At 68.0% G+C, this 224069-nt stretch carries 220 protein-coding genes, 1 tRNA gene and 35 pseudogenes (1 of these 256 cut by a window edge); 121 read left to right on the top strand and 135 right to left on the bottom strand.

All coding sequences use genetic code 11. The features are described 5' to 3' along the window. Positions 1-352 precede the first annotated feature (352 nt). The 4 genes and pseudogenes from lexA to QC385_RS15635 form a co-directional block, all read left to right on the top strand. Positions 353-800, top strand: a pseudogene (gene lexA, locus QC385_RS15650) (transcriptional repressor LexA); the annotation flags it as partial. A 169-nt stretch (positions 801-969) separates the two neighbouring features. Further along, a complete protein-coding gene (locus QC385_RS15645; protein ID WP_279541902.1) occupies positions 970-2097 on the top strand; it encodes a site-specific integrase in 1128 nt (375 codons plus the stop codon). Positions 2098-2101: 4 nt separating this feature from the next. Beyond that, positions 2102-2434, top strand: a complete 333-nt coding sequence (locus tag QC385_RS15640; protein WP_279541901.1) for a helix-turn-helix domain-containing protein — start codon at positions 2102-2104, stop codon at positions 2432-2434. 462 nt (positions 2435-2896) lie between these two features. After that, a complete protein-coding gene (locus tag QC385_RS15635; RefSeq protein ID WP_279541900.1) occupies positions 2897-4861 on the top strand; it encodes a site-specific integrase in 1965 nt (654 codons plus the stop codon). A gap of 156 nt (positions 4862-5017) precedes the next feature. Here QC385_RS15635 and QC385_RS15630 read toward each other — a convergent pair whose 3' ends face one another. Then, positions 5018-5359, bottom strand: coding sequence for a winged helix-turn-helix transcriptional regulator (locus QC385_RS15630; protein ID WP_279541899.1), 342 nt, complete (start codon positions 5357-5359; stop codon positions 5018-5020). A 132-nt stretch (positions 5360-5491) separates the two neighbouring features. Between QC385_RS15630 and QC385_RS15625 the strand changes: the two genes are divergently transcribed. Both QC385_RS15625 and QC385_RS15620 read left to right on the top strand, forming a co-directional pair. After that, entirely contained in the window at positions 5492-5890 is a 399-nt protein-coding gene (locus QC385_RS15625; protein ID WP_279541898.1) for a hypothetical protein, read from the top strand. A gap of 25 nt (positions 5891-5915) precedes the next feature. Beyond that, the gene (locus QC385_RS15620; RefSeq protein ID WP_279541897.1) at positions 5916-6794 is read left to right on the top strand and encodes an NAD(P)H-binding protein; all 879 of its coding nucleotides are present in this window, start codon (positions 5916-5918) and stop codon (positions 6792-6794) included. A gap of 26 nt (positions 6795-6820) precedes the next feature. On the opposite strand, the gene QC385_RS15615 is transcribed toward QC385_RS15620, so the two are convergent. Further along, complete coding sequence (locus QC385_RS15615) at positions 6821-7402, bottom strand: TetR/AcrR family transcriptional regulator (protein WP_279541896.1); 582 nt, start codon at positions 7400-7402, stop codon at positions 6821-6823. Between the two features lie 290 nt (positions 7403-7692). Between QC385_RS15615 and QC385_RS15610 the strand changes: the two are divergent. The 6 genes and pseudogenes from QC385_RS15610 to QC385_RS15585 all read left to right on the top strand — a co-directional run. Beyond that, positions 7693-7868: pseudogene (locus QC385_RS15610) on the top strand (IS5/IS1182 family transposase); the annotation flags it as partial. A gap of 35 nt (positions 7869-7903) precedes the next feature. Further along, positions 7904-8377: a nitroreductase family deazaflavin-dependent oxidoreductase gene (locus QC385_RS15605; RefSeq protein ID WP_279541895.1), complete on the top strand. Its 474-nt coding sequence runs from the start codon at positions 7904-7906 to the stop codon at positions 8375-8377. A 295-nt stretch (positions 8378-8672) separates the two neighbouring features. Continuing rightward, entirely contained in the window at positions 8673-11306 is a 2634-nt protein-coding gene (locus tag QC385_RS15600; protein WP_279541894.1) for a bifunctional FO biosynthesis protein CofGH, read from the top strand. A 5-nt stretch (positions 11307-11311) separates the two neighbouring features. Then, positions 11312-11962: a 2-phospho-L-lactate guanylyltransferase gene (cofC, locus tag QC385_RS15595; RefSeq protein ID WP_279541893.1), complete on the top strand. Its 651-nt coding sequence runs from the start codon at positions 11312-11314 to the stop codon at positions 11960-11962. 72 nt (positions 11963-12034) lie between these two features. Further along, positions 12035-12415 (top strand): annotated as a pseudogene (locus QC385_RS15590) (NADPH-dependent F420 reductase); the annotation flags it as partial. Positions 12416-12747: 332 nt separating this feature from the next. Continuing rightward, positions 12748-12882: pseudogene (locus QC385_RS15585) on the top strand (LexA family protein); the annotation flags it as partial. A 7-nt stretch (positions 12883-12889) separates the two neighbouring features. Here QC385_RS15585 and QC385_RS15580 read toward each other — a convergent pair. Both QC385_RS15580 and QC385_RS15575 read right to left on the bottom strand, forming a co-directional pair. After that, the gene (locus QC385_RS15580; RefSeq protein WP_279541892.1) at positions 12890-13249 is read right to left on the bottom strand and encodes a hypothetical protein; all 360 of its coding nucleotides are present in this window, start codon (positions 13247-13249) and stop codon (positions 12890-12892) included. Then, a pseudogene (locus tag QC385_RS15575) lies at positions 13234-13368 on the bottom strand (IS5/IS1182 family transposase); the annotation flags it as partial. The pseudogene QC385_RS15575 and the gene QC385_RS15580, both read right to left, overlap by 16 nt. 171 nt (positions 13369-13539) lie before the next feature. On the opposite strand from QC385_RS15575, the gene QC385_RS15570 reads away from it, so the two are divergent. From QC385_RS15570 to QC385_RS15550, 5 genes are all read left to right on the top strand, one after another. Next, positions 13540-13875 (top strand): hypothetical protein, encoded by a 336-nt coding sequence (locus QC385_RS15570; protein ID WP_279541891.1) that lies wholly within the window; start codon positions 13540-13542, stop codon positions 13873-13875. Beyond that, complete coding sequence (locus tag QC385_RS15565) at positions 13872-14408, top strand: hypothetical protein (RefSeq protein ID WP_279541890.1); 537 nt, start codon at positions 13872-13874, stop codon at positions 14406-14408. Before QC385_RS15570 ends, QC385_RS15565 begins: the two co-directional genes overlap by 4 nt. A 285-nt stretch (positions 14409-14693) precedes the next feature. Beyond that, the gene (locus QC385_RS15560; RefSeq protein ID WP_279541889.1) at positions 14694-18551 is read left to right on the top strand and encodes a phosphorylase family protein; all 3858 of its coding nucleotides are present in this window, start codon (positions 14694-14696) and stop codon (positions 18549-18551) included. Between the two features lie 23 nt (positions 18552-18574). Continuing rightward, positions 18575-18778: a hypothetical protein gene (locus tag QC385_RS15555; protein WP_279541888.1), complete on the top strand. Its 204-nt coding sequence runs from the start codon at positions 18575-18577 to the stop codon at positions 18776-18778. A gap of 204 nt (positions 18779-18982) precedes the next feature. Further along, positions 18983-20350: a hypothetical protein gene (locus QC385_RS15550; protein ID WP_279541887.1), complete on the top strand. Its 1368-nt coding sequence runs from the start codon at positions 18983-18985 to the stop codon at positions 20348-20350. 12 nt (positions 20351-20362) lie between these two features. On the opposite strand, the pseudogene QC385_RS15545 reads toward QC385_RS15550, so the two are convergent. The 5 genes and pseudogenes from QC385_RS15545 to QC385_RS15525 form a co-directional block, all read right to left on the bottom strand. Then, positions 20363-20481: pseudogene (locus QC385_RS15545) on the bottom strand (cystathionine gamma-lyase); the annotation flags it as partial. A 91-nt stretch (positions 20482-20572) separates the two neighbouring features. Then, positions 20573-21142, bottom strand: coding sequence for a DUF6262 family protein (locus QC385_RS15540; protein WP_279541886.1), 570 nt, complete (start codon positions 21140-21142; stop codon positions 20573-20575). Next, entirely contained in the window at positions 21139-22440 is a 1302-nt protein-coding gene (locus tag QC385_RS15535) for a site-specific integrase (RefSeq protein WP_279541885.1), read from the bottom strand. Before QC385_RS15535 ends, QC385_RS15540 begins: the two co-directional genes overlap by 4 nt. Positions 22441-22778: 338 nt before the next feature. Continuing rightward, the gene (locus QC385_RS15530; protein WP_279541884.1) at positions 22779-23003 is read right to left on the bottom strand and encodes a DUF5133 domain-containing protein; all 225 of its coding nucleotides are present in this window, start codon (positions 23001-23003) and stop codon (positions 22779-22781) included. 40 nt (positions 23004-23043) lie between these two features. Further along, positions 23044-23178, bottom strand: a complete 135-nt coding sequence (locus tag QC385_RS15525; protein ID WP_279542077.1) for a hypothetical protein — start codon at positions 23176-23178, stop codon at positions 23044-23046. A 208-nt stretch (positions 23179-23386) separates the two neighbouring features. On the opposite strand from QC385_RS15525, the gene QC385_RS15520 reads away from it, so the two are divergent. Beyond that, positions 23387-23593 carry a hypothetical protein gene (locus QC385_RS15520; protein ID WP_279541883.1) on the top strand — a complete coding sequence of 69 codons (207 nt, stop codon included), beginning with the start codon at positions 23387-23389 and terminating at the stop codon, positions 23591-23593. A gap of 347 nt (positions 23594-23940) precedes the next feature. Here the strand turns inward: QC385_RS15520 and QC385_RS15515 are convergent, their stop codons facing one another. Further along, a complete protein-coding gene (locus QC385_RS15515) occupies positions 23941-24333 on the bottom strand; it encodes a PPOX class F420-dependent oxidoreductase (protein ID WP_279541882.1) in 393 nt (130 codons plus the stop codon). 81 nt (positions 24334-24414) lie between these two features. On the opposite strand from QC385_RS15515, the gene QC385_RS15510 reads away from it, so the two are divergent. Both QC385_RS15510 and QC385_RS15505 read left to right on the top strand, forming a co-directional pair. Beyond that, positions 24415-24942, top strand: a complete 528-nt coding sequence (locus QC385_RS15510) for a hypothetical protein (protein ID WP_279541881.1) — start codon at positions 24415-24417, stop codon at positions 24940-24942. Positions 24943-25009: 67 nt separating this feature from the next. Continuing rightward, the gene (locus tag QC385_RS15505) at positions 25010-25576 is read left to right on the top strand and encodes a TetR family transcriptional regulator (protein WP_279541880.1); all 567 of its coding nucleotides are present in this window, start codon (positions 25010-25012) and stop codon (positions 25574-25576) included. Positions 25577-25665: 89 nt separating this feature from the next. On the opposite strand, the pseudogene QC385_RS15500 reads toward QC385_RS15505, so the two are convergent. The 5 genes and pseudogenes from QC385_RS15500 to QC385_RS15480 all read right to left on the bottom strand — a co-directional run. Further along, positions 25666-26313 (bottom strand): annotated as a pseudogene (locus tag QC385_RS15500) (transposase family protein); the annotation flags it as partial. A 69-nt stretch (positions 26314-26382) separates the two neighbouring features. Further along, positions 26383-28791: a putative bifunctional diguanylate cyclase/phosphodiesterase gene (locus QC385_RS15495; RefSeq protein ID WP_279541879.1), complete on the bottom strand. Its 2409-nt coding sequence runs from the start codon at positions 28789-28791 to the stop codon at positions 26383-26385. A 2-nt stretch (positions 28792-28793) separates the two neighbouring features. Next, positions 28794-30905: an ATP-binding protein gene (locus tag QC385_RS15490; protein WP_279541878.1), complete on the bottom strand. Its 2112-nt coding sequence runs from the start codon at positions 30903-30905 to the stop codon at positions 28794-28796. Between the two features lie 38 nt (positions 30906-30943). Beyond that, a complete protein-coding gene (locus tag QC385_RS15485) occupies positions 30944-31318 on the bottom strand; it encodes a response regulator transcription factor (protein ID WP_279541877.1) in 375 nt (124 codons plus the stop codon). Continuing rightward, positions 31318-31689, bottom strand: coding sequence for a response regulator (locus QC385_RS15480; protein ID WP_279541876.1), 372 nt, complete (start codon positions 31687-31689; stop codon positions 31318-31320). The genes QC385_RS15485 and QC385_RS15480 overlap by 1 nt, the downstream gene beginning before the upstream one ends. A 275-nt stretch (positions 31690-31964) precedes the next feature. Between QC385_RS15480 and QC385_RS15475 the strand changes: the two genes are divergently transcribed. Beyond that, positions 31965-32483, top strand: coding sequence for a HEAT repeat domain-containing protein (locus QC385_RS15475; RefSeq protein WP_279541875.1), 519 nt, complete (start codon positions 31965-31967; stop codon positions 32481-32483). 425 nt (positions 32484-32908) lie between these two features. Next, on the top strand, positions 32909-33838 hold the full coding sequence (locus QC385_RS15470) for a glycoside hydrolase family 16 protein (RefSeq protein WP_443032909.1): 930 nt from the start codon (positions 32909-32911) through the stop codon (positions 33836-33838). 603 nt (positions 33839-34441) lie between these two features. Here the strand turns inward: QC385_RS15470 and QC385_RS15465 are convergent. After that, entirely contained in the window at positions 34442-34621 is a 180-nt protein-coding gene (locus QC385_RS15465; RefSeq protein WP_279541874.1) for a hypothetical protein, read from the bottom strand. A gap of 225 nt (positions 34622-34846) precedes the next feature. Between QC385_RS15465 and QC385_RS44035 the strand changes: the two are divergent. The 5 genes and pseudogenes from QC385_RS44035 to QC385_RS15445 form a co-directional block, all read left to right on the top strand. After that, positions 34847-35023: pseudogene (locus QC385_RS44035) on the top strand (NF041680 family putative transposase); the annotation flags it as partial. A gap of 31 nt (positions 35024-35054) precedes the next feature. Then, positions 35055-35321: a hypothetical protein gene (locus QC385_RS15460; RefSeq protein ID WP_279541873.1), complete on the top strand. Its 267-nt coding sequence runs from the start codon at positions 35055-35057 to the stop codon at positions 35319-35321. Between the two features lie 288 nt (positions 35322-35609). Next, positions 35610-36038 carry a DUF6313 family protein gene (locus QC385_RS15455; RefSeq protein ID WP_279541872.1) on the top strand — a complete coding sequence of 143 codons (429 nt, stop codon included), beginning with the start codon at positions 35610-35612 and terminating at the stop codon, positions 36036-36038. Further along, positions 36035-36343 carry a hypothetical protein gene (locus QC385_RS15450; RefSeq protein WP_279541871.1) on the top strand — a complete coding sequence of 103 codons (309 nt, stop codon included), beginning with the start codon at positions 36035-36037 and terminating at the stop codon, positions 36341-36343. Before QC385_RS15455 ends, QC385_RS15450 begins: the two co-directional genes overlap by 4 nt. Before the next feature lie 23 nt (positions 36344-36366). Then, positions 36367-37179, top strand: a complete 813-nt coding sequence (locus QC385_RS15445; RefSeq protein ID WP_279541870.1) for a pentapeptide repeat-containing protein — start codon at positions 36367-36369, stop codon at positions 37177-37179. Between the two features lie 598 nt (positions 37180-37777). On the opposite strand, the gene QC385_RS15440 is transcribed toward QC385_RS15445, so the two are convergent. From QC385_RS15440 to QC385_RS15430, 3 genes and pseudogenes are all read right to left on the bottom strand, one after another. Then, on the bottom strand, positions 37778-38050 hold the full coding sequence (locus QC385_RS15440; RefSeq protein WP_279541869.1) for a hypothetical protein: 273 nt from the start codon (positions 38048-38050) through the stop codon (positions 37778-37780). A gap of 73 nt (positions 38051-38123) precedes the next feature. Then, a pseudogene (locus tag QC385_RS15435) lies at positions 38124-38285 on the bottom strand (ATP-binding protein); the annotation flags it as partial. A 112-nt stretch (positions 38286-38397) separates the two neighbouring features. Further along, positions 38398-39633: an ABC transporter substrate-binding protein gene (locus QC385_RS15430; protein WP_279541868.1), complete on the bottom strand. Its 1236-nt coding sequence runs from the start codon at positions 39631-39633 to the stop codon at positions 38398-38400. An 88-nt stretch (positions 39634-39721) separates the two neighbouring features. Between QC385_RS15430 and QC385_RS15425 the strand changes: the two genes are divergently transcribed. The 4 genes from QC385_RS15425 (at position 39722) to QC385_RS15410 (ending at position 43121) form a co-directional block, all read left to right on the top strand. Beyond that, positions 39722-40204 carry a bifunctional DNA primase/polymerase gene (locus QC385_RS15425; RefSeq protein WP_336621295.1) on the top strand — a complete coding sequence of 161 codons (483 nt, stop codon included), beginning with the start codon at positions 39722-39724 and terminating at the stop codon, positions 40202-40204. A 216-nt stretch (positions 40205-40420) separates the two neighbouring features. Continuing rightward, a complete protein-coding gene (locus QC385_RS15420) occupies positions 40421-40972 on the top strand; it encodes a hypothetical protein (RefSeq protein WP_279541867.1) in 552 nt (183 codons plus the stop codon). 66 nt (positions 40973-41038) lie between these two features. Then, the gene (locus QC385_RS15415) at positions 41039-41713 is read left to right on the top strand and encodes a hypothetical protein (RefSeq protein WP_279541866.1); all 675 of its coding nucleotides are present in this window, start codon (positions 41039-41041) and stop codon (positions 41711-41713) included. A 1024-nt stretch (positions 41714-42737) separates the two neighbouring features. After that, positions 42738-43121, top strand: coding sequence for a hypothetical protein (locus tag QC385_RS15410; RefSeq protein ID WP_279541865.1), 384 nt, complete (start codon positions 42738-42740; stop codon positions 43119-43121). A gap of 58 nt (positions 43122-43179) precedes the next feature. Here the strand turns inward: QC385_RS15410 and QC385_RS15405 are convergent, their stop codons facing one another. From QC385_RS15405 to QC385_RS15375, 7 genes are all read right to left on the bottom strand, one after another. Beyond that, positions 43180-44601, bottom strand: a complete 1422-nt coding sequence (locus tag QC385_RS15405; RefSeq protein WP_279541864.1) for a hypothetical protein — start codon at positions 44599-44601, stop codon at positions 43180-43182. 305 nt (positions 44602-44906) lie between these two features. Then, on the bottom strand, positions 44907-45110 hold the full coding sequence (locus QC385_RS15400) for a cold-shock protein (protein ID WP_279541863.1): 204 nt from the start codon (positions 45108-45110) through the stop codon (positions 44907-44909). Positions 45111-45641: 531 nt separating this feature from the next. After that, positions 45642-45908 (bottom strand): DUF4235 domain-containing protein, encoded by a 267-nt coding sequence (locus QC385_RS15395; protein ID WP_279541862.1) that lies wholly within the window; start codon positions 45906-45908, stop codon positions 45642-45644. A 4-nt stretch (positions 45909-45912) separates the two neighbouring features. Beyond that, positions 45913-46362 carry a DUF3618 domain-containing protein gene (locus QC385_RS15390; RefSeq protein WP_279541861.1) on the bottom strand — a complete coding sequence of 150 codons (450 nt, stop codon included), beginning with the start codon at positions 46360-46362 and terminating at the stop codon, positions 45913-45915. Further along, positions 46359-46781: a phage holin family protein gene (locus QC385_RS15385; protein ID WP_279542075.1), complete on the bottom strand. Its 423-nt coding sequence runs from the start codon at positions 46779-46781 to the stop codon at positions 46359-46361. The genes QC385_RS15390 and QC385_RS15385 overlap by 4 nt, the downstream gene beginning before the upstream one ends. A 552-nt stretch (positions 46782-47333) precedes the next feature. Further along, the gene (locus QC385_RS15380; RefSeq protein ID WP_279541860.1) at positions 47334-47516 is read right to left on the bottom strand and encodes a hypothetical protein; all 183 of its coding nucleotides are present in this window, start codon (positions 47514-47516) and stop codon (positions 47334-47336) included. Between the two features lie 183 nt (positions 47517-47699). Further along, entirely contained in the window at positions 47700-48503 is an 804-nt protein-coding gene (locus QC385_RS15375) for a PRC and DUF2382 domain-containing protein (RefSeq protein ID WP_279541859.1), read from the bottom strand. A gap of 279 nt (positions 48504-48782) precedes the next feature. Here QC385_RS15375 and QC385_RS15370 point away from each other — a divergent pair, with 279 nt between their 5' ends. Together QC385_RS15370 and QC385_RS15365 are read left to right on the top strand one after the other, a co-directional pair. Beyond that, positions 48783-49184, top strand: coding sequence for a gas vesicle structural protein GvpA (locus QC385_RS15370; RefSeq protein ID WP_279541858.1), 402 nt, complete (start codon positions 48783-48785; stop codon positions 49182-49184). Positions 49185-49187: 3 nt separating this feature from the next. Continuing rightward, positions 49188-49979 carry a GvpL/GvpF family gas vesicle protein gene (locus QC385_RS15365; protein ID WP_279541857.1) on the top strand — a complete coding sequence of 264 codons (792 nt, stop codon included), beginning with the start codon at positions 49188-49190 and terminating at the stop codon, positions 49977-49979. 189 nt (positions 49980-50168) lie between these two features. On the opposite strand, the gene QC385_RS15360 is transcribed toward QC385_RS15365, so the two are convergent. Further along, positions 50169-51209, bottom strand: a complete 1041-nt coding sequence (locus QC385_RS15360; RefSeq protein WP_279541856.1) for a hypothetical protein — start codon at positions 51207-51209, stop codon at positions 50169-50171. 544 nt (positions 51210-51753) lie between these two features. On the opposite strand from QC385_RS15360, the gene QC385_RS15355 reads away from it, so the two are divergent. Further along, a complete protein-coding gene (locus QC385_RS15355) occupies positions 51754-51909 on the top strand; it encodes a DUF6131 family protein (RefSeq protein ID WP_099054574.1) in 156 nt (51 codons plus the stop codon). A gap of 165 nt (positions 51910-52074) precedes the next feature. Here the strand turns inward: QC385_RS15355 and QC385_RS15350 are convergent, their stop codons facing one another. Then, the gene (locus QC385_RS15350) at positions 52075-52623 is read right to left on the bottom strand and encodes a phosphatase PAP2 family protein (RefSeq protein WP_279541855.1); all 549 of its coding nucleotides are present in this window, start codon (positions 52621-52623) and stop codon (positions 52075-52077) included. 156 nt (positions 52624-52779) lie between these two features. Beyond that, positions 52780-53172, bottom strand: coding sequence for a DUF2267 domain-containing protein (locus QC385_RS15345; RefSeq protein WP_279541854.1), 393 nt, complete (start codon positions 53170-53172; stop codon positions 52780-52782). 30 nt (positions 53173-53202) lie between these two features. Here QC385_RS15345 and QC385_RS15340 point away from each other — a divergent pair, with 30 nt between their 5' ends. Further along, entirely contained in the window at positions 53203-53571 is a 369-nt protein-coding gene (locus QC385_RS15340; RefSeq protein ID WP_279541853.1) for an Hsp20/alpha crystallin family protein, read from the top strand. Here the strand turns inward: QC385_RS15340 and QC385_RS15335 are convergent. Further along, on the bottom strand, positions 53537-54586 hold the full coding sequence (locus QC385_RS15335) for a hypothetical protein (RefSeq protein ID WP_279541852.1): 1050 nt from the start codon (positions 54584-54586) through the stop codon (positions 53537-53539). The genes QC385_RS15340 and QC385_RS15335 overlap by 35 nt on opposite strands. Positions 54587-54858: 272 nt before the next feature. Next, the gene (locus QC385_RS15330; protein WP_279541851.1) at positions 54859-55245 is read right to left on the bottom strand and encodes an STAS domain-containing protein; all 387 of its coding nucleotides are present in this window, start codon (positions 55243-55245) and stop codon (positions 54859-54861) included. A gap of 158 nt (positions 55246-55403) precedes the next feature. Here QC385_RS15330 and QC385_RS15325 point away from each other — a divergent pair, with 158 nt between their 5' ends. After that, entirely contained in the window at positions 55404-55883 is a 480-nt protein-coding gene (locus QC385_RS15325) for an ATP-binding protein (RefSeq protein ID WP_279541850.1), read from the top strand. Between the two features lie 22 nt (positions 55884-55905). On the opposite strand, the gene QC385_RS15320 is transcribed toward QC385_RS15325, so the two are convergent. Both QC385_RS15320 and QC385_RS15315 read right to left on the bottom strand, forming a co-directional pair. After that, positions 55906-56256, bottom strand: a complete 351-nt coding sequence (locus QC385_RS15320) for an ANTAR domain-containing protein (RefSeq protein WP_279541849.1) — start codon at positions 56254-56256, stop codon at positions 55906-55908. A 207-nt stretch (positions 56257-56463) separates the two neighbouring features. Further along, the gene (locus tag QC385_RS15315; RefSeq protein ID WP_279541848.1) at positions 56464-56655 is read right to left on the bottom strand and encodes a hypothetical protein; all 192 of its coding nucleotides are present in this window, start codon (positions 56653-56655) and stop codon (positions 56464-56466) included. Positions 56656-56824: 169 nt separating this feature from the next. Between QC385_RS15315 and QC385_RS15310 the strand changes: the two genes are divergently transcribed. From QC385_RS15310 to QC385_RS15285, 6 genes are all read left to right on the top strand, one after another. Beyond that, entirely contained in the window at positions 56825-57811 is a 987-nt protein-coding gene (locus tag QC385_RS15310; protein ID WP_279541847.1) for a magnesium and cobalt transport protein CorA, read from the top strand. A 477-nt stretch (positions 57812-58288) separates the two neighbouring features. Then, complete coding sequence (locus tag QC385_RS15305) at positions 58289-58552, top strand: hypothetical protein (RefSeq protein ID WP_279541846.1); 264 nt, start codon at positions 58289-58291, stop codon at positions 58550-58552. Positions 58553-59002: 450 nt separating this feature from the next. Next, the gene (locus QC385_RS15300; RefSeq protein WP_279541845.1) at positions 59003-59680 is read left to right on the top strand and encodes a hypothetical protein; all 678 of its coding nucleotides are present in this window, start codon (positions 59003-59005) and stop codon (positions 59678-59680) included. Position 59681: 1 nt separating this feature from the next. Continuing rightward, on the top strand, positions 59682-60089 hold the full coding sequence (locus tag QC385_RS15295; protein WP_279541844.1) for a phage holin family protein: 408 nt from the start codon (positions 59682-59684) through the stop codon (positions 60087-60089). Next, complete coding sequence (locus tag QC385_RS15290; RefSeq protein ID WP_279541843.1) at positions 60065-60745, top strand: DUF3618 domain-containing protein; 681 nt, start codon at positions 60065-60067, stop codon at positions 60743-60745. The genes QC385_RS15295 and QC385_RS15290 overlap by 25 nt, the downstream gene beginning before the upstream one ends. 71 nt (positions 60746-60816) lie before the next feature. Beyond that, a complete protein-coding gene (locus QC385_RS15285) occupies positions 60817-61791 on the top strand; it encodes a YihY/virulence factor BrkB family protein (protein WP_279541842.1) in 975 nt (324 codons plus the stop codon). A gap of 343 nt (positions 61792-62134) precedes the next feature. Here the strand turns inward: QC385_RS15285 and QC385_RS15280 are convergent, their stop codons facing one another. Beyond that, complete coding sequence (locus tag QC385_RS15280) at positions 62135-63178, bottom strand: YihY/virulence factor BrkB family protein (protein ID WP_279541841.1); 1044 nt, start codon at positions 63176-63178, stop codon at positions 62135-62137. A gap of 1069 nt (positions 63179-64247) precedes the next feature. Here QC385_RS15280 and QC385_RS15275 point away from each other — a divergent pair. Then, on the top strand, positions 64248-64889 hold the full coding sequence (locus QC385_RS15275; RefSeq protein WP_279541840.1) for a carbonic anhydrase: 642 nt from the start codon (positions 64248-64250) through the stop codon (positions 64887-64889). 304 nt (positions 64890-65193) lie between these two features. On the opposite strand, the gene QC385_RS15270 is transcribed toward QC385_RS15275, so the two are convergent. Continuing rightward, entirely contained in the window at positions 65194-66171 is a 978-nt protein-coding gene (locus tag QC385_RS15270) for an L-threonylcarbamoyladenylate synthase (protein ID WP_279541839.1), read from the bottom strand. A gap of 130 nt (positions 66172-66301) precedes the next feature. Here QC385_RS15270 and QC385_RS15265 point away from each other — a divergent pair, with 130 nt between their 5' ends. The 7 genes and pseudogenes from QC385_RS15265 to QC385_RS15235 all read left to right on the top strand — a co-directional run bounded on the left by QC385_RS15265 (position 66302) and on the right by QC385_RS15235 (position 72455). Further along, positions 66302-66424: an Lsr2 family DNA-binding protein gene (locus QC385_RS15265; RefSeq protein WP_279541838.1), complete on the top strand. Its 123-nt coding sequence runs from the start codon at positions 66302-66304 to the stop codon at positions 66422-66424. Between the two features lie 338 nt (positions 66425-66762). After that, positions 66763-69333 (top strand): DnaB-like helicase C-terminal domain-containing protein, encoded by a 2571-nt coding sequence (locus tag QC385_RS15260; RefSeq protein ID WP_279541837.1) that lies wholly within the window; start codon positions 66763-66765, stop codon positions 69331-69333. Beyond that, positions 69333-69905 carry a hypothetical protein gene (locus QC385_RS15255; RefSeq protein ID WP_279541836.1) on the top strand — a complete coding sequence of 191 codons (573 nt, stop codon included), beginning with the start codon at positions 69333-69335 and terminating at the stop codon, positions 69903-69905. The genes QC385_RS15260 and QC385_RS15255 overlap by 1 nt, the downstream gene beginning before the upstream one ends. A gap of 155 nt (positions 69906-70060) precedes the next feature. Then, complete coding sequence (locus tag QC385_RS15250) at positions 70061-71062, top strand: helix-turn-helix domain-containing protein (protein WP_279541835.1); 1002 nt, start codon at positions 70061-70063, stop codon at positions 71060-71062. Positions 71063-71141: 79 nt separating this feature from the next. Continuing rightward, positions 71142-71591, top strand: coding sequence for a hypothetical protein (locus QC385_RS15245; RefSeq protein WP_279541834.1), 450 nt, complete (start codon positions 71142-71144; stop codon positions 71589-71591). 156 nt (positions 71592-71747) lie between these two features. Continuing rightward, positions 71748-72123: pseudogene (locus QC385_RS15240) on the top strand (transposase); the annotation flags it as partial. Positions 72124-72161: 38 nt separating this feature from the next. Then, a complete protein-coding gene (locus tag QC385_RS15235) occupies positions 72162-72455 on the top strand; it encodes a protein kinase domain-containing protein (RefSeq protein WP_336621294.1) in 294 nt (97 codons plus the stop codon). Positions 72456-72464: 9 nt separating this feature from the next. Here QC385_RS15235 and QC385_RS15230 read toward each other — a convergent pair whose 3' ends face one another. The 7 genes from QC385_RS15230 to QC385_RS15200 all read right to left on the bottom strand — a co-directional run bounded on the left by QC385_RS15230 (position 72465) and on the right by QC385_RS15200 (position 79231). After that, positions 72465-73835 (bottom strand): tryptophanase, encoded by a 1371-nt coding sequence (locus QC385_RS15230; RefSeq protein WP_279541832.1) that lies wholly within the window; start codon positions 73833-73835, stop codon positions 72465-72467. A gap of 77 nt (positions 73836-73912) precedes the next feature. Then, entirely contained in the window at positions 73913-75070 is a 1158-nt protein-coding gene (locus QC385_RS15225) for a tryptophan dimethylallyltransferase family protein (RefSeq protein WP_279541831.1), read from the bottom strand. Between the two features lie 338 nt (positions 75071-75408). Beyond that, positions 75409-76722 carry a cytochrome P450 gene (locus QC385_RS15220; protein WP_279541830.1) on the bottom strand — a complete coding sequence of 438 codons (1314 nt, stop codon included), beginning with the start codon at positions 76720-76722 and terminating at the stop codon, positions 75409-75411. After that, a complete protein-coding gene (locus tag QC385_RS15215; RefSeq protein WP_279541829.1) occupies positions 76719-77324 on the bottom strand; it encodes a GTP-binding protein in 606 nt (201 codons plus the stop codon). Before QC385_RS15215 ends, QC385_RS15220 begins: the two co-directional genes overlap by 4 nt. After that, a complete protein-coding gene (locus QC385_RS15210) occupies positions 77299-77676 on the bottom strand; it encodes a DUF742 domain-containing protein (protein WP_279541828.1) in 378 nt (125 codons plus the stop codon). Before QC385_RS15210 ends, QC385_RS15215 begins: the two co-directional genes overlap by 26 nt. Continuing rightward, positions 77673-78074 (bottom strand): roadblock/LC7 domain-containing protein, encoded by a 402-nt coding sequence (locus tag QC385_RS15205; RefSeq protein WP_279541827.1) that lies wholly within the window; start codon positions 78072-78074, stop codon positions 77673-77675. Before QC385_RS15205 ends, QC385_RS15210 begins: the two co-directional genes overlap by 4 nt. Further along, a complete protein-coding gene (locus QC385_RS15200) occupies positions 78071-79231 on the bottom strand; it encodes a sensor histidine kinase (RefSeq protein WP_279541826.1) in 1161 nt (386 codons plus the stop codon). Before QC385_RS15200 ends, QC385_RS15205 begins: the two co-directional genes overlap by 4 nt. Positions 79232-79923: 692 nt before the next feature. Between QC385_RS15200 and QC385_RS15195 the strand changes: the two genes are divergently transcribed. Continuing rightward, positions 79924-80880: an IS481 family transposase gene (locus QC385_RS15195; RefSeq protein ID WP_279541825.1), complete on the top strand. Its 957-nt coding sequence runs from the start codon at positions 79924-79926 to the stop codon at positions 80878-80880. A gap of 400 nt (positions 80881-81280) precedes the next feature. On the opposite strand, the gene QC385_RS15190 is transcribed toward QC385_RS15195, so the two are convergent. Both QC385_RS15190 and QC385_RS15185 read right to left on the bottom strand, forming a co-directional pair. Next, complete coding sequence (locus QC385_RS15190) at positions 81281-82207, bottom strand: hypothetical protein (RefSeq protein WP_279541824.1); 927 nt, start codon at positions 82205-82207, stop codon at positions 81281-81283. Positions 82208-82456: 249 nt separating this feature from the next. Beyond that, positions 82457-82744 carry a hypothetical protein gene (locus QC385_RS15185; RefSeq protein WP_279541823.1) on the bottom strand — a complete coding sequence of 96 codons (288 nt, stop codon included), beginning with the start codon at positions 82742-82744 and terminating at the stop codon, positions 82457-82459. A gap of 1290 nt (positions 82745-84034) precedes the next feature. Between QC385_RS15185 and QC385_RS15180 the strand changes: the two genes are divergently transcribed. The 5 genes from QC385_RS15180 to QC385_RS15160 all read left to right on the top strand — a co-directional run bounded on the left by QC385_RS15180 (position 84035) and on the right by QC385_RS15160 (position 88299). Next, positions 84035-85093 carry a bifunctional DNA primase/polymerase gene (locus QC385_RS15180; RefSeq protein WP_279542074.1) on the top strand — a complete coding sequence of 353 codons (1059 nt, stop codon included), beginning with the start codon at positions 84035-84037 and terminating at the stop codon, positions 85091-85093. Beyond that, positions 85090-86619 (top strand): DNA primase family protein, encoded by a 1530-nt coding sequence (locus QC385_RS15175; RefSeq protein WP_279541822.1) that lies wholly within the window; start codon positions 85090-85092, stop codon positions 86617-86619. The genes QC385_RS15180 and QC385_RS15175 overlap by 4 nt, the downstream gene beginning before the upstream one ends. A gap of 190 nt (positions 86620-86809) precedes the next feature. After that, entirely contained in the window at positions 86810-87193 is a 384-nt protein-coding gene (locus QC385_RS15170) for a DUF6009 family protein (protein WP_279541821.1), read from the top strand. An 83-nt stretch (positions 87194-87276) separates the two neighbouring features. Continuing rightward, positions 87277-87349, top strand: a tRNA-Gly gene (locus QC385_RS15165). A 431-nt stretch (positions 87350-87780) separates the two neighbouring features. Then, positions 87781-88299 (top strand): YceI family protein, encoded by a 519-nt coding sequence (locus QC385_RS15160; RefSeq protein ID WP_279541820.1) that lies wholly within the window; start codon positions 87781-87783, stop codon positions 88297-88299. Positions 88300-88348: 49 nt separating this feature from the next. On the opposite strand, the gene QC385_RS15155 is transcribed toward QC385_RS15160, so the two are convergent. Further along, positions 88349-88732 carry a hypothetical protein gene (locus tag QC385_RS15155; protein ID WP_279541819.1) on the bottom strand — a complete coding sequence of 128 codons (384 nt, stop codon included), beginning with the start codon at positions 88730-88732 and terminating at the stop codon, positions 88349-88351. Between the two features lie 290 nt (positions 88733-89022). Between QC385_RS15155 and QC385_RS15150 the strand changes: the two genes are divergently transcribed. From QC385_RS15150 to QC385_RS15135, 4 genes are all read left to right on the top strand, one after another. Next, positions 89023-89625, top strand: coding sequence for a hypothetical protein (locus QC385_RS15150; protein ID WP_336621293.1), 603 nt, complete (start codon positions 89023-89025; stop codon positions 89623-89625). 63 nt (positions 89626-89688) lie between these two features. Beyond that, positions 89689-90168, top strand: coding sequence for an ATP-binding protein (locus QC385_RS15145; protein ID WP_279541687.1), 480 nt, complete (start codon positions 89689-89691; stop codon positions 90166-90168). A 145-nt stretch (positions 90169-90313) separates the two neighbouring features. Then, complete coding sequence (locus QC385_RS15140) at positions 90314-90775, top strand: MarR family winged helix-turn-helix transcriptional regulator (protein ID WP_279541818.1); 462 nt, start codon at positions 90314-90316, stop codon at positions 90773-90775. A gap of 99 nt (positions 90776-90874) precedes the next feature. Beyond that, positions 90875-91162 (top strand): hypothetical protein, encoded by a 288-nt coding sequence (locus QC385_RS15135; protein ID WP_279541817.1) that lies wholly within the window; start codon positions 90875-90877, stop codon positions 91160-91162. 122 nt (positions 91163-91284) lie between these two features. On the opposite strand, the gene QC385_RS15130 is transcribed toward QC385_RS15135, so the two are convergent. Further along, on the bottom strand, positions 91285-91479 hold the full coding sequence (locus QC385_RS15130) for a hypothetical protein (protein WP_279541816.1): 195 nt from the start codon (positions 91477-91479) through the stop codon (positions 91285-91287). 410 nt (positions 91480-91889) lie between these two features. On the opposite strand from QC385_RS15130, the gene QC385_RS15125 reads away from it, so the two are divergent. Then, a complete protein-coding gene (locus QC385_RS15125) occupies positions 91890-92747 on the top strand; it encodes a class I SAM-dependent DNA methyltransferase (protein ID WP_279541815.1) in 858 nt (285 codons plus the stop codon). A gap of 103 nt (positions 92748-92850) precedes the next feature. Here QC385_RS15125 and QC385_RS15120 read toward each other — a convergent pair. Then, positions 92851-93810 (bottom strand): annotated as a pseudogene (locus tag QC385_RS15120) (phosphatase PAP2 family protein); the annotation flags it as partial. Between the two features lie 150 nt (positions 93811-93960). Between QC385_RS15120 and QC385_RS15115 the strand changes: the two are divergent. Beyond that, positions 93961-94488 (top strand): hypothetical protein, encoded by a 528-nt coding sequence (locus tag QC385_RS15115; RefSeq protein WP_279541814.1) that lies wholly within the window; start codon positions 93961-93963, stop codon positions 94486-94488. An 11-nt stretch (positions 94489-94499) separates the two neighbouring features. Here QC385_RS15115 and QC385_RS15110 read toward each other — a convergent pair whose 3' ends face one another. The 6 genes and pseudogenes from QC385_RS15110 to QC385_RS15090 all read right to left on the bottom strand — a co-directional run. Continuing rightward, on the bottom strand, positions 94500-95726 hold the full coding sequence (locus QC385_RS15110) for an IS110 family transposase (RefSeq protein ID WP_443032907.1): 1227 nt from the start codon (positions 95724-95726) through the stop codon (positions 94500-94502). 570 nt (positions 95727-96296) lie between these two features. After that, positions 96297-96413, bottom strand: a pseudogene (locus QC385_RS44230) (phosphatase PAP2 family protein); the annotation flags it as partial. 390 nt (positions 96414-96803) lie between these two features. Beyond that, positions 96804-96908: pseudogene (locus QC385_RS15105) on the bottom strand (TerC family protein); the annotation flags it as partial. A gap of 151 nt (positions 96909-97059) precedes the next feature. Beyond that, positions 97060-98547 carry a SulP family inorganic anion transporter gene (locus tag QC385_RS15100; protein WP_279541812.1) on the bottom strand — a complete coding sequence of 496 codons (1488 nt, stop codon included), beginning with the start codon at positions 98545-98547 and terminating at the stop codon, positions 97060-97062. Positions 98548-98552: 5 nt separating this feature from the next. Beyond that, complete coding sequence (locus QC385_RS15095) at positions 98553-99134, bottom strand: carbonic anhydrase (protein ID WP_279541811.1); 582 nt, start codon at positions 99132-99134, stop codon at positions 98553-98555. A 945-nt stretch (positions 99135-100079) separates the two neighbouring features. After that, a pseudogene (locus QC385_RS15090) lies at positions 100080-100717 on the bottom strand (ABC transporter ATP-binding protein); the annotation flags it as partial. Positions 100718-100834: 117 nt separating this feature from the next. On the opposite strand from QC385_RS15090, the gene QC385_RS44225 reads away from it, so the two are divergent. Continuing rightward, complete coding sequence (locus QC385_RS44225; protein WP_443032923.1) at positions 100835-101137, top strand: hypothetical protein; 303 nt, start codon at positions 100835-100837, stop codon at positions 101135-101137. A gap of 50 nt (positions 101138-101187) precedes the next feature. Here the strand turns inward: QC385_RS44225 and QC385_RS44220 are convergent. From QC385_RS44220 to QC385_RS15070, 3 genes and pseudogenes are all read right to left on the bottom strand, one after another. Beyond that, positions 101188-101256, bottom strand: a pseudogene (locus QC385_RS44220) (DUF6233 domain-containing protein); the annotation flags it as partial. A 216-nt stretch (positions 101257-101472) separates the two neighbouring features. Beyond that, positions 101473-101706, bottom strand: coding sequence for an NUDIX domain-containing protein (locus tag QC385_RS15075; protein ID WP_279542072.1), 234 nt, complete (start codon positions 101704-101706; stop codon positions 101473-101475). Positions 101707-101844: 138 nt separating this feature from the next. Then, a complete protein-coding gene (locus QC385_RS15070; RefSeq protein WP_443032920.1) occupies positions 101845-102459 on the bottom strand; it encodes a LysR substrate-binding domain-containing protein in 615 nt (204 codons plus the stop codon). A gap of 9 nt (positions 102460-102468) precedes the next feature. Here QC385_RS15070 and QC385_RS44030 point away from each other — a divergent pair, with 9 nt between their 5' ends. Next, positions 102469-102609 (top strand): IS3 family transposase, encoded by a 141-nt coding sequence (locus QC385_RS44030; protein ID WP_443032906.1) that lies wholly within the window; start codon positions 102469-102471, stop codon positions 102607-102609. Between the two features lie 464 nt (positions 102610-103073). Here the strand turns inward: QC385_RS44030 and QC385_RS15065 are convergent, their stop codons facing one another. Further along, on the bottom strand, positions 103074-103808 hold the full coding sequence (locus QC385_RS15065; protein WP_279541809.1) for a YwqG family protein: 735 nt from the start codon (positions 103806-103808) through the stop codon (positions 103074-103076). 818 nt (positions 103809-104626) lie between these two features. On the opposite strand from QC385_RS15065, the gene QC385_RS15060 reads away from it, so the two are divergent. From QC385_RS15060 to QC385_RS15045, 4 genes are all read left to right on the top strand, one after another. Next, a complete protein-coding gene (locus QC385_RS15060; protein ID WP_279541808.1) occupies positions 104627-105892 on the top strand; it encodes a ParA family protein in 1266 nt (421 codons plus the stop codon). After that, positions 105889-107037 (top strand): ParB/RepB/Spo0J family partition protein, encoded by a 1149-nt coding sequence (locus tag QC385_RS15055; protein ID WP_279541807.1) that lies wholly within the window; start codon positions 105889-105891, stop codon positions 107035-107037. The genes QC385_RS15060 and QC385_RS15055 overlap by 4 nt, the downstream gene beginning before the upstream one ends. A gap of 81 nt (positions 107038-107118) precedes the next feature. Then, complete coding sequence (locus QC385_RS44215; protein ID WP_443032905.1) at positions 107119-107307, top strand: hypothetical protein; 189 nt, start codon at positions 107119-107121, stop codon at positions 107305-107307. A 176-nt stretch (positions 107308-107483) separates the two neighbouring features. Continuing rightward, positions 107484-108050 carry a DUF3885 domain-containing protein gene (locus QC385_RS15045; RefSeq protein ID WP_279541806.1) on the top strand — a complete coding sequence of 189 codons (567 nt, stop codon included), beginning with the start codon at positions 107484-107486 and terminating at the stop codon, positions 108048-108050. A gap of 186 nt (positions 108051-108236) precedes the next feature. Here the strand turns inward: QC385_RS15045 and QC385_RS15040 are convergent, their stop codons facing one another. The 4 genes from QC385_RS15040 to QC385_RS15025 form a co-directional block, all read right to left on the bottom strand. Further along, complete coding sequence (locus QC385_RS15040) at positions 108237-108782, bottom strand: hypothetical protein (protein WP_279541805.1); 546 nt, start codon at positions 108780-108782, stop codon at positions 108237-108239. Between the two features lie 153 nt (positions 108783-108935). Beyond that, positions 108936-109328 carry a hypothetical protein gene (locus tag QC385_RS15035; protein ID WP_279541804.1) on the bottom strand — a complete coding sequence of 131 codons (393 nt, stop codon included), beginning with the start codon at positions 109326-109328 and terminating at the stop codon, positions 108936-108938. Between the two features lie 29 nt (positions 109329-109357). Next, a complete protein-coding gene (locus tag QC385_RS15030; protein ID WP_279541803.1) occupies positions 109358-109609 on the bottom strand; it encodes a hypothetical protein in 252 nt (83 codons plus the stop codon). A gap of 92 nt (positions 109610-109701) precedes the next feature. After that, positions 109702-110199 (bottom strand): Ku protein, encoded by a 498-nt coding sequence (locus tag QC385_RS15025; protein WP_279541802.1) that lies wholly within the window; start codon positions 110197-110199, stop codon positions 109702-109704. A 55-nt stretch (positions 110200-110254) separates the two neighbouring features. Here QC385_RS15025 and QC385_RS15020 point away from each other — a divergent pair, with 55 nt between their 5' ends. After that, positions 110255-110539, top strand: coding sequence for a hypothetical protein (locus tag QC385_RS15020; protein ID WP_279541801.1), 285 nt, complete (start codon positions 110255-110257; stop codon positions 110537-110539). Positions 110540-110786: 247 nt separating this feature from the next. Here the strand turns inward: QC385_RS15020 and QC385_RS15015 are convergent, their stop codons facing one another. Further along, positions 110787-111398 carry a hypothetical protein gene (locus tag QC385_RS15015; protein ID WP_279541800.1) on the bottom strand — a complete coding sequence of 204 codons (612 nt, stop codon included), beginning with the start codon at positions 111396-111398 and terminating at the stop codon, positions 110787-110789. A gap of 74 nt (positions 111399-111472) precedes the next feature. After that, entirely contained in the window at positions 111473-112957 is a 1485-nt protein-coding gene (locus tag QC385_RS15010; RefSeq protein ID WP_279541799.1) for a NucA/NucB deoxyribonuclease domain-containing protein, read from the bottom strand. A 425-nt stretch (positions 112958-113382) separates the two neighbouring features. Here QC385_RS15010 and QC385_RS15005 point away from each other — a divergent pair, with 425 nt between their 5' ends. Further along, a complete protein-coding gene (locus QC385_RS15005; protein WP_279541798.1) occupies positions 113383-114153 on the top strand; it encodes a transposase family protein in 771 nt (256 codons plus the stop codon). Between the two features lie 485 nt (positions 114154-114638). On the opposite strand, the gene QC385_RS15000 is transcribed toward QC385_RS15005, so the two are convergent. The 4 genes and pseudogenes from QC385_RS15000 to QC385_RS14985 all read right to left on the bottom strand — a co-directional run bounded on the left by QC385_RS15000 (position 114639) and on the right by QC385_RS14985 (position 115921). Further along, entirely contained in the window at positions 114639-114773 is a 135-nt protein-coding gene (locus QC385_RS15000; protein ID WP_279542082.1) for a hypothetical protein, read from the bottom strand. Between the two features lie 56 nt (positions 114774-114829). Next, a pseudogene (locus QC385_RS14995) lies at positions 114830-114982 on the bottom strand (peptidase inhibitor family I36 protein); the annotation flags it as partial. Positions 114983-115152: 170 nt separating this feature from the next. Then, the gene (locus tag QC385_RS14990) at positions 115153-115431 is read right to left on the bottom strand and encodes a hypothetical protein (RefSeq protein ID WP_279541797.1); all 279 of its coding nucleotides are present in this window, start codon (positions 115429-115431) and stop codon (positions 115153-115155) included. Positions 115432-115639: 208 nt separating this feature from the next. After that, complete coding sequence (locus tag QC385_RS14985) at positions 115640-115921, bottom strand: hypothetical protein (protein ID WP_279541796.1); 282 nt, start codon at positions 115919-115921, stop codon at positions 115640-115642. A 362-nt stretch (positions 115922-116283) separates the two neighbouring features. Here QC385_RS14985 and QC385_RS14980 point away from each other — a divergent pair, with 362 nt between their 5' ends. The 3 genes from QC385_RS14980 (at position 116284) to QC385_RS14970 (ending at position 117488) form a co-directional block, all read left to right on the top strand. After that, positions 116284-116655 carry an AAA family ATPase gene (locus QC385_RS14980; protein WP_279541795.1) on the top strand — a complete coding sequence of 124 codons (372 nt, stop codon included), beginning with the start codon at positions 116284-116286 and terminating at the stop codon, positions 116653-116655. Between the two features lie 49 nt (positions 116656-116704). After that, a complete protein-coding gene (locus QC385_RS14975) occupies positions 116705-116902 on the top strand; it encodes a hypothetical protein (protein WP_279541794.1) in 198 nt (65 codons plus the stop codon). 163 nt (positions 116903-117065) lie between these two features. After that, positions 117066-117488: a DUF6924 domain-containing protein gene (locus tag QC385_RS14970; RefSeq protein ID WP_279541793.1), complete on the top strand. Its 423-nt coding sequence runs from the start codon at positions 117066-117068 to the stop codon at positions 117486-117488. A gap of 30 nt (positions 117489-117518) precedes the next feature. On the opposite strand, the gene QC385_RS14965 is transcribed toward QC385_RS14970, so the two are convergent. Then, positions 117519-118358, bottom strand: coding sequence for an IS5 family transposase (locus QC385_RS14965; RefSeq protein WP_279541792.1), 840 nt, complete (start codon positions 118356-118358; stop codon positions 117519-117521). Between the two features lie 474 nt (positions 118359-118832). Between QC385_RS14965 and QC385_RS14960 the strand changes: the two are divergent. Further along, positions 118833-119666 (top strand): annotated as a pseudogene (locus QC385_RS14960) (IS5 family transposase). A 182-nt stretch (positions 119667-119848) separates the two neighbouring features. Here QC385_RS14960 and QC385_RS44210 read toward each other — a convergent pair. After that, positions 119849-120193 (bottom strand): annotated as a pseudogene (locus QC385_RS44210) (DNA/RNA helicase domain-containing protein); the annotation flags it as partial. Between the two features lie 558 nt (positions 120194-120751). On the opposite strand from QC385_RS44210, the gene QC385_RS14955 reads away from it, so the two are divergent. Next, positions 120752-122143 carry a condensation domain-containing protein gene (locus QC385_RS14955; protein ID WP_279541791.1) on the top strand — a complete coding sequence of 464 codons (1392 nt, stop codon included), beginning with the start codon at positions 120752-120754 and terminating at the stop codon, positions 122141-122143. 259 nt (positions 122144-122402) lie between these two features. On the opposite strand, the pseudogene QC385_RS14950 reads toward QC385_RS14955, so the two are convergent. From QC385_RS14950 to QC385_RS14935, 4 genes and pseudogenes are all read right to left on the bottom strand, one after another. After that, positions 122403-122558 (bottom strand): annotated as a pseudogene (locus QC385_RS14950) (transposase); the annotation flags it as partial. A 105-nt stretch (positions 122559-122663) separates the two neighbouring features. Further along, complete coding sequence (locus QC385_RS14945) at positions 122664-122831, bottom strand: hypothetical protein (RefSeq protein WP_279541790.1); 168 nt, start codon at positions 122829-122831, stop codon at positions 122664-122666. A gap of 720 nt (positions 122832-123551) precedes the next feature. Then, positions 123552-124277, bottom strand: a complete 726-nt coding sequence (locus QC385_RS14940; RefSeq protein WP_279541789.1) for a leucine-rich repeat domain-containing protein — start codon at positions 124275-124277, stop codon at positions 123552-123554. Positions 124278-124362: 85 nt separating this feature from the next. Beyond that, positions 124363-124833 (bottom strand): annotated as a pseudogene (locus tag QC385_RS14935) (ATP-binding protein); the annotation flags it as partial. 20 nt (positions 124834-124853) lie between these two features. Here QC385_RS14935 and QC385_RS14930 point away from each other — a divergent pair. Further along, complete coding sequence (locus QC385_RS14930) at positions 124854-125414, top strand: hypothetical protein (RefSeq protein ID WP_279541788.1); 561 nt, start codon at positions 124854-124856, stop codon at positions 125412-125414. After that, positions 125401-125697 carry a hypothetical protein gene (locus tag QC385_RS14925; RefSeq protein WP_279541787.1) on the top strand — a complete coding sequence of 99 codons (297 nt, stop codon included), beginning with the start codon at positions 125401-125403 and terminating at the stop codon, positions 125695-125697. The genes QC385_RS14930 and QC385_RS14925 overlap by 14 nt, the downstream gene beginning before the upstream one ends. A gap of 96 nt (positions 125698-125793) precedes the next feature. On the opposite strand, the gene QC385_RS14920 is transcribed toward QC385_RS14925, so the two are convergent. Beyond that, positions 125794-126003, bottom strand: coding sequence for a DUF6207 family protein (locus tag QC385_RS14920; RefSeq protein WP_279541786.1), 210 nt, complete (start codon positions 126001-126003; stop codon positions 125794-125796). 277 nt (positions 126004-126280) lie between these two features. Between QC385_RS14920 and QC385_RS14915 the strand changes: the two genes are divergently transcribed. Continuing rightward, on the top strand, positions 126281-126475 hold the full coding sequence (locus QC385_RS14915) for a hypothetical protein (RefSeq protein ID WP_336621292.1): 195 nt from the start codon (positions 126281-126283) through the stop codon (positions 126473-126475). A gap of 1 nt (position 126476) precedes the next feature. Here QC385_RS14915 and QC385_RS14910 read toward each other — a convergent pair whose 3' ends face one another. Beyond that, on the bottom strand, positions 126477-126680 hold the full coding sequence (locus QC385_RS14910) for a hypothetical protein (protein WP_279541785.1): 204 nt from the start codon (positions 126678-126680) through the stop codon (positions 126477-126479). 1 nt (position 126681) lies between these two features. Then, positions 126682-127014: a hypothetical protein gene (locus tag QC385_RS14905; protein ID WP_279541784.1), complete on the bottom strand. Its 333-nt coding sequence runs from the start codon at positions 127012-127014 to the stop codon at positions 126682-126684. Positions 127015-127076: 62 nt separating this feature from the next. On the opposite strand from QC385_RS14905, the gene QC385_RS14900 reads away from it, so the two are divergent. Continuing rightward, positions 127077-127412: a DUF6233 domain-containing protein gene (locus QC385_RS14900; RefSeq protein WP_279541783.1), complete on the top strand. Its 336-nt coding sequence runs from the start codon at positions 127077-127079 to the stop codon at positions 127410-127412. On the opposite strand, the gene ku is transcribed toward QC385_RS14900, so the two are convergent. Further along, on the bottom strand, positions 127409-128329 hold the full coding sequence (gene ku, locus QC385_RS14895) for a non-homologous end joining protein Ku (protein WP_279541782.1): 921 nt from the start codon (positions 128327-128329) through the stop codon (positions 127409-127411). The genes QC385_RS14900 and ku overlap by 4 nt on opposite strands. A 265-nt stretch (positions 128330-128594) precedes the next feature. On the opposite strand from ku, the gene QC385_RS14890 reads away from it, so the two are divergent. Further along, a complete protein-coding gene (locus QC385_RS14890; protein ID WP_279541781.1) occupies positions 128595-128819 on the top strand; it encodes a DUF5133 domain-containing protein in 225 nt (74 codons plus the stop codon). Between the two features lie 235 nt (positions 128820-129054). Here the strand turns inward: QC385_RS14890 and QC385_RS14880 are convergent, their stop codons facing one another. Beyond that, on the bottom strand, positions 129055-129255 hold the full coding sequence (locus tag QC385_RS14880; RefSeq protein WP_279541780.1) for a hypothetical protein: 201 nt from the start codon (positions 129253-129255) through the stop codon (positions 129055-129057). Between the two features lie 1058 nt (positions 129256-130313). On the opposite strand from QC385_RS14880, the gene QC385_RS14875 reads away from it, so the two are divergent. From QC385_RS14875 to QC385_RS14865, 3 genes are all read left to right on the top strand, one after another. After that, complete coding sequence (locus tag QC385_RS14875) at positions 130314-130571, top strand: hypothetical protein (protein WP_279541779.1); 258 nt, start codon at positions 130314-130316, stop codon at positions 130569-130571. Continuing rightward, positions 130571-132481, top strand: a complete 1911-nt coding sequence (locus QC385_RS14870) for a hypothetical protein (protein WP_279541778.1) — start codon at positions 130571-130573, stop codon at positions 132479-132481. The genes QC385_RS14875 and QC385_RS14870 overlap by 1 nt, the downstream gene beginning before the upstream one ends. A 219-nt stretch (positions 132482-132700) precedes the next feature. After that, the gene (locus QC385_RS14865; RefSeq protein WP_279541777.1) at positions 132701-133363 is read left to right on the top strand and encodes an HNH endonuclease family protein; all 663 of its coding nucleotides are present in this window, start codon (positions 132701-132703) and stop codon (positions 133361-133363) included. Between the two features lie 21 nt (positions 133364-133384). Here QC385_RS14865 and QC385_RS14860 read toward each other — a convergent pair whose 3' ends face one another. Beyond that, a complete protein-coding gene (locus tag QC385_RS14860; RefSeq protein ID WP_279541776.1) occupies positions 133385-134836 on the bottom strand; it encodes a helix-turn-helix domain-containing protein in 1452 nt (483 codons plus the stop codon). Positions 134837-135020: 184 nt separating this feature from the next. Then, positions 135021-135371 carry a hypothetical protein gene (locus QC385_RS14855; protein WP_279541775.1) on the bottom strand — a complete coding sequence of 117 codons (351 nt, stop codon included), beginning with the start codon at positions 135369-135371 and terminating at the stop codon, positions 135021-135023. A gap of 744 nt (positions 135372-136115) precedes the next feature. Here QC385_RS14855 and QC385_RS14850 point away from each other — a divergent pair. Beyond that, positions 136116-137603, top strand: a complete 1488-nt coding sequence (locus QC385_RS14850) for a NucA/NucB deoxyribonuclease domain-containing protein (RefSeq protein ID WP_279541774.1) — start codon at positions 136116-136118, stop codon at positions 137601-137603. Between the two features lie 10 nt (positions 137604-137613). After that, complete coding sequence (locus QC385_RS14845) at positions 137614-138237, top strand: hypothetical protein (protein ID WP_279541773.1); 624 nt, start codon at positions 137614-137616, stop codon at positions 138235-138237. Positions 138238-138320: 83 nt separating this feature from the next. Here QC385_RS14845 and QC385_RS14840 read toward each other — a convergent pair whose 3' ends face one another. Both QC385_RS14840 and QC385_RS14835 read right to left on the bottom strand, forming a co-directional pair. Further along, entirely contained in the window at positions 138321-138578 is a 258-nt protein-coding gene (locus QC385_RS14840; RefSeq protein WP_279541772.1) for a hypothetical protein, read from the bottom strand. 357 nt (positions 138579-138935) lie between these two features. Further along, positions 138936-139445, bottom strand: a complete 510-nt coding sequence (locus tag QC385_RS14835) for a lamin tail domain-containing protein (protein WP_443032903.1) — start codon at positions 139443-139445, stop codon at positions 138936-138938. A 232-nt stretch (positions 139446-139677) separates the two neighbouring features. Here QC385_RS14835 and QC385_RS14830 point away from each other — a divergent pair. The 3 genes and pseudogenes from QC385_RS14830 to QC385_RS14825 form a co-directional block, all read left to right on the top strand. Next, positions 139678-139875: pseudogene (locus QC385_RS14830) on the top strand (DUF6336 family protein); the annotation flags it as partial. Between the two features lie 51 nt (positions 139876-139926). Then, positions 139927-140019 (top strand): annotated as a pseudogene (locus tag QC385_RS44025) (transposase); the annotation flags it as partial. Positions 140020-140278: 259 nt separating this feature from the next. Then, positions 140279-140800, top strand: a complete 522-nt coding sequence (locus tag QC385_RS14825; RefSeq protein WP_279541771.1) for a hypothetical protein — start codon at positions 140279-140281, stop codon at positions 140798-140800. Positions 140801-141119: 319 nt separating this feature from the next. On the opposite strand, the gene QC385_RS14820 is transcribed toward QC385_RS14825, so the two are convergent. Further along, positions 141120-141320, bottom strand: a complete 201-nt coding sequence (locus QC385_RS14820) for a peptidase inhibitor family I36 protein (protein WP_279542071.1) — start codon at positions 141318-141320, stop codon at positions 141120-141122. A 257-nt stretch (positions 141321-141577) separates the two neighbouring features. Then, a complete protein-coding gene (locus QC385_RS14815) occupies positions 141578-142048 on the bottom strand; it encodes a lamin tail domain-containing protein (protein WP_279541770.1) in 471 nt (156 codons plus the stop codon). A 460-nt stretch (positions 142049-142508) separates the two neighbouring features. Here QC385_RS14815 and QC385_RS14810 point away from each other — a divergent pair. Both QC385_RS14810 and QC385_RS14805 read left to right on the top strand, forming a co-directional pair. Next, a pseudogene (locus tag QC385_RS14810) lies at positions 142509-143168 on the top strand (HNH endonuclease family protein). 280 nt (positions 143169-143448) lie between these two features. Further along, on the top strand, positions 143449-144057 hold the full coding sequence (locus QC385_RS14805; protein ID WP_279541769.1) for an isochorismatase family protein: 609 nt from the start codon (positions 143449-143451) through the stop codon (positions 144055-144057). A gap of 47 nt (positions 144058-144104) precedes the next feature. Here the strand turns inward: QC385_RS14805 and QC385_RS14800 are convergent, their stop codons facing one another. The 6 genes and pseudogenes from QC385_RS14800 to QC385_RS14775 all read right to left on the bottom strand — a co-directional run. Beyond that, positions 144105-145175, bottom strand: a complete 1071-nt coding sequence (locus QC385_RS14800) for a Dyp-type peroxidase (protein ID WP_279541768.1) — start codon at positions 145173-145175, stop codon at positions 144105-144107. 260 nt (positions 145176-145435) lie between these two features. After that, on the bottom strand, positions 145436-145924 hold the full coding sequence (locus QC385_RS14795) for a hypothetical protein (RefSeq protein ID WP_279541767.1): 489 nt from the start codon (positions 145922-145924) through the stop codon (positions 145436-145438). Positions 145925-145952: 28 nt separating this feature from the next. After that, positions 145953-152738 (bottom strand): RHS repeat-associated core domain-containing protein, encoded by a 6786-nt coding sequence (locus QC385_RS14790; RefSeq protein ID WP_279541766.1) that lies wholly within the window; start codon positions 152736-152738, stop codon positions 145953-145955. A gap of 590 nt (positions 152739-153328) precedes the next feature. Beyond that, a complete protein-coding gene (locus QC385_RS14785) occupies positions 153329-154087 on the bottom strand; it encodes a hypothetical protein (RefSeq protein WP_279541765.1) in 759 nt (252 codons plus the stop codon). Between the two features lie 163 nt (positions 154088-154250). Continuing rightward, the gene (locus tag QC385_RS14780; RefSeq protein ID WP_279541764.1) at positions 154251-154757 is read right to left on the bottom strand and encodes an ATP-binding protein; all 507 of its coding nucleotides are present in this window, start codon (positions 154755-154757) and stop codon (positions 154251-154253) included. Between the two features lie 1906 nt (positions 154758-156663). Next, a pseudogene (locus QC385_RS14775) lies at positions 156664-156846 on the bottom strand (proteasome accessory factor PafA2 family protein); the annotation flags it as partial. 77 nt (positions 156847-156923) lie between these two features. Between QC385_RS14775 and prcA the strand changes: the two are divergent. Then, positions 156924-157297 (top strand): annotated as a pseudogene (prcA, locus tag QC385_RS14770) (proteasome subunit alpha); the annotation flags it as partial. A 105-nt stretch (positions 157298-157402) separates the two neighbouring features. Then, a pseudogene (locus QC385_RS14765) lies at positions 157403-158090 on the top strand (tRNA (adenine-N1)-methyltransferase); the annotation flags it as partial. Positions 158091-158428: 338 nt separating this feature from the next. On the opposite strand, the pseudogene QC385_RS14760 reads toward QC385_RS14765, so the two are convergent. Beyond that, positions 158429-158542, bottom strand: a pseudogene (locus QC385_RS14760) (ferredoxin); the annotation flags it as partial. Between the two features lie 48 nt (positions 158543-158590). Next, positions 158591-158812, bottom strand: a pseudogene (locus QC385_RS14755) (hypothetical protein); the annotation flags it as partial. Here QC385_RS14755 and QC385_RS14750 point away from each other — a divergent pair. Next, positions 158753-158987 (top strand): annotated as a pseudogene (locus QC385_RS14750) (LacI family transcriptional regulator); the annotation flags it as partial. The pseudogenes QC385_RS14755 and QC385_RS14750 overlap by 60 nt on opposite strands. A gap of 75 nt (positions 158988-159062) precedes the next feature. Here QC385_RS14750 and arc read toward each other — a convergent pair. From arc to QC385_RS14695, 9 genes and pseudogenes are all read right to left on the bottom strand, one after another. Then, positions 159063-160283, bottom strand: a pseudogene (arc, locus tag QC385_RS14740) (proteasome ATPase); the annotation flags it as partial. Between the two features lie 33 nt (positions 160284-160316). Continuing rightward, entirely contained in the window at positions 160317-160730 is a 414-nt protein-coding gene (locus tag QC385_RS14735; RefSeq protein ID WP_279541763.1) for a hypothetical protein, read from the bottom strand. 1050 nt (positions 160731-161780) lie between these two features. Beyond that, a complete protein-coding gene (locus QC385_RS14730; RefSeq protein WP_279541762.1) occupies positions 161781-161942 on the bottom strand; it encodes a hypothetical protein in 162 nt (53 codons plus the stop codon). A 1007-nt stretch (positions 161943-162949) separates the two neighbouring features. Next, a complete protein-coding gene (locus QC385_RS14725) occupies positions 162950-163609 on the bottom strand; it encodes a PASTA domain-containing protein (protein ID WP_279541761.1) in 660 nt (219 codons plus the stop codon). 401 nt (positions 163610-164010) lie between these two features. Next, positions 164011-164220, bottom strand: a complete 210-nt coding sequence (locus QC385_RS14720) for a DUF6207 family protein (protein WP_279541760.1) — start codon at positions 164218-164220, stop codon at positions 164011-164013. Between the two features lie 330 nt (positions 164221-164550). After that, complete coding sequence (locus tag QC385_RS14710; RefSeq protein ID WP_279541759.1) at positions 164551-165552, bottom strand: 2-hydroxyacid dehydrogenase; 1002 nt, start codon at positions 165550-165552, stop codon at positions 164551-164553. Positions 165553-165672: 120 nt separating this feature from the next. Beyond that, on the bottom strand, positions 165673-166734 hold the full coding sequence (locus tag QC385_RS14705; protein ID WP_279541758.1) for an L-idonate 5-dehydrogenase: 1062 nt from the start codon (positions 166732-166734) through the stop codon (positions 165673-165675). 71 nt (positions 166735-166805) lie between these two features. Next, positions 166806-167579, bottom strand: coding sequence for an SDR family oxidoreductase (locus tag QC385_RS14700; protein ID WP_279541757.1), 774 nt, complete (start codon positions 167577-167579; stop codon positions 166806-166808). Beyond that, complete coding sequence (locus tag QC385_RS14695; protein ID WP_279541756.1) at positions 167576-168460, bottom strand: NAD(P)-dependent oxidoreductase; 885 nt, start codon at positions 168458-168460, stop codon at positions 167576-167578. Before QC385_RS14695 ends, QC385_RS14700 begins: the two co-directional genes overlap by 4 nt. Before the next feature lie 201 nt (positions 168461-168661). Between QC385_RS14695 and QC385_RS14690 the strand changes: the two genes are divergently transcribed. Further along, on the top strand, positions 168662-170005 hold the full coding sequence (locus QC385_RS14690; RefSeq protein WP_279541755.1) for an MFS transporter: 1344 nt from the start codon (positions 168662-168664) through the stop codon (positions 170003-170005). Positions 170006-170165: 160 nt separating this feature from the next. Beyond that, on the top strand, positions 170166-171647 hold the full coding sequence (locus QC385_RS14685; RefSeq protein WP_279541754.1) for a gluconokinase: 1482 nt from the start codon (positions 170166-170168) through the stop codon (positions 171645-171647). A 288-nt stretch (positions 171648-171935) separates the two neighbouring features. Here QC385_RS14685 and QC385_RS14680 read toward each other — a convergent pair whose 3' ends face one another. The 6 genes from QC385_RS14680 to QC385_RS14655 all read right to left on the bottom strand — a co-directional run bounded on the left by QC385_RS14680 (position 171936) and on the right by QC385_RS14655 (position 179486). Continuing rightward, positions 171936-173690, bottom strand: coding sequence for a multicopper oxidase family protein (locus tag QC385_RS14680; protein ID WP_279541753.1), 1755 nt, complete (start codon positions 173688-173690; stop codon positions 171936-171938). 420 nt (positions 173691-174110) lie between these two features. Continuing rightward, entirely contained in the window at positions 174111-175559 is a 1449-nt protein-coding gene (locus tag QC385_RS14675) for an MFS transporter (protein ID WP_279541752.1), read from the bottom strand. A 77-nt stretch (positions 175560-175636) separates the two neighbouring features. Next, positions 175637-176524 (bottom strand): phosphogluconate dehydrogenase (NAD(+)-dependent, decarboxylating), encoded by an 888-nt coding sequence (gene gnd / locus QC385_RS14670; protein WP_279541751.1) that lies wholly within the window; start codon positions 176522-176524, stop codon positions 175637-175639. Positions 176525-176527: 3 nt separating this feature from the next. Next, positions 176528-177469: an NAD(P)-dependent oxidoreductase gene (locus tag QC385_RS14665; RefSeq protein ID WP_279541750.1), complete on the bottom strand. Its 942-nt coding sequence runs from the start codon at positions 177467-177469 to the stop codon at positions 176528-176530. Then, entirely contained in the window at positions 177466-178533 is a 1068-nt protein-coding gene (locus tag QC385_RS14660) for an NAD(P)-dependent oxidoreductase (protein ID WP_279541749.1), read from the bottom strand. The genes QC385_RS14665 and QC385_RS14660 overlap by 4 nt, the downstream gene beginning before the upstream one ends. After that, entirely contained in the window at positions 178533-179486 is a 954-nt protein-coding gene (locus QC385_RS14655) for a cyclase family protein (protein WP_279541748.1), read from the bottom strand. Before QC385_RS14655 ends, QC385_RS14660 begins: the two co-directional genes overlap by 1 nt. Before the next feature lie 180 nt (positions 179487-179666). Here QC385_RS14655 and QC385_RS14650 point away from each other — a divergent pair, with 180 nt between their 5' ends. The 5 genes from QC385_RS14650 to tkt all read left to right on the top strand — a co-directional run bounded on the left by QC385_RS14650 (position 179667) and on the right by tkt (position 188111). Then, on the top strand, positions 179667-180461 hold the full coding sequence (locus QC385_RS14650) for an IclR family transcriptional regulator (RefSeq protein ID WP_279541747.1): 795 nt from the start codon (positions 179667-179669) through the stop codon (positions 180459-180461). A gap of 242 nt (positions 180462-180703) precedes the next feature. Beyond that, a complete protein-coding gene (locus QC385_RS14645; protein ID WP_279541746.1) occupies positions 180704-182233 on the top strand; it encodes a sugar ABC transporter ATP-binding protein in 1530 nt (509 codons plus the stop codon). Next, a complete protein-coding gene (locus tag QC385_RS14640; protein ID WP_279541745.1) occupies positions 182233-183435 on the top strand; it encodes an ABC transporter permease in 1203 nt (400 codons plus the stop codon). Before QC385_RS14645 ends, QC385_RS14640 begins: the two co-directional genes overlap by 1 nt. Before the next feature lie 145 nt (positions 183436-183580). After that, a complete protein-coding gene (locus QC385_RS14635) occupies positions 183581-184735 on the top strand; it encodes a substrate-binding domain-containing protein (RefSeq protein ID WP_279541744.1) in 1155 nt (384 codons plus the stop codon). Positions 184736-184841: 106 nt separating this feature from the next. Then, positions 184842-188111 carry a transketolase gene (gene tkt, locus QC385_RS44020; RefSeq protein ID WP_336621291.1) on the top strand — a complete coding sequence of 1090 codons (3270 nt, stop codon included), beginning with the start codon at positions 184842-184844 and terminating at the stop codon, positions 188109-188111. Between the two features lie 566 nt (positions 188112-188677). Here the strand turns inward: tkt and crcB (QC385_RS14620) are convergent. The 12 genes from crcB (QC385_RS14620) to QC385_RS44015 all read right to left on the bottom strand — a co-directional run bounded on the left by crcB (QC385_RS14620) (position 188678) and on the right by QC385_RS44015 (position 195138). After that, on the bottom strand, positions 188678-189052 hold the full coding sequence (gene crcB, locus QC385_RS14620; protein WP_279541743.1) for a fluoride efflux transporter CrcB: 375 nt from the start codon (positions 189050-189052) through the stop codon (positions 188678-188680). Next, on the bottom strand, positions 189049-189402 hold the full coding sequence (locus QC385_RS14615) for a DUF190 domain-containing protein (RefSeq protein WP_279541742.1): 354 nt from the start codon (positions 189400-189402) through the stop codon (positions 189049-189051). The genes crcB (QC385_RS14620) and QC385_RS14615 overlap by 4 nt, the downstream gene beginning before the upstream one ends. Next, positions 189399-189881: a fluoride efflux transporter CrcB gene (crcB, locus tag QC385_RS14610; RefSeq protein WP_279541741.1), complete on the bottom strand. Its 483-nt coding sequence runs from the start codon at positions 189879-189881 to the stop codon at positions 189399-189401. Before crcB (QC385_RS14610) ends, QC385_RS14615 begins: the two co-directional genes overlap by 4 nt. Positions 189882-190086: 205 nt before the next feature. Continuing rightward, positions 190087-190749 (bottom strand): class I SAM-dependent methyltransferase, encoded by a 663-nt coding sequence (locus tag QC385_RS14605; protein WP_279541740.1) that lies wholly within the window; start codon positions 190747-190749, stop codon positions 190087-190089. A 52-nt stretch (positions 190750-190801) separates the two neighbouring features. Next, positions 190802-191137, bottom strand: coding sequence for a YnfA family protein (locus QC385_RS14600; protein WP_279541739.1), 336 nt, complete (start codon positions 191135-191137; stop codon positions 190802-190804). Positions 191138-191148: 11 nt separating this feature from the next. Next, the gene (locus QC385_RS14595; protein ID WP_279541738.1) at positions 191149-191463 is read right to left on the bottom strand and encodes a hypothetical protein; all 315 of its coding nucleotides are present in this window, start codon (positions 191461-191463) and stop codon (positions 191149-191151) included. Further along, on the bottom strand, positions 191444-191893 hold the full coding sequence (locus tag QC385_RS14590; RefSeq protein ID WP_279541737.1) for a MerR family transcriptional regulator: 450 nt from the start codon (positions 191891-191893) through the stop codon (positions 191444-191446). Before QC385_RS14590 ends, QC385_RS14595 begins: the two co-directional genes overlap by 20 nt. Next, on the bottom strand, positions 191890-192225 hold the full coding sequence (locus QC385_RS14585; protein WP_279541736.1) for a hypothetical protein: 336 nt from the start codon (positions 192223-192225) through the stop codon (positions 191890-191892). The genes QC385_RS14590 and QC385_RS14585 overlap by 4 nt, the downstream gene beginning before the upstream one ends. A 102-nt stretch (positions 192226-192327) precedes the next feature. Beyond that, positions 192328-193047 (bottom strand): cation transporter, encoded by a 720-nt coding sequence (locus tag QC385_RS14580; protein ID WP_279541735.1) that lies wholly within the window; start codon positions 193045-193047, stop codon positions 192328-192330. Then, the gene (locus QC385_RS14575) at positions 193047-193382 is read right to left on the bottom strand and encodes an ArsR/SmtB family transcription factor (RefSeq protein ID WP_279541734.1); all 336 of its coding nucleotides are present in this window, start codon (positions 193380-193382) and stop codon (positions 193047-193049) included. Before QC385_RS14575 ends, QC385_RS14580 begins: the two co-directional genes overlap by 1 nt. A 95-nt stretch (positions 193383-193477) precedes the next feature. Next, on the bottom strand, positions 193478-193642 hold the full coding sequence (locus QC385_RS14570; protein WP_279541733.1) for a hypothetical protein: 165 nt from the start codon (positions 193640-193642) through the stop codon (positions 193478-193480). Positions 193643-193734: 92 nt separating this feature from the next. Further along, positions 193735-195138 (bottom strand): DJ-1/PfpI family protein, encoded by a 1404-nt coding sequence (locus QC385_RS44015; protein ID WP_336621290.1) that lies wholly within the window; start codon positions 195136-195138, stop codon positions 193735-193737. A gap of 247 nt (positions 195139-195385) precedes the next feature. Between QC385_RS44015 and QC385_RS14560 the strand changes: the two genes are divergently transcribed. The 8 genes and pseudogenes from QC385_RS14560 (at position 195386) to QC385_RS14525 (ending at position 201217) form a co-directional block, all read left to right on the top strand. Further along, the gene (locus QC385_RS14560) at positions 195386-196120 is read left to right on the top strand and encodes a hypothetical protein (RefSeq protein WP_279541732.1); all 735 of its coding nucleotides are present in this window, start codon (positions 195386-195388) and stop codon (positions 196118-196120) included. A gap of 167 nt (positions 196121-196287) precedes the next feature. Next, the gene (locus QC385_RS14555; RefSeq protein WP_279541731.1) at positions 196288-196911 is read left to right on the top strand and encodes a sigma-70 family RNA polymerase sigma factor; all 624 of its coding nucleotides are present in this window, start codon (positions 196288-196290) and stop codon (positions 196909-196911) included. A gap of 117 nt (positions 196912-197028) precedes the next feature. Further along, the gene (locus QC385_RS14550; RefSeq protein WP_279541730.1) at positions 197029-197253 is read left to right on the top strand and encodes a heavy-metal-associated domain-containing protein; all 225 of its coding nucleotides are present in this window, start codon (positions 197029-197031) and stop codon (positions 197251-197253) included. A 78-nt stretch (positions 197254-197331) separates the two neighbouring features. Next, on the top strand, positions 197332-198075 hold the full coding sequence (locus tag QC385_RS14545) for a DUF1775 domain-containing protein (protein ID WP_279541729.1): 744 nt from the start codon (positions 197332-197334) through the stop codon (positions 198073-198075). Positions 198076-198127: 52 nt separating this feature from the next. After that, positions 198128-199171 carry a GlxA family transcriptional regulator gene (locus QC385_RS14540; RefSeq protein ID WP_279541728.1) on the top strand — a complete coding sequence of 348 codons (1044 nt, stop codon included), beginning with the start codon at positions 198128-198130 and terminating at the stop codon, positions 199169-199171. Further along, the gene (locus QC385_RS14535) at positions 199168-199938 is read left to right on the top strand and encodes a DJ-1/PfpI family protein (protein WP_279541727.1); all 771 of its coding nucleotides are present in this window, start codon (positions 199168-199170) and stop codon (positions 199936-199938) included. The genes QC385_RS14540 and QC385_RS14535 overlap by 4 nt, the downstream gene beginning before the upstream one ends. A 27-nt stretch (positions 199939-199965) precedes the next feature. After that, positions 199966-200289 (top strand): annotated as a pseudogene (locus QC385_RS14530) (HNH endonuclease family protein); the annotation flags it as partial. A gap of 196 nt (positions 200290-200485) precedes the next feature. Then, positions 200486-201217 carry a YcxB family protein gene (locus QC385_RS14525; RefSeq protein ID WP_279541726.1) on the top strand — a complete coding sequence of 244 codons (732 nt, stop codon included), beginning with the start codon at positions 200486-200488 and terminating at the stop codon, positions 201215-201217. Between the two features lie 70 nt (positions 201218-201287). Here the strand turns inward: QC385_RS14525 and QC385_RS14520 are convergent, their stop codons facing one another. Further along, positions 201288-201938 (bottom strand): TetR/AcrR family transcriptional regulator, encoded by a 651-nt coding sequence (locus QC385_RS14520; RefSeq protein WP_279541725.1) that lies wholly within the window; start codon positions 201936-201938, stop codon positions 201288-201290. Between the two features lie 80 nt (positions 201939-202018). Between QC385_RS14520 and QC385_RS14515 the strand changes: the two genes are divergently transcribed. Then, complete coding sequence (locus QC385_RS14515) at positions 202019-202426, top strand: RidA family protein (RefSeq protein WP_279541724.1); 408 nt, start codon at positions 202019-202021, stop codon at positions 202424-202426. Positions 202427-202491: 65 nt separating this feature from the next. Here the strand turns inward: QC385_RS14515 and QC385_RS14510 are convergent. Further along, a pseudogene (locus QC385_RS14510) lies at positions 202492-202602 on the bottom strand (transposase); the annotation flags it as partial. A gap of 475 nt (positions 202603-203077) precedes the next feature. Between QC385_RS14510 and QC385_RS14505 the strand changes: the two are divergent. Continuing rightward, the gene (locus QC385_RS14505) at positions 203078-203845 is read left to right on the top strand and encodes a hypothetical protein (RefSeq protein ID WP_279541723.1); all 768 of its coding nucleotides are present in this window, start codon (positions 203078-203080) and stop codon (positions 203843-203845) included. A 111-nt stretch (positions 203846-203956) separates the two neighbouring features. On the opposite strand, the gene QC385_RS14500 is transcribed toward QC385_RS14505, so the two are convergent. The 3 genes from QC385_RS14500 to QC385_RS14490 all read right to left on the bottom strand — a co-directional run bounded on the left by QC385_RS14500 (position 203957) and on the right by QC385_RS14490 (position 205509). Continuing rightward, a complete protein-coding gene (locus QC385_RS14500) occupies positions 203957-204610 on the bottom strand; it encodes a hypothetical protein (RefSeq protein WP_279541722.1) in 654 nt (217 codons plus the stop codon). After that, a complete protein-coding gene (locus tag QC385_RS14495; RefSeq protein ID WP_279542067.1) occupies positions 204607-205227 on the bottom strand; it encodes a hypothetical protein in 621 nt (206 codons plus the stop codon). The genes QC385_RS14500 and QC385_RS14495 overlap by 4 nt, the downstream gene beginning before the upstream one ends. Before the next feature lie 81 nt (positions 205228-205308). Beyond that, positions 205309-205509 carry a hypothetical protein gene (locus QC385_RS14490; protein WP_279541721.1) on the bottom strand — a complete coding sequence of 67 codons (201 nt, stop codon included), beginning with the start codon at positions 205507-205509 and terminating at the stop codon, positions 205309-205311. Between the two features lie 56 nt (positions 205510-205565). On the opposite strand from QC385_RS14490, the gene QC385_RS14485 reads away from it, so the two are divergent. Further along, positions 205566-205994 (top strand): hypothetical protein, encoded by a 429-nt coding sequence (locus tag QC385_RS14485; protein ID WP_279541720.1) that lies wholly within the window; start codon positions 205566-205568, stop codon positions 205992-205994. 83 nt (positions 205995-206077) lie between these two features. Here QC385_RS14485 and QC385_RS14480 read toward each other — a convergent pair whose 3' ends face one another. The 4 genes from QC385_RS14480 to QC385_RS14465 form a co-directional block, all read right to left on the bottom strand. Beyond that, a complete protein-coding gene (locus tag QC385_RS14480; protein ID WP_279541719.1) occupies positions 206078-206320 on the bottom strand; it encodes a hypothetical protein in 243 nt (80 codons plus the stop codon). 375 nt (positions 206321-206695) lie between these two features. Next, positions 206696-207205 carry a lamin tail domain-containing protein gene (locus QC385_RS14475; RefSeq protein WP_443032903.1) on the bottom strand — a complete coding sequence of 170 codons (510 nt, stop codon included), beginning with the start codon at positions 207203-207205 and terminating at the stop codon, positions 206696-206698. A gap of 331 nt (positions 207206-207536) precedes the next feature. After that, positions 207537-208502, bottom strand: coding sequence for a transposase family protein (locus QC385_RS14470; protein WP_279541717.1), 966 nt, complete (start codon positions 208500-208502; stop codon positions 207537-207539). Between the two features lie 141 nt (positions 208503-208643). After that, entirely contained in the window at positions 208644-209414 is a 771-nt protein-coding gene (locus QC385_RS14465) for a transposase (RefSeq protein WP_279541716.1), read from the bottom strand. 230 nt (positions 209415-209644) lie between these two features. On the opposite strand from QC385_RS14465, the gene QC385_RS14460 reads away from it, so the two are divergent. Next, positions 209645-210166, top strand: a complete 522-nt coding sequence (locus QC385_RS14460; RefSeq protein ID WP_279541715.1) for an SMI1/KNR4 family protein — start codon at positions 209645-209647, stop codon at positions 210164-210166. A gap of 105 nt (positions 210167-210271) precedes the next feature. Here QC385_RS14460 and QC385_RS14455 read toward each other — a convergent pair. Then, positions 210272-210816 (bottom strand): annotated as a pseudogene (locus QC385_RS14455) (IS5 family transposase); the annotation flags it as partial. A 64-nt stretch (positions 210817-210880) separates the two neighbouring features. On the opposite strand from QC385_RS14455, the gene QC385_RS14450 reads away from it, so the two are divergent. From QC385_RS14450 to QC385_RS14440, 3 genes are all read left to right on the top strand, one after another. Then, a complete protein-coding gene (locus tag QC385_RS14450) occupies positions 210881-211429 on the top strand; it encodes a winged helix-turn-helix domain-containing protein (RefSeq protein WP_336621289.1) in 549 nt (182 codons plus the stop codon). Positions 211430-211439: 10 nt separating this feature from the next. Beyond that, positions 211440-212009 carry a transposase gene (locus tag QC385_RS14445; RefSeq protein ID WP_443032919.1) on the top strand — a complete coding sequence of 190 codons (570 nt, stop codon included), beginning with the start codon at positions 211440-211442 and terminating at the stop codon, positions 212007-212009. A 67-nt stretch (positions 212010-212076) separates the two neighbouring features. Beyond that, positions 212077-212574 (top strand): GNAT family N-acetyltransferase, encoded by a 498-nt coding sequence (locus QC385_RS14440; protein ID WP_279541713.1) that lies wholly within the window; start codon positions 212077-212079, stop codon positions 212572-212574. Here QC385_RS14440 and QC385_RS14435 read toward each other — a convergent pair. The 3 genes and pseudogenes from QC385_RS14435 to QC385_RS14425 all read right to left on the bottom strand — a co-directional run. Continuing rightward, positions 212513-212818, bottom strand: a pseudogene (locus tag QC385_RS14435) (hypothetical protein); the annotation flags it as partial. The gene QC385_RS14440 and the pseudogene QC385_RS14435 sit on opposite strands and share 62 nt — an antisense overlap. Positions 212819-212896: 78 nt before the next feature. Then, positions 212897-213433, bottom strand: a pseudogene (locus QC385_RS14430) (DEAD/DEAH box helicase family protein); the annotation flags it as partial. 48 nt (positions 213434-213481) lie between these two features. Next, positions 213482-213910, bottom strand: coding sequence for a hypothetical protein (locus QC385_RS14425; protein WP_279541712.1), 429 nt, complete (start codon positions 213908-213910; stop codon positions 213482-213484). Between the two features lie 221 nt (positions 213911-214131). Here QC385_RS14425 and QC385_RS14420 point away from each other — a divergent pair, with 221 nt between their 5' ends. Further along, a complete protein-coding gene (locus tag QC385_RS14420; protein ID WP_279541711.1) occupies positions 214132-214413 on the top strand; it encodes a hypothetical protein in 282 nt (93 codons plus the stop codon). Positions 214414-214600: 187 nt separating this feature from the next. Here QC385_RS14420 and QC385_RS14415 read toward each other — a convergent pair whose 3' ends face one another. Further along, positions 214601-217714, bottom strand: a complete 3114-nt coding sequence (locus QC385_RS14415) for an AfsR/SARP family transcriptional regulator (protein ID WP_279541710.1) — start codon at positions 217712-217714, stop codon at positions 214601-214603. Positions 217715-218426: 712 nt separating this feature from the next. Between QC385_RS14415 and QC385_RS14410 the strand changes: the two genes are divergently transcribed. The 4 genes from QC385_RS14410 (at position 218427) to QC385_RS14395 (ending at position 221035) form a co-directional block, all read left to right on the top strand. Then, a complete protein-coding gene (locus QC385_RS14410; protein WP_279541709.1) occupies positions 218427-219158 on the top strand; it encodes a hypothetical protein in 732 nt (243 codons plus the stop codon). A 98-nt stretch (positions 219159-219256) separates the two neighbouring features. Beyond that, positions 219257-219718, top strand: coding sequence for a hypothetical protein (locus QC385_RS14405; RefSeq protein ID WP_279541708.1), 462 nt, complete (start codon positions 219257-219259; stop codon positions 219716-219718). A 148-nt stretch (positions 219719-219866) separates the two neighbouring features. Then, positions 219867-220166 (top strand): hypothetical protein, encoded by a 300-nt coding sequence (locus tag QC385_RS14400; protein ID WP_279541707.1) that lies wholly within the window; start codon positions 219867-219869, stop codon positions 220164-220166. A gap of 78 nt (positions 220167-220244) precedes the next feature. Further along, positions 220245-221035 (top strand): IS5 family transposase gene (locus tag QC385_RS14395; protein WP_443032918.1). Its coding sequence is split into 2 segments (ribosomal slippage): positions 220245-220566 and positions 220566-221035, totalling 792 coding nucleotides; the frame shifts between segments, so codons are not numbered across the junction. A gap of 28 nt (positions 221036-221063) precedes the next feature. On the opposite strand, the gene QC385_RS14390 is transcribed toward QC385_RS14395, so the two are convergent. Then, a complete protein-coding gene (locus tag QC385_RS14390; protein WP_279542064.1) occupies positions 221064-221915 on the bottom strand; it encodes an IS5 family transposase in 852 nt (283 codons plus the stop codon). 464 nt (positions 221916-222379) lie between these two features. Beyond that, positions 222380-223222, bottom strand: coding sequence for a hypothetical protein (locus QC385_RS14380; protein ID WP_279541706.1), 843 nt, complete (start codon positions 223220-223222; stop codon positions 222380-222382). A 797-nt stretch (positions 223223-224019) separates the two neighbouring features. Between QC385_RS14380 and QC385_RS14375 the strand changes: the two genes are divergently transcribed. Then, positions 224020-224069, top strand: partial view of an Asp23/Gls24 family envelope stress response protein gene (locus QC385_RS14375; protein ID WP_279542063.1) — the 5' portion only. It continues 433 nt past the right edge of the window; the window shows 50 of its 483 coding nt (coding positions 1-50); the start codon lies at positions 224020-224022; its stop codon lies off the right edge, out of view.

Here is a 224069-nt window from a genome sequence, read left to right as displayed (position 1 = left end):
GTCTACGTCATGTCAGCGAAGCACCTGGTGGTGCACGATCAGCTCCCTCTGTAGCAAGTGGGGTGAAGTGGGGAAGCAGCCAGCCGGAGTGCCGAATTATGGGGCTTTGACGGCTCTACTCCCCGGCCGTGGCGGTCTGGTAAGTCCCCTTCGTTACCTCCGCTGCGCTCATGGAAGTGGGGCGAAGTGGGGGACCGCTGCCCCTTGACAAGGCCGGTGGGTACGTCGAGCCGGAGACGCTCGAAGCGCAGACCTGCACTTTCTTCTCCGACGGTGCCGAAACGGTGTTCCATTTGTGGGAGATGGCGGGTTATGGTCGCGCTCTGCGAGATCTTGTACGGAGGTGCCCCGGATGGAGAACGCCGTGCCCGCACGCCGAGGTCGTCCCCCGGGCATCCGAACTGCTGAAGGGGAGCTGACAAGCCGCCAGGCGGCGATCGTCCGCTGCATCACGGAGGCGGTCGCCCGGCAGGGCTACCCGCCGTCGATGCGGGAGATCGGCCAGGTCGTGAAGCTCGCCAGCACGTCCTCGGTCGCCCACCAGCTGATGGCCCTCGAGCGCAAGGGCGTCCTCCACCGTGACCCGCACCGTCCCCGCGCCTACCGCGTGAGACCTTCGTGGGCACCCGACTTGGGCACCCGTCGACGTTCCGCTCGTCGGCCGAATCGCCGCCGGCGCCCCCCTGCTGGCCCACGAGATGGTCGAGGACGTCTACTCCCTGCCCCGCCAGGTCGTCGGCGAGGGTGATCTCTTCGCCCTGAAACTGGAGTGCCGACAGGTTCGTTCCGCTGCCCCGTGCGGGAGTTGTGGCTGTTCATGCAGGTCGTAGGCGCGAGAAGACGCTTCACTCGATCGTGTGGAGATCTGACGATTACTCGCAGATTCCAGGAGTTCTCTCTGTAATTTGCTTCCTTGTGAAGGATTCCGGGACTCGTCGCTTCTCCCTCATCACGGGCGGCGACGTAGCTGTGAAGGACCGGCCTGGCGAGCACGTGCAGCCGGAGCCGGGCCTGGCTGACGTCCTGACGCTCCAGCGAGAGACCGCGGCGACCGCGTCCGTGGAAGCCGAGCAGGCGCTCTTCCAAGACTCCCTCGCCGAATACGTATGGGCCAGGGACGTCGCGGGCCTGTCACCGCGCACGCTGGAGGCGTTGGTGCAGCCGGTACTGGAGATCTGCTCGTACTGCGACGTCATGCCGTGGCACCTGACCGCGCGGCAACTGGACAAGTATTTCGCGGGCCCGGGCAAGCGGCCGCGGCACACGACGGTTCGGTCGAAGATCAACCGGATCGACCTCTACTACGCCTTCCTTGAACAGCGGTACGCCGGCGAGATCCACCGCCGGTTCGGCGCGGTGGTCGAGTCGCCCGTCGACTCGTTCAACCGGCCGGTCCACCGCGGGGATTTCGGGCTTCGGATTCCGCCGTCGGCCCGGGCGACGAAGGAGTTCTTCGCCTCCTGGCGGGAGGCGCTGCCGCGGGCGCGGAAGTACCCGGTGGCGGTCCGCAACTACGTGATGGCGAAGCTGACGTACATCTCCGGGGTGCGTGCGGCGGAGCTTTGCCAGGTGCAGCTCGGAGACGTGCACTGGGAGAACGGGCAGTGGGGCCGTTTCCTGGTCCACGGCAAGGGCGCCGGCGGTTCCGGCCCCCGGGACCGCGAAGCTTTCCTCTTCGAAGAGGGCCGCGCGCTCCTGTGGTGGTACGTCGAGGAGGTGCGCGGTGAGTTTCCCGATGACCCCTGCGACCCGAGGGCGCCGCTGTTCCCCTCCGAGCGGCTGGCGAAATCACTGGCCGGCATGGAGGGACTGCTCGCCCCGCCGGTAGTGCCCGACACGTTCCGGCGCGCGCTGAAGATGGCCTCGCACGAGCATCTGGGGGGTCCGGTCAGCGAGCTCTTTCCGCATCTCCTGCGGCACGCCTGCGCGACCCACAACTATGAGGCGGGGATGCCGTTGTGGGACGTGCAGGTCTTGCTCGGTCATGTCTGGGCATCCACCACGGTCGGCTATCTCGCGACCGCGAAGGGCGACCCGGAACGGGCGAGCCTGGAGTCTTCCCGGCGAGCGGTTCGCCGGCTGAGCACGGAGGCGTGATCCCTTGAAGTGGAACCTGCGCTGGGCCGCGGCCAAGCGCGACATCTGGCGCCCGACCCAGTTGCAGGCCGCCTTCCGGGAGGTGGGATTCACCCCGTCCCTGAGCAAGGTGGCCGCCCTGTGGTCGGGCAAGCCGGTCACCGTCCGGCTGGAGGACCTGGACAAGATCTGCGCCGCCCTCCAGTGCACGGTCGCGGACCTGATGGAAGCCGAGCCGGTAGCGGCGGCCGAGGGACGCCCGGAGACCGAGCAGCGCGCCGTCGGCGAGAGCGGGCCCGCACGCCCGATTCCCCGATCGGGCAGCGGTGGAGCCCGGCGTTCGCTGCCGCCGAATTGACCGGGGCGACCGGTGATCGGGGGTTTTGGCTTGCTCGGGTCGTGCGGGACGTGCGCGAGCTGGGGGGCGGTGAACGGCAGGGCCATGTGCCCTCGGTGCGCGTGGGCGTGGATCCGCGTGTCCTCGGGCAGGGACGGCTGGAGCGAGGCTTCGTGCCGCCGCTGCGCGTGGACCGTGCCGGTGACGCGGGCGGGCGTGTGTGCGCCTTGCCTGCTGGGTGTCCGCCTTGGAGAGGACGATCCCTGGGCCTGGAGCGAGCTCCACGACGAAGCTCTCGCCTCGGGTCGGCCGCGTCAGCTCACCCTGGACATCGACGGGGTCGCGCTGCCCGAGGCGAGGCCGGTGCGGATGCCCCAGGCCAAGTCCGGGCGACGATCGGCCATCCCCCCGTGGTTACGAGCCAGGCTTCCCGAGCCAGCTCAGGACGATCCCCGGATCTGCCCTGTTCAAGTTCCCGGACAGTTGGGTCTCTTCCCCACCCCGGCGCGCCAGTTCGCCCGCACCCACGCGGCCCGCATCAGCGACCGGAACATTTCCGGGTTCGACGCCGTTTCCGAGCAACTGCAGCAGATGGCGGACGAGCGCCAGGTACGCGCCCGAACCATGTGGATCTGGCGGCTCGAAGGCTTCGCCCGCCTGGCGTTGGCCGCCCGCGACCCTGACCAGCACCTGGTTGCCACCGAGGCCCTCAAGGACCTCCTCTACAACGGCCCGATCCTCGGACAGGCCCTGGACCGAGCCGGCCTCCTCGCACCGCCCCCACCGCGCCGGGTGGTCCCGCCGCGCGGAACCGGCCCCACCCGCCAGGGCGGGCAGCGGGACCCTGAGCTGCGGGGACAGTGCACACACCGTCTGGCCTGGGCGAACGATCGCCGGGTCCTTTGCGTGCCGTGCGCCAGCTGGTGCTCCGAGATGCGCAAGCGCGGCGGCCACGAGGCCGAATGCGACCGCTGCCACCGCACGCTGATGCTCAGCGCTGGGATCTGCCGCTTGTGCCGGATCATCGTCGCCGAAACCGAGGTCGACACCGCCCAGATCGCGATGAAGAACGGCGAACAGCTGTGGTTCGCCCGCCCCCACGCCGCCGGACTGGCCGTCGGACGCCTGCTGCCGGGCACCGCAGCTCTCCAAGGCCGCTTCGCCCTCAAGCGCCGCCTCGCCCGCGCCCGGGCCGAGACCGCACGCCGACCATCCGAGTACCTCCTAGACCCCGCCCAGCTGGAACTCTTCCCGACCCCGCCCCGAGACTGGACCCGCCTGGACACGAGCAGCCCGCCCGCACTCACCCCGACGGCGGCCAACCTGGTTGCTGACTTCACCGCGTACATGCGCGGCCGTGGGTGGAACACCGACTCCTTCAGCGGCAGCGTCCGAACCCTGCGCATCGCGACCGGACACCTTGGTGCTGACCTTCCCATTCGGGAGAGCGACATCCGGGCCCTGGCCTCCACGTTCGCGAACCTTCAAGGCGCTCGCGTCATCAATTACCTCCGCCTACGCGGCCTGCTCAACGCCCAACCGCCCAGCGACCCTTGCATCGCCCGCGCCCGGCACCATGCCACCGCCATCACTCACCCGGCCTTCGCCGCAGCCGTGCACACCTTCATCGACGTACTCCTCGGCCAGGGAGGTACCACCAGCCGGGCCTGCAGCCCCAAGACCGTCGAGAACTACGTGGCCGCCATCCTGGACATCCTCGAAGCGTGGACCGCCGACGGGCTCACCGATCCCCGCGAGATCACCAAGAAGCACGTCGAGGACGCCCTGGCCCCGCTCCGCGGCGACGAGGCCCGCCGCCTGCACACCGCGCTGCGTTCCTTCTTCAGGGCCCTGAAGCGCGAACGCCTCACCTTCCGCGATCCGGCCCGCAGCATCTCCCTCACCAGCAACCGAACCGTGCCGACCGCGCTGCCCTCCGACCGCATCGCCGGCCTCCTCGACCGCCTTGACGCCCCCCGCGACCGCCTCATGGTTGCCCTCGTCGCCGTCTATGCCCTCCTCCCCGGACAGCTCGTCCACCTCCGGCGAACGGACCTCGACCGCAGTAAGGGCCGACTGCGCCTGCGTCGGGCGGGACGCATGGACCATGTCATCTACCTCGACGCCTTCACCCTGCGCCTGGCCACAGCATGGGAAGTCCAGCGCTACTGGCGCTGGCCCGACAGCTCCAATCCCCACCTCTTCGTCACCCGCAACACCGCCGTCGACGACTCCGGCCCGCCCATCAGCGCCGGCGTGGTCCAGCAGCTCTTCCAACGAGTCGGCCTGCCGGCCGGCCGCCTGCGCGTGGACCGAATCGTCGACGAAGCGCGCCACACCGCCGACCCCGTCCGGCTGATGGACCTGTTCGGCCTGTCCAACCTCTCCGCGACCCGCTACGTCCTGTCGGCACACCCGGACAAGAACGACGGCCCCATCGCCCCGTAGGCGGGGGGAGGCAAATATGGCACGCGATCAGCGGGCGGACCTGAGGCTGGGAAAGGCTGGCTGACGAGCACACCTCCAGCATCCGGCGGAGGGTCACGCGGAGCGCGGCGCCGCCCTCCGCTCCGATATCGCATCAAGGCGATGGCGTCCCAGTCGTCAGTGCGACGTCGTCCCGTTGGGCAGGGTGATCCATTCCAGCGCCCAGCCGTTCAGTTGCAGCAGCACATCGCCTAGCGCGCGGCCCTTGTCGGTCAGCGCGTACTCGACGCGCACGGGATGTTCGTTATAGACCGCTCGATCGATCAATCCTGCACTCTCGAGTTCCTTCAGGCGCTGCGACAGGGTGCTCTCGGTGAGTGAGGGGATGGCCGACGCCACCGCGTTGAACCTCATTGGACCTGGCACCAGCGCGCGAAGCACGTGCCCGGCCCATCGCTTGCTCAGTGTGTCCATCGCGGCACTGAAGTACGGGCAGTACGGGTCGACTTCGTCAGTCACAGCCACTCCTTCCGCAATCCTGGCTGGCACCAAAGTAGCAGGTCACTAGTTACTTGCATAATCCTAGTAACTAGTGTTCTTATAGCCGCGGTGCTTGTGCCTCCGGCCGACCCGACGAAAGCGAGTCCTCGCATGGCGATTCCCCCTCCTGCTCCGACAGCGCCGTCCGTCTGGCTCAAGTTGCTGACCACCGGCAGGTTCGTCGTCGCCGCCGGCCACCTGGCAACTCCCGGCGTCGTCGCGCAGGTCTTCGGGATGGAGATGCGGGGGACTCCCGCCGTCGCGTACGGGCGGATGTTCGCGATCCGCAATGCCGCTCTGGGTCTGGGGCTGCTGCGGCTCGACACGGTCAGCGATCCCCGGGCGTACCTGAAGCTGAACGTCGTGATGGATGCGGTCGACGCCGTCGCCTTTGCCGCTTCGGGAATCCGACGGGACATTGCCCCACGCACCAGCATCCTTGCGGCAGCGGTAGCCATGTCAGCCGTTGTTGCCGGTGTCGGCGCACTGCGCGCCCAGCCCAAGCCGTAACCACTAAGAGAAGGCAGATGCCCACATGAATGAAGGATCAAGGCAGGGGCTCGTTGCCGTCGCCGGCGCGACAGGTCGGGTCGGCCGCGGGATCGTCGAGGGACTTTCCGACGCAGGAGCCGCGGTACGTTCACTGAGCCGGACACCGTCAGATCCGGACACCGCCGGCGCCCGGACGACGAGCCGCCAAATCGACTACGCGGACGCCGGCTCGATAGCGTCCGCTGTTGACGGCGCAAGCGTGCTGGTCATCTCCTTGGGCAGTTCCGATGACCAAGCTCATCAGGAGATAGCGCTCATCGACGCAGCCGCCCGCGCCGGAGTCGAGCACGTGGTGAAGGTGAGTACGTGGGCCTGGCCTTCCCGCATGCACCCAATCGACTGGCACCTGCAGATAGAGGACCACCTCAGCAAGGTCGACATCGGCTACAGCCTGCTGCGACCCACGACCTTCACTGCAGTCATCGGCGGCCAGGCGCAGCTCATCAAGAACAACCTGTGGGGCGGAGCCGCTGGAACTGTGCCCGCGAACCTCATCGATGTGCGCGATGTCGCAGATGTGGCAACCCGTCTGATCCTGAGCGGCGCAGCGAGTGGCCCGGTCCGCAGGCCCTACCACCTCACCGGGCCCGGCGGGCTAAGCATGGATGCCATCGCGGAGCACCTTTCGCTGGCGATCGGGCGCACGGTGAAGTACACGCACCGGACTCCCGACGAGCAGCGAGCGTTGCTGCTGTCACTCGGACTGCCCGACATGATCGTCGGACTCCTCGTCGGCATCGACGTCGAGGCCATTGCGTCGGGCGCCAGCACCGAAAAGACCTCGACCGTCGAGGCCGTGCTCGGGCGGCCCCCCCGCTCCATTCCCGACTGGATCACGGAAAACGCAGGACTCTTCCGGTAACTACGCATGTGCCGAGCAGCCGTGACTCAACCTCGCGGTCCTGCGCCATGCAGCAGGGTGTCGATGACGAGCGCGGCCAGCGTGTCCGGGTCCTGCGCTGCTGGATCCTGATCGGCGCCGGGCCTGTTGAGGGCTTCGTTGAGGAGGGCGTAGTACACCTGCCGCGTCCACTCCAGGTCCGCGTCCGGAGCGAGTATTCCCTCTCCCTGCGCACGGGTCAGGAGTTTCATGGTGTGCGCGTCGATCTCGGCCCAGAGGGCGAGCGCGGCGGCGGGGGTGTGGGCCGTGGCGTGGCTGAGGGTGTAGCGCCAGGTGTTCTTGACCCGCAGTACGTTCGCGGTCACCCGGTACAGCGCCACGAGCGCGGGGGCGGAGTTGGGCCGGGCTTCCTCGATGGCGTCGATGATCTGCTGCTTCGCGGAGACGGCGAGCGCCTCCAGCAGCGCCTGCCGGCTCGCGAACCGGCGGTGCACCGTGATCCTCGTCAGTCCCGCTGCCTCGGCGATCTGCTCCATGGAAGCACCGGCGTCCTGGGCGAGGACCCGCTCGGCGGCCTCCAGAATCGCGCGCACACTGCGCTCGGCATCTGCCCGCAGTGCTCGGCCCATGTCTGTCTCCTGTCCGGTCGTTCGTTGCCTGGTCCCATGTAGAGGATACGTGAATGATTCGCGTGCCTCATCAATCGATTCTCCGATGTTGCAACTCTGGATATATTCGATACAGTAGTGATACGGATAAGGAATCACTCCGCACCACTGAGCCTTTGCCAACCCGGCCGACGGTGGCGTGAGTCGGTGTGGAGGCCGCGCACGGGAAGAGGTGAAGCTCCTGGTAGATGGGTTGCCGACCAAGAGCAACCTGTTAGCCCGGAGCTTCATGTGCCTGTCACGCAGCGGGGCTGGATCTGTCCAGCTCGACCCTTCGGTTCCTGTCCCGCCTGCTGGCTGCCCGGCGACGTGAGCTCAGTACCCGATGGCCTCGGCACCCGGCGGACCGGCAGGCTCTGCCGGTGCTGGCCCACCTGCGGGGCGGACACCCCAGCTCGCGGCCGGTTTCGGTATCGGAACCAGTACAAACGAAAACTCTTCGACAGTATGGAGATAAGCGACATGCCACTTAAAGGCGAGTACGAGCCGAGCGCGATGCAACCGGTACGTGACCAGGTGGAGCTGTACGAAAGCTCCGGTGGCACGGAAGGACTGACGCTGAACGAGCTGATGGGTCCGGAGGCTGGGCGGGACCTGCCCGTCGTCATCCTGACCACCGTGGGCGCGAAGAGCGGCAAGATCCGCAAGTCCCCGGTCATGCGGGTGGAGCACGAGGGCTCCTACGTCGCCGTCGCCTCCATGGGAGGAGCCCCCAAGCACCCGGTCTGGTACCACAACGTGGTGGCCGACCCCCGGGTGGAGCTTCAGGACGGCCCGGTGCGCCAGGACATGGTGGCACGCGAGGTGACCGGGGACGAGAAGACCCTCTGGTGGGCTCGCGCCGTCGAGGCGTTCCCGGACTATGCCGACTACCAGAAGAAGACGGAACGGGAGATCCCGGTCTTCGTTCTGGAGCCGGCAGCCCAGGAGCACTGACGCGGCACAGCTGGTTCATATCCGAAGAGGGGGCATGGCGCTCGCCAACAGAGCGCCTTGTGGCGCACATCGCCCGCTCGATGACCCAACGGCGTCGTCCTCAGCGTTCGCTGGATTCGACGCCCTTGCGGGCGATGTGCCCCCGGTCCGCCTGCCGCGCAGCCAGACCCCTGCCCGCAACCTCGCCTGGAAACGGACATCAACTCACGCACCGCCCTCTCAGTGGTTCGTCGGACAGGCTGCGCACGCCTGACACCACCCACTGATGCCATCCGAGAGGAATCCTTTGAGCAGCATGGCCGACTCCGACAGCGCGACTGCGCCCACCAGCCCCACCGAGAACTCCATGCGTCGCGCTCTCAAACGGGCCCGGGACGGCGTCGCCCTCGACGTCGCCGAGGCCGCGGTGCTGCTCCAGGCCCGCGGCCCGGCCCTGGACGACCTCACCGCGTCCGCCGCCCGCGTCAGGGACGCGGGCCTCGCACAGGCCGGCCGTGCCGGTGTCATCACGTACTCGAAGAGCGTCTTCATCCCCCTCACCCGGTTGTGCCGGGACAAGTGCCACTACTGCACCTTCGTGACCGTGCCCGGCAAGCTCCGCCGGGCCGGCCACGGCATGTTCATGTCCCCCGACGAGGTCCTGGACGTGGCCCGCAAGGGCGCCGCGCTGGGCTGCAAGGAAGCCCTCATCACCCTCGGCGACAAGCCCGAGGACCGCTGGCCGGAGGCCAGGGAGTGGCTGGACGCGCACGGTTACGACGACACCATGGCGTACGTCCGGGCCATCTCCATCCGCATCCTTGAGGAGACGGGACTCCTCCCGCACCTCAATCCGGGCGTGTTGTCCTGGACCGACTTCCAGCGGCTGAAGCCCGTCGCGCCGAGCATGGGCATGATGCTGGAGACGACCGCCGAGCGGCTCTGGTCCGAGCCCGGCGGACCGCACCACGGCTCCCCCGACAAGGAGCCCGCCGTACGGCTGCGGGTCCTGGAGGACGCCGGGCGTTCGTCGGTGCCTTTCACGAGCGGCATCCTCCTCGGGATCGGGGAGACGTACGAAGAGCGCGCGGAATCGCTGTTCGCGCTCCGGCGCACGGCACGGGCGTACCATAGCGTCCAGGAGCTGATCATCCAGAACTTCCGCGCCAAGCCGGACACCGCGATGCGGGGCATGCCGGACGCGGAGCTGGACGAACTGGTCGCGGCGGTCGCCGTCGCCCGCCTCATCATGGGCCCGGCCGCCAACATCCAGGCCCCGCCGAACCTCGTCGACAGCGAGTACGAGCGCCTGATCGGGGCGGGGATCGACGACTGGGGCGGGGTCAGCCCGCTCACCATCGACCATGTGAACCCCGAGCGCCCGTGGCCGCAGATCGAGGAGCTCACGGAACGCTCGCGCGCCGCCGGTTTCGAGCTGCGGGAAAGGCTGTGCGTGTACCCCGAGTTCGTGCAGCGCGGCGAGCCCTGGCTGGACCCGCGGCTGCGGCCGCACGTGGCGGCGCTGGCCGACCCGGAGACGGGCCTCGCCCGCCCCGACGCTCTCCCGCAGGGGCTGCCGTGGCAGGAGCCGGAGGAGGTGTTCGTGGCGTCCGGCCGTATGGATCTGCACGCCACGATCGACACCGAGGGCCGTACGTCCGACCGCCGCGACGACTTCGACGAGGTCTACGGCGACTGGGGCGCCCTGCGCGAGGCGGCCGCCCCCGGGATGGTGCCCGAGCGCATCGACACGGACGTGCGGGACGCGCTGCGTACAGCCGCCGACGACCCGACAAAGCTGACCGACGCGGAGGCCCTCGCGCTGCTGCACGCCGACGGGCCCGCCCTGGACGCGCTGACCGGGATCGCCGACGACGTGCGCAAGTCGGTGGTCGGCGACGACGTCACGTACATCGTCACGCGGAACATCAACTTCACCAACGTCTGCTACACGGGCTGCCGTTTCTGCGCCTTCGCCCAGCGGCGCACCGACGCCGACGCCTACACCCTCTCCCTGGACCAGGTGGCCGACCGCGCCCAGCAGGCCTGGGAGGTCGGCGCGGTGGAGGTCTGCATGCAGGGCGGGATCCATCCGGACCTGCCCGGGACGGCGTACTTCGACATCGCGAAGGCGGTGAAGGAGCGGGTGCCCGGCATGCATGTGCACGCGTTCTCCCCGATGGAGGTCGTCAACGGCGCGACCCGCACCGGCATGTCCATCCGCGAGTGGCTGACGACGGCCAAGGAGGCCGGCCTTGACTCCATCCCCGGCACGGCCGCCGAGATCCTCGACGACGAGGTCCGCTGGGTGCTGACCAAGGGCAAGCTGCCGACGGCGACCTGGATCGAGGTGATCGAGACCGCGCACGAGGTGGGCCTCCGGTCCTCCTCCACGATGATGTACGGCCATGTCGACCAGCCGCGCCACTGGCTGGGCCACCTGCGCACGCTGGCCGGAATCCAGCAACGCACCGGCGGCTTCACGGAGTTCGTGACGCTCCCCTTCATCCACACCAACGCCCCGGTGTACCTGGCGGGCATCGCGCGCCCCGGCCCCACCATGCGGGACAACCGGGCGGTGACGGCGATGGCCCGTCTCCTCCTGCACCCACACATCCCGAACATCCAGACCAGCTGGGTGAAGCTGGGCACGGAGGGCGCGGCCGAGATGCTCCGCTCGGGGGCGAACGACCTGGGCGGCACCCTGATGGAGGAGACGATCTCGCGGATGGCGGGCTCGTCCTACGGCTCGTACAAGTCGGTCAAGGACCTGATCGCCGTGGCCGAGGCGGCCAACCGTCCGGCGAAACCACGCACCACGCTCTACGGCGAGGTACCTCAGGAACGGCAGCGAGCGGCGGAGGCCTCCGACGGCCATTTGCCGGAGCTGCTGCCGTTGATGGACGCCACCTCGGCCCCTGTGACGCCCAGTGCCCCGCAGACGGAGTGAACGCCATGGCTGTCAACTGGACGATTGTGCTGCCGGTCAAGCCCTTTCACCGAGCCAAGAGCCGCCTGGACGCCTGGCCCGGAACATCACGCGAGAAGCTCGCGCACGCCTTCTTCCGAGACACCCTGGAAGCCGTGCTCGGCACCGCCGACGTCGCTCACGTCATCGTCGTGACTGGCGATCGGGAAGCGGGCACCGAGGCACGCTCCCAAGGAGCCACGGTCGTCTACGACCCGTCACACGGACTCAACGCAGCAATCCGTATGGCGGCCTCCTACGCGAACACGCTGGCCGGGAGGCGTCCCATCGCTGTCCTTACCGCCGATCTGCCGGCCTTGCGGAGCACCGAGCTGAACGACGTCCTGACATCGGCAGCCACCCACGACCAGGCGTTCCTCGCGGATCGCAGGGGAGAGGGCACCACTTTGCTCTCGGCAAACCGCCCGCGATGGCTGAACCCCGCCTTCGAGCAGGGCTCCCGCCGCCGTCACCGACGCGGCGGAGCCGTCGAGATCACCGACCTGCAGGCGCCCAGCGTCCGTCTTGACGTTGACACTCTCGACGATCTCCGGCTCGCCCACCGACTCGGTGTCGGCCAGCACACCCGCGCCGTCTTCGAGTCGGCCGTCCAGCTTCCCTCGACGTCCCACCGCTAGACCCACCTGGAAAGGAATACGAACCGTGAGCTCCACCGACACCCCGATCACCGCACCCCAGCCGGTACAAGCAAACTCGTCATCGACTCCGTCAACCCTCTCGGCTTCGACTCCAGGGGGGCCTACGCCCTCCGCCCCGACGAGGGCAGCGCTGCCGAGCAGGCCGCCGCTCTCCTACCGGAAGCCCGGCTCACGGCCGCGTTCCACCACCTGTCAGCCACATTGCTGACCGACCCCGGAATCGAGTCGATCGAGACCGATGTCCTGGTCCTCGGGGAGGACCGCGCCGACACAGACACCGTGCAGGCACTCATCGACCGCATCCCCGGCATGCGTGGCATCTACGCCGGCAGACTGCGCAACGCCCATCAGGTCGAGGCCCTCGTGGCCAATCTCATCTCGGTGAACCGCCGCTACAAGGCGCACGTCGGGATCCGCATCACGGACCTGTGACACCTGCCGGATCGTAGGCAGCCGCGCGCCGCTCCTCACGGTAGGGCGCCGAGGAGCGCAACGGCGTAAGGCTTGGCCTTCTGTCGTCCTGTGCTCAGGGCAGTGGCCTGCTGGTGGGCGAGCACGGAAGCAACCCAGTGGAGAGGTTCGTCTACTGGCGGCGCCGCTCACTGGGCTGTTGGTACCTCAGTGGGCCTCACCATTCCGGCTGGTCAGTTCGCCGTTGACGGCATCAGCCGCCGACACCGGATGCTCGAGAATGCCCCGCGAAGTCGCTGAACCCGTCGCACAACCCCGCCGATGCCCCGAGAGGACCAACAGGTTCACGCTCGATCCCCTTCAGGAATTCGAGAACCTGTCGGTTTCCGGTGTCGGGCGACTCCATGATCGACGCGGCGATCTGCGACGGCGACATCGTGACCGTACGCCGCCAGGACAGCGCCGACCACGGAGACATAGTCGCTTCTAGCGGGGTCAACCGTTGTGCAGCGTGATCCGATGAGGATCGGTGCAGCTCAGCAGCAGTACGGAGGACGCTACCGCGCGCAACAGGTGTGGCGCCATCACCCGATCAGGTAACGGCGCCACGGCACTTGGCATCTCAGACAGCTTCGGTGCCGGCGGCGCGGGCGGTTGCGGGTTGGGCAGCCGCAGCAGTGTCTTGCGGGTGATCCGGACTTCCTCGGCGGCCCGGCGGAGTTCGTCGAGCCGTGCGGTCAGCTGCGCGATCTGTTCCCGCCTCTCCTCGGCCTGCGTGGTGATCTCTCGTTCCCGCTCCTCCAGCCTCGCCAGCACCGCGCCGAGGGTCAGCTCCCCGATCATGCGGTGCGCCAAGCCGGTGTGGTCGCCCCGGTCAGCCGACGCAGTATCACCGCGGTCATCGCCCAATACACCCGCGACTCCGAACTGCGGGGCAGATGCTCGTAATCGCGCACCAGCCTGCGGTGCAACACGCGTCGGTGTCGGCGGCGACCTTGTCCAGCAGTGCGATGCCGACGGCGTTCTCGTGCGCCGACGCGGCGATGACCCGGTCAAGGACATGGCCGACGCCGACAGCCCGACCATGCGCAAGCGTGCCTGGGACTGGTGGACATCCGTACTCCAGACTCAGCTCGAACCCGTCGGTGCCGCCTCATCCACGCTGGCACGACGATCTCGCCGGACGCATCCTTGCCACCAAGCGCGACGCCTGGCGAGTCATCGACTTGCCCGCCCTCGCCGACAGCCCCGACGACCCGCTCGGCCGCAAGCTCGGCGAACCGCTGTGGCCCGAACGCTTCAACGCGGCCAACCACGCCAAGACCCGCAAGCGAGTCGGCGGACGCGTCTGGGGAGCCCTCTACATGCAGCAGCCCGGCCTCCTGAGGGTGGGGTCTGGAAGCGCGAGTGGATCGATAGTGCACGCATCAACGCCGTCCAGTTCTCCGGCGTCGACCTGGCGCACATCGTCGTCGCCGTGACCCCCGCCGGCGGAGAGTCCACAGTCGGCGACGAGACCGGAGTCATCGGTGTCGGCCGTGACTTTGACCGGCACCTGTACCTCCTCGCTGACCGATCCGGCTCGATGGGCGCCAACAACTGGGGCCTGACCGCATGCCGACTGGCCCTCGAACTCAATGCCGCCGCGATCGTGGTGGTCGAGAAGAACTACGGCGGGGACATGGCACGTCAGATCGTCACCCAGGCATGGGAGCAGCTGCGCCGGGAGGGCGCCACCGAGGACCTCCTCATGCCGATGATCCTGGAGGTCACCGCCAAGGTCGGCAAGCGTCTTCGCGCTGCTCCCGTGGCCCAGCTGTACGAGCAGCAGCTCGTTCACCACGTCGGCGAGTACCCCGACCTGGAGGACCAGATGGCCACCTGGGTTGAGGGGATGGAGAGCCCGGACCGCATGGACGCCGCTGTGCACGGACTCACAGAACTCGCCGCCCCAGACCAGCTCGACACTTTGCCGACCGACACTGACGACGACCGCTTCGACGGCCGCCGATGATCCTGTGCATGTGCAGCGGCTTCCAAACTGGTCACAAGAGGAAACGCTCCGGCCGTACGTGGCCTCATGGGGTGAGCGGTCTTTTGGCAATCATTTGGGGACGGATTGATGCCCAGTGCGATGGGCGAGATTACGCGGCTGCCGGTACGAGTACGGGGGCTGGCGGGCGTAGTTTAAGGACGGGCTGTGCGTTGGTCCACTCGTAGTCCAGCTTGTAGCCTATTGATCGAAAGGGGGGATGCGTGGAACGCCCGATCGCTGGCCAGTGGATGGGGGCCCATCGCCATGACAGTCAGCCGCCGTACTGCATTCTTGGCACAGTTTCATGGGGATTTGCTACCTCATGTTGTGGACTATGCGAACACCATTTCTGACCTTGATGTGGACGTCTGTATTCTCACCGCACGCAAAGCCGCTTGCTTGTTCGATGCCATGGGCGCGCTCGGTCTAGTATCCCTACCTGGACAGATAACCACGGATCGCGTACTCGATATGGATGCATCGTGGCTGTCCCGTAAGCGGGTGGCACTCATCGATGACCTACTCATATCTGGGTCAACCTTGTACCATGACGAAAAGGCTATTCGCCAGGCTGGCGCTGCGGACGTGAAACTCTACGCTCTTGCGGTGGACCAGAAATACTGGGTGCCTAGCCTTGCGCAACCGAATGAGCCATATCTCAAACTTGACGATCGCAGAGCCCTCAACCTCTCCTCGCAGATCATTGATGCGATCAGCGTGGTGCCTCGCCCTTATAACACTGATTGGCCCCTGTACGACGAAACCAGCCTACCCAGACGAGCAGAGCATGTACTCGACTCGCTCGGACGTTGGGAAACCTTTGATACCGCGACGACCACCCAGAGAAGGTTCGGCGTCCTATCCTTGACACACGAAGCATCTTCGAGCGCCCGGAGGGCTTTCGAGCGCGGTCTTGGGCTTGACCTCAATGCTGCACGCCTGCTCAAGGTTAGGATTTACGGAAAGCCTAATCCGGAAACTGCCAGCCTGGACCTCCGCGTTCTGCCGATTATCGCCTTTGAAGGTCTTCCATCCACGGCGATCGATAAAGTATTCAACGCCATTGCTGAGCAGGCTCGTGATGAGGCGAGGGAACCCCTAAGATACTTTGATTCTGCGATTTCGCGTCTGAGACTCATTCAGTTTGTTATGTCGGCTCGCTTGGGACGCATGTGGCTGTCAGACCTGCTAGCGGTCAGTAAGGCGCGTATTGGAACGACCTTGTCGACTGATCAACTTGCCCTCGCATTCCCTCCACCCGCGGCCGATGCTGTGCGTGAGCTTGCCGGAGGAGATGATCCGATCGATGTCCGTGCACGGGTGATTGCGAAGCCTCGCGACTTGTATGCAGCCCCAGCTGGTCCTTTTAAGCGTCCTGACGCATGGAACCTCCAAGCACGGCTCGTGGAGCCGTTCCACGAGCTGCATACAGAGCTTGAGCTGCCGGCCCGAGAGCTGTTGAGAAAGCATGGAAGAGACGCTTTCGAAGTACCTGAATTGTCCAGTCGACTTGGCAGTTGGCTCAACCGTCTGGCTATCGGACACAGCATTCCCGAGTTGGAGAGCTTGGCCAAAACTGCCGTCGGTGGTGAGAACCTTAATGCCAGCCTGCTTATCTCTGCATTCCTTGATATAGCCATAGACCAGGGAATAGCAGTGCCGGTGATGTACCAAGATGATCACGAAAACGTGATGCGCGCCTACCGGCATGGTGAGGATATCGAATTCGGCTTCAACGAGCTTCGCCTCTTTGGCATTATGCTCGATGCCGCGGTTCAGGGTCGCGGTGAAGGGCTATGCGAAGCCGTAGCCGAGAAACTATGCGTGCTCTACCTAAATATCGGACTGAATGCGGGACGACTGAACCGCTGGAACGGATTTCTGGGAGACGGCGATAGTGTCGGGATCCGTTATGGAACTCGGGGCGCAGCCGTCGGCCGAAATGACGAAGACTTGTTTGGGTATCACCCAAATAACGGACTCATATCTATGCTCAAAGATGCTGGCACGCTCGTGGTGAAAGATGGGAAGTGCCAGGTCGGGAAAATTCATCAGACGGCCCCGACTTCTGAGGAAGCAGAGGCACAGGCCGAAATAGTTGGATGGATTTTTGGAAAATTGCTGCGCACTGGCGCAACTCCACACTTGACTCATGAGGATTTGACGGTTCTCACGTCCTGCGCCGCCTCGCATCAGACGGTAGCCGCACTTGCAACTGAGATTCAATCGGTAAAGCGCGTATGGCCACTGGCACGCCAGAATTTTGAAGACATCGGTAGCCAACCATGGACCGCTTCCCAACTGCGGAATAGCGAGCTCTTTCAAGCAGTTACCCGCGGCGTCCAAACGTATCTCAAGCACCGTGCACAAGCAGCAGACAAGATCGTGAAGCGTGTTGCGAACAGTTTGAGTGATCCTGTCTACAAGCAGGAGTGGCGTCAATACTTCCAATCCCCCATTGAGGTTCCCAGCGACATCGAAAGACTCCTGGCGGAACAGGGTGAGTGGCTCCTCGCCGTAAAGGTAAATCTGGAACATGCTGCCTGGACGGTAGAGGCTGCAGGCGAAACCCCGATAGTTTCCTCAGGGAGGATTAGTGATGGATCGTCCAGGTCCAGGCAAATTGCAAATGCGCAGGGTGATTCGGTAGCCTTTTTCCGTGAGGCATGGTCGCAGCTCAATGATTTGATCATTTCACAGGCGGACGATCTAATGGATCGAGCTCGTGCGACCGCCAATCCCTTCGGCGACCCGCGACAGATCATTAGCTTCAAGTCTGCAATTTTTATCCGGCGATGCGAGGGTGGCGATGAATTTGAAAATCTTTACGAGTTTGTCGTGCCCTTCATTAACAAGCATCGTAAGGCGGCTGCGGATTCCCAGCGTCTGATATATTCAATACAGTTGGCGGGCGCGCCTGACGGCTATCTCGTCGTCGGTAATGGTCCCGCGAGTTCGAAGGCGCTGCAGCGATTGGCCATCGATATAGTCGAAAATTCCCAGGAATCCATGCGGATCGCCGTGATGCCTCGCCTAGAAGACAACGAACAAGTTCACACTGGCGTCCGCTCCGGCCTCTTCCAAGGAACAGCATTCGCTCGGCGCTTGCGACAAGTAGTGGAACACCCATCTATGGACAATGGCCCAGGGGCTAAAATATGTGTGATGGGTCCATCCTCAGTCGCCTCTCGAGCGGTCCGAGTTATTACCGATGAGTTGAAGTCGCGTGCTGAGGTTCCCAGAAGGGTAGCGCCTCAACTTGACACATGGTCCGTTAAATCCATCCGGGTGATTGGCGTGTCGGAGGTTCCTGTGAGGAAAGCTGATGTAGGCATCATAACGGTAATTCCTGAGGAAACAAACGCTGTCGTCGAATGGCTGGAGAAGGGCTCAAACTTTGATGATCCATCCGACGGTTCGGGTCGTGTGTTCTATTCGGCAGAGGTTGCCATAGAAGAGCAAAGGCTGAACGTGGTGGCTACGCAATGCCTTAATCAGGGGAATAAGTCAGCCATCGTTGCGTATGACGAGATTTACCGGCGAGAGCATCCTCGCCTAATCGTATTGCTGGGTGTCGCAGGTAGCATTCATAAGGATGTACGGTTTGGCGACGTGGTGATTGCTGAAGACGTAATCGACTACGGCCCTTCTGCCGTGACAGCGGCTGGCGTGCAGCGGCGGGGAACCACCTTTAGATCAGAATCCCAAATAGGGCACGCGGTTAACGAGTACTTCGCCAGGCGAGGGGGGGAGACCGTGAAGTTGGTCGGGGCGAATGGCGCGCCAAGCAATGGGCGTGAATTCGGGGTTCGCAAGGGGCCCATTGGATCCGGTGAGGTTACTGTAAAGTTCCGTGATAGTGCGATTCGTGCATGGCTTGAAGGATTCAATTACAAGACACTAGCGTTGGAAACGGAAGCCGCAGGAGTTGCCGCTTACTTTCACGAGCATGCCAAAGATGGTACTCAGTATATCGTTTTGCGCGGCATCAGTGATCACGCCGACAAGGCGAAGAATAATCGGTGGAAGTTGAGTGCGAGTCGAAATGCCGTCATTGCACTTGAGGATATCCTAAAGATCCTCTACAGGAGATTGTCTATGTTTGAAGGTCAACACCCCTAATCTAGGGCTTCGACGATCCGTGCTTGAACGAGATCCTGGAGGCCCTCTCCCCAGCTGAGCGAGCGGTGACCCTCGGGATGAGCCTCCGCGCCAAAGCCGCTCTGGCCGCCGGTGTCGCACAGCCGGAGGTCTTCGGCGAGCGGGTCCGCCGGAAGGGGAAGCGGCTTGCCGCCCGCATCACCGGTAGCTTCCCGGAGGCAGGGGGGATCCCGGGGCACGGCCGGTAGGCGCCCCGGTCTCCGCGCCGACGCGTCGGCGACCCCGGGCGGAATCCGGGCCGTCCCGCCGTGCTGCTGTAGGCCGGTGCCGTCGGGAAACCCGGTGTCCGGCCGGGCGTCCGCCGCCTATACATAGAGGGAGGGCAACTCCGCCCCGGCCGGCCGCCGGGCCAGCCCGCACCGCGCGGGCACTGACAGAACAGCGAGCAGCTGGTGCAGAGCCTCGAAGAACGCATCGCCCGTGTCTGGCACCAGGAGGTTCGGCCGCTGGTCGACGACGCCTTTCGCTGCCACAGCACCGGTACCCCCCGGGCCGCCATCGTGGCGACCTGGACGGCCGTCTGCACCGACATCATCCACAAGCTCTACCAGCTTGCTGAGGACGGCGACGGCAAGGCCGCCGAGATCGTCGCGAAGCTCAACGAGGCCCGGGGAAAGCTCGATGGCGCAGCGATCAAGATCGTGGAGGACGTGGAGAAGAAGCTTTTGGAGGACGCGCTAGATCTGGAGCTGATCGACGGGATCGAGCACCGGCAGCTGCTGCGCCTGAAGGAGGACCGCAACCTCTGCGCACACCCCTCCCTCCGTTCGCTCGGCGATGTCTTCGCCCCGACCGGCGACTACGCGCGGGCCCACCTCGTGGCCGCGCTGGACGCCCTGCTGGTGCACCCGCCCACCCAAGGGCGTAAGGCGTTCGACCGGTACATCGCCCACGTGGACGACCCCTCCTTCGTCGGCCACGCCGACTACCTGGTGCAGATGTTCGCCCAGCGGGTGAAATCCAGCGCCTGGAAGCAGATCGTCGCCATCGCGGCCAAGCACGCCATGCTCGAACTGCCGGTGCCCGAGACCAGCAGCATCCCCGCGAGCATGGCCGCAGACCGGCACGCTCTGTGCCTGATTGCCTTCGCCCAGCACGACCGCGACGCCGTGCGAGAGGCCGTCACCAAAACCATGGCCAAGTTCAACGAGCTTCCCATCGACCGGCAGCTGAAGGGGCTTGCGCGCCTGGGCGAGTTCGACGTCTTCACCGACGCCCTCGACCCGACAGTGTGCCAGCAGATCGGCACCTACGTTGACCAGGTTCAGTACCCGCCCGCCGGCACGAAGGCCCGCCGGGTGATCGACGTGATCGCGTTGGCCGGGAGCGACGCCATCCGGGCCCGCATCCCTGCCCTGGCCAGCAAGTTCGCCGAGTTCGAGCCGTACCAGCAGGCCAACGTCATCGCGGCGAAACCCTCCGCTTACTTCACCGACGTCGTGGCGGAGATCCTGGCTGCGGCGGGCAGCTACCGCGACGCTGAACACTTCGCCGAGAGCGTGGTGATCCCGCTCGCCGGCTTCATCCAGCCGGAGCAGCTGGAGGGCATCCTGACCGCCTGGGCTGAGAACCTGGATTGCCGGGCCGCATCGAAGATGCCCGAGATCGCGGCGCTCTTCTGGACGCGGGCCCCCCAGCTTCACGGTCTCGCGGGGTGGACGAAGTTCGTCAAGCGGGTGCGGGAGCTCGCGGAGACGGACTGGTACCAGTACGACGAGCTGGCCGCCCATATCCGCTACCCGGAAGCCGCCGACTCGTAGGGGTCTCCAGAGGGTCCAGGTCGGGTTCTCGTCGCGCCCGTAGGCATACGGCCCGCTCGCATCGCCAGGCAGATGAGTGCGGCGAAGACCGGCCCGGGCAGGGTCGGCTCGTTCTTGACCGGCTCGGGCAGTCCCGCGCGCCGTGCCCTAGCCCATGGCCGCCTCGCTCATGCCGCCGTTCCCTCCATTTCGGCCCGTACCGCGGCGAGCAGCCCCTATTCCTCATCTGGTGTTACTGCGTGCTGGCGTTCCTGGTCCCGATTGCTCTCCGCGCTGGTTGAGGGTCCGGGTCAGTTCACGGTTGGCTTCCCGGGCCGCCGCCAGATCGGCCTGGCTTTCTTCCAGGGTCTCGGCCAATTCGACGTTGCGTTGCTCGAGCCGCGTGATCGTTCGCTGAAGCTCCTCGATGTCGGTGGGAGCGCCAAGGCCCGACTCGCGCCATGCCTGTTCGCCCAGTTCCTGGGACAAGCGCTTCTCCAACTGCTGAATTCGGGCGGACAGGCGGACGGTGCGGGCCTGCGCGTTCGCGAGATCGGCCTGGAGCGAGGCCCTGCTCACCGCCGGGGCGCCCGACGCCGGGTCCTGCTCGGCTGGCCCAAGCTCGGCAGCGTGAACCAGAGCGAGCAGATCCCGGTGCCGGTACAGGAAGGTCCGGTCCACCCCGGCCTGACGGGCGATGCCCGAGACCGTGATGCGGCTCCCCTTCTGTGCGGCGGCGTTGATGGCCTTCACGACCCGCTGGCGGCGCCGGTCGCCGTCCGCCTTGCGGCCGGCGCTCATCGCGGAGCTCACGAAGTCCTCCTCGGTCGCACGTCGGGCAACGGTTGGCCGATGCGAGGCATCCCCAGCATCACGCTGCGCCCGCAGCGGATGACCGAGACCGCCTGCTGGATCTGCGCCTGCTCCTCCGCGGTGAGATCGTCCAGGTCCGCCTTGACGCGGTTGATCAGTCGGCGGACCCGGCGGATCTCCTCCTGGGACGGCATGGCCTCGGCGCGGGCCCAGTCGTCCGCTTCGAAGGCGGACATGAGCTTCTCGCGGCTGCGCAGGAGGTCTGCGTGGTACGCCTCCAGGTCCGGCAGGTAGGAGACGTCGGTGTGGAAGTGTTCGCAGCCCAGACAGCGGAAGCGCAGCGGGCAGCTGTGCCCGCCGGCCGCCACGTTCGACGGCTCCCTGCACACCCCGTACGCCGTGGCGACCTCGCCGATCTCGCGTCGTACGTGCTCGGATTCCAAGAGCCCCTGAACCTGGCGCCACACCCGCTTGCCGTGCCGGTCGAATTGCATGACCGCGACCCGGTCGATGGCTTCACGACGCCGGTCCTGGCCGATGCGGTAGTACGCCTGGCTGGTCTGCAGCTGGCGATGATCCATGAGGTCCTTGAGAACCTCCGGCTTGACGCCCGCGTCGGCGTGCCGCTGGGCGAAGCTGTGCCGGTACGCGTACGGGAAGATCTTTCCCTTGTCGAACGGCAGGAGTTTCGTGACGATTTCGCCGTCCACTTCCACCTCGATGGGCACGAGGAAGTCGGGCAGGGCGCGGACCCAGTTCCGGTGCTGCTCCCAGATGCCGGCGATCGGTTTGGTCCCCCACGGGTTGGCGACCGGAGAGGGCAGCAGCTTCAGCTCGGAAGACGGGGCATCGGGGAAGCGTCGTCGTACGCGTTCCTGCTGAGCGGTGATCACCGCTGCGGTCACTTTCGCGATCGGGAGCCGTCTGCCCAGCCGGAAGGCCTTGTGGTTGTCATAGAGGAGCACGGGGCTGCCGTCCGGATCTCGCTCAATGCAGTCCAAGGGGAGTTGGCAGACTTCGTCGGGCCGACGGCCCGTGTCGATCAACAGTTCCGTGCAGACCCGCACTTCGATGCTGCTCATCTCCTCCAGGAGGTTCAGGTTGTCGCAGAGCTGCTGCATCACCTCGTCGGGCAGGTCCTTGCCGGCCTCGGTGTCCTCCGGATCGTCGGGCATGTCCTCGGGCCCCATGACGAAGTCCGCCCGCAGGCCTTCGAGGATCTCGCCCTTGCCCGTCAGGCCGAGTGTTCGCCACCGGTTCAGGACGCCGTTGCGGACCGGCTCGCTTGAGAGAGCCACAGACGGGTGGCCTGAGCGAGACAGGCGGCCCGGGCTCGACCGCGGCGGCCACCGGGCTGGATGCGGCTGTGTGCCTGCGTGACCAGCGCAGGGAGGCGATCGCCTCCCTGCGCTGGCAGACAGCGGTGATGCTGTCGCACGCCCCCGGCCGTGCCACCGGACCAGAGGGCGAGTCCTCACCTGGCTCGCGGCCCAGGGGATCAAAACCTGGCGACTGATCGGCCACTCACGGGGCTGGAACGGGCGGTTCCCGGCCTCCCGGGCGTGGGCTGGCCCCGAACCCACGTCGGTCTGGGCCTGGGACTGTGCCCGCACTATCAGTCCGACAGTGCGGCAGTTCAGTGGCGGAGGGGCTGTTCTCGTCTCATGGCCTCGGCCATCTGCTGGCGGGCGACAAACAGTGCCGTGTCCAGCTGGCGGGTGCCGGTGGTCACACACAGTGTGTAGGTGGCGTCCTCGAGCTGGCGGGCGGTCTGGGCGCTGTTGTCGGCGGCCAGGCGGCGCCTGAGGGTTTCGCATCGTTCTACCAGCTCCCGCAGGAGCGAAGGGTGCGCCGTGATCATGGCTGGCTTCCTTCCGGCGTAGCTCGTGTGGACCAGCCCTTCACCCATACGGTGGCAGCCGTCGGCGCGTGACGCACGTGGAGGCCGTGCTGGGCCGCCGACGCGACGGCGCACCCGCGGCGAGCAGTTCCTGGACCGCGAAGGCGGTTTCGTCATCCGCGGCCGCTACCTCCACCACAGCCAGGCCGGCACGGCCACATGCGCATCGATGATCGGCTTCATGCACGGCATGACGTGCCAGCGCTTTGAGTAGGATCTGCGTCCCTTCGAGGTTCACTCAACCGAGTCGCCGGCGGGGCCCGCGCCGGCCGCTCACCCAGTGCGGGTGATGCCCGAGGTCGGGGCCGGGGGCAGCATGGGCTGTCCCTGGAGGGAGCGAGAGCATGCGTTACGAGTTCCGGGTCCGCGGTCCTGTCCCGGAGAACGCTGCGGAGGTGTTCCCCGAGCTGAAAGTCGCGACGCTGGGCGAGCACACGGTCTTTTACGGGGCCGTCATCGACGAGGCGCACCTGTTCGGTTTGCTGGCCCGCTTCCGCATGCTGGGCCTGCTGGTCACGGAGATGCGGCAGGCGCCGGCATCAATGGGGTAGTTCGCTGTCGCTGGTTCGTTGAGCCGGCGCTCTACACATTCAGACGCCGCAGGGTAATGACGGCACTGCTCGACTACCTCCGCTCGGGCACGGACACAGAGCGAGCAGGCGCCGAGCGCGCTTGGTACTGCGCTCACTTGCCGCTGCGCGCGGATCGGTCCCCGGCCTACGCACCCGATGGCAGACGCAATTCGGCCCTGGACGAAGCCCACGCCGTGGTGGACGAGTGGCTGGCAGTTTCCGAAGCTCAGCTGCGTGATCGCGTCGTATCAGACGGACGAAACGACGACTGAGGCTCCCGTAGCCACTGGGCTGTCGCTCGCTGCTTGAGGGTTATGGGACAGCCCTTAGCCGTCCAGCCGGATCCGGATTCCCACCGTGCGTTCGGAGCCGCCGCGCAGCCTGCCTGCGAGCAGTCCTACTCTGGCGACCAGCCCGTATTTGCGTTTCATCAGGCCGGTGAAATGCGCGCTCGCGTCCGGCGCCAGCACCTCCGCGAAACCGGGCGCCGAGACGCCGAGCGGCCTGCCCCGCCAGTCACAGGGGCCGACCATCACCCGGCCATCATTGCGGATCCTCTTCACCTTCCCGGCGTCCGCAGCACTCCACACGGCCAGCGTCCGACCGTCCGGCATCACCCAAACCGGGGTGGGGACTGCGCTGCCGTCCCGGCGGAAGGTGGTGAGGAGGAGGTACTTGCCGGCCGCCAACTCGTCGAGCACCACGTCGACATGACTCATGGTCATAGAGTAACTGGTTAGTCAATTAGACTGCCCGCGGTATGGCGTAACGATGCGAACGACGCAGCTGAAGGGAACCGCATGGGGAGATTCGTCTGGACCCTGCTCGCCGGCTTCGCCATCGGTACCCCCGCTATACCCGTCGGCCTCTCGCTCTCCCTGCCCGGTCCGGTCGTACTGTTCGCGGTACTTTTGGGCTCCGCCTGCTGCGTGGTCTTCGCGGTGTTCGCCATGGAACAGGCTCGGTTGCACTGGCAGTCCTGGCAGGCCCGCCGGAAGTCCCCCGTGGTGAGCGCTGGTTCCGGGACGGGCACGTCCGCCGACGGCGCACCCTCCAGCGGCGTGGCCGCCGTCGGGTCACCGGCGGGCGACCGGCTCTCCGGCGCGGCGGGGCGGCGGGCGCGGCGGGTCTTCGAGCGGTACGGCGTGGTGGGCTTCGGCATCGTGGGGCCCGCCCTCTTCGGCACCTGGGGCTCGTCCCTGCTCGGCGCCGCTCTGGGCATCCCCCGGTGGCGGCTGATCCGCTGGCTGATGGCTGGGGTCACTCTGTGGTGCGCGGTTCTGCTGGTCGCGTCGGACGCGGCCCTCGACGCCTTCGGGATCGAATGACCGGCTTGGGCACGGGACATCCCCACGAGTACATCTAACTGGTTAGTCTCTCGTTACGATGACTCATATGTCTCGCGCAGATGCAACCAAGGCCCGCATCCTCCAGGCCGCCACCGACGAGTTCGCCGCGCACGGCATCGCCGGAGCCCGGGTGGACCGAATCGCCAAGGCGGCGGCTGCCAACAAGAACCTCATCTACGTCTACTTCTGCAGCAAAGACCAGCTCTTCGACACGGTCTTCGACACCCACGTCACCCACGGTCTGAATGCGGTTCCCTTCACCCCCGACGACCTCCCGGGGTACGCGGGGCGGCTCTTCGACTATTGCCGGCTGCACCCCGAGGTCATCCGGCTCGCCACATGGCATCGACTGGAGCGCGGCGACAGCCACGACCGGGACCCGGCCGTAGCGGCACCGACACGCGACGCGAAGCTGGAGGCGCTCGCCTTGGTGCAGAAGGAGGAGGGCATCGGCGCCGATTTCTCCCCCACCGCGCTACTCACCCTCGTCCTGAGTCTCGCCCTCGCATGGAACCCGAGCAATGCCACCGGAATGCCCGCCTCTACGACCGAGGCTGAGAGCACCGACGACCGCCGCCGCTCGATCATCCAGGCCGTGCGCCGCCTCCTGTGAGTCGGGCTCTACTTGCACCACCGGGCCCGATCTGTGCGCCGTCCGCTCCGAAGTCGCCGATCGCCGGTGGCCGCGAGCTGCGGTAAGAGGACGGACACCCGGAGTATGGTCATCTGCTTGACGAGATCCGCTTTCCAGTCAGGGAGTTGGGCCTGGCCGGGCTCGCGGCGGTGCGGGATGACAAGGCCGGTGCCGCGGTAGCCACCGTCCGCGATGACTGTGGTCTTGCCGACGGCGTCCTTCGCGCCGGACAGCTCCCACGCCTTGCAGTCGTTGCGGTTGCCGGGCAACGGGCGGCCGACGGCGACGACGAGCCGGGTGTCGGCGTCGATGACGACCTGGTGGTTGGTCGAGTAGCGGTAGTTCTTCGACTGCTCGGCGACCTGGTGATCACGGGTGGGGACCAGGGTGCCGTCCACGATCAGCACGGCGTCCTTGCGGAACCGCTTGCGTTGCTGGAGGGCGAGCGCAGGTCCGAGGTTGTCGATGATGCGGTCGGCGGCCGACTTCGACACCCCGAACAGCGGCGCCAGTTGGCGCAGCGTGAGGTTGGTCCTCCAGTAGGCGGCGACCAGCAGCACACGGTCCTCCAGCGGCAGGCTCCACGGCCGGCCCTTGCGAACCGGGTCGGCGCCCTCGCGCCGCAACGCGGTGATCAGCTTGCCGAACTGACGCGGGCTCAGCCCGGTGAACGCGGCTATCCAGGACGGCTCCGACGCCGTGATCACACCAGACACGACAAGATCATCTCATCCGTGACCAGCGGTTACGGGACAAGTCTTAGCTGGCGGGACTGTATGTCCTGGTCATGGGTGTGGGCTGGTGGGTGTGAGGATGGCTTGGGTGGTGAGGTAGGCCTCGAGGGCTTTGGGGGCCATGGGCGGGGAGTAGTAGAAGCCCTGGCCGTGGGGGCAGCCGAGTGAGCGCAGCCGCTCGGCTTGGTGGGGGGTTTCGATGCCTTCTGCGATCACGTCCAGCTCCAGGGCGTGCCCCACGTCGAGGATGGCCTGGATGAGGCTGTTGTCGGCATCGCTGCCGCCTCGCAGGACGAAACTCTGGTCGATTTTGACGATGTCGGCCGGCAGGTCGCGCAGGTAGGCCAGGGAGGAGTATCCGGTGCCGAAGTCGTCGATGGAGATGCGTACGCCGAGGTCGCGCAGTGCGCGGATGTGGGTGGATGTGGCCTCGGCGTCGGTGACAAGGGTGCTCTCGGTGATCTCCAGGACCAGGGAGGCCGGGGGGAACCCGGTCTCGCGCAGGACTTGTTGCACCGTGTCGGGGAAGCGGTGGTCCTTGAGCTGCCGGCCGGAGACGTTGACGGCCACGCTCAGGGCCTGGGCTTTCGGGACGGTGTCGTGCAAATGCTTGCCGTGGCGGCAGGCCTCGCGCAGCACCCAGGCGCCAATGGGGCGGATCAGGCCGGTCTCCTCGGCGACGGGCACGAACACCTCGGGCGGGGTGGGGGAGCGGCCTTCCCGCTCCCAGCGCAGCAGGGCCTCCACGCCGGTGACCTGTCCGGTGAGCAGGTGGATAACCGGCTGGTAGTGCACGGCGAGTTCGTCGCGGGGCAGGGCGTAGCGAAGGTCCTGGGCGATACGGGCGCGGCTCTGCGGCGCCAGGCTCATGGCCGGTTCGAAGAGCTCGGCGCGGTTGCGGCCGCGTTCTTTGGCCGCGTACAGGGCGATGTCGGCGTCACGGAGGGCGTCGTTGAACGTGGTCGGTTCGGTGATGGTGAGGACGCCGATGCTGGCGGAGATGAAAACGCTGCGATGGCCGGAGAGTGCGAAGGGCTCCCTGAAGCGGTCCAGGAACCGCTGGGCGTACGTCTTGGCGGGGGTCTCGTTGAGGTCTTCGATGAGGATGGCGAACTCGTCCCCGCCCATGCGGGCGACAGTGTCGCTGCGGCGGGCTGCGCCCAGGAGCCGGTGGCCGACGGTGATGAGGAGTTCGTCGCCGAGCGGATGGCCGAGGCTGTCGTTGATGTCTTTGAAGCCGTCGAGGTCGATCAGCAGCAGGGCAGTCCTCCGGGGCGCTGCGGGGTGGCTGAGGGCTTGTTCCAGCTGCTCGACGAACAGGGCCCGGTTGGCCAGACCGGTCAGCGCGTCGTGGAAGGCCTGGTGGGTGAGCTGCTGCTGCAGCAAGTCCTGCTGGCGCAAGGCGTCCTCGGCCGTGCGGGCCCGCGCTTGGGCCTGATCGGCCTGGACTTCGGCGAACCGTGCCAGGAGCGTGACGCGCACGACCAGCAACACGGTCAAAGCGGCCATGATCCCCGCGATGGCCACGGCGTGTACGGCCTGCCCGCGCACGCCGCCAACGTCTGCGATCAGCAGGACGGGACCGAAGAGGGCGGGGAGGGTGAGGACACTCACGCGGGCCCGGGAGAGCCTCGCCTGGCTGCGCGGCACCAGCTGGGTGGTCCTGGCCATGGACGGGTGCAGGGCGCCCGCGCCGAGGAACAGATAGGAGGCCATCCACAGGGCGGAGGAGACGTCGGCGGCGATCGGAGCGCCGGTCGCCGCCAGCGTGGAGTAATACAGCGCGTCGGCGGCCAGCGTGGCACCCACCCACACACTGAACAGCGCGAGGGCCGGCAGCCGGATTCCCGAGACGAGCACCAGCTTGGCGGCCATGCCCAGCAGCAGCAGATCGGCCAGCGGATAGGCCAGGGAAACCGCCAGCGGCAGCGCCGACAGATGGCCGCGCAGATAGGGCATGACGATGAACGCCCACGCCAGGGTGGACATCCCCAGGGTGATGATCCCGGCATCCAGCACGGCCCCCCAGCGCACGCCCCTGCCCCATGCCGCCATCAGGCTGACCAGGCCGGCGGCGAAGCACGGGTAGGCCGCCAGATACAGCACATCAGCCGGTGAGGGGAACGGCACCAGCGTGCCCGCGGCCTGGAAGCCGCCGAAGATGACGTCCGCCACCGTGAACAGCCCCATGCCGGCAGCGAACAAGTACCAGGACCGGCTCGGGCGCGGCCGGTGCCACCGCACGCCCACCAGGATCACGGCCGTGGCACAGGCCGCCAGCACCGGGGAGAACAAGTGGCGCAGGGGAGCCGTGATCACGACGTAGGCGACGATCACCACAGCCCCGGCGGCCAGGAACCACCACCAGGCGTTATTGGCGGTGTTGCCCCCGGGAAGACCAGCCCGGGTGCCTGGGGCGTGGCCGGAGGCGAGCCCGGCGGCCTGTTCGTCACCGTGCACGGTCAGCCTTCCAAGGGCGGTGTGGGGCTGTCTCTCGTGGCCAGGGGCAGTGTGGCGGTGATGGTGGTGCCCTGGCCCTCGGTGGATTGCAGGTGGGTGGTGCCGCCATGGTTGGTGATGATGGTGTCGACGATGGTCAGCCCGAGGCCGGTGCCGGGGATGGCCTGGTCGGTGGCGTTGGAGGCGCGGAAGAAGCGGGTGAAAAGGTGGTGTTGTTCGGCTTCGGGAATGCCGATGCCGGTGTCGCTGACGGTGAGGACGGCATGGCCGTCCTGGGCGGCGGCCTGGAGGTGGACCCGGCCGCCAGCGGGGGTGAACTTGACCGCGTTGGACAGCAGGTTCATCAGCACCCGGTCGATCTGATCGCTGTCGGCCTCACAGACCAGAGGCTGTTCGGGGCAGTCGGCGTGCAGCCGGACGGAAGCCGCTTCTGCCGCGGGATGCATCGCGTCAATCGCTGCGGTGACCATGTGGCGCAGGTCCACTGGTGCCTTGCGGGATGTGTATTTGCCGGATTCGATCCTGGAGAGGGTCAGCAGGTCTTCGATGAGGGTGCGCAGCCGTTGGGCGTTGCGGCTGACGATGTCGAGCATGTGCTGCTGCTCTTCGGTGATGGGGCCGACGTCTTCGTCTCTGAGGAGTTGAAGGTAGCCGGTGATGCTGGTCAGCGGGGTGCGCAGTTCGTGGGAGACGGTGGAGATGAAGTCGCTCTTGGTGCGGTCCAGGGCGCGCAGTTCCTCAACCAGGCGGGTTTCCTTCTCGTAGAGCTTTGAGGTGTGCAGCGCTCGGGCGACGCCGGCGGCCATGGCCTCCGCCATTTCCGTCTCCACCGGCCGCCACGGCTGCTCGGGGCGGGTGCGGGCCAGGCACACCGCTCCGATCGGCTCCTGACCGATGCCCATCGGGACGACCACGATGGAGTGCAGGCCCAGTTCGGTGGCCGCCGCCCGGTTGGCCGCCGGCAGCCCGACCCGCGCGAATGAGCCCGGAGCACCGGGCACCGGCGTCATCTGGGTGAGGTAGCGGGGCAGGTCAGGGACCGCCCAGGTGGTTCCCTCGCGATAGTGCTCGCGCAGCACCTCCGCGGGAATGGGGGGCAGCGCCTGCTGACGCTCCTCGGGCAGCAGCCCGTCTCGGGCCGACCAGGCCCGGGCAACGGGAACAACCTCCGAGCCGCTGTCGCGCATCAGGAGGGTGAAAACGTAGTCGGCGTCCAGGCCCTCACCCATGCCGGTGCAGGCGGCGTTGAGGACATCACCGACGTCGAGGCGCTCACGAATGCGCAGACCAAGCTGCCGGACGGTTTCCGACAGCCGGTAGCGCTCTTCCTCGATGCCGCGCAGCCGGCCGGATTCATCCGCCAGCTCGTTCACCAAGCGGGCCACCGACCGGATCTCCGCAGGACCCGACTCCGCAACCCGCACATCGTGCTCGCCCGCGGAGAGCCGGCCGAGCGTCTCGCCCACCGACCGCAGCGGTACAACCAGGGCGCGGGTGGTGCGCCGTGCGGTGTACAGGGCGAGAGCCAGCGCTGCGAGCAGCAGAGCGCCCAGCCCAGCGGCACCGGCAGTGACGATCGTGTCGGCACGCTGCTGCAACCGCTTCGCCTCGCTGACCAGCTGGGTCTCCAGGCGATGGTTGGTGGCCTCGAAGGCCTCGAAGCGTCGGTTGCCTTCGCGGGTGAGTCCAGCCGCCTGCTCGCTTCGCGGGGCCGCCTTCGCCTGCTGGTCGCCCACGCGCAGGTACGCCTGGAGCTGCTGGTCCTGCCGGTTGAGATTGCGCTCGGTATCACCGGCTGTGTGGCGTCGGGCATCGACGAGGATCGCTGGATAGCCTGCGCGTGCCCGGCGGTAGTCGGCCAGCAGGGCCCGGTCGCCGGTGAGCAGGTAGCCGCGCATAGACCGCTGCATGTGGGCGGCCTGGTTGTGCAGGTGCGTGTTAGCCATCAGCGCAGGCTGGACCCGGTCGATGATCTGGTCCTGAGTCGCCTTCTCAAGGAATGCCCCGATAAGTGCGCCAACCCCCACCAGCAGGATCAAACATGTGGTGACGGCGAACGCAGATGTCAGCCGCCGCCCGACACCATCGGCCTTCCCCTCAGGCTTGCTGGTCACGAGCGGTCTCCTCCAGTCGTATGGCATGGAGCGGCGTCTCAGCTTTCGGCCCGGTCCAGCAGGGCCTGCACCCGGCTTGTCAGCTCCCCAAGGGAGAACGGCTTGGGGAGGTAGTCATCGGCGCCCGCCGACAGCCCCTTCAGCACATCGGTCTCCTGCGTGCGGGCGGTGAGCAGGATGACCGGAAGCTTCGCGGTGGTGGGATGGGCGCGCAGTTCACGCAGCACCTCCAGGCCGGTCAACCTCGGCATGACGACGTCCAGCAGCATCAGATCGACCTTCAGCTCCCGTACCGCCTGCAGCGCCGCCAGGCCGTCGGCCACGGCCGTCACCTCATGACCGCACCGTCTCAGCTTGTAGGCCACCAGCTGCCGGACATCGGGGTCGTCGTCCACGACGAGAACACAGGCCACTACTCCTCCCGCCGCTCGGCGTCCTCGTAGAAGTCGACCATTTCCGTCACCGACGCCAGCCCGAACGGCTTGGCCAGCAACTCCGTCGTCAAATCCACCAAGTCCTCGGCGTCCAGAATGGAGGAGACGACCAGGTGACATCTGCGGGTCCGCTCGTCCGTGCGCAGCCGGCGCACCACCTCACGGCCGTCGATGTCCGGCAGCAGGATGTCGATGATCACGATCTGCGGCGGATCAGCGAACGCCGCCTGAAGGCCCTGCTCACCTGCTTCGGCCACGCTCACCCGGCAGCCCAGCGCGGACAGATGCCGCTGGAGCAGAGCGCTGACATCCCTGTCGTCCTCGATCACCAGGACGTGCGTAGCGGCCATCCGTCTTTCCCCTCGCTGAGATCATCAGCAAGGACTCTAGTGACAAATCATCACATTCCAAGCAGAGGCGCGTATCGGGAACCACGTGTCGATGCGGTAGCGCTCCAGCGTCCTGGCTCTGTTCGCGAGAACGGGAGTCGTTTGTCGATGAGCTCAGAAGGCGTCCTGTTGGCGGCCAGGCCGATGTTCACGAGTTCGGGAGGCACCGCCGAGAATGATCTTGCTAGGGTCCACCCAAGAGCTGGGGCGTTCAACGCATGGGAGGTGGTCAGGCGATGACCCCTGAGGAGCAGGATCTGGTCATGGGCCTGGCGGTCGCACCGTGCTCGCCCCCGACACGCACGATCGACGAGGTGCTCGCCCACTTCGGCGAGTCCGACGGTGCGGCCCTGGCGCTCCGGCTGCTCCGGGACGCCATGGAGCGCCAGGATGCCGACGACGTCGAGATGGCGTTGATCGTCCATGCCGCCGCCGACGCCTCGGTCGAGGAGTTCCTGGAGCCGTTGACCGAGCTGTTCCCTGCCGACTGGCACAGGGGGTACGAGGACATCGTGTCCATGCTGGGCACGCTCCGCTCGCCCAAGACGGTGCCGACGCTGGTCTTGGCGACTCGCTGGGTTCCCGAGTACCTGGACTGGGACGAGAATCGGGCCCTCGCGGTGAAGGCGATCTGGGCTCTCGGCGCCATTCCCGGCCCGGAGGCCCGGGAAGCCCTCGAGGGCTTGCGCGACGACGAGAACGAGATCATCCGTGAGAACGCGCTGAAGCAGCTCTCACGCCGCGGCGAGCTCTGACCGCGGAGTCGTAGCCGTTCATCCAGAACACCCGACCGGGTTTCCTCGGCCAGCCGTTCCCACCAAGATCAATCTCGCCAGGATTTCCTGTACCTCAACTACTCACGGGATGTCGCACAAACCACCCGCCGGGCCGTGAGTGACTCCCGAACTCATCGACATTGATCAAGGAACCGGCCCACGCGGTGACTCCCGAAGCCGTTGACAAACGACTTCCGTTCTCGTGTACAAAGCCAAGCGTCCCGCCACAGGGCCGGCACTCGCCGGTGTGGGGTGAGTCCTGATCGGGAGCAGACGCCTCGCCGATGCAGGAATCAGGACGCCCACCTGCCGTGTCGTAGATCAAACCAGGCATCACGCCACATAGGGTGCAAACGCCTTTCGGGGCGCAGACTCCGCCGAACCACTACCCAAGGTGCAGCCCGATGAGAATGCCTTTCCGTAACCGTCGTGCGCGGCTGATGCTGGCGGCTGCGCTGGCCGCCCTGTGCGCGGGCCTGGCCCCGCTGGCCGCCGGCGGCACTCCCGCGTCGGCCACCCACGGGTGGAGGCTTACATGGGCGGACGGCTTCAACGGGCGCGCGGGGACCCTGCCCAACGCTGATAAGTGGATCATCGATGTCGGCACCGGATACCCCGGCGGCCCGCCCAACTGGGGGACCGGTGAGGTGCAGACCTACACCTCCGACCCGGCCAACGTCAGCCAAGATGGCCGGGGCAACCTGCGCATCACTCCCCTGCGGGACAGTGCCGGGCGGTGGACCTCCGGGCGGATCGAAACGCGCCGTAGCGACTTTCGGCCCCCTGCGGGCGGACGCATGCGCATCCAGGCCCGCATCCAGCTGCCCGCCGTCACCGGCGCGGCCGCCGAAGGGTATTGGCCGGCCTTCTGGACCCTGGGAGCCTCCTACCGGGCGGGCGTTCCCTCCCCGACGTCTGGTGAGTTCGACATCATGGAGAACGCCAACGGCCTGAACCGCGTCTGGGGCGTGATGCACTGCGGCACACCCACCGGGGGGCCGTGCAACGAGAGCACCGGCCTGGCAGCCAGCACCACCTGCCCCCGCACGCGCTGCACCGGAAACTTTCACACCTACACCCTGGAATGGGACCGCCGTACTTCCACCGAGCGGCTGCGCTGGTTCGTCGACGGACGGCACTACCACACCGTCAGCTCCACCCAGGTCGACCCGGCCACCTGGCGAGCGGCCACGGCCCAGGGCCACTTCCTCCTGCTGAACGTCGCGATCGGCGGCGGCTTCCCCAACGCTCTGGCCGGCCACCCCACCCCCACGCCGCAAACCCGCCCCGGGCACCCCATGCTCGTCGACTACGTCGCGGTCCTCACCTCCTGACCCGCCCCCTCAACAGCCAGGCCGCAAAACGCATCACCGCCCGCATCGCTCTCCTGGACGACCCGACGGTGGGCTGGCCGGACGCCGGCCCCCGTAGGCGGCTGGCTGGCGGCCAGGGGTAGGGGCGCGCTCGCCGCGTTGCACGGCGGCGCCACCGCCGCGCCGCCGCACGGTGCGACGGCACCCGGGGCTTGACCGCCCTGATGATTCGCCGTCTGGCCCGGAAAACCCACGCCCGAAGGGTGGACCATGGTGGCCGCGGCCGCGCTTGGCCTGTCGCCTGACCCACGACGGCGGCCCCGGTGCCATGACACCCCGGGGCTGTCGACACCGGCCGGTTTATCCGTGAGGGGGTGCGGCCCGGCCCGCGCCGGGGAGAGCAGATCCCGGGCCGCCGACACACGTCACGAGGCGTCGTGTCGCCTGTTCAACGCGCACAGCCCGGCCGGGACACGTGGGGAGTCAAATCCGATGACGTGTTTTCGCTACATCCGCCGCGGACCTCGCCCCGGTGGGTGTCCGCTTGGCCCGGAGGTGGGCCTGTGACAGCGGCAGTCGTGGTGATGCGTTGCTGTGGGGCTGGGTGCCGTTGTTGCGGTGCTGTCATTGGGGAATGGTGGTGAGGACGGTTACGGAGTCGACGAGCATGGGGCTGCCGGGCCGGGTCCTTGCGGTGGGGGTGTGGTGGCCGGCGAGGGTCTTGGGGAAGCTGCCGCCGATGGCGACGTTGAGCAGGATGAAGTGGCCGTGGCCGGTGGCGGCCTTCCAGGCGGCCGGGTCCACCTGGGTTGAGCTGACGGTGTGGAAGAGTCTGCCGTCAACGTGCCAGCGCAGGTATTCGGTTGGTCCGCTGCGGTCCCATTCCAGGGTGTAGGTGTGGAAGTTGCCGGGACACGGTGAGGCGGTGCAGGTGGTGTCGCCCGGCGGTTCGGGACCACGTTCCTTAGAGTCATATGCGCATAAATATGGCTCAATCTGGCTCACGTCTGTGTGCCGGCCGCTGGAGGAACCGGCTCTCCGGCTGGTGCACCGAAACCGTCCAAGCCCGGCTCCGGGCGACCGCCTGGTTCGAAGAACCGTCGCCCGGCCACCCGGCATGAAGTGGGACGCGTCCTCGCCACCGGCGAGGCATACAGCCGCCCCGCCCACCACAAAGTCGGCACCAAACCCCGCAGAGCAGGCTGACAAGCAACATGCAGGTCAGCACACTGAGCGCATGCGATATGAGGAGAGGACGAAGCTGACCGTCGTGAGAGCCCTGGTCCCGGTGGCCATCCTCATTTCCTCACCGGTGCTGCTGATAGCTGGGGCGCCGATCCGCCGCCGGTACCTCCGCTACGTCTACCGGGATGAGGCCCCGCAGATCCTTGACAAGAAGCGGGGCTGGGTCAGCGTCCACTACTTCGTGATCACCAGCCGCCTTCTCAAATGGCTCTGCTGGCCCACGGAGTCACTCGCCCGTCTCGCCTCACGCCGACGTTAAAAGACAAGTTAAGTGCCTGTTTCTGAACCCCGGGGCGTTCAGGCTCGGTAGCCTGAGATCCGGCGGGCTGAGGGTGAAGGTGATGACCACCGCCTTCAGATCGATCACGCTGGCGGGCTTCACGGGCCCCTGGATGGCACTGCTGATGAGCAGCGCCACGGGGGCGTCGCCGGAGGTGTGCCGACACTCCAGTCCTGTGGCCGGGCCGCGCCTACAGAGGTTCAACTCTGCCCGTCAAGGTTGTCGTTCATCTCCCGGACTGACGGCTCGACCTCTACGCTCAACAGGGTGTCTTCCGCACCTGCACCGTCGCCCGGTGGGCCCCCGCCACCAGGCCGTCGCCAACGGCTGCGGGCGCTCTGGGCCGACCGTCATGCCCTGCCCCGGTTCGGCTTCTGGCTGCTGAGCCGCGGCGCCGTCGTGCTCGCGGTGTGTGGGGCTCTGTATCTGCTCAACGGGTTCCTGATCGGTTGGGTGAACGCCTACGAAGTCCTGAGAGGGGAAACCTCGCCCGCGGCAGTGCGCCCGCAATGGTGCGCGTGGCCGCTGTCCCTGACCGGCTGGGCTGCCATCCCCGCCATCATCGGAGCCGCGGCTGGCTACGTCATCACCGAGCAGATCCAGGCCCACCACGCGCGCGAATTGGACGATGTCCTCGCCGAGCTGCGCCACCTTGCCGAACCACCGCCGCCCCCTTCCTCCGGGAGCGGCGAGTGATCACGTTGCATGACGTCTTCGAGCAGGGCAGCGACACGGTCAAGGCCGCGGTCCTGGCCTTCGGTACCCGTCATCCCGTTGCTCCTGGCGGTCTGGTTACGGAACCGGACTGGAAACAGGCAGAGAAGCACTTCACCCTCGTGATCGAGACGATCATGGGCTCAGCGACACCCCCTCCGCCCGGCAGCACGGACGGAGCTGTGCACCAGGCCGAAAACGCAGCCATCGGCTTCCTGCTGGCAGCCAACGCCCGGTCCGACTACCGCTGCCCCATCTGCGTCAAGCGACAACGGCCGCCACTATGAAGCCCCCGGCCTACCCTGGAGACGTGGTGACGGACGACGAGCGCGAACAACACGCAGCTGCTCTCCGCGGGCTGCTCTACCTGGCCTGCCCCGACGCCCCCGCCACCGCCATCACCGCAACTGCGGAAGCCATCGCACAGCGCACAGAGGAAACACCCAGCACCCCAGTCCCCCAAGCCGCACAGATGAACCAGCCCAAGCAACCATTCACTGTCGATCCGCTGAACCTGCGCGGCGCGGACCTGAACAGTGCGGACCTGAACCGCGCAAACCTGAGCGGCGCGGACCTGCGCGGCGTGGACCTGAGCGGCGCATCCATGACCCGCGCGAACCTGACCGACGCGGACCTGCGTGGCGCATGCCTGAGTGGCGCGGACCTGAGCGGCGCATCCATGACCCGCGCGAACCTGAGCGGCGCGGACCTGACCGACGCGACCCTGACCAGTGCGTCCCTGATCGGCGCGGACCTGACTGACGCGGCCCTGACCGACGCGGCCCTGACCAGAGCGATGCTGATCGGCGCGACCCTGCCCGAGGCGAACCTGAGCGGCGCGAACCTGAGCGGCGCGAACCTGACCCGCGCGAACCTGCGCGGCGCGCACCTGAGTGGCGCGAACCTGAGTGGCGCGCGCCTGACCCGCGCGAACCTGCGCGGCGCGCAACTCAAAACTGTTACGGGCGTGCGCCTTCCAGTGGGTGCCACCTGGGATGCAAACACCCATTGGCCTGCCTACTTGGCATCTCTTGTCGTGGAGGAGTCCGACGAGGAAGCTCCGGGCGTCTACCGGGTGCGCGGCGATCAGAGCGGGGACCGGTCCGGCACAGCACGGGTGTAAGGGGCCGGCCCCAGCCCAGCCATGTCTTGCCGGACACAAGCACTTGCTCGTCCTTCACCAGCGTCCAGTGCTCGGACCAGCTCATCTAGGTCCAACGAGGTATAGGCCCCGTTCGTAGATCGTCCTCGCGTGGGCTCACACACCGCAGCCGTACCGACTCCTGGATCACTCGCACAAGGGATGCCCTCGACAAGATCACCGCCCTTTGCGGCTGGTGACACGGTTCTTTACCGGCACCCCACTCGCAGGACATGAGCACCAGCGGTTTCCGTTCGGGGAGCGGCCACCGTGACCGCTCCCCGAACGCTTACGCAAAGCTCTCATTCCGGACTGACGCCCCTTGACCTGCGGGCTCAAGGTTTAACACTCTGCGCCGGGTGGCTCATGGTTGCTGCCGTGTTCAGGTGTCCCCCTCGCCTGCCCGCCCCCACGCCGCAGGGCCCGCAGCCACCATCACGCTCATCGTCGTCATGCTCGTGGCTGCGGACCCCGGTTGGGTACGGCACGACGGCGGTTGCTCCTGCTGCCCTAGAGGCCGCCACGCTTGCGGGATCTGTCCTGTTCGGGTCTTTCTTGATCGGCGTTGGTGTCACAGGACTCACGTCGGCCCGCGCGGAGCCTTTCCCTCCCCGATGAAGAGCACGTCGACGTACTCCTGATCCTCGGTGCCAGGCGCATTCGCGGCGTGGATCCGCCGCTCTGGCCCATCAGGAAGGAGACGGATCCGCACGTCATCGCCGTGCTGCACAGCAGCGGCCAAGCGCACCGGCACAGCGTGCAGGACGCCACCCCATTCGGCCCTTCCGTCTCCGGTGAACACTGCAAGCCAGGCGTCGACCTGGGCTTCCTCCTCGCCTACCAGGAGCAGCACGTGGGACACACCTTCACCCTGCCCGCTCGGCGAGCCATCAGCCACCGCCCACGCCGCCGTCACTGAAGCCCGGCTACATCAGCCGGCCCACCGGATCCCCCTCGGGGTCGTCGGCCAGCACGATGGTGGCCTTGACGCGCTTTCCCACCGGCTCACGCCGCACCTCGAAGCTGCGGCACACCGCCATCGTGACCTCCAGACCATGCCGCCCGACCCGGCCCGGATCAAGAGCACGTCGACGTACTCCTGATTGACCGAGCCCGCGACGCCTGGGCTCGGCCTCCGGCTCTTCCTGCGGCCGGCCCCCTTCCACGATTCACTCGCCTTTCAGTCCAGGCACGCGCCGGTCAATCCTGCCCGGCCTGTCTTTGCACCTGTTCCAGGACTTGCTTTGCGGGGCTCGCCCCGCTGAAGAGCTTGGGCCCGTGCTGGTTGAGCAGTTCGTTGACCCGCTCCCAGTTTGCCGTCGTACGCAGCGGAATCGCCGTGGCGTTGGCGGCTTCGAGGACCTGTCGGGCACCGGCGATGCGGGCGTTCTCGTACCACGCGTGCTGTGCCGACTGACGTGACGGATAGGCACGTCCCACCTCGCCGAGCCACTCCAGTTGCTTCTTGGCCGTCATCAGTGTGATCGCCTTGAACGCCTGCTCCGGGTCAGGGCAGGACTTGGAGATGCCGAACCCGGAACCGGACGAGTACGTCCTGGGGCCGTCCGGGCCGGCGGGAATCGTGGTCAGGCCCACCTGGAAGCCGGCCTGGTTCTTCAGGTTCAGCAACGCCCATGGCCCGCTGGCGCCCATGGCCACGTTGCCGCTGAGGAACTGCTTTTCGGCGAACGCGGGATCGACCCCGGGCAAGCGGGGGGCGACCTTCTTCCTGGCAGCCAGGTCGGCGTACCACTGCACGCCCTTGATCATGGCGGGAGTGGTAAGCCGCAGTTTGCCCTCACCGTCGGTGGGCTGCGCCCCGGTCTTGGTCAGCACCATGGGAAACATCCACACATCCTGAGGCCCCGCCACGAACCCGTATCTCCGGTTCCCGGTCAGCTTGCGGGCGACCGACTCGAACTCGGCCAGAGTCCACCCGGGCTTCGGCTCGGGCACTCCCGCGTTCCGGAACATGTCCTTGTTGTACGTGAGGATCACCGGGCCGACGTCGTACGGCAGCGCGTACTGCTTCCCGTCGGCACTCAGCCCCTCCAAGACGGACTTGTCGAAGTCCGTCACATCGAACTTGTTTTTGGCGATCAGATCGTCGAGCGGCAGCATGCCCTGGGTGTAGCCCGCGGTGCGGAGCGCCTGCATCGAGACGATGCAGGGCGCGTCGCCGCTGCCGAAACGGGTGCCGAGCTTGGCGAAGTAGTCATTGAAGGACGAGGTCTCGAGCTTGATCGCGATCTGCGGATCCTCGCGGGACACACGGTCCGCGAGTTCATGCCAGACCTGCAGTTCCTCACCGCCGTCGGCCCACATCGACCAGGTCAACGTCTTCGAGCCGCCACCGTCGGCGCCGCACGCCATAACCAGCGTCCCGGCCAGCGCTGCGGCGACGGCTGCCCTCGCTGCGGTGCGCGGCCCTCTCATGACACGTCCATAGGTCCCTTGTGACGGTATGCACGCATTATGACATAGGGCACATTGTGTACCTGTCGCTGCTGCACCGAACGGGCTGGTGGCCGGTGAGCCGACCGAAGCCGTCCCGGCCGCCCAGGCCCGTGTCGCCGCCCCAGACGGTGTCGGCTGCCGCGCCTCCCACGTGGTCGGGCTGGACCTGGACGTCGACGGCGACGGCCAGGCCGTGCTCGCCGGGCACGCAGCCCGGCTCGGCGAGGACTGGCCCGACACCTTGACGGTGCGCACCCCGAGCGGTGGCGTGCACCTGTACTTCCGCGCCCCGACGGCTGCACCATTGCCAGCCGCTCCGGAGGTCGGACGGCGCTCGGCCGGGCATCGACGTCCGCAGTCCCGGCCGGCGCAGCGGCGGGTATCTCATCGGGCCCGGGTCCACCGTGGACAACAGGCGCTACGTCATCACCCGAGACGTTCCGATCCTCGAACGTCCAGGGTGGATCGCAACCCGGCTCACCACCATCCCGGGATGAAGTCCGAGCCGGCGACTCGCTGTTCACGACGGTCGCGCCCGGGTTGTCAGTGACGCCCAGTACGGTAGATCCCGTAGCAAACGGCATGCCGCGAACCGCCGTTTCCGCTGCTGTCCCCGCGCCCACGCCGCACCGGGGCAGCGCCGCCGGACAAGGACCGAGGTTGGGTCCCGCGCAGCACCATCTGAAGGACCCGTCTGTCCGGCTGCGCCCATTTCACGCGACGTCCGGCGGGAAGCGTGGGGTCCCGCTGTGGAGACGAGACGACCGTGACTAAGACCGGCAGCGACCACCTCAAGCGCCAGGCCCGCCAGATCGCCCGAACCACCGGCCGCCGCTTCCCCGATGTCCTCGCCGAGCTGCGCGGCGCACCCCGCACAACGCCGCCGCCCTCGAAAGAACTCGTCCTGCGCTGTCACGGCCTGGCGCATCCCATCGACGGCGGCCGGTGCGCTCGTACGGACGGCCATCACCTGCTCGACGGCACCTGGTCCTGGTGCTCCCCGGAGCCCAACATGCCGGCGCACATCTGGCAGGGCTACCACGATGCCGCCGACGAGGCCCACCGGGCGCAGCACGAGGCGTGGCTGGCGTCCCTGGCCCCGGCAGAACGTTCCGAATGGGAAGCAGAGCAGGAGGCGGCGTACTGGGCAGACATGGCCGACGAAGCCCGCGAGCCGTACGACCCGGCCGAGGAGAAGTACCAAGAGCTGGTCCTGGATGCGCTGGACGACGAGCTCCGGGGCGCCGAGACGGACGACTCCAGCGAGTACTACGACGACGGCGAGTACGCCGAGATGTGGGACGGGGCCTACCGGTAAACCCCGACAAGATCACCGGCGCCCCGTAGCCACCCGCAGCTGTAGCACCTCGGACGGAGACCCCGCATGCCCACCACCACTGCCAGCACGCTCAAGACGTACGGCCCCCTGCAGTTCCCCGCCCGCTCCGGCCTGACGCTGTGGCAGTTCAGCCGCGCCCAGCGCCTCGGGCTCATCCCCGGCCCCGACGTCGCCGGTGACCGATGGTCCGCAGCCGTCTTCGACGACGCGATCGCCCGCATCGACGCCATCAAGGAGGCCGTCGGCGCCCTGCCCGACGTCGGCGCGACCCGTGCCGAGGAGCACCTCGCCGAGCGTTTCAACCTGGTCGTGCACGCCGGAACCGCTGCCGAACTCGCTCGCCGCGGCCACCTGCCCGTGGTCGGCGAGCACAAGGGTTACCCCCTGTACTGCGGGCTCGCCCTGGAGAACTTCACAGACCGACGGAAGGTCGCACGCGCCTCGACCGCCGGGCAGCTCCACATGCGCGACGCCGCCGCACGGATCCTCGGACTTCGTGCCTCGGACTTCGACCACCTGATCCGTGCCGGGCTCCTGGCCCACGCGGACACGGCCCGCTCCGGCTGGAACAAGCACGACGTCGTCCTGCTCTACCGCCAGGCCGACCTCGACCGGATCGCCCGAAGCCACCGCATCGACTGGGATGCCGTCCGTGCGACCCCCCAGGGCCACCGGTCCCCGCTCGCAGCGCTCCCCACCCGGAAGGCGGCCACCCGATGACGGCCAAGGCGGGCACCGACTGGTACGACGAGGTCGCGGCGGGCTGGCAGCGCGGCAGCGCGCCGAGGACGAGAAGTGGCGTATCCCTGAGGGCGGGCTGTTCCGCACTCACTGCGGGCGGTGGGTCGACGGCGCCGGCCGGGCCTGTCCCCAGACGATTGGGCACTCCGGTCCCTGCGGTCTCCCGCCGGACAACGAGGACGACGGATGCCGCCGCAACTGCCCCGAGGGCGAGTGTCACTGCCCGACCCCCGGCGAAAGCCCGATCAACCCGGCCTGCGGGCACCTCCAGTCCTCCATGTGCGACTACGGGTGCGGCTGCTGCACCGCGTGTTTCGGATGCCACTGCCGGGAGTAACCGCGCTCTGCGGCCCTGCCTCAGAGGCCACCGCGCCGCCCCGGCGTCCTGACGGGACGGCTTTGGCCATCGGGACCCGGGCCCGATGGCGGAGCGGTAGGCTGCGGGCAGCGGCCGACGCATCGGCCCAAGCCCGCATCCCGGCCCATGACCGGGGCGCACTACGGCAAAGGTGCCCGCGGATCCCGTACGACGTGGTCCGGACTGTGAGCATCAGTGCGAGGCGAAACCAACTTCCAACGGTTGTAGAACTGTTGAAGCCTTCCGCATGCTGCTCTTCGTCGCGCGCATCGGGTCATGGGGCCGGGGCGCGGGAAACGAGAGCCGTATGACCAAGAGCCACGGCCGCAAGAGCCGGGCGAGGAACAAGAGCCGGACCAGAGGAGCGGCGTTCGCCTCCGCCAACGCCGGCACCCTCCATCAGCACGACAGCGGCCCGTCGGCCGCGGACCTTCAGCCGCCCGACCCCACGCGGTGGGGCGTGGACACGGCGCCGGACATGCGGACCGCGTCGGCGCTGATCGGCGCGTGTATGGACCGGTGCGCGCCGTGCCAGCAGTCCCTGGCGGGCAAGCTCCTCGACCTGGGAGCGGCTGGTGTCCGTGCACGCCTACTGCCAGTTCACCGACCGCATGTGATCAGCACCTTCCAAGGAGAACCAGAGCGATGACCGAGAACATCGAACAGGACGCGGAGGGCGCGGCGCGCTCCCTCGTCGAACTCGTTCGTGCCCTGCAGGAGCGCGGCATTGAGTACCCGCTGGAGGCGTACCGCGTCTACAGCTATCTCACCCGCTGTGCCGGGGAGATGAGGACTGCTATCGAATTGATCGAGGCCTCCGTGCAGCGCCTGGAGGACAAGGACCTGCTGAGGAGCGACTATCGGCGCGAGCCTCTCGACGACGTCCTGCAGCGCTTCACGGAGGCCTCCGGCAACGCGAAGGATCTCGCGGGTGCGCTCCACGGCAGGCTGAGCACGGCCCACTCCGCCATCGGGCACGTTGCGTACAAGGAGGAGCCCGCGGAGCAGGAGTCGGCGACGGGGAGCTGAGTCCGCCGACATGGTTGACCAGGGCGTGGCGCCTACGGCGTCACGCCCGGCCAGCCGGTCAGCGGCCGGCGCGCATGGAGACGACGAGGTCCTTGTCCGCGTTGCGGGTGATGAACAGTCCGGAACCATCCGGAGTGGTCAGGTAGGGGAGCTCGGTGCCGACGCTGAGGACCTTCGGATCTCCGGTGACGGTCCGGAGGTTGAGCTGGGCCGGGACAGGTTCGGTGTCGCTGCCGATCGAGTCATCGCGGACTGCGCCGTAGGCGGTGCCGTCGTCGCGGATGGAGGCCAGGACGATGGTCTTGCGGTTCCCGTCTCCCTGGAGGCAGATGCCCCGCTTGGTCTTCAGGTCGAACGCGAGCGGCCCGGCGGCCAGGTAGCGTCCGTCGGGTGAGGTGATGACGGGGAAGTCGCGGCTGGAGCTGGTCTCGTCGGGGATGTCGTAGTCGCAGACGACTTGGGCGGTGAGGGTGCCGGCGCGCAGGTCGTGCACGGACCACACCGCGTTGTCGTCGCGGCCGTACTTTCCGCCGGTGTTCCAGCCGGCCAGCACGTGGTCCCTTGCGGCTGCGTAGACGGTGCCGTTCCACGAGTCGAGGATGCCGGTGGTGGCGTTCACCTGCTTGGGCCGGATGGAGTCGCTGAACCACCGGCCGGGGATGCCGAAGCCTCCGCCGCCCATGCCGACCAGCGGACCGTCGGGGGTGGCGGCCATGACGCGGCTGCTGTTGCACGCGGCCGCCTGCTCGCACTGCGGCAGGAGCTTGTTGGCGTCCTCGTAGGCAGTCGTCTTGCCCGTGTCGACATCCACCGAGGCCGACGAGCGCGGGAACGCACCGTCCTCTCCCCAGGCCACGAGCAGCCTGCCGCCCGATGCCTGCACGCGGATCTCGCCGGGGTCAGCGGAGACGGGGACGTCGATCTCGCGGACCGGCTTGACCGAGGTCCCGGAAGCGTCGGCGGGGTAGAGGGCCAGGCGTACCACCTCGACGCCCTCGTGGAGATCATCCTTGTCGCGCATGCCGTGGGCGTAGGCGACGACATAAGCGTGGCCGTCCTGCTCGAAGCCCATCACATCGGGGATCTCGGCGGCTTCGCCCGCGGCGTCGTTGCCCTCGGCGCCTTCGACGGGTGTGGGCGGGTTCCATGGCGCGGACCTCCAGGCGACCTTGCCGCTGCTGCCCGACCGTGCGGTGACGGTGTAGCCGTTGGAGGCCACCTGCATCACCGCGACCGTCTGTGTGCCCGGAACGGTCGTCACCGGCAGGGTCGTCACCGACTGCGGAACCCACGACAGCTTCTCATCCCACCCGTTTGCCGCGTCATAGGCCGCCGGCACGCTCAGCTTGGCCAGCGGCTCAGAGCGATCAAGCGAGCCCGGACCGCCGTTCTTGGACGAGCCGGAGTCCGACGCGGAGCCCGAACAGCCAGTCAACACCGTCAGCACCAGTGCTCCGGCCACCGCCGTACGCGCTCGCATGATCCGCCGCCCCCTCGTGATTGCCATGATCCGGTCAGGCCGGAACCCTAACAACGGGCCGCGAGCGCTCCGGCCCTCCAACCTCGCATATCAGCCAGATCGCCGGTGCGTTGTTGCTGTGACGCGTGCACGCCGGTCCGGTCGCCCCACGACCGGGCCTCGTGTGGGCGCGGCCCCGCCTCGCCCGGCGGGCTGCCTTCGTACGGATGACCGGCCCCTATTCACGTGTCCCTCGAGCGCGTTGGGACCGGCCAGATCACGAGGCGGGCCGGTGATGAGGCGGCCCGCGGCCCCGGCGGCCCTCATCAGGCCGGAGTGACGTTCTCGGCCTGCGGGCCCTTGGTGCCCTGGGTGACGTCGAAGCGGACCTTCTGGCCCTCGCTGAGCTCGCGGTAGCCGCCGCCCGCGATGGCCGAGTAGTGGACGAACACGTCCGGTCCACCGCCGTCCTGCTCGATGAAGCCGAAGCCCTTTTCCGCGTTGAACCACTTCACCGTGCCGGTGGCCATGGTCTTTCTCCTTCGCCTGAGTACTGGCGGAATCGGCAGCCGTGTGCTGCCACACCGTCCGCATCGATCATCGGCCATTCCGGCGCGGTGAAGCAGAAACGCGGGGCGGTGCCCGTGCACCAATGATCGCTCGCAGCGCAGGATCGCATTCGGCAGGCCGCGGCTCGAATCGGTTGGTCAGTCGGGTCGGTTGGGGTGAGCTTGGAGTTGCTGCCAGCAGCGCTGGACGTGTTCTTCGGCGTCCTGCACGGCTGACCTTGCCGCCTCGTCCGGGGCGAGGGACGAGGCTTTGCCGGGTTGGGGTGGGTGCGGCGCCACGGGGAACGGGCGGCGCTGGCGCCACGACGGTTCCGTGACGGGTGACAGGCGGCCCACCGGGCGGCCAGGATGACGCCGATGGCGGCCGCGGCGGCAAGGGCGGGCATCGCGTGCGAAGCGGACACGGCGGTGGGACCTTTCGTGCGGGGAAGACCTGCAAGCAGGGGGTGCCGGTATCCATGTCACACCGGCACCCCCGCTTCTCATCTCACGTCAGCCGGGCCAGGTGCCGGCCAGGCGGCGTGTACCGGCGGCGCCGGCACGGTCGACGGCGGCCTTGACCCCGGCGAAGATCGCGCCCTGCAGGGTGGCGGCGAGCAGCACCTCTGTCCAGGCGCGGTCCTCGTCGGTGGCGTCGGGGGCGTCCTCGTCGTGGCCGAGCATCTTCCACGCCTGCTTGAACAGGCCACCGGCAAGCATGCCGCTGACGGCTCCCAGGGCGAGACCAACCGGCTTGTAGGCGATCTTCGAGGCTTTCATCCGCTTACCCCTTCGTACGGCGGCATGCCAGCCACACCAGGACGGCCACACCGGCTGCCGTCAGCAGCAGGGTGCGGTTGTCCCGCGCCGCCTGTGCTCCCTGGGCTGCCTTCTGCCGCACCGGGTCGGGCGCCTTCTCCTGGAGCAGGTGGGTGGCCTGGGCGGCCTTGGCCCGGGCCTGCCCAGCGGCGGATGTGGCCTTGTCCTTCACCGGTTCGGGGATCTTCTCCTGCACCTGGGCTGCGGTATGGGCGGCCTTGGCCTTCAGTTCCCCAGCCTTGGCGGCGGCCTGCTGCTTGACCTCGGCGGCCTTCTCCTGGGCGCGGGCCTTGACGTCCGTCTTGGCCGCCAGCGCCTCGACCGTCTGCCCGAGCTCCTCGCGGGTTTCCTCGACTTGCTCGCGCAGTTCCTCGGGGCTGGATGCGGTGGGCTCGTCGTGGGGCGGCTGGGTCATCGCTGTGCACTCTCCTTGATCTCGGCCACGTCGGCCTTCACGCTCTCGACCGTCTGCTCGGGCGTGGGCGGCGCGGCCTGCTCGACCTGCTTCTTTCCACTCATGGCCATCACCGCGGCGATCACACCCAGCACCGCGGTCACGATCAGCGCCGCGGCCCACACCGGCAGCGGCACCGCCAGGGCAGCGATCGCGGTGGCGACCAGCGCCTGCAGCATCAGGAAGCCGACCACCCCGGCGCCGCCGAAGAATCCACCGCCTTTGCCGTAGCGCTTGCCCTTCTCCTTCATCTCTGCCTGCGCCAGCTTCATCTCGCCGCGCACCAGCTCCGTCAGCTGCTGCGACGCCCGCTGCACCAGCTCGCTCACAGGCTCGTCACTGCCGTGCGTACTACTGCGGCCGGCAGGGGGTGGCTGCATGGTCGACACGACGAATCACCTCCCGTCCGTCTTCGGTCCACTACGACGGGTTGCGGCGCAGCCCGTCTCCTTGGTGAGCACGCGAGTACCCCGAACAAGCAAGATCAGGACTGCTCGGCGCGGTGTTCGAGCAAGGGGTTGGATCGCGGCTCGCGGGTTACCCGCACGGTGCGGCCTCTGGCGTCGCGGCGGCGGCTTGGCCGAGTTGTTCACGTGTCCTGGTAGTGGGGCTGCCGGGTACGCAGCGCTGGCCCGCTCGTGCAGGTTCCGAGCGGGCCAGCGCGTGTAGGCGACGCAGGCGCGGCTACCTGTTCCGGTCTTCCTGGATGCCTTCGGTGTCGATCTGTTTGCCACGGATCGCACCGTTGGACAGAGGCGCCCCGACCCTGGGCATGGCGAGCCCCCTCGCGGCTTGCCCGGCGGCACGCCGATCTGTCGTCGTGGCGTGTGCGGTGGGCTGCTGGGTTCAGCTGCCGGCGGGCGTCACGCCGAACATCAGGGTGTGGCGTGGGACGTCGTACTGGACCGTCTGGTTGTGCTCCAGCAGATCCTTCAGCACGTCGGCGTCGTCGGGTCGACCGTGAGGACTTCTTCCCCAGCGCCTTCGTCCAGGACCAGCTGGAGAGTGAAGGTGCCGCGTTGGCCGGGTTCTCCGGCCACCCAGCTGAACTGGTAGTGGTTGACCTGGCGCACTTTGATGGCGGCGTCTGTCAGGGGCTGCTCGACCTGGGTCATGAGGGCCGACTCCCTTCTGTTCGTGTGCTGATCGCCCACTGCGTCCTGCGTCCTGGCCGCCTTGAAGTCCGCCGTCTGAGGGCAGCGTCTCGAAGCCCCGGGGCCGGGTCTCCGGCGGCTGTTGACCTGCCGTGCCCCCTCTTCAAGTCCGCCGGGCGGCAGCGCGCGGCCACGCAGGCTCGGCTACCTGTCGCGCCGGTCTTCGTCGACGCCTTCGGTGGCGATCTCTTCCTTGCGGACCTGGCCGCGCACCGTCTCCTCGTCCGTCTGCTCCTCCGTCGTCATGCGCACCCGCTCCACCGGCACCGTCTCGGTCTCCGTAACGGGGCGTTCCTCGTGCAGGGTGACCTCGTGCTCGGCCTCGCTGATGTCGGGCCCGGACAGGGCGGCATCGCGGTTCTCGTCCGTGATCGGTTCGCGCTCGACGCGGACCTCCTCCCGGCGCACCGGCACGGTCTGCTGCACTTCCTCGGTGACGACGTACTTGCGCAGCCGCGCCCGGCCCGCCTCGCGGCGCTCGGTGCCGACGTGCATGCGCTCCTCCGAGCGCGTCATGGCGTCATCGCCGCTGGCGCCGGTGTCCGTGGAGGGCGTGTCGGTCGTCTCGCTGGTGTCGGTGTGGGCCCAGCCGCCCGTGCCGGGCTGGTTGGCCTGCTGCCAGGCCGCGTCCCAGTCGATGCCGTAGTGCTCGTACAGGCGGTGCTCTTCGTCTTCGGAGAGGTGGCCGCCTGCGTCGACGTCGACGTTGGGTGCGTCCTTGACCGTGTCTTTGGGGTAGGGGACCTCCAGGTGGTCTTCCACGATGGAGGCGTCGTGGATGGGTACGAAGGACTCGCTGGTGCCGAACAGTCCGGTCTTGACGCTGATCCACTCGGGCTGGCCGGTGGCGTCGTCGAGGAAGACGTGCTTGGCATCGCCGATCTTGTTGCCGTCCGTGTCGTAGACCGGGTGGTCGAGCACAGTCGGGATCTGCTCTTGGGCAATCACTATTTGCTCACCCTCTTTGCTGTCGCGTTCAGCTCACCCCGTCCGGCTCACCACCACATTGGGTGTGAAACCGGCACAAGCATGTTGAATCGGGAAGCGACAAGCGCGTTCCGGAGGCTGCTGTCACACCCGGGCCGGAACCGGTGGCGTCCATCTCGCCGAGCTCGTACACGCGTTTGGTGGCAGGTGGTGGGGCTACTCGCACCTGCAAGCCTGCGTCGCAGCGAGGAACAGCGCCGACGGGACCGCGCAGAGACAGACGACAAGGGGTTGGTCGCGATGACCGTCGCGACACAGCAGGGCGGCGGGGGCGGTTCCAGCGGCCTCTACGACGTTCTGGAACTCATTCTCGACCGCGGGCTGGTGATCGACGCCTACGTGAGGGTCTCCCTGATCGGTATCGAGCTACTCACGATCGACATACGGATCGTGGTCGCCAGCGTCGACACCTACCTTCGCTTCGCCGAGGCGTGCAACCGCCTCGACCTGGAAGCGGGGCCGCGCAAGCCGGCCGGGCTTGCCGAGCTCACGGGGCAAGCGACTGAGTCCGGCGGGCGCGGCAAGACCAAGGGAGCCCTGTCCGGCGCCGCCGAGACGATCTCCGACGCCTTCCAGCAGGCACGTGACGACGGCCGGGAACCTCAGGCCGAGCGGCCCGCCGCGCGCGGCAGAGGGGAATGAGAGATGAGCACCTACGTCTACGGGATCATCCGCGCCTCACACCCCTCCCTCCGCGAGGACCTGGACGGCATAGGCGACCCCCCGCGGCCGGTACACGTGCTGCGCCAGGGCGAGCTGGCCGCGCTCGTCAGCGACGCCCCCGACCAGCTGCGGCCCAAGCGCCGTGATCTCCTCGCCCACCAGCAGGTACTGGCCGAAGCCGGAGCAGGCGGAGTCGTACTGCCCATGCGGTTCGGCAGCGCCGCTCCGGACAACGACACGGTGACGGCAGTGCTCGCCGAGCGTGCGGAGCACTTCCTCGAGCGGCTGCGGACCCTGGACGGCACAGCCGAGTACAACATCAAGGCCAACCACAACGAAGAGGCCGTGCTCCGCCTGATCATGGCGGACCACGACGACATCCGGTCCCTGGCACAAGCCAACCGCGAGGCCGGCGGCGGCACCCAGGAGCAGAAGATCCGGCTCGGGGAGATGATCGCCGCCGCCGTCCAGGCCCGAGAGACAACCGACGCGCAGCTGCTCCGGCAGGCGCTGGAACCGAGGACCAAGGCAGTCAGCGCCGGGCCGCAGAGCACCGGCTGGCTGGCCAACCTCTCCTTCCTGGTAGACCGCGATTCAGCGGAGCAATTCCTGGCCGCGGTCGACGAACTCCGCCAGGAACACCCGCATCTCGAGCTGCGTGTCAACGGCCCGCTGCCGCCCTACAGCTTCGTCGACACCCCCGCATCCGAGCAGGCCGAAGGCGGCACCGCGGAAGCGTTCGGAGCCGCAGCAACCCAGCCGACGAACAGGTAAGGGGACACCTCCCAGGACTCGGGTCGATGGCGGCTACCGTCAGCACCTCGTCGAGCACGCCGCCACTGTCGCATCGGCAGGGAGATCGTCCAACGCACTGCCGCGACAGGCTGAGCATGCCGCACTGCTGCATGCCCCGGCGGCCTTCTGGGAGGGGTTCGGCGCACGGGGACCGTCAACGCCGGCCAGTCATGCGACGCTGCGTGCCTTGGCGATGGCGATGAGTGTGCCGCGCTGACGGTGGCGCCTTTCATAGTCCAGCACCTGCCGAGCTTCGGCGGGGGCGGCAGTCTGCAGCCGGGCGGTTATCTGGTCGGGGATCATGGCGTCGTACCCGGGCCACGGTTCGCTGCCGCGTAGCCGCTCGATGGCGTTCAGGATTTCTGGCCGGCTGGCGTGGGCCCGCTCGTAGCCGTCGAGCGCGGACAGCTGCGCCTGGGAGAGCCTGGGCAGGCGCTGGACGATGTCGGCGACGCGGAAGTGCTCGTATCCGAGGATCGGTGGCTCCTCTTCCCTGGTGACCGCCTCGTCGTCCTCTTCGGGCATTCGGCGGAGCGCGTCTGTGGCTGTGTGCGTAGCCTCCCGGGCACCGCCCTCGGCGGCTTTTCGGACCCGTTTGACGGCAGAGTGCACGGTGCTTGTGGTGGCATCGGGCGGGCCGCCGTCACCGGATTGAGTGCCGTGGCCGCTGCCGGCGACCGCCGTGGCCCGGGCCTGCTGAGCGAGGCGGTCCTCGAGCGTGGCGAGCAGTTCCTCGTCCTGGCGGCGCAACGTGGCGAGCAGGTCGGCGGCGACCTGGTCATGCGCCTGCTCGGCAATGCTCTCCCCGGCCCGGCAGGCCGCCAGCGCCCGGGCGGTGATCGAGTATTCGTTCTCGGTGTGTCTCACCACCTGGAGCGGACTGGGCCCCTTGCGACGATGCAGTATGGCGGTTGTGATCGCCGCACCGATCTCGAGCAACAGCCCGGCCATCCGGACGGTTGCCCGTGCGGTGAGGCGGACCCGGTCGGCGGTGTCCCGCAGCGGGCGGCCGGGGCGAAGTTCACGCATGTGTCCGTCGATGCGGGCGACACAGTCGTACGTGCTGTCTATATGGCGTTCCAGAACCTCCCGTCGAGGGCCCGTGGCGTGGACGGCGATGTCGGCCCGGAAACGGTCGATGATCGCACTGTGAGCATCACGAGCGTCCTCAAGCGCCGGGACAAGCGCATCTGTCGTCACCGCTGTCATGGCGTGCCCTACCTTCCGGCATGGGTTCGAACTGGGCAGATCGGTGGATCCAGCAGGGTCCGGGTATGGGTGTGGCGAGACCGTTTCAGGACCGACGAAGGTTCGCCGCTCAACAGCCTGCTGCCTGAGGCGGAACCGCAAACAGGTCGAGTACCCCCGCACCCCTGGCTGATTGCCGGAAGCCGCTGCCCTGCCGAGCCGGTGCGTGAGCACAGTGCCGGACGGCCGTACGTAGGGACGCCCCTCCATGTCGAGGGCCGCCGTGGCTGAATGAGCGGGCGTCGGCTGCGCTGAGCTGAGGCACCAGCCGGGGACGGCGGGCCTGTGCCAGTCGTGAGTACCGGCCCGAATGTGCCGAGCGCAGGGCACCAGCCGCCCGTGATCACGAAGCTCGAGGACCCGGTCAGGCGGGAACGTGCTCAGGACGGCGAACAGTTCATCGGAGACTTCGTTTGCTGCGTAGTGGGCATCAGACGTCGGTACTTTCCTAACCGGGCGCCGCGGTCCACAGTGAAAGCAGCACTACTTCGCACCGGAGGCGGTCATGCTCCTCCTCGGCATCATCCTGCTGGTGGTCGGGTTCGTCACCGGCATATCGATCCTGTGGACGATCGGGATCATCCTCGCGGTCATCGGCGCGGTCCTGTGGATCATGGGCTCCATGGGACACGCGGTCGCCGGCCGCCGGCACTACTGGTGACGCTGCCTCAGCGGGCAGGACGACACCCGCGTGCATGCTGACGCACGAGCCTGCGTCTGGCCGTGTGCCGGATCGCCGCGCCCAGCAGCCGCGAGGCAAGGCCACCGACCGGGCATTACCCGCAGGCCGCACGGTGTGCACCGGGAGTGCCCCGGCGGCGAACCGCTAGAGCCAGTGGCGCAGGATCAGGTGCGGGGCGCGGCGGGTGAGCCAGGCGCTGGCCAGGCCAATGGCGGCGCCGGCGGCGACGTCGCTGGGGTAGTGGGCGCCGCTTTGCACGCGTTCGACGGCCACCATGGCGGCCGGCACCGAGCACAGGGCACCGGCCAGTGGCCACGCCGGGACAACAGTGGCGGTGAAGGCGACCGCGGCGGCGGTGTGCCCGGAGGGGAAGGAGGAGGAGTCGGGACGGTCCTCGGCCTCGTCGTGCGGAAACCACTCCCTGGGGGGCCGGGGACGGTCGGCCAGCTGCTTGCACACCCCGTTGGCCACCAGCTGTGCCACGGCCACAGCGGTCAGGCCTGCGGCGGCGGCCTTGCGGCCGCGCCAGCCGCCCATCCAGGCCATCACCGCGGCCGCGCCGCACCAGAGCTTGGTTCCCTCCGCCGTCTCCTCTACCGCTGACAGCGTCCGGTGAAGGCCGGGTGCGGCACTGGCAGCGAGCCGTTTGGTCAGACTCCGGTCTGTCTCACGGACCCCTGCCAGCAAGTTCATAGCCTGCGGGTGCCCCAGAGATCACCGGCCATGCCCGGCGCCAACGCCGACGCGGCGCTGCTGCGCGGTCAGGCTTATTCAGGTGCTTTGCCCCCGATGGCCGCGCGGTCGGGCCGTGCAGGCCCCGGGGCACCAGGCGGCCACAGCAGAAGAAGGTCAGTCGGACAGGTCCGCCCTGCCGAACATGGCCGCGTAGCCGGACGGGAGCTGGCTGAGGATCTGGTTCAGCTCCCCGCCGGAGACGGCATCGGCCAGCGTGGACAGCACCGCGCTGGCGTCCCACTCCGCCGTCCGGGGACGTGCACCGACGCGCTCAGCGACGCGCCGCAAGAACTCCTCCACCCCGTAACTTTCCGACGGCCGGTCCCTGTCGCCCGTCAGCGGCCCGCGGAGCGGTTCGGGCAGCTGTGAGGCCAGATCCGCCGCCTCGCCCGGCGTGATCCGCTGGGATAGGACGTCAAGGACGGCGGTGGTGATCCTCTCGGCCTCCTCCTGGTTGTTGTACTCGCCCCGCTCGCGCACCTGTGCCAGAAACTCGTCGTGCCTCATCGCTCTCCTACGCCTCTTGATCTTTCCTGAGTGCCCACCCCACAGGTCGAGTGTGGGGAAACGCTGCCGCAGGACACCGACGAAGAGCACGTCACCGCCGAACTCGCCGACGGCGTGCTCACCGTCACCGTCCCCAAGGCGGAGAAGGCCAAGCCCGGCACATCCAGATCACCAGCTGACCCCGCGCCGTCTGCAGCCCGCCCATCGGGACGGGCTCGCCTTGTCGGGTACGCACCGGGAGCACAGCAGTACCTGGCCGCCATCGACCTCTTCCAGCAGCGGCCGGGCCGGGACCAGAGTGCCTTGCCGATGTCGTGGTGCCCGGCCGACTCCAGTTTTCGAAGTCTTGTCGCAGCGGCTCGTGTCAGCCGGACATGCGGGCATCGGCGGCGGAGATAATCTCCTGGCTTTGCCGGTGGCGCTGTTCGTACTCCCGCACCTGACGAGCCTCCTCCGGGGAAGCGTCCTGCAGCCGCGCGGTGACCTCGCCCGGTTCCATGGAGTCGTAGCCGGCCCACGGCTCGGCCTCGCGCAGCCGCTCAATGGCCTCGAGGACGCCCTTGCGGCGGCCGTGGGCGCGTTCATAGCCCTCGACCACCGTCAGATCCGCCTGGGACAGCGCCCGCAGCCGCTGCCGGATCCCATCGGTGCTGAGCTGACTGAACCCATGAATCGGCAGGTCCTCCTCCCGCTGGACCGCCCCCACGACCTCCTCAGCGACGGAGCCGGGCTCGGACGTCTCGCGTACCGCACCCTCGGCTGCGCCCTTGGCCCGTCGGCCGGCACGCCGGGCGGCTTCACGCGCGCGGTCGGCTGCGGTCCGCATTGTCTGGACGGTGGCCTCGCCAACATCCCCACCGTTGCCGCCGGAACCGTTGACGGACGCCACCGCCCGGCGGGCCTGCTCGGCGAGGCCATCCTGCAGAGCCTGCATCAGTTCTTCGTCCTGGCGGCGCAGCGAGCCGAACAGTTCGGCGGTGGCCTGGTCGTCCACCTGCTCGGCGACGACCTCCCCGGCCCGGCAGGCTGCCAGCGCCCGCGCCGCGGCCGCGTACTCGTCCTCGGTGTTCCTGAGCACCTGCCGGGGGTCTGCCGGGCCGCCGCCGGGCAATATCCCCCTGACGGCTCTCGACCCGACCGTCACCGGCAGCATCGCCGTGCGCACCGCGCCCCGTGAGACCCACCGCGTCACACCGGCCGCCGTGCCGAGCACCCCTCTGGGCTGCAGGTGGCGCACCTGATTCTGGATGCGCTGAAGACTGCCCTGGACCTGGGCGGCCTGCTGCTCGAGCATCCGTCGGTGTGGTCCCGGCGGCGTGACCGTCGCATCCGCCCGGAACCGGTCCAGGACCCCAGCATGCGCCTGGCGCGCATCCTCCAGCGCCGAGACGAGTTCCTCCGCCGTCACTGCCATGCAGGCTCCCTGGTGAAGGTCGGGGGCGGCAGTCCGCCGCGCACGAAGACGGCTGCCCTGATCGAACCTCCGTGGCCGGGCAACCGGCACCATCCTGCGGGACCCGCACCAAGATCGCCCGACGGGGCCCGAGCGGAGATGCCGGGAATCGCCGGGCCGCCGGGATGCGCCGACGATGCAGCACTGATCTGTCCGGGTGAACGCCGGGCCGCCGTACAGCGCGCCGGACATCCCCGGTCTGGCAGGGGGCGTCGCTGCCCGTTCCCGCGCGGTCAGGGGCTGAGCGCCTCACGCAAGGTGGGGTGGCAGTCGAGGAGGGCATCGACACCTACGAGCTGCAGGGTGCGCAGCACGGAGTCGGCGGGGCCGGCCAGGCGCAGCCAGCCGCCGGCCGCGGTGACGGCCTGGTGAGCGGCGATGAGGATGTTGATACCGGTGGAGTCCATGAAGGTCACTTGCTGCATGTCGACCACGATGCGGGGCCGGGCGGCATCGGCGACATCCAGGGCCTGCCGCAGCTGGTCGCCTGTGTGGTGGTCGATCTCCCCGGCCAGGGTCAGAACGCGGATGCCGTCGGTGGAGGAGGACACGACCGACAGCCCGACGGGCCGTTGCGTCTGCTCAGCTCGTTCGGAATCCGCCATGTGCCCCTCTGCCATGTCGGTGATACTGACACACCAAGACCTTCGCCCGGAGTGCTGCCCTGCACCGTCCGGGTCATGCCCTTATGTGAGCGAGCGACAGAGGGACGAGTGGCCTCTCCTGCTCAGACGCGGGTACGCGCGGGGGTGTGAACGGGGGAGCGAAGGCGGTCGCCATGGAATCAGTGCCCTTGCGCGAGGACGGCACGGCATCGGACGAGCACGCCCTACAGACCACGGTGGCCCTGGACGGGGACGGCACGTGCATCGCCCAGGCCCGCCATCTGGCCGCGGACTTTCTTGCGCGGGTGCAGGTCGAGCACGGGCTGCCCGTCTCGCAGCGCGCCATGGATGTCACCCAGCTGGTGGTCAGCGAGCTGGTCACCAACGCCCGCAAGTACGCCCCCGGCCCGGTGCTGCTCGATCTGCGCGTCACCGGCGCGGTGATCGAGGTGGTGGTCTGGGACAGCGACCCAGTGCTCCCGGTGGCCCGGGCCGTAGACCCCGGCCGGGTGGGCCAGCACGGACTGGAGATCGTGATGGCGGTCGCCCAGGGCTTCGAGGCGCAGCTGAAGCCGGTCGGAAAACGCATCACCGCCCGCATCGCGCTCCTCGACGATCCCGCTGGCAGCATGGCCGGTCGCCACGGGCCCTGACCCGCCCGGCGCAGCCCTTCGATCACCTCCTGCGGGCGAGGGCAGCGTGCAGTTCGGCCAGGATCGTCTCAGGCAGAGCGGCGTCCTGCGCGTGCTTGATGATCTGCTCGGCGATCGAGGAGAGCTTGGTGTTGGTGTGCTGCGAGATCTCACGCAGCACCATGAACCCGTCCTCCGGGTTGATCTTCGCCGTCATCACGAGCACCCCGATGGCCTGATCCACGACCGCGTGAGAGGCGACCGCGCGCTGCAGCTGCGCGTTCTGCGCCTTCAATTGCTCGACCTCCGCGCGCAACTGCTTGACCTCCTGCACGAGGTCGTCGACGCGGGCACCAGCGCCGGGTTCTCGGCCAGGGAGCGCGGGCGAGGCCATGCGTATCACCGTGGGTGTCGGCGGAGCGGGGACTCATGGTCGCCTGCCCCTTACCCTCCTCGGCATCCCCGCGGCGGGGGAAGGTCACAGCCCTATGGCCGGAAAGAGGTGAGCTCTCCGAGTCTGGACCCGGAGAGCTCAGCGGGGCTTGCTTTCGAACCCCGCTCGCGGCGGGTAGCCGCACGGTCAGCTGTCACACCGGCGTGATCAGGCCACGTCGCGGTAACGCGGCGACCGATCAGCGCCCTGCGGCCGGCTTGTGCTGTGGACCAGACGCAGATGACGCCCGCGGGCGTGCCGGGCCGCCCTCGGCCGGCCCGGCAGCCAGTCCTCGATGCGGTCCATCCCGTACAGCAGCAGGCCCAGCGCAGGCAGCAGCAACACAGCGACGGCGATCACGGTGACAGATCCCTCCGGCCGACAACACCTCACCGGGTTTCCACCACCTCCCCGGCCAGCAGCCGACCCGTGTGAAGGTCTGGTGACCACCGGAGTGGGGATGGCGCACGGCGGCGGCCCTTTTGCGCCGCCAGGCATGGAATGCAGTGACGGAAGCATCCGAAAGCACATGGAGTGCGTGATCTATCAGGAGCGGACGGGTGAGTGCGAGCAGATCGACTGCCGGCAGGCGGACGCATGCCAGGTGACCCTGGACCGTCTGGAGGGCTTGAAGCCGGATGAGTTCGCCTGGATCCGCATGGACGAGCCCCGCCAGGAGGAGCTGCAGCGGCTGGGCGAGTACCTCCAGCTGCATCCTCTGGCCATGGAGGACGCGGTCCAGGCGCACCAGCGGCCGAAGCAGGAACGCTATGGCGACGTGCTGGCGGTCGCGGTGAAGACGCTGTGGTTCGTCGAGAAGACCGCGGATGTGGAGACCGGAGAAGTGATGATCTTCCTCGGCCCGGCGTTCGCGCTGACCGTACGGCACGGGGCGAACGACCCCACAGTGGAAGCCGCGCGCCGCCTCGCGGAGCAGCCGGACATGGCCCGGCTCGGGCCGGTCGCCGTCCTGCACGCGGTGACCGATGTGATCGTCGACGCCTACGCCGAGGCCGCCGCCCAGGTACGCACCGACTTGACGGAGCTGGAGCGGTGCGTCTTCTCGTCCGCTCGCGATGACCTCACGGAATCGATCTACTCGCTCAAACGCGAGGTCGTGGAGTTCCGCGACGCCATCCAGCCACTCGTCCCGGTCATGCAGCCCTTCACCACCGCGCGGGACGACTGGCCACGGCAGGTCCTGCCGTACTTCCGGGACGTCACCGACCACCTCACCCGCACCGACACCGAAGTCCGCGCCCTGGACGACCTGCTCGCCTCCGTCCTCGACGCCCACATGGCGAAGGTGGGAACGTGGCAGAACGACGACATGCGCCGCATCAGCGCCTGGGCGGCCATCTTCGCCATCCCCACCATGGTCGCCGGGATCTACGGCATGAACTTCGCCCACATGCCCGAACTCGACTGGCGCTACGGCTACCCGTGCGCGCTCGCCGTGATGGCCCTCGGTGCGGGGCTGCTGTACCGGGCCTTCCGCCGCAACGGCTGGCTGTGAAGCACACAGTCCCGCAGGCAGGCCACGGCTCGGCCGCCCGCCACAGCCCGTCCTCGCCCCTGCTACGCCGAGTTCCTCCGCAAGACCGTCACGCCCTCCATCTCTACAGCCAAGCCGAATGCGTGGGTGTCCTGAGGGAAGTCGTTGTGCATGGGTTCGATCCGAAGGTCCCCGGCCGCTACCGCGAGGGCTGCCCGGTAGCGGCCGGCCGGACGATGGCCCTCCTCGAGCGCGATGCAGCGGGCTGCTGCGGTGCGGCTGCAGGTCGTCGGCGAGCCCCAGCTCTAACGTGAACTCGCCGCCGCTCTGCACGCCGCCCGGCGACCTGTCACCGCTGGCTCCCAGGCAGTCCCCCGAGACGTCTCCCTGACGTTACGTGGGCTGCGTGGCATCTGGGTGGTTGATCGTGCGGGACCTGGGCAGACGGGCTCGGTGTCATCCGTGTCGTCGGACCTGCTTGGGCAGGTGCGGCATGCCTTGATCCAGGCTGGCTTCCACCTGGTCCGCGAGGACGCGCACGAGAGCGAGCCGGGACTGGCGGTGACGGAGGTGGCGACCGGGGTTGTGGTGAGATGGACGGCCTCGGACGCCTTCACTTCGCTGGCGAACGACCAGCCTGGCGCCTCGCGCGACAGCATGCACGCGACAGTGGGGGCCGCGGTGTCGGGCCTGCTGGTGCAACTGGGGCACACCGTCACGGAACCCTCGGACGGCGGTGACTTGCTGGTCCTGGCCGATTAGTAGGTCGAGGGCGGCCCCGACGCCGGGCGGGGCCGGGGCCGCGCGCACACGAGGTCCCGTCGTGTGGCGACCGGAGCGAAGTGCACGCGTCACAGCAACAACGCACCGCCGGCATAAAGGTCACTGACGAAACTCTGCCGCGGTGACATCCGTCTGACGTTCAGGCGGCGCCATGATCTCAACACCCCCATGGCTTGGCGCGCGGCCCAGGCCATGACATCTGTCGGTGCTGAAGGCCGCCCGCGCTCAGCCCCCACGCACATGGTTGTTGTTGTTTCGCATGTCATGGCCCGGATACTCGCAAAAACGCCCCAATCGGTACATAAGCACACGGGCGTGGTAAGGCCCCTCACCGAGCTGAGAGATGCCAACCGTGGGGTGCAGCGATTTCCCGAACGTCCTTCGCCGAAGTCTGGAGGCCGTCCGCGCCCCGGAAAGAGGGTGAGGACCGTGAGCACTGAGTCCGACGTTGGCGGGGCCGGGCGTGTACAGGCGGCCGGACAGACCGCGAAGGAGCAGGCGTCGGCCACAACCGGCCAGGCCGGCAAAGCCGCCGGCGAGGTGGCGGGCACCGCGCTGGAGCAGGCCAAGACGGTAGCTGGGGAGGCTCGTCGGCAGGCCGGAAGCGCCGTGGGTGACCTTCGGGGCCGCGTGGCCGAGGAGGTGGAGGGTCAGACGCGGCGCGCGGCCGGGACGGTGCGCCAGTGGGCGGACGATCTGGCGGAGCTGGCACGCAACGCGCCCGACGACTCCCCGACCCGCAGTCTGGTGTCCCAGGTGGCCGATGGCGGCCACCAGGCGGCGGACTACCTGGACGACCACGATGTGCAAGGCATGGCCGAGGACCTGAAGGGGTTCGCGCGGCGACGGCCGGGGGCGTTTTTGGCAGGGGCTGCGCTGGCGGGGTTCGCGATCGGCAGGATGGCCAAGGCCAGCAGCAAGGCGCAGTCCGGACAAGGGTCGCAGCAGGAACAGACTGCCTTCCCGGACAATGGGTCGCCGGGGGTGGCCGAGAGGACCGTGCGCCCGGAGCCGCGGGCCTACCCGCAGGGTGCCGTACAGCCGGAGCCCGGGCCTTACCCGCAGGGTGCCGTGCAGCCGGAGCCGCGGCCTTACCCGGAGGTGTGAGATGTCATCGATGGCACCGGAGCCGCGCGGCGGTGACTCTTCGGTCGGAAAGCTGTTGTCGGAGGTGACCTCGGACATCCAGACGCTCTTCCGGCAGGAGGTGGACCTGGCCAAGGCCGAGATCCGCGAGGAGGCCAGCAAGGCGGGCAAGGCCGCCGGAATGTACGGAGGCGCCGGGTTCGGCGGCTACATGGTCGCCCTGTTCGCCTCACTCGCGGCGATGTTCGCCCTGGCCAATGTGATGGACACCGGATGGGCAGCCCTGATCATCACCGCGGTGTGGGCGGGCATCGCCGCGATCCTGTTCGTGATGGGCCGCTCCCGGATGCGGGAGGTGTCCCCGAAGCCGGAGCAGACCGTGGAGACGCTGAAGGAGGACGCGCAATGGGCACGTCACCCGACCAAGTGAGAACCGAGATCGAGGCGACCCGCGAGCGCCTGTCGGAGAACGTCGACCGGCTGGCCGACCGCACCAGCCCGGGGAGGATCGTGCGCCGCCGCACCGATCGAGTCCGCGGCGCAGTCTCCGGCGCGCGCCGGCGCGTCATGGGCACCGCATCCGCGACCACGCAGAGCGCCGGGGGCCGCACTCAGCAGGCCGCAGCGTCCGTCCAGGACAGCGCCGGCCAGGCCGCGGACACGATGCGCCAGACGGCAGGCCAGGTCGGCGAGACGGTCAGCAGCGCCCCGGAACAGGCGATGAGGCAGACGCAGGGCAATCCGCTGGCGGCCGGACTGATCGCCTTCGGCGCCGGGATGCTGGCCGCCTCGCTCCTGCCCACCTCGCAGGCCGAGGAGCAGGCAGCCTCCCAGCTCTCCGAGAAGGCCGGTGAGGCGATCGAGCCCGTCAAGCAGGCGGCGATTCAGTCCGCGCAGCAGGTGAAGGAGGACGCCACCGAGACGGCCAAGCAGGCCGCCCAGGAGGTCAAGGACACCGCCGTGGAAGCTGCTCGCACCACCAAGGAGGAGGCAAGCGACCAGGCCGGGCAGGTCACGGAGCAGGCCCGGCAGTCCGGCCAGCAGGTAGCCGACGAGGCCCGGCAGCAGCCCCCTGGCGCCATGTGAACCACCAGTGACCGCCGCACCGCCCCGGATTTCGCTCCTGGTGCGGCGGCACCGATCAGAAGGGGTGAGTCATGGACCGCCATCGCAACGATCGCGACGAGACCTCCCGCCTGGACAGGCACACGACTGAACCTGCAAAGAAGCCGACCGACCTGCCCAAAGGGTCATGGGGAGGCGTCCTCAAACGGACCCTGAAGGAATTCAAAGAGGACAACCTCACCGACTGGGCGGCCGCCCTGACCTACTACGGCATCCTCGCGATCTTCCCCGCCCTGCTCGCCCTGGTCTCGCTCCTCGGCCTGCTGGGCAGCGCGACGATCAAACCGATGATCGACAACCTCGGCAGTCTCGCCCCCGGCGCCGCCCGCGACATCCTCAACAACGTCCTCAAGCAGCTCCAGGCAAACCAGGGCGGGGCAAGCATCGCGTTCATCATCGGAATCGCGCTGGCCTTGTGGTCGGCTTCCGGATACATCGCCGCGTTCATGCGCGCGTCCAACGCCGTATACGACATCGGCGAAGGCCGCCCCGTCTGGAAGACCATCCCCACCCGCCTGATCATCACCCTCATCGTCGTGGTGCTGCTCGCCGCCATGGCCATCGGCGTGGTCTTCACCGGCACCCTGGCAAAGAAGACCGGCCAGATCCTCGGCCTGGGCGACACCTTCATCACGGTGTGGAACATCGCCAAATGGCCCGTGATGGTCCTGCTCTTCGCCGCGATCGTCGCCCTGCTGTACTGGGCGGCCCCCAACGTCAAACGCAAGTTCCGGTGGGTCAGCTCCGGCAGCCTCATCGCCATCGTCATCTGGCTCATCGCCTCCGCCGCGTTCGCCTTCTACGTGGCGAACTTCGGCAGCTACAACAAGACCTACGGAAGCATGGCCGCAGTGATCATCTTCCTGATCTGGATGTGGATCTCCAACATCGCCATCCTGCTCGGCCTGGAATTCAACGCCGAACTCGAACGCGCCCGGGCCATCGACAGCGGCCACCCACCCGGCGAAGAGCCCTACGTCGAACCCCGCGACACCCGCAAACTCTGACAAGCCCGCCCTGCCGAGGTGCGGTGTGCGGTGTGCGGTGCGGTCAAGTGTCGGCACCCCACCCACCAGACCGAGTACGGCGGAGCACGGCCGCGTACCACACCGGCAGCGCCTGCAGGGTGAGCGTGCCCACAACGCCATGCCGGCGAACAGCCCGCCGCCCTTGCCGTATCGCTTGCCCCTTCTCCTTCATCCCGGCCAGCACCAGCCGCATCTCCCGCACACCAACTCGGTCTGCTGCTGCGAAGCACGCTGCCCGGTCAAGCGCAATGCCCCCCGAGCACGCACGGCGAACATGCACACGCGCACGGCGCGGGGCCCGACCTCCGGGCGGCGCGTTGCCTCAGGCGAGACGGCGTCGATCCTCCTGCGACCACTTACGGGTGTCCCGGGGCGGGACGTACGGCTCCTGCGTCTCCGGCAGACCACCGGCGACCGCACGCTGGCGGGCCATCTCGGCGTCGAATTCCAGGCCGAGCAGGATCGCGATGTTGCTGATCCACAGCCACACCAGGAAGACGATCACTCCCGCCAGAGTGCCGTACGTCTTGTTGTATGAGGCGAAGTTGGAGACGTAGAACGCGAAGCCGGCCGAGGCGACCATCCACACCAGCAGGGCAAGGAAGCTGCCCGGTGTGACCCACTTGAAGCCACGCCCCTTCACGTTGGGCGTCGCCCAGAACAGGATTGCGATCATGATCGTGACCAAGACCACCAGGACTGGCCATTTCGCGATCGACCACGCTGTCAGCGCCGCGTTACCCAAGCCCAGCGCGGTGCCCACCTGACGCGCCACGGCGCCGGTGAACACAACGATCAGGGCACTGATCACCGCCAGGACCAGCAGCGCCACCGTCACACCCAGCCGGACCGGCAACACCTTCCACACCGGGCGCCCCTCCGGCATGTCGTACACGGCGTTGGAGGTACGGATGAACGCGGCGACATAGCCCGAGGCCGACCACACGGCGAGCGCCAGACCCACGACCGCCATGATGGAACCGACACCGCCGTTGCCCTGCAACTGCTTCACGGCGTTGCTGATGATGGTGCGCGCCGAACCCGGCGCCAGCTTGTTGATGTTGTCCATCACCTGCTGCGTCGCCGACTGCCCCGAGATACCCAGCAGCGACACCAACACCAGCAACGCCGGGAACAGGGACAGCACTCCGTAATAGGTCAGGGCCGCAGCCCGGTCTGCGAGCTCATCGTCCTTGAACTCCCTCAGCGTTCCCTTCAGCACCGCCGACCAGGATCGCTTGGGAAGCTCGGTCGGCGCGTCCGGAGCCCGCTCCTCCACCTCCTCGCCCGGTCCAACGGCCCTGTCGCGGCCGTCCGGCTCCGGCTCAGGTCGCTTGTTACCATCCGCATCTACTGTCCGTGCCATGACACCCGGGTATCCGCAGGAATCCGCTCTAGGCAGCGCGGGACCGTCAAGCGTCAACCACAGCCCCTGCGGCTATCGACCGATGGAGCACCCGGACACTGGTCGGTCACAGACATGACGACTCGAGCCACAGATACCCCGACCACCTTCAGGGCCGCCGGTCGGCAAGGAAAGTCCGAGGCGCCTCTCGTCACCCCCCACCGGCACAACCCGCCCCCCCAACCTGCGGCTGCCCGCCGAATCACCGGCTCCGGTGACGGCGCTCCTGCAGCTTCTTCATCTGGGTCTCGAGCAGCCCGCCGCGATGAGTCCCGGCCTTGTGCCGCCCCTTGCTCTTCTGCTCAGCCGGGTGCCTCTGCCGTAGTTTGCCCGCCATCTCCATGGCCCGTTGCCTCATCCTCTCGGCGTCCATACCGCTCCTCCTCACACCACCCGTTCAGTCCCTTTTCGCTAGATTTGCACACCGCGTGGTACGCCGCATCCGGCCGACTCAACACGCTGCCCCCTGAGCAGCGGCGTCCCAGGAGTAGACCTGCGGGACGGAAGTGGCCGCGGGCCATGGCCCCACAGCGCCGCGCTGGCGTCCAGGTCGGTCTGGCCCAAAGATGATGCGCTGACACAGTTGGCCGTTGGCGCGCTGACGCCGCCCAGACCACAGACCGTCCACGTGGCAACGGGGCCACTGCGCGTGTTCCAAAGCAACAGCATCCACGCCCTCGTACGCTCCCTGGCATGGATGACGCACAACCAGGCGGTGACAACGGCGAGCCCACTGCGCGACGGGGTTCGGGGCCCCTTTTCCTCCAGGACGTCCTGCGGGAGCTGAACAGCAATTTGCAGTCGCTCTCGGCACACGGCGCTAGCAGGGGCATCCCCTCACCGCGGTCGACCGCCACGGCCGCGCGTCCGTCCGGGGAGTAAAGGCCGCATCGGCGGCCTGGCGTGTGTGGCACACGGTGCGTGGGGCCCTGGCCGTGCCCTAAGCCATCAGCGCCCGATCCGGCGAACACCAGTGGGACCAGGCCCCCAGGCGGTGCGACGGCCAACGGTGCCTCGTAGGCTGCCGCCCATGACCGAGATCCAGACCCCTACGCCCCGCGACGCCTTCGAGCTGCTCATGGCCGGCAACCAGCGCTTCGTCTCAGGCACCCCCGAGCACCCGAACCAGGACGCCACCCGCCGCACCGAGATCGCACCCGCCCAGCAGCCCTTCGCCGTGCTGTTCGGGTGCTCCGACTCCCGGCTGGCCGCCGAGATCATCTTCGACCGCGGCCTGGGCGACCTGTTCGTCGTGCGCACGGCGGGGCATGTCGCGGGTGCGGAAGTCCTCGGTTCCATCGAGTACGGCGTGAGCGTGCTCGACGCCCCGCTCGTCGTCGTGCTCGGCCACGACTCGTGCGGGGCCATCGCAGCCGCCTGTGCCGCAGCCGACGGTGGCAGGGTGCCCGGCGGCTTCGTCCGTGACGTTGTCGAGCGCGTGACCCCGAGCGTGCTGGCAGCCCGCGCCGCAGGACGAGACCAGGGCGAAGAGATCCTGGCCGAGCACATCGAGCACACCGTGGACCTGCTGCTGGAACGCTCCCGCGTCCTGGCCGAGCGGGTGACCGCCGGCCGTCTCGCAGTGGTGGGGCTTTCCTACCGGCTGGCCGACGGCAGTGCCCAACTCGTCGCTTCCCGCGGCCTTGACGCGGCGGTTCTCACCGCGTCCTGAGCGCCCGGCCATTCCTGCTCGGCCTGATCTTCCGCGGCCGGAGGACCTCCGGACAGATGGATGAGGCAGCCTCGTCGGGTGGCCGCTCGATCACCCTGGAAGGGTATCCCGATGGCTCACGGAGCCGACCGCCCGTCCAGCCACCCCGCGCCCACCTGGCGCGGACTGAAGATGTGCCGGGGAATGGTCGTCACCGACGACGGACGGGCACGAGTTGTGCCCGGTCTGCCAGAGCGGTGGGCACTGGGCCGCGTCCCTGACGAACCCACGCGCCACGAGTCAGCGAAGGGCACGCTGGTGATCGTCAAACGGTGGGCCGGGGCCCCGCAGCGCGGCGGAGCCGGTTGGCGATCGCCAGTCCCAGCCCCTCCTCCGCCGGCAGCGACGCGATGATGAGGTCGCACCCCTGCTGGTCGAGTTCGCGCAGGAACCTGTACAGCTCGCGCGCGTAGGCGGCCATCGAGGCGGGAACCGCCACCACGGCGTGCGCCTTCACCGGGGCGCCGACGAAGGAGGCAGGCAGAAACACGCCCACCTGGTGCCCCAACTCCTGAGCGAGTTCCGCTTCGGCGACGACCTTCTCGGGCTCGACGAGGACGACCCGCGCACGCGGCGCGTAGTGGGACGGATACTGGCCCGGCACCCGAACGCGGCTCGTGGTGGGGACCTCGAGCGGGTGCCCCAGCACCGCTTCGAGGTCCTCGCGCGTCACCCCGCCGGGCCGCAGGATGCTCGGGATCTCGCCCGTGGCGTCGACGATGGTGGACTCGACGCCGACCTGGCAGGGGCCGCCGTCCAGCACGAAGTCGACGGCCTCGCCGAGTTCCGCGCGGACGTGTTCAGCCGTCGTGGGGCTGACCGAGCCGAAGCGGTTGGCGGACGGGGCCGTGACCCCGCCGCCGAAGGCCGCCAGCAGCGCGAGCGCGACAGAGTGGTCGGGCACGCGCACGGCGACCGTCTCAAGGCCGCCCGTCGCTTCCAGCGGCACGCGGGGACCGCGGCGCAGGACCAGCGTGAGGGGCCCGGGCCAGAAGTGTTCGGCCAGCAGGCGGGCCGCGTGCGGTACGTCCTGTACCCAGTCGTCCAGGTGCTCCGCGCCGGCGAGGTGGACGATCAGCGGGTGAGAGGGCGGGCGCCCCTTGACCTGGAAGATGCGTGAGACGGCGGCGGGGTCCTCGGCGTTGGCGCCCAGACCGTAGACGGTCTCGGTCGGCAGGGCCACCAGCCCGCCGGCGCGCAGCACACCGGCTGCCTTCTCGATGTCACTGGTGATGGCCGTCACCCTCGAATCCTCTCATCGTTCCTCTCCCCCTCATGCCATCGTCGCGTCGGCGCATGACGGCGAGACCGCGGCCTCGACGGCACCCAAGGCGCCGGAAACGGACAACCCTGCTTCACCGGCTGTACCGCCGATGGCCGAGGTCCGGAAGTGGGCCGAAGACCGCGGCATGGACGTACCATCGCGCGCTCGGCTGCGCACCGAGATCTGGGACGCCTGGCGTGCCGCGCACGCCTCCGCACAGCCGGCCGGCTGAAGGCGAACGCCGCTCCTCTGGCCCGGCTCTTGTTCCTCGCCTTGCTCTTGCGGCCGTGGCTCTTGGTCATACGGCTCTCGCTTCCCGCTGGCCAAGGGCGGCGGAGCTGGGAGGTCAGCGAGATATCGGTGAGCGTAGGGCCGCCCGGCGGCGTCAACTAGCTTGCGTCGTCACACGTGCTGTCCGCTGCTGATCGGCTGGGCGCCCCGACCCGTCAACCCGCACACTAAAAAGTCACCAATAGTGAGTGAGATTCTCTAAAAACATAGTGACTCTGCTAGTATAACTAGGTTAATTCTGGTACGGCGGGGGGCAGTTGAGTTCCTTAAGGAGGGTGAGTGAGTCAGTCGCCACAGGAAGAGGGCGCGATCAACGCGACCACGGCGCGGAACAACCTGTACTCGCTGGTGAAGCTCGCCGAGGAGCAGGGGCGCACCACGGTGATCACCAAGCACAAGGTGCGCGCTCTGCTGGCACCGCTGGACCGGTTCCCAGCTGCCCGGAAGACCGATGCCTTCCCGGCCTACGTGCTGAGTACGGCGCAGAAGGACTTCGGCGACCTCGTCACGCTGGCAGCGAAGGGCCAACCGCAGGTCCTCCTGCGGAACACCACGCCGGTCGCGGTACTGCTCCCCGCCGACCCCGCCTCAAGTGCACTCTCATCCGACACGGCCGCGCACCCCGGCGTGGCGACCGCAGGAGGTGCGGTGAACAGCCAAGGCAACCAGGACCGCAGCAGCGCGCCGCGCAGGCTCGCCACGCTGGGCGACGCCATCGGTTCCGTACTCACCCACGGCCCGGTCGGCGGAACCCTGTTCGGACTGCCCGGCCTGGACGCCGCGACGGGCGGTCTGCAGCCGGGCCGGCTGACGCTCGTGGCGGCCGCCCCGAACGTCGGCGGGAGCCTTCTGGGTCTTGCCGCCGCACGGCAGACCGCGCTCGTCGACCGCCACACGGTCCTCTACGCGGCGTCCGGACCCAACAGGGACGATATTTTCCGCCGGATCATCTCCGCCGAGACCGGCGGCGACTACCCGCGCCTGAAGCAGGGCCGCCTCACCGAGCAGGAGCAGCAGGTCGCCCGGCAGCTGGTCCAAGCGGGCGACCTGCTGATGATCGATGACGGCACCAACCTGAGGGCCGAGGACATCGCGGAAACCGCGCCGCACATGGAGGGCCTGGCCCTCGTGGTCGTGGACCGCCTCCAGGCCGCCCACATCGCCCGCCTCCCGCTGTCCGGAGAGCGTCTCCCCGATGCCTCCCAGGTCCTGGCCGGCCTCGCACGCACCCTTCACGTACCGGTCCTCGCCGTCGTTGACAGCGACGACCCCACGCTCCTGGCGCTCCTGGACGCCGACGTCGTCGTGACGCTCACAGCGACCGCCGACCTGGGCAAGGTCCAAGTGACGGTCACCGAACGCGACTTCGGCACGATCGGCTCGGCCTTTCTGCAGCCCGACCTGCTCCACGCCCGCTTCCTCGACGCAGGAACCGGACCCATCGACCGCGCCCACAGCCCGGCGGGCCCAGAGCTCTCGCCTGCCACCGGCGGAACGGGAACCGCGGCGCTGGAACTGGCAGAAGCCGCCCTTCCCTACACATCCGGCGGACACAAGGGGATCCCCGCCGCCCTCACCCACGAGCTGGCGGCCTGGCGGACCGCCGTCGCAGGCGGCGACCAGGAAGCCCTCAAGGAGATCCTGCCGTCGCTGCTCCAGGCCGCCGCAGCGGTATCGGAGATGCCGGACACTCACGAAGGGCACCGCCTCGCCGCCGCACTGCGGCCCTTCACTCCGGCCGTGTCCGCCGACACTGCCGGAAGCGCCGGTCAGGCCGCTGCTGCCGGTGCCCCTGCGCACGCCCCGGCAGACAGCGGCCAGGGGCAGGATGACGTAGCGGAAGACGAGGAAGACGGCGAGGACGGTCTGGCGCCGGGGGACGAGGAGGACGAGCCCGAGGGCCACGTCTTCCCCGCCTTGAAGATCCTCAAGGACTCGGTCGGCCGCTCGAAGATGCACCCGATCCCCGTCATCCGCACCGAGGCCCGCGACAGCGCCCCGTGGACTCTGATCAGCGAGCACATGGACGGCGAGCCCCGCTGGGTCCACCCCGACGTCACCGCCACCCGTGTTCCCCACATCCGGGCGAACGGAAAGCGCGTCCGGCGCGACCAGCTCGACGTGCCCGACTCCTTCGGCGAGGGCGTGCTGTGCCTGATCGACCGCAACGGCAGCTTCCCCTCCGCCTGTTCGGCTGTTCCCCTTGCCCCGAACAAGCTCCTGCACACCGGCCCCCTCGACGCGTACGACAAAGCCGGGGCCGGCATCTACCTCATCGACATCCCGGAGTGGACCCGCACCGACATGCCACACCCCCTGGGCCGGATCATCGACCGGCCCGACGAGGACGGCCGAGTGTGGGTCACCACCCCCCACATCAAGCAGCTGGAGAAACTCGTCCGGGCGGGCCACCTCGCCGCCATGCCGGCCGTTCACGACTCCTGGACAGGGAAGGCCAACGAGTCCCTCTTCAAGCCCTTCTACGAGGCCACCCGCAAGGCACGGACCGAGCTCGTCCAGGTCGGCGGCGACCCCTACAGGGCGTACAAGACCCGGCTGTCCATCGCGCTGCGCCTGCTGTGGCCCAAACGCGCCGAACAGCGCTCCCCGTTCTGGCGACCGGACTGGCGCATGAGCATGGTCGCCGAGGCCTCCGTCCGCCACTGGACTGTCGCCTTCAAGGCCGTCCAGGAAGGCCACACGCTCCTCGCGCTGCGCAACGTCGACGCGGCCGTCTTCTGGACGCCTGACCGCACTCCGCCCGCCACGTACCGGATCGGCACCGGCTTCGGCGAAGTGAAGGCCAAGTTCATCCAGTCCGGCGAGATCATCCCCGAAGGTGACGACTGATGGCCGGGCCCACAGGCCGCGGCGGCTCCCTGGGCTCTGCGCTCAACAACCTCCTGCGCTCACAGGTCACCCCCCGCCACCGGCTGTCCTCGTACAGCGCCAAGCACTGGCACGCCCAGCTCAGCCAGCTCACCGCAACCCACCGCGGCTACCAGGCCCTGGAGGACGCCGGCCTCCACGTGACAACCAAAACTTTGATCAACTGGCTGTCCGACCCCGAGTACAACATCCGCCGAAGCTACCGCGACCTCATCCACACCGCCTACGAGAACGCCGCCATCGTCCCCGCCGATCCGATCCCCGACCACGTCAAGAACGGTCAGTTCGAGATCAGCGGCGTCGTCAGGACAGGCGACGACGAACGCGAGCGCGGCAACCGCCGAGCAGCGCCCCTGCGTATCGACGGCAGCAGGGGCGACTGGAGCGAGATCGAGGAACTCTGGCTGGCCGGCGAGCTCACCGACGACGACTTCGAGGACCACTTCATCGACGACGTCATCGTGGCTGACATCGGCGAAGGCACCGACGGATGGGAATTTCCTGGCGCCTTGTACTCCGTCGAACTCAGGTAGCAGCACGCGCTGAGCAGTCTCCTCCGAAGCAACGAGAAGCCCTGCTCGCGGCCCGTGTACGGGCGTTCAGCAAGTGACCGAAGTACTGCTGGCCTGCCGCGTCTCCCCATGTCACGTTCGACACCGCAGGAGAACCGGCTACGGAGGGCTGGGGAGTGCTGATAACGGAGCTCAACACGGACGTTGTGGAAGCGCCGGAGCGCTTTGCGCTGTGGCAAGAAGCCACCGCGCAGTCGCACATGCGCAATCTGATCCGCAGCAATCACCACGACGACTTCCGGGCCAAGATGCGCAACCTCAACCTGGGAGAGGTACAGGTGTCTGCTCTGGCCTTCCCGCATATGGAGATCGCGCGGACAGCGAAGTTGATACGGCAGTCCGACCCAGAGGTGTACCTGGTCAACTACATTCTAGGTGGAGAAGGCGTCATCTCCTTGGACAGGGGTGATACGGCGTTGCATGCCGGCGACCTCGTGGTGCTGGACAGCAGCCGTCTCTACCATGCCCATCGCCACGCACTCCAGGACAGCTGGTCCCAGCTGACCGTGCAGTTACCTCGCAGGCTGCTGCCGCTGCCGGAGAAGACGGTGCAGCGCCTACTCGCTGTCCCGATCAGCGGGCACCGCGGTATGGGCGGGGTGTTCACCCGCTGGCTGTCCGACCTCAACGCACGCGCCACAGAGTTCACCCCAGCCGACATCCCCACCCTCACGTCAGTCACTCTGGACCTCCTGGCATCCGTGATCGCCCAGTGCTTGGAGTCTGAGGAGACGCTGAGCTCGGAAGCCCGCCGGAGGGCCCTCCGGGCCAAGATCAACGCGTTTGTCGAGCAGCACCTCGCCGACCCAGCCATGACCCCCCAGACGCTCGCCGATGCCCACCGCATCTCCCTGCGCCACCTCCAGCAGCTGCTCGCTGAGGACGACACATCGCCAGCAGCCTGGATACGCCAACGCCGTCTGGAACGCTGCCGCATAGACCTCGCCAACCCCCGCCTGCGCGCCCGCCCGATCCAGGCCATCGCCGCCCGCTGGGGCTTCATCGACCCCGCCCACTTCAGCCGCCTGTTCCGGGCCGCCTACGGGATAGCGCCGCGAGACTTCAGGAACCTGCAGGCCGAAGCGTGCGCGAATCGGCAACAACCCTGCGCGGAATGACAAGGCCGACTGCTGTGCCGGTCGGCATCCTGGGTGCCGAAACCCGGGCTTCCATCACTGGAATGGGAAAGGAATCGCAATGCGCCGAACTGGTGCCCATTTCATTGCCATGATCATGGCAACCGCCGCGGTGTTCCTCACTGCTGGCGGTGCCTCCGCTTCCAGCGGAGACGCCAACCTCCTGGCTGGCGTCGAGCGCGTCAGCACCACCAATGGGGTCACCCTTTACAGCGGGGTGAAGACCGAGGCCCAGGCCGCCGGCCTCTGCGACTACGCTTTCTGCGCCTACAGCTCAAACGTCGGGGAGGTCATGGCCGCCGACGATTGCGGCGAAGGAGCCTACGTCCCGTCGAGCTGGAGGACTGGGAGCGCGGGCGGTTGGTGGCAGAACAACCTGCCCACAGGCCTCGTCTCCATGTACAACAACAACTGGACCAACATCTACGACACGCCGGACGCCTACTCGGCGGACTGGACGGCGAACTGGGCCCCTGTCCGCTACTGGGAGATCCAGTGCGGAAACCCGTGACAGGCCCCATGAACCCTGCCTGACACTGAGTCTTAAGGTCCACATCGAAATGCGGTTCGAACTTGACTAGCGTCTTCGCAGTTCAGTGGACGTGAAAGCGGCCTTCGTCTGATCCCGTGCTCCGTCACAGAGTGGATCAGCGCGAGGGCCGAGGTCATGAGTTCGGAGCATCAGGGCATCCTTCGGGATGCGTTCGCGGAAGTGTCACGCTTCCGGACGGAGCTGTACGCGTGTCTGACCGCGCGGAGCGACGCTCTGTTCGAGCTATGTGACGCGTTGCTGTGCACCAACGGGCCGGTGCGAACGCTCGTTGACCTGGCGCTTGCGCCCGAATATCGCCGCGGACATGGCGCTCTACGGCGGCCTTAACCAGGGTCGGATCGACGTCTCCCGGCTGCGCCGAGCGCTGGCCGGGACACTGTTACCGAGGGCAGCGGACGGCCGGATCGTGCTGGCCGCAGATGCCTCGCCGTGGCTACGACCGAACACCTGCCCCGGCCGGTCGTTCTGCCATACCTTCGGCCGCGGCGAAAAGCATCAGACAACGGGCAGCCCTGCGCCTACCTGGTGATGGAGCTCCTGCCCGGCAAACCGCTCGGCGCCGCCCTGAGAGCCGGGAGACTGCCCCTGCCCAAGGCCCTGTCCGTCGCAGCCTGCGTCGCCGATGCCCTCAAAGCCGCACACGACGCGGACCTGACGCACCGGGACATCAAGCCCTCCAACATCATCATCAGGACCAACGGCAAGGCAACGGTCATCGACTTCGGCATCACCAAGGGCAACGACGAACGGCCTGGGAATGGCTGCCGAGCCGATCCCGTAGAGCGCGACTCCGACTCACAGGGAAGCCACCCTGCCGCATGAGCGGCCAACCTAGTTGGGCGTCACTGGCGCTAGTTTGATGCTGAAGTGGCGCAGGATGGGTGACTGGCCGAGGATGCGGTAGCCGTGCACCGTGCTGGGGTCCTTGGCTATGTCCGCCAGGGTTCGGGCCACGTGGTCGTAATGGCTGCGGGTGTAGACCCGGCGTGGCAGCGCTAGGCGCACGAGTTCGTAGGGTGCGCTCTTGATGGGGTTGCCGTGTTCGTCTTCCTCGCCGAGGTAGAGGGATCCCAGTTCCGCCGAGCGGATGCCACCGCGGCGGTAGAGCTCGCAGGCCAGTGCGTGGCCGGGGTACTGGTGGGGTGGTAGGTGGGGCAGGAGTCGTCCGGCGTTGAGGTAGAGGGCGTGCAGGCCTGCGGGCTCGACGATGTCGACGCCTGCGGTTCGTACGCGCTGGGCGAGGTGGGCGGCGATGTCGGCACGCTCTGCCAGGTAGGTCGGCTCTGTTACTTCGCGGAGGCCTTGGGCCATCATGTCGAGGTCGCGTCCGGCGAGGCCGCCGTAGGTGGGGAAGCCTTCGGTCGCGATGAGGAGCCTTTCACATTTCTGGGCGAGTTCGGGGTCGTTGAGGCCGATGAAGCCGCCGATGTGGACAATGCCGTCCTTCTTGGCGCTCATCACGCACCCATCGGCCAGGCGGAAGGCTTCCTCGGCGACCTGGCGGGGGGTGCGGTCCTGGTAGCCGGGCTCGTGACGGGTCACCAGCCAGGCGTTTTCGGCGAATCGTGCGGCGTCGAGGATCATCGGGACGCCGTGGTGGCGGCACAGGTCGGCGGTCTGCCGCAGGTTGTCCATGGACACCGGCTGCCCGCCTCCGCCGTTGTTGGTGATGGTCATCACCACTGCGGCCACGGGTGATTCGCCGGCGGTTTTGAGTGCGAGTTTGAGGGCCTGTAGGTCGATGTTGCCTTTGAAAGGGTGCGGTGTGTCGAGGTCCTTGGCCTCGGGGCAGGGAAGGTCGCGGGCCTGGCAGCCGGCCAGCTCGACGTTGGCGCGGGTGGTGTCGAAGTGTGTGTTCGACAGGACGGTGCTGCCCGGAGTGAGGAGGGTGGAGAACAGGATGCGTTCTGCTGCCCGTCCTTGGTGGACGGGCAGGAGGTGCGCGTAGCCGGTGAGTTCGCTGACGGTGTCTCGGAAGCGGTAGAAGGATCGGGAGCCGGCATAGGACTCGTCGCCATTCATCCCCGCGGCCAGTTGGTCGGCTGAGATCGCCCCGGTGCCCGAGTCGCTCAGCAGGTCGATGGTGACCTCCTCGGCACGCAGGTTGAACAGGTTGTAGGAGACCCGTTTCAGGGCTTCCGCACGCTGCTGTTCGGTGGTGAGGGGGATGGGCTCTATGACTTTGATCCGGTACGGCTCCACTGGGTCCTTCCTTATGACGTTTTGTGGGTCACTGCGAGAGATGTCTGGTGGGCGGCCGCGGCTGGCCGGTCACCGGCTCACGGCGGCGTGCTTGGCCGGGGCGGGGTATGACCGTGCCCGGGGCGGACGGCGTATGCCTCTGAGGAGAGGTACGCGGTGATGCGAGGCTGCCGGTCGCGCTCGTGGGCCAGGGCCAGGTAGGAGATGAGGCCGACTCCGTCGGAGAGTGGTCGCGTAGTGAGAGCGGACAGGGCGTCACCCAGTACCGAGGGGTCCACGCCGAAGTGGGTCAGCAGGGCGTCGGCGCGGGTGAGGGATTCGTCGTCGTCGCGGACGTAGTCGCGGACGGGGATGTGCAGGGTGAAGCCGCTCGGCCGGTCGGTTGACTGCTCGGTGAAGGAGTGGCAGGCCAGCGCCGGCCGCCTGTCCAGCCGTGTCTCCGGCTCGTTCCTCACCCCGGCCGGCAGGCCCGCTCCTGCTGCGATGCGGAAGAAGGCCGCTATGTCCGCGGGCGCGGGGCCAGGCTGGGCACGGTTCAGGGCGCACGCCTCGGCTGCCGAAAGACCGGGATGTGTCGTGTAGACCTTGACCCGGGGGGCTTCCCAGGTGCCGAGGTCCAGGGCGAGGAAGGGGTACGCGGCCGTGTCGGGTAGCGCTGCGAGCGCTTGCCGGTGTCCGAGCCTGTGCAGTGCTTTTTGCACCGTGGCGGTGGCTTGCTGGGGGCCGGAGGCGGCGGGGTTGAGGTAGATCTTCATGCCGGGGACGCCGCCGGGGCGTAACTCCAGCGCGTACCACAGTGCTAGGGGACCTTGGGCAGACGGGGGGAAGAACAGATCCTCGAGGCGGTCGAGCTGAGCGGTGGAGATGTCCCAGCGGCGGGCCATGTCCCGAATGGCGAGGAGCCCTTGGTGGCCGTTGGCCGCCATATCCTCAGCGGCGCAGCCGGGTTCGGCCAGGACGCGCAGGACGGGGGCGGCGTGGGGCCGAAGGGACAGGGAGAACTCGACGGGCGTGTGGTCATCCGATATGAAGCTCGGCGAGGGAGGAGGCTGGGATAACAGGCGTTGGGAGGCGTTGCCGAGAGAAGTGACCAGGAGTTCGGCGTAGAGCGCCGCGTCCGCGTCCTTCAATCCTACGACGGCACCCAGGCGCAGCAGTTGCCGGGCGATGTGGTCGCCGAGTGTGGGGCTGTCCGCGTTTGCGGCCGGTGCGTCACTCGTCGGCGCCGCACTCACGCGGTCTCCCGGGATGACGGGCGGCGGAAAGAGGAGGCGGGCGTGATGCCATGCCGGCTTGGGGCAAAAAGATACCCGCCGACGGGGGCGGGTATCTGGCCGTACGGCCCGTCTGTCTGGGCAGGTATGAGGAAGATCTTCTCCTGGGAAAGCGGCCGGTGAGTCAACCAAGCGGCGGAGCGTTGAGCGAGAGTGTCAGCGGCGTTCGCATCCACTGCCCCTCCTTCATCGTGTGACGACTCAGATACCCTGCGCAGTCCTACCCTGGTTGTTGAAGGTTCATGCAGTAGGCGGTTTCCGTCGTCTGTTAGCTGTGTCACCCATCGCCGAAGAGCGCCTCACGTCCTCAGCCAGGTGAGGAAGGAGCTCCACAGTCCACCGCGTCCCTTGGCCGGAGCGTCGGGCGTCGGGCGCTGTGATGTCCGCGACGGCTGCGGCCGGGCTTCGCGGGGTGGCGCGGCGGGGGTGAAGCGGGCGGGCAGCTGCGCCAGGGCTCGGTTGAACGGGCCGGGGCGCCAGGTCAGGCTCTCTTCGGGGACCGCGAGTTCCACGTCGGGCAGCTCGTTGAACAGGTGCTCGATGGCCGCCAGGGTGATCAGTCGCGCGGGTTCCTTGGAAGGGCACGCGTGCGGCCCTGCGCTCCAGGCCAGGTGGGCCCGGTTGCTGCCCGCAGAAGTGGCGTTGGCGGCCTGGAGACTCACCAGCACCAGGTCGCCGGCTGCGAGCTTCTGCCCGGCGAACTCCATGTCCCGGGCTGGGTAGTGCGGCGCGTAGTTGGACATGGGCGGGTTGTGCCACAAAGTGGCGTCCAAAGCCTCCTCCACCAACCCGTTCTGCGCGTACCGATCGTTGGTCAACAGCAGGTGGAGGGTGTTGGCGATGAGGTTGCGCAGCGGTTCCGCTCCGGCGCCGAGCAGCAGAACGAGCTGGTGTGACATCTCCACATCGTTCAGCCGGGCCGGGTGCTGCATCAGCCAGGATGTGACGTCGTCGCCCGGCCTGGTCCGCTTCAGGGCGACCAGTTCGCTCACGGCCTGAGCGAGCACCTCGTTGGCCTTTTCGGCGTTGATTCCGTCGAATATGCCAGAGATGCCGAACATGACCCGGTCGCCGATCTCCGCGGGGCAGCCGAAGAGCTCGTTGAAGACGAAGAGCGGCAGTTGCTTGGCGTAGTCGTTCAGCAGATCGGCCGAGCCGCGGGCGCGGAACTGGGAGATGAGATAGCGAGCGACCCGGTCGACGCTCTCACTCAGCTGGTGGCTGCTGACCCGTGCGAAACTCTCGGTGACGGCCTGGCGCAGCCTCAGGTGCTCGGCGCCGTCGGAGAACATGCAGTTGGGCCGGTGGGCCAGCAAGGGAAGGACCGGGCTGTCCGGGCTGATCCTGCCCTCGTTGAGATCTCGCCACCGGCGGGCGTCCTTGCGGAAGTCACCCGGATTTTGCAGCAGATCCAGCGCTGCCGCATAGTCCGTCACCAGGGTTGCTTCTACACCGGGGGCCAACTCGACGGGGGCCGTCGGGCCGTGGTGGCGCATATAGGCGTAGTAGGAGTGCGGATCGGCCGCGAACTCCGGCGTATACATGGGGACCCGCTGACCGCTGCCGTGCGCGGGGCAGCCGGGCGGTGGAACGGGGGTCGGTTCGCTGGTCATGCATGCTCCAGAGCGGCGCGTTCGTGTAGGTGGTGAACGAGAGTGATCAGCGCCTTCGCCGATGAACTCTCGTCCCGTGCGTCGATGACGACAACCGGAGTGTCGGGTAGAAGGTCGAGCGCCTCCCGCAGCGCCGTCTCGGTACGGGCCGGCGTGCCATCGAAGCGGTTCACAGCGATGGCGTAGGACAGCCGGTACTGCTCGATCAGGTCGATGACGGCGAAGGAGTCCGCCAGCCGTTCGGGATCGACAAGGATCAGGGCTCCCAGGGCGCCGCGCGCCATATCCTCCCAGACCTGGATGAACCGCTGCTGCCCGGGCGTGCCGAACAGATAGAGCACCACCCGGTCACTGATCGTCAGTCGTCCGAAGTCCATGGCGACCGTGGTCGTGGTCTTGCCCCGCACGCCCTTGAGGTCGTCAACCGCCTCCGCCACGCGTGTCATGTTCTCTTCGGTGGACAGCGGGGGAATCTCGGAGATCGTGCCGATGAAGGTCGTCTTGCCGACGGCGAAGTGCCCGACGACGAGGATCTTCACCGCGGTCTGCGCAGCACCGCCGGGGACGTAGGCGCCCTCATCCAAAGCGCGCGTGGAGTCCATCCAGCACCTCCTGGAGCAGCTGTGCGTCGGCGAGATGCGCCCGGGGCACGGGCGATCGGGTGGTCAGGTAACCCCCTTCTGCCAGGGAACTGAGGAGGATCTTCAGTACGCCCAGGGGGAGTTTGGTGTGGCCGGCGATCTCGGCGACGGAGAGGTAGCCGCCGGAGCACAGGTCCAGCACTTGCTGTTCTTCGGGAGAGAGCCGGGTGGGGCGCTGCCGCTGATCGCTCGCTGTCGTCACAAGAGTGATCAGAGAGAACTGGTCCTCGGCGGGCAGATCACGCCCGCGGGTGATGACGTAGGGGCGTACTAACTCAGCGGCTTCAGGTTCATCGGGGGTGTTTTCAGTCATGAGCGGTGGCCGATGTCCTCGCGGGGTGGTGTCGACAGTTCCTTGCCCAGCCGGCTGACCAACTGCTGCATGCGGAAGGTGATGTCTGCCATGTCGATGTCGGGGGCCGCCGAGACCGCGAGGTAGGCCCCGGCACCTGCCGAGATCAAAAAGACCCAGCCGCCGTCGAACTCCACCAGTGTCTGACGCCACTGCAGGTTCTCACCGTCGCAGAAGAATCCCAGCGACCGGCTGAGCGACTGCACACCGCTCATCGCGGCGGCTACTGTGTCGGCCGAGTCTCGCCCGAGGTCCTTGGTACGGGCCATCAGCAGGCCGTCGGCCGAGACCAGGACCGCGTGCAGGGCCCCGGGAATCTCCAGGGCACTGTCCAGCATCCATGCCAGGTCTGTATTCACGAGGCGGTCTCCGGTCCCTTACTTGCGTCTGCGTGGCTCGGTCGCCGCATCGCGTCCGGCGATGCGGCACGGCCGGTCTCGGTCCCCCGTTGAAAGGCCCCCATGGTCGCCGCCGTCTCCTCAGTGGATCGGGTCGGCGTGCGCTGAGCGCCGGGACTGCTTGGCACCACAGCCATGGGTCGTTCCTTGCGCCTGCGCCTGGGCAGCCCGTCGGCGGTCGTCTCCAAAGCGTCCGCCTGGGCGCCGCCCGAGCGCTCTGCCCCATCGAGAGCCGCTGATGGCTTCTTCGGCTCCGGCATGCCGGTCAGCAGCTCCTCCGGTATGAGCACCACCGCTCGGACACCGCCGTAGGGAGAGGTCGAGTCGACGGAGACGGTGAAGCCGTAGCCCTGACAGAGCGCACCGATCACGGCGAAGCCGAACTGTGGCGGATTCCCGAGCCCGGAGACCCCCGCGGCGCGAGCGCCGGACAGGAGTTCCGCTGCCTTGGCCTTCTCCTCCTCGTTCATACCGACACCTGCGTCGTCGACCACGATGCAGATGCCCTTGGGCACGGACCGCACGTTGATCTCGACAACGGTCTCCGGAGCGGAATAGCTCGTGGCGTTGTCCAGTAGTTCGGCCACGGCCAGGGCGACCGGCTCGACGGCCCGGCTGGTGACGGCGAAATCAACCTGCGACAGGATCTCGACCCGCTGGTAGTGGCGGATCCGTCCCTGCGCACTGCGGATCACGTCGTAGACCGAAGCCGGATCGCGCTGCCGGCCGAGCCACCCCTGGCACAGCACAGCGATGGACTGCGCACGCCTCCCGAACTGGGAGTTCATGTGGTCGATCTCCAGCAGATCCTGGAGGATCAAAGAGTCCCCGTACTTGGCCTGCAACTTGGAGATGACCAGCTGCTGCTCGGCCGCGAGCCCCTGGAGGGTCCGCATGGCGGACTTCAGCACCGTCTTCGTGGCTGCCTCGGCCCGCGCCTCAGCCTCTCGGACGACCTCGGCGTAGCCTCCCTCCAAGTCGGCGTACGCGGACTTGAGCTCCTTACCCCCCTGGCGTAACTTCCGTATGGTCTTCCGCTGCCGAAAGATGACCGTGGCTGCAACTGGGACACCGGCGACAACCGCCCAGACTGCCGGATCCTGCATGTATTGCGTCATATGACTCTCTTTAAGCGACTGAAGCCAGTTGCTGAGAACTTTTCATGACGAGCCGGGCGACCTTGTTCCGCGGTTTCGCCGTCCCTGACCGCCCTTGCCGCGGTGATTCGCTGGAGCTCGTGGCCCGCTCGGCAAGTGCCCGGATCATATCATCGGGCTGCGCTGACGCTTCGTCAGAAAGCCTTATTTACCGTCGACTTGACGGAGATCTAGATACTGCTCAGTGAAGAAGTGGTATGCACGCTCGCGAAGCCCGACCCGCCCGCGCCCGGCCGTGGGCAGCGGAGGTCGTGAGCCCCCTGGAGGGTACGCGCGGCCGATTTCCGGCCGCTCGTCCGAATCCGCTCGTCCCGACTGTCAGTGATCGCCGCAACACTCTGAGGAGATCACTGAATGGGGAGGGCGGACCGTGCCATGCACGCCGATTGGGGAACGGTGTTCTCCCACCTGCCGGACCTCGGGTGCGGGCGGGCGTGGGAGGCGGTGTGGAGAGTCCGGCCGCCCGCACCGATCACCTGCGACGAGTGCCGGCACCCGATGCACGCCAAGCGGTCCCCCCCAGCGGCCTGCGGTTCTTCGCCCACGCCCTAGGTGTATTGATCACGAGCGTTGTTGACGCTGGCCGGGCTTGATCATGGCGAAGGCCTCCGGGTGTGGTGGAGGTGTCGAATCTTCACCGCACGGAGGCCTTCGTGTCCCACCGTAATGCCCGGCTGACCGTTCACGGCAGGCGACTGCTGATCGAGCGTGTCCGCTCCGGTCGTCCTGTAGCGCATGTCGCCGCGGAGATGGGCATCTCACGTGTCACGGCCCACAAGTGGATCCGCCGCTGGCGATCGGAAGGCGAGCCAGGGCTGCACGACCGTCCCAGCCGTCCCCGGACGACACCGCACCGCACCCCGGCAGCGGTGGAGACGCGAGTGTGCCGACTGCGGCAGGCCCGCAAACTCGGCCCCGCCCGGCTCGGGCCGATCCTGGGCCTGCCCTCATCGACCGTGCACCGCATCCTGGCCCGCCACGGCCTGAACCGCCTGGCCCACCTGGACCGGCCCACCGGCCAGGTCATCCGCCGCTACGAGCGTGACCGGCCGGGCGAGCTGGTCCACGTCGACGTCAAAAAACTCGGCCGGATCCCCGACGGCGGAGGCCACAAGGCCCTGGGCCGCCAGGCCGGCCGCGCCACCCGCAGCGGCATGGGCTTCGACTACATCCACTCCGCCGTCGACGACCACTCCCGCCTCGCCTACAGCGAGATCCACCCGGACGAGAAGGCCGCCACCTGCGCCGACTTCCTGCGCAGGGCCGCGGCCTTCTACGCCGCTCACGGCATCCGCCGCATCGAGCGAGTTCTGACCGACAACGCCTGGCCCTACCGCAAGAGCTTCGCCTGGCGGCAAGCACTGGCCGACCTCGGCGCGGCCGGCAAGCTGACCCGCGCCTACCGGCCCCAGACCAACGGCAAGGTCGAACGCTTCAACCGCACCCTGCTCGACGAATGGGCCTACCAGCGGCCCTACACCAGCAACACCGAACGCACCGCCGCCCTGGCAGACTTCCTGCACACCTACAACCACCACCGCTGCCACACCGCACTCGGCGGCCACCCACCCATCACCCGCGTGAACAACGCTCCAGGTCAATACAACTAGGGGCCCCGGAATGCGCCCTCGCCGGGAAGACGTTGGCGCGGCCCGGCGGACTGATCTCGGCGGTCCGCCGGTAGAGCGCCTCCCGGTTCCCCAGATGGTGGAATCGGTCGAGGTGATCGACACGGTCGTCCGGGGCGAGGCCCGTACGACCACAGGGCGGGCGTCCTGTCCGGGGTGCGGGTGCTGGTCGGGGCGATCCTCGAGGACAGGGAGCGGTCCCGCGCAACGTGCGAAGGAACGCGGGACCGCAAAATCCGGCCGTCCTGTCCGAGCCGGGCACTCGGACCGTACGACGCCCACCCGGCGGATGCACGCCCGGCGCTCCATGCGGGGGATCACCGCACCAGCGTCCTCGTCGGTCAGCCACGCCGTCGCAGATTTCGTGTTCAGTGTGGGGTGATCAGTGGATCGCCCGACACGGGCTCTTGGCCCGATAGGGGTCGGTGAGCAGGTTCTGCGTTGCCCATTCGGCTCGCCAGCGTGCGGCTGCCGGACTCGGGGCACGCCCGCCCGTGTAGAGCACGGGCGTGCCGTCCGCGCGTTGCCAGTCGAGCGACCAGCGCCATAGTCCCAGCCTCGCGGCCTGGCTCCATAGCGGGCGTGAGTCGAACGGCGCCGGGTCGATCTTGGTCCACACCAGGAGGTCGGTTCCCGGCACGGGGAGTCGCGAGCTGGCACAGATGTGGTCAGCTCCGGGGGCCTGCCACAGCAGAGGGGCGGGCAGCACGTCAACCGTCGACAGCTCTGCCGCGTAAGCGATCAGGTCAGCAACGTCCCAGACCAGGGCCAGTGTCAGGGCGGCGCGCTGCAGCGGTGGCCAGTCGCCGGGGGCTTCCAGCAGCAGCACGTCCACGGCGTCGCCGACCCGGTCGTCGTCCAGCCGCCTCTCGGCCTCGTACTCCGCCATCGTCCGCGCCTGGAACTCACGGCGTCCGGCTGCCGCCTCCTCCACCAGTTCCAGCGCCAGCGCCACCATCTCGCCGCTCACCGACAGCGCGACCCCCAGCTCCCGCAGCTGCTCCGGCGCTAACTGTTCCAGCAGGCTCTGCAGGTGGCCGGCGACCGCCGTGTTCACCGCGCTCAATTGAGGCCGCTCGAAATTCGGAACCTCCGGGTGGCCCCACAGGTGGGCCAGCTCCCACAGCTCCAGCAACTCGCGGACGTCGACCAGGCCCTCCACCTCCTCGGCGTAGGCCAGGGCCGCGTCGACCACAGCGAGGGTGGCCGTGCGCTCTGCGTTGACGTGACCGGCGAAACGGCACAACGCCGACGACCGGCCGCCGACCGGACCCAGCACCACGCCGGCATTCTCGAACCTCTTCGCCATGCCGCCTTCCCAGTCACGGTCAGCCGACTGTCACGGTCCGTCTGCCAGTGCGACCCGCCCAACGTCATCAGGGCCTCGCCGAGGACGCTGCGGCGCGGCAAGGTCATGTGCTCGGACTGCCTTGGGGTCTTCGGCCCGGCGGACGAAGACTGAGCATCCGGCGGCCGACAGTGGCGGACCCCGGCGATCCCCACACGAGGGGGTGTCGCGGCCCGCCGCTAAGCCCTGGTGCCCGAGGACGCGTACCACTCACAGCAAACCGTCCTGGCCCGGGTCGAGCGTCCTGACCGCCTTGCGGATGTCCCACACCGGGCACTGAGCCGGCGCGTACGAGCCCTGCGGAGTCCACGACAGTATCCCGACGGGAGGGCCGGTCGGCTCCAGCCCTTCCGCGCGGATCTGTTTGGGCGTGCAGAGGTATGCGGGCAGCGTCTCGCTCGTGTACGACGGCAACGGCGGCGGCCCGGCCTGCCTCTGCCGGTACACCGGATCCCCGAACAGGTCCCAGTCAGGTCCGGTGTGCCGATGTCCGGCCATAGGCGGCCGTCGACGCGCAGGGCCGTGTGTTTGATGTCGGCGACCGCCTCGGCCAGTTCCTCGCGGGCTTCCTGATGGTTCATGGCGGCAGTCTGTCGCAGCGGCGAGTCCAGATGCGGAAGAACGAGGCAGGAAGAAGTCTGTCTTCCCGACCGAGCCCTGCTGCACGAGCAGCGAGCCAGCCTCGGTCGGGCAGCAACGAGACGTAGCGATGCCCCGTCCGTCCGCTGCAACGGGACTGCCAGCCGTCGCGCAGCGGCACCGGTTGTTCTGCCCCCAATAACCCGGTTCACCTGGTGCCTCCGGCTCCGGGCTCGGCGCCGGGGCCGGGGCCCGTCCTTTGGCTTGTTCTGTTGTTCCAGAACAAGCCGACTTAGATGGTGCTACCTGATTGATCGCGAAGGCACAAAGAAGGTGCCACACCGGGGGTGAAGCGCCTGGGGGGGCTTCGCGGGCTCAGGAGCCCGCTGCGGGGCTGGTCAGAGTCCTCGGTGGGGTTGTAGCCGGTGGGGGCGATGTTGGTCACTGTCGGCCAACATCTGCGTGGACAGCGGCCCCACGGAACGACCTGGCGATCAGTGACTGTGTCCTCTTTGGTCCCTGCTACTCAGTCCCTGGACAAAAGTGCAGGTCAAACGGGCATGGGGCTCAGCAAAGGGACTCAAGGGACTCTCGTTCGGAATTATGAGCCTGTCTTGTATGCAGGTACGCGCGGGCGCATCTGCCTGTCTACAGGTTGTAGCTAGCTCATAATTGGGGATTCCAGTCCCTACGGTCCCTTGCAAGTGGTTCATTGTGCCTCCGACCTGCGGAAATGTTCAGGGACTGTGGTGAGGGACCAAGGGCTGCGGCAGGCGACTGCGTGCCTGCCGCTCCGTGGCGGGTCGGGCGGCTGTAGCGGCCTGGGGGCATCGCTCGGTGATAAGTCCGGCCTTGTTCACGGCTCACTCGGGCTTCAGTCCCTCGCCGCGCGGCAGAGCATGCGCTTGCCAGTTATGCGATATCGCGGTCCCTCCAGCCACTCTCAATTCGGACATTGCACTCATGGGTTATGCCGTGGAGCGGCTCAAGGGACCGTAGGGACCCGAAAGCTGATAGGCCGCCACGCGGGGGAGCTGCCGCCCACCATCGTTCTTGGGTCCTAGACTCTCTTCCGAAACACAGTCCCTACAGTCCCTTGGGACCCTCACTACAGCATGCGGTCACTGCACCAGCTGGGACTGTCAGGGACTGAAGGAAAACGAGAACCTCGAAGAAGGACGACGCGTGCCCGGCCCCAGCGCGACGAGAGTGCCTGCAGGCCCTGCGAGGCCTGCCACACCGCATGCCGTTGCCCGGTGGTGCGCTGAGCAGGGCTGGCCTGTCCATCCCCTTGCGCCGGGCCGCAAGACGCCCGCAGGAAACTGCGTAGCCTGCAAAGATCAGCACCACCAGCCGGCCGGCTGCCCCTGCCTTCCCGCAGGCCGTCCATGCCACGGCTTCCACGCCGCCACTACCAACGCCGCGCGCATCGACGCCTGGTGGTCCCGCACGCCGACCTGGGGCGTCGGTGTGGCCTGCGGGGGAGCCGACCTGATCGTCATCGATATCGACGCGCACTCCGCGCCGGTCCCCCACCGCAACCGCCTCCTGCCTGGCATCGCCATCCACGACTCTGTCAACCTGGACGGTCTGGCGTCCGGCTTCGACACCCTCGCGCTCCTGGCGGCACTACGCCGGCAACCCAGTCCCGCCGACGACGACAGCACGCTGCGCGTGCGTACCCCCTCCGGTGGCCTGCACGTCTGGTACCGAAACCCCCACCCAGCCACACGCTTCCGCTGCTCGGCCGGATCCAGCTCCAAGGTCGCCCTTGCATGGCAGGTCGACGTACGGGCTGACGGCGGCTACATCGTCGCCCCCACCACCCGCACCACCCAGGGGACTTACCTGCGCGAAGGGCCGACCCGACTGCCTGCGCCCCTGCCCGAATGGCTCGGCGAAGAACTCGTCAGGACCGGCCACGTGATCCAGCGCCCACCGGTCCGCCCCAAGCCCGAGGTCCCCCGCGCCCGCCGTCCCCGAACCGCTGCCGGCGGACAACGTGTCCTGGACCCCTTGCTCCAGGAGGTCGCTGAGTGCGCGGCCACGCGTGAAGGCGCGGCCTTCACCGAGAAGCTCAACAAGGCCGCATACACCGCCGGAGGACTCACGGCAGCCGGGCATCTCGACGAACACACCGCACGAACCCAACTGCTCGAGGCTGCCGAAGCTGCACGCCCCTGGCAGAGCGCCCGCAACGAACGCATCGTCGACGACGCCCTCGCCGCCGGGGCCGCCCGCCCGCTCCACCTCGAAGGACGTTCATGAGCAGCGCCGAGACCCCGCGCTTCGACGCCAGCGCCGCCGCTCAGCAGATGCTGGACCTCGAACAGGCCACCCCTCCACCCGCAGCCCTGCCCGCCCAGGCCAACACCTCCCCAGCCACCCCTTCATGGGCGGAGCCAGCCCTCTTGCCCGGCACGCTCACCGACCGCGGCAACGCCAAACTGTTCGTCAAGCTCTACCGCGACCAATTCCGCCACGTCGAAGGCCTGGGCTGGTTCTCTTGGGACGGCTACCGCTGGAAGCGCACCGGCGGCGAGAAAGCCGCCCTGTGGGCCGCGGGCGAGATGGCCGAGGACATGCCGGACAGCGACCCGCGCGGCCTGTTCAGCGACCGCGAGCTCCACCACCACAAGAAGCGCACCCTGTCCACCACCGGGATGAAGGCGCTCCTCACCCAGGCCAAGGCATCCCCGGACCTCTCCGTCGATCCCGACACCCTCGACGGCGACCCTTACGCCTTGTGCACTCCCGCCGGCGTCGTCGACCTGAACACCGGCCTGCTCCGCAAACCGGACCCCACCCGCGACTTCCACTCCCGCGCCACCAGCGTCGCCCCCCAGCAGACCCCCACCCCGCGCTGGCACCGCTTCCTGCACGACACCTTCGGCGACGACGCCGAAGGCCAGGAAATGATCAACTTCCTGCACCTGCTGCTCGGCTACTCCATCACCGGCGATGTCGGCGCGCAGGTCCTGCCCTTCCTCCACGGACACGGCAAGAACGGCAAGTCCGTCCTGCTTGACACCATGATCCAGATCCTGGGTGACTACGCCGACGCCGCCCCACCCGGATTCCTCATGGACCGCGGCGCATTCTCCGAGCACTCCACCGAACTCACCGAACTCCACGGCCGCCGCCTCATCGTCTGCAGCGAACTCAAGCCCAACGACAAGTTCGACGAAGCCCGCGTCCGGCTCCTGACCGGCGGAGACAAAATCAAAGCCCGCCGCATGCGGCAGGACTACTTCTCCTTCAGCCCCACCCACCACCTGTGGCTACTCGGCAACCACCGCCCCGAAGTGTCCACCGGCGGCTTCGCGTTCTGGCGCCGCATCCGCCTGCTGCCCTTCGAACGCACCGTCCCCGACCACCGCAAGATCGACAACCTGGCCTTCGAACTCGTCCGCGATGAAGGCCCCGGCATCCTGCAGTGGCTCATCGAGGGCGCCCGCCGCTACCTCACCACCCGCGACAGCCTCGAAGGCCCCGACCGCGTCCGCATCGCCACCACCGCGTACGCCAACACCGAAGACCACATCGGCCGCTTCCTCACCGAATGCTGCACCCGCGACCTCGAAGCCCAGCCCGACCTGCGCGTCGAACAAGGCCTCCTCTACACCACCTACGCCTCCTGGTGCAGCAGCGGCGAAGGCATCCGCCCCGCAGGAGCCCGCGCCTTCGCCACCCGCGTCCGGCAAGAGGTCGGCCTCGCCTCACCCGCCGACATGATCAAATCCAACGGCCGCAAGTACTACCCCGGCCTCGCCCTGCTGGACACACCCTCATGAACCAACCCCCGCACCACCACAGCGAACCACCGCGCCACCGCCCCGCCCATCAGGGCACCCAGATGCCCCTACCCGCCCTCAACGGACCGGCCTACCATGAAGCCGCCAGGGCAGGCTCTACAACAGGCGGCACACCACACCACGAGGCGGACCGCCATCCAGCCCCGCACACCAAGGAGGGCAACCAGCTATGAGCTCGCTACTGACCGAAGGCGATCTCACCCACGAAGCACACGTCGTGTGGCTGGAAAACCCCGAAAACCTCGACTACGTCCGCCAAGCCCTCGACAAGACCCCCCGCCGCCGCAACAAACCCCGCTACGCCCGCGACGGCCGCATGGTCGGCTACGCCGAACTCGACGACCACGCCGAAGCCGACCCCGACAGCGGCCTCTACCGCCGCCGCGTCTTCTTCCTCCTCCCACACGACCGCGACGCCCAACCCGAAGGCCTCTACCAAGAAGGCGCCCCCGGAGAGGCCGTCGACCCCCGCACCATCGACGTAAGGAAGGTAGGGGAGAAGACCCCCCGCTCACAGAGGGGCCCTGCCGCCATAACCGGCACACGCGCATAACTTCTCGCGCGGCGCAGCGCGCTGGTTGCAGTACTGCACTACATTGATCTTGAGCGTGCCGCAGAAAACTGCAGGTGTGCCTCGCGCTGGTGGTCCAAGGAAAGACGCCCCACTTCCTGTGGGGAGATGCAGGTGCAAGGCCTGCCCGGCGCTCCAACCAAGACCGCACCCCAGACAACCGGGGTGCGGTCTCTGCGTTGATGACGTCAGCGAGACGCACTCGGGAGCGTGGAACCAGGCCTGCAGGCGACCGGCCTGTTCCGGCAGACGTGGCTGCGGGTGCTGCCGCGCCTGGATGCCGCAAGCCTCTGGCTGGCTCCCTCCTCGCGAGTGCCGCACCTGCGGGTGCCTTGCCCGCACTCTTGCGGGTGGTTTCGTAAGCGAGAGCGGACAACGTTTGTCGACGGTTGCGGACAGCACTTTGGCGATCAACGCCGCAGAAATGTTGACGAGAACCGACAACGCTTTGGCCGCCAGTGAGGATCTCCTTGTCAGCCACGCCTGCACTTGGGGCTGGCATACCCGCTGCCGCTGCGAGAGGCTGACCCATCACGGGTTGATCTTCAGCAGACGGAGGCTACGAGCTCATGGCAGCATCAGGGAACCAGCTCTTACCAGCAGCAGGTGCATACGAGATCGATCAGGCGGCATCAACGGTCCGCTTCGACACACGCGCCATGTTCGGGCTGTTCCCAGTCCGAGGTACCTTCGCCATCGGTCATGGCCGCATTACTGTGGCGGACCCGGCAGAAGAGTCATTGGTGCACGTCGCAATAGAGGCAGGAAGCTTCGAGTCGGGCAATCAGCAGCGTGACGACCACGTCAGGTCCTCTGACTACCTCGACGTGGCTCGGCATCCCGAGATCGGCTTCCGGAGCCAGCGTCTGGAACGATCCGGCACTGATGCCACTTTGTACGGCGAGTTGACCGTATGTAGGGTGACTCAGCCGATCGCCGTCACACTCGGCACGATTGCCCATGAGGGCAAGCGGATGACGGCGGGCGGCACTACCACGATCGACCGGTACGCCTTCGGCATCACCAAGGCCAAGGGCATGACGGGGCGGCATCTCAAGATCACTTTGGAAGTCGTCGCGCACTGCTGAACCGATCGTGGTGCTAAGCAGCGCACGAATCAGCGTGACAATGGTGAGGTCAGCCTGCGGCGTCCTGCGCTCGGGCCGCCCTGGTGCTGGCGAGCCGGTAGGACTCCGTGCCGGTCTCGATCTCTGCTTCGGCCCCCGGCCGGTGGGACTGCGGAATGAACGCGTGCACCACCCCGCGGCCGGCCTCAACAGCGATCTGGGGCCGTCGGTCGGCGACATAAGCCCGCACCATCGGATAGGTCACCGCCTCCGCCCCGTGCTTGTCCAGGAGACGGTCGAAGATCCGCTTGACCGTGTGACGCTGCTTGCGCGGAGCATCCAGATCCGACCGGAGCATCTCGTCGATCAACGGCTTATAGGCATCCAGGCGGGTGCCGCGCGGCCGCGGCTTCTTCCGCGGCTCCGGCCAGACCGACTCCAACGCGGCCTTCACCGTGCGGAATCGACTCCGTACTCACGCATCAAGGCCCGGTACGACATTCCTGCCCGGGCGTCACGGCGGATCGCCGCAGTAGAAGTCGACCTTGGACTTCGGTGGCGCCATCGCAGCCTCATCCCGCAGAGCACGTCCATGCTCCCACCGCAAACCCTCAAGCGTTGCCAGAACTCACAGACATCGCCCTCCAGCGAAACAAGGCGTTCACGCCCCTGAGCGACAAGTGGTGTCGAAACCCGTCAACAAAACCATGCGGGTGGGCGGAGAAGTACGCACAGCGCACCCGCGTGGAACGCGCCGGCCGCGGCTCCGCCCGCGTATCGGCGGTCTGCCTGCACCACGGCCCCTACACGGCCACCATCACGCCCGCCGGCGGCGGCTACCTCGACCTCGCCACGCTCTACCGGAACATGGTCAAGGAACTCGCCGCGCTCGCGGAGACCGGCGTCCTTCAGGTGATGGTCAAGGGCACCGACTGGATGCCCGGGAGCCTCCTGGTCGACGGCGCGCTCCAGGCGGTGGGTCTGACCCGCGGCCAGCTGCCTGCGCGCCTGTTCTGCCCCGTGATCGTCGCGGAGACGGGCGCCAAGCTCTCCAAGAGCCTCATCCGCTCCGGAGAGGCGGCGTTGCCCGCAGGCGCCGAACCCTGGATGCTCGACACCAGGAAGTGGCCCGGCACCGTGGGGGAGTTCGCGGACCGCCTGCTGAACCTGGCGGAGCTGCTGCTGTCCCACCCCCGGCACTTCTTCCGCTCGTACTCGGCTGCGGAGCTGTCCCGGCTGATGGCCTTACCCTCAGGGAGCCATGTCGGTCATACTGGCACGTCAAGACTTCCCCCCGGAGTGCTGCCCCCGCCTGGCGCGGGTAATGCTTTGGTGACTAGGACGTGAGGTGTGTGCCGCGGGTGGGTGGGTACGCGCGGGGCGTGATCGGGGCATTAGAGGCGGGCCGTGATGGAACCAGTGTCGGTGAGTGAGGACGGCGCGGTACCGGATGAGCGGGCCATACAGACCACGGTGGCCCTGGAAGGTGACGGTACGTGCATCGCCCGCGCCCGCCACCTCGCCGCGGACTTCCTCACCCGCGTCCAGGCCGAGCACGGCCTGCCCATATCGCAGCGCGCCATGGACCTCACCCGGCTGGTGGTCAGCGAGCTGGTCACCAACGCCCGCAAATACGCACCCGGCCCGGTGCTGATGGACCTGCGCGTCACCGGCGACACGGTCGAGATCGTGGTGTGGGACTGCGATCCGGTACTGCCGGTGGCCCGGGCCGCCGACGCCGGGCGGGTGGGCCAGCACGGCCTGGAGATCGTCATGGCCGTCGCCCAGGGCTTCGAAGCGCAGCGGGAGCCGGTGGGCAAACGCATCACCGCCCGCATCGCCCTCCTGGACGACCCCGGCGGCGCCATCACCGGGCGACGGCCCCTGTAGGACAACGAAGCCGCCCTCCGCCATGGCGCGGGGCGTGGTCCGGCGGAGCGGCGGGCCAGGGACGCCTGCAGCTCCCCGAGAAGGACATCGGACAGCGCCGCGCCCTGGGGATGCTTGAGGATCTGCTCAGCCCTGAAACGATCAGTTGGCTGTCCGTGCTGATTCCGGCGGCATCGGAACTCACGAATGTCGAGATCAGCACCTGATCCTCAACGTCGGCCGGCTGGTGCGTGCCCGGACCCCGGAAGGCCCTCAGGTGGTGCCGCTGACCGAAACCGAGCGGCAGGTGATGCGGGTCGTCGACCTGTACCCCGGGGCCGCGCCCAGCGAGATCGCCCGCCGCACCCGGCTGCAGCGCACCAACGTCAGCACGGCGCTGCGCAGCCTCGAGGGCAAGGGGATGGTTTCCCGCGCCGCCACCAACGGCCGCAGCATCGCCGTGCGCCCGACCGAGCGTGCGGCGGCCAACCTCCGGGTGCTGCGTGCCGCCTGGGCACAGGAGCTCGCCGTTATCCTGGGCGACGACCTCGACACGGTCCGGAAATGCACCCACCTGCTCAGCCACCTGGAACAGCGGCTCACCGCCGACGATCAAGGCGGTCCATGACCACACGAGACCCACTGGGTCGTCGAGCGGGCCTGGCCTGGCTCCACCAGTTCAGACGACTGTGGCTCATTCTGAAACCATCAGTAAGAAGGGTGATCAATGCATCATTCCGATGCAGAACTGCTTGACTTCGACAAGAGCGTGCTCGCGGACTGGGACGAAGAGCAAGCACACACTGCGCTCCACGGAGAAGCCAGGGCTCTCTACCGCAATCACCTGCACATTGCGATGCACCTCGACCAGTGGGCTGAACGGGTGAGCCAGCAGGATGTGGACGACACCAACGCTCCTCGCATGGACGGCTTCAAACAGGCGCTTGAAGAAATTGCAGCGCACTTGAGGCAGACCCACTACCTGCCCGGAGGCCCGCTCCTCGGCCCTGTCTGACCCGCTGCCGCACCCCGGGCCGCATAACGCGGGGCCTGAGCGGCTCTTCCTCGGCAGATGGACGGGCCCCGCCCGCTTTCACCGAGACGGAGGTGCGCGGGCTGGCCGCCGCGGTGCATGGTTCAGGGTGTTGACGCTCGGCCGATGCATTCCAGATCGTCCAGATGATCGAGTAGATACAGCAGGGCCCCAACGCCGTTGATCATTGCTGAGGCCAGCATCTGCAGCTTGGCTGACACCTTCAAGCCTCCTGTCATCCGCAGGAATGGGGTTTCGCGGTCTCCTATCAGTTTCGTCAGCGCGGCTTCGATCTGCACCGGTTGCTCCGGCTTGCGCGCTAATCGGCTTAGGGGTGCGGTTCCGACTCGATCGGGCCTTGCCCGAATGGTGACTTTGGGTGCCTTCTAGGTGATGCCTGTCAAATGGAGGCAAGAGGGCCACCCTGGGGCAAGTATGTTCGGGCGTGGGGTCGGTGACCGTCGGCAAGGCTGCGCAGGTGCTTGCCGGCCCGCAACCACGAGTGGTCCGGAAGACAGGCCCCGAAACCCGATGGCCGTGGTGTCCGCACGGCGGCGTATTTCGTGTGCGGCCGCCCATTACATTGGCCCTCGGCCCACCCGATTCCGGCCGGTGCGCCGTAAGACTCAGTCGGTCACCCCCACGATTTCATCCCCTGTCAGAGGCTGCTCCCCGCATCGGGGACACCCCTCGTTCGGAAGCCACTGCCATGACCCAGGATGCGAAGTCCCCGAAGAAGCTGCGGCGCAACCGCTCCACCCTCACCCACAAGGTCGGCTACGCCCTGACCCACCCCCGCCGTGTCGCCCCATATCTGCGCCGCGCCGCGCGGGACACCTGGCTGCGCCTCAAGCACCCCGACCACGTCGGCTACTACCGCGCAGTGATGGCCTCGGACACCCGCCGCAACCCGGAGGCAGCGGTCGGCAGCCAGACCCGTGAGCGCTGGCTGGCCCTGGGACAGATGCAGTTCGACTACCTCATCGAGCACGGACTGCGCCCCGAGCACCGGATGCTCGACATCGGCTGCGGCAACCTGCGCGGCGGCTGGCGCTTCATCGACTACCTCGATCCGGGGAACTACTACGGCATCGACATCTCGCCGGACATCCTGATCGCCGCCAAGAAGACGCTGGTCGAGAGGGGGCTCCAGGACAAGCTGCCGCACCTGACCATCACCGGCGACCTCACCCTGGATTTCCTGCCCGATGACCACTTCGACGTCGTGCACGCGCACAGCGTCTTCTCCCACTCGCCGCTGGAGCTGATCGAGGAGTGCCTGGCCCACGTCGGCCGCGTCCTGACCGAGAAGGGGTTCTTCGACTTCACCTTCGACCGCACCGAAGGTAGCGAGCACCAGGTGCTGCGGGAGGACTTCTACTACCGCACCGAGACGCTCCTGGGCGTGGCCCGACAGCACGGTCTGTACGCGCGCTTCATGGACGACTGGGAGCAGCGGCCCCACGGCCAGTCGAAGATCCGGGTGAGCCGCTCTCCGCTGCCGGACCCCGGCCAATACGGCGCACTGCCCCCGCACCAGTCGCCGGTGCGGGCCCTGCCGGCGTAATGCCGTCGTGGGTCAGGCCGGTATCGGGAGTACATCCGTCAATGACTCTCGTTGCGGCAGTGATCAGATGCTGCAAAGGCTGAGACAGCACGCCGTCCGATGATGCAGGCTCTCCGGCCGCTGAGACGGTCCCGCACGGCGTGACGTCGCCGCCTGATGGCCGGCGGTTGCTGGCAGGGGTAACCGGGTGCTCTGAGTGGGACGTGTACCGGCAGGGGGTCGGGTGGGCCGGTACCCGGGGCGAGCGTGTCGCCGACGAGATCGTGTCGCGTGCCATGGCCTCCTCCTCAGCCGGGGGGCGTACCAGCACGGCCGGTGAACCGGCCGGCGCGAGCGCCCAGTGGCCGCCAGGTGAACCGGCCGGCGGGAGCGCGCAGTGGCCGCCATGTGCACGCCACAAGGCTCGCAGCTGGTCGCGTCGGTCGTGGATCCACACCTCGGCGCGTTCGATCAGCGGCTCGAACCACGGTAGCGCCAGCAGGATCAGCAGCCCCGCGGCCCAGCCGAGCAGGACGTCGCTGAGCCAGTGCGTACCGAGGTAGACGGTGGTGAGGCCGACACCGAGCGCCATGCCCGCCGACAGCGCGGACAGCCAGCGCCGCGCTGTCGGGGCCGAGGCCAGATACGCGAGGATGCCCCAGGTCACCACGGCATTGGCGGTGTGGCCGCTAGGAAAAATATCGCCGCCCAGACCCATCTCATTGGAGCCGATCACGGTCGCGTAATGCGGGCCGAGGCGGCCCATGCCGATCTTCGCTGCACCGACGGTGACGTTCAGCAGCAGCAGGCAGGCACCAAGCGCCAGCAGCGGACGCAGTACGTGCTGCCGCCACGAGCGCCAGCCCAGCCATGCGGCGACCAACACCGCGGTGGGTCCGCGCTGGCCGAACACCACGTAATGGTCAGCGAAGGCGTGGATCTGCGGCCACTGCTGGTACGGCCGAAAGAACATCAGCTGCCAGTCGAGCCGGACCAGCCAGGACGTGGTCAGCACAGCCCAGACGATCACCAGGTACAGGCCCAGCGCCGCCGTGAGCAACAGACACCTCAGGCGTCTAACTCGTCAAGCCGGGCGGCTGTGAGCGTCTGAACAATCGAACACTGTCGGCTCGCTGCCTCGGGCTTGCGTGCGACTCTTCGGTCGCGCAAGAGTGCGGGTGACGCGGAGCTCGAGGCTCATGGCGACGGGACGGGGGCCGGACGGGTGTGCAGGATGGATGTGGCCGCCAAGGACGCGGCGATCGCTCGGTTCCTCCACGAGTATCCGAACGCAGCTGATACCGGCCGTGGGCATCCTGTCCTCAACGGGTGCGAAGAGGTCCGCTGGTCGGAATTTGCCGAGTGTCCTGCCGCGCTCCCGGTCCTGTTGTACGGCCTTCTCGATCAGGCCGCCGCGGCTGAGGCACAGCGTGTGCTGACCAACACCCTGTTCAGCATCGCCGAGATGAACCCGGCCATGCCGGAGGTCCTTCCCAGTCTGCTTCGTCTCGCAGGCGACCCGCAGGTTCCTGAGCAGTCCGGATTGCTTCAATGTCTGGTCATGGTCGCCGACTACTCCGAGCCGATCGATCCAGGCAACGAGGCCATGGTGCTGTGGTTCGGCAGCGATAGCGATCACCCAGAGCGCGAGCAGTGCAGGGCCGTATTCGCGCAATACGCGAGTGTGGTGGCGATGCTGCCAGAGGGCCTGATCAACCCGGACAGCCAGGCGAAGCTTCGACAGGCCGCCGGACTTCTGTGAGATTGTCGCGTTCAGGCTACCGGCGCGACCGCAGATGCTGGTGCAGGGAAGGCCACCGCTTCGTCGAAGCGGTGGCTGTGCTGGAGGCAGTGGTAGAGCTGGCCGAGCATTCGGTTGAAGAGGTTGCGCTGAGCAGCGGCGTGCCAGTCTCCGTGATCGTCACGGCGGCGCCGGTAGTGGGCCTTGGCGCCGGGCGAGGCGGTTATGGAGGCGAAGGCCCAGAGGTAGCCGGCGTGGTTGAGCCGGTCGTTCTTCACCCAGCGCCGGGTGATGCTCGACTTCTTGCCGGAGGCCCTGGTGATGGGCGAGGCACCGGCGTATGCCTTCAAGCCGCGGGCGTCCGCGAAGCGGGTCTTGTCGTCCCCGATCTCGGCGAGCACCCGGGCGCCGAGCTGGACGCCGAGGCCGGGGAAGCTGAGGATGATCTCAGCGTCCGGGTGCTGAGGGAAGGCCTCTTCGACCGCCACGGTGAGGTCGTCGGCGGCGGTGCATGCGGCCTCCAACTGGACCAGGAGGGCGAGCATTTGCTTGCCCAGCGCGTCCTCGACCAAGGGCGACTGGTGGGCGTAGTCGTCGCGGAGCCGCTCGGCCTCGGCCGTGATGCCGCGCTTGCGGCCAGCCCGTTTGAGCGCGGCCTCCAACTGCGTGCGGGTCAGCCGCGCGGCCCGGGTCGGAGTCGGGGCCGCCTTGAGGAGCTCCCGGGCCTCCGGCCGGCACAGGCCGTTGCGCCAGGGCTCGAAGGCCGCCAGGGCGGCCGGGTAGTACTCCCGCAGCAGCGAACGGAGCTGGTTGGACAGCTGCTGGCGGTTCCACAACGAGTCCTGCTGAGCACGGGCGAGAACGGCGATGGCTCGGCCGAGGTCGCTGTCGTTGGGCAACGGCCGGTGGGCGTGCATGTCGGTGCGCAGGATGTTCGCGAGGACCAGGGCGTCGCCAGGGTCGGACTTCTTGCGCGAGACCGAGTGCCGGTCACGGTAGCGGGCGGCGGCCATCGGATTGATCGCGAACACCTGCCGCTTGCCGGTCCGCAGCACCGCGACGAGCAGGCCCCGCGAGGTCTCGATCGCGACCGGGATCGGGTTGTCCTCGCTGTCGCCGTACTCGACCAGCAGGTCCAGCAGGATCTTGTAGCCCGCGGCGTCGTCGGTGATGTGCCGCTTGGCCAGTAACTGGCCGCTGTCGTCGACCAGGGCAACGTCGTGCGTCCGCTCGGCCCAGTCGATGCCGCAATAGATCAAGATGTTCCTCCCCACAGTGCAGTTTTGCGCAGGTCACGAGCTCATGCGGAACCACGCGGCGACCTAATCCCAGGACTCGGCACAAGGGCCGGTCCGCCACCTCAGTAGCCGTTCGTGGCACCAGCTCACCCCACGGGCCTCGGTCCATCCGGGAGCTCAGACGGCTCGGGCTTCTCAAGAGGTCACCGTGCAGCGGGCTCGCACCACCAACACCAACGAGTGATCAAGGTGCGGGTGTTGACGCTCGACGGTGCTGGGCGGCGCCGATCTACCTCAAGGTATTCAAGCCAGGCGATTTGGAAGGCGTACGCCCAGCACCGACGAACATCAACTTCCGCACTGTGGTGACGGCCGAGAAGGCGCCGAACGCCGCGCGGTCTACAGCGAGGCGTCAAAGCCCGGCGTGATTCAGGCATCCGCTCGGCACCTGCCAGGCCGTCACCACAAGCCGCAGGGCTGTCCGCCGCTCTGTGGCGAGACACCGTATGTCCGGATGCGGTCAGGCATGACGGCCCTGCTGTTCGAACAGTCCGGGGGTTCCTGCACTGCCCCGACCCGTCCTTACATGGGGATTAGGATGCGGTGCCGGCTCATCTTCGGCACATCAATACGTGCCGGCCGCTCCGGCTCACGGTCCAACCGGGCCAACAGCGGGGCCATCGCGGTGAGCGTTCGCACGGTACCCACCCCAGCGACGTTACATGCTGTGAACAGACGCTACCTGTCCGTGCTGACCTCGCCGGCGGCATCGACGGCCGGTGACATGGGTGCCTCCCGCCGGGGCGGGTTCGGGCCCTGAGAGTGAGTTCCGGGATGGTGCGGTCCGTTGGATCCGCATCCGCGTATGCGAGCGAGAAATGCGCCAGCCCGGGCCGCCGCAGCGTTGCCCGTCATCCCTCGGTCCCGGTTCACGCAAACCCCTGCTCCGCCTGTCCGTTACCGGGTCGCAGAGTGCTTGTGGTGGGGGTCCAGCCGGTAGTCGGGACAGTCGCGGTTCTGGCATGGGCCCGGGCCCCGCACGGGAACGAATACGCCGAGAGTCTTGTGGCGGTGGACTATGGCCGGCACGGATTTCTGGAAGCGGTCCAGCAGGCCGGCGAGCATGAGGTAGAGGGCCCGCAGGCCGAGGATGGCGAAGGCGTTGCTGGTGTAGACGATGAAGGCGTCGTCGCTGACCGAGAGCGCCTCAGCGTCATAAGGGCCGTGCCCGGCCGGAACCGCCGAAGTTTCGTCATTGCTGACGGCGACGGTGAAGGCGAGTAGGCGGCTCGAGGCAACACAGGCCAGGCCGGGCGGCACACCCATGGTGCGCACCGCACGGCCGCTGAGCGGGTCAGGTGTCCGCTGTGACCTTCGCCGGTTCGGTGACCTTCACGGGTTCCGTGCCCGTCGCGCTGTGGCGTTCGGCCCAGCTCTCCAGGGCCGTGCGGCAGGCGTGGTCGAGGTGGTGCAGACCCGAGAGGTCCAGCTCGACCGGGCGGTCCTGGGGCAGGGCCTCCAGATTGTCGAGGATTTTCGGCAGCCGCAGGAACGTCGCGTTGCCCGACAGGTAGACCTGGATGGGACCGGCGCCCTTGTCTATGACATCCGTCTTCAGGTTCGAAGCGTCCCAGGCGGTCTTGGCGACTGCCAGGGCCAGACCGATGAGCACGCCCTCGAACATGTTCACGGCGACGATCGACACGGCGGTGACCACGAGGATCAGGGCCTCGCCCTTGTGGGCCCGCCACAGTGCGACGACCTGGCGGAACGGGATCAGCTTCCAGCCCGCGTGCACCAGGATGCCGGCGAGGGCGGGCAGCGGGATCAGCGCCAGGGCCCAGGGCATCGCGGCGGCGAAGAGCAGCAGCCACACGCCGTGCAGCACACGGGACGCCTTGGTCTTCGCACCCGCGGCGACGTTGGCCGAGCTGCGGACGATCACCGCGGTCATGGGCAGCGCGCCGAGCAGACCGCACACGGTGTTGCCCGCGCCCTGGGCGATCATCTCCTTGTTGTACTGGGTGCGCGGACCGTCGTGCAGCCGGTCCACGGCCGCCGCGCTGAACAGGCTCTCCGCGGAGGCGATCAGCGCGAACGCGATGATCGTGCCCCAGATGGCCGGGCCGGCCAGCTGGCTGAGGGCCTCGGTCCCGGGCGGCTGGATGACGCCGAGCAGGCCCTCCACCTCGACGGTGGCGACCGGCAGGCTGAAGGCGAGCGTGGCGACCGTGGCCAGGACCACCGCCGCGAGGGCGCCCGGCACGGACTGCACGGCCTTCGGCAGCTTCTTCCACAGCACGATGACGGCGATGGTGCCCGCGCCGATCGCGAGCGAGATCAGAGCCCCGGTGCTGGCCAGGGTGTCGGTGAACGCCCCCGGCAGCCCCGCGATCTTGCCTATGCCGGTCTCCGGGGCCTTCAGGCCCGCCGCCGCGTAGATCTGCCCGGCGATGATCACCAGGCCGATGCCGCAGAGCATGCCCTCGACGACGGAGACGGATATGGCCCTGAACCAGCGGCCGATGCCGAGGAAGCCCATGGCGAGCTGGAGCAGACCGGCCATCAGCACGATCACGCCGAGCGCGGCCACGCCGAACTCGCTGACGGCCTCGAAGACGATCACAGTCAATCCGGCGGCCGGACCCGACACCTGGAGGCTGCTGCCGGGCATGAGCCCGGTGACGAGGCCGCCCACGATGCCGGTGACGAGCCCGAGCTCCGCCGGGACACCGGAAGCGACGGCCACACCGACGCACAGCGGCACAGCGACCAGGAAGACGACGATGGAGGCGAGGAAGTCCTGCCTTAAGTAAGGGAACTTGGACAGCACAGTCTTCAACCCCCTCACAGCGTCTCGAACGTGTCGGTCTCCGCACGGTGTTCCCGCACGGTTCCGGTGTGGACCTCGTAGTACCAGGCGTGCAGCTGGAGTTCACCCGCCTCAAGGCCCTGCTCGACGCACGGGTAGGAGCGCAGCCGCTCCAGCTGCGTCAGCACGTGGTTCTGCACGGCCTCGGCGACCGTCGGGTCACCGGGGTCGGAGCACTTGGGTTCGTGTGCGGCGTGCGCGAGCCAGTCGCGCACGGCCGGTACGGCGGACAGGTCGTCGTGGCGCACGACCGCCCCGACGGCGCCGCAGTGAGAGTGGCCGCACACCACGATGTGCTTGACGCCGAGCACCTGCACGGCGTACTCGATCGTGGCCTTCTCACTGGTGGGGGTGGCAGAGGCGTACGGTGGCACGATGTTGCCCGCGGTGCGCAGCTCGAAGAGCTCGCCGGGCCGGGCGCCCGTGATCAGCGCCGGTACGACCCTGGAGTCGGAGCAGGTGATGAACAGGACGTCGGGGGACTGTCCCTTGGCGAGGTGGGCGAACTCCTCAGGGCGCTGTCCGAACAAACGGGCGTTGTCGATGAGGGGCTGCATGGTGTGGTGACTCCTCCTGGCGCGCCGTGGGGTGCGCGTCGGACTTACAGGACAGGGGTGGGGGCTCTGCTGCTCAGCAGCGGAACACCTGCAGAGCGGCCGTCGAGTGGACTGACGTCCACTCGACGTACAGTCGTACGCGATGCGGGGCGCGGCCGGCGCGGACGCGGCCGAGGTGCATGCCTTCATCAGCGGGCGGTCCGGCGGTCGGAGACTCAGCCGACGGCCCGGGGCCGATCGTCGGTATGCAGGGGACTGAAGGACTCGTCGCGCAGCGCCTACCCGGAGGGCTTGATTCCGGGCCGGGCCTTGGCCTTGATATGACGGGCTGTGTGCGCGGATGCAATGGGCACCGAAGGTGACGAGAAAACACGGTATGGGGCTTCGTAACTCGGAACATGAGCCCCCCTCCAGGCAGTCCACTACCTTTTACATGCACCAAGGCTCGGTCAATGGTCAGTCAAGAAACACGTTAACTTGGCAAAGTCGTTTGCGGGGTCAACTGAGCGTTTCTGGCTGAAGAGAGCCTGAAAGCCGAAGTGGACTTGGCGTAAAGCTGCCTTTGACGCAGAGGCTGGTCGAGTGCTGTGGCAGCTCCCGGCCGGGAGCCAGACAGGATGGGCCGTGTCCCGCGAAATGGTGTAGTCACTTGCCGAGCTGCATTCGGCTCGGGAGGGGGAAGCTGCCGGTCGTCCTCGGCCCCCCGAGGCGTTCTCCACCTTCCGTCCGAACTCGGTGGCGATGGCGTCCGATATCCCGGACTCTGAGGTACACCAGTGTGCCGGGGCGTCGTCCTGGGGCCCGACAGGAACAGTCGTATCCGGCCCCGGGTGATTTCGACGAACGCGGGTAGTCCGGGCTCGAAGCGGTGCCCACCGTGAGGTGAAGACTGGCAGCGATCAGGAGATGGCGCCTCGACCGGGGCGGCAGGGTGAGCCTTTCCGGGAAGGTCACCTGGGGTGCACCCGTCCGAGGATGGACGGCGACCTCGCTCGCCACCCCGTACACCGCGGCCAGCAGCCGCGGAGTGAGGATCTCTGTGGGCGGGCCCGAGGCGGTAACCTCGCCGTGGCACAGCACGTAGAGGCGGTCGCAGTAGTACGCGGCCTGGTTGAGGTCGTGCAGGGCCACCAGGACCGTCGCGGGCAGCCGCCGCAAGGTGCCGAGGACGTCCAGCTGGTGGTGGATGTCGAGGTGGTTGGTCGGTTCGTCCAGGACGAGGAGCGAAGGCTGCTGGGCGAGTGCGCGGGCGATGAGTAAACGCTGGCGTTCGCCGCCGGAGAGCCCGTCGAAGGGGCGGTCGGTCAGGCCGGTGGCGTCCCACCGCTTCGAGCGCCGACCGGATCAGATCGGCGTCCTCGGGAGTGTCTCCGTCGAGCAGCCGCTTGTGCGGGGTGCGGCCCATCGCCACGACCTCGCGCACAGAGAGATCGAACTCGGCGCCCGACTCCCGCACGACCGCTGCCACGGTTGGGGCCAGTTGTCGCATGGGGGAGCGGCCAGGCGTCGGTGCCGTCGACACTGACCTGGCCGGTCGCGGGGCGCAGGACGCGGTAGACGGCGCGCAGCAGGCTGGACTTGCCGCGTACGTGAGCTTGCTGACCGCCGCCCGTGAAACGCCCCGAGCGGAGCATCCATCTCGTGGAGGAGTTGGGGGGAGACTGGCGAGGATCTCGCGCAGCAGTTACAGAACTCGGCGCGTGCAGCACACCGTCGGACGGGCCGCGACTGTCGCCCAGCTTTTGCAGCACCCATCCCGACGGTCGGCGATCCCCGAGTACCTCGTGGACGACCGACTGCTGCGGCGGCTTCAGGTGCTCGGTGGCGACCTGGTCGTAGTCGACGCCGTCGACAGGGCGCACGTGCTCCGGCGTGCGCACCCACACCCGGTACTCCGCGGCCTCCACGCCGCCGTCCAACTGGTGGAGGCGCACCGCCCGGCTGCGGCCGGGGTCAGGGTCGGCGCCATGGTCAAAGCCACGCAGGAGGGCGTGAGTTCCTGAACGCATCCGCACAGCGTGCACAGCCGCGTCGCCGGGTTCTCCGCGAGGTCCAGGACGTGATCCCGATCGAGCAGCGGCGCGCCCTGCGGAGCCTCTTCGCAGTCCGGTGCGTGCAGCACCCCGCCAGCCGGGCCGCCACCGTCGCCCAGCTTTTGCAGCGCCCATCCCGACGGTCGGCGATCCCCGAGTACCTCGTGGACGACCGACTGCTGAGGCGGCTTCAGGTGCTCGGTGGCGACCTGGTCGTAGTCGACGCCGTCGACGGGACGCACGTGCTCCTGGCTATGTTCACGAGTCGTGGCTCTGGCTCAGCTTCTATGGCCAGTGGCAGAGAGCTACTGGGCTCGGCGCACTTGTTCGACCACATCACCCTTGCCCAGGCAGTTAGCGTGTCCGGATGCCATCCGCGAACCTGCGTCACTCAGTAGTTCGCGACGTAATGCGGCAAGTGGCGTCTCGTCCTGTTCGATTCCTCCGCCCGGAGCTGCCAACACCACCGTTCCCGCCGGCTCTGGAATCGCGAGGACGTCGCCGCGGTGTACGACTCGGACCGGCCCCGGGGCCACCATCGGATGCTGATCCGCCGGCGTAGCGAGGTCGTGTCGGACATTCGGCAAGACCGCCGTCGTCATCACCGCGAAGTCCGCCGGGCGCAGGGTCTTCGGCCTCGCCACCGCAGGCGTCCGTCTCGCTTGACCTCTTGCGCGTCAGTCCGGCAGCCAATGCAGCTCGTGCGCGAGGGTTTTGGCGACGGCACGGATGCGGCGGTGTAGCGGCGACTGCTCGCGTGGGAGGACCAGGTGGATCGTCAGGCTGGGCGCGCCTCGCAGCGGTCGCCAGGTGAGACCGGCCGGTTGTGCCGTGGCCGCGGCTTCTCCGGCCGGGGCGAGGGTGACCCCGTCGCGCAGGTCGCGCTGAGACATGTCGAAAGAGACTGCGGGCGTGTGGAACCGGAGGTGTGGTCGGGCGTCTCGGAACAGTGCGAACAGCTGATCGTGGATCACGGGGTTGGCCGCACGGTCCGGGAGTCGCAGCGGATACGCGGCCGCGTCGGCGATCTTGATCTCCGGGTGTTCGGCCAGCGGATGGTGCTGCGCCAACTGGACCCCGACGCGCGCACGCCGCAGCAGGAACCGGCGCACGCCACGGCCCGGCTGTTCACCGCGGGTGATCCCGGCATCGATGCGGCCGTCGGCGACCGCGGGGGAGATCTCCGGTGTCGCCATCGGGACCGCGCCGACCTCGAGCCCGCTGTTGCCGCGAATCAGCCTGTCCACCAGGGCCGGTGCCGTCTCGGCCCCGGCGCTGAGGCTGTATCCGATGCACGGGAGTTGCTCGACACGAGCTCCTGGCCCAGCCCTGCCCGCACCGCGATCTTCGACTTCATCGAGGGCTGGTACAACTTGCACCGACTGCACAGCAGCCTCGGCTACCGCAGTCCTGCCGACTACGAGACCGCACTCGCAGCCTGACCACCACACCAATGGTGTCCTCAAAGCGGACCAAGCTCAGCAGCACGCCCGGACCAAGGGGCATCGCAAGTAGCCTCGGTGGCTGTTCGCGGAGCCGCACGGCGTTGCTACGCCATGGGCCGACCCAGCACCGCCACGCTGCACGCCAAGCTGGGTCGGCGAAACCAGACTGGTGACCAATTGCTCGGAGCGAGGCTGCTGCCGTCGGAAGGGAGTCCTTGGCCGGCCGAGCGATTACGCCGTAATCACTCCCGGCGGATGCTTGCCGCAGGTGAGGTGATTACGGCGTAATCAACCAGGGACCGCACGGTCGGCTCAATTTGGTCTGACCAATAAACCTGCCTGGCGGCTGGCTCTCGGCCCGTGCCCACGGCACATCGACGATTGGCGGTCGACCCGACGTCGTCCGTGAAAAGGTCCCGGGAGGACGGCTGCCGAACACTCAGGGGGTGGTGTTGTGGACGTCAGCTGCACTGCCAGGTGAACATCGCCCGGTCAAAGCGCCGATCGGCCAGGTCCAGCGGACGGATCAGCCAGTACAACGCACCGCAGTCACCCCACATCATGCCCGCGGCATCCTCACTGTCGAACTGCGCCAGCAGCACCCAGCTGCCCGCCTCGTCCGACAGCCGGGGATCCTCCCAGGACACCCCTTCCAGCACCGCTTCTGCGATCTCTATCTCCACCGGATTCTGAACCGAGTGCGCAAAGCCGCCGACCTGATGGCCCACTGTGTCGTCGAACTCCCACAGCGCGTCGAGGAACTCCTGACTGCATACGGGATGGTCGTAGCGCTGCCCGAGCGGAGCACCCGGTGCGAACGCCTCCCGGATGTGCGGATGCCAGGGCTCAGCCGCCGTCATCTCCACCCGCGCTGTCAGCGGCACCAGCGGATACGGCTGGAGTTCCCCCGGCGTTTCCCGATCTGGCACATCTACGCCTTCCGGTACGTAGAGCACGCGAGCGCCGGCCCAGCTGTCCCGGTCCTCTGCCAGCACCAGAGCATCACCGTCATCGAGCTGACCGTCGAAGTAGAAGAACAAGAGAGACCCGGACTTTGGCAGGTCGATATCCAGTGTCCGGGCGGGAAGCGCCGCGCAATCGATCGACGCAATGAACGAGAGGGGCCCGTGTCCCTCCCACACGGGCCAGTCCACACTGGTCGCAAGCTTCGGCCGACCGCCGAGATGGCCGGTCACATTGTCCGAGCCCGTAGCAACACCGAGTCGTACAGACGGTCGCAACAGCTCCAGCCACCTCTCGGCTATGTCGCGAGGCAGATGCTCGGAGGCGAGAGAGCGCAGAGCTTCGTGAGATCCATGAATCATGCGCCTGATCATGCAAGACACCACTGACACAGGCGCCTTCATCACCACACGATCTGCAGAGCGGTTCGGAGGTGGTCGAGCTGCTCGCCACCACCGGCTCAGTGCAGGCACTTCTCCACCGGCGGACCGACCGCCCTTGCCGCCCACTGGGCTGTAACTCACCCTCAAGCCGCCCGCCGTGTCGACGGCCTCTCCTATGGGGGCCGTCAACACGGACTCCGGACAGCCGGTGCCCCCAGCTGCCTCGTTTTCCCGATCGCTTCTGCGGCGCGGCTGCGAGTCGGGCAGCGACGTCTGACTTGACGTCGGCGGCCGTGCCCGCTGCCGCCCCGTAACGGCGAGGCGCCACGGCGCGTGCCCGCCATGGCCACCGGCATTGCGGCCCAGGGCGAAGGCGGGAGCGTGACGTGGGATGCCTTGAGCCGCAGTACCCGGTTACGGCAAGCGCTGCGAGCGCTGAACCGCCGGGGGAGTACGGCATATGCGCGGTTCAGATCATGCCCGGTGAGTCGCGGGCGTCAGTCGGGCGCCACGCGTGCGCTAAGTGCTGACGTGCGCTGCTACTTGCTCAGCTTCTCGGTCGAGTGATTACGGCGTAATCAGCTGGGGGAGTGCTTGCAGCGCATCAAGTTGGTCTAACTAACGTGTCGATGGTGTAGATGATCTACAACGTTAGTATGGTGTCCTCCATGAGTTCGCCAGCCACTTCCAGCGACCGCGAGAAGGTCGTCTCCAAGCTGCCGGGATGGCTCCGGCAGAACCTCAAAATCCGAGCGGCCCAGCACGGCATCGAGATCCAGGCCGCCGTCGAACAAGGCATCACCGACTGGTGCAGCCTTGCCTCCACGCCCGACACCATCGACACCGCCGGCGCCGACTCCTTCTCCACCTTCCTGCCCCCCGGGCAGTGGGAGGAGTTCCGGCAGATCGCAACCGACCGGCGTGTCTCCCTGATCCAGGGCCTGGCCCAGTCCGTCCAGTTGTGGCTCGACGCCAACCCAGCCCCGAACATCGAGCGACCCGCGATCACCCGACGCATCGTCGTCTGCAACCAGAAGGGCGGAGTCGGCAAGACCGCTGTCACCGCCGGACTTGGCGAGGCGTTGGCCGAGGACTCCAACAGGCTGCACCCCGTACGCGTCGCCAAAGCCCTCACCAAGGCCCTGCGCGCGAGCGAGACGCACAACGACGAGCCGGAAGCGGGAGCCGACCCGCTCGACATCGAGAACCTGTCCGGCCTCGGGCTACGGGTCCTCCTCGTCGACTTCGACCCGCAGTGCCACCTCACCAACCAACTGGGCGCCAGCCCGCTGCCGTTGAACGGTGACAGCCTCACCAACCACATGGCCGGCGACCCCAAGGGCGACCTGCGCGACCTCATCGTCTCCGTCGACGACGACACCTTCGACGGCCGCCTTCACCTCCTGCCCGCCTGCAACGACGCGTTCCTGCTCGACGTACGCCTGTCCGCCGTACGGGCCCGGGAAGCCGCGCTCGAGAGGGCCCTTGCCCCACTCGAAGCTGATTACGACGTAATCATCGTCGACTGCCCACCCAGCCTCGGCCTCAGCATGGACGCCGCCGCCTACTACGGCCGGCGGCGCGACGGCGAAAAGCCCGGACAGTCCGGGGCCCTCATCGTCGTCCAAGCCGAGGACAGCTCCGCCGACGCCTACGAACTGCTCACCACCCAGATCGACGACCTGCGCGGCGACCTCCAAGTCGACATCGACTACCTCGGCATCGTCGTCAACCTCTACGACTCCCGCCGCGGATACATCGCAACCTCCTCCCTGCAAGGCTGGGTGGACATAAAGGATCCGAGGGTGGTGGGACTCATCGGCGACCTCAAGGAACAAAAGGAAGCAGTCCGCGTGAAGAAGCCCCTGCTGTCCTACGCCCCCAAGTCACAGCAGGCCGTCGGCATGCGCGCCCTGGCAAGGGAGGTCTCGTGAGCAAGGCCGACCAACTGGGATCCGGCCGATTCGGCGGGGGAGTGCGCACGGTCAGCGCACGCCGCCAGGCCGTCGCTGCCGCCACGGGCGTCCCCACCGAGGGCATCGCCCCACCCGCAGAACTCCCCGTCCATCGGATCAGCCCCAACCCGGACAACCCCCGGTCCGACCTCGGCGACCTCACCGACCTCGCGGGCAGTCTGAAGACGCACGGCCAGAAGCAGGCCATCACGGTCATGAACCGCGACGCCTACGTCAAGGCCAATCCGGAACGCGAAGCCGACCTCGAGCCGGACACCACCCACGTCGTTGTCGACGGCAGCAGCCGCCTCGCCGCTGCCCGCGAGGCCGGCCTCGACACGCTCAAGGTCATGGTCAGCGACGACCAGGGCTCCACCCCCGAAGAGCTCCTCGAATCCGCCCTCGTCGCCAACATCCACCGCCAAGACCTCAATGAACTCGACGAAGCCCGCGCCCTTGAACGCCTGCTGGAGATCCACGGCAGCCAGCGAGCCCTTGCCAAGCGGCTCCACCGTTCCCAGGGCTGGGTCTCCCAGCGCCTCGCTCTGCTCAACCTGAGTCCTGAACTCCAGGCCCGCATCGGCGAGGAGCCCATCGATCTGCTGCGCGCGGTCGGCAACAAGCCCGTTGAACAGCAGGAAACCGCCCTGGAAGAGCTCAAGGCGGAGCGCGCGGCTAAGGAAGAGGCGGCGCGCACATCCAAGCGCCATGCGACACAAAGGACGGCTGCTGCTCGCGAGGAAGACACCCCGGGCCAGCCTGCCGGTGATTACGGCGTAATCACCGGCTCTGCGGAAGAGGACTCGTCAACCAACAGCCAGGATGAGTCACCAAGCCGGGACGGGGAGCCGTCGCAGAGTCCGGCAGCATCAGACACAATCCCCGAGCCTCGCGCCGACTCCCGCTCGCCGAGGGGCAAAAACGCGAGCCTGGAACAGCAAGCCCGCCGGGTGCCGTTCGACAGGCCCGGGGAACTAGCGTTGCTGCTGGATGTGAGGGTGGAGACCGACGACGCCTTCTTCACGCTCCTGGAACTGCTGACCAGCAAGGCACTCGACAGGGACCCAGCGCGGGCTGGCGAGCTGGCGCGATCCTTCGCTGAGGCCGCAGCACGGGCTGGCTGACTCAGCAGTGCCCTTGATGCGCAGATGGCCCCATCCTGCAAGGGATGGGGCCATCTGCATGGCTGCGGCTACACGAGCAAGATGGACTATCAGCGACGGCCACCCCGCCAGCGCGGGCATGCCCTCGCGTTGTCGGTGGCGGCTAGAAGACTCGGCGACATGGGCAGCGACGAAGAGCAGCTGCTATGCGGCCGGATCTACGGCACCGACCCGACCACCGCGGACCACGGCCGGGCCGCGCCTACGCCGAACTGGTCGGCGGCCCGCTGAACGGCCTGCTGCTCGACATCACCGGTTGGAGCAGTACGAGATCAACACCGGCGTCTCCCTCCAGACCGAGATCGGACAGTTCGGACCCGGCGGCCACTTTCTCTCAATGGCGAGCACCGGCAGCATGGTCGTCGGTGGGGTTCATGCGCGAGAGGACGAGTGGACGAGTGCGACGGGTGTCTGGAGACGAGGCGGACCTGACGGAGCTGTGGCAGCAGCGTTGGCCCAGCTGCCCTCCGGTTGGGTACAAGCTCCGTGACCCGTATCGGGATGTCTGGGTACGTTTTCACAGCCTGCCGGAGTCGAAGCGGTATGCGGAGGACGAGAGCGAGTACACCGTCGTCCTGGAGCGTTACAACACCGTCCTCGACGAGTTGTTCGCTGGTGAGGACGTGTATGTGATCACACCGCTCTGGACGACCGAAGCCGAAGTTCCGTCAGGGGAACCCGGAACGGGGTATTGGCAGAGCCTGCTGGTGAAGGACGATCCTGACCCTGAGTTCCGCACGTACTGCCACCTCTTCGTCGCCCGCCGGCCCTGGCAGCGCGGCTGTATCGACGACTTGCTGCGAGATACCGCCGACGACAAGGTGGCGGGAATCCTCATCACCGACACCCGCATGCTGCGCATCCACCACCCCTACGACGGTGGCGCCGACGTCTTCCTCGCCACGCCCGCCGAGCGGGACCAGATGCGCGATCGGCATGCCGACTGGCTTTCCCGTCATCCCTCGGGTCTCTGACCGGCTTGGACCGCCGCCCCGCTCACAATGGTCTTCACCGAAAGTACCGGGTTGAGAGGCTCCACGAGTTCCTTGGTGCCGACGGCCACGAGGTGCGCCGGCGCATACCGTGCAGCAGCGCGCTCATGTACGCGATGGCCCCCGCAGGCGAGAGCATCAGCCAACCTGAGAGCAAGCTTCTGCGGGCTATGCGTCGTCGTGTCGGCGGCGAGCGTGCCAGAGACGTCTGAGGGCTTCGAGCTCGACTCGAGGGAAGTGCTCGCCCCATTTGCTGCGGTAACTGCTCTCACAATAGGACCGAGCCACCTCGTCGAAGCAGCGGATCACAGCTCGGATGAGTACGTTGATGGGGAGCTGGGCCGACCAGATCTCGGTGCTCTTGTTGTCGTGGTGGCTCCCGTGTAGCAGCTCTAGCATGCGAACCCAGCTGTCGTCGCCTTCGCGATAGAAGATCCAGCGGTAGGCCGTCGGCTCGGCTTCGAACTGTGCGCGGGCCTCCGTCTCGCCAGCGATGAGCCGGGCCAAGGCAGTCAGCAAGTCCTCCGGAGCGTTGGTGACGCAGGAGGCGGTGAGTTCCGCTTTCGCTTGGTGATTTTCTAGGATGCAGCCGGCCCAGCCGTGTCCATCCAGCGTCCAGGTCTGCGCATGCCTGGCTTGTTGTCTAGGCCGTCGTCCAGGGAGGTCATGGGCGAACGCTAGGCCAGCACCACGCGAGACGTCATTCGGATTCATCGGTGGCCGTCTTGTGCTCGAACACGTTGTGCTTTTCCTTGCCGCTGCTCAGGTAGTTGATGGCTACGCGCTGCGCCTCTTCCGCGCTCGGGACCACGACTTAGATGCTGCCGCTGATCGAATCACTCGCGGTGATCGGCACGGTCGGCGTCCTCATTTCTCGTTGGGGGTGGGGCGGTTGGCGGCCACCCAGGCGCTGTAATCGTCTGCGGGATCACACAGGACGTTCACGGACGGTTCCTCGTTCGGTCGAAGGTCCCATTGGATGTTCGTGACAAGCCAGTGGTCCTCATCGCCGTTGCTCGTCTCGACCACGAACGTCTCGCCGATGCGGGGAAGGGCGGGGAGGACGCACACCTGGTCGTCGTCGCCGCGCCACAGGGTGACCTTGACGCTTCCAGCAGGCTGGACGGCGTGGGCGGGTCCGATGACGGCGACCGTACGGCCGTGTCGGGTGAGCGCGGTGACCTGCCCCGTGGTGCGGGCGTGGTCGGCGATATCGCCGAGTCGCGCGCGGGCGGCTTCGATGCCCAGACTCATCTCCATGAACAAACCTTAAGGACTGTAAGGAATTATCACAAGAGGCCGCCTTGCACCCAAAGACGTGAGTAAGCGCGGTTCCTGATGAGCGATAAGCTCACTTCTCGCAAGGGCCGGGGGTGACCGTGTACGCGAGTCCCGACGACGAAGCCACCGCGCACCTGCTCGTGGTGGCCGCCTTCCACAACGCGGCCGCAGGCCGCGGTCTTCTTCGGGGCGGTCTTCTTCGGGGCGGTCTTCTTGGCCGGCGGCTTCTTCGCGGCCTTCTTCTTCGGCAGCTCGTGCACGTCGGCGTCCTCGCCGCGCGAGGCCCTGGCCTTCTGCACGGACTCGGTCAGGCGGCCATCAGGTCGACGATCTGCCCCGGCTTGGCCTCCCGCTACTGAAGCTTCGGCGGCTCGCGGTCTTCTCGCTTGGCCTCGATGATCTGCGAGAGAGCCTCGGTGTAGGTGACCTGGAACTCCTCACCTTCGAAGTCTTCGCGGGTCATGGTGTCCAGGAGCGCGAGCGCGCCGTCGATCTCCTCGTCACTCAGCTCGACGGGCGGCGGCAGCAGTTCCTCCGGCGACCTGGTCTCATCCGGCCAGCGCATCGCGTGTAGAACGACCACGTCGTCCCGCACCCGGAGCAGGCCCAATCTCTCCCGGCAGGACCAGGCGTACTTCGCGACAGCCACCCTGCTGCTCCGGGCCAGGGCCATGCGCAGCAGCTTGTACGGCTTCGCAGCGACCTGCCCGCTCGGCACCAGGTAGTAGCCTTCGCTGATCCTCAGAGGATCCACGGATTCCAGCGGCACGAACGCGACGATCTCGATGGCCTTCGCCATCGGCAGCGGCAGATCCCGCAGTTCCTCGTCGCTGATCGGGATGGTACGCACCGGTGCGGCGAACCGGAAGAACTAATCCGGCAAGCAGAAATGCCATGGCCTGCTCGTGATCACCCTCACCGACGACACGGGACGGCTGATCTGGGTTTCTACCGCTCGTCCGGGACGCACGTCGGAGATCACCGCCTGCCGTCACGACAAACTCACCGCCCACTTGCGGGCGGTCGGCCTCGGCGCGATCGCCGACCTGGGGTTCGTCGGCCTCGGCGACAGCGGCCCGGACGCCGACCCGGCGGTGATCACCGGCTACAAGGCCGCCCCCACCGCCCGCTCACCCGCAGTCAGAAATTGTCCAACACGGCGCCGGTCGAGCACGGCTTCGCGCACCTGAAGAACTGGCGCGTGCTCGGCAAGGTCCGCACCGACCCGAAGTGGACGACCGCGCTGGTGAGGGCCCTGCTCGTCTTGACGAACCGAAGTCTCCCGCTGGCCGATGATCTACACCGAAGTCATCCGCCCTCGACCAGCCCGAGCACACCGAACCCCGCGCACACCAGATCCGTGAACTGCAACTTCACGATGTCCACTCCTCCCTGCAGGTCGACCAGCCTGCGGGGCCTTGCCATTCGTGTACCTCGTCACCGCTGAGCGAGGCCGCCGATCCATGAACTACCGGCGAGACAGTCCTCAAGGGTGTACTGAGTGACCGCGGTAAAGACGGCACCGAGTCGACTGACGTAGGCCAGCTCTTTCATTTCAGGGGACATGGCGGGGAAGCCGCCCGGGGGGAAGCCTGCCTGGGTCAGCCTTGCCTCGGTGCTGGCGTTGATCGTGCCGATCCGATTTCCCGTTGTCGCGTCGATCTGTGCGATGTCTGCGCCCTGGTCGCACAGGAAGATCTTCGCGTCTTCCTGGTCGAAGTAGGCGGTGCAGGCGAATCCGTGGCGCTCGGATAGTGCGCGTAGTAGGCGCGGTGTGCAGCCGACCCATCCAGTGGCGCCGAAGATCTCCACGGCGGCAGACCATTGGCGGGAGATCTGGCATGCGGCCAGCATGGGAGGTTGCCGCTCGGAGGCCGGGTACTGCTCCATGAACCAGGCGTCGTCGTAGTGCTCGCGCAAGGCTGCTGCTACGTCCTCAAGTGGCTGCGGGTTGCTGACTCCGAGGGCGGCGAGGAGATCCGATGGCGTGGTGGGAGCTAGCGTGATGGCTGCTGCACCCAGGTCTTGAAGCCGCAAGCGAGGATCCATCGTGCCTTCCCTGGAAAGAGATGAGGCCGCGCCAGCCCTGACGCGGCCTCATCACCTTATCGACCTAGCGCAGGTCAGAAGTCGTGGATCTGCACGTAGAACTGGTCGTTCGTGTCGTAGGGGGTCGGAAGGTTCGCGTCCCAGGCCAGAATGCGGTCAGATTCGTAGAAGGCAGACAGGGAGCCGCCAGCGGAGCGGTTCTGCGTGCTGTCGACGGCGCGGACGGAGAAGTCCCAGTCCGGGCTTGCGGCGCCTTCGAGGGTGGAGCGGAACGGGTACTCATCGCAGTCCTGGCCGGTCTTCGGCTGCAGGGTGTACGGCAGGCCGGTGGTGGCGTAGTCACCGGTCTGGGAGCAGGCCGCGTTCTTCTGCGACTCGTTGGCGTCCATCTGTGCCTGGTGCAGGGTGGAGGTCAGACGGTGCAGGCCCATTCCGGCGTAGGTTCCGTCGTACATGCCGGGGATGACCTTCGAGTACTGGCTCCTGGGGTATGTCGCGTTCGGGTTGGCGAAGGCGTCCTTGATGTGCTGGGCAACTCCCCTGTTCGGCGAGTCGGCTGCGGTGGAGTACTCCAGCCGCGGGATCGCCTCCAGGTAGATGCACGTCTCGGGACGGTAGGTGGAGAAGTACGTCGCTGAGTCGCACCGCACTGGGCGGGTGCCGATGATCGCGGGCTTCTCCGTCCTGTGCTCCGGGGTGTCGGTGTAGGCGTGCATCTTGACGTAGTGGGCGCCGACCTTGTCCCGGCCCCACATCGGGTCAGTGGTGGAGCTGTTGCTGTTCCACTTGAACCAGGTGGTGTTGTTGTTCCAGGTTCCCCACGTCATCGTTGCCGCCGGCTGGAGCGTGGAACAGGTGGTCAGAGCCGCTTCGCACTCGCCGTTGAGGGACAGGTCGATCCCGGGCGCCGTCCAGAGGTTGTCGAACCAGCCCCAGTCGTAGGACACGGAGTCCTTCTGGATGCGCGCGAACTGGCGGGTGGAGCGAGTGTCGGTGTAGTTCTGGCCGAGGATCTCCATGCGGCCGCTACTGGTGCCCAGGTGGTCCTGCTTGGCTCCGGTGACGGGATCGACTTCCCAGTAGTCGATGGTGAACGGCTGCCGGGTGCAGTAGGTGTAACGGTCGAACATGACCGTGTACTGGGTCTCGGTGTTGTCGAAGCACAACTGCTCAAGGATCGCGGGGGGCGTGTCACCGACGGCGTAGCTGTGTGTCCAGGCGTTGGCGTTCTCCATGGACAGGCCGGTGGTCGCCTTCGGCTTCTCTTCGATCTTGTACGGGTGTTCCTTGGCCTTGGCGGCGTAGGAGCGTGCCGCGTCCATGATGTTCTTGAATGCCTTGGCGTCGCCCTTGCCGCTGGAGCCGGCGCCCTTGTCTACGCGTCTCTGGCTGCCGCTGGGCTGGGCGTCCTTCGGCGCGGTCTTCGGTACGCCGTCCTTGACTCTCTGCTTCGCCTTGGCGATGTCGTCCTTCGTCAGGAGGACTTCAGATCTGATCTCTTCACCGACAGTCGTTGATATCTGGGGCTTGATGCTGTCGGACGAGGCGATCGCGGTCACGGTGTCCTGTCCCGTGGCCGGGGCCTGCTGAGGGAAAGCCCCGGCAAGGGCAGCTGCTGCACCAATTGCCGCGCATGCGAGGGTAGAGCGTTTCTTCACGCTTGTACTTCCTGATAGGAGATATGGCTCCCGTAAAGGAGATCATCACCGTAACGGTAATGATCAAGGTTTAACCGAGGGAGTCGTGCAGAGATCATGGACACTGATGTGACGCTCTTTCATAACCTCTACACGTAACGAGGTTTGGGGTCCGAACGGGCCGGCGTGGGGCAAGCGCCAAGCGCCTCATAGCACTCCTGCCGTGGTCGGCTCAGCGCGTGCGGAAGGGGCCAGCAGCCAGCAACTTCACGATGCACACCCCTCATAGGGCCCCGTGTTGCGCTAAAGGGTGTTGCAGAAGGCCTAGTGGCGGGCATTTTGCCTGTATGGGTGGGGTGTTGAGGGCTGAGCCGGTATGGGTGGAGACGTTCACATGGTTGCCGATGGGGCGCTTTGAGAAGCTGCTTCGGGCGGTGCGGGAGCGCGGCGGCAATGGCCCCGGGGGTGGCCGGCCGTGGTGTCTTGCGCTGGCCGAGCGGGTGCTGCTGGTCTCGGTGTACTACCGCACGAACCTCACGATGCGGCAGCTCGCGCCGCTCTTCGGCTGCTCGCCTGCCACTGTCTGCCGGGTCATCCAGCGGCTGGGACCTTTGCTTGCGCTGGAGCCGGCGCCCAGGCCGGTGCCGGGCACCGACCGGTTATGGATCGTGGACGGCACCGTGGTCCCGGTGCGTGACCGGCAGGTCGCAGACTCCTCGCGCAACTACCGGTTCTCGGCGAATGTGCAGGTCATCATCGATGCCGACCCCCGCCTGGTGGTGGCCTCGGCCCGGCCGGCACCCGGCATCAAGGCGGATGCGCATGTCTGGCGCGAGTCGGTCCTGCCGGACGTGGCGGCGGGCGCGACGGTGATTGCGGACGGCGCCTACCTGGGCACCGGACTGATCGTCCCGCACCGCAGACGAGCCGGACGTCCACTCCTGCGCGGCAAGGAGGAGGACAACGCCGAACACCAGCGGGTGCGGGCCCGCGTCGAGCACACCTTCGCCCGGATGAAGAATTGGAAGATCCTGCGCGACTGCCGCCAGAGGGGCGGCGGCCTCCACCACGCCGTCCAGGCCGTGGCCACCATGCACAACCTCGCCATGGCGGGGTGAAACAGCACGCCAGCCATCACCCAAACATGCCCGCCACCAGGCCTTCTGCAACACCCTGGGCGTGTTTCGGAGGTCGACGTTGCTGGAGGTTTCCGAGCCTGACGTGGGTTCAGGCGGGGTCGGCGAGAAGGGCTACCACGGCGTTGAGGACCATTCCGATGCCGATTCCGGCCCGGACGACTGCGCCGCCCCACTGGGAGTGGGCAGGGCGAGCAGTTGCTCACCTGCCGTCGGCTGCCAGGCCCGAGCAGCCGAGTCGTTACCAGCACGACGAGGAGCGGGCTGTGCTGAGGTGTGCCTGTACGAGGGGCGCCTGCGCGCGGTCTACGAGAGCAGCCTTCATCCGGTCAGTGAATCGCCCTGCAAGCTGAGGCGTGAACGGCTGGGCGGTGTTGGCACCAGCCCGCCCAAGACGCCGACGTGCCGACAGCCCATGGCGGGCCGGGGCCGCCAACCGTCTCAGGTCCGCCCCGGGCTGTGGGTGGTCAGCCGCAGTCGTTGCGGTTGATTTTCAGGGAGCGGGTCTGGTCGTTGAGGTTGTAGCCGCGCAGGTCGTGGATGGAGCCGCCGCTGCGGGTGACGCACACCCATCGGCCGCTGTGGTTGCGCTTCTCATACACCGGGCGGTGCGGTCGGAGTTGTTGCGGATGGAACTGCCGCGGTCACGGATCGCGGAGGGCAGGTCCTTCACGCTGCCGTCCACCGCCCGCCTCACCCACGGCTGACCACCGAAGTTGATCTCGGGGTAGATACACACGTAACCGGACGGACAGTCAATCGCGGCCCGCGCCACCCTGGCCTCACTGGACGCGGCAGCCGGAACGGCCATGGGCAGGAGGGTCAGTGCGGCGACGGCCGCAGCACGCATCACATTTTTGATCACGGCACTACCCATAGCGGCCATCGGGCGCCCGCCGGGCAGGGTTGCCTGCGGGTTCACTCCAACGGGCCCTCGGACAGTAACGAGCCGCAGTACGAGGAAGCGTCGCACCGGTAGGACTATTCCACTCGCAGGGGCGGCTCATCTGGCAAAGCACTGATCACGCCCCTCAGGCGGTGGCGGAGGACGAGGCCGCGTACGAGGCGGGCCTTCGGCGCGGGGGCCACCGCGCCGAAGAGGTTGCCGAGCTGGCTGCAGACGCTGCCGGCCGCCGTACTTCGGAGCTCCTCCTTCGCCAGCGGCTGGGCGAACTGCGGGCGGCCCACGATCGAGCGGCCACGGCGCTTCCGGCCGGGGGCGGGGCCGCTGTGAATGCTGCGGAATCGAGGTGCTGGCACCCCGGGCACCAGTAGTGCCCCGGACCAAAGTGGAAGCTCCACTCCGGAGAGGGGGAGCATCCTCCCGCTTCCGGCCGATGCAGCCACAGGCCAGGGAGGACTTTCAGACTACGAGACCCTTCAGTTCTGTCCGTTGTCCGTTCTGCGGACCGGCCCTGAAACAGGCTCCAGACAGTCTGCTGCCCACAAGGCAATGTGGCGAGCGCGGCTAAGCGACCAGCGAGTTGTAGAGGTCGGTCATTTCGGTCTCGAAGGGAGGCGCGTTGAGTTCCTGGGCGGCCGGGAGCACCCGTTCGCGAAGAAAGCGGTCGTGATGTTCCGCAGACTCCCAGACATCGACAACCTGCCAACCGCCTCCCTCCCGCGGCGCCGCGTAGTGGGCGATCATCCCACTCGGCAGGTTGTTAGGGTCAGGAATGACCTGGTCGATGGTCGCCTGGTAGAGCTCCTTGGTCCAGTCAGGGCTGTGGTGATACGCAAGGATGGGCATCCGCCAACCCTCCTTTCGTGCTGTCGGGCTTTGCTCACGACGCTAGGTATCGGGGCTGAGGGCCGCGACCGCTGATACTCCAACCAGCGCGCTGCCGCATCATGGGGTTGATCCGACCCGGTCACCTCCCGCCCACCAGACCGCACGCGTCCTCGGTACCGACCTCGCCGACGTCACCGGTCGCCGATCTGGTCCTGTAGCCGGGTGACGTGCTGTACGTGCCGCGCGGCGTCTGGAGAGGAACGTCGGTGGGGGAGAGGTTGGTGCGGGGGCGGTGTCGGCGTGTGGGGGACGCCACCGGCCGGTAGCCTCACGGGCACGCGCGTGCGCCATGGAAGCGGGCCTTCGCCCGGTGGTCTCTGGTGCCTGACGGACTGGATCGGGTCGGCGCCCAGCCACGGCTGCTTGAGCGTGGGGGCGAGCTGCGGTGTCTCGGCGCGGCGATAGCAGGGGCGAAGGCCGGCAGAGGCGCGGTCGTGGCGCTCGAGGGCTCGGCGGGTATCGGCAAGACCCGGCTGCTACGAGCCGCGATGGAGCTTGCGGCGGAGAGCGGCGTGGCCGTGGTCAGCGCTCGCGGCGGGCAGATGGAGACCGAGTTCGCCTTCGGCGTCGCCAGGCAGTTGTTCGAGCCGGTGTTGACCGGTGCGGACAACGGCGAGCGTGAGCTGTTGCTCGAAGGAGCTGCCGCTCCCTCCGCATGGCCGAGACGGGCTGTGGCCGATCGCGGAGACTGACCGCGGAGAGACCATCTTCCTCCTCCCTGGATCTGCCACCCCGCGGCTAATGGTCGAGGACGGGGAGATCGGCTGGTCGGAATACCGCATGAGCTTCGCCGAGTGGCTGTACCGCTATCTGATCGGCGAGGACATGGGCGGCCCCAACAGTTGCGCCTTCTATCCAGGCCCCGTAAAGCTCGAACACCTTCCGATGACCGCCGACGAACGTCCCGAGCCCTGGTACGGCCCAGATCGCGGGATGTGATGCGCCAACAGCACGAGCAAGAGATGGCAGCCCCAAACGAGATGACCTCTTAAAGAGCGTTTTGTCCCGGCTGGGGTGTTTGATATCGCCGGGTTGTTTGCGGAGTTCGGCAGGCGCGGTGGGTGTGACGGTCGACGTCAGCGCTGGGTGAGAGGATCACAGGATGCCTCTGCCTCAGCCTGATGATCTGACCTCGCTGGTGCTGCGTACCGACTTCGGTGACGACGGAGCCTGGGAGGCGGTTCGAGCCGCGCTCGACGCGGCTGGCGAGTACCCCCATGCCACGTATGTCAGCGAGCTTCGCTTCGCTGGTGTGGGGGTTCAGGCATTGATGGATGAAGAGGCTGCTGCGGATGAAGACGCCCAGATCATCCACATCTTTCTGGCTGACGCGGCCACGATGAAGGATCCAGGCCACCCGCTTTTGGCCGTGGACCTCTCGGACGAGCCTGGGCGGACGTTCAGGCTCCCTGCTCAGTGGTTTCCTAATGTCTCGGCCAACCTCAGCATCGCCAACATGGACTTTGCTGAGTTCGCCGACGCCGCTGATGGATCAGGGGCCTTCCGCGGCTTTGACGAGGGCTGACGCCTTGCCGCTGAGGCCTGTCCGAGCGAGTTATGTGTCACGCCAGTTCAGCGTGGCTTCGTGGGTGAGGCGACGGCTCATCAGGTCGATCATCGCAAGGCGGATCATGGCTTCGGACCGGTGCGGGTGGGTTTCGTAGTCGCGGGCCAGGCGCCGGTGGTGCATGAGCCAGCCGAAGGTCCGCTCGACGACCCAGCGTCGCGGGATGACCCTGAAGCCCTTCTCGCCGGGGTCACGGCGGACGACTTCGACGTCGATACCGAGGCGGGCGCCGTGGTCGATGGCCGTGGTGCGGTAGCCGGTGTCGGTCCAGGCCTTCGTCACCCGCAGGTGCGCCTTCGCGATCTGTGAGAGCACCTGGATGCCGCCGGCGTTGTCGGAGACGCTCGCGGCGGTGACCAGCACGGCCAGGAGGAGGCCGAGAGTGTCGACGCCGATGTGACGCTTGCGACCTGCGATCTTCTTCCCTGCGTCGATGCCCTGGCCTGCGGCCGGCACGTTTGCCGACGTCTTGATGCTCTGCGCGTCCACCACGCACGCGCTCGGCTCGCCCGCCCTGCCCTCCGCCTCCCGGACCAACCGCCTCAGCACCCCGTTGAACTGATCGAAGACACCATCCTTCTGCCAGGCGGCAAAGTAGCCGTAGACCGTTTCCCACGGTGCGAAGTCGTGTGGCAGGTAGCGCCAGGGAATTCCGGTGCGGTCGACGTAGAGGACGGCGTCCATGACCCGGCGTAGGTCGTGCTCGGGTGGGCGGCCGATGTCCAGGCCCTTCCCTCTCCGCTCGGCCCTCCAAGCCGACAGAATGGGCTCCATCAACTCCCACCGGGCATCGGACAGGTCACTCGGATACGGTCGCTGTCGGGCCATGTTTCGGTAGTACCGCCGACGGCCCCTCGATTACAGGGCGCAAACGGGGGTGAGTTGGGGCGCCTTGGGATCAGACAGGAGCGAAGAAACCCAAACGGACCTCTGCGGGTCGTCTCCCGCCACAGGCGTCACGGCAGTCGACAGAAAGCTCAGCCACCCCGGCCAGGACAGGCATCCAAACTGTCATCAAACACCCTCACCGGGAGGAAACGCTCTTTTAGTGAGCGTTTGATTCGCCTATCAGACGGTTCATGGCTATTTTCAGCGGTCAGACACGAGCATCGACCCCAGCGATCCGCCGGAACGGCTTCTGCGGCAATCAGCAGACCAGTCATGCGCCGGGTTCCTCGCAAAAGCTCCTGTCTCATTTAGAAACCTACCGGTTCACTCGAAACTGAGAACGCACGCCCCGGTGCACCCAGCACCCCCACACACGCCCTGCTCAGGCTGGCCGCCACCGCATACCCAGGCATCATGCAGCCCTCACGGCCCTACCCCAGCGACCTCTCCTACGCCCGCTGGGAACTCATCCGCCCCACCCTCGAAGCCTGGCGCCAAGCCCGCAACGGCATCCGCAAACCCACCCACGACCTGCGCACCCTGATCAACGCCATCCTCTACGTCGACCGCACCGGCATCCCCTGGCGCTACCTACCCCACGACTTCCCGCCCCACCAGACCGTCTACGGCTACTTCGCCCACTGGGAAGCCGACGGCATCTTCGACCAGCTCACCGGCTTCTTACGCGGCAAAGTCCGCCAGGCCGAAGGTCGCACCAGCGAGCCCAGCGCCTGCCTGATCGACAGCCAGAGCATCTAAACCTCCGCCACCGTCCACCTGGCCAGCCAAGGCATCGACCCGGCCAAAAAAATCATCGGACGCAAACGCCACATCGTCACCGACACGCTCGGCCTCCTGCTGGCTGTGGCCGTCACCGCCGCCAGCATCCACGACTCCGCCGCCGGCACCCAACTGCTGACCAAAGTCCGCGAGCGCCACCCCACCGTCACCAAAGCCTGGGCCGACAACGGCTACAAGACGAAAGCCGTGGAACAAGCCGCCCACCTCGGCATCGACCTCGAAATCGTCCAACGCGACCCCAACACCCGCGGCTTCCACGTCCAGCCCCGCCGCTGGGTCATCGAACGCACCCTCGGCTGGCTCATGCACCACCGCCGCCTGGTCCGCGACTACGAAACCCACCCCCATCGCTCAGCCGCCATGATCCAACTGGCCGCCATCAACCTCATGACCCGTCGCCTCACCCAGGAAGCCACGACCAACTGGCGACACAGTCAAGCCAAATGAAACGGACAACGGAGAATCAAACGCTCACTTAGCAGGTTGTCGAAGAAGTCCATAATGCGGTACTTGATCGCATGCCTACGGTTGCAGTACCGGCGCCACCGGCGCTCTGGCAGCGGACGGTCGCACCACTTACATATTCGGATTCCGGCCGTCCTCGAGTTGCTGCCCACGCACTGATCCTTTCATCGGCTCCCTGCAGCGGCTGCTGTGGGGGTGTGTTGTGTCAGTTGCTGGTGCTGGATGAGCTGTTTGAGGAAGTGGTGGGTGGCGGGGTCGGTGGTGTGGACGCGGGTGGTGTGGGTGCCGCGGGTGAGCAGGACGCGGTAGGTGTTGAGGGCGTAGGGAAGGTACTGGTCGGCGGGTAGTGCGCGGAGTTTGGGGTCGTGGCTTTGATGAGGGTGGGCGGTCCAGCGGCCGTCTGTCCAGGTGAGGTCGGGGCCGATGATGACGCCGGAGTGGTGGTATTCGAGGCCTTGGGCGCTGTAGATGCAGCCGATTTGCTGGTGTCCGCCGGTGTGGGTGGCCCAGAGCTGGTTGTGGGGGGCGAGGGGGTTGTCGTCGGGGTCGGTGAGGGTGTCGGCGGCGTGGCCTGACCGTCACCGTTGAAGCCCGCCTGCCCGTTGCCTGCGATCGTCCACATCTGTCCCTCGGGCGAAACCTTGCGACCCATGCCCCAAGCCGAAGCTCCCGCTCCTCCCGACCCGGCCTCGAGAGAAGAATGTGAAGCGGGCTCCCGCCCTGTGTCCCCCGAGCCGGGCGGGAGCCCGCGCCTGCCCCCGTTGCCCCGGGACGCGTCCCGCACGAGGCAGTCGTCACAGCCGTGTCGTGTCTGCTGCGGTGTGTGATCGTTGTGCCTGTCATGATGGATGCGCGCCCTTGCCCAAGAGGCTGCCTTGACGGTTGCTGTGCTGGGAGGTGTCCCGGTGGCATCTCCCGCCTGTGCTGCATTCGGCCATCGATGGCCAGGCCGTCTACCTGATCCGGCCGGCGATTGGGCCACACGTCAGGGCGTCGGTTGAGCTGAGTCATCCGCCTGTGCCGCTGTGCGGCGGGGCAGGGCAACAGACGGCAGGAAAAGGGGCAGCGTGCTGCAAGTTCCCGTAGAAGATTTGGACGTCGCACCCGGCCACGCTATCGAGTGGAAACTGAAAGCGAACAAAGCACGCGTCGGGACTCCACAGCAGCACCAGGACACGACTTACAACCAGGTCAAGCATTTCACCGCCGCGCAGGAATCCTGCAGGGTGAATGACCCCATCGTGGCCTACGTCGGCGGGACCTTCGAGATCGAGGGTCTGGTGGACCTGCAGGCACTGGAGGCAGCGCTGCTGCACCTTGTACGCCGTCATGAGGTGCTGCGCTGCACGTTTCAGCAGATCGCGGGCGACCTGTCCTGTGACGTCCTTCGCGCGGAGGATGTGACACTCGAACGCTTCGACCGGGGAACGCTGGAAACACCGGGCGAGACGCGGAAGTATCTGCACCGGTTCTTCCAACAGGTCGACCCGCTGTCCTGGCCGCTGATTGTCATGGGAGCCGTGCAACGGCCTGCGTCCACTACGGTGTACTTCGCCTGTGACCACCTGGTGTCTGACGGACTGTCCACACCAATCGCCGTACACGACATCGCCACCGCCTACTCAGCCATTGTCCGCGGTCGGCACCCCGCGCTGCCAGAGGTGGGAAGCTACCTCAGCTTCAGCCGCGAGCAACGTCGACAGAACGCGGCAATGGACGCCGATGACAGGCGGCTGGACTACTGGAAATCGTTCATGGCGCGCAACGGCGGCTTCTTCCCGCCGTTCCCGCTTGATCTTGGACTGCAGCCGCACCGCTTCTACCCCACGGTCAACGAAACGACGCAATTGTTGGAATCACCGCAGGTCGAGGCGATGGAAGCACACTGCCGGGCCGCGAACGGGAGACTCTTCATGGGGCTGCTGGCCGCGGTAGGCGTCTCCCTCAGAAAGGAAGGAGGCCCGCAGACCTATCGGACCTTCATGCCGGTGAGCGAACGCAACCACCGTGCCCACGCGCACACGATGGGCTGGTTCATCAACACGATGCCCCTGGAATTCTCCGTGGCCCCAGCCCAGAACTTCACCCAGGTGCTGGCCAACGCGCGTCAAGCGGTCTCCGATATGCAACGCCACATCGACGTACCCTTCGTCCAGGCCTGGCGCCTACTCGCCCCCGAACACTTCTCCACCCGTTCCTGGCCTATCGCTGGCAACTTTTTTTCCTACCTCGACTTCCGGAAAGCACCAGGAGCCCACCACCACCACACTTGGCGCGCCAGGAAACACATCTGGGCCTCACACAGCAACGGCATCTGCTTCTGGCTCCACCGCGCCGATACCGGCCTGTACATAAATTGCATCTTCGCCGACACCCCCCAGGCCAGACAGACGAAGGCGGCTTTCACCCGAACCCTGAAACGGACCACGATGAATATCGTGAGCCTGGGGACCTTCTGACCGGTGTCCGACCGGTGTCCGGCATCACGCCCCACCACCCGCCACCACGGTGGCCCGCGTGCGATCTCTCGGTTTCGTGTCGGTGGTGGTGAGAGTCGGTGGTGTCGTTCTGGGGTGGGGTGTTACCGGGCTGGTCAGCGGTTGATTGTGGGTGGGCCGCTGTCATGAGGTAAAAGATTGATGGGTGGGACCACTGGCGTGGGGCTTTATCTCACGGCAGCTGATGCTGTCTCAGCTACGAGAATTCTTAGACCGTGTCCTACGTGGTGAGACGGATGAGTCGTTTGTAGTAGCAGAGGGCTGCTGCGAGGCCGAGAAAGGCCAGGTAGTTGCGGGGATCGCGCTCGTAGCGAGGGCTGAGTCTGCGGTAGCCGGACAGCCACGACATGGTGCGCTCGATGACCCAACGGCGCCGTCACCTCGTCATCCGGCAGCAGCCGTAGGCCCGCGCCGACTTCGGCGCGGGCCTACGGAATGTCGATGGAGTCCTGGCGACCAGCAGTGTGCACGGCCCGCCGACTCAAGACAGCTGGTGCTGAATCCACCAGAACACCAGGCCGACGATGCCGGCCCCGGAGGCGTAGGCAGCACCGCGCAGGGCACTGGAGAGCATCGCGCGTAAGCGGCGACGGATCCAGGCCGCAAGCCTCTTCAGGAGACCTGGGGGATGCGGGCCGAGATCGGACATGGATCTCCTCATGGTTTACGAAGTCGGGGAACTCTGGGGGCGGGGAGGAGGTTCAGGCCTCGTGCCGGACACAGCTTGTGCACCCGCCGTTGCCAGCAATGACGTCCGCGTAGCGGATTCGGCTGACCTTGCGGCACGACCGTCGTCGACACCGCACCGTCCAGGGCACCCTGCTCCCCCGGAACCGCTCTTGAGGGACGAGCCCGGCCTCACGCACTTGACGCTCCGCCTCAGCCGCAGTAGGCGCCCCCTGACGGGAGTTACCCGTGGTATCGCGTCGGCTCTCAGCATGCCGCACCCGGCGCCAGGCCTCGGCCCAGAGGCGGAAGCGCTTCTCTGGCACCTCGCAGGCAACGAGGTACGCGAACAGCTGCTTCTCGGACGCGACCGACTGGTCCCGCTCCCGGATCCGCCACGCCGTCGACCGGGACAGCTTGCCGAACTCACGGATACGGACCCTGGGCCGCCGCTCCATCTCAGCCAGGGACGGACAACCGTTCATCTGCCACAACCGCCTCAGCGCAAGCCCCAGTTCCGCGGAGTTCAGAATCTGAGCCGGCGGACGTGCGCGCGTCGGGTGCTGTTTGCGTCCGTGCTGCGATGTGGCTTCGTTCACGTTCAGCGACAGCTTTTATTGACGAGTTTCAGCAGCGTTTGGTGATCAACTCGCTCGTGCTTGTTCACGAGAAATAGCAGCACTGGCGCGATGGGTCGTCGCTGTCAGGTCAGGACGACGCACCCCAGCCGCTCCAGTTTGCTGAGGAGCGCTAGGGAGGGATCGATCTTGTTCCAGCGCAGGTCCAGCTTCTCCAGCGATGGCATCAGGGTGAGCCAGTCGGGCAGCCGGCCGAGGTTGTTGCTCCGCAGGTCGATCTGACGCAGTCGCGGGAGGCTGGCGAGTGACTCCGGCACCTCGGTCAGGGAGTTCTCGCGTAGGTCCAGGTGACGCAGTTCGTGCAGGTTGGCTGCTGACGACGGCAGGTGCTCGATCGTGTTTCCCCGGAGCCATAGCTCACGCAGGCTGTTGAGCTGGCCGATGGTGTCGGGCAGGGCGGTGAGCTGGCTGTGCTGTGCTCTGAGCTCGATGAGGCCGCTCAGCCCGCCGATGGTCTCCGGCAGGGTGGTGAGAGGGTTCTCGCCGACGTTGAGGTAACGCAAACGGGTCAGGTTTCCCAAAGAGTCGGGAAGCCGAGACAGCTGGTTGTCGTGCAGGTAGAGGCAGTCGCTGAGCTCGGTCAGCTCGCCGAGTTCTTCGGGCACCGACGTCAGCGCGTTGTGGCCGAGGTCGAGGGTTTTCAGCCGGTGGAGCTGCCCGATGTCCGGCGGGAGGGCCGTGAGTCCGTTGTCCGCGAGGATCAGCACGTCGAGCTCAGTCTGTCGCCAGACCGACTCGGGCACCTCTCCGAGCTCTTGGCGCCACAAGTTCAGTGTGTGCCTCACGGTCATCTCCTCTTCATCGGCAGGCTGGGCTCCGATTCTCGTCCGGGACCTTCCTTCGGTGGCGACCGGACAGCAGACAGCCAGGGCCAGATCAACTGGCCTCGACGTGTTCGGCTCGGGCTCGGGTGCTGGCGAGGCGGTAGGAGTCGGTGCCGGTCGCGATGATGGTGCCGTTGAAGGTAAGGCGGTCGACGATGGCCGCGCAGAGCCGTGGGTCGGTGAAGGTCTTGGTCCAGCCGCCGAACGACTCGTTGGACGCGATCGCGACGCGATTCTTCTCCTCGCGTTCGGTCAGGACCTGGAAGAGGAGCTCGGCGCCGTGGCGGTCGAGCTCCATGTAGCCGAGTTCATCGATGCAGAGCAGATCGACGCGGCCGTAGCGGGCAATGGTCTTGTTCAACTGCTTCTCGTCCGCGGCCTCGACCAGCTCATTGACCAGCTTCGTCGCGAGCGTGTAGCGGACGCGGTAGCCCTTCATCGCGGCCTCGGTGCCCAGGGCGATGAGCATGTGGGACTTGCCGGTGCCGGAGTCGCCGATGAGGCAGAGGGGCTGGCTCTTCTTACGACCGCTGCATCCCGATCGTGGCGACCACGCTGGAGGAGCTGCGCGAACACGGCCCGGCCGGGCCGGCCTTCTGGCGCTTCGGACGCGACCACCGCGAGCCGTTGCTGGACGCGATTGGCAATGCCCGCCGGGACGCCCACCTCGCCCGCCGCCGTCAGGCCGCCCGGGAAGAGCAGCGGCGCCGTGAGGAGCGGGAAGCCGCGGCGCGGGAGGCGTGGCGGCCGGTGTGCAAGGACTGCGGGCAGAAGTTCACCGACGCCAGGTGGGAGGCGATCGGCTACACCCGGGACTGGAGCAAGCGCCAGTCGCATCCGCACCTGTGCGAGGACTGCCAGGCCCGGGCCGTCGCAGCCGAGCAGCAGGCCGAAGCCGACACGCGAGCGCCAGGAGCAGGAGCGCCGCCGCCAGGAGGCAGAGGAACAGGCCGCCGCGCAGAAGGCCGGCGGCTGGCTCTCCCGCTTCCGCACCTGACCCGGGCAAGCCGCAGCGACCGACCACGCGGGCAAGCCCAAGGCGGCCCTGGGCAAGCCCGCGTTGTCGGTGGCGGCTGCAAGGCTTGGTCGGATGAACGGCGATGAGCAGCTGCTGAACGGCCGGGTCTACGGCGCGGAGCACGACGACCCCAACCCCGGCCCGCTTCCACACCGGACCTTCGCCGAACTGGTCGGCGGGCCGCTGGACGGCCTGCTGCTGGACATCCACGGGTGGCGGACCGACGAAGTCGACGACGGCGTGGCCCTGTCCACCGAGCTGTCGCGGTGGCCCGGCGGCCGCGCCCTGTACGACCCGCGCCCCGGCGAACCCCGCACGCCCGGTCCTGGCGTCAGCTGCCGCTTCTACTACTCCGGCGACACGCCCTGACGGCTGTCCGGGCACCGCACCAACGGTTCACCCGGGGTCTGCCCCCGACCTTGACTGCGACCACGGCTGGTCAGCGGAGCATGGCCGCCCGCAGCGCTACGAGTCGGGCTCCTGACGCAAGTCAAGGAAGCAGCGCAGCCGTACACCGGGCTCGCCGGGCTCCCGAGTCGTGCGGTCCGCCGACGCGATCACGCACCGCGTGGCGAGCAGCTCCTGCACCGCGAGCGCGGTTTCATCATCGGCGGCCGCGACCTCCACCACGGCCAGGCCTGGCTCTGCCACATGCACATCAGCGATCTGCCTCATGCCTGGCACTACGCGCCGGTGTCCGCAGAAGTTCTCCGATCCCGGAGTGTTCACCCGACCGAGTAGGGTCCCGGCTGACCATCACCGCCGACGACCCGGCACCGGCACCGGCCGCTGCTTCGATCTCCGGTCCTCACACGCCTCCGGGCGATGAGCCTGCCGGGTGCGGTTCGCACCTTAGGATCCCTGCACGTGGCACAAACCTTCGAAGAACTCGTGCAGATGCAGCGCGCCGCCGATGAGGCCCACACCGCCGTCGAACAGCTCCAGGACCAGCATGGTCTACCCACCCAGACCGAGTGGACCGACGAGCAGCGGACCTCGTGGGAAACGGCAGACCTGGCGCGACCTCGCCGGCGACGTCCAGGCCGCCATCACGGATCACGCGAAGGAGCAGGGCACGCCACGCCACCAGGTTGAGGCGGACGTGAAGAAGGCCGCACGCCACCCGGACCTCGTGGCCGGCGGCTGACCTACGAGCCCTCCGGCCAGCTCGCCAGCACCTGCTCGCCGTCGCCGGCGCGCTCGGCCAGAACGACCCGGGCGCCGTCGATGCTGCCCCACGAGCCGATCCACGACCGGTACTGGTACTCGGCCGTGCGCCGCTTGCCCCACCAGCCGTGCATCACCGGCAGACCCCCCGCCGTCAGGGTGAGGTGGAACCGCTCGTCGTCCACGTCACTCACCCTCCCACCCGCCCTCGTCGGTGTAGGTGTGCAGTGGCAGCCGCGCGTCGGCCGCGACCGCGCGCAGTTCCTCGAGGAACCGCGCCGGCGGCACATGCAGTCTCGGCGGGGTGGCGAGGAAGCACTCCCGGCATCGGTCGAACCAGCGGGACCCGTGGTCCCGGTCGTGGATCACGCCGCTGGTGCGGGACGGCCGGCCGCAGGCTGAGCAGGGCGGCTCCTTCTGTATTCGCGCCCAGGTCTGGGCGAAGCGGGGCGCGGGCGGGGCGGGGGAGAGGGAGGCCGGGTCGACGCCCAGCTTGCGGGCGGCCTCCTCGTAGTTCATGCCTGCTCCGCGGGGTGGGGTGGGGGTGGGCTGTGTGGCGCCCCGATCATAGAATAGAACGCATGAACGATTCCGGGGGGTCGCGACTCGCGCTGCTCCATTTCCTCGAGCGCGTGCAGGAGCGTGACCTGGCCCGCACCCGCAGGTGGATCGTCGATGAGGAACGCCGTGAGGCGGAGCAGCGTGTCGGTGAAGCGCGGCGCCCGCCGGTGCCCGAGTGGCTGATCGAGCGGGGCCTGGACCGCAGCAACATCGTTGCCGTACACACCGGTGAGTGCTGGGACCCGGGCAAGCGGACCAGGCCTGCGACCAGGGCGCAGGCGATCGAGGCGCTACGCCATCAGGTGCCGGCGTGCTTGAAGTGCAGGCCGGACACGGCGCTCGGCATCGTGGACTAGGTGCTGCGCGGCCGGCGCCCGGACGCCTTCTTCTCCGCGGCCTTCTTCGTGGTCTTCTTTGCCGCCGTCTTCTTGGCCGGCTGCTTCTGCGCGGTCTTCTTCTTCGGCAGCTCGTGCACGTCGGCGTCCTCACCGCGGGAGGCCCTGGCCTGCTGCACGGACTCGTTCAGCGCGGCCATCAGGTCGACGATCTGCCCCGGCTCCGACTCCGGCTCCTGAAGCTTCGGCAGCTCGCGGTGCTCCCGCTTGGCCTCGATGATCTGGGAGAGGGCCTCGGTGTAGGTGTCCTGGAACTCCTCACCTTCGAGATCGTCGCGGGTCATGGTGTCCATGAGCGCGAGCGCGCCGTCGATCTCCTCGTCGCTCAGCTCGACGGGCGGCGGCAGCAGTTCCTCCGGCGACCTGATCTCGTCGGGCCAGCGCATCGCGTGCAAAACGATGGCGTCTTCGCGGATCCGGAGCAGCCCGAGGCGCTCGCGGCCGGACCAGGCGTACTTCGCGACGGCCACCTTGCTGCTCCGGTCGAGGGCCATGCGCAGCAGCTTGTAGGGCTTCGCGGCGACCTGCCCGCTCGGCGCCAGGTAGTAGCCCTCGCCGATCTTCAGGGGGTCGACGGAGTCCAGCGGCACGAACGCGACGATCTCGATGGCCTTCGCCGTCGGCAGCGGCAGGTCCCGAAGCCCCTCGTCGCTGATCGGGATGACCTGCTCCTTGGTCAGCTGGTAGCCCTTGCCGATCTCGCCCTGGTCGACCTCACGGTCCTCGATCTCGCAATACTTGCGCACCCGTACCCGGCCCATGTCCTCCAGGTGGTACTGGTGGAATCTGATCGAGTGGTCCTCGGTCGCGCTGGCAACCGAAATCGGCACGGTGACCAAACCAAAACTGATCGCGCCGCTCCAGATGTTCCGGGGCATGACAGACCTCCGCGGCTACCCCGAGCAACACCAGGCTATGAGGGCAATGGCAGCTGCGCACGTGCTCACCGGGCCCTGGGAGATGTCGTCCCCGGGGCCCGGCCAACCGCAGCGCGATTCGCAAAACCACAACCGGGCTGCCGACTGCATTCCTCACGCGTGACCCGGCGGGGCTGCTCGGCTTCCGGGTGCGGCGGGCTCAGGGACTTGCGACCGTAAGAGTGAAGGAGGCAGGTCCAGTCGGGCGAGGACGGAGGCGGCCGTCATGCTCACGGCGCACCCTTCGCTCCTGCGGGAGCTCGTTGAACGCTGCGAGACGCTCAGGCGGCGCCTGGCGTCCGACGGCAGCGCGGAGACCAGGCGCCGGCTCGATGACGCGTCGTACACGCTGTGTGTGCTCACAGGCACCCGTCAGTTGGACACGGCGCTGTCTGTGGCTCGCCGGCAGCTCGTCGACGCCATGCGACGCGAGCAGCCTCTGCGTCACTGAATCAAGTGGTCCTCGGTGGCGCTCTGGAAGTTGATCGGCGCGTTCCACACGCCGACGGCAGGCCGCGCACCCGGCCAGATCGCGTGCGTGCCGACAAGGCGTACGTCTCACAGAAGAACCGTGCTTACCTGCGGCGGCGGGGGATCCGCTGCACCCGGACAACAAGGGATCACCGCCAAGGACCCCCCGGCGTGACCAACTGCCCAGCCGTGCCGGCGAGTTCCGCGCTTCGCCGTCATGCGGCGAGGACGTCCCGCAGCTCCCGTACGGCGCGTTCGTGGTGGTGCTGGGCGGGGATCGCCTCGTACAGGTCCTGGGCGCGGCGGCGGACCAGGCCGGTGCGGTAGCCCGCGGGCGTCTCCGTTCCCTGGAGGTTCGAGGCCGGGGCCGGCCCCGTCTCACTGTGTGCGGCCGCCGACCCGCGACCGCGCCGCACACGCCGGGCGATCCCCGGACGACCTCCTCCGCCACCAGGCGCACCAGCGGGTCCTCCGTCAGCGCCCCTACGGTGTCCATCCACTCCATCACCGTCTCCCTCGGCCCTGCGCGCAGCGCGCCCGCGGAGGGCGCCCTGCCCTCCAGTCCTTCTGGGCCGAAGTGCCGCAGAGCGCAGGAGGCGGCAGGGGAGATTTCTCCGGAGGACCGTTCCTGGCGCAGCGGAAGCCCGGCGGCCGGCAGTAGACGTGAGATGCGGAGACAGAGGACGCGGCCTCACCTAGCGCCGTGTCTCCCTGGGGGATCGCTGTCCGAGGCCCGTGGGGCCTGTCGGCATCAGGCGGCCCGCTGTTGGTCCGTCTCGTCGCCGGTCTGCGGCATGTGCGAGACGTCGTCTCTGGTCCGCCCTGCAACCGCGGGCGCCCGGCGCAAGGTGCGGCCGCCGTGACCGGTCCGCGCTTCCTCTGTCGGTTCCGAATTCACGATGACGGGGGTGGCGTTCCTGTTTTGCTGGGGTCGGAACAGTTGTGTTTGCGTTTCGAGGGTGGGTGTGGGTGAGGGGACTCCAGCCGGTAACAGGAGTCCCCTCGTTTCCCCGCTGATGTGCTGCCGCGCCCAGGAGGGGAGAGCGGCGTTTTGAAGAGCGGGGGTTCCGCTTGTTCAGCTCATCATCCTCCCCGGCCGCCGGGCAAGATCTTCACCGTTCGGAAGTGTTCCGAACGGTGAACACCCAGGTTGGAGGGCATGCGGGGAAGGTCTGAGGATGGTGCGGAAACGAGTCCCGCAGCCCGATTTCCGGTTACCCATCGGGGGATTCCGGCGCCGATGGGCAGCTGTCGGAACGCATCAACAGGCCCACGGTGTCGAGCGGAAAAGGCGAGAGCACAGGCTCTTTGCTGATGCCAGATGTTCGGATTGCTTCCGGTTGTGCTCAGGAGGTTGCCGCCATCCGGGCGATGGAATTAGGTGAGTGATGTCCGCATCACGGCCGGTAACCGTAGCGGATGAGCGAGCCGTATTCGTCGGCGATCTTCGCCGCGCCCAGGAGGGGAAAGACCTATGTCACGACACGCTACGCGACGACGGCGCCGGCAGGCGGCGTCGCCGGAACACGCTTCCTGCGGAGCAACCCTCAAGCCCGTACAGCGGATCATCGTCTTCGCAGTGCTCCTGCTGGTAGTGATCGTCCTTGTGAGCAGCGGGCAGCCCGTCTGTGACGCTGTCGGGCTGGTCATGGCGGCCGGAGCCGCAGCCGCACAGATCAGCGCCTGGCTGAGCGGGCCGCGCCTGGCCGCCGGCTCTCCTGGAGGCGTGTGATGACGTCGCCGGAGAACCCGCCGGCCGCCCAGAGCGAGCAGCGGCCGTGGCCCGACCCACTGCTCGCGCGCAACCAGAAGGACTTCCGAAACGCTCTGACCCAGCTCTACAAGAGCCGGGGCCTGACCTACAGGAAGCTGGAGAAGGCAAGCGGTGACGGCCCGGAGAAGCAGTCGTCCACCACGATCCACAACGCGTTGAAGAAGGACGCGCTGCCCAGCCGGAGCTTCGTGGTCGCCTTCCTGCGCGCTTGTGGACTGAGCGAGACGGAACGGGAACCGTGGCTGACGCGCTGGGAGGAGCTGAGCTGGAAGGAGGCGGCATCCCAGGAGGAGAGCACACCGCAAGACGCCCTTCCGGCTGAGACGGACCAACCCGTGCCGCCTACCGAGCAGGGCAGGCGGTGGGCGCGCCTTCTGGGCGGCCGCTCCCGGCTGCGCACAGCCGTGGCGGCCGGCACCGTGCTGGCTCTCGCCGTCGGCGTCGGGCTGGTCTGGGAGTGGCGTGACCACAAATTCAAGGAACAGCATTGCGGCACTTCCAATCCGAGCCTGGTGACAGAGGCCGACGGAGAGTGCACGGGCGTCACCGATGGCAGTGACGGCGCGGCCATCTTCGGCAGTGACCTGAAGCCGGTCATGACCGCCATCGGCGCCGAGAACAGGAACGTGATCAAGGACGGTGATTACGTGACGGTCGCGTTCCTGACGCCGCTGACGTCGAAGGACGCGAACAACCTGACCGTGGGTCAGTACGTCGCCGAGCTCGAGGGCGCCTACACCGCCGTTGAAGAGGCCAACAAGAAGAACACCAGGCCCAAGATCCGGCTGCTGGTGGCCACCATGGGTAGCAGCCAAAAGCATTGGGAGCGCGCCGTCGACCAGCTTGTAGCCCGCAGGGCCAAAGACCGCTTAGTGGCCGTGGCCGGCTTGGGCCTGAGCCAGCAGGAAACCGTCGACGCGACCCGGAAGCTGAGCAAGGCCGATCTACCCATGGTCGGGGACCTGATCACCGCCGATGGTTTCGACGCCACCGGCGCGGTCGACGGCAAAGGGCGGATCGACGGACTGGCCCGCGTCGCCCTCTCCAACAAAGACCAGCTCACCGCCATCAGCAAGAAACTGTCCCCCGGTCAGCGCACCGCGGCCCTGGTCAGCACCTCGGTGACGCCCAATGGGACCAGGGACCTCTACACCGAATCCCTCAACCGGGGCTTTGGCACCATCAAGGGCCTCAAGAAGCACCTCGACGACACCTCCGACTTCAAGTTCGACCCCCGCGGCGGGCCCGGCGCCATCCTGCCCACCATCAGCCAGAACCTCTGCAGCACCGGCAAGACCATCGACACCGTCTACTACGCCGCCCGCGTCAAGTACCTGCCCGACTTCCTCGACGCGCTGGCCAAACGAAGCTGCCACGCCCAGCCCATCACCGTCATCACCGGATCGGATGCGGCAGCCCTCGACCCCAAGACAGAAGCACTCCACGACCCGGACGCGCCGATCACTGTCCTGTACGCGTCCTTTCCGAACGCGGCCCAGTTCCGCAGCGCCGACAACCCCGGCCGCGGCCTGTACAACGCCTTCGTCAAGGCCTTCACCTCCCACCACCACGGACAGCAGTTCCCCGCAGAACATCTCACCAGCAGCTACTGGGGCATCGTCGCCCACGACGCCGTCCTGACGGCCGCGACCGCCCTGCACCGTGCGGCCGCCCACGGCGCCCCGGGCAGCCTGCCCAACCGCTACGCCGTCAGGAACGAGCTGTACGCACTGCGCAACGACGCCATCGCCGGCGCAAGCGGCCACTTCGGCATCGACAAGAACGGAAACCGCACCAACACCCACACCGTCGCCACCGTGCACCACCTCGGCCGGCCTCTCCCCGCAACCACGAAACGCCCCAACTGAGCAACCGCAGTGAACCCAAAGGGGGCAGATCCCGCCTGGATCTGCCCCCGGCCTCGTTCCTGCCCGCGTCGGCGGGGCTCAGCCGGGCCCGGCCCCGGTGCCTGCGACACATGCGGAAGGCCGCTGCGCACCTGGTCCGGTATGACCATTGCACCCACACGGGCGGCGCACGGGGCAAACCGGTGACAGCGCCCCGTCGCGGGTCGCTATCAACAGCTCATGCTCAAAGCCGTGCTGCGCGGCCTGGCCGCCGCCTCCCTCATTGTCCTGCCCCTCACCGTCCCAGCGCCCGCCTACGCGGCCGAGACGCTTCCCCTGTCCGAAGCCGTCGCTGGCCTGCCTCTGGGAACGGAGTCCCGGGAAGGCTACGACCGGAACGCCTTCCGCCACTGGAACGCCGGCGCCAACCCCTCCGACGGCTGCAACACGCGCGCCGAAGTCCTGATCTCCGAGGCCGTCGAACCCCCCACGGTCGGACCACCCAACTGCCGTGTGACGGGCGGAAGCTGGTGGTCGTACTACGACCATGTGTGGGTGACGTCAGCCTCAGGCCTGGACATCGACCACATGGTGCCCCTGGCGGAGAGCTGGGACAGCGGTGCGTCGGCGTGGAGCGCGCAGCGCCGCGAGGCGTACGCCAACGACCAGGGTGCGGCCGTCAGCCTGGTCGCGGTCACCGCCCGCTCGAATCGGTCCAAGGCAGACCAGGATCCCGCCCAGTGGTTGCCGCCTGCTGGCGATGTGCACTGCCGGTATGTCGCCGAGTGGGTCGCAACGAAGCTCCGCTGGAGCCTCACCGCGGATGAGGCCGAGGTGGCGGCCCTGCGCGAGGTGGCGGCCGGTTGCCCGGACCAGACCGTGACGTACGAGCCAGTCGCATAACGGATCAGGTGGCGAGTGCAGTCATGACCCGGCTCCGAGCGGGGAGATGTGGTGTGCCAAGGAGCGGTGGCGCAGGGCATCGACCATCGCTGTGAGGGGGCGCGGCTGGGCGTCGGCCGTCTGACGGGTGGGGGCTTGTTGTTTGGCGAGCTTGTGCAGAAGGCGCGCGCGGCCGTCTTCGACGGGCCGCTCCTCGAGGAACACTTTGCTGAAGGTCGTCATGACGGCGTCTGGTCCGGTGGGTTGCGGATCCGGATTCGGGTCGGCGTTTGGGTGAAGGAACGTCGCTCCTTCGGTGACCTCGCGGCGAGCGTCGTCGAGCAGCTGCCTGAAGTGGTCGACGTCGCCGCCCAGGACGCGGACGAAGGCTTCGAGGACGTCGGGCGGAGGCATGACTGTGGCTTCGAGGATGGAGGCGACGGCGCCGGCGCTCAGCAGCCAGCGGCTGGCGACCGCGACATCGCCCGGCGCGGGCCGTCCCGCGCGCAGGTGAAGAGTGTGCACGGCGGTGCGCAGCCGTTCGGCGGCAGGCATAGGGGGGGCGTCCGGCGTCACGGCGGGCTCGCGGCTCTTCTCGCTGAGCTTCTCGGACTCCCAGACGGTCCGCAGCACTTCCGGGTCGGCGCCGCAGGTCAGGGCGAACTTCCGGGTGAGAACCCAGGTCGGCACGCGCTCACCGGACAAGATGCGCGACAGGTACGAGGCGGAACACCCGATGCGGCTGCTGACCTCCTTGTTCGTGAGCTGCGCGGTGCGAATCAGCATGGACAGGATCGGCGCGAGCCGGTTGTACGCAGCTCCGGATGATTCGATCGGCGTGGTCTGATCGGTGCCGTCGCCTCGTTCGGGCCCTGGTTCGCGGGACTCACTCCCGGCCTCGTTGCCGACGGGCTCCTCGGGAGCGTCGACGGCGTGGGGGACCGGGTTGGTGAAGAGGCCGGCGAGCGAGGTGAGAGCCGTCTCGGAGCGGTTGAAGCGGGCCAGGCGCCGCAGGATGTAGCGCTCGGTGTAGCGGTGGCGGGCGGTGTCCTCGCTGACGCGCAGGATGGAGCTGATGGTGGACCAGGTGAGGCGTCGGTAGCGGGCCCGGCCGACCACCGCCGCCGTCAGGCCGTCGAGCTGCTCGTGCAACTGGGCGATGCGGCGCAGGGGTTCTTCTCCGTCCGAGGACGGAAGGAGCCGCGCGAGGTCGCGGGCGGCGTCCTGGATGTCTTTGGCAATCTCGACGAGGAGTTCGTCGCCCGGCGTCACGCCATGCGTGGCAGGGCGGGGCGCCTGGGGTCGGGGCGCAGGCCGCGCTTCGGCCGCGGCCTCCGTCGGGGCGGTGGGCACCGAGGCCTGGGCCGGCGGGTCACCGTGCACGCGGCGGCGGTGGGCGGCCTGGCGGCAGGCGTCTGCGCAGTACTTGCGGGGCCGGCCCTTGCCCGGCCCGCCGGCCAGGGCCGTGCCGCAGAACTCACATGTGTCGCTCACTGATCTTCCATCCCGTCACGAAAAGGGTTCAGAGCGGGTTTCGCGGCGTTGATACAGCCGAATTTCACCGGCTTTCGTGACACGTCGCGTCCCTGGGGGGCTGGGCCCGATCACGGGCGGGCCCAGCCCGTCTGGGGTGGGCGGTGGGGGACTGACCGTCAGTGCCCCCACCGCGTGATGGGCGTCAGCGCCGGTAGTGGCGGTGACGGAAGACCTTGAACGCGGCGCCGGACAGCACACCGGCCAAGGCGTACACGGCTTCCTGGGAGACCGTCACGTGAACAGGCGGGCGAAAAATCAGCACGTACCCGGTGAACAAAGCCCCGAGGAACGCAACGGCCGCCGGTGTGCCAAACCGGTTCACGTAACGGAATCTTTCGTTACGGCCATTACGCTTGCCACCGTCAAAGTGGCCGGCAGGCCGTTTGGCACGGCGGCGCCGAGGGGTAGATCGCCCCATGGGGCACTCCTTTGAGTCGCAGAAAGCGTGCGGGATCTCGGACAGGGTTTGGTAGACGCAGTCGAGATCCCGCACGCACCTGAGGGTGAAAGTACCGATACACAGTGCGATGAGCTAATCACCCATATGCCGCACTCGGGTCCAAACCTCAAGTTGCCCCAGGACACAAGAGTTTCGTCGCGGTCAGAGCAGAAAACTCCCTGACTTCCGTCGCACCGCGTGTCAGCCATGACCTATTTCCACCGACAGAACAATCCTGTCTTTTCTTGTCACAGAACGACGGAACCAGTCAGGAAAGTCGCCGACATTGACGCCAGCAGAAGCCATGGCGCCAGAATCGCCACCGAATCGGTCATAGGGCCGTCGTAACACGACGCGCAGCGTGCAATTGCAGGACCGGTTTTGTCATCATGCGTCTCTGCCATGCCCAGCAACACGAGGGCCAGCTCGGCACCGGCGGTCCCGACAGCGGTTCACCCCAACCTGCACTGTCAAGGGCGACTGGCTGAACGGATGGACCGTGCTGACGAGCAGCTGCTGCGCCGCCGGGACTTGAACGGTTCGGCCGCCAGCACGGCCCATACCGCTCCCGGGCGCTCGTGCCCAGCAGCGAGGAGGGCAGGCGGCACCACGCAGGCCACAGGCCGCTAACGCGTGGATGGCTCACTCGCCGTGCAGGAATACTCCGTTGCCGGTCTGTCAGTCCCCTGTGCTTTGATCAGATCGACCCGGCGCGGACATGTCACGTCTGTGGGGTGGCCTCGCGCTGTTCTGACCAAACAGGGGGGTTACAACTTGAGACCGAGAACCATGCTGGCGGTGGGCGCTGTGACGCTGGGGCTGCTGGGCAGTCATCTGGGCGTCGCGCAGGCGGCAGACGAGCAGGAAACGGGTGCGGACACCTCGCTGACCACGAGTGTGGCCAAGACCGATCCAGTCGCTGATGAAGTGTCACCGGAGTCGGAAGCCGACGACGGTGACCCGGACACCGCACCGTCGGCGGAAGACCTGGCCCTGGGCGCGGACAGTACGGCTGGGGAACCGGAGGCGGCCCCCGAAACCGCGGAGGACGGAGAGCGCGTCGGGCTGGCCGCCGGCCAGCAGGCCACCTGCGACGGGCGGGTGGAAGACGTTGCCGGGACTCCCGACGCGCAGTACGCGGCCTGCGCATCGCCGCTGGAGCCGGCGGTCGAGCTGACCTCCGACGAACAGGCAGTGCTGTCACAACTCGAGGCTCCTGCCGACACCTCTGCGGCAGAGTCAGCCGTCCTGGCAGCCGAACCGGAAGCCGGGCAGGCCGGATCAGAAGCCACGCCGCAGACCGCCGCGGACGACACAGCCCCGTCGGCTGCACCGGCCGACGAATCGGACACCGCGGCCGCGGCAGCCAGGCCCAAGCCGTGGAAAGAACCCAAGTGGTGCATCGACGCAGGCGTGGACAACACGTGGTACATCGAACGCATGCGCGGCTGCGGCACCTGGCGCGCTGAGGTCAACGTCGAAGACGTGCGCACGGGCCGCAAAATCGGCGGTATCAAGTACATCGCCATCGGCTACTCCTTCTCCGCCCGCGACTCCAAGACATGGGCCTACCAGGTCAGACTGCTGGAGACGAAGCGGTGGGGGCGCGGGGTGAACGGCACCAAGGCGTCCGGCAGCGCTTCCTGCATCGGCAAGTGCAAGGTCGCGAAGAAGAACTTCCCGGGCCAAACGATCTCCAAGAGTGCCGAGCCCTACGGGCAGTTCTTCATGGACACCACCATCAACACCAGTGCCTCCAAGCAGCGGGGAACGGGCCGGAGCGTCGCCTCCTGGACCTTCAGCAACCGGGAGTGGGTGGCCCCGTCTGAGCCGACGAAGCTGTCCACCGTGGACGTCCGCTGCGACAACGCGCTGCCCGGCGCTCCCCGCCAGGTCGGCTGCGTCACCCTGCAGGCCGTCCCGGTGATCAGCTACAGCCAGGCCGGGCCGTGGCCCGAAGTCGCCAAGCACATCAAGGACGCCCAGGCCACCGGGCTGCCCGGCAAGTACGGCACGACGAACTTCCTGACACGGCTCACCGACCGCAAGAAGAGCCAGGAGAACCGGGACAAGGCGTGCCCGTCGAGCCTGGAGCGCCCGCCGGGCAAGTCCTGCGACGAGTACCCCTTCGCCAGTACCTGGCAGGGCGCCAAGTACGGCAACGGCAAGTTCAGCCGCCGCATGGTCAACGCCAAGCAGAACACCGACGCCGGCAAGGCCCTCAAGGGCTTCTACACCTACAGCCGCGTACTGGAAGGGGACCGGTTCCTGGTATGGATCAGGTAGACCCAGCCAGATGAGACCAGACGAGGCCACCGTGAATGAGCCCGCCCGTACAGGCACCGCCCTGGTGCACGCGGAGTACCACCTCTTCCAGATCACGGACCCGCAAGGGCCTGCGGCCGACGACCTGGACGCAAGCCACACCGGCCTGGTGTCCGCCGATGGCGGAGCCATCGAGGTGACCACCGGGATCCACACCGGAGACGTCCACGTCACGGTCGAGCCGCACTCCCAGCGGCCCGACCCCGACCCGGGCTGGGAAGAGATCGCTGAGATCTCATGCAACTCCCCCTCCGGGGAACTGCTCGTGACGTCCTTCATGGACGACCCCGCGGATCTGCCCTCGCTGGCCTCTCAGGGTCCCGGCTCGTACCGGCTGCGCATCCACGCGCGCGGCCGGGACAGCGCCGTCGACCAGACGACGGTGGACGAAGCCGTGGAGTCGTATCTGATCCAGAGCTGGCCCGCTGCCCACCAGGACGCTCTCCTGGTGAAGGCGACCGACGCCTACGGGGCCCAGGTACGAGCCCAGCCGGCCGACGACACCATCGTCATCGACCACGAGGACTCACTCGATACCCAGACCGGCCGGGAACGCGACATCCTGCACCGGGCTGAACGCGGCGACTACTCCTGACCCGCGATCCTCCGCGTTCTTCGGTTGGGGCGGCTGCGCCGCCCCAACCGAAGAACACATCGGGGAGCTCCGGTGCGACGGCTCTAAATCTTGGGCCCGGGGTTCTTGGGCTGGCCTCCCATTCGGTGGTCGCTCCAGTCGATGCCGTCGTCGTGCTCCTTGCTCGACGCGAGTCCGAGGAACCCGAGGAGGGGAGCCGCGATGAGGAGTGCCCCGCACAGGCTGCCGATGGCGACGTAGGCCGCGGCGGCGGTGACGGCCCAGAACAGGATGTCGCACACGATCCTCGCCCACAGCGGGAACGGGGCACGCCACGCGTGGTAGCGGCGGTACAGGCGCACGAGCTTGCCCGAAGCGCGCCTGGATCGACCGGCCTTTTTCTGACCTGTCCTTCCTGTGTGCCCGTTGCCGTGTGGACGGCCCTTTTTCTCGCCCATGGACCTCTTTGTCCCTTCGCGTGCCCCCGTGATCACAACAGCTCTCCTCTGGGGCGGGCAGCGGTCACCCAAGACCCGATGCACTTGAGCGACAACGTGAAGCTGCGCGGAGAGGTGTGCTCGCCGACGGGTCGGCCGGTGGTGCACTACGCAATCAGGCGCTGGGAGCGCAGTCCTGGAACCTTCACCTCAGCGACGCCCCAGCCAGGTCTGAGGCGGGCTGGGCAGCAGGCCCGGGGCCGGCTCTGGCCGGTGGTGGTCTTAACCGTGGAAGTTGATGTAGCCGTTGCCGTCAGGATCGTCGTTGCTCTTGGAGTAGGCGTGGACGTCGGCGCGGCTGCCCGAGGGCTTGTACAGGTAGATGGTGTCCTTGTCGTTGTTCCACAGGAAGTTGCAGTTGTCGCGGTAGACGACGTTGTGGGTGTCGGAGTCGGTGCCGTGGCCGCCGCGCAGCTTCACATAGTCACCGGGCTGCAGGTAGTGGTTGGCGGTGAAGGCGAAGCGGTTACCGGCGGCGTCCTTGACGACGTAGCCCTTGAGGTTGATCGTCGAGCGGGACGAGTAGTTCTTCACCGTCAGGTACTCCTCGTCGGTGTTGCCCGAGGAACAGCTGTTGGAGTCCCGGCCCGGCGCGTCGTACTGAACTCCGCGAATCTTCAACGCCGAGCTGTACTCGGCGGCGTGTGCGGGAACGAAGGACAGGGCGGTCAGCGCGCCGGCGGCAACAGCGGCAGCCGTGACGAGGTTCTTGCGCAAGAGCGGGCTCCCCATGGTCGAGCGGGTGGTGTCGCCTGTGCAGGACACGCACCCGGGCCCGGCGGTTGCTCACAGACAAGGACCTTCACCCGTTCGAAGGACGTAGAGGCACGTTGCCTGTGGCGGTGGAGGCCCGGCCCCGGCGCCACCTGCCTCCACCCGATGCTCCTGGGCCGCGGCGAGTGGTGGGACGCGAAGTACCGGCGCAGATCGAGGCCCGGAACGACCCTGCCAGTACGGGCTCCTTTTCTGGTCGGCCTGCGGGGGAGACATCCGGCGCTGTCGCGACTGGCGAACCGTCAGGGGCCAGGCTGGGCCCGTGACCGTCGCGGCCCCGGTCTTGCTGCGGATCGGGGTGCTGGCCCTGGTGCTGTGTCCCGGCGCCTTCGGCCTGCACCACCTGGTGGACGGCGCCGCGTATGACAGCTGGCTGTACGGCGACTGAGCCACGCGCGCCCGGCGCGGGCGCTTCGGCGACGTGGCCGAGCTCCGGACCGGCAGCATAATCCGCCGCTACATCATCTGGCGGAACAAGCACGCCGCCGACGAACGGCTACGAGAAGTGGTCGACAGGGCGAACGTTGCCTGATGCGACACTAGGTCCCAGGCCGAGGACGGCCCAGCCGTGCGGATGATCGTCATCCCGCGCTGGTCCGGGACCCGACCGGGCACTGGTCGACCGCGGCCGGCCGCACGCCAATGGCCGGCTGTTGCACATCAGGCTGCTCGCGTCGCCGATCTTGGACTAGGCGGTGCTGGTCAGTGCCGGGGGCGGGAGAAGGGCGCGCGGCGCATCGCGGTACTCCAGTGTGGGCATGGCGCCGACCAGCTGCGGGCAATGATGAACTATGGCTACGGATGGTGCAGTTGCGCCCGGCGTGCAGGTTTGCTCTCTCAAGGTTGATACGCCGCAGCTGATCGCACCGGGGACCACTTACAAGATCGTCCGTTTCCCCTTCGGAGCGGCGGAGCCGACGGACCGATTCGGAATGCACCAGGCCGCCCAGCCGGACGGCTACGTGGTGAGTGACTGGGCGGCAGACGACCGCAGCGGCCTGATCTGGCCGTCCAAAGCCGGCTGGGGCCACCTGCACGCGATGATCCAGTGGGAGGCCGCCAGCGGCACGGGCGGCTACACCGAGCTGCGCGACCAGTACGTACGTGACCCACTGGGCCTGACGCCCAACCCCAACGACACCACGGCGACCGAGCACCGCACGCCGACACCCGGCGGCCAGTTCTACGTCAAGAACCACGGCCTCTTCGTCGACCCGGGAACCCCGGTTGCGCTCCGAGTCACGCACAACGACACCAACTCGCGTCTGTTGACCCTCGCCGAGTTCAAGCTCGTCATCCACCATGCCGCCTGACAAGCTCGTGCATCGTTGCCGCCAAGACGTCGAGCTCCCCGATCGCCAGGGCCATCCTCATCGCAACGCCATCAGTGCGAGCCAGGTCCCAGCATGTTCCCCGGAAATCGGCCGCCAGGCTGATCAGAACGGCGGTGGGGGCGCGCCCTGTGCAGTGATCACCCAGCCACCGGCGGATCACGGGTAGGCCCTGGAGGCTGAACCGGTGAGGCATCCCACCCAAATACCGGCGTCCAAACGGCCGGGCGGGCCCGAGGCCAGAGAGGCCTGGACCCGCCTTGTGCTGTGGGTGGTCAGCCGCAGTCGTTGCGGTTGATTTTCAGGGAGCGGGTCTGGTCGTTGAGGTTATAGCTGCGCAGGTCGTGGATGGAGCCGCCGCTGCGGGTGACGCACACCCAGCGTCCGCTGTGGGCTGCCCGCCGAAGTTGATCTCGGGGTAGATGCAGACGTAGCCGGAGGGGCAGTCGATGGCGGCCCGCTGTGTGCTGGGCTCGCCGGAAGCGGAGGCCGTGACACTCATCGAGGACAGGACGAGGGCGGCGACGGCCCCGGCACGCATCAGGTTCTTGATCACAGCATCAGACATACGGGCTGTCGAGGGCCGCGGGGCGGCTTTGCCCGCCGGTTCACTCCAGTAGAGGAGCCCGGCGCGCAGCGCGGTCCGGCTCGCCGGCGTCAGAGCCGGTCAGAGTAGGCGAGACGCGCCCGGCCGGGGAGGCCGGGCGCGTCAACGTTCTACCGGGGCGTGGGTGAGGCGTTCACGCACGCGGTGTTGGGTCAGCGGTGGTGGTGGCCCCAGGACTCGCTGTCGATGAAGCGTCCGCGGTCGTTGCGGAGGGTGGCGGTGTCGGAGCGGTTGTCCCAGACGTAGTGGCGGCGGTCCTGGTAGAGGTCGGTGTCGGTGTCGCGGCCGATGCCGGTGTGGATGCGCACCGTGGCGCGGCCCTCCAGGCGGTAGTGGTCGAAGGTGTAGGTGTGGCCGTCCTCGTCCTGGAGGGTCCAGCCGTCGAGGTTGACGCTGCGGCGGGCGGTGTTGGTGATTTCCACCCATTCCCGGTTCAGGGAGCGGTTGGAGCGGTCGTCACGGCCGGGGGAGTCGTACTGGACGTCCGAGATCTTCACCTTGGGCCGCTCGGGGCGGGCGTGGTCGGCGGCCGATGCCGGCAGCGTGACCACCGAGACCAGAGCGCCGGCGGCGAGCGCGGCGGCGGCGAGACGGCGGGCGGTGACAGAAGCGGAAGCGGACAAGAGTCCCCCTCAGGGTGCGGACACCGTCCCTCGAGGAGCCGGTGACAGGCTGCCCGGGAGAGTCGGTGTGGTGTGCGTTGGCGACCGGCTGGCCGCACACACACTCTGCGCACGTCGTGGAGAAGTTGCGTGGAAACACGATGCCTTGTTACTTGTTGTCCACTTTTCCATGACTCTCGAATGTAACGCCCATGTATGCCGCCTGTGCGTGGTGTTGCCGCGCTTTCAGCCTGTCAGGCCTTGCGGGGTTGGGCCGTCGCGTCTGTTCGCCAGGCTGCACCACCCCCCAGCGGCTCGGGACGTCACCCGAAAGTGAGTAACAGCGCTACTCAAGGCCGCCACCGCCTGCACACCCCCACGCGGAGAGGACCAGCCGGCCGGTCGAGCCCTCCCCTCAACGACGGGAGGCCTCATCGGTGCCGTCGATGTCACCAAGCGGAGCCTGGACGCCGCAAAGTTCATGCTCAAAGCCGTGCTTCGCGGCCTGGCCGCCGCTTCCCTCGCTGTCCTGCCCCTCACCGTCTCGGCGCCCGTTCATGCGGCCGAGACGCTTCCGCTGTCCGAAGCCGTCGCCACCCTGCCCTTGGGGACGGAGTTCCGGGACGGCTACGACCGGGACGCCTTCCGCCATTGGAACTCCGGCGCCAACCCGTCCGACGGCTGCAACACCCGCGCCGAGGTCCTGATCTCCGAGGCCGTTGAACCTCCAACTGTCGGCCCAACTGCCGTCTGACGGGTGGGAGCTGATGGTCGTACTACGACCAGGTCTGGGTGACGTCAGCCTCCGGCCTGGACATCGACCACATGGTGCCCCTCGTGGAAAGCTGGGACAGCGGTGCGTCGGCGTGGACGGCGCAGCGCCGCGAGGCGTACGCCAACGACCAGGGCGCCGCCGCCAGCCCTGGTCGCCGTTACCGCCCGCTCGAACCGCTCCAAGGCAGACCAGGATCCCGCCCAGTGGCTACCGCCTGCCGCCGACGTGCACTGCCGGTACGCCGCTGAGTGGGTCGCGACGAAGCTCCGCTGGAGCCTTACGGCCGACGAAGCCGAGGCGGCCGCCCTGCGCGAGGTAGCGGCCGGCTGCCCGGAGCAGACCGTGACGTACGAGCCGGTCGCATAACTGACCTGCTCAACCTGCCGCCTCCGGGTGGTGGGGTCGGCGCCGCCGCGTCGCCGGTGCGGTGACACCAGACAGAGGGGCAGCGGTCCGTGCCCGGCATGGCCTTCGCCGGGTGCGAATCGCTCCTGCGGTGAAGACCCCGGGCCGTGCGGATGAGCCCAGCCGCCTATGTCCCCGAGGGGCGTGCGACGGCCGGTAGAACGCGGGGGTGTTCCGTTGCGATGAAGGGTGGTCATGGTGAGCCGAGGCTTGATCGTCGTGGACGTGTAGAACGACTTCTGTGAAGGAGGCAGTATCCCCGTTAGCGGGTGGCGCGCGGATCGCGACCAAGATCGCCGAACTGGTGGAGCAGACCGCGGACCGCGACTACCGGTACATCGTCGCCACCCGCGACCACCACATCGACCCGGGAGGCACTTCTCCCAGACCCCGGACTTCAAGGACAGCTTCCCCGTCCACTGCGTGGCAGGTAAACGAAGGCAGCGAGTTCCACCCCCACTTCGCCCTAGCCGTCACCGGCGGAAAGGTCGCCGCCGTCTTCAACAAAGGCGCCCACAGCGCCTCCAAGAGCGGCTTCGAAGGAGCGGACGAAGCAGGAACGCGCGCCCACCACGTCGAGGACGTCGACGTGGTGGGTATCGCCACGAACCACGGCGTGCGTGCCACCGCGCTGGACGCGGTGAAGGCCGGCTTCCGCGCACAGGTACGCCTGGACTACTCGCCCGCCGAGGCAACGGACTGCTGCTCTCGGCTACCGGACCGGGCAGGACGCCCTCCCCGCGGTCAGCGCCTGGTAGCGATGGCTCTGGCCCCTGTACCCATCCTCGACCACCGACACGGTAGCGGCGGTAGCGCCACGCACGAAAGGATCGACTGCCCGGCCACCTGATCACCTGGCCTCTCAGCAGCCCATACTCACCAACTGATGCCTGAGAGTCAGTTATCTGCAATCGCACGGAGCCATGTGTCGCCGGGCGGTGGGACGAAGAAGTAGCCGCCTCCCGTGGTGAGGGTGTACTTGGCCATGGCCTCACCTTGGAGCCTGTGCTGTACCGCCTCGAAGCCCTTCTCCAAGTCACTCTGGAAGCAGGAAAAGATCAGTCCCTGGCCGTCGGGGCCCCGATCGTAGTTGTAGCTGCGCCGAACCATCGGGGCAGGGGCGCGCGGGTTGGGTGTTGCTCTGCGCACATGCGCGTCGAGTGGCGTGATCTTGCCATGAGGGTCGGTGGTGAAGACGGCCCGTTCCGTGTTGGGGGTGCCATCCAGCCACCGGCCGTCCCTGCGGCGGCCGATGATGCGCTCCTGCTCTGGGACGGTGTCCCTGTCCCAGAAGTCGGTGGCGAGCCGGATGATCCGGATCACCTGGTAGCTGCCTCCCACGGCCCAGGAGGGCTCGCCCTGACCGGCCTTGACGGTCGCGCGTTCTGCGGTTGCGGCCTCTGTGGCGGGGTTTCCGTAGCCCTCGGTGAAGTGGAACGGATTGAGGGACAGCCCTCTCCCGCTCTCGACGCGGTTTTCGGGCCGGGCTCCGTTCACTCGCCACCGCACCTGCCATTGAGGAAGGTCACGCAGCACCTGCTCAGTCGCCGTCTGCAGGGACCGGAGCGAGGTTGCAGTGATCTGAAGTAAGAGATCACCATGGGACTGGTTGGGATCGAGTACGTCCCCAGCAAATATAGGCATGCGTCTGAGTTGCTGCGGTCGGACGATGTCCGGGGGCAGGACACCTTCGCCCAGCCCCAGCCAAGCAGCGGCCTTGCCGCCGTCGACAACTTCGCAAGCGCGATGGGCTGCGCCGAGCGCGGCGACGCGCTGCCCATCGTCAGCAGCCAGGTCAAGGGAGAGAACCTCCGCATACGGCAGAGGTGTTGCTCCGCGTAAAGGCGCCGGTGTTCCATCGGGATGAGGCGATTTGTTCCGGAGGGTGGCGGCTGCGGCAGCTGCTCCACCTGCCGCCACCGTGGCCGCTAAGGAACCACGCAGCAGCGTCCTTCTGCTCGGCCTCATCACGTAACGCCCCCAGCTCTGTACGTCCGCAGTCGCCCCCTCGCTAGCCTGCACTTGAGGGTGAATCACTCAATCCGAGGCTCTGGTCCGGGCTGTCGATTCGTCAAGACGACCCAACCAAGCGCAACATCGCTGCTTACGCATCGATTCTTCCAAATGCCTGAACTGGTTCCGCATGGGGCTTATCCCGGGAAGAATATTGTCACCCGTTGCACTTGAGGTACCCCTCGAAGACGCAGTAAGGCATGCTAAGCGCCGAGCTACGTGTAGAGGAAATCCTGGCCAGATCCTGACCTTCTTATTCCCATGGCCTCGATTGACTTGTCGCTTTCTGCGTACTGATCGAATTTCAGAAGACCAGTAGCACCAGCAGGGGGTAGGAGGCTCTTCACGTCGTCGATAACTGCCCGGAGCGTGGTGCCCAGGAGTGACGCACTGTCATTGGCTGCGGCAAGTACGAACAGGTTGTCCCGTGGATCGTCAAGCCGTCCTTCTGCGAGGCCGATCGCGATGAGTCCGCGTCGCAGCACGTCGATGGAACCGCTTCGAACTGCCTGTGAGGCCATGCGCTGCCCGTAAGCGCTGAGCACCGCAGCGGTCCGTCCATCTACATTGCCGACGATTTCCTGTCTCGCTGCAGGGGAGGCCGTCATATATGCGACGACGACCGATTCTACTTCAGTGTCCAGGGTATGCGGCAGTTTTACCCTCAGATAGCCGTTGAAGCGTTTGTCTCGAAGACTTGACATGCGGACGGGGGGTTCGTCTGACTTCTTATCACGCTGCCGGCGGGACAAGGTAGTCCCCCTTCCATCGGTAGCCAGCCTGGAGGAGCTGCTGAATTTCCCGGGCGAATACGGAGGGCTCTTGGCGAGTAACGTTCCAATAGCTGCCCTGCGTGGGGGTACCAACATACACCTTGCCTCGCTGGTCGATGATGGTCTGGATCCATGCATCGTTCTTGGCAAGATTCCAAGGGGCGGCCCCCAGTTTGCTGTATCCCGGCCACGCGCCTCCCACGGAGGTATCGGGAAGGCGTCCGATGACTGGTATCCCTTGGCTGGGATGCCATGCCTCTCCTGGGCCGAGCACGTGCGTAGGCGCGTTTGGCGACGCCCACTGGTATCCCCCTCCGCAGTTGTGGACGAGTACGGCTGTGCTCTGTCCCGCCAGTGCGAAGTAGGTATGCAGGCCCGCGACGGTCAGGTTGTAGACCGGTGCCGACCGCTTGTAGTGGTTAACGGCGGTGATCTGGACCCAGGTGCCGGCGCTGGTTTGCAACCACTGCCCGACTGCGAGGTCGTCCGCGTCAACCCATTGGCGGAGTGCCGGAACCCAGAAGGGGTGGCCGTCAGTGGCGGTGATGACGTCAGTCTTGGAGCCGCTGGATCCATCCGTGTCCACGGTGATGTCGACGAGGCGTTTGTCTCCTTGGCCGTGGACGAGAGCGGTGACCGTGCGTGGTCCGCTCTCGCCGGAGACTGGGTCGGTCGCCATGACGTATTCGCCGATTGCAACGTCCTTGATCGGCTTGCGGGTGCCGTCGGCCATGAGGACGGGCGTATCGCCGGTGAAGCTATTGGGGGAGGTGCAGCCGACTCGGCTGCCTACCTTTGAGCCGATGCCTGCGCCGAGCATGCCGCCGAGGCAGCCGAGTGCGGCGGATTGGCCGACTTGGCCCCAGTTGACTTTGCGGCCGGACAGGCGCTGGGTGAGCCAGTCGAGTCCGCCGTCGACGACGCCGCCGATGATGCAGCCGGCGATGAGGGGGCTGTTGCCGGAGGGGTCGGTGTAGGTGGTGGGGGAGGACAGGACGTACTGGTAGAGGTTGCTGCCGCCGGCGTGGCCGATGGGGTCCTGGGAGATGAAGCGGCCGGTCTGGGGGTCGTAGTAGCGGTCGCGGTAGTAGAGCAGGCCGGTGCCGTCGTCTTCGCGGCCGGTGAAGGTGTAGGGGTTGGAGGTGGTGGTGCCGGTGGCGGTGGGGGTGCCGTTCGGGTCGTAGGCGTAGGTGGTGGCGATGGTGCCGTCGGTGTTGGCCAGGCCCACGACGGTGCCGAGCGCGTCGGTCAGGTAGACCTGGGTTTTGCCGCCTTCGGTTCGGGTGAGGAACTGGTCCAGGCCCGAGGTGGCCACGCTGGCTGTCGTGGTGCCGGAGGCGTTCTGTTCGACCAGGGGGTTGGTGCCGTCGGTCAGGTACCGGCTGGTGGCGTTGCCGATGTTTTTGGAGATGCGGCCGCCGAGCGGGTCGTAGCCGAACGAGGAAGCGGTGCCTGCTTTGGCCAGGCCGGTGAGTTCCCCGCGGGCGTTCCAGGTGTAGGTGCGCAGGCCGTCGCTCTTGAGCTGCCCGAGATCGTCGTAGGTGAAGGTGCGCCCGTTGTACGTGGTGATGCGGTTGTCCTTGTCGAACTGCGTTCCACTCTCCGCGGCGGGCAGGGCCACCTTCGTCAGCGAGCCGGTCAGGCCGGTCTGCAGGGCGCGTACGTCCCTGGTGTACGTCAGGTCACCGACCGTCTTGGTGCCTTGTGCGTAGGCGATGGACTTGATGACGCCAGTGGTGTCGTAGCCGGTGGTGCGGGTGATGCCGCCGGGCAGGGAAGCGGTCTTCTCCCGGCCCACGGCGTCCAGGCCGAAGACGACTTCCTGGGTGCCAGTCTTGACCGACTTGAGGATGCTGGACTTGTCGTAGCCGTAGGTGGTGCTGGTTCCGGCCGCGGTCATCAGGGTCCGGCGGTCGGCGTCGTCGTAGTCGTAAGCGACCTTGCCCGTGGGGCCGGTGGTGGTGGCCAGGCGGTCGTGGACGTCGTAGGTGAAGGACTGGTTGCCGGCTTTGCTGTCGGTGATCTGCTTGAGCAGGTCCCGGGTGTCGTAGGTGTAGGTGACGGTGGATTCGGCCTGGCCGGCAGCGTCGACGCCGTACTTGGTGTTCTTGGGCCGACCGAGCAGGTCGTATTCGGCGACGGCGGCCTTGCCGGATCTGCTGGTGGCCTTCTTCAGGAAACCAGCCGCGTCGTATTCGAACAGTGCCTGCGCGCCCAGTGGGTCGGTCGCCGTCTTGGGGCGGTCGGCGTTGTCGTAGTCCCACTTGGTGGTGTTCAGGCGGGCGTCGGTCAGCGTGGTGAGATTGCCGTTCTCGTCGTAGCCGAGCACGGTGGTGTGCCCCAGCGGGTCGGTGATCTCCCTCGGCTGGTTGAGTTCGTCGAACAGGACCGTGGTCTGCGAGCCCGCCTCGTCAGTGAGGGCGCTGATGCGGCCGGCCGCGTCCGTGAACTGCCGGGCGATGCGGCCCTCGGCGTCCTTGACCTGGGTCAGGTCACCATGCTGGTACGTGTATTCGGTGGTCGTCTTCGCGTTGTCAGTGACCGTCTTGACCTGGCCGTCACTGGTGAAGGTGAAGCCTGTTTTGCGGCCTTCGGGGTCGGTGACCGTTTCAAGGTCGCCTGCGGTGTTGTAGCCGAAGACGGTGGCGTTCTTCAGCGGGTCAGCGACTGTGGTCGGCTGGTCGTAGGGGCCGTCGAAGGTCGTCTTGCCCGTGGATCGGGCATCGGCGGTGCCGGCCAGCTCGAGCGCCGAGGTGATGTGCCCGTTCGCGTCGTAGGACAGTTCGGTGCGGCGGCTGTAGGGGTCCACGACGGCGGCGATGCGGTGCTTGGTACCGCGCTCGTAAACCGCCCTACGGGCCAACGTCGTGCCGTACGCCTGGGTTTCGTTGACGGCGAAGCCGCTGTTGTCGAACTCCACTCTGCGTACCGAGCCGCCCGGCTGGGTGACTTCCGTGGCCGTGACTTGGCCGGCTGGGGTCTTCGTGTAGGCGAAGGAGTATTCCTGTCCCTCGGTCAGCGTCTGCTTCTTGACCCGGCCGTCGGCGTAGTAGGTGTTGGTCATGTAGACGATGCCGAGGGCGTCCTTGGCGGTCGCGATCCGGTTGGTCGCGCCGTCGTAGGTGAAGGAACTGGCCTTACCCGCGGGGTCGGTGACCGTCTTGAGCCGCCCGGCCTCGTCGTAGGTGTAGGACGTGCTGCGGCCGGTGTTGTCCTGCGCCTTGGTGATCCGCTGGGCGCTGTCATAGCTGAAGGAGATCCAGCGTCCCCCGGGGGCGGTGACGGCAGTGATGTCGCCCTTGGAGCCGTTAGAGCGCTTGATGCGCAGCGCGTTGCCGTGCCGGTCGCGGATCTCCTGCAGGGGCCCGTACCAGGGGAAGACGTAGTCGGTGCCGTCCCTCAGGCGCAGGTGCCAGCTGCCCGACTCCTGGCTGATCTTGGCGCCGTTCAGGGCGGTGGGGGTGCCTTCGGGTTCGAAGACCGCGTCGGCGTAGCCGCTGCCCGGTGAGGTCCGCACGAAGTGGACCTTCTTGCCGCCCGGCAGATACAGGTCCACCTCGGTGTAGAGGCGTTTGGAGTGCAGGTGCATGTTGTAGGACAGGTCCCGGCCGATACCGAAGGCGCGGGAGCGGGTGTCGCCCTGCCAGTAGGTACGGGTGACCTCGGCCGAGCCCAGCGGGCCGGACACGCCCAGATCGGTGCGGGAGTCGGTCAGCAGGCCGGTCTGCAGGTCGACGGGGTCGCCGGAGAGCCAGTCGACGATGTCCGAGATGGCGGAGAGGTCGAAGGGGATGACGTCGGAGATGGAGAGCATGGCGCCGTGGAAGGCCCATACACGCGTCTTGTCGTCAGGGACGACCTGCTTGCCGTCGCGGGTGACGGTGCCGTGCCCGTAGGTGTGCCAGCCCTTGCGCTCGGGATCGTAGGCGAGGAAGTCGACACGGGTGCCGGGAGCTTCGTGCGTGTAGTTCGGGTAGATGATCTGCGCGCCCTTGGGGAACAGGTACGTGCCGCCCGGCTGGACGGTGAAGTACACCGGCACGGCGCTGTTCTCGGGCAGCGGGAACGGGGGCCGGTCGACGGGGATCGCGGTGATGCCCAGCTCGGTGACCGGCTTGCCGTGTTCGTCGCGTACCACCGAGCCCTTGGGGATGCGCACCTCGAGCCCGGGGATCTGCGGGGTGGTCAGGGTGACGTCCGTCTTGGCGGGGGTGTTGAAGGTGACGGTGTGTTTGGTGTCCAGCGGCGTCATCCAGATGGGGAAACCCAAATCCGTGCTGCGGCCCGCCACCGGCCGGATGCGGATGTCGTAACGTCCGTAGGTGCGCTTGCTGGAGTTGGCGCTCGCTCCATCAACGACCAGGGTGGTCGTCTCGGGGTTGATGCCGGACAGCAGGAAGCGTCCCCGGCCGTCGGTCTTTGTCGTCTTCGAACCGATGCGGATGGTGACCTTGGGCAGCGGTTTGCCGTCCAGCTTCAGCACATGGCCGGTCATCGCCGTGCTGCCGGGTGGGGCACGCAGTGCGGCCGGTGCTTTCGGCCCGGCGCCCCGACCGGTGATCCAGTCCCGGCCCTTGAGGTTGTGCGTGCTCGGTCGCCAGGCATCGCGCCCCTTCGGCACGATGCCGGCCGCCTTCTTCGCCTTTTCCGCCTTGGCCTTCGCTTGCTGCTCGAGCCGGTCACACTGGTCCGACCGCACCTCGAGCCAGTCGGGCATAGGGACACGGAAGGTGCGGGCCAGGCGGTCGGCGCGGCATGCGCTCTGGACCGACACTCGCGGAACATCCTTGGTGAATGCTTCTCGATTGGCCGTCGCGGCCGCCGCTTTTAGGCTCAGGCTGAGCGAGCCGGTGGCCACATTGGTGGGGTTGAGCCGCACCTTGTACGTGCCGGCTTCGGCAAGGTCGGTCAGGGCGATCGAGCCGGAAGCGCCGGCGGAGATCAGACGGAAGCTGACCACCGCGGTGCCCGACGGGGCCAGGACGTCCGCCTGCAGGCTGCTGGTGAAGGTGTTCGCTGCCACGTCCAGGGACAGGTCATCACCCGCCTTGGCGGTGAACGAGGCATGGATGTTCTGCCCCGGCCGGGCCACCGTCGCCTTCACCGCAGCGCCGCCGCGCGCCAGCACGCCTGCGTCGGCCGGCTTGGACAGGGTCAGCGTCACCTTGCCGATGCCCAGCCTGCGGTCCGCCACACGCACCGTGTAGGTGCCGGCCGCCAGCGCCCCACTGTCCCAGTCGGCGTTGCGGCCGGGCGCTGCGGTGAAGCTGGAGACGTAGTTACCGTCCGGCCCGTTGATCGTGATGGTCGCGTACGACGGCAGCGTCGCCGCTGTCGCGGCGAGGCTGACATGCTCTCCGGCCTGCGCGGTGAAGGCGGCTATGCCGTCCTGCCCGGGACGGGCGAGATTCAAAGTCGGGGATGCGCCGGTCGGACTGAGCGTCCCGCCTTGGACGTAGTGGGAGACGGTGACCTTGACGGTTCCGGTGCCGCCGCCATCGGGGTCGCAGCGCAGCGTGTACTGGCCCCTCTGGGGCAGCGAGTCGACGTCCAGGGAGTGGCTGTCCCCGTTGGGGACGGGCAGATACTCTCCCTGCGTGCCGTCCGGACGGTGAACGTAGCAGCGCAGGTAGCCGCCCATGGCCGTGGCATCCACACCGACGCTCAGCGATTCGCCCTTGGCCGCGGTGAACGTCCAGTTGCCGTCCTGCCCGATCCGGGACAAGGCCGTGGACACCGTCGGCCCGTCGAAGGACACGGCCGCGCTGGCAGGCTTGGACAGCATCACGGCTACTGAGCCGGTGTCGGTGGAGCGCGGGTCGATGACGAACTGATAGGTCCCGGACTCCGGCAGATCGGTGACCTCCCAGTCGGCCGCCGTACCGCCGAAACTGCTCGAGGCAACCGTCGCACCCTGGGGCGAGACGAGACTGATCGAGGCCTGGGAGGTGAACGAGGCTCCCTGCAGACCGAACCCCACCGCATCTCCCCGCTCGGCGTCGAACAGGATCCGCGCCTTGTGCTCGGCCGTCACCACCGCCACCTGCGAGGGGTCCGCATCCGTGAACGAGGCCCGCATCGTCGTGTCGTACAGGGCACCCTCGCCATCGGCGGTGACGGTGAAGTCGCCCGGTGCCGCCGCCGAACCACTGGGGGTGTCCACTTCCACCCGCCCGGTACGGGCGTGGGGCGGCACCTGGACGGTCAACGAGGAACCGGACGCCTTCTTCACCTGGGCGACCAAGCCGTTGAACCGCACCACGTTGTCGGTGACCGCCGAGGCGAACCCGCTGCCGGACAGGGTGACTTCGCTGCCAGGCGCCCCGGAAGCCGGCTCGACCTTCGAAACGCTCGGCCCTGACGGCCCAACGATGAACGCCTCCGCCGCATCGGCGGACGCACCGCCCACGGTCACCGTGACCTTTCCATTGACCGCTCCGGACGGGACCGTGACGACGAGACGGGTGGCGGAGGCGGTGGTGACGGCTGCCGCCTTGCCACCGATCGTCACGGCGTTGCTGGCGGCGGTGGGGGAGAAGCCGGTACCCGACAGCGTGACTTTCGTCCCCGGGGCTGCCCGGACAGGAACGACCGACAGAACCGACAGCGTGCTGGAGGCGTAGCGGTCGATGCCCAGCCGGTTGCCGACCTCGTCGTAGCGGTAACGCGCCGTCTGACCGCCTGGATCGGTCACGCCGACTAATCGGCCTGCCGCGTCGTAGGCGTAGACGGCGTTGTTGGTCATGGGCTCAGCGGCTGCCGCCGCCTCCGCCGCAGGTTCGGCCTGCGCCTGGTCCCCGTGCTGGGGTGGAGCCGCGCTCGCCGATGGTGTGGTCTTGGCAGGCGGAGGCTCTGGCGGCAGTGCCTCGGCTGACACTGTCCCAGCGGCCAGCGCCAAGACGAGAACACCGACCGATGTCAGCCGATGCCGACCACGTCTGATCACACCAATGAGCCCGACCCGCGACCGCATGCGCCCTCCCCAAGGCACTGCACAGGGCACCCAGGCCCCGTGAACCCCACCCTCATCGCACGAGCCGTCACACCATAGCCACGTTGCGTCATGTACGCGGCAGAAGTGGCGGCAGATGGCCGAGATTGGGTAGCAACACGTGTCGCCAAGGAGGAGGAACGGGGCTGGAAGTAGCCCCGCTGTGGCGGGGTCCTTGCCGCTGAAGGGGCAGGTAACTCCGAACGTCGCCAGGAGGACCGGCTGCAGGGAAGTTCTACCTGATGCGCCCGGGCCTCAACGGGCGAAGGTCCACAGGCGAATGAGACCACAGGCGCATTGCTCTGGCCCTGAGCTTTTGGTCACCTGAAGGATCCACCGGGCTGTCACGTGGGAGGGCGGCGCCCGGTGCGCTGTTCCCAGTGGTCGAGCGCTTCCTTGAGTTTCGCCAATGCCAGGCTGAGCTTTTCGTCGTTCTTCTGGCGGTTGCGGACCTTGGCCAGATGCTGGCCCGCCTGCTGAGGCCCGGTGTCTGCCCGGGCCGCTGCCAGCTCCGCTTCGATGGTGCGCACCGATGCGGCCCGGTCGGCGCGGACGTCCTCTTCCTTCATGATCGCGTTGTGAATCGCCAGCTCGAAACGGTGGACCTGGTCTTCCGTGTATTCGGCGTACGCGAAGGTCTCATAATCCTTGTAGCCCTTGGGAAAGATCAGATACAGGTAGTAGTGACTCTCGCCCCGCCGTACCTCGACCGACAAACCCTTCAGGGGCACGTCCTTGCCTTTGAATACCACGACGTGCTCATACAGCCACATCGCACCGAGTGGCTCGGCGCGTTGATCACCCCGGCCGGCCTCTTCCTGCAGGCGCTGCCATGTCTGCTCAAGCTCGCTGATACGCCGCGCGTATGCCTGATCGGCTTCGTTGACACCGTTCTGAGCAGCCATGAGTTCTTGCGCAGCCGTGCTGCGCAGGGAGCGGACTTCCTTGCGGCGGTCGTCCAATCGCCGCCTCTCTGCCTCGTGCGCAGGTCCGAACGCATCCCCCCAGCCGCCCGGATAGCGATACAGCCGCCAAGCTGTTCTCACTGCCCACGCGACTCCCGCAGCAAGCAGGAGCACCAAGATCGGCATGACCGCATCCACAAGCCCTCCCTCCCATGCGGACTGACAACAACACCTGCCGTCCTGCGTCGTGCCAATCCAACGAACTTCATGAATATGGGGGGAAGTTGGCGCAGCGTCAACGGTGTCGGCGGCGTGTGGTGTTGTCTGCGGTGTGTTGACTGCAGGGCTCGCCACAGCGCCGTTATGCGGCCGGTAGAGCCACGCGTGCCCAGACGGATTTCCCCGGGGTCTGGGCGTCTGTGGTCCAGCCCCAGGTGTTGCTGAGGGCGTTCACGATGGGCAGTCCGCGGTTTCGTTCGGCCATCAGGTGAGGTGGGGTGAGTCTGGGGCGGAGTTGGCTGGGGTCGCGCACGACGCACAGCAGGGTGCGTGGGCGCAGAGCGAGGGCCAGCCATACCTCGGCTTGGCGGCCTTCAGGCGTAGCCGTGTCGGGCCGGCCGTGACGGACGGCATTGGCAACGAGTTCGGAGGCGATCTGGACTGCGTCGTCGCAGATGCTCTGCAGATCCCAGCGGCGCACCGTCTGACGCGTGAACTGCCGCGCAATGTAACAGCAATGGTGGGAGGCAACAGGGATCCGGCGGGCGGCGAAAGGCGTGCTGCCCAGGCCTGAACGGACGGCGAGGTTGGGCGTGGAGGCCAGCGGTTCACCGAGGAACAGCAACTGCCGTCTTCGCTCGCTCCGCACGGCAGAAGTGGACTCTGGCTGAAATGTGCCCTCGCGGCCTGGCTTCATCGTCCGTCCCCCGGAACCGCTCTGGGGAAACGGAAGATTTTCCCGCGGAGAGCCCGCTCCTCGCCTGGCAATCGCGTCCTCACCGCGAGCGCGCCACGCTGCAAGACGGTGTCTAAGCGCTCCCACGGAACCTGGCATCACACAAGCGGCTTGTCCGGTCGGTGTACCGGGAACCGACGCCTGGAGCTGTCCACCGAACCTCCGCCCGTACGGCGATGCCGGTCCGCTCCGACCGAACTGGCAGGGGCGGGCGAGGCGGCCAGGGCGCGTGGATGATCAGGGCGCCCTAACCTCGCACTTTCGCGACCAGCTACATTCGATGCTTAGCTGGCAGATCATCACGAACCGGACGTCAAGTAGCTACGCCGAAGCCCTGACTGGCAGGGGTAGGCGGCTTTGAGGCGTACAGACAGGCTCAGTGCGACGGAGGTGGGCCCCGAGGGGCGCGAAGGGAGAGTGTGAGCGCCGGTGATGCGCGCCGCCGGCGCATGACGTTGAGCGCACTGGTGGTAGTCCAAGCTGTCTCGGCCGTTCCGTGTCTATGCCGCTTCGGGTGTGGAAGCATGAAACGCATGGCGTGGGGGGACGCGCAGGACGAAATACCGGACTTGCAGCGCGAGTTGAGCGACAGTGGCTGCACAGGTGCGGATCGCGTCCGCGTTCTGGACCGCCTGGCAGGGCAGCTGTTACTCCGGCGGCAGGCCACGGAATCCACTGCGGATCTGTACTCAGCCCTCGGGGTGCTGCTGGAAGCGATGATGCTCGCACCGCCCGCCCTCCCTTGGGGCCCTCGTCCGGGGCCCGAGGCGCTGGTCGAGGCCGCCCGCCGCGCGCTGCTCCTCAAGATGGCTCTCGGCCTGCGGTCCGGTGCTCCCGAATCAGCCGGTGCCACCTCCGCCGAGGTGCGAAAGATCCTGTGCCGGTTCGAGGCACCGGAGGAGCGCAGGGCGGCATGCGAATCCTTGGCCGGCCTGCTCACCGCTCAGTTCATGACGACAGGGGACGTCGAGGATCTACGAGCGGTGCTCGACCTGCACGACGAAGGGCTGTCCGGCACCGGCGAGTGGGAGCCAGCTGCGCACTTCGCGCAGGTATGGGCCGGACTGGACGAGGAGTTGCCGAACGATCCCCGCATGAGCCACTCGTGCTTCATCCAGGCCCTGCGAATCCTCGTCCACGCCGCCCAGCACCCCCGTGATGGTCACGGCGATTACGGCGCTCCGCTGCCGGGGCGGCCCCTGCCGCTACCGGCCGTCCTTGTCCTGGTGGCACGAGCAGGGCTGCAGTGGGCCCAGCGCCCGGTGGACATCACGGCCGACGAAGTGCAGGAGGTGATCGACATCATCGAGCCCTGCCGGGACCTCGCCCTCCAGGTCGCCCCGCCCGGGGGAGTCGTCGCCGCGTACCTTTTGCGGGCCCGCCTCGCATCGCTGTACTTCATGCGGTTCAACCGCTCGCCCTCCCGCGAGCACGCCGACGCAGCGGTCGATGCCCACGAGGACCTCGTGGCCAATACCGATCCGCCGGAGGCCCTCCTCATGATCGCCTCCGGAAACGCGAGGATCGGTCGATACGAAGCGTTCGGGACTGAGGGCGATCTGGACGCGGCCGTCGACGAGTTTCGGTCCGCCCTCTCCCTGGCCGCGTCCTCCCCCAGTCAGCGGGCCATGGCAGGCAACGCCCTCTCCGCCGCGTTGTTCACCCGCGCCGCTGTGAACCTTTCGGAGGACGACTGGCACACCGCGGCGGGCCTTCTCCCCGAGCCCGGTGCGGCACGCGCTGCCGACCCCGCTCTGGAGGCCAGCTGGCTCTCCCAGCTCTCCGACAGGTACGCCAAGTCGGTCGACGGGTACCTCTACAAGCGGTATGCGGTGTCCTCCCAGCGGGACAGGACGTCCTTGGTCTGGTCGTCGGCGTCGGCCCCGAAGCGCTCCTCCACGTACTTGCGGGCGAGTTCGTAGTACTCCATCTGAAGCTGGACCGCCGTGAGCGTACGGCCGCTGCGCAGCGTGATCAGGCGTTTCAGGGACGGGTCGTGCGTCTAGATGGTCAAGCTGTTCCAGCCGGAGCTGGAGCACTTCGAGAAGGTGGAGGGCGCGCAGCCCGAGAACCCGTCCCGCGCTGCACAAGTTCAGCGAGATCTACGACCGGATCGGCTTCGCCGCCGCGGGCAAGTACAACGAGTACGAGAACCTGCGCATCGGACGCGTGCGCTATGCCGACCTGCGGGGTTACACCTACACCGGGACGACGTCACCGCCTGCGGCCTCGCCAACGTCTACGCCCAGACGCTGGGCACGATCTTCTCCTCCGCGGCCGAGAAGCCGTACGAGGTGGAGCTGGTCGTCGTCGAGGTCGGCGAGACACCGGAGGGTGACCAGATCTACCGGCTGCCGCACGACGGCTCGATCGTGGACGAGCAAGGCTCCATCACGGTCGGCGGCAACGCCGAACAGATCAGCACCTACATCAACCAGCGCCACGTTCCAGGTCGCCAACGCCTGCGTGGCAACAATGCACCGGGCCCGCCGTGCTGGGGCTCCCAGGCCGACGTGCAGCCCGCTGGACCTTACTTCTACAGCCACAAGGCTGGTCACATGTCCGAACCGACCGGTGCCGCCCGCAGGCGCGGGCCCTTCAAGGTCGGGGACCAGGTACAGCTGACCGACCCCAAGGGCCGCCACTACACGTTCACGCTCGAGGCCGGGAAGAACTTCCACACCCACAAGGGTTCCTTCCCGCACGACGAACTGATCGGCGCTCCCGAGGGCAGCGTTGTCCGCACCACGGGAAACGTCGCCTACCTCGCGCTGCGCCCCCTGCTCCCCGACTACGTTCTGTCCATGCCCCGCGGGGCAGCCGTCGTCTACCCGAAGGACGCGGGGCAGATCCTCGCCTTCGCCGACATCTTCCCCGGCGCCCGCGTCGTCGAGGCCGGCGTCGGCTCGGGCTCGCTCAGCAGCTTCCTGCTGCGCCATCGGCGACCAGGGCATGCTGCACAGCTACGAGCGCCGCGCGGACTTCGCCGAGATCGCCCAGGCGAACGTGGAGCGCTACTTCGGCGGCCCGCACCCCGCCTGGCAGCTCACCGTCGGCACCCGGACCGTCGAGTCCATCCGCGAGATCGGCTGCTTCAACGAGCCGACCTCCTGGGAGACGATGATCCGCAACTGGCACATCGAGGGCCTGGCCGTCCGCCCGGACCACAGGATGATCGGCCACACCGGCTTCCTGCTCACGGCCCGCCGCCTCGCCGACGGCGTCGGGCCGCCCATGCGCCGCCGCCCGACGCCGTCTACGTCCTCACCCGCTCCGCGGACGCCGGCAGCGCGCCCCGCGTCGTCGCCACCCTCGTCAACCCGAAGGAGCGCATCACCGTCCAGGGCCTCTCCGTACAGGACGGAGCCGTCCTCGCGGACCTGCTCGGCTACTCGTCGTCCGATGTGCCCAGTTGCTGCGCGGATGTGAAGGACAGTGCCAAGTGGGAGTGGAAGAACAGCGCGTTCGTCCGCTCGACACCCGCCGGTGCCCCGCAACGCCTGAGCCGTGCAACCGGCCTGTGCGAGAAATCAGACAGCGGTAACGGTTCGTAGCCATACGGTCACTCAACGTCCGGATCGATTTCAACCTTGCCCCGAAACCCGCCGTACGTGGATGCACTCGCCCAGGCACTCCTTCGCCGAGTCGATCACGTCCGTGAGAAGCGGCAGCTGTACGGGCGTCGCCGCACCCATCGCCGTCGACCTGCCGTCGACCAGCCCGTCCGCACCCTCCACCAGGTCTCGCACGACGAGACCGACGGTGTCGGCGCTGCCGACGGCCGAGTACTCGTCGGCCGGGAAGAGCTTCTCGATGTCCCGCTGCGCGATGACGTTGCCCATGGTGGCCCGCCAGTCACCCGCGAGCCCGACACCACCCGGGAACGTGACGGCGACAGTGGTCGTCCCATGCGGCGCCTTGATCACACCCTGTGCCGGGACGTCGCCCAGGTCGCGGGCGTGTCCCAGGCCGAACGGGTCCGCGAGGCCGCCCGGGAGCTGGGCTACCGCCCCAATCTCCGCGGCCCGGAAACTGCGGCTGGGCCGCACCTGCACGGTCCTTCTCGTGGTCCTCGCGCTGACACGGAGTTCTTCGCCGACGCGTGTCGCCGCCGAGCACGGTTTCGGTGTCGTCCTGTACCCCGGTTTCCCACTCCATCAGGTAGTGCTGGTGTGTGCCGTAGGAGGCGCCCTTGTTGTCGGTGTTGTTCTTCTAGAGGTGGATCGGCTGGGCGCCGGGGAGCTGGGCCGCGCGTTCGGCCGCCTCGGCGTCCGGACGCTCGATCTTGATCTTCACGTCCAGTCGGCCGGGACGCAGGATGGCGGGGTCGATCATGTCCTCACGGTTGGAGGCACCGATCACGACCACGTTCTGCAGGCCCTCCACGCCGCCGATCTCGGCGAGCAGCTGCGGGACGATGGTGTTCTCCACGTCCGAGCTGACACCGGAGCCACGGGTGCGGAAGAGGGACTCCATCTCGTCGAAGAAGACGATGACGGGGGTGCCCTCGCTGGCCTTCTCTCGGGCCCGCTGGAAGACGAGGCGGATCTGCCGCTCCGTCTCACCGACGTACTTGTTCAGGAGCTCGGGGCCCTTGATGTTGAGGAAGAAGCTCTTGCCCTGGGCCTGGCCGGTCACCTCGGCGACCTTCTTGGCCAGCGAGTTGGCCACGGCCTTGGCGATCAGGGTCTTACCGCATCCGGGGGGCCCGTACAGCAGGACGCCCTTCGGCGGCCGCAGTTCGTGCTCCTTGAACAGGTCCGGGTAGAGGTACGGGAGCTCGACGGCGTCGCGGATGGCCTCGATCTGGCCGCCGAGGCCGCCGATCTGCTCGTAGCCGATGTAAGGGACCTCTTCGAGGACGAGCTCCTCGACCTCGCTCTTGGGCACGACCTCGTAGACGTAGCCGGAGCGGGGTTCGAGCAGGAGGGCGTCGCCGGGGCGGATGGTGACGTCCAGCAGCGGCTCGGCGAGCCGTACCACCCGCTCCTCGTCGGTGTGCCCGAGCACCAGGGCTCGCTCGCCGTCCTCGAGGATCTCCTTGAGGGTGACGATGTCGCCGACGCGCTCGAACTCCATCGCGTCGACCACGTTGAGCGCTTCGTTGAGCATCACTTCCTGGCCGCGCCGGAGCTCGTCGAGCTCGACGCTGGGGCTGACGTTCACCCTGAGCTTGCGGCCGCCGGTGAAGATGTCGGCGGTGCCGTCCTCGTTGGCCGTCAGGAAGACACCGAAGCCGGCCGGCGGCTGCGCGAGCCGGTCGACTTCCTCCTTGAGGGCCACGATCTGGTCACGGGCCTCACGGAGCGTGTTGGCGAGTCTTTCGTTCTGTGCGGACACGCCGGCCAGATTGGTCTGAAGCTCGACGATCCGCTCTTCGAGAATCCTCGTGTGTCGCGGAGAGTCGGCGAGCTTTAGTCGCAGCACGGCGATCTTCTCTCGTGTGATCAGCGTGAGGCGCGGCGGCGGACGTCAGCGGAGGTGGACTCGGCGACGCCTTCTCAGGAGCAGGATGGACGCGAAGAGGATGCCGGTGAGCAGGAGGGGGACCAAAGGGCCGGAGGGGCTCGCCTCGAGGACGGCAGGTTGAGTGTGCTGCTGGAGTTGTGGGGTCTGCTGGAGTTGCTGCGCGGCAGCGGCAGCGGTGTACGGCGCCTGCCAGTCGAACAGTGTTGGTACCGCGATACCTGCCAGAGCACCCACGATGGTGACGATCTCGATGATCGGCAATTTCAAGATCAGAGCGGCGACGGCAGTCAGACCACACAGCGCCAACATGATCCCGCTGTAGAGCAAGATCGTTCCCATCCCCGGACGAAGCCGGTTCCAGAGGATTACGAACGGAGCCACGGGAACCAGGCAGCCGCCGGTGTCGGTCAAGGACATGCCACCAAGCAACAGCGCTAGGACAAGTGCGAACAGACCCGTGATCACGACTGCGTACGCGACCGCGGCACTGATAGACCCCGGCTCAGCCCGGAGTGTACTAGTGTGCCTCATTGGGAATCCCCTTTCATGGGAGCCTTCCCGAGAGCTGGCCGCTCTGTTCTTTGGCGAGACGTGCGGCCGGCTCTCGGCGTTTTTCGTGGAACCCGCGAATCGACACTTTGCGAGTCGGTGCTGAAGAGCCTAGAGGGGCTGATGTCGGCAGCCCTTCTGGGCTGTCATGGTCCTCACCACCTCCAAGGGGAGCTGGACGCTTCCAGACCCTACCTGGGCGGGTGTCAATTGAAACCCCTAGATCACGAAGACGGTCGGGGTGTGCCCGATCTTCACCCTTGCGTTCTTTCTCACGCCAGAGGAATACCCACCGGACATGATTGGGGAGCGGGCGGAGGTAGGGGCGAAGTGTTCAACACCCGCTCGACCTGCTGGTATATCGACTTCTCGGCAGCAAACGGCAGGAGAAAAAAGACCGGGCAGCACGGGGACGAGGTCTACGGCGAAGTGCTGCAGGTCTGAAATGATCTGAACAAGCGAAGGGTCTGCGCGCAGTACGCGCCCAAAGTCTTCGAGCTGGACATCGAGGGCCTGGCTTGTGTGAAGAGCCCCGATATTGCCTCCGCGAAGGAGTGCTTGGGCAACTGCATCCATGCAGTTGCCGATTTCCGGCGGTGACAATGTTTACAGAAAGTAACGCACCGCATACTTTCTGCACCGCTCGGGTGGGTCTAGCCGAGCGGGGTTGGGTCATTATCTTCAAACGAAGGCACAAGCCCCCGTAACCCCCGCAACGAGCCACACCCCCATCGGGTCACGCTCGCACCCAGGCCAGCGCTGCGGCCGGCCGCGGCAGGCCGCAGCCGGCCGCTTCACCCGCCGTGCTGCGCCGCACCGCTTCCGGCGTCCGGGCCGTCCTCACTGGCGGCCGGTCCGGCCATCTGCGTAAGGACGTACCAGAGGCGGTCGGCGCTGCCGGGCGGTGGCGGGGTCGAGTTAGCCGCGCCACTGTGCATACCGGGACCGGTCGGCCAGCGGCGGCCGCGCCCGCCCCGATCCGGTCGGCTCGGCCGCGGTGAGCTCCACCCACACCATCGCCAGCGGCCCCGCCAGCAACTCCCGCGCGCACCGGCCCACTTCAGCTTCAGCCCTGCGCACGGCCAAGAGCTCCTGCATCTCCACCAGCCGCGCCCGATGCCGACACGCCCCGCGCACCCCGCCGACCCCCGAACTCGGCGGGCAGCGGCAGCTGACAGGGCGCCCCGCACACCTCACACGCCCGCCCCACGGCCCGCCGCTGCGCCGCGGCGGCCAGCTGCCGACCGCTCGCCGCGGTGGGGGCGGACTCGGCGACGGCGTACAGGGCGAAGGTCTGCTTCTTGCCCCGCCATGGCGTCGCGGACGTAGGCGCGGACGGTACCGCCGGGACGCCGGGGAGGGTCGGCATCGGCCAGCCGGGTCTGGGTCACCAGCCCCGCCGGAACGTCGCTCCAGCGGTCGTACTCCGCGGGCCGGACCTCATCCGTCACGGCTGCCGCAACGTCCCGCCATGAGCAGCGGCCTCTCCAGCCGCCCGCGTTACTTGTCTTTTCCGGAACCCGTAACACCCTCAATCGGGATTCCCTTTCGACTGACGTGCCGTCAATTCACCTCGAGCCATTTCCTGACATCCCGTAATCCGTAACGGAATACGTATTTAATTCGCAAGAGGTCTGGTGTCCTGAGCCAAGCAGGTCCGCTTGAACTGATGTATCGTCAAATAGCGACGATGCGGCACCGGTTGTCGATGCCGGAGGCAGGCCCACCTCTCCACCTATCACAGGGCAACCGGGCCCCGGAGGGGCCCCGTTGTCTCTCCCGGTATTCCGTGGTTTACCTTTCTCCATGGAATACCAATCAAATTCCCTCGAATCAGGGAATCGGAGATTCCTCCTGAAATCCCGCCCGCCAAACGGGCATGACAAACCATCAACTTCCCCCCCACCACCCAACGTACAACAAACCCAAAGCAACCCCATAGTTTGTGCCGGAGGCACAAACCCCTCTCTCCGCCCTTTCAGTGCCAGAGGCACGCATGATGATTCGAGGACTTGAGGCCAGGCGGATTCAGGTCGATTAAGCATCGTGCTGAGTAATCGGCATCTCCAGCGCCAACCTGCAGGGCATCAGCAAGACTCTTCGAACTTCACCGCGTTGAGCGTCACGGGCTGGCCTTCGAGCTTGGTGCCTGCGGAGGGGTTCTGGGAGCAGACCTTCCAGTTGGACTCGATGGCGATGATGCGGCCTTGTCCGGAGGCGTCGTTGACGGTGATGCTGGTGCTGGGATCAAGGGCCTCGCGGGCGACCTTGACGGACTTGCCCTTGAAGTCGGGCATCGTCGATCCGGGGGTCTCGGTCTTGGCGCCCTGGTCTGTGGCGGGGCAGGTCTCTTCGAGTTTGACTACGGCGAAGTCGACCTTGGTGTTGGTGGGGTGCTCGCCAGCTTTCGGGGTCTGGGAGCAGACCTTCCATTCGCGGTCCAAGATCTGGTTCCGGCCGCGGCCGAGGGCGTCGTGTGAGGCCAGGTTATAGAAGCCTGCATCTTGTGCCTGGTCCTGTGCGGACTGCAGCCCTTTACCGATCATGTCCGGAAGGGAGGCGGTCGCAGCGTCGGTGGTGGTCTCCCGGGTGGCCGTAGGTCTGTCAGTCGGGGTGTTGTTCTGCGTAGTAGCGGGCTTGTCGGCAGGGGTGCTGTCCTGGCTGGTGCCGTTGCCCCCACACGCGGTGAGGCTGGCCAGTGCAGTGAGGCAGACCGCGGCGAGTGTGGTGCCTACGCGGGTTTGCATGATCCCCCCAAGGGGCGTGCGTTGGCGAAGGTCAGCTTGAGTGACGTACGGGGACTGTGAGACGCATAGGGCATTTCTAGGCAAAATATTCGATTTCATGATAATCCTCAGCCGAGTCGACGCTCACGCGCCAGGGATCAGAACCTGATGGAGGCGGAGACAGAACTGGCCGGAGGTCAGTCATGCGAGGGTGGTGCCGATCGAACTAAGGGCGTCCCAGAAGGTTTCTGACATGGCGGAGATTCTGGCCCCACCCCGTACGGCCGCACATCAGCGGCTCCGGCCGGAGCTGCCCGACCCCGAGCAGACCACCAGGTAGACCGACTGCACGCTGCCGCCGCCAGCCCCGACAATGAATCCGACCACGGTTGGTCAGCGGGGCGTGACCGCCTCCCGCAGGGCTACGCGTCGGGCTCCTGACGCAGGTCCAGGAAGCAGCTCAGCCGTACACCGGGCTCGCCGGGCTCCCGAGTCGTACGGTCCGCCGGCGCGATGGCGCACCGTGCGGCGAGCAGCTCCTGGATTGCGAGCGCGGTTTCATCATCGGCGGCCGCGATCTCCACTACGGCCAGACCCGGCTCTGCCACATGCGCTTCGTTGATCGGTCTCATGAAGGGCACTACGCGCTGGACGACCGCCGAGGTTCTCCGATCCGGCAGTGTTCATCCGACCGAATTCGGAGCCCGGTTCACGCGAATTCCTGCTCCGCTGCTCCGCCTGTCCGTTACCCGGTCGCAGAGTGCCTTCGGTGGGGGTCCAGCCGGTAGTCGGGACAGTCGCGGTTCTGACATGGGCCCGGGCCCCACACGGGAACGAATACGCCGAGGGTCTTGTGGCGGTGGACTGCGGCCGGCACGGATTTCTTGCACGTCGGGCATACGTAAGCTTTGGGCTTGCGCTTTATGTCCGCCTGCGAGAAGGCGGGACTCGTCGGATAGGACTCACTGCTCGGGCAGGCTCGGGGTGCCGGGCAGCGGGGTGAGTGCGGGGTGGCCTTCCAGGACCGCTTCGATGTTGCGGGCGGCGAGTTCCACCATGCCCGCGCGGGTCGCCTCGGTCGCCGAGCCCACGTGGGGCAGCACCACGAGGTGCGGTTCGTTGAGCAGGGGGTCCGACGGGTCCGTACGCGGCTCGTCGGTCATGACGTCCAGTCCCGCCGAGTGCAGATCCCCGCCGCGCAGCGCCATGAGGAGGGCTTCCTCGTCGACGACCCCTCCGCGGCCGGTGTTGACGACGGTCGCGGTCGGTTTAATCAGGGCGAGTTCGGCCTTGCCGATCATGCCCTTGGTCTCATCCGTCAGCGGCGTGTGCACCGATACCACGTCGCTGGTGCGCAGCAGTTCGTCGAACGGCACCCAGCGGGACAGCTCGTCGTCCTCCCTGCGCCGCGGGTGGTGGTGCTGTACGCGCATGCCGAAGCCGGCGGCCCTGCGGGCGACGGCGCGGGCGATCTGGCCGTAACCGATCAGCCCCAGGGTGGCGCCGTGCACGTCGAGGCCGAGGAAGGCGTCCATGCGGAAGGCGCCCCATGCGCCGCGGTGCAGCGCGTCCATGCCGGCCGGGAGGCGGCGCCGGGCCATCAGGATCAGGGCCATGGCCACGTCGGCGGTGGTGTCCGCCAGCACGTCGGGGGTGTGGGTGACGACGATGCCGCGTTCGGCGGCGGCCGCGACGTCCACGCCGTCGTAGCCCATCGACGCCAGGGCCACGACCCGCAGATCCGGTCCGGCCGCGTCGAGCAGCGAGGCGTCGACGCGGTCGCTGCCGAGGACGAGCAGGCCCTCGCAGCCGCGTACGACTCCGGCCAGCTCGGCCGGTGTCGGAGGCTGCGGGCCCGTCCACGCGGTGACGTCGAAGCGGGTGGCGAGGTGCCCGACGCCGGCTCCCGGAAGGGCGGTGCGGCTGACCGCCACGCGGGGGCGTCGAACGGAAGTGCCGGACATCGTGAACTCCTGACTGCACGGGGAATGAGGCGACCGGGGGACGGTGAGCGAGGCCGATGGCGCACGGCGGTGGTCGGTCGCTCACCTGCGGTTCGGGAGGCTGTGTGTGGGTTCGCCGCGTCAGGCCACTCCCGGCTCACCGAAGTCGAGCAGCACCTTGCAGGAGCGGGCAGGGTCGGCCGCGAGCTCGAACGCCTCCTGCATGTGGGCCACCGGCAGTACGGAGGTGACCACCGGCTCGGCCGGGAGGCGGCCGTCGGCCAAAGCGGGGAGGACCTCGATGAGTTCGGTGTCGAAGCGGAAGGAGCCGACGAGCCGCAGTTCGCGTGTGATCAGCGCGTTCGCGGCCACCGGAGTGTCCCCGGGCGGCAGCAGGCCAAGGCCCACGACGAGGCCGCCCCGGTCGACGCCGTACATGCAGGTGCGCAGTCCGGCCGGGTTGCCGGAGGACTCGATCGCCAGGTCCGCGGCGAGTTGGTCCAGTCCGTCGCCGGCGTCGACCCGTACAGCCGAGGTGGCACCCACCTGCTTGGCGACGGCCAGAGGAGCCTCATGCACATCGGTCACGGTGATCTCGGCGGCACCGGCGGCCCGCAGCGCCGCGACCACCAGGCAGCCGATGGGGCCTGCGCCGGTGACCAGCACCCGCTTGCCGCGCACCTCGCCGGCCTGGCGTACGGCGTGCCAGGCGACCGCGGCTGGCTCGGCCACCGCGGCCAGCCGGAGGTCCAGGCCCTCGGGCAGCGGTAGCACCCGCTCGGCGGGCACGACGAGGACGTCGGCGAAGCCGCCCTGGACGTGGGGGTTGCGGGCGGCGCTGCCGAGGTAGCCGGTGTCCAGGCAGGTGTTGTGTCGGCCGGAGAGGCACTGCCGGCACCGGCCGCAGGACGCCAGTGGGTGCACGGCCACCGGCGTGCCCGGCGGTGGCGCCTGGGTGCCGGGGCCTGCCTCGCGGACCCGGCCCACTATCTCGTGGCCCAGGACCAGTGGTTCGCGGAGCCGGAACTCCCCGACCGCTCCGTGGCGCCAGTAGTGCAGGTCGGAGCCGCAGATGCCGCCGTACCGGATGTCGACCGCCACCTCGCCCGGACCCGGTACCGGGATTGGCCGCTCCTCCAGGCGCAGGTCGCCCGCGCCGTGCGCCACCACGGCCCGCATGGTCGCCGATTCCCTGTCGTTCATGTCCTTGTCCCGCTCTCTGCCGAACGGCTCGGCTGCTTCGATTGGTTGCGTGCGATGGGTGGGGGTGTGGGTCAGACGACCGCGGTGAGTCCGCCGTCGACGGCGATCACCTGGCCGTTGACGAAGTCCGACGCCGGCGCCGAGAGCCACACCAGCGTGCCGGCCAGGTCCTCCACCGAGGCCCAGCGGCCGGCCGGGGTACGGCCCCGGATCCACGAGTCGAAGGCGGGGTCCTCCACCAGTGGGCGGGTCAGCTCGGTCACCACATAGCCGGGGGCGAGCGCGTTGACGGTGATCCCCGATCCGGCCCACTCCGCGCACATACCGCGGGTCAGCATCGCCAGGCCGCCCTTGGAGGCCGCGTAGGCGGCGATGCCGGGCCGGGCCAGCCAGGTCTGGACGGAGCAGATGTTGACGATCTTGCCGTGACCGCGTTCGACCATCCCGGCAGCGACCGCGCGGCCGACGAGGAAGGCGCTGGTGAGGTTGGTGTGCAGCACCCGCTCGAAGTTCTCCGCCGAGACCTCCAGCAGCGGCTCACGGTGCTGCACACCGGTGTTGTTGACGAGGATGTCCAGCGGGCCGATACCGTCCTCGATCTCCCGGACGGCGTGTCGTACGGCCGCCTCGTCGGTGACGTCGAAGGCAGCGGCGTGCACCTTGGCCGCGGTGCGCTCGGCCAGCTCCTCCCGGGCGCGCTCGAGTGCTGCGGTGTCGCGGCCGTTGAGGACGACTTCGGCGCCCGCTTCGGCCAGTCCGGTGGCCAGGGCGGCCCCGATGCCCTTGCTGGAGCCGGTGATCAGGGCGCGGCGGCCCGCGAGGTCGAACAGGGCGGAAGCCTTCACGGCCGTACCTCCAGGGGTGCGTAGTAGTGCATCAGCGCGGCGTTGTCGGCGGCGCCGTGCCCGGCCGCGGCGAGCCAGCGGTGCAGTTCGGCGACGGCGGTGGTGACGGGGAGCGGCACACCGGCCGAGCGCGCGTAGTCGCGGGCGGCCTCCAGGTCCTTGACCATGTTGCTGACCCGTCCGGTGGGGGAGAGGTCGGCCTCCGCGAACTTGACGAAGAACTCCTGCAGCAGCGCCGAGTCGGCCCTGCCTCCGCTGAGCGCGGCGAGAACCTGCCGGGGCGACAGTCCGGCAGCCCGCACCAGGGCGGCCGCCTCGGCGAGCGCGGCGAAACCGACGCCGACCAGCACCTGGTTCACGGACTTCACCAGCTGACCGGAGCCGGCCGGGCCGAGATGCGTCAACCGGGAAGCCACCGCACCGAGGACCGGCAGCGCGCGCTCGACATGCTCCTCCTCCCCACCGAGCATCAGGGTCAGCTCACCGCGCTCGGCACCCGGCGCGCCGCCGGACAGCGGGGCGTCGACCCAGCCGGCGCCCAGCTTGGCGGCGCGTTCGGCGAACTCCCGGGTGCGTTCCGGGTCGATGCTCGACATGTCGATCAGGAGGACACCGTCCGGTGCCGCGCTCAGCACGCCGTCCGGCCCGAAGACCACCTGCTCCACGATGTCGGCGGTGTTGAGGGAGAGGATCACCACTCCGGAGCCGGCCAGCAGGGCCGGCGACTCGGCGGTGAGGGCCCCGTTCTGGGTGAGTTCGGCGACCGCTGCCGGCCGAATGTCGTAGACACGCACCGCGCGTTCGCGCCTGAGCAGTCGGCGGGCGATCGCGGAGCCCATGACTCCCAGCCCGGCGATGCCTACGTCTGTATGTCCTGACACCCGACCTCCTGAACCGAATACTGTCATGAGTACAGCATATTGGACCCATGGAGTATGGGTGAGCAATCTTAGTGCCGCAAGCAGGCGGCTGGTCGCCAGTCGTGAACAGCATATTGGCATCAGTGCCGCATGCTGTTACGGTCCCCGTCGTCCCCAGATGAACGGCGTGTGACGCGTCCCTAAGACGGAAGGGCGGCATCCATGACGGTGCCCACGACGACCTCCTCCCCGCCCGCCGAAGGCGACAGCACCCACACGACCCCGGGGTTGCGCCGTGCCCTTCTCACGAGTTCGGTGGGCAGCGCCCTGGAGTACTACGACTTCGCCATCTACGGCATCGCCTCGGCGCTGGTGTTCAAGCACCTCTTCTTCCCCGGGCTCGGCGAAGCCGTCGGGCTCGTAGCCATCTTCGCCACCTATGCGGTCGGCTTCGTCGCCCGTCCTCTCGGCGGTCTCTTCTTCGGCTCGCTCGGCGACCGGCACGGCCGCAAGACGGTGCTGGTCGTCACCGTCGCGCTGATGGGCGGGTCCTCCTTCGCCATCGGGCTCCTGCCCACCTACCACACCGCAGGCATATGGAGCCCGATCCTGCTGATGCTGCTGCGGCTGTTGCAGGGCTTCGGCGCCGGAGCCGAACAGGCGGGCGCCTCCACCCTGATGGCCGAGTACGCACCGCCCCACAGGCGCGGTTACTACGCCGCTCTCCCCTTCGTCGGCATCCAGGTCGGCATGCTGCTCGCCACCGCCCTGTTCATCCCCCTGGCGCAGCTCGACGAGGACGTCCTGTTCGGCTGGGTGTGGCGGGTGCCCTTCCTGTTGAGCGCGGTGCTGATCCTGGTCGCTGTCTACATCCGGCTGAAGCTCGAGGAGAGCCCCGCCTTCGCACAACTGGAGGAAACCGGAGAGGTCAGCCAGCGCCCGTTGCGCGACCTCATGGTCAAGAGCCGCCGCAATCTGTTCATCACCTTCGGGCTGCGGATGGCCGAGAACGGCACCTCCTACCTGTACTCCACCTTCAGCATCAGCTACGTCACCGCCGTGGTCGGCGTCTCCTCGTCCGTCGGCCCGCTCGCGGTGGCCTGCGCCTCGCTCGCCGGCATCGTCACCATTCCGCTGTTCGGCATGCTGTCCGACCGGATCGGACGTGTCCCGCTGTACCGCTGGGCAGCGCTTTTCCAGGCCCTGTTCGCCATCCCCGCCTTCGCGTTGATGAGCACCGGCAACACGGTGCTGATCTGCGTAGTGATCACCGTCGGAATCGGCGTGGGCGTGAACGGCATGCTCGGCTCCCAGTGCGCCCTGCTGGCCGAGCTGTTCGGCGCGCGGCACCGCTACACGGGCGTGGCCATCGGCCGGGAGTTCAGCGCGATCATCGCCGGTGGTATGGCCCCGCTGCTGGGCGCGGCGCTACTGCTGGCCTTCAACGACTCCTGGTGGCCGCTCGCCGGTTACGTGATCTTGCTCTCTCTCATCACCTTTCTGACGACCTTCGCCACACCCGAGACCCGCGGACGGGACCTCACCGACCCTGCTGACGCCCGCTGACCTCGCCCCGGAACCGCCCGCCCCGCGCCCTTGATCCCCCTGCCGGGACGCGGGGCGGGCACCCAAGGCCGGTCACGCGGCCGCCCGCCCGTTGGCACTCCAGCCATCCCTTGCAAGAGCCACCCGGGGCGTGCCCGGACAAGCCGAAACGGAGACCGCGATGAACGACGCCGGCGAAGTGGTGCTCGGCATCGACCTCGGCACCACCGCCACCAAGGTGGTCGCCGTGGACGCCGATTACCGCCCGGTGTCCACCGTCGAACGCCCCGCCCCCCTGCACACCGGACGGAACGGCGAAGCCGTTCACGACCCCGTCACCGTGCTGGCCGGGGTGACCGACGCGGTGCGGGAGACCGCCGAGCACTGCGCGCACCTCGGGCTGACCGTCCGGGGCCTGTCCTTCAGCGCGGCCCTGCACACCCTGCTCGCCCTCGACTCCTCCGGCGAACCCCTCACCCCCGCCCTGAGCTGGGCCGACACCCGTGCGGCCGACATCGCCCGACGACTGCGGGCCGAGGGCGCGGACGAACTCCACCAGGCGACTGGCACCCCGGTGCACCCCATGTCTCCGTTCACCAAGCTCATCTGGTTCGCCACACACGAACCGGACGTTCTCCGGCGTGCGACCGTATGGTGCGGGATGAAGGACTACGTCCTGTCCCGGTTCACAGGCCGACGCGTCACCGACCACTCCTGCGCCTCCGCCACCGGGCTGTGGGACCTCCGTACCACCGACTGGCATGGGCCCGCGCTGGAAACCGCCGGAGTGTCCGCCGAACGGCTGCCCGAACTCGTGCCGCCGACGGCCGCGTTCCCGCTGCTGCCCGAGCCGGCCGCCGAACTGGGTCTGCCCGCCGGGCTGCCGGTGGTCGCGGGCGCCGGAGACGGGCCGCTCGCCAACCTCGCCGTCGGCGCCATCACCCCCGGTACGGCCGCGCTGTCGCTCGGCACCAGCGGCGCGCTCCGCGTCGTACGCGACCGACCGGGCGTGGACGACAGGTGCCGCGTCTTCTGCTACCACCTCGCCGACGGATTGTGGGTGCTCGGCGGAGCGGTCAGCAACGCCGGAGTCGTCGCTCAGTGGGCCGCCGAGTCCTTCGGCGGCATCGACGTGGCCGACCTCCTGAAGGAAGCGGCGGAGGTCGCGCCCGGTTCCGAGGGCCTCGTCGCGCTGCCGCACCTCCTCGGCGAACGCGCCCCCTGGTGGGACCCCGACGCTCGCGGTGCCCTCATCGGACTGCGGCACGTGCATGACAGGGCCCATGTGACCCGGGCGATGATCGAGGGCGTCGGGCAGCAACTGGCCCTGGTCCGGGACTCGGTGGTCGCGGCCGGGGCGCCGGTCGCCTCCGTGCGGGCCACGGGCGGAGCACTGCGGTCGTCGCTGTGGGCGGAGATCGTCGCGGCGGCCCTCGACATGCCTCTGGGAATCACGGACGATACCGCCGGTTCGGGATTCGGCGCCGCGCTCCTCGGCTGGCGTGCGCTGGGCGCCGTGCCCGACCTGTCCGCCCTGCCCGTCGGCGTCTGGTCCCGTCCTCACCGCACCGTCTCGCCGAACCCGGTGGCCGTGCGGCGGATGGTCGATGCCCGGCCTCGGGTCGAGCAACTGTACGCGGTGCTGCGGGAGCTCTCCGCGTAGCGTCCCTACCTGGGGCGCCCACCGTTGCACGTACGGCACCTCGGCGGCCCCGGCCGCCGCCGTGCAGCCGCCGTCAGGTTCACGCCGGGCCGTCAGGCCCCGTGAGCCTGACGGTCTCGTCGCGTTTGCCGTGTCGCTGTGCTTCGCGGAGGACGGCCGAAGTCACTGCGCCCCGAAGGCCGCCACTGCCAGACAGCCGGTCCTCGACCGACTCCGGGCGCTTGTTGCCTAGGCGTCCGCAAAGTCCCGCCTGCCCCGCGGCGGGCGACGGGACTCTACGGACACGTCCTAGTGGTGATCCATGCTGCCCGACGAGCCCGCGCCCGTCTGCGTCATGCACGCCATGACGTGGTGGATCTGCTCCGGCAGCACGACGAACTGCCGCATCATCCCCATGTCCTCGTGCTCGAGCATGTGGCAGTGGTAGACGTACTTGCCCGAGGTGTCGCCGAAGTACCCGGCGACGGTGACCAGTTCGCCGGCGTTCGCCCGCACGGTGTCCTTCCAGCCCTCCTCGGCGGGTGAGACGGTGCCGGTGCCGGTCCACGCCACCGGAGTGGCGGTGCCGCAGCCGAGGCTCCCGTCGTCCATGGTGAAGATCTTGAAGCCGCTGACGTCGTAGGTCTGCCGCTCCAGGATCTGGAAGCTGGTCGTGTGGATGTGCATCGGGTGCGCCCAGCCGGAGGGTGCCACGTGCAGGAAGCGCCACCGCTCCCAGCTGCGGGCCCGGACGAAGAAGCGCACGGGGTCGTAGAAGTCCGAAGCGGTGCGGCGGTAGGTGGTGACGCCGCCGTCTCTCTCCTGCACCTGCACGACGCCGTCGGCCGGCAGCGTGTCGGGGACGTCCTCGGTCTTCTCCATCTCCCAGCACAGCGCCTGGCCCGGACCCTGCGGCGTCAGAACCACGAGGCGGTCGCTGTGCTCCGGGAGGTTGCTCTCGGTGAGCCGCTTGTAGCCGCGCGAAAGCTGTTTGGGCAGCACGAACGGGTCACTCACCCGGGCGGAGGACACCCGGAACTCCATCACCTGCGGCCACGGTCCCGGATCCGGGTTGCCGTTGGTGTTCACCAGCCGCAGCCGCCGGCCCTGGAAGGCGGAGAAGTCGATCAGCAGGTCCGCGCGCTCAGCGGCGCCCAGGGTGACGCCGTCGTCGACGGGGACCGGCCGCGGCAGTAGCCCGTCGTCCGTGCCGATCTGGTGGACGCTGCCGGTCGGCACGGGCTTTCCGTCCTCGTCGATGAGCGCGAGCCGGTACTGCCGGGTGTTGGCGCCGTTGACGACCCGGAAGCGGTACCAGCGGGGCTTCACATCCAGGTGCGGCCAGATGGTGCTGTTGACCATGGTGAACGGGCCGGTGAATCCACGCAGCCACAGCAGGGGTTCGCTCTGGATGACCGCGGTCTTGTGCAGCAGGCGGCCGGTGAGGTTGCCGTCGTCGTCGGTCTCCAGATTGCGGTCCGCCAGCAGCAGCGGCACCTCGTAGGGGCCGCTCGGCAGACCCAGGGCGTCCTCCTCGTCGTCGCGGATGATGTACATCCCCTGCAGCCCGGCCATCACGTTCCACGCGGTGACCGCCATGGCGTGGTCGTGGTAGAAGAGCGCTGACGCCGGTTGGTCGTTGAGGTACTCCGCCAACTGCGCGGCACCCGGCGCCAGGACGTTCTCCGGCCAGCCGTCGTTGCCGCTGCCGGTGAGGGCACCGTGCAGGTGCGTCACGGGCCACGGGCGCAGGTTCTGTACCTCCGCCATGGGCGCGACGCCGTCGCGGCCCGGCTGGTCCCACACGGGCGGGGTCTGCTTGACGTTCGGCACCTGCACCGCCGTCAGCGGTATCGTGCCGGTCAGTCTGTTCACCCAGGCGACGCGCAGCCGCTCGCCCCGGCGGACGTCGATGGTCGGTCCCGGCGCGTGCCCCTCGTACGCCCATACCGCCGTGGGCGGGAGCTGCGAGTGCAGGGAGACCGTCGCCGTGCGCATCTCCACCGTGAGGTGGTGGACGCCGTCGGCCCCGCGCGTCGGGCGGGCGGTCGGCGGGATGGTCAACGGGTCCAGGAAGGGCGTAAGTTCCCTGACGGGGCTCGGCGCGCCGCCCGCTGGGTGCGCCGGGCTCGAAGCGTCGGAGGTGAAGGCCGCGGCCGGGGCCGCGGCGGTGGCCGATACGGTGGTACTCGATGCGGCGGCCCCTTCCGGAGCGCCGCTTCCCGCGGCGGACGCGCCGGTGGCCGACGCGGAGCCTGCGGTGGTGGCCACCGTGACACCGGCGGCCGCGGTGAGCAACGTCCGGCGCCGAAGCGCCGGAGGCGGTGAGGAGGCTGTGGTGTCGTCCGTGTCGTCGATCCGGCGTCTGTGACCTCTTTGACCCGGCTGATCTGTCTGACCTTCGTGCGTGGACATACAACCTCCTGAGGTTGTGAAGGTGACGGTTGCGGTGGTGTGTTGGTGGTGCGGCCCGGCGGACGCGGCTCAGCGTGCCGAGCGGTCGGACACCCGGCGCGGAGGGCCGGCCGGGTGGACGGGTGGGGAGCCGGTGACCGACGATCCCGCGTCGGGCGCCAGACGTACGGCCTCGGCGACGGCGGCCAGCGGGAGCAGCGCGAGCAGCATGAACGCCATCTGGTACGGCGCTGCGGGCCCCCGCAGGCCGACGAGTGAGGAGAGCGGGCCGGCGGCCCGCAGGGCGAGTGCCGCGAAGGCCACGCCCATACCGGTCGCCAACTGCTGGACGGTGCTGGAAAGGGCGTTGGCGGTACTGGTCCGGTCCGGTTCGATGTCGGCGAAGGCGATCGTGGTGTAGCCGCTCAGCGAGATGGATCGGCACACACCGCCGATGAACAACGCGGCGACCACGGCCGCCATCGGTGTCCCGGTGCCGATCAGTCCGCACAAGACGAAAGTGACCGCCGTCGCGGCCCCGTTGACCACCAGCACCCGCCGGAAGCCGAAGCGCCGCAACAACGGCGTGGTGAACGGTTTGACGGCGATGTTGCCCGCGAAGACGCCGATGAGCGCCAGGCCCGACGCGGCGGCGCTCCAGCCGAAGGCTCCTTGGAACATCAGCGGCAGCAGGAACGGCACCGTGGTGATCGCGGCGCGGAACAGCGCCCCGCCCGCGTTCGAGACGAGGAAGGTCCGCACCCGCAGGGTCCGCAGATCGATCAGCGGATGCCGGGCGCGCAGCAGATGACGGGCGGCCAGCGCGCACAGCAGCGCCCCTGCGGCTGTCGTGCCGCCCGCGACGGCCCACTCGGGCGGCTGCGCGCCGAGGAGCTCCATGCCGTAGACCAGCGCGGCGACCCCCGACCCGCCGAGCACGAAGCCCACCAGGTCCAGCGGCGGGCGGTCCGCCTCACGCAGCCCGTCCGGGATGAGCCGCAGGGCGAGTACGAGGGCCAGCGCACCGAGCGGCACGTTGACCAGGAAGATCCAGCGCCAGGAGGCGTAGGTGGTGAACAGGCCGCCGAGCACGGGCGCCAGCACGGGGGCGACCAGCCCCGGCCAGGTGAGGTAGGCAACCGCGCGCAGCAGGTCCGGCTTGGCGGTGCCGCGCAGCACCACGAGCCGCCCGACGGGCACCATCATCGCGCCGCCCGCGCCCTGCACTACCCGCATGGCTACCAGCTCCGGGAGGCTGGCGGCGGTGGCGCACAGCAGTGAGGCCACGGTGAACAGGCCGATGGCCCAGGTGAAGACCCGGCGGGCGCCGTAGCGGTCCGCGGCCCACCCGCTGACGGGGATCAGGACGGCGACGGTGACGAGGTAGGCGGTCATGGTGACGCCGATGTCGACCGGGCGGACGTGCAGCGAGGCGGCCATGTCCGGGGCAGCGGTGGAGATGACCGTGCCGTCCAGGAACTCCATGAAGAAGGCCCCGGCCACCAGCAGGGCAGCTGCCCGGCTGTTCCCTGCGCGCATCCGCGCATCCTTCCGGCGAGCGTGTACGCCGGGCCCGGGCCCAGTCGGCGCGGGACCCGGACCTGGCTGCTGGGCGGTCAGTTACTGCCGGTGCCGGCCGCGTGGACGGCGTGGCCGCCGAACTGCTGCCGCATCGCCGCGAGGGCCTTCAGCTGGGCGGCGTCCGGCTTGCGTGAGGCGAACCTGGCGTAGAGCGCGGCGGTCATGGCGGGCGCGGAGACGGCGAGGCGCACGGCCTCCTCGACCGTCCACCGGCCCTCCCCGGAGTCGTCCACCCGTCCGGACAAAGAGGCCAGTTCCGGGTCCGCCTCCAGGGCCCGCACCTGCAGGTCGAGCAGCCAGGAGCGCACGACCGTGCCGTGCCGCCAGGAGGCGAGCACCTTCGGCACGTCGGGCACGAACTCGCTGGCATCCAGCAGCTCGTAGCCCTCGGCGAGGGCCTGCATCATGCCGTACTCGATGCCGTTGTGGACCATCTTGGCGTAGTGGCCCGCGCCGACCGGACCGGCATGGACGATGCCGTTCTCCTCCGGGGCCAGTGACTGAAGCAGGGGCCAGACCTGCTCCACGTGTTCGTCCGCGCCGCCGCACATCACCGCGTAGCCGTTCTCGCGGCCCCAGACGCCGCCGCTGACGCCGCAGTCGACGTAGCCGATGCCGTGTTCGGCGAGCAGCGCGGCGTGCTCGGTGTCGTCGCTGAAGCGGGAGTTGCCGCCCTCGACGACCACGTCGCCGGGAGAGAGCAGACCCGCGAGCTGCCGCAGGGCGTCACGAGTCGGGTCGCCCGCCGGGAGCATCAGCCACACCACACGCGGGGCCGCCAGCTTCGAGACGAGTTCCTCGAGGGTGTCGACGTCGCGGTCGGGATTGGTGCGGGCGTAGCCGAACACCTCGTGCCCGCGGTCGCGCCAGCGCGCCGCCATGTTGCCGCCCATGCGGCCCAGTCCGACGATTCCTACCTGCATGGTTCAGTCCTTCGCGTCGTACGGGTGCGGGTTCTTGAGGGCACCCGCGGGGTCGGTCGTGTCGGTGGCTGCGCGCAGCAGCTTCAGGACGACGCTGTTGTCGTAGTCGCCCAGGCCCTGGGACTCGACGGCCGCGTACAGCCGGGTGACGGTGTCGGCGAGGGGGAGCGAGACCCGCTCGTCGGCGGCGCTGTCCTGCACAAAGCCGAGGTCCTTCAGCAGGTAGCGCGCGGGCCCGGAGGGGGTGAAGTCGCTTTCGGCGAGGTGGTGGTGCTTCTGGGCGAGCACCTCCGAGCGGGCGAGACCGCCTGCCAGTACGTCCAGCACCGCATCGGTGTCCAGCCCGCCGCGCTCGGCGAGCAGTACCGCCTCGGCGAGGGAGACGAGCGTCCCCGCTACGACGAGCTGGTTGCACGCCTTGGTGAGAGAACCGGCGCCGACTCCGCCCATGCGACGTACCGTCCCGCCCATGGCCGTCAGGTACGGCAGAACCCTTTCGTAGGTGGCCGGTTCGGCACCCGTCATGATCGACAAGGTGCCTTGCGCGGCGCCGGTGACACCGCCGCTGACGGGGGCGTCGACGACCGTGACGCCGCTAGGGGTGAGGTCGTCGGCGAGGGTCCGGATCCGGACGGGGGAGACGGTGCCCATCACCACCAGGGTGTCCATCGCCCGCTCGGGCGGGGCGAGGAGACCGTCCTCGGCTTGGAGCAGCGCCTCGACCTGCGGGAGGTCGGGCAGCATCGTGATGACCACGGATGCGGCGGCGGCCACCTCCGCCGGGTCGGCGGCGGTACGGCAGCCGGCGGCGCCGGCCGTTTCCAGTGCCGGGCGGCTGCGGTTCCAGGCGATGACGTCGAACCCGGCCCCGGCGAGGTTGGCCGCCATCGGCAGGCCCATCGCGCCGAGTCCCAGGAAGCCGACCGACTCCGGCGCGACCGTCACGAGGAGACCCCCAGCGGGGCCGGGCCGTCGGCCGCCAGCGCCGCCAGCCGTTCCTTGACGGCGGCCAGGCCGAGGGCGTCGCGATTGACGACGAAACGGGGGGCGCGTCCTTCGGCGATGTCGAGGATCGCCCGCACGGCGCTGCCGCCGTTCCCCGCCGACATCTCGTCCGTCCAGGCCAGCGCATGCGGGCTCAGGATGACGTTGTCCATGGTCAGCAGCGGGTTGTCCGCTGCGGGCGGCTCGCTTTCGAACACGTCGAGGCCCGCGGCGCGGATGCGGCCCACGCGCAGGGCCTCGATCAGCGCGGCCTCGTCGACGATGGGGCCCCGGGCGACGTTGAGCAGGACGGCCGAGGGCTTCATCAGGGCGAGCCGGCGGGCGTCGACCAGGTGCCGGGTCTCCTCGGTCAGCGCGCACATCACGATCACCGCGTCGGCCTCGGCCATCACCGTGTCGACGTCCGCCAGCCGGGCGCCGAGCCGTTCCGCGGTGGCCGGCGGGCAGTACGGGTCGTAGGCGATGATCTCGACGCCGAACGGGCGGAGCAGGTCCACCAGGTCGCCGGCGGTGTTGCCGAGCCCGAGCAGGCCGACGCGGCGGCCGGTCAAGCCCTGGCCCATCCACTGCTCCTTCTCGGCCCAGCGTCCCCCGCGCACCAGCCGGTCCTTGGCGACCAGGTTGTGCTGGACGGCCAGCAGCAGGGCTAGCGCGGCGGTGGCGACGGGGCGGCGGGCGCCGTCGGGGGTGATGGTGACCAGGGCGCCGTGCCGGGTGCAGGCGTCGAGGTCGACGGTGTCGTAGCCGACGCCGAAGCGGGCGAAGAGCAGGGGCGGCCGGGTAGCCCCGGCGAAGGTGCGCTCGGTGACGGCGGGCGCGGCGAACAGTACGGCGTCCAGTCCGTCGACGTCGGCGGCGAGGAGTTCGCCGGTGGTGCGCGGCAGGTAGTGCCAGTCGACGCCGGCGGCGTCGAGTTCGCCGAGTCGGATGTCGCCCCAGACGTTGCGTCCGTCGGTGTCGAGGAAGTCTCTGCTGACGCCGACGCGGAGGTCACCGTGCCCCATCACAGCACCGCCACCGGGGTGACGGGCGAGCCGGTGCCGCCGGGGACGTTCAGCGGGGCCACGGTCATCAGGAACTCGTGGCGGCCGGCCTCCGCGCAGGCCACGGAGAGCGCTTCCAGGTCGAGGTTGTCCAGCAGCGGCACGCCCATCGCGGTGATCGCGAGCGCGTGCACGGGGGAGGACACCCCTTCGACGGGGGAGGGCCGCACATCGCTGTCGCCGTCACCGCCGAGCAGGGCGATTCCCCGTTCGGCTAGCAGCGGCATGACGTCGACATGGAGGCCGGCGCTGGCGTTGTCCGGGTTCCAGGCGCCGAGCTCCCTGCGGCGGAGGAAGTGGCCGGAGCGCAGCAGCACCGCGTCGCCCTCGCCGATCGTCACGCCGAGCGACTTCTCGGCGGCGAGGACGTCGTCGGCGTGCACGGCCCGGCCGGGCTCCAGCCAGTCGGTGCCGAGGACGGCGGGCATGTCGATCAGTACACCCTTGGTCACCAGGGGACCGAGCGAGAAGACGGAGCCGAAGTGCGCGCCCCTGGCGTCGATGACCTCGGCGGCGGTGCGGCCGTCGTACAGCTGCCCCCGGTAGGCGATGTGGGAGAGCGCGTCGAGGTGGCTGACGCCCTTGCCGTGGTAGTCGACGGCGATGAAGTCCTTGTGGCAGGTGGGCTCGGGGGCCTCGATGTCGCCCAGCTCGGACATGTAGTGCAGGGCCGGCTTGCCGTTGTCCGGGCCGGGCACCGTGTTCCAGGGCAGAGCCATCGGCACGACGGTCCCGGTAAGCACGAGTGCGGTGGCTCGCTGGACGTGCTCGGCGGTCACCCGGTTCCAGGCGCCCCGGTCCGCGGGGGTCCAGCGCCCCCAGGTCTTGAGGGTGTCGAAGAGAGAGTCGAACTCCTCACGCGCGACACGGGGCCCGTTGTCGGGCTCGGAGGGGGGAGGCGGGGAATCGGTCATGTGGTGCTCAGCGCTCCAAGGCTCGGCGGGAGCCGTCGGCCGGCCCGGAAGGCGCGCTACGGTCGGGAATCTTGGGAGACTCGACGGCAAAGCGTGCGCCGACGGCATTGTCGTTCGGGACGGTACGAGGGACAATAACAACATGCTGAACGACGAACAGAATGATGGGTGGAGTTGACGGTGAGCGCAAGCGACCCGGGAAGTCTTGTCCCGGCGGTGACGCGGGCCGTGGCGATCCTGGACACGCTCGGTGAGGCGGAGGGCCGCCCGCTGTCGGTCAGTGAGATCGCGCGTGCCCTGGGCCTGCCAAAGTCCTCGACGGGCAATCTCTGCGCCTCCCTGGAGGCGGCGGGCATGATCACGCGCAACGGCACGGGCTTCGGCCTGGGACGCAAGCTGGTGGAGCTGGGCGGGCGCTATCTCTCCACGGTGGACCAGTTGCGCGACTTCTACGAGCTGTGCCGCCGCAGCGTGCACATCTCCCGGGAGACCGCCAGGGTCGCCGTCCTGGACGGCCTCGACGTGCTCTACCTGGCCAGGTATGACGGCACCCAGCCGCTGCGGCTGACCGCCAACATCGGCGACCGCTTCCCGGCCAACTGCACGGCGACCGGGAAGGCCATCCTGTCCACCCTTGATCCGGCGGTGGCCGAGGACCGGCTGCGCGGCCGTGCCCTGCCCGCGCTCAGCGAGCGGTCCCTCACCGCCCCGGCCGCGTTGCTGGAGGACCTTGCGGCGACCCGGGAGCGGGGCTACGCGATCGACGACGAGGAGGCCACGGCCGGCATCGTCTGCCTGGCCGTTCCGGTCACGGGCTTCCGCACCGACTCCTCCCCCTTCGCGATCAGCGTCACCGTGCTGAAGGCGCGGCTCGACGAAGAGTTCCGCGAGGCGCTGCTCAAGGACCTGCGCACCATCGCAGCGGGGCTGGAGAACCCCATGATCCCGCAGGGGGTGTCCACGAACGGCGGATGACACCGCGCGGGGACGTCGGCATGGCCGCACCCCGCCCACCGACCGGAATCGACGGCGGCCGTACGGATCCTTTCCGTACGGCCGCCGTAACTTTAGGGCAATAAAAGCCTGCGGAAGTATTGACCAGCATGCTGTGATGAGTTCAGGATTCTGGGCGAGCCGATGGATCGGTCCTCGGCCTGTAGATCCCCGGAGAGAAGTCCGTGAACGACGCTCCCGACGACACAGCATCCTGCGCCCCGATGCCCGACAGCCGTGCGGCCACGGAGCCGCTGGTGACCATCCGCGGACTGCGCAAGCGGTTCGGCGGCACCCTCGCCCTCGCCGACGTCGACCTCGACATTCACGCAGGCAGCGTCCTTGCCCTATTGGGGCACAACGGTGCTGGAAAGTCCACACTTATCAAGATCCTTGCCGGGGTCTACCGCGCCGACGAAGGCCAGGTCACCGTGGCCGGCCATCCACTCGGCACCGAAGCTGCCTCCACCGAGATGTCCTTCATCCACCAGGACCTCGGCCTCGTGGAGTGGATGTCGGTGGCCGAGAACATCGCCCTGGGCACCGGCTTCCCCCGCCGCGGTGGTCTCGTCTCCTGGCGGCAGGTACGCCGACGCTGTGTCGAGGCCCTGGACATCGTCGCCGGCCATCTCGACCCCGAGGCGGCCGTCGCCGATCTCACCCGCGCGGAACGCTCCCTCGTCGCGATCGCCCGCGCGCTGTCCACCCGGGCCCGCCTGATCGTCCTCGACGAACCGACCGCCAGCCTGCCCGCCGCCGACTGCGCCCGGCTCTTCGAGGTCCTGCACACCCTGCGCGACCGCGGCCACGCCATCGTCTACGTCAGCCACCGCCTCGACGAGGTCTACCAGGTCGCCGACCGCTTCGCCGTGCTGCGCGACGGGCAGCTCATCAGCCAGGGCCACCTCGCCGACCACGGCCCCGACCGCATCGTGCACGACATCGTCGGACACGAGCCGGAGAGCCACCGGCCGCCCGCCCCCCGCACCACCGGCGCCCCCGCCTCCACCGTGCTGCGACTGAACGGCGTCACCACCGAGGGCGTCGGCCCGATCGACCTGGAGCTGCGCGCCGGGGAGGTCCTCGGCATGGTCGGCCTCACCGGAGCCGGCCACATGGACCTCGGCCGCGCCCTCGCCGGAGCCCGCCCCTTCACCGACGGCGAGCTGCTGCTCGACGGCAGCCCGTACCACCCCGGATCGGTCACCGCCGCCGTCGACGCGGGCATCGGCTTCGTCACCAGCAACCGCCAAGAGGAGGGCTGCACCCTCGAACTCACCGTGCGGGAGAACTTCCTGGCCAACCCCCGCGCGGACGCCCGCTCCCCCTGGCACTGGATCAGCCCGGCACGCGAACGCGCCGAAGCCAGAGCGCTCGTCGCGCGTTTCGGAGTACGACCCGCCGACCCCGAGGCACCGATCGCCACCCTCTCCGGCGGCAACCAGCAGAAGATCATGATCGGCCGCTGGCTGCGCCTGAGCCGCCGCGTGGTGATCCTCGAGGAGCCCACCGCCGGCGTCGACGTCGGCGCCAAGGCCGAGATCTACCGGCTCCTCGACGACGCCCTCGCCGAAGGACTCGCCGTCCTGCTCATCTCCACCGACTTCGAAGAGGTCGCCGACGTCTGCCACCGCGCCCTGGTCTTCGTCCGGGGCGGAGTGACGGCGGAACTGTCCGGCGAAGCCCTCACCGTCACCGAACTCACGCACGCCGCGTCGGCCATGCCGGCGCTGACCGGAAACGGCACCCACTGATGGCCACCGAGACAGAATCCAACCGCCGCGCACAGCGGTCCACCCCCGAGGGCGACAGCAATACGTCGCCGACTCCCCGCCCGACCGGCACCCCTCCCACCAAGCCGTCCCGAGGCACCGGCACCGGTGGCCGAGTACGCGGCCACCTGATCGGCACCCACGGCCTGCTCACCCTCACCGTCCTGTTGTTCCTCGCCTTCTCCGTCGCCCTGCCGGACACCTTCCCGACACTGGCCAACGCCTCGTCGATCCTGTCCAACCAGTCGATCCCGGCGATGCTCGCGCTCGGCGCGATGATCCCCATCGTCACCGGCAAGTTCGACCTGTCCGTCGGCTACGGACTCGGCTTCGCCCACGTCCTGGCGATGCAGCTCATCGTCAACAACGGCTGGCCCTGGCCGCTCGCCTGCCTCGTCGTCATCGTCGGCGGCTGCCTCATCGGCGTCTTCAACGGCCTGCTGGTCGAGTTCGCCAGGATCGACTCCTTCATCGCCACCCTCGGCACCGGCAGCGTGCTCTACGCCTTCACCGGCTGGATCACCGACGGCGCCCGCATCGTCCCCGGCTCCCAAGGCCTGCCCCCGGCCTTCACCGACCTCTACGACTCGCAGTTCCTCGGCCTGCCGGTACCCGCCTTCTACGTCCTCGGCCTCGCCGTCATCCTCTGGCTGCTGCTGGAACGGCTGCCGCTCGGCCGCTACCTGTACGTCATCGGCTCCAACGCCCGCGCCGCCGACCTGGTCGGCATCCCCACCCGCCGCTACGGCATCTACGCCTTCGCCGGCTCCGGCATCGTGGTCGGCTGCGCGGGTGTGCTGCTCGCCGCCCAGCAGCAGATCGGCAACCCCAGCGTCGGCATGGACTACCTGCTCCCCGCCTTCGTGGGCGCGCTCCTCGGCTCCACCGCCATCAAGCCCGGCCGCGCCAACGCCGCCGGCACCGTCGTCGCCGTCGCCATCCTCGCCATCGGCCTCGCCGGCATACAGCAGCTCGGCGCCGAGTTCTGGGCCACGTCCCTGTTCAACGGCGGCACCCTCCTCCTCGCGGTCGGCCTGGCCGGTTACTCCGCCCGCCGCAGGCTGCGCGCAGGGGCCGACGCCACCCGCACGTCCCTGTCCCAGCCATCGGCGTCTTCCGAGTCGGCCCCCGCCGCCGGTGGGGCCGGTCCCCGGCCGCCGTCCGCGCCGGCGGACCAGGCCTGAGCGGCCCACCAGCGGCCCCCGCCCTCAGGTGGTGCCCCCGAGACCGAGGCACCGGGACCCTCCCCGCATCGCACCTCCCCGCATCGCACCCCCGCATCACACCTCCCCGCCTTCCCCTCCCCGTACGTCAGCAAGGAGCTCGTCCATGTCCCGACACCTCGCAGGCAAGGCCTCCCTGAGAGCCATAGCCGTTCTCGCCCTGGTCACCGCCTCCGCCGTAGGCTGCACCCGTGGATCGGAAACCAGCGCCGCCACCACCGTCGGTTCCGGGAAGGCCGGCTGCCCCGCCACCCTCGCCAAGGCCAAGAAGGCCGTCGAGGCGGCCGAGGACGTCAACGCCCCCTGGAACGGCCCCACCACCGGCCCCAAGGCAACCCCCGGCAAGACCATCGTCTACGTCGCCCAGAGCATGACCAACCCCGGGGTCGCCGGGGCCGCCGAGGGAGTCAAGGAAGCAGCCAAGGCCATCGGCTGGAAGATGCGGATCATCGACGGTCAGGGCACCCCGGCCGGCATTCAGGCGGCCCTCAGCCAGGCCGTCGCCGTCAAGCCCGCCGGCATCGTACTGTCCGGCTTCGACCCCAAGTCGACCGCGCAGCAGGTCGCCCAGGCCAACGCGGCCGGCATCCCGCTCATCGGCTGGCACGCCGTGGACGCTCCCGGCCCCAGCAAGAACCCGAAGCTCTTCACCAACGTCACCACAAAGGTCCAGGACGTCGCGAAGATCAGCGCCGACTGGGTCATCAGCCAGTCCAACGGCCGGGCGGGCGTGGTGGTCTTCACCGACGCCTCCATCCCCTTCGCCAAGGGCAAGTCGGACCTGATCGAGAAGGAACTCGCCACCTGCTCCCACGTCAAGACACTGACGACATCCAACATCCCCATCGCCGACGCCAGCAACCGCACCCCCCAGGAGGTGTCGGCTCTCCTGTCCCGCTTCGGCACCAAGTGGACGCACTCCATCGCCATCAACGACCTCTACTTCGCCGACGCCGCCGCGTCGCTGCGGGCCGCGGGCAAGCAGGGCAACGGAGCCCCATTCAGCATCGGCGCGGGCGACGGCGACCCGTCCGCCTTCCAGCGCATCAACAGCAAGCAGTTCCAGGCGGCGACGGTTCCCGAACCGCTGTCCGAGCAGGGCTGGCAGATCGTCGACGAGTTCAACCGCGCCTTCGCCGGCAAGCCCGCCAGCGGCTACGTCGCTCCGGCCCACATCACCACGGCCGACAACAGCGGCGGCAAGTCCTCCTGGGACCCCAAGGGGTACCGCGCGGCATACCGCACGATCTGGGGGAAGTGATCTGCGCCAAGTGCCAGGCACTCCTTCCACTTCCCCCGACAGGGGGTCGCCGAGCTCCCTCCGTCCCCCTGTCCCAGCCATCCTTCACCACTCCGGAGACTCACCCGTGAACCCGCTTCTGCCCAAGGACGCTGCCGACGCCGCGCCCTTCGGCCGCCTCACATGGTCCGAGCTGGACCAGCGGGCCGTCGACACCGCGCGTGTCCTGGCCGCCGATGCCGTACAGAAGGTCGGTAACGGCCATCCGGGTACGGCGATGAGTCTCGCCCCTGCCGCCTACACCCTCTTCCAGAAGGTGATGCGGCACGACCCGGCGGACGCCGACTGGGTCGGGCGGGACCGCTTCGTGCTGTCCGCCGGCCACTCGTCCCTGACCCTCTACACCCAGCTGTACCTGGCCGGCTTCGGCCTGGAGCTGGACGATCTGAAGTCCTTCCGCACCTGGGGTTCGAAGACGCCGGGTCACCCCGAGTACGGGCACACGACCGGTGTGGAGACGACGACCGGCCCGCTCGGGCAGGGTGTCGCCAACGCGGTGGGCATGGCGATGGCCGCCCGCTACGAGCGTGGTCTGTTCGACCCGGAGGCCCCCGAGGGCGAATCCCCGTTCGACCACTTCATCTACTGCATCGCCGGTGACGGCTGCCTCCAGGAGGGCATCTCCTCCGAGGCCTCGTCGCTGGCGGGCCACCAGAAGCTCGGCAATCTGATCCTGCTGTGGGACGACAACCACATCTCGATCGAGGGCGACACCGAGACGGCCGTCTCCGAGGACACGGCTCTGCGGTACGAGGCCTACGGCTGGCACGTGCAGCGGGTGGAGCCGCAGGAGAACGGCGACCTGGACCCGGCCGCGATCTACGAGGCGATCCAGAAGGCCAAGGCCGTCACGGACAAGCCGTCGTTCATCGCGATGCGCTCGATCATCGCCTGGCCGGCCCCGAACGCGCAGAACACCGAGGCCGCGCACGGCTCGGCGCTGGGCGAGGACGAGGTCGCCGCGACCAAGCGCGTCCTGGGCTTCGACCCGGAGCAGAGCTTCGAGGTCGTCGACGAGGTCATCACGCACACCCGCAAGGCGCTGGAGCGGGGCCAGGCGGCCCGCGCGGTGTGGGAGAAGGCGTACCAGCAGTGGCGGGACAACAACCCCGAGCGCGCCGCCGAGTACGACCGGGTCGCGGGGGGTGAGCTGCCGACCGGCTGGGAGGAGAAGATCCCGGTCTTCGAGGTCGGCAAGGGCGTGGCCACGCGTGCCGCCTCCGGTAAGGTCCTCCAGGCGCTCGGCGCGGTCGTTCCCGAGCTGTGGGGCGGCTCGGCCGACCTGGCCGGCTCCAACAACACCACGATCGACAAGACCAGCTCCTTCCTCCCGGCGGACAACCCGCTGCCGGAGGCGGACCCGTACGGCCGCACGATCCACTTCGGTATCCGTGAGCACGCGATGGCCGCCGAGATGAACGGCATCGCGCTGCACGGCAACACCCGGATCTACGGCGGCACGTTCCTGGTCTTCTCCGACTACATGCGCAACGCGGTGCGGCTGTCGGCGCTGATGCACCTGCCGGTGACGTACGTGTGGACGCACGACTCGATCGGCCTGGGCGAGGACGGCCCGACCCACCAGCCGATCGAGCACCTGGCGTCGCTGCGCGCGATCCCGGGCCTGAACATCGTGCGCCCGGCCGACGCCAACGAGACCGCGATCGCCTGGCGCGAGATCCTCAAGCGCTGGACGAAGGAGTTCGGCAAGGGCCAGCCGCACGGTCTGGCGCTGACCCGTCAGGGTGTGCCGACCTACGAGCCCAACGACGACGCCGCCAAGGGCGGTTACGTCCTGTTCGAGGCCGATGGCGGCGAGCCCGAGGTCATCCTCATCGCCACCGGCTCGGAAGTACAACTGGCAGTGGCCGCCCGGGAGCAACTCCAGACCGAAGGCATCCGGACCCGAGTCGTTTCCATGCCATCGGTCGAGTGGTTCGAGGAACAGGACCGGGGCTACCGGGACAAGGTCCTGCCGCCGAGCGTGGAAGCGCGTGTCGCGGTGGAGGCCGGTATCGGCCTCACCTGGCACAAGTACGTCGGGGATGCCGGCCGCATTGTTTCCCTGGAGCACTTCGGTGCTTCGGCCGACGGCAAGGTCCTCTTCCGCGAGTTCGGCTTCACTCCCGAGAACGTGGCCGCTGCCGCCCGGGAATCCCTCACCGTCCGCACAGCAGGAGACGCGCCTCCCATGAATGACGACTCGCTCGAACGTCTCACGGAGGAAGGCGTATCGATCTGGCTGGACGACCTGTCGCGCAAGCGGCTCACGTCCGGCAACCTCGCCGAGCTGATCGACCGGCAGCACGTCGTGGGCGTCACGACCAATCCCACGATCTTCCAGCAGGCGATCGGTGACGGTGGCGACTACGCCGACCAGCTCCACGACATGGCCCTGCGCAGTGTCACGGTCTCCGAGGCCGTCCGCCTGCTCACCGCGGCGGACGTGCGGGAGGCCGCCGACGTCCTGCGCCCGGTCTTCGACAGCACCGGCGGCCGGGACGGGTGGGTCTCCATCGAGGTGGATCCCCGGCTCGCACACGCCGCGGACGCGACGGTCGCCGATGCCAGGCATCTCGCCTGGTTGATCGACCGTCCCAACGTCCTGATCAAGATTCCGGCCACCAGGGCGGGTCTTCGGGCCATCACCGAGGTCATCGGTCTCGGGATCAGCGTCAACGTCACGCTGATCTTTTCGCTGGAACGCTACCGCGAGGTCATGGAAACCTACCTCATGGGCCTGGAGAAGGCGCGCGACAAGGGCCTGGACCTCGACCGGATCCACTCGGTGGCGTCCTTCTTCGTGTCCCGTGTCGACACCGAGATCGACAAGCGGCTGGACGCCCTGGGCACCCCGGAGGCCAAGGCGCTGCGCGGCAGGGCCGCCATCGCCAACGCCCGTCTCGCGTATCAGGCGTACGAGGAGGTCTTCGGCTCCGCCGACGGGGCGACGCCGCCTTCCCACCGCTGGAGCGCGCTGGAAAGCGCCGACGCTAAGAAGCAGCGTCCGCTGTGGGCGTCAACAGGTGTGAAGGATCCGGCATACAAGGACACGATGTACGTCGACCAGCTGGTGGCGCCGAACACCGTGAACACCATGCCGGAGGCCACCCTGAAAGCCGTCGCCGACCACGGTGAGATCACCGGCAACGCCATCACGGGCACCTACGAGCAGGCCCGCGCCGACCTCGACGCGGTCGAGAAGCTGGGCATCTCCTACACCGCGGTCGTCCAAGGGCTGGAGACGGAGGGCATCCACAAGTTCCAGCAGTCCTGGGACACCTTGCTGAGCGCCGTCCGAGGCGCCCGGCCGCGCCGTGACGGAGCCCGGGTGTGACGGAGCCCTGGCGGTGACCGGTGACGTCCCCTGTGCTTACACAAATCCTGGCCATGTCCAAGCGCTTGGACTTCCGCAGGGGCTGAGCACCGGCAGCGAGCGGGAGCGTGCCCGAGGTCTCGCGCCGCGAGAGCGTGGCCAATGGAGATGAGCAAGGGTCCCCCCATAGTCAAGGCGACCTGCTGGCGGATGGGCGTGATCGGCCCTGCCCGGGTCGCTCCGTCGCGCTGGCCGCGCTGGAGAGTGCGTGCGGGGTGATATCGGGAGGGTAGGGCTGGAGAGAGTCAGAGGCGACGCTGCGGTCTCTGAGCCCGGCCTGCGCCAAGATCCGGCCCAAGAAGCTGATCAAGGACCGGCAAGATCGCAAGGTAATGCGCCGGGAGTTGATGACGTCCCAGGAAGTCCTCAGCGAGCTCCGCTGCACGGCATCCAGGACCTGCCCGCGTCCACCTGGCCTATATGGAGCCGAACGGCATGATCAGCGTGTTGACGAGCACAGGCAAGGAAATGGAGGCCCGCAGCAGCCACCCACGCAATGACCGCTCCACCCCTGGCCATCGCTTCTCTCAGGACCAGAGTGCTTCTGCCATTGCGGTGCCGATGAACACTGCGCCGAGGCCGGAGACCAGGCTGGCGATGACGTTGGCGGCGGCGAAGAACTTCGCGCCGGTCTCGGACAGGCGCAGGGTTTCGTAGGAGAACGTCGAGTAGGTGGTCAGTGCTCCGCAGAGGCCGGTGCCGATCAGCAGTTGCAGGGAGTGGGAGGCGGCGCTGTAGGTGACCGCGCCGGTCAGCGTCCCGAGGACGAGGCAGCCGATGACGTTGACGGTGAAGGTGCCCCAGGGGAAGACGGTGTCGTGCAGGGCTTGGATGGTGCGGTCGGTGAGGTAGCGCAGGGGCGCCCCGACCATGGCACCAGTGATGACGAGCAGCCAGTTCACCGTTTGCCCTCTCCGTCGCGGCCGACGTAGCGGATGACTTCGCAGTCGTCGGGGATCACCAGGCCCTCGGTGACGAGTTCGTCCAGCTGCGGCAGGAGGGAGCGGACGCGTTCTTCGCTGTCGACGATGACGACGGCGACCGGCAGGTCCTCGCTCAGCGACAGCAGGCGGGTGGAGTGGATGAGTGAGGAGGCTCCGTAGCCTTCAATGCCGCGGAAGACGCTGTCCCGGGCCAGGCCGGCCTGGTGGGCGCGGGGGACGATCTCGGTGTAGAGAGGCTGGTGATGGAAGGTGCCGTTCTCCCCGATGAAGATCGCCACCCGCAGGGCGGGGCCGTTCAGTCGTATCACTTCTGCCTCCAGGAGATCAGGCGGCGGGTGGTGGTAGCGGCGCACCACACCGCGGTGAGGGCGGCCGGCAGTGTGGCCGCGAGGTAGGCCAGGCTGGTGCCGGCGTGGCCGTCCTGGACAAGGCGCTGGATGTCGACGGCGTAGGTGGAGAAGGTGGTGAAGCCACCGAGCACGCCGGTGCCGAAGAAGGGGCGTATCAGCCGGTGGGCGGACCACACGTCGCTGATGAGGACCCTGAAGACGCCGATGATCGCGCAGCCGGTCGTGTTCATGGTGAGCGTTGTCCAGGGAAAGGTGTCCGGCGCGGTCGGCCAGGCCAGCGAGGATCCGTAGCGGGCTGCGGCGCCCAGGGCGCCGCCGATGGCGACCGCTGCGATCACGGGCGCCTGCCCGCGGGCCAGTTCGCGCCGCTGGGAAGGCACCGGCAGGTCGACATCGGAGTCTGTGGGCTCGGATATCTGCTCGCGCGAACCGGTCATCGGGATTGGGCTCCTACTCGTGCGGCGCCCAGGCATGCGGGCGCGTCTCGTCACAAGTAGGGACTGTTGGCGGCGTCGGTGCCGCGGTTCGGGTGCGGCGAGCCCCACCGCCGCGCGGCCACCCGAATGGCGCAGCCGCTGCGGCCCAGCGTAGCGGAGAGCCAGCGGGCCCAGCGTCAGGCAGCCAACTCCACGGAGAAGTCGGTCATCGTGGCAGGGTCTGGGTGACGCGCCACAGGCGGCGGGGCAGTTCGCCTTCCTCGAAGGCGTGGACCTCCTGCAGGTTCCAGCGGTCGGCGAGGGCATCGACCAGTTCGCGCGGGAAGAAGTGGACCGCGAAGCCGCTGTGCTCGAAGATGTCGTCGCCGTGTGCGGTGCCGGTGCTGTAGTGGGCGTCGCCGGTGTGCCGCACGGTGTAGAGGAACACGCCGCCGGGCCGCAGCACGCGGCGGACCTCGCCGACCAGGGCGTGGATCTCTTTCGTCGACAGCGCCATGCACAGCAGCATGTGGGCGAAGACGGCGTCCATGGAGGTGTTCGGCAGCGGAAGCGGCTCGCGTACGTCGTGCACCGTGGTGGTGACCCGTTGACCAAGGCCCTGGGAGTGGGCGGCGTCGCGCAGCTGTTCCAGCCCGACGGGGCTGAAGTCGGTGGCCTGCACGGTGAAGCCCTCGCGGGCGAAGAACAGGGCGTCGCGGCCGTGCCCGGCGCCCAGCTCCAGCACGTTCGTGGCCCCGGCCGCCCTGAAAGCAGAGGCGGCGTGGACCGCGGGATCGGACGGCTTCTCGCCGTACATGCCCGGGTGGGCGGCGTACGTGTCCTGCCAGTGCCGCCGCTGCGTCTGGGCCAGCTCCTGCTCGTCGGCCACGGTCTGCGCCTTCCTGGTGTGTCCGTTTGAAGCCTGCACCTGCGGCCAGCCGTCAGTGGCTGCGGGGGGCGTACATGATCACGGCCATACCGGCGAGGCACACCAGGGCGCCGATGATGTCCCAGCGGTCGGGCCGGTAGCCGTCGGCGACCATGCCCCAGGCGATCGACCCGGCGACGAAGATCCCGCCGTACGCGGCCAGGATGCGCCCGAAGTTCTCGTCGGACTGGAAAGTCGCCACCACCCCGTACAAGCCCAGGGCGATGACGCCGGCGCCGATCCACGCCCACCCCTTGTGCTCGCGGATGCCCTGCCAGACCAGCCAGGCACCACCGATCTCGAAGAGAGCGGCGACGACGAACAGGGCAACGGAACGAGCGATGGTCATACCGACTGACCCTAGCGGCGGCCCGGACCGCTGATCTTCAGCGGGTCGGTGGACGCCGAGCAGCCGCATCCGCCCTCACCTGCGGTCTTCGGCCCGCAGTAGCAGGAGCGGCGGCTCCGGCCGAGCCACCAGGTTCCGGCGGCGAGCACCGCCAGGACGATGGCGAGGGCGGGCAGCCAGCCCACCACTGCCCCGGCGCCCGCGCCGACGACCCCGGCCGTGATCAGGACGGGGATCGCGCAGCACGCCACGCAGGCCAGGGCGGCCAGGCCCCCGAGCGCCCTCGGCATGCGGCGGGGGCGGGGGTCAACAGCACGGTCCGGCATGGCGGTTCTCCTCGGCGAGGTCGGTGAAGGGGATCGGACAACACGTGCTGGACGCGCAGACGGTCAGGTCGTCGCAGCCCGCCTCCACGGCCGCGGCCAGGGCGGCGCGGATGGTCGTCAGGTCCGCGATCTTCGCGTCGACCTCGGTGAGCTTGGCCGCCGCGCGGTCCTGCAGGCCCGGGACGGGGCGGCCGTGGCGGTGGCGGCCGGCCTCCAGCAGTTCGGCGACCTCTTCCAGCGTGAACCCGAGCCGCTGGGCCGCCTTGATCACCCGCAGTGCGGTGACGGCCTCCTCGTCGTAGAGGCGGTGGCCACCGGGACTGCGGTCGGGTTCGGCGAGCAGACCGCGCCGCTCGTAGTAGCGCAGGGTCTGGATGTTCACCCCGGCCGCGGCAGCGACCTGCCCGCTGCGCAGACCTGCGCCGCTCACGGCACATCCCGGCCGGCCGCTGCGGCGGCCCGCTCGTGGAGGGCGTCCAGCACCGCCTCGTGCGCACCGTCGACCTCCACGTGCAGACGGATCTCCTCCGGGCCGGGGGTGGCAGTGAAGGTGAAGAACGAGCAGCAGCCGCTCTCCCGGGCCACCAGGTCGCGCACCGTCTCCTCCAAGCCCTCACCGCCGGTCAGCACCAGCTCCAGCCTCAGCCGGTCCGGCCGGGAGGAGCTGGCCAGTCGCTCGGCGAACAGTGCGTCGAATTCCGCGACCCTCAGCGGCTGCTCGGCGGTGGGCAGCGTGCAGGACTGCGGTACCCAGGTCGTCATCGTGACCACTCCCGTCATCGTGTCCCCGCACCGTGCGGGCGGGGACATCTCCGACGGTAGACCTGTACCTAGGTACAGGTTGCAAGCCAGGCTGGCCGACTTTCAGCAGCAGTCGCAGCCCTCGCGGCAACCGCACGCATCGGTCCCGGCACCGGCCTTCGGAGCCACGGCGGCGGTGGACGGTGCGCAGCAGCCCTTGCCCTGCCAGGCGTCGCGGCCTTCCTTGACGGCGATGGCGGCGATGACGAGGGCGGCGATGGGGTCGGCCCAGGACCAGCCGAGGGTGGCGTTAAGAACCAGACCCACCAGGAGCACGGCGGACAGGTAGGTGCACAGCAGGGTCTGCTTGGAGTCGGCGACCGCGCTGGCGGAGCCGAGTTCGCGGCCGGCCTTGCGCTGGGCGTAGGAGAGGAACGGCATGATCGCCAGCGACAGTGCGGCGATGACGATGCCGGGGATGGAGCGTTCGGCTTCGCCGGTGCCGGTCAGCGCGCGGGCGGCGTCGATGGTGACGTAGGCGGCGAGTGCGAAGAAGGAGACGGCGATGATGCGCAGGGTGGTCTTCTCGCGGGCTTCGCGTACGGCGTGCTCGCGGGCGGAGAACTGCCAGGCGACCGCGGCGGCGGAGGAGACCTCGATGATCGAGTCGAGGCCGAAGCCGATCAGGGCGGTGGATGAGGCGATCGTGCCGGCGGTGATGGCGACGATCGCTTCGATGACGTTGTAGGTGATGGTCGCGGCGACCAGCAGGCGTATGCGCTTGGCGAGCGCCTCGCGGCGGGCCGGGGACGGCCCGAGGGATATGGACATCCCGGCGGTCATCAGCAGCACTCCTTCGTTGCGGCGTCGGTGCACGTGCGGTCGGTCTCGACGGCCACCACGGCGGTGCGCAGATCGTCCAGGGCGTGGCCGAGGCGTTCGTCGGCGAGCTCGTAGCGAGTGCGGCGGCCGTCGGGAACGGTGACGACCAGGCCGCAGTCGCGCAGGCACGCCAGGTGGTTCGACAGCCGGGTGCGGGAGATGCCGAGCGCGTCGGCGAGGTCGGCGGGGTAGGCGGGGGCGTCGCGCAGGGCGAGCAGGATGCGGCAGCGGATCGGGTCGGCGAGCGCGCGGCCGAACCGGGCCAGCACCTCGATGTCGGAAGCAACAGTCAGCACACCACGACGATACAAGAAATCCTGAATTCAGGGAAACCTGTATCACGATGGCGTGCGGCTCACCGCCGGGCTGCCGAGGGTACGTGCGTGGTCGGCTAGGCGTTCTTGACCAGCAGCGGCAGGTCGTGGGCGAAGTCGTCGACCGTGGTGCCGTGGGTGTAGACGACCCGCCCCTTGTCGTCGCCGGGAGTGAAGGCGATGACCTGGGTGCCGTGGTCGGAGGTGACGGTGCCGTCGTGGTGCTTCTTGGGGTCCTCCACCGAGATGCCGACGCTGAGCGGGGCGTCCCTTGGTCAGTCCGGCCGCGGACAGCAGCACAGCCCCTGTGCTCACAGGTGCAGAGCTACTCCGATCAGGACGCCTGCCAGACGGTTCCGCGCGCCTCGTACTCCAGCATGTTCTCCACGCCTGTCGCGGCATCCGACCCGAGTTCGCGTTTCACCAGCCAGAGGCTCAGTTCCAGCCCCGAGGTGATGCCTCCGGCGGTGACGAGATCCCCGTCGTCGACCACGCGGGCGTTCTTGACGACACCGCCCTGTTCTTCGAGGTACGCCTTCGCGCCATGGTGAGTGGTGCAGGGGCGTCCCTTGGTCAGTCCGGCCGCGGACAGCAGCACAGCCCCTGTGCACAGCGAGCTGATCGTCAGCCCCTTGCGAGGGGCGGCGGCGAGTGCTCGCGGGAGCACGCCGCTGTCGATCTCGGCCCAGATGCCAGGCCCGGAGCGGCGGGTGTAGCCGCCGCCGGGCACCACGATCACATCCGCTTTTGCCGGAGACCAGCGGTGTTTCACCTGGATCCCCGTGCCGTACCCGCAGCGGATCAGTCGCGGCCGCCCTGTGGTGACGTACCGGACCTCGACTCCGTCCGCGCTGTGCATGGCGGCAGCCGAGAAGACCTCGTAAGGAGCGATGCAGTCCAACTCCTCGACTCCGTCGAACATCACGATGTCGACGCGCAGAGGCCCTTCCCGTCGCGAAGCGGCAGCCGCTGCCTCGGTGCCCAAGGCTGTGGCCGTCAGTGTCCCGGCCCCTAAAGTCACCGCGCCCGCGGCTGTCGTCCGGCGAAGAAACTCTCTGCGTTCCATGGTGTGCCTCCTGTGTCTGACGTAGGTGACCCTCGGACCCGAAATACGGTGGGCGAACCGCCCGCAGACCATTGGTCGTTCAGGGTGACGACCGAGTTCCCGCTCAGGCGGCTGTGGCCTCAGGCGGCACTCAAGCCTCGTGAGGGTCGACGAGGCCCGTGAGTGTGGGGCGAGCGCGTATGCGAGGAAGAAGTCGCCCCGGATCAATTCGTGTTCGGTCGCTGTCCCGGAGGCGGGGTCGTAGCAGCCGTTCAGGAGAAGGCCGTCCATGGTGACATGGGTGCCGACCAGTTCGTCGAGCAGTGCCAGGGGCTGCTCCCGGTGGCCGAGCTTGAGCAGGGCCACCGCAGTGATGGCGGCGGCGGAGGTGTCGAGAGGGCCTTCGGGGCGTGCCTCGTCGGCCGACGGCACGGCCTGCTCCTGGGGCAGGTAGCTCAGGGCTGCCGCGAGATCGTCGGTGGCGAGACGATGCGCGGCATCGGCGACAGCCAGCCGCAGCCATGCCCGGCCCCGGCTCAAGCCGGGCGGTGGATCGTCGCAGGGGGCCCAGTCGACAAGCGTCTCGTACCGCCAAGACCAGCAGAAGAGACCCTCGCCCAGGCAGAGTTCAACGTGGCGGCGCAGATGGGACACCGCCGCATGCGGGGCCACCGAGCCCAGCAGCGGAACCATGCCGGGTACTGCGTCCCACGCGCCAGGAGACGAGGTCCGCCGAACGCCGAGCCCTATCGGCGCAGCTCCTCAACCCGCCCAATCCGCGGCACTTCCCGGGTCCTCGCCAGGAGTCGGCAGGAATGACACGCGAGTTCCCGCCCGCCGCTGTGTCCTGGATCACAACGGCTGGATTGAGTCGGACAGCAGGGGCATTTCCGTACCCTCTCGAGACGCGCGAGACCTGGACTGCGAGGATGAGGCCGCCATGACTGCTGGGTGGTGTTCCCGCACGCTGAGGGCCGCTGTGTTCGCGGCCGTCTGCGTGCTGCTCACCTCCCTGGGCCACGTCATGATGTCGGGGACCTCGGTGCCCTGGTGGGCCATGGCCGCCGGGGCAGCGGTAACCGGCGGCACAGCCTGGCATCTGGCCGGCCGGGAACGAGGGCCGGTCCTGGTCGGCTCCGTCACCGTCGCAGCCCAGGCCGCACTCCACATGGCGTTCTCGTTCGCCCAGGCACTCGCACACCCGGAGCCGACCGGCAGCAAGTCGCTCGTCCAGCAGTGGCTGGGCTATCTGCTGTGCGGTTCTGCCTCGGGCCGGAGCGCGGAACATGACGCCATGCCGACGTCCATGAGCTCCATGGACCACGGCATGGGTGCCATGCACTCCATGGGGTCGATGGACCACATGAGGGCCACGCATTCCCTGGACCACGGCATGGGCGGCATGTCCTCGTCCGGCATGCTCGCGGGCCACCTGCTGGCCGCCCTGCTGTGCGGCCTGTGGCTGGCACATGGCGAACGCGCCGCCTTCCGCATCCTGCGGGCGCTCGCCGGGTGGCTCGTCGCCCCGCTGCGCCTGATCCTCCAACTGCCCGCGCCGCCGCACCGCCCACGCGTCCGCGTCCGCCGAGGCCGCTCGGAGCGCACGCTGCGGCAGCTCCTTCTCACTCACACGATCACCTCTCGGGGACCGCCCGCCGGGACCGCTGTCGCCTGACGACAGCCGGTTTCCCGAGGCCGTCCACGGAGCCGTCGGCTCCCTGCCTCGGGTATCGGCCGCGCACTCCGATGCCCGGCCGCCCACCTCCTCACCGGTTTGCGCCGTGCCGCCCGCTGTTCTGCGCAACACCGGTTCCCTGGCTTCCCGAGAAGGAGAGACATCAGGTGATCACCCCTGCCCTGTCCTCAGCGCGCGACGAGACCGGCTCGGCAAAGGAGTCGACAGACGCGTCGATCACGGCCTGGGCACTCGCCGCCCGCAGCGGCGACCCCGACGCCGTCGACCACTTCGTCCGCGCACTGCACCGAGACGTCCGCCGCTACGTGACGTTCCTCGGCGCCGATCCCCAGAGCGCCGACGACCTGACCCAGGACACGTTCCTGCGGGCCCTGGCCAGCCTGCACCGGTTCGAAGGCCGTTCCTCGGCCCGCACCTGGCTGCTGTCCATCGCCCGCCGCGCGGTGATCGACAGCATCCGCCACAGCTCCTCCCGCCCCCGCCTGGCGGACACCGACGACTGGCAGTCGGCCGCCGAACGTGTCCAGCCGCGTGGTCTGCCCGGATTCGATGACGGCATCGCCCTCGCGGAGCTGCTGGACTCCCTCCCGGACGAGCGCCGTGAGGCATTCGTCCTCACCCAGCTGGTGGGCCTCCCCTATGCGGAGGCGGCCGGCGTCAGCGACTGCCCGGTGGGCACGGTGCGCTCACGGGTGGCCCGCGCCCGCACCTCGCTGATCGGGTGGCTGGACGATGCCGAACGCTGCGCGCCGATGCCCGCTGCCGCCTGACCGCCCGCACGCCGCTGCCGCCCGGTCGTGGCCCGGGCGGCAGCGCCCCGGTTCCCTCCGCTTCGGACGGACCAGACCTGCCCAATCCATGGAGAACAGAGAACAGGAGTCCCCACCGTGACGGAGAAGACCTACACCATGTCCGGCATGAGCTGCGGCCACTGCGCGGCGAGCATCACCGAAGAGGTCATGGACGTGGCAGGCGTCACCAATGTCGATGTCGACGTCCCGTCCGGCCTGGTGGCCGTACACGGGGAGTCGCTCGACGACGACGCGGTACGGGCCGCGATCGTCCAGGCGGGCTACGAGGTGACGGACGGCATGCGCAACGCCGTGGCCTGATCGCGCGGGCGGTCGAACGCCCTGGGCCGGCCCGGCGTGTAATTACAGCACCACCCCATCGAAGCGAGGGAGTTCTCAGTGCACCGTCCGACCCTGGTACGCAGCCTGCGCCTCACCGGCGCCCTCTCAGCAGTCGCGCTCGCGCTCGCAGTCGCCGCCTCAGGCCCGGCCGCGGCCCACGCCGAGGTCGAGGCGGAGGGCGCCCGGGCGCTCGACCAGAACGTCGAGCTGACCTTCTCCGCCGCGTCGGAGTCCGCCACGGCCGGAATCAGCAAGCTAGAAGTGGTCCTGCCCAAGGGCATCACCCCGCAGGACATCACCTATGAGGAAGGCCCCAGGGGCTGGAAGTTCGCCCCTACCGGCCGGGGCTACACGGTGTCGGGGCCGAAGCTCGCCGTGGGCGAGGACGCCGAGTATGTGGTGACCGTACGGCAGCTGCCCGACGTGAAGGAGCTGGTCTTCAAGACCCTGCAGACCTACAGCGACGGCAAGGTCGACCGCTGGATTCAGCTGGAGGAGGAGGCCGAGGGGGACGGGCACGGGCACGGCCATCCCGCGCCCCGCCTGGAGCTGAAGGCCGCCGCACCCGGCGCCAAGTTGGTGAGTCCCAGTCCCACGGACGAACCGACGACCTCCGCTCCGTCGCCGGGTACCGCTTCGGACGAGCCTGCCGCCGAGGAGTCGCCCCCGCGGCCGGTGGCGGACGACTCGAAGGACGACGACGGCATGCCCGTGGCCGTGCCTCTGGGCATCGGTGCGGTCGTCCTCGTGTTCGGCGGTGGTGTGTGGTGGTTCAGGAACCGCCGGAGCGGATCTGCCTGAGGCCCTCGGTCCGGTCGAGGTACGCCCCTGGGGGGAGCCGACGAGAGAAGTGATGCTGCGGGGGGTGCGCTTGAAGCAGGGTAAGAAAGAGCACAGGTGTCAGCGGCGCGTTCTCATCGTCGCTTACGACGGCGCGCAGATCCTCGATATCGCTTGTCCCAGTGGCGCCTTGGACATCGCCAACCGGTACGGCGCGCAGCCGCCGTACTCCATCGAGCTGGGTACCCTCGGCCGCCGGTCGGCCCGGAGTTCGGCGGGGATTGTGCTGGGAGCCGGGCGGGGTCTGGAGGCGGTTGTGGGGCCGTTGGACACGCTGATCGTCGTGGGCGGCATCGGCTGCGAGGACGCGGCGGCGGACGAGCGGTTACTGGGGCAGGTGCGCCGACTGGCCGCACACAGCCGGCGGGTGGCCTCCGTCTGCACCGGCGCCTACGTACTGGCCGCCGCAGGACTGCTCGACCACAGACGGGTGACAACGCACTGGGGATGGGCAGACCGGCTCGCCGAGCGCCACCCGGCCGTGGCCGTGGACGCCGCTCCCCTCTACATCCGCGACGGCAACGTCTACACCTCGGCCGGAGTCACCAGCGCCCTCGACCTGACACTGGCCCTGATCGAGGACGACCACGGTCCAACCCTCGCCCGGACCGTCGCCCGCGAACTGGTCACTCATCTGCACCGGCCCGCCGACCAGGCCCAGATATCGATGTTCCTTGCCGCGCCACCGCCGGAGGACCGGCTGGTGCGGGACCTGATGGGCCATATCGCAGGCCACCTGGCCGAGGACCTCACCCCCGCGGCCCTGGCGGCCCGGGCGGGGATCAGCCCCCGGCACCTGACCCGTCTGTTCACCGCACACCTCGGAACGACTCCGGCGCGGGCCGTGCGTGCGGCGCGCACCGAGGCGGCGGCGCACCTCGTGCACTCCAGCGCCCTGTCCATGGCGGCGATCGCCCGGCGCTGCGGTTTCGGGTCGGCGGAGACGCTGCGGCAGGCGTTCCTCGACCACTACGGGGTCACGGGGGACAGACTTCGCAGGATGCCGGACATGCCACCCCCACGTGTCGCGCCGAGGCAGAAGACTCCTGGCCCATGAGCCATTCCACGACACGCAGAAACGTCCTGCGCGGGACTGTGGCCACCGCCGCGCTCGCGGCCACGGCTGCAGCTGCCCAGACCGAAGCGGCGTACGCGGCCCCGCACGGCGGCGCAACGGGCCCGAACATCGGCATCCTGCTGTACGACGGCTACAGCCTGCTGGACCCCACCGGTCCGGCCGAGGTCCTGTCCCGGCTGCCCGACGCCACCGTGACCATGATCGCCGAGAAACGCGGAGCCGTCCGCACGGACACGGCAGACGTGGCCGTGGTCGCCGACCGCTCCATCACCGAGATCGACCGTCTCGACGTCCTCCTGGTGCCAGGCGCGGGCAACCGCGGCACCATCGCGGCGATGAACAACCAGGCACTCCTGCGCTGGATCCGCAAGATGCACCGCCACACCCAGTGGACCATCTCCGTCTGCACCGGCAGCATCATCCTCGCCGCGGCCGGACTGCTGGACGGCCGGGAGGCGACGACCTACTGGGCCTCCGCCGACTACCTCCAGTCCACGTTCGACGTCACCTACCTGCCGCAGCGCTACGTACGCTCCGGAAAGATCATCACTGCGGCCGGGGTATCGGCGGGAGTGGACATGGCCCTTTACCTCGCGTCCGTCATGGCGGACGACGACACGGCCAAGGCGATCCAGCTCGCCGTCGAATACGACCCCCAACCCCCCTTCGCTTCCGGCAACGCTTCAGACGCCAGTCCCCAATTGAAAGAACGCGCCCTGCAGTTGCTCGCTGCATCACAGGTATAGGGGACGGACGCTTGTGCTCATGAGCCGATGAACCACATGGTGCCGCTCGCCGAGGCCTGGGACTCGGGGGCGGGGCAGTGGTCAGCGACGGAGCGGGAGGCGTACGCCAACGACCTCGGTGACGACCGCGCCCTGATCGCGGCCACCGCCCGCTCGAACAGGTCCAAGGCCGACCAGGACCCGGCGACGTGGCTCCCGCCGGCGAAGGCGTACCGGTGCGAGTACCTGGCGGACTGGGTGGCGGTGAAAATGCGCTGGCAGCTCAGCGTCGACGACGCCGAGCACCAGGCGCTCACCGACGGCATGGCCAACTGCCCGAACGAGCCGGTGAAGGTGACGTTCGCCCGCTGAGCGACTGCGGCCTCCAAGAGCTGGGCAGCTTGCCAATGGTGCCCAGGAGCACCCAGAGCGGTGCTCCATCGGTGACGTTCACGGCGCCGGACTACACGTCGGGGGAGACGGTCGTGGTCCTGGCGGAGCTGAACCGCCGCGGTGACGTGCTGGAAGGTCCGGGCCGTGGGGCAGGGCTATGCACTCGCTGAGCTGCGTGCTGTACGAACTGCTCACCGGCCGCCCGCCGTTCACCGGCGCCACCTCTCTGGCCGTCGTCCAGCAGCACGTCACCGCCACCCCGATCCCGCCCTACCGGCTACGACCCGAAATACCGGACCCGCTCGCCGACTACGTGCTGCGCCTGCTGCGAGCCCCGCTACGATCGCGGCTCGGCAACGCGACGATCCGGGGAGTGACCGTGCAGGAGACGAGCACCGTGGAGTTGACCTATGTGCCGACGACCGCGGACGCAACGGGAGCACTCCGCGCGCGGATGCGGGCCACACCGGCGGGGCGGCTGCAGAGCGGAATTATCCTCGCCAGCGCGATCGTCGTGCTGGGCGCTCTTGTCGTGACCCTCACGTTGCCGAAGGGACCCCACCTCGGATTGACGGTGCTCTGCCTCGCGGCGCTGGCCCTGCTCATCGGTCTGCACATGCTGGTACCCGCCCTGCAGGCACGCCAGGTACACCGAATGTTCGCCTCGCAGGGGGAATTCCGGGCTGTCGTGAGCGAAGCCGGGGTGCGGCTTACCTCTCAAGACAGCGAGACAACGTTCCGATGGCCGATGATCACCCGGTACGCGGAGACTGACACGCTCTTCGTGCTGATGACACCCGACAAGCACAGCGTCGGCCTCGTCGTCCTCCCCAAGCGCGGCGCCGCGATACCGCCGGATGTCGACCGCTTGCGGGCCATCCTCGACCGGAACGCAACCCGAGTCTGATCCAAGGGCATCGTCATGCTGCGAAACTGCCAGTCCGGGCTCACGGTCACCGCGCTCGTGCCAAGCTCATCTAGGGCCTGTCGCTGCGATCACGAGAACCGGGCGTGGCTGGGAGTATCCGTCCCCAGCCGCGCTCGACCGACTGGCGGCATCGGTCGGGTTCGTCTCCTGCGCTGGTGAACAGTGCGGTCAGCATGGGTACGCCGTGGGTGAGTGCCTGGTGTGGCAGGGGGCCTGTGGCGACGAGTGAGGCGAGTCCGTGGCCAATGGTCCAGCTTTGTGTTGCCAGTTCCAGCGGATCGACCTCGTCATGGAAACGGCGGTTCGTCCTGGCCCGGTCGATGGCGCGGACGAGGCGGTCCAGGGTTTCGTCCGCGGCGCCGGTGTCTTCGAGGTCGAAGCCCGCGTCGAACATGACGCGGTAAAGATCGGGATTCTCCAAGGCGTTGGCTAGGTAGGCGGCGCCCAGGGCGGCGAGGTCTCGTACCGGGTCCGCAGACATTTTGACGGCAGCGAGTTGGGCGGCCAGGCGTGTGAAGCCTTCTTGCCGCAATGCCTTCCACAGGCCGTCCATACCACCGAAGTAGGTGTAGACGGCCATCGTTGACACGCCGGTTCCGGCGACCAGGGTGCGGAGTGTGACCGGTTGTCTCGTCCGCAGCATGTGTGCGGCCCGGTCGAGCAGCAGGGAGCGGACCGCTGGATCTTTCGTCCTCGCCATGACTCCACAATACATAGCACCGCTATGCTTTCATGGGTGCTGATCTTGCTGCTCTTGACGCCAAGAGGAAGAGGCCGTTCATGTCCGTGACGCTGGTCAATCCCGAGGGGTTGCCGAAGCCCGAGGTCTACCGGCAGCTGTCGGTCGCCACCGGATCGAAGCTGGTATTCCTGGCGGGGCAGGTCGCCCGCGACGCCGACGGCCGGCCCGTGGGCGACGGAGACTTCGCCGCTCAGGTCGAGCAGTGCTATCTCAATGTCGCCACCGCTCTGGCCGGGATCGGCGGCTCCTTCGATGACGTGGCGAAGCTGACCATCTACGTCGTCGACTGGAGTCCCGAGAAGATGCCGCTGCTGGGTGAGGGCGTGGGCCGGGCGGCAGCGAAGCTCGGCATCGATCCGGTCAAGCCGATCACCCTTCTGGGTGTTGCGGCACTGGGGGAACCCGACCTCCTGGTCGAGGTCGAAGCCACCGCGGTCATCGAATAGCCGTATCACGGCGAGCAGGGAGACCGTGGGGCTGGCGATGGATTTCCGGACACATCACTTCGCCTCCCGTTGATCACCTGCCGGTGATCGCGCCACCGGCCGCACCGGTTGTTGCTCACTGGCAGCAGCGGCTCCAGCACCGCCCACTCGCCGTCCGTCAGATCCCCCCGACTCAACAGACCGGCGGACGGCCCCCACGGCTCGCCCCGGAACAGGTCGAACAGGCGCAACAGCTCTACGACTCCGGCACCCGGGTCCCGGAGATCGCCCGCACTTTCAATGCCGCACCCGCCTGTGCGCGCCTGGCCTCGCCCATGCACGCGACGCTACGGGGCAGAGTCTTCTCCGGTTCGCGCCATGACGACACGGAAACGCGCTGAGGTTCCTCGACTAGGCGCTGCGCGGCCGGCGCCCGGACGCGTGGAGCCACCCTCGGACCCCCTGGTACCCGCTCTTGTCCCGGCGCATCTTCATCGCCTCCGGATCCGAAGCGCGCGGGTTCCCGTAATCCTGGACGTTCAAGCCGGAACATGCGTGACAGCTGATGGCTACAGGGGCCCACGCGCGGGTTCATCAGCGGCTCGCTCACAAACTCCGAGCAGCCTCAGTATGTTTACTCCGAAAGCGCCTCTGGGTCGGAAGGATCGTCGCATGACTCTCACCATGGCCTGGATCAGAAGGGTCGGCGAGACGGAAGAGATGATCACCGCGAGCGACAGTCGGCTCAGGTCGCTGGGCGCCTGGGACACGGCACCGAAGATCATCCCGCTGCCGCGCGGGGACGCCGCGATCGCCTTTGCGGGAGAGACCGACTACGCCTACCCGATGATGATCCAGGTCATCAACTCCATCAACTTCTATGACGGTGCGCTCAGCCGGAGGCAGCCGCTGGCAAAGCTCAAGGGTCATCTCATCCGCGTGATCAACTTGATGCTCGACCAGCACAAAGACGTGCCGACCGAGTTGTGGGAAGCTCCGGCGGCCTTCTTCCTCCTGGCGGGATACGACTGGACCACCAACGAGTTCAAGATCTGGAAGCTGCACTTCGACAAGAGCATCGGCAGGTTCACCTTCAGCCCCGCCTCGTCATGGAGGGGTGCAGGACACGATGAGAAGGTGCTGTCGATCATCGGCGATGAGATCGGGGCAGCGCGGGAAGTTGTCTTGGAGAACCTGCGGGGCCCCGATGGGATTCGCTCGGGCGCGTTCGACATGGAACCTATGAGGGCCTTGGCCTTCATGGTCGACGCTGAGAGGTTCCGCTCGATCGGCGGCCACATCCAGATGGTCAAGGTCTACAAGGCTTTGCAGTGCGTGCCGTTCACCATCTCCCGCAACGGGACGAGGTCGCTGCTGGGTCGCCCGCTGCTCGACTACGAGAAGTCCGAGACTATCCCGACGCTGACGCTGGACTATTAGTGGCTCGCCAAAGATCCGCTGCGCTGCTGATGTTCGATCTCGTTCGCCGTCCAAGTGCAATGGCCGGTGGCTGCCTTGCCGGAACTACCTGCGAACTTCAGTCGCAGAACACTACCCCGCAGGCCAATGTGGGTTCGGCGTGCCGTCATCGCTCATGTGCGCCCGCTGCCAGATCCCTTTCCAGTTGAACGGCGTCTCCGGGACGAACCGGTGCCGCTGCCCGCACGGACATGGCGCCAGCACCCACGCGCACCCACGGCACAGCTCCACCCAGCCGTGCCCGGTCGAGTTCGACACCAGCGGTCTCTCGTCTCCGCAGGCGGGGCAGCCGGGGAGGTCGGCGCCGTCCAGAATCGCGTTCTGTCGCCGGACGTACTCAGGCAGCCGCAGCGACGGATGGCGAAACGGGTCTTCGTACCAGGCGCGGTTCGGGCCCTCCCACCAGCTCCGCAGCCACCACGGTCGCGGGTTCACTACAGCCCGCCGCCCCGCCCGCTTCTCCGCCCGGCGTTGCGCGGTGTACTCCTCCGCTCGCGCGAGCCACAGCACCCGCGCCTCATGCAGTTCCTCCACCGCCCGCACCAGCGCGTCCGGGTCCGCCTCCAGCCGCCGGGGGATCGCGGCGCTGAGTGTGAGGTGGTGGTACGTCGCCCGGAAGCCGTACGGAGCAAAGAGGGTGATGCAGGTCCGCAGCGCGCTGTGCCGGCGGCGGAGGGGGAGACGGGCGTCGTGCACGTGCGATCGGTGGGTCAGGAAGCTGGTCATTGTGTGGGCGCCAGGTCCAGTGCCCGTGCCAGGGCGGCAGTGACGGCGGCGGCGTGTGCCGGCAGGTGTTGTTCAGCCCAGATTCCGGCAAGACCGAGGAAGTCCTGCAAATCCTGCTGGGTGCCCGCGACGAGCCTGCGTGCCTGGTCTACCGACAGCTCGATCACTGGGCTGCCGTCCGTCCCGTAAGCGTCGAACGTCAGCCGGACAATGTCGCCAACGCGTTCGGCCACCGACGACGGATCGTGGCCGAAGTAGGAGCAGCCGGTGCCGTCGAGCACCTCCAGCCAGTCCCGCCAGGTCTCCAGGCCGTTGCAGCAGCCCGGCTCGACGAAGACGGTGTCGGTGGCATTCTCGGTCACCCGGAAACCTCCGGCGGCGAACAGATCAGGCATGGTGAGCAGCCCGTGCAGGAATGTGCCGAGCGGGTCGGTCGGGCACGGCCCGTGCTCCTCCTCCATCTCGAAGTCGTTGCAGTAGGCGATCTGCATAACCGCCGTGCCGACCTCCGCCGGAGTCAGCTCCCCGTTCAGCACGAGGTAGCCATACGATTTCCGCTCGCCAACCGGCCAGAGCGCGAAGTCGTCGGCGGCGGAGATCTCCAGAACGGGTTGCATCACAATCACATGGGGATGATGCCGGACCCACTGCTACACCGCCACGGGCTTTCAGCTGGCATCGGGCTCGGAGCGGGCCCGCTACCTGGGCAGTTTCGCGGTGCGCTCCGGGCAGGCGGCGCCGACATAGCGCATGGCGGTCTGCGCGGTGATCCCGAAAAGCCGCATCAGCTTGAGGGGATCACCGGTGGCAAACGCCTCGTTGAGCATGCGGTCCTGCCGCAGGCCGACGAGTGTGACGTTCTTGGGGAGGGTTCTGCGAACCAATGTTCTGCTGACCACCGGATGATCTGGGTCGAGGGCGGTCTTCTGGCTGACGAGAACGTGGGGGTTCGTCGATGCTGGCCAGCGGTCCGCACTCCCAGCGGTCCGACCCCGACCCGGGCTGGGAAGAGATCGCTGAGATCTCATGCCATTCCCCCTCCGGGGAACTGCTCGTGACGTCCTTCATGGAGGATCCGGCGGATCTGCCCTCGCTGGCCTCTCAGGGTCCCGGCTCGTATCGGCTGCGCGGCCACGCGCGCGGCCGGGACAGCGCCGTCGACCAGACGACGGTGGACGAAGTCGTCGAGTCGTATCTGATCCAGAGCTGGCCCGCTGCCCACCAGGACGCTCTCCTGCTGAAGGCGACCGACGCCTACGGGGCTCAGGTACGAGCCCAGCCGGCTGACGACACCATCGTCATCGACCACGAGGACTCACTCGACACCCAGACCGGCCGGGAACGCGACATCCTGCACCGGGCTGAACGCGGCGACTACTCCTGACCCGCGATCATGCGCGCCTTCGGTTGGGGCGGCTGTGCCGCCCCAACCGAAGAACACATCGGGGAGCTCCGGTGCGACGGGCTCTAAATTTTGGGCCCGGGGTTCTTGGGCTGGCCTCCCATTCGGTGGTCGCTCCAGTCGATGCCGTCGTCGTGCTCCTTGCTCGACGCGAGTCCGAGGAACCCCAGTAGGGGAGCTGCGATGAGGAGTGCCCCGCACAGGCTGCCGATGGCGACGTAGGCCGTGACGGCCCAGAACAGGATGTCGCACACGATCCTCGCCCACAGCGGGAACGGGGCACGCCACGCGTGGTAGCGGCGGTACATGCGCACAAGCTTGCCGGAGGCGCGCTTGGATCGGCTGACCTGTCTCTGACCTGGCCCAGCTGAGTGGCCGTTGCCGTACCGGCGTCCCTTTTTCTCGCCCATGGACCTCTTTGTCCCTTCGAGTGTCCCCGTGACCACAGCAGCTCTCCTCTGGGGCGGGCAGCGGTCACCCAAGACCCGATGTACGCGAGCGACAACGTGAAGCTGCGCGGAGATTTCGCTGTGCTCGCCTACGGGCCGGCCGGTGGTGCACTACGCAACGAGGCGCTGGGAGCGCAGTCCTGGAACCGGAACCTTCACCTCAGCGACGCCCCCAGCCGGGGGCTGAGGCGGGCTGGGCAGCAGGCCCGGGGCCGGGTCTGGCCGGTGGTGGTCTTAACCGTGGAAGTTGATGTAGCCGTTGCCGTCAGGATCGTCGTTGCTCTTGGAGTAGGCGTGGACGTCGGCGCGGCTGCCCGAGGGCTTGTACAGGTAGATGGTGTCCTTGTCGTTGTTCCACAGGAAGTTGCAGTTGTCGCGGTAGACGACGTTGTGGGTGTCGGAGTCGGTGCCGTGGCCGCCGCGCAGCTTCACATAGTCACCGGGCTGCAGGTAGTGGTTGGCGGTGAAGGCGAAGCGGTTACCGGCGGCGTCCTTGACGACGTAGCCCTTGAGGTTGATCGTCGAGCGGGACGAGTAGTTCTTCACCGTCAGGTACTCCTCGTCGGTGTTGCCCGAGGAACAGCTGTTGGAGTCCCGGCCCGGCGCGTCGTACTGAACTCCGCGAATCTTCAACGCCGAGCTGTACTCGGCGGCGTGTGCGGGAACGAAGGACAGGGCGGTCAGCGCGCCGGCGGCAACAGCGGCAGCCGTGACGAGGTTCTTGCGCAAGAGCGGGCTCCCCATGGTCGAGCGGGTGGTGTCGCCTGTGCAGGACACCGACCCGGGTCCGGTGGTTGCGCAGAGATGAGGACCTTCACCCGTTCGAAGGACGAAGAGGCACGTTGCCAGCCATCTACACCGGCCTGGCCGTCGGAACACCCCCGCGTCGGCGGAAGGACCTGGAGTCCTCGTCCGGGGCCGGGCTCATCGCCGGAACACCCCCCGACAGCGGGGGACGTCGACGCCATCGTGGCCGCCTACAGCAGCGACAGAACACCCCCGCGTCGGCGGGGAGGAGGTGACGAACAGGGTGACCATCTCGCCCCATTCCGGAACCCCGCGTCGGCGGGGACGACTAACGAGCTCGTGCATGGTTGGCGGTGAGGCGTCGAGGACTTGGATGGGGCTCGGGGTTCACATCTGTTGCGCTGACGTCAGGTCGCTCATCTGCTGGTGGGACAGCAGGCTGGCGACGGCCTGGACGGTGTCGCTCATGTGCTCGCGGCGGCCGAGGTGGCGTGTGAGTGCCCGCCAGTTCTTCAGGTGTGCGATGCCGTGCTCGACGCGGATGCGGCGTGAGGAGTGCGCTTTGCGCTGGCGCTCGTGCATCTCCTCGTACCAGTCCGGGGCGTTCTTCTTGAACTTGCGATGCGGCGGTGTCACCACTCGGCCACCGGTCGCCCAGTCCCTGGTAGCCGGCATCGGCGAGGATCTCGACCGCGGGCCCCTCGGCCAGGAGCTTGACCAGCCCCATCTGGCGGGCGTGGGTGATATCCGCGCAGCTTCCGGGCTTGGTGGGGCTGCAGAACAGCACCCGTCCGTCCTCGTCCGTGACGACCATGGATTTGACGGCGTTCTGCTTGTTCTTGCCGGAGATGAACTTGTCCCGGTCCTTGCGTCCGGCGGCCGGGCGGCGGACCCGGATCTCGGTGCCGTCGATGATGCCGGTCTTCCCGGTAGCTCCGAGATGGTCGACGACCTCGGCCAGGCTCCGCAGCCGCACGTCAAGGCTGATGGTGCACCCACGTTCTGCGAGCAGGGGCCGGACCTCACTGATCGCCCGGGTGATGGTCGAGCGGTCCACGCCGAACCAGCAGGCCAGCACGTCGTGGGTGGCCCCGTGACGGAGATGGACCAGGGTGGCCAGCAGCCGGTCGACGAACACCAGCTGGTGCTTCGCACCAGCACCTACGGCCCGCTTCCGTTGCCGGGAGACGAGCCTGGCCTGGTGGCGCTCGTGCCACAACGGGCCGATCTCAGTGACGAGTTCACCGATCACGTCGGCCGTCAGGCCCGTGATCCGCCGGTTGCTGACGAGCACTGCGCGAGTTGCATTCCCCACCACATGACCATGATCAACGATCAAGAGCTCGACGCCTCACCGCCAACCATGCACGAGTTCGTAAAGGGTGTTGCAGAAGGTCGGGCTCGAGCATGCCGGGGTTGTGCTTGACCTGCTGTTTCACCCAGCTAGGGCGAGGTTGTGCATGGTGGCGACGGCCTGGACGGCGTGATGGAGGCCGTCGCCCCTTTGGCGGCAGTCGCGGAGGATCTTCCAGTTCTTCATCCGGGCGAAGGTGTGCTCGATGCGGGCCCGTACGCGCCGGTGTTCGGCGTTGTCCTCCTCCTGACCGCGCAGGAGGGGGCGCCCGGCTCTCCTGCGGTGCGGGACGATCAGACCGGTGCCCAGGTAAGCGCCGTCCGCGATCACCGTCGTGCCTGCCGCGAGGGCGGGCAGGTCGGACTCCCGCCAAACATGCGCATCCGCCTTGTTCCCGGGCGCCGGTCGGGCTGATGCCACTACCAGGCGGGTGTCGGCATCGATGATGACCTGCACGTTCGCGGAGAACCGGTAGTTGCGCGAGGAGGCGCCGACCGTTCGGTCACGAACCGGGACCAAGGTGCCGTCCACGATCCATAGCCGTTCCACGCCTGCCACCGGCCTCGGCGCCGGCTCCAGCGCAAGCAACGGTCGCAGACGCTGGATGACCCGGCAGACGGTGGCCGGCGAGCACCCGAAGAGCGGCGCGAGCTGCCGCATCGTGAGGTTCGTGCGGTAATACACGGCCACCAGCAGCACCCGCTCGGCCAACGGAAGGCACCATGGCCGACCACCACCAGGACCGTTGCCGCCCCGTTCCCGCACCGCGCGAAGCAGCTTCTCGAACCGCCCCATCCGCAACCCGGTGAACGTCTCCACCCACACCGGCTCAGCCCTCAACACCCCACCCATACACGCAAAATGCCCGCCACCGAGCCTTGCGCAACACCCTTTAGGGCCTGTCTCCTTGGTCGGTCAGTGTCGTCGCGGGGCTGGTTCGATCGTGCCCGTATACAGACCCTCATTCGGCCGTTCAGGTGGGGATTACCATGTACGGACCCCGGGGAGTCAAGGGGCTTTCTCCCGTGCTGCGATCAACTCCAAGTCAGACATCGGCTCAACGTGCTAAAAGGAACCTAGTGGTGGCAACGCTTCCAGAGATCACAGCCCTGTTGGGCGATCCCCGGTTCAACTGGTCCGATCCGGCTCCATGGATCGAACTGGAGCAGGAACTCGGTGTCGAATTTCCTGCGGACTTCCGTGAGTTCGTGGACGCCTACGGTTCGATCGAGGTCAACGGACAGTTGTATCTGAAGCATCCCGCCGGTCATCTTCTGCACAATCTGGGAGAAAAAATCAGGGGGGATCTCGAGCTCTGGCGCGAGGAGGACATGGCCGAGTTCCTGCCGAGTCCGGTCGGGGCGAACCCCGGGGAACTGATACCGGTGGCATCAGTCACGACGGGCGAGGCGGTTTTCCTTCGCATTCCCGACAACCCGTCGTCGCCCTGGCGTATCGTGGTCCAGGAGTTCGACAGTCCGGCATGGACTCTCTACGAGATGACGTTCAGCGACTGGTTGCTGGCTTATCTCAAGGGTAGGGACGTGACGTTGTGTTCTCGCAACTTCGCGCCTGACCGCCCGTTCTACGAATTCCTGCCCTGAAAATGAACAAGGTGGTCTCCTGTCTGGTGAGACAGGAGATACCACGGCAGGGGGCCGACGTCCTGGCTGGCATCCTTGACGGAGAGCCGCAGGCTCGTCGTCCAGTGGCCTGCCGAGTCCGCTTCGCGGGATCCGGATTCCGGCCATGACTGCCTCGAAGGCCGGCGCGTCACCGGCCTGGCCGCGGTGACATGGATGGACAGAGGTCGTGCCCGGGTGTCACTGGCCAGGGTGGACCTTCGTGCTCAAGGCACCGCGGGAGCGTCCGAGTGCCTGATTCTCGGGCTCGGAACGGCCGGGCGCCCCCTTTTCCTGGCTCCGGCCGAATGCTGGTGAGCCCGGCAGACGGTCGAGTCCACCGAGACTGTCCAGCCCACGTCGTCGCCGGCATCCGCCACTACAAGGACAGCCGCGAGGATCCGTTCCCATGTGCCGTCCACGGCACACCTGATCAGGCGTTTGTGCGCAGTCTGAAAGGGCCCGAGCTCTTCAGGCAGGTCGCGCCAGGGCGAGCAGGTGCGGTACTTCCACGCGATGGCTTCCAGGGTCCGGCGGTGGTCGGCCCACCGTCGTCCACGGACCGGATCGTCCGGCATCAGCGGCTCGATGCGGTCCCACATCGCATCAGTGATCACTAACCGGACAGACACATCCGATCAACTGACCCACCCATCAAGGAGACACGCTCTACTGATCTTTTCGTAAGTTCGGTGGGTGTGGTGGCCGTGTGGGTGGGAGGCTGTCGGGGTGGCATATCAACCTTCCCCTTCGGTTGCCGGCTCCTGTCTTTCTCCTTTGTCTCGGCCTCAGTTGGCGGAGGCGCGTCGTGTTCGGGCAGTCGAGTTGTTCGAGGGTGGCGTCTCGAATGCGGAGATCGCGAGGGCGGTGGGGGTGTGTGCCGAGAGTGTGCGGCGCTGGCGGCGGGTGTGGGAGCAAGACGGTGCTTCGGGCCTGCGCAGACGGGCAGCCACCGGACGCCCACCCAAGCTGGACGACACCCAGGTCGAGATGGTCCGGGCCGCGTTGGAGCAAGGTGCCCAGGCTCATGGTTTCGAGGCCGGCCTGTGGACCCTGGAACGAGTCGGCGCGGTCGTCACCCGGGCAACGGGGGTGGTGTTGTCGAGGGCGTCGGTGTGGCGGCTGCTGACCGGCCGGCTCGGATGGAGCCTGCAACGGCCCGAGCGGCGGGCGGTCGAGCGGGACGAGTCGGAGATCGCCCGCTGGATCGCGCACGAGTGGCCGCGCATCAAAAAGGGGCCGTGAACACACGTGCCTGGATCGTCTTCCTCGACGAATCAGGCGTCTCCCTGCTCCCTCAGATCCGCCGCACCTACTCGCCCCGCGGGCGGACTCCGCTCCTGCGGCACCGTCTGAACTGGAAGCGCGCGTCGATGGCCGGGGCCTTGGGCTACCACTCCCTGATCGCGGGGCCCGCCTGTGCTTCCACCTCAAGCCCGGCAGCTACGACACCGCCGGGCTCATTGAGGTCCTGGAGCAGGTGAAGGTGTTCTACCGCGGCGAGCGAGTGGTCCTGGTCTGGGACGGCCTGTCCGCCCACTGGAGCCGGGCGATGCGGGCCTGGGTCGTCGAACAGGACTGGCTCACCCTGGAACGATTACCCGCCTACGCTCCCGAGCTGAACCCGGTGGAATTGCTGTGGTCCTCGCTCAAGAAGCGTGAACTCGCCAACCTCGCCGGCGACCACCTCGCCGATGTCGCCGACGCCAGCGAGCAAGGCATCCACCGCATCAACGCCAACCCCCGACTGTCATGGTCATTCCTCGCCCATACCGGCCTGACCATCCGCCCACCACACCCACCGAACTTACGAAAAGATCAGTAGGGCGTGTTACGAAAGTGGATCAAGGGGCTCGTTCGATGTCTGGTACGGGTCGTGTGATGCTGGCGCAATGACTGATCAACGCGAGGTTGCCGTCGTTCGCTGGCCAGCTCAGGGCCCTTCCGTGGATCAGTTGGCCGAGTTGCTGGCGGCCTACCATCTGCGGACGGAGGCAGAGAAGGGCGAGTCCGTTGTCGATGTGGACGGGTTGCCGGACCGCTACCGGGCAGAAATCTTGGACCCGCGGGCCGCGTTCGCCGACGATGCCGTGCTGATGGCTCTGAGCGGCGACACGGCCGTGGGCTGCCTGGTGGTGACCGCCCCCGTCGGCGGCCGGTCAGAGATCAAGAGGCTCTGGACAGACCCGGCATTCCGGAGCCGGGGCATCGCGTCCGGCCTGGTCGGCGCCGCGCTTGCGCATGCCGCGGAGAGCGGCGTCAGCACGGTACGGCTGTCGGTATGGAAGTGGCGGGCAGGTGCCATCGCCCTGTACGAGCGGCTCGGTTTCACTGTCGCCCAATCGTGGGAGGAACGGGATCAACTGGTGTGCATGGAGCGTGCCGTGTGAGTGGTCGCAGCCACTCGTTGATGGCTGCGACCAGCACGGTTGCCTCGTATCGGACGGCGAGCTTGTCGTATCTCGTAGCCACAGCCCGGTGGCGCTTGAGGCGATTGATCTCGCACTCCACCGCGTGGCGCTCTTTGTAGTCGGCCTTGTCGAACTTCGGCGGCCGACCGCCGCGCGAGCCACGCTTCTAGCGGTTGCGGACCTGGTCGGCCTTCTCCGGGATCGTGCAGCGGATGCCACGTCGGACTTCCATGCTCGCGACCAGCTCGCCGGGTGCGCCGGCCTCGTCCTCGTCCCCGAGCTGCCACAGCCGGGGCGTGGCCGTCATGTACAGGCGGCGCAGGGAGGGGATTTTCTGGTTGTCGTGCACGACCGCCCACGGCTTCCCGATCCGCCCTGACGTCCGGTGGGCCTCGTCCACGACGATCAGGTCCCAAGCCGCCAAACCCGCAGCGTGCGCCCGCTCCAGCGTGCCCAGACCGAGGCTGGCGTACGTGGCGTACACCGTCACCTTCTCCAAGCCCCGCGTCCACTCCACCAGCTCGTCCACGTCCGTGGTATTGGGGAAGGCCGCCTCCTCACCCCGCAGCGAGGACACCCCAATCATCGGCCCCCGGCGACCCCCCTCACGCCACGCGGCCTCAGTCTGCGCCAGCAGATCCAGCGAGGGCACGAGCACCAGCACACGACCCGCGCGGAGCTCCTCCGCGCTCCGGACCGCCACCCTCGTTTTTCCGGACCCGGTCGCCATGACCACTTGCGTCCGAAGCCCCTGCTCCGGGAGGAGCGTACGGGCAGGCGGTTCCAGGGCGCGAAGAACCGCATCGATGGCTTCTCTTTGGTGGGGCCACAGATCCACGTGGGCGATTCCTTGTCTGGAGGGGCTGGGAGCCTGTGAGGGGATGCTTCAGTCTTGGGTCTTCGCCGCCTCCTCCCGAAGCTCCTGGAGAGGGCGCCCGCTGGGGACATGGGTGTACTGGCCCCAACCGTTGATCTGGTTCCCGGTCTGAGTCCTGAGCGCAGGGGAGGGCCGCTGGAAGGCCCGGCCGTCTGGAAGTTCCACCCATCCGTCTGCGCTGATGGTGGCCTCGTGGGTACGCCCGAGCTTCGGCTGGTGGTGGCGCAACATGTCGTTGGGAGCCGCGAGGCCCGCTTCCAAGATGGGCATCAAGGCGCCTGTCGGCCGACTGCCCGCTTCGTCCACGGGTGGCTGCTGCGCCCCCAAGAGCACACGCCGTAGGACATCGTTTGCTGTATCGACCAGCGGTTCGCTGTGACGCTGAAGGTAGGCGAACACCTCGTCGTCGACCTGGATGTTCCGCATGCCGGTGGCCATCATTTGCCTCCACGTTGAACTCTGAAAGTCGAAATCTCTCAAGTGGGAAGTCTAGAGATGGAGACCGGCCGCCATGTGTGGAACTTTGAAACTGGTCAGCACGCCGGGCATGAGCCCCGGTCGGCCGGCTCGCCCGCGACCACAGGCGCAGCGAGTGGAACGGCGACGGCCACGCGCCCGAGGGCGAACAGCCTGACGGCTACCGCGACTACGACCGCAAGGTGCCGCTGCTGGCCACCACCCTGAACCTGCCCGCCGCCCACGGCCCGCACGGGCCGGTGTGGTGGCGCTACGGGCATTCGACCTGGCAGAGCCTTGACGACGCCCTCGACCACCCCGACGACTTCCGCGCCCTCGGTGCGCGCGGAGGCCCGCCACGTAAGGCGGGGGAGGCCGAACTCGAGCGCGCCCGGCGTGAGCGGGAAGAGGAGCGCCGCCGGATGGAGGCCGCCAGGTGTTGTGCCCGGGCTGTCGGAGCCCCGTCTACCCGGACGCCGGTCTGACGGCCGGCGGGGAGTGCGGACCCTGTCTCAGCGACCGTCGGCGCGCTGCCGAAGCTGCCCGGGAGCAGATGGGGCAGGCGCCGGGTGTCGGCATCTTCGGCTGGCGTCGGCGTGCCTGAGGGGTACTGCCACCACATGATGCTCGACGCCGTCGTAGAGCCCGGAGCCATGGGCCATGGGAAGTGTGTCACTTGGGTTCGTCGGCGGGGGATGGGTGGTAGCCGGTTTCGTTCTGGATCCGCTGGGCCTGCGCGGTGTGGTCGGCGGCCTCGGTGGGGGTGTTGCTGGCGTGGGCGATCGCGGCGAGGACTGTCAGAGCGCGGTGTTGTGCGGGGCGTAATTCCAGGGCGCGGGCGATGGTGAGGGCTTGGTGGGCGTGGTGTGCCGCGGTGGGTATGGCGCCGGATTCGAGGTGGGCGAGGGCAAGTTGGGTGTGGGCGTCGGCTTCCTGGTGGCGCAGGCCGCAGCGGTGGGTGAGTTCGACGGCTTGCTGAAGGTGTGTGGTGGCGAAGCCGAAGTGGCCGTTCAGGCGGTGTATGGAGCCGAGGGTGATCAGACTGTCAGCCTCCAGGGTGGGATCGCCCACTGCGCGGGCGGTGCGCAGGGCCTGCTCGGCGTGGCTCCGGGCGAGGTCGGGTCGGCCGGTGTCACGGTGAATGCGGGCAAGGATCTCGTGGACAGGCGGTTCACTGTTGCGGCGTTGATGACTTTGGCAGAGTCGAAGAGCTTCGGTGCCGTCGGCCAGTGCCTCCGCGTAGTGGCCGAGGCCGTGTCGGGCGATCGCACGGTTGACCAAGGGGCCCACAGTGCCCGAGGGCCGGTCGTTCGCACGGCACGTCTCGATCGCTTCCGTGATGCGTTCCACGGCCTGGTCGAACTCGCCGAGATACGCCTGGCATAGCCCCATCGTGTTGAGTGCCCGGGCGATCAGTACCGGACGGTCGAGATCGCGGAGCAGGGCGTAGCCGTCCTGCTGGCATTCGAGTGCCTGGCGCATCTGCCCACGCAAGGCGTAATGGATCGCGAGGCTGGTGAGGATGGCGACCTCGCCGAGGGTGAACCCGGTGTTGCGGTATCCCTCCTGGGCCGTGTGCAGAGCCTCGAGGGCAGCCTGGGCGTCACCGGAGTGTTGGCGTAGCAGGCCGAGGCTTTGCCACAGCACGGCTTGGGCGAGGGCCTCGTGGTCGTGTTCGGCGGCGCGCAGGGCGGCCGTCGTCGCGGCCTCCCACTCGGCTGTGTGCCGCCGTCCGTAGTAGTACGTACGCAGCTGGTCGGCCAGCTGCCAGGAGATCTCGCGCGGGCCGGAAGCGGCGGCGCGGATGATCAGGGCGGTCAGGTTGGCGCGTTCGGCCTCCAGCCAGGCGAGGGCCTGATGGCGGTCGGTGAACCGATCGGATTCGGCGCGCGGGCGGGGCAGCTGGACGCTGCCGGCGTAGTCGAAGGCGGTAGCGGCATCGACGGTGGCCAGGTACCAGTCGCACAGCCGCTGCCAGGCCGCCGGGTGGGCTGGGTCCGCCGTTGCATGCTCGGCTGCGTAGAGCCGCAGCAGGTCGTGGAACTGGTACCGGTCGGCGGCGGTGTGCTGCACGAGTCCGGCGGTGGTGAGCTGGTCCATGAGGTGTTCGGCGACGGCGAGCGACGAGTCGAGCATGGCCGCGGCCGCTTCGGTGGTGAAGTCCGGCCCGGGGTGCAGGCCGAGCAGGGCGAACAGGCGCGCCGTGTCGGGTTCCAGGGCGGCGTGGGAGTGGTCGAAGGCGGTCCGGACGGCCGCTTCGTGATCGCCGGTGACGGACAGCTTGGCGAGCCGCTCGTCGTCGGCCAGTTCTGCGGTGTACTGGGTGAGTGAGCGGCCGGGCCGGGCGGCGAGGTTGGCGGCGGCGATGCGCAGCGCCAGAGGGAGGTTGGCGCACAGATCGGCCAGGCGCTCGGCCGCCTCTGGCTCGTCGTCGATCCGCCTGGCGCCGAGGGCGTTGATCAGCAGGGAGCGGGCCTCGGCCGGGGCAAGCACGTCCAGGGGCACGGTGCGGGCGGCGTGGCTTACGGCCAGCCCACGCAGGTCGGACCGGCTGGTGACGAGGACCGCGACGCCGGCAGTGCCTGGCAGCAGCGGCCGGACCTGTTCGGCGCCGGCAGCGTCGTCCAGGACGAGGAGCACCCTGCGGTCGGCTATCCGGCTGCGGAAGGTGGCCGCGCGGTCGACCAGCGGCTCAGGAATGGTCTGCGGGTCCTGTCCCGAGGCTCGCAGCATTGCTGACAGTGCCTCGGCTGGATCACGGGGGCGACCGCTATTACCCGCCAGGTGGATGTACCACTGGCCGTCGGGGAAAGCAGTCCGCAGGCGGTGGCCGAGGTGCACCGCGAGCGCGCTCTTGCCGACGCCCGGTGAGCCGGACACGACGACGGGCGTGGCCCCGGGGCGGGACAGCTCTTCCTCCAGTCGCTCGAGCAGCTCCGCCCGCCCAGCGAACCCCTCTACATCTAAGGGAAGTTGGCACTGGACGGTCCAGGCGGCCTCGGCCGGTGCCCGCACCGAGACCGGGGCCGCGACTCGTGCAGCGGCCGGTTGCGGTTCCAGCTGGGGGTCGCCGCTGAGGATCGCCTGGTGCAGGCGCTGCAGATCCGCTCCCGGATCGATGCCCAGTTCATCGGCGAGGGTGGCCCGGACACGCCGGTACTGGGCGAGCGCATCGGCCTGCCGGCCACACCGGTACAGGGCGAGTATGTGCTGAGCCGCCAGCCGTTCATCCAGCGGATCGGCGGCACTGCGCTCGGACAGGGCCGCCAGCAGCGCGGTGTGCTCACCCAGCCGTAGCCGGACGTCCACGCAGTCCAGCTCTGCCGCCTGCCGCTCCCTGTTCAGGGCATCCCGGGCCGCGTTGAACCAGGGAGTGTCCACCCCGGCGAACGGCATCCCCCGCCACACCGCCAGCGCCTCCTGGAAAGCGGCCGTCGCACCCGCATCGTCGGCCGCCCGGCGCGCCTCCTCGACCAAATGGCGGAAGCGGTGCACGTCCACCGCCAAGGCATCAGCGACAACTGCGTAACCACCTGATCTGCGACGGATATCCACGCTCGGGCCCGGCAGCGCGCGGCGCAGCCGGGACAGATAGCTGTACAGAGTGTCCTTGGCCCGCCGCGTCGGGTCCTCCCCCCAGACCCGGTACACCAGCTCGTCCGTTGCCACCGTGCGGTTGACGTCCATCAGCAGGGCCGCCAGCACGGTTTGCTGGCGGGCCGGCCCGAGATCCACCGGCTCACCACTCGCCTGCGCCTCGATACCACCAAGCAGCCGAAACTCCATGCCAAGCCCCCTGCCTCCGCGTTCGGCAACCCGCCCCACTGCCCGGCTGCCCGGCGTTCAATCACCCACGCCCACCAGGGAATTCTAGATTCTTGCAAGGTTGCCGCAGGATCCGGCTCGCAGAGTGGAGCACAACGGACGTGGCGCCATGTCATTCAGAAAGCCGTAATCCGATTGTTCATATCGAGAGAACCACAGCTTGGCGGACCATCTCGACGGCAGGACGGATGACCCATGCGGCTGACGCAACGCCACCGACCCACGTCTGCATGACCCGATGGTGTGCGTAGCGGACCCTGCAACGTTCCGGGTTCCTCGCAGCGTCCCGTCAGCTGACGTAAGTGAGCCGTCGCTGAGAGGGACGACGCAGGGAAGGAGGTAAAGAGTGGCCCGAGGGGGTCTCGTCGTCCCATCTGCAAGGGGGAGAGGCAGCACGGGTGACCGCCACCGTGTCCGGCTTTGTGAGTGGCGGCGTGCGGTGACGCCTGGCGTAGGGGGGACCAAGGTGAGGCAAGCATTCGTTTCTGCTTGCGCCAGCGTGACGCTCGTTGGCGTAGTCGCCGTCGGTTGCACGGCCGCAGCGCCTAACTCCGGCCAATCGCAGCAGACCCAGATAGCCGGGAGTGCAGAATCGCGAAGCCGACTTCGTGAGCCGACCGATGCCGAGCAAATCTTGCTCCGGCGTGCTGAGCAGACGCTGGTCAAGGCGTGTATGGAGAAAGCAGACTTCAAGTACTGGATCGGCCCTCTACCGACGGTCGATGAGCTCAAGGGCAGTGGCTACGTCCTGACTAACGTTAGCTGGGCGAGGAAGCACGGCTACGGCAGTCGGTTCGAAGAGAGACTCCAAGACGTCCAGCGTAACGACCCCAACAACGCGTACGCCAACTCGCTCCCGCGAAACGAGCGCGCCCGCTACAGCAAGGCCTTGGAAGGTAGCCCGTCGGGCGAGATGCTGACGGCCGATCTGCCCGGGGGCGGCGGCATACAGACGCCCCGTCACAGTTGTCAGGCGCATGCTAAAGATCAGCTATATGGGGACTTCGGGGCTTGGTTCCGGGCCGAGAAGATCGCCATGAGCCTGCCGGCCCGCTATGTGCCAGCCCTTCTCAATGACCAGCGCTTCGTCAGTGCAGTCGAGAAATGGGCGTTCTGCATGCGCGAGGCGGGCCACGACTACGCCAACCCACAAGAGATCCGCGAGAAGCTTCCGGAACTCACTGCTGGCATGACCAAGGAGAAGGCATACGCCACGGAGGTCGATATGGCGGTCGCCGAAGCCACTTGCGCGACCAAGACTCCACTGTCTCGCACTGCCCACGCCCTCCGGGATGAGTACCGAGACAAACAGCCCCAGAAGTACCTCAAGGCTGTTACCACGTACCAGCGCATGACGCTCGACGCACTGCCCCGAGCCGAGGACATCGCCAGATCAACGGACTGACCGCAACTCTCCAGGTTCAGAGACCGGTCACTCCAGACTTCCGCGGCGCTTCAGTCGCGGGACGTGCACACAGCACCTACACACAGGGAGAAAGCATCATGCGCAAAATTCTGGCTGCAGTCGCCACTCTCGGCATCGCCGGCCTCGGTGTAATCGTCCCGGCGAGCAGCGCCCAGGCGGCATCCCACTGTCGGGGGGTATTTGACCGCGCCGCCTCCGGTTATTTCTACGCGTTCTTCGGCTACGACTGCTCCTCGAACATGGGCTCCACCGACAGCTGGGACTCGGACTGGGGGAACAGTGCGGGTCCTTTCCAGGGTGGTGACACCAACACAGCAACATCCATCCTGAACAAGGGAACGTCCGGGATGGCCGTCCAGGTCTTCAACGGAACGGGTAAGGACTGGGGCGGCGGCTTCACCTGCCTCAAGAGGTCCGAGGAATTCATGACCACCCTCGTCGGGTTCAAGTTCTCGAGCGGCGCAGAAGTGAACGACGGAATCAGTTCCCACCGGTGGGTGTGGGAAGAGACGTGCAACAAGCATTTCCTGGACTCCTGACGCCACCAAGCACACAACTGGTCGGTCCGTGAATCCGGCTCCATGGCCTGTTGCTCCGGCGGGACTTGGAGCCGGGTAGCTGGTGACGCGCGGCGGCAGAGCCGCTGTGAGAAAACGTCCCGGGACTGGCGGCCAAGCCCCTCATCAGATGGCCGCCGTCCACGACCTCGCGCACGCTGCACATATCCATCAGTACTTCGCCAACCACCCGGCGGACCCGATCCCGCCGACGAAAATCGGCGGAACCCTGACCAGCATCAGGGCCGTGAAGCGCCGCGTCGGCCCGGCCGGCGCCCACCAACTGCTCCAGCGGCACGAGCGAGCACGGCCCTACCGCATCGACCGTCCGCTGCTGGAAGGGCTCCAGCGAGCCTACGCCTCGCCGATATCCGTCCCGACCTCATGCGACGTGGACCAGTCGACTCCAACGGCGCCTAAGAGGTCCTAACAGAAGCCGTTGATCATGTGACTGTCGGCTTGGTTGCTCGTTGGCCTGGTCGTGGGAAAGAGGGAGTCGCGTCCGTGGATCGTCTCGGACGAACTGTGGTCGTTGATTGAGCCGTTGCTGCCCGAGCCGGGTCCGAAGCTGGTCGAGGGCAGGCCGCGGGTCCCGGACCGGCAGGCGTTGTGCGGGATCCTGTTCGTGCTGCATACCGGCATCCAGTGGGAGTACCTGCCGCAGGAGCTGGGCTTCGGCTCGGGGATGACGTGCTGGCGGCGCCTGGCCGCCTGGAACGAGGCCGGTGTCTGGGACGAACTGCACCTGGTGCTGCTGAAGAAGCTGCGGGCGGCGAAGAAGCTCGACTGGTCGCGGGCGGTGATCGATTCCTCTCACGTCCGGGCGGCCCGCAGGGGCCCAAAAGCGGTCCCAGCCCGGTCGACCGCGCACGTCCGGGCAGCAAGCACCACGTCCTCACCGACGGCCAGGGCATCCCGCTCGCGGTGTCGCTGACCGGCGGCAACCGCAACGACGTCACCCAGCTACTGCCCTTGCTCGACAAGGTCCCGGCAGTCGCCGGTGTCGTCGGCCGTCCGCGCCGGCGCCCTGATGCCCTGCTCGCTGACCGGGGCTACGACCACGACAAGTACCGGCGCCTTGTCCGGGCGAAAGGCATCAACCCGGTGATCGCCGAACGAGGCCACGAACACGGCTCTGGCCTGGGCGTCCTCCGTTGGGTGGTCGAGCGCACCATCGCCTGGCTGCACGGCTTCCGCCGACTGCGGATCCGCTGGGAACGACGCGACGACATCCACGAAGCCTTCCTCGGCCTCGCCACCTGCCTGATCACTCACCGCCACGTCCAACGCCTTTGTTAGGACCACTAAGAGGGCATCTGATCAATGTTCAGACCGTTGCGAGCGGGATGTCCGTTTCAAATCGCCAGGTTGGCGCGGATTCTCCGGTCAGCTCGCGGGACATTTTGTTAGCCATCGCCCAGTGGATCATCGTGCGGGATCTCTGTGGGAGGGCTTCGTAGTCCCGTGCCAGGCGGCGGTGCTGCATCAGCCAGCCGAAGGTCCGCTCGATCACCCACCGCTTGGGCAGCGGCTCGAACCCCTTAGCCCGTGGTCGCTGCACCACCTCGACGTCGATGCCCAGTGCGGCGCCGTGGTTGAAGATGCTGTTCTGGTAACCACCGTCGGCCCAGACCTTGGTCACGCCAGGATGTGACGCGGCCAGGTCGTCGAGCAGGAGCTTGCCGCCGGTGGTGTCGTGCACGTTCGCGGCGGTGACGAGGACGGCCAGCACCAGACCGAGCGTGTCGGTGATCAGGTGCCGCTTGCGCCCTTTGATCTTTTTGCCGGCGTCGATGCCCTGGCTGGTCTCGGCGACGTTTGCCGAGGTCTTCACGCTCTGTGCGTCCACCACGGCCGCGGTGGGCTCCGCACTGCGGCCGTGAGCCCGCCGGGTCTTGTCGCGTAACAGGTCGTGGACCTGCTGGGTGGTGCCGTCCGCTTCCCACTTCGCGTAGTAGTCATAGACGGTCTTGTACGGCGGGAAGTCGTGCGGCAGGTACTCCCAGGGGATGCCAGTGCGGTTGACGTAGAGGATCGCGTTGACGATCTCTCGTAGGTCGTGCACCCGGGCCGCTGTGCCGGGGCCCGTCCGTCTCGCTCGCCAACCGGTGAAGACCGGTTCGATCAAGGCCCAGCGGGCGTCGGACACGTCACTGCGGTAGGGACGACGAACACTCACGTCTCGTGTGCCGACCACCAACGGCGCCGGTCACAAAAACATCCCAGAACACCAACTACCTAGATCAGATGACCTCTAAGGAAGCCCTGGCTTCATCTGAGCTCCCTGCGTCGTGTGACACGGTCAGCTCCTACGCATCCAGCGCGGTTGCGGTTGGTATCGAGCCTGGGGGTTGGCCTGCAACGGCTCCCCATCCCGACGGCTGGCGGGCACGGTCCTGGCTGCCCGTTCTCGCCTGTTCGGCCCGTGAGGTGTGAGCTCGGACGCGGTGGCAGGGCTGGGCCTACCTCACCGGGCGCGCGTCCACAGCTGTGCCCCGGTCCGCGAGCGGCCCACCGGCGAGTACCAGGGGCGCGAACGCACCGGCGTCCTGCATCGAAGCACTCACCTGACCGGCCGGTTCGAGTACCGCGCCGTGCTACCCGGCGAGATCAACGCCGAAGGCATCGAAGCGCCCCCTTCCGTCAGCCGGACATGCGGGCGTCGGCGGAGGAGATGATCTCCTGGCGTTGCCGGTGGCGCTGTTCGTACTCCCGCACCTGACGGGCCTCGCCGGAGGAAGCGTCCCGCAGTCGTGCGGTGATCTCGCCTGGTTCCATGGAGTCGTAGCCGGCCCACGGCTCGGCCTCGCGCAGCTGCTCAATGGCCTCGAGGACGCCCTTGCGGTGGCCGTGGGCGCGTTCATAGCCCTCGATCACCGTCAGGTCCACCTGGGACAGCGTCCGCAGCCGCTGGCGGATCTGCTCGGTGCTGAGCTGACTGAACCCGTGAATCGGCAGGTCCTCCTCCCGCTGGACCGCTCCCACGACCTCCTCGGCGACGGAGCCGGGCTCGGGCATCTCGCGTGCCGCGCCCTCTGCTGCGCCCCTGGCCCGCCGACTGCCGCGCTGGGCGGCCTCACGGGTACGGTCGGCCGCGGTCCGCATCGTCTGGGCGGTGGCCTCGGCAACACCCCTGCCCCCGTTGCCGCCGGGACCGTTGACGGACGCCACCACCCGGCGTGCCTGCTCGGCGAGGCTATCTTCCAGGACCTGCAGCAACTCCTCGTCCTGGCGGCGCAGCGTGCCGAACAGTTCGGCGGTGGCCTGGTCGTCCACCTGCTCGGCCACGACCTCCCCCGCCCGGCAGGCTGCCAGCGCCCGCGCCGCGGCCGCGTACTCGTCCTCGGTGTTCCTGAGCACCTGCCGCGGGTCGGCCGGGCCGCCGCCGGGCAGCATCCCCCGGACGGCTCTCGACCCGACCGTCACCGGCAGCATCACCGTGCGCACCGCGCCCCGCGACACCCACCGCGTCACGCCGGCTGCCATGCCGAGCACCCCCCTGGGCTGCAGGTGGCGCACCTGGTTCTGGATGCGCTCCACACCGCCCTTGACCTGGGCGACCTGGAGCTCAGCATCCGCCGGTGCGGTCCCGGCGGCGTGACCGTCGCATCCACCCGGAACCGGTCCAGGACCGCAGCATGCGCCTGACGCGCATCCTCCAGCGCCGAGACGAGTTCCTCCGCCGTCACTGCCATGCGAGCTCCCTGGTGAAGGTTGAGGGCGGCAGTCCGCCGCGCACGACGCCGGCTGCCCTGAGTGGACCTCAACAGCAGGGCAACCGGCACAATCCTGCGGGACCCTCACCAAGATCGCCCGACGGAGGCCGAGCGGAAATGCCCGGCGAACCGCCGAGCCGCCGGGATACGCCGACGATGCGGCACTGATCTGTCCAGGTGAAAGGTTGAGCGTGGTGGAGGAGACCCACCGCACCAGCGAGAGCCGCTTCGAGGTACGTCGAACAGTCGGGATTGTGCGGGTTTGACCTCGTTGGGGTATTCGGCGGGTGGAGAGGTTTGTTCCCCGGCCGTTGCGGAGTGGGTTGCTCAGTAGCGGCCGGTGGGCCAGCAGACCATCGTCTTGAATGTCGCCGCAGGTCACAGGCCCTACGCTTCGGGCCGATGCGCCCGAAGCTGTGACGGACCAGCTGGCCGGGACCTCGGGGATCTGTTGCAATACCGGCTGACGCGAGAAAAGGCCGCGGTCAGGCCACGTGCGCCTGCTCTCCGTCCAACCATTCGAAGGGCGCCACACCGGTGTCCGACCGACCGATCGAGACGACCGCCATGACGGACAACACCAGTGTCGGCGGGGGCAGCCGTCCCGATGCGGGCGT

This window comes from Streptomyces sp. DH10, assembly GCF_029813805.1.
Lineage (GTDB): Bacteria > Actinomycetota > Actinomycetes > Streptomycetales > Streptomycetaceae > Streptomyces > Streptomyces coeruleofuscus.
The sequence above is the reverse complement of the archived record's forward strand: the minus strand, read 5'-3'. Positions and strand labels throughout refer to the sequence as shown.

Excerpts from the sequence above, each read along its gene's own strand:
- QC385_RS14485 (WP_279541720.1), top strand. The coding sequence starts at position 205,566 with ATGCTGGCCAGCGGTCCGCACTCCCAGCGGTCCGACCCCGACCCGGGC.
- QC385_RS14790 (WP_279541766.1), bottom strand. The coding sequence starts at position 152,738 with ATGACCAACAACGCCGTCTACGCCTACGACGCGGCAGGCCGATTAGTC.
- QC385_RS15160 (WP_279541820.1), top strand. The coding sequence starts at position 87,781 with ATGGCAGCATCAGGGAACCAGCTCTTACCAGCAGCAGGTGCATACGAG.
- QC385_RS14515 (WP_279541724.1), top strand. The coding sequence starts at position 202,019 with ATGTCCGTGACGCTGGTCAATCCCGAGGGGTTGCCGAAGCCCGAGGTC.
- QC385_RS15410 (WP_279541865.1), top strand. The coding sequence starts at position 42,738 with ATGACCGAGAACATCGAACAGGACGCGGAGGGCGCGGCGCGCTCCCTC.
- QC385_RS15370 (WP_279541858.1), top strand. The coding sequence starts at position 48,783 with ATGACCGTCGCGACACAGCAGGGCGGCGGGGGCGGTTCCAGCGGCCTC.
- QC385_RS15330 (WP_279541851.1), bottom strand. The coding sequence starts at position 55,245 with ATGGCAGAGGGGCACATGGCGGATTCCGAACGAGCTGAGCAGACGCAA.
- QC385_RS15470 (WP_443032909.1), top strand. The coding sequence starts at position 32,909 with ATGAGAATGCCTTTCCGTAACCGTCGTGCGCGGCTGATGCTGGCGGCT.
- QC385_RS15430 (WP_279541868.1), bottom strand. The coding sequence starts at position 39,633 with ATGAGAGGGCCGCGCACCGCAGCGAGGGCAGCCGTCGCCGCAGCGCTG.
- QC385_RS14560 (WP_279541732.1), top strand. The coding sequence starts at position 195,386 with ATGACTGCTGGGTGGTGTTCCCGCACGCTGAGGGCCGCTGTGTTCGCG.
- QC385_RS15265 (WP_279541838.1), top strand. The coding sequence starts at position 66,302 with ATGGCCGAGGTCCGGAAGTGGGCCGAAGACCGCGGCATGGACGTACCA.
- QC385_RS14720 (WP_279541760.1), bottom strand. The coding sequence starts at position 164,220 with ATGAGACCGATCAACGAAGCGCATGTGGCAGAGCCGGGTCTGGCCGTA.
- QC385_RS14920 (WP_279541786.1), bottom strand. The coding sequence starts at position 126,003 with ATGAGGCAGATCGCTGATGTGCATGTGGCAGAGCCAGGCCTGGCCGTG.
- QC385_RS15285 (WP_279541842.1), top strand. The coding sequence starts at position 60,817 with ATGGACCGCCATCGCAACGATCGCGACGAGACCTCCCGCCTGGACAGG.
- QC385_RS15075 (WP_279542072.1), bottom strand. The coding sequence starts at position 101,706 with ATGGTGGCCCCGGGGCCGGTCCGAGTCGTACACCGCGGCGACGTCCTC.
- QC385_RS15480 (WP_279541876.1), bottom strand. The coding sequence starts at position 31,689 with ATGGCCGCTACGCACGTCCTGGTGATCGAGGACGACAGGGATGTCAGC.
- QC385_RS44215 (WP_443032905.1), top strand. The coding sequence starts at position 107,119 with ATGGACTATCAGCGACGGCCACCCCGCCAGCGCGGGCATGCCCTCGCG.
- QC385_RS14940 (WP_279541789.1), bottom strand. The coding sequence starts at position 124,277 with ATGACCGTGAGGCACACACTGAACTTGTGGCGCCAAGAGCTCGGAGAG.
- QC385_RS15520 (WP_279541883.1), top strand. The coding sequence starts at position 23,387 with ATGCGTTACGAGTTCCGGGTCCGCGGTCCTGTCCCGGAGAACGCTGCG.
- QC385_RS15015 (WP_279541800.1), bottom strand. The coding sequence starts at position 111,398 with ATGGATCCTCGCTTGCGGCTTCAAGACCTGGGTGCAGCAGCCATCACG.
- QC385_RS14925 (WP_279541787.1), top strand. The coding sequence starts at position 125,401 with ATGAACGGCGATGAGCAGCTGCTGAACGGCCGGGTCTACGGCGCGGAG.
- QC385_RS15360 (WP_279541856.1), bottom strand. The coding sequence starts at position 51,209 with ATGACAGCGGTGACGACAGATGCGCTTGTCCCGGCGCTTGAGGACGCT.
- QC385_RS14795 (WP_279541767.1), bottom strand. The coding sequence starts at position 145,924 with ATGTCAAGTCTTCGAGACAAACGCTTCAACGGCTATCTGAGGGTAAAA.
- QC385_RS15115 (WP_279541814.1), top strand. The coding sequence starts at position 93,961 with ATGGATGTGGCCGCCAAGGACGCGGCGATCGCTCGGTTCCTCCACGAG.
- QC385_RS15625 (WP_279541898.1), top strand. The coding sequence starts at position 5,492 with ATGGCGATTCCCCCTCCTGCTCCGACAGCGCCGTCCGTCTGGCTCAAG.
- gnd (WP_279541751.1), bottom strand. The coding sequence starts at position 176,524 with ATGCAGGTAGGAATCGTCGGACTGGGCCGCATGGGCGGCAACATGGCG.
- QC385_RS14415 (WP_279541710.1), bottom strand. The coding sequence starts at position 217,714 with ATGGAGTTTCGGCTGCTTGGTGGTATCGAGGCGCAGGCGAGTGGTGAG.
- QC385_RS14635 (WP_279541744.1), top strand. The coding sequence starts at position 183,581 with ATGTCCCGACACCTCGCAGGCAAGGCCTCCCTGAGAGCCATAGCCGTT.
- QC385_RS15620 (WP_279541897.1), top strand. The coding sequence starts at position 5,916 with ATGAATGAAGGATCAAGGCAGGGGCTCGTTGCCGTCGCCGGCGCGACA.
- QC385_RS15515 (WP_279541882.1), bottom strand. The coding sequence starts at position 24,333 with ATGAGTCATGTCGACGTGGTGCTCGACGAGTTGGCGGCCGGCAAGTAC.
- QC385_RS14440 (WP_279541713.1), top strand. The coding sequence starts at position 212,077 with ATGACTGATCAACGCGAGGTTGCCGTCGTTCGCTGGCCAGCTCAGGGC.
- QC385_RS15035 (WP_279541804.1), bottom strand. The coding sequence starts at position 109,328 with ATGGAGATGAGTCTGGGCATCGAAGCCGCCCGCGCGCGACTCGGCGAT.
- QC385_RS15245 (WP_279541834.1), top strand. The coding sequence starts at position 71,142 with ATGCGCCGAACTGGTGCCCATTTCATTGCCATGATCATGGCAACCGCC.
- QC385_RS14425 (WP_279541712.1), bottom strand. The coding sequence starts at position 213,910 with ATGGCCACCGGCATGCGGAACATCCAGGTCGACGACGAGGTGTTCGCC.
- QC385_RS15215 (WP_279541829.1), bottom strand. The coding sequence starts at position 77,324 with ATGGACTCCACGCGCGCTTTGGATGAGGGCGCCTACGTCCCCGGCGGT.
- QC385_RS15005 (WP_279541798.1), top strand. The coding sequence starts at position 113,383 with ATGGGTGGGGTGTTGAGGGCTGAGCCGGTATGGGTGGAGACGTTCACA.
- QC385_RS15350 (WP_279541855.1), bottom strand. The coding sequence starts at position 52,623 with ATGAACTTGCTGGCAGGGGTCCGTGAGACAGACCGGAGTCTGACCAAA.
- QC385_RS14875 (WP_279541779.1), top strand. The coding sequence starts at position 130,314 with ATGTCACGACACGCTACGCGACGACGGCGCCGGCAGGCGGCGTCGCCG.
- QC385_RS14865 (WP_279541777.1), top strand. The coding sequence starts at position 132,701 with ATGCTCAAAGCCGTGCTGCGCGGCCTGGCCGCCGCCTCCCTCATTGTC.
- crcB (WP_279541741.1), bottom strand. The coding sequence starts at position 189,881 with ATGACCGGTTCGCGCGAGCAGATATCCGAGCCCACAGACTCCGATGTC.
- QC385_RS14820 (WP_279542071.1), bottom strand. The coding sequence starts at position 141,320 with ATGAGTGTCACGGCCTCCGCTTCCGGCGAGCCCAGCACACAGCGGGCC.
- QC385_RS14480 (WP_279541719.1), bottom strand. The coding sequence starts at position 206,320 with ATGTACCGCCGCTACCACGCGTGGCGTGCCCCGTTCCCGCTGTGGGCG.
- QC385_RS15290 (WP_279541843.1), top strand. The coding sequence starts at position 60,065 with ATGGGCACGTCACCCGACCAAGTGAGAACCGAGATCGAGGCGACCCGC.
- QC385_RS14645 (WP_279541746.1), top strand. The coding sequence starts at position 180,704 with ATGCCCGACAGCCGTGCGGCCACGGAGCCGCTGGTGACCATCCGCGGA.
- QC385_RS15320 (WP_279541849.1), bottom strand. The coding sequence starts at position 56,256 with ATGGCCTCGCCCGCGCTCCCTGGCCGAGAACCCGGCGCTGGTGCCCGC.
- QC385_RS14500 (WP_279541722.1), bottom strand. The coding sequence starts at position 204,610 with ATGACCAGCTTCCTGACCCACCGATCGCACGTGCACGACGCCCGTCTC.
- QC385_RS15460 (WP_279541873.1), top strand. The coding sequence starts at position 35,055 with ATGCGATATGAGGAGAGGACGAAGCTGACCGTCGTGAGAGCCCTGGTC.
- QC385_RS14410 (WP_279541709.1), top strand. The coding sequence starts at position 218,427 with ATGGAGAAAGCAGACTTCAAGTACTGGATCGGCCCTCTACCGACGGTC.
- QC385_RS14985 (WP_279541796.1), bottom strand. The coding sequence starts at position 115,921 with ATGCCCATCCTTGCGTATCACCACAGCCCTGACTGGACCAAGGAGCTC.
- QC385_RS15365 (WP_279541857.1), top strand. The coding sequence starts at position 49,188 with ATGAGCACCTACGTCTACGGGATCATCCGCGCCTCACACCCCTCCCTC.
- QC385_RS44015 (WP_336621290.1), bottom strand. The coding sequence starts at position 195,138 with ATGGTTCCGCTGCTGGGCTCGGTGGCCCCGCATGCGGCGGTGTCCCAT.
- QC385_RS15145 (WP_279541687.1), top strand. The coding sequence starts at position 89,689 with ATGGAACCAGTGTCGGTGAGTGAGGACGGCGCGGTACCGGATGAGCGG.
- QC385_RS15405 (WP_279541864.1), bottom strand. The coding sequence starts at position 44,601 with ATGCGAGCGCGTACGGCGGTGGCCGGAGCACTGGTGCTGACGGTGTTG.
- QC385_RS14900 (WP_279541783.1), top strand. The coding sequence starts at position 127,077 with ATGAACGATTCCGGGGGGTCGCGACTCGCGCTGCTCCATTTCCTCGAG.
- QC385_RS15280 (WP_279541841.1), bottom strand. The coding sequence starts at position 63,178 with ATGGCACGGACAGTAGATGCGGATGGTAACAAGCGACCTGAGCCGGAG.
- QC385_RS15040 (WP_279541805.1), bottom strand. The coding sequence starts at position 108,782 with ATGAATCCGAATGACGTCTCGCGTGGTGCTGGCCTAGCGTTCGCCCAT.
- QC385_RS14655 (WP_279541748.1), bottom strand. The coding sequence starts at position 179,486 with ATGACCGATTCCCCGCCTCCCCCCTCCGAGCCCGACAACGGGCCCCGT.
- QC385_RS15175 (WP_279541822.1), top strand. The coding sequence starts at position 85,090 with ATGAGCAGCGCCGAGACCCCGCGCTTCGACGCCAGCGCCGCCGCTCAG.
- QC385_RS15190 (WP_279541824.1), bottom strand. The coding sequence starts at position 82,207 with ATGGCGAAGAGGTTCGAGAATGCCGGCGTGGTGCTGGGTCCGGTCGGC.
- QC385_RS14595 (WP_279541738.1), bottom strand. The coding sequence starts at position 191,463 with ATGCCGGACCGTGCTGTTGACCCCCGCCCCCGCCGCATGCCGAGGGCG.
- QC385_RS14890 (WP_279541781.1), top strand. The coding sequence starts at position 128,595 with ATGCTCACGGCGCACCCTTCGCTCCTGCGGGAGCTCGTTGAACGCTGC.
- QC385_RS14965 (WP_279541792.1), bottom strand. The coding sequence starts at position 118,358 with ATGGCCCGACAGCGACCGTATCCGAGTGACCTGTCCGATGCCCGGTGG.
- QC385_RS15345 (WP_279541854.1), bottom strand. The coding sequence starts at position 53,172 with ATGAGGCACGACGAGTTTCTGGCACAGGTGCGCGAGCGGGGCGAGTAC.
- QC385_RS14475 (WP_443032903.1), bottom strand. The coding sequence starts at position 207,205 with ATGGGGAGCCCGCTCTTGCGCAAGAACCTCGTCACGGCTGCCGCTGTT.
- QC385_RS14405 (WP_279541708.1), top strand. The coding sequence starts at position 219,257 with ATGCGCAAAATTCTGGCTGCAGTCGCCACTCTCGGCATCGCCGGCCTC.
- QC385_RS14585 (WP_279541736.1), bottom strand. The coding sequence starts at position 192,225 with ATGACGACCTGGGTACCGCAGTCCTGCACGCTGCCCACCGCCGAGCAG.
- QC385_RS15400 (WP_279541863.1), bottom strand. The coding sequence starts at position 45,110 with ATGGCCACCGGCACGGTGAAGTGGTTCAACGCGGAAAAGGGCTTCGGC.
- QC385_RS14905 (WP_279541784.1), bottom strand. The coding sequence starts at position 127,014 with ATGAACTACGAGGAGGCCGCCCGCAAGCTGGGCGTCGACCCGGCCTCC.
- QC385_RS15355 (WP_099054574.1), top strand. The coding sequence starts at position 51,754 with ATGCTCCTCCTCGGCATCATCCTGCTGGTGGTCGGGTTCGTCACCGGC.
- QC385_RS15095 (WP_279541811.1), bottom strand. The coding sequence starts at position 99,134 with ATGCAGCCCCTCATCGACAACGCCCGTTTGTTCGGACAGCGCCCTGAG.
- QC385_RS15395 (WP_279541862.1), bottom strand. The coding sequence starts at position 45,908 with ATGAAAGCCTCGAAGATCGCCTACAAGCCGGTTGGTCTCGCCCTGGGA.
- QC385_RS15560 (WP_279541889.1), top strand. The coding sequence starts at position 14,694 with ATGACAGTCAGCCGCCGTACTGCATTCTTGGCACAGTTTCATGGGGAT.
- QC385_RS15220 (WP_279541830.1), bottom strand. The coding sequence starts at position 76,722 with ATGACCAGCGAACCGACCCCCGTTCCACCGCCCGGCTGCCCCGCGCAC.
- QC385_RS15295 (WP_279541844.1), top strand. The coding sequence starts at position 59,682 with ATGTCATCGATGGCACCGGAGCCGCGCGGCGGTGACTCTTCGGTCGGA.
- QC385_RS15210 (WP_279541828.1), bottom strand. The coding sequence starts at position 77,676 with ATGACTGAAAACACCCCCGATGAACCTGAAGCCGCTGAGTTAGTACGC.
- QC385_RS14725 (WP_279541761.1), bottom strand. The coding sequence starts at position 163,609 with ATGCAAACCCGCGTAGGCACCACACTCGCCGCGGTCTGCCTCACTGCA.
- QC385_RS15510 (WP_279541881.1), top strand. The coding sequence starts at position 24,415 with ATGGGGAGATTCGTCTGGACCCTGCTCGCCGGCTTCGCCATCGGTACC.
- QC385_RS14825 (WP_279541771.1), top strand. The coding sequence starts at position 140,279 with ATGGCTACGGATGGTGCAGTTGCGCCCGGCGTGCAGGTTTGCTCTCTC.
- QC385_RS14705 (WP_279541758.1), bottom strand. The coding sequence starts at position 166,734 with ATGAACGACAGGGAATCGGCGACCATGCGGGCCGTGGTGGCGCACGGC.
- QC385_RS14970 (WP_279541793.1), top strand. The coding sequence starts at position 117,066 with ATGCCTCTGCCTCAGCCTGATGATCTGACCTCGCTGGTGCTGCGTACC.
- QC385_RS15200 (WP_279541826.1), bottom strand. The coding sequence starts at position 79,231 with ATGACGCAATACATGCAGGATCCGGCAGTCTGGGCGGTTGTCGCCGGT.
- QC385_RS15600 (WP_279541894.1), top strand. The coding sequence starts at position 8,673 with ATGGCCGACTCCGACAGCGCGACTGCGCCCACCAGCCCCACCGAGAAC.
- QC385_RS15505 (WP_279541880.1), top strand. The coding sequence starts at position 25,010 with ATGTCTCGCGCAGATGCAACCAAGGCCCGCATCCTCCAGGCCGCCACC.
- QC385_RS14600 (WP_279541739.1), bottom strand. The coding sequence starts at position 191,137 with ATGACCATCGCTCGTTCCGTTGCCCTGTTCGTCGTCGCCGCTCTCTTC.
- QC385_RS15125 (WP_279541815.1), top strand. The coding sequence starts at position 91,890 with ATGACCCAGGATGCGAAGTCCCCGAAGAAGCTGCGGCGCAACCGCTCC.
- QC385_RS14380 (WP_279541706.1), bottom strand. The coding sequence starts at position 223,222 with ATGGCAGCCGGCGTGACGCGGTGGGTGTCGCGGGGCGCGGTGCGCACG.
- QC385_RS14710 (WP_279541759.1), bottom strand. The coding sequence starts at position 165,552 with ATGTCCGGCACTTCCGTTCGACGCCCCCGCGTGGCGGTCAGCCGCACC.
- ku (WP_279541782.1), bottom strand. The coding sequence starts at position 128,329 with ATGCCCCGGAACATCTGGAGCGGCGCGATCAGTTTTGGTTTGGTCACC.
- QC385_RS15170 (WP_279541821.1), top strand. The coding sequence starts at position 86,810 with ATGAGCTCGCTACTGACCGAAGGCGATCTCACCCACGAAGCACACGTC.
- QC385_RS14690 (WP_279541755.1), top strand. The coding sequence starts at position 168,662 with ATGACGGTGCCCACGACGACCTCCTCCCCGCCCGCCGAAGGCGACAGC.
- QC385_RS15060 (WP_279541808.1), top strand. The coding sequence starts at position 104,627 with ATGAGTTCGCCAGCCACTTCCAGCGACCGCGAGAAGGTCGTCTCCAAG.
- QC385_RS14945 (WP_279541790.1), bottom strand. The coding sequence starts at position 122,831 with ATGTCCGATCTCGGCCCGCATCCCCCAGGTCTCCTGAAGAGGCTTGCG.
- QC385_RS14535 (WP_279541727.1), top strand. The coding sequence starts at position 199,168 with ATGAGCCATTCCACGACACGCAGAAACGTCCTGCGCGGGACTGTGGCC.
- QC385_RS15605 (WP_279541895.1), top strand. The coding sequence starts at position 7,904 with ATGCCACTTAAAGGCGAGTACGAGCCGAGCGCGATGCAACCGGTACGT.
- QC385_RS15475 (WP_279541875.1), top strand. The coding sequence starts at position 31,965 with ATGACCCCTGAGGAGCAGGATCTGGTCATGGGCCTGGCGGTCGCACCG.
- QC385_RS14580 (WP_279541735.1), bottom strand. The coding sequence starts at position 193,047 with ATGACCGCCGGGATGTCCATATCCCTCGGGCCGTCCCCGGCCCGCCGC.
- QC385_RS14800 (WP_279541768.1), bottom strand. The coding sequence starts at position 145,175 with ATGAGGCCGAGCAGAAGGACGCTGCTGCGTGGTTCCTTAGCGGCCACG.
- QC385_RS14540 (WP_279541728.1), top strand. The coding sequence starts at position 198,128 with ATGCTGCGGGGGGTGCGCTTGAAGCAGGGTAAGAAAGAGCACAGGTGT.
- QC385_RS14735 (WP_279541763.1), bottom strand. The coding sequence starts at position 160,730 with ATGTCCTTGACCGACACCGGCGGCTGCCTGGTTCCCGTGGCTCCGTTC.
- QC385_RS15275 (WP_279541840.1), top strand. The coding sequence starts at position 64,248 with ATGACCGAGATCCAGACCCCTACGCCCCGCGACGCCTTCGAGCTGCTC.
- QC385_RS14505 (WP_279541723.1), top strand. The coding sequence starts at position 203,078 with ATGACTCTCACCATGGCCTGGATCAGAAGGGTCGGCGAGACGGAAGAG.
- QC385_RS14675 (WP_279541752.1), bottom strand. The coding sequence starts at position 175,559 with ATGCGCGCAGGGAACAGCCGGGCAGCTGCCCTGCTGGTGGCCGGGGCC.
- QC385_RS14640 (WP_279541745.1), top strand. The coding sequence starts at position 182,233 with ATGGCCACCGAGACAGAATCCAACCGCCGCGCACAGCGGTCCACCCCC.
- QC385_RS15415 (WP_279541866.1), top strand. The coding sequence starts at position 41,039 with ATGCCCACCACCACTGCCAGCACGCTCAAGACGTACGGCCCCCTGCAG.
- QC385_RS15335 (WP_279541852.1), bottom strand. The coding sequence starts at position 54,586 with ATGGCAGTGACGGCGGAGGAACTCGTCTCGGCGCTGGAGGATGCGCGC.
- QC385_RS15325 (WP_279541850.1), top strand. The coding sequence starts at position 55,404 with ATGGAATCAGTGCCCTTGCGCGAGGACGGCACGGCATCGGACGAGCAC.
- QC385_RS14660 (WP_279541749.1), bottom strand. The coding sequence starts at position 178,533 with ATGGGGCACGGTGACCTCCGCGTCGGCGTCAGCAGAGACTTCCTCGAC.
- QC385_RS14845 (WP_279541773.1), top strand. The coding sequence starts at position 137,614 with ATGAGACCAGACGAGGCCACCGTGAATGAGCCCGCCCGTACAGGCACC.
- QC385_RS14520 (WP_279541725.1), bottom strand. The coding sequence starts at position 201,938 with ATGGCGAGGACGAAAGATCCAGCGGTCCGCTCCCTGCTGCTCGACCGG.
- QC385_RS15380 (WP_279541860.1), bottom strand. The coding sequence starts at position 47,516 with ATGACCCAGGTCGAGCAGCCCCTGACAGACGCCGCCATCAAAGTGCGC.
- QC385_RS14465 (WP_279541716.1), bottom strand. The coding sequence starts at position 209,414 with ATGGGTGGGGTGTTGAGGGCTGAGCCGGTGTGGGTGGAGACGTTCACC.
- QC385_RS15530 (WP_279541884.1), bottom strand. The coding sequence starts at position 23,003 with ATGATCACGGCGCACCCTTCGCTCCTGCGGGAGCTGGTAGAACGATGC.
- QC385_RS14915 (WP_336621292.1), top strand. The coding sequence starts at position 126,281 with ATGGTCTACCCACCCAGACCGAGTGGACCGACGAGCAGCGGACCTCGT.
- QC385_RS15255 (WP_279541836.1), top strand. The coding sequence starts at position 69,333 with ATGGCCGGGCCCACAGGCCGCGGCGGCTCCCTGGGCTCTGCGCTCAAC.
- QC385_RS14685 (WP_279541754.1), top strand. The coding sequence starts at position 170,166 with ATGAACGACGCCGGCGAAGTGGTGCTCGGCATCGACCTCGGCACCACC.
- QC385_RS15235 (WP_336621294.1), top strand. The coding sequence starts at position 72,162 with ATGGAGCTCCTGCCCGGCAAACCGCTCGGCGCCGCCCTGAGAGCCGGG.
- cofC (WP_279541893.1), top strand. The coding sequence starts at position 11,312 with ATGGCTGTCAACTGGACGATTGTGCTGCCGGTCAAGCCCTTTCACCGA.
- QC385_RS15310 (WP_279541847.1), top strand. The coding sequence starts at position 56,825 with ATGGAGTGCGTGATCTATCAGGAGCGGACGGGTGAGTGCGAGCAGATC.
- QC385_RS15390 (WP_279541861.1), bottom strand. The coding sequence starts at position 46,362 with ATGACCCAGCCGCCCCACGACGAGCCCACCGCATCCAGCCCCGAGGAA.
- QC385_RS15185 (WP_279541823.1), bottom strand. The coding sequence starts at position 82,744 with ATGGCCGGACATCGGCACACCGGACCTGACTGGGACCTGTTCGGGGAT.
- QC385_RS15385 (WP_279542075.1), bottom strand. The coding sequence starts at position 46,781 with ATGCAGCCACCCCCTGCCGGCCGCAGTAGTACGCACGGCAGTGACGAG.
- QC385_RS15135 (WP_279541817.1), top strand. The coding sequence starts at position 90,875 with ATGCATCATTCCGATGCAGAACTGCTTGACTTCGACAAGAGCGTGCTC.
- QC385_RS14495 (WP_279542067.1), bottom strand. The coding sequence starts at position 205,227 with ATGCAACCCGTTCTGGAGATCTCCGCCGCCGACGACTTCGCGCTCTGG.
- QC385_RS14400 (WP_279541707.1), top strand. The coding sequence starts at position 219,867 with ATGGCCGCCGTCCACGACCTCGCGCACGCTGCACATATCCATCAGTAC.
- QC385_RS15615 (WP_279541896.1), bottom strand. The coding sequence starts at position 7,402 with ATGGGCCGAGCACTGCGGGCAGATGCCGAGCGCAGTGTGCGCGCGATT.
- QC385_RS14835 (WP_443032903.1), bottom strand. The coding sequence starts at position 139,445 with ATGGGGAGCCCGCTCTTGCGCAAGAACCTCGTCACGGCTGCCGCTGTT.
- QC385_RS14975 (WP_279541794.1), top strand. The coding sequence starts at position 116,705 with ATGGTCGAGGACGGGGAGATCGGCTGGTCGGAATACCGCATGAGCTTC.
- QC385_RS14870 (WP_279541778.1), top strand. The coding sequence starts at position 130,571 with ATGACGTCGCCGGAGAACCCGCCGGCCGCCCAGAGCGAGCAGCGGCCG.